A 230,686-nucleotide genomic window follows, 5' to 3' on the forward strand; every position below is an offset into this window, starting at 1 on the left:
CGCTGTTCCACGACATGGGCAAGCCCGCGGCGTTCTTCACCGACGAAGACGGGACGGGGCACTTCTACGGGCACGCCGCCATAAGCGTGATGCTGGCGCGCGGCATCATGGACCGACTCGCGCTGTCGTCGGCGTTCGCCGCACAGGTGCTGACGCTGGTCGAACGCCACGACGACGTGATCGATCGCACGCCGAAAGCCGTGAAGCGCGCGCTTTCGCGCCTGGGCGGCAACGTCGAGCTGTTCGCCGCCCTGTGCGACCTTAAACGCGGGGACGCGCGCGGCCAGGCGCCTCGCTGCATCGACCGCGTGTCCGATGCCGACGAGCTGGAGCGCATCCTGTCCGAGATCCTCGCCGCCGACGAGGCGTTCTCGCTGAAGAAGCTAGCCATCGACGGTCGCGACGTCATCGAGCTCGGCGTGCCGCAGGGTCCCCTCGTCGGCCTCGCCTTGTCGGATGCGCTCGACGCCGTCATGGACGAGCGCATCGACAACGAGGCGTGCGCTTTGCGCGCTTTCATAGAGGGATGGCGTGCCGAGCATGAAGATCGAGGCCCTCTATAACGGCCGAGCCACCGCCCGGTGACGGCTTCCCGCATGCCGATCGCTGCACGCGTTCGCTTTCTATACTGACATACGCGCATCACGATCATCCCTGGAAAGCGAGGCACCTCATGACCACACCCTCCGCAACCGCCCAGTCGCAGCCGGAAGCCGCCGTCGACGCCCCCGTCGATCGCATGAGCATCACGATATCCCTCAACGGACCGTATCTCGTAAACGGAGGGGTGCCCTTGACCCAGGAGGTCATCACCCCCGTCGGCGGCCATCGCGAGTACCGCACGGCGCGCGCCTTTCCCCACCAGGAAACCTACGCGCTGTGCCGCTGCGGGCAGACGAGCACACCGCCGTTCTGCGACGGCTCGCACGTTGCCGCCGGCTTCCACGGCGCGGAAACCGCGTCGCGCGCGTCGTTCGAGGAGCGCGCCGACATCTACCCTGGCCCCGGGGTGACGCTGTACGATGACAACCGTTGCGCGTTCGCCCGCTTCTGCCACCGCGAGGACGGCGACGTATGGACGCTCACCGAGCTGTCCGGCGACGAGCGCCTGAAGCGCGAGGCTGTCCAGGAGTCCACCGACTGCCCAGCCGGAAGGCTCGTGCACGTCGATTCGGAGACCGGAGCGATGTACGAGCCGGAGCTCGGCCCCTCCATCGCCCTGCTCGAAGACCCCGAGGAAGGCGTGAGCGGCCCTTTGTACGTGCGCGGCGGCATCCCGCTCGTCGGCGCGGACGGCACCGAGTACGAGCTGCGCAACCGCTATGCGCTGTGCCGCTGCGGCGCGTCGCGCAACAAGCCCTTCTGCGACGCCATGCACGTGACCGTGGGCTACGAAGACGGTTTGAACGGATAAACACCTGGTAAACGCCGGAAAATCGCACGCTTGCGTCCTGTCCGACCATCCAATTCGTCAACTTTTCCAAAATAATTTGCCGATAAGGCTTGACGAAGCGCCGCATACCCCGTAATATACCAACTCGCGCTTGCGACTGTTGTTTAAAACAACAGGAGCACATCGGTTAGCCGATGGGGTGTCGTCTAATGGCAGGACAGCGGTTTCTGGTACCGTATGTGAGGGTTCGACTCCTTCCACCCCAGCCATTTTTACGGTATACTGCACAGCGCACTATGTGGCTCCGTCGTCTAGCGGTTTAGGACGCCGCCCTCTCAAGGCGGAGGTCGCCGGTTCGAATCCGGTCGGAGCTACCAATAAATTGTAGGCCAGGAGCGCACAAGCTCCTGGCCTTTTTCTTTTCGATCGTCTTTCGTGTGCCAAAATGTGCCATCTTGCGGAATTACGGTGCCTTACGCCCTTCTCGCCTAAAGCCTTCTACCGCCGGCCGCGCATGCTGTCGTACAATGGCGGCGAACGAAGAGAAAAGGAAACCTCATGGAGCAAGAACAGAACCGCGCACCCGAGACCCCGCCAGCTGGCGCCCCTGCGGAACTGCCGTTCGGCGAGCCCCTGCTGATCTGCCCCGGGCTCTACCGCGTGCGCGTGCCGCTTCCCCATAACCCCCTGCAGGCGCTGAACTCCTACATCGTCCTTGGTGACGAGACGACTACGATCATCGACGTTGGCTTCAACCACCCGGCATGCGAGAAGGCGCTTGACAAGGCGTTGGAATCCCTCGGGCGAACCTGGGACACCGTCGAGATCGTCCTGACGCATTCTCATCCCGACCATACGGGCAATCTCGATCGGATCTACCGCGACGGTATGCGCGTGTATGCGAACCTCCACTCGTTCAAAGAGGTGGAGAATCTCATGCAGATGCAAGCGAACGTGTTCGGCCCCCTGCTGCGCAAGGCGGCGACGCCGCAGCAAAGCGGACTCGTGTTCCGCAAGGGCAAGCATCGCCTGCACATATCGGCCGAGCTGCTGCCGCTGACGTGCAAGCCCGATCTCATCTACCTGCACGAGGGCGACGTGCTGCGCGCCGGAAGTTTCTCGTTCGAGGTGATCGAAACGCCAGGACACGATCCGTGGCATATCTGCCTGTACGAGCCCGACCGCAAGCTCATGATCATCGGCGACCACGTGCTGGAGCGCATAACGCCGTCGGTTTCGTCGTGGTTCCCCGCGTACAACGCCCTCGAGGAGTTCTTGGAGAGCTTGGGGAAGATGTACTCGTACGACGTCGATCTGGTGCTTCCGGCTCACGGAACGCCCTACACCGGACTGCGCGAACGCGTCATGTTCCTGATAGCGCATCATGGGGAGCGCCTCCAGGAACTGTACGACCTCGTGGCCGCCGGCCACGACGACATCGTATCGATATCGTCGCATGCCAAGTGGCGCTACGAGAATTGGAACGAATGGCCGCTCGACCAGAAGTTCTTCTCGATGGGCGAGACGATGGCCCACCTCGTGCACCTCGTGTGCGAAGGCAAGATCAAGCAAACCATCTGCGGCGACGAGTACCGTTTCGAGCTGCCGTAGCGCCGCAGCCGCGTTAGAAGGGAGCATCACATGCGCATCGATCTGATCATCGAGAGCCGAAACGTGTTCACAGGAGTCGGCGACGTCGCCCGACCTGCGGCCATCGCCGTCGCGGGCGATCGTATCGTCGCCGTCGGATCGCGCGAGGACGTGCGCGCCTTCGCGCTCGAGGCGAACGCAGGCGGGGGCGCGCCCGAGGTGCGCGACTTCGGGGACGCGCTCGTGGTTCCGGGATTTCACGACTCGCACCTGCACTTCTTCCATTCGGCCGTGTATTCCTCGCCCTTGGCGACCATGTTTCTGGGCGAAAGCGAGACCGACTGCGTGGCGCGCATGCAAGCGTTCGCGAAAGACCGGCCGAACGGCTGGCTTCTAGCACAAGGATGGCGCGAATACCGCTGGAACCCGCCAGTGCTGCCGTCGAAGCGCTCGCTGGACGAAGCGTTCCCCACGCGTCCCGTGGCGCTGTACTCGGGAGACGCGCACACGCTGTGGCTGAACTCGGCCGCGCTCGACGAGCTGGGGCTCACGCGCGACAGCGTGCCGCCGGCAGGCGGCTCCTACGACCGCGACGAGACAGGCGAGCTGACCGGCATCGTGCGCGAGGCGGCCGCCATGGAGTTGATGCCGCAGATCATGGGGTCGTTCACCGACGAGGAGGTGGCCGACGCTTACCGCGGCTTCTTCGCGCGGCTGGCCGAGAACGGCGTGACCAGCGTATGCGACATGTCGCTCATGGCCCATCCGGGGCTCGACTTCATCCGGGACGACGTGCACGCATCCCTGCTGGAGCGCGGCGAGCTGACCGCGCGCGTGCACCTCTTCCCCACCTTGCTCGACGACATGAGCCGCTTCGAGGACATGCGTGCGCGCTACACGGGTCCGTGCCTGCAGGCACCCGGTTTCAAGCAGTTCTTCGACGGCGTGTCGAGCCAGCATACCGCCTGGGTGACCGAACCGTACGCGAACGCGCACGTCGAAGGCGATTGCGGCCGACCCACGGTGGATCCCGAGATCATGCGACGCTACGTGCTTGCCGCAGCCGAGCAGGGCTTCCCCGTGCGCATCCACGCCATCGGCGATGCGGCCATCCATGCGGCGCTCGACATCTTCGAAGAGGCGCGCGCGAAATTCGGACCGCTGCCGGAGGGGCGGCGAAACTGCCTGGAGCACCTGGAGAACTTCCTGCCCGGGGATATGAAGCGGCTGGCCGATCTGCAGGTGGTGGCCGCCGTGCAGCCTCCTCACATGACGCTGGATCCCGGCGGCCCCGAGCGCGACCTGGGGCCCGAACGCGTTCCGTACATGTGGCCCTTCCGCACGCTGCTGGACGACAACACGGTGCTGGCGTTCGGCACGGACTCGCCCGTGGTAGGTGTGAACTCGATGGACGTGCTGTACAGCGCGGTAACGCGGCAGGACCCGGGCACCCACGAGCCGACAGGCGGATGGCTGCACGACGAGCGCATCGGCATGGCTGAAGCCCTGCGCGCCTATACGCAGGGCAGCGCCGCGTCGGCAGGACGTCGCAGCGAGCTGGGCACGCTGGAAGCGGGCAAGCTGGCCGACATCGCCGTGCTCGACCGCAATCTGCTGGCCTGCGACGCCGACGACATCCAGAAGACGAAGGTGCTGGCCACCTTCATGGGCGGGACGTGCGTGTTCGAGCGGTGACGGATCGGAGCTTCGCGCTAAGCGCGAAACGGGCGCGCAGGTCGGCGTAGTAAGTCAGCGAGGGCGGCCATGGTGCCCGAGATCGTGGGGATGGCGAGGGTGAAGCGTACCTCGGTACGCGAGCCCTCGGCATCGCCGCGAGATCGGGTGCCATGGGCGGCCGCAGCATCGGCATGTTCCGGCGGCCGGAAGGCCGCCGGAACCTAATACTCCCACATGTGGTCGAGGGGGCCGCTTCCCTTTCCCAGGTTGAGGCCGGCGGAAAGAGCTCCGTGGACGTAGCCTTTCGCAGAGCGCACCGCCTCCTCCACCGAGCGGCCTTGCGCAAGCCCGCAGGCGATGGCGGACGAGAGCGTGCAGCCCGTGCCGTGGGCGTTCTCGGTGTCGACGCGCGGCGCGCGCAGCCACACGACATCGCCCTCCGCCGTGACCAGCACGTCGTCGGCGCGATCATGGCGATGACCGCCCTTCACGAGGGCAGCGCCCGTCCCCGCCTCGGCAAGGCGCAGCGCGGCGCGTTCCATCGACGTCTCGTCTACAACCTCGAACCCGGCCAGCACCGCAGCCTCCGGCATGTTCGGCGTGACCACGTCCGCGAGCGGCAGCAGGCGCGCCTTCAAAGCTTCGATCGCATCGTCGCCGATGAGGCGGGCGCCGCTCGTGGCCACCATGACGGGATCGACCACGATATTGGCGGCTGCGTGGCGCTCGAGCGCGTCGGCGACGGCTTCTATGATGGCGGCCGACGACACCATGCCCACCTTCACGGCGGCAGGCCGGATATCCTCGAACACGGCGTCGATCTGCTTCGCGACGAACGCCGGATCGACGTCGAGCACGCCCGTCACGCCCAGCGTGTTCTGCGCGGTGAGCGCCGTGATCGCCGTCTCGGCGAACAGGCGGTGCGCGGCGATGGTCTTGATATCGGCCTGGATTCCCGCGCCGCCGCTGGAATCCGAACCCGCGATGCTGAGCACTGCTTCCATAGCGCTTTTCTTTCTATCGGCGAGCGTCGGCTATGCGCCGAGCGCCGCTTGCACCGCCGCCCGCAAACGACGCGTCTCTTCCTCGATATCCTCAGCCGCGAAGATGGCCGACACCACCGCCGCGCCGTCGGCTCCCGTCCCCGCGAGCTCGGGGATCGTACGCTCGTTCAGGCCGCCGATGGCCACCACGGGAATATCGACGGCGGCGCAGATGGCGGCAAGGCCGTCCGTCCCCACGTCGGCGGCATCGGGCTTCGTGGGCGTGCCGAACACGGCTCCTACGCCCAAGTAGTCTGCGCCGTCGGCCTGGGCGACCAACGCCTGCTCCACCGTCTGCACCGACACGCCCACGATGGCGTCGGGCCCCAGCTTCTCGCGCGCCTCGACGCATGCGGCGTCATCCTGCCCCACGTGCACGCCGTCGGCGCCCGCGATGCGAGCCGCCTCCACGTCGTCGTTCACCACGAACGGCACGCCCGCCTCGCGGCAGAGCGGCGCGAGCGCCCGGGCGCGCAGCACCACCTCGGCCCGGGGAGCGTCCTTCTCGCGCAGCTGCACGAACGTCGCACCGCCCGCAAGCGCCTCTTCGACGCACGCGGAAAGCGTGCGCTCGCCCAGCCACGCGCGATCGGTGACCGCGTACAGCGCCATCGCCCGGCGCAGGTTCTCCCTCGGGTACATGCGCTCCTCCTTATGCTAGCTCTTCGACCCGCGCGCCCGCTTCCAGGGCATCGCCGTCGAGGTTGTACAGGGCGTCCAGCAGGTACGTGCGGAACGACCCGTTGCCGTCGTAGCCGCCCATGCGGCCTTGGGCGATCTGGCCTGCCAGCCCCATGCCGACGACGGCGGCCACCGTGGCGTCGAGCAGCGCATCGGGGTTCGCCGTCGCGAACGCCGCGCACACGCACGACAGCATGCAGCCCGCGCCCGTGATGCGGCCCATGAGGGGACTGCCGTTGCGAACGGCGTAGGCGCGCTCGGCGTCGGCCACGATGTCGATGGCGCCCGTGACGGCCACGACGGCGCCCGTCTTCGCGGCGAAGTCGCGCGCGAACGCCGCGCCGGCCGCCAGGTTGTCCTCAGTGACCGCATCGCCGGGGCACACGTCCACGCCGCGCGTGGCCGCCGCGCCGCCTGCGAGCGCCTTCGCCTCCGACATGTTTCCGCGCACGACGGACACGGCCAGCTTGTCCAGCAGGTCGGAAGCCGTGCGCGTGCGCAGAGCCGACGCCCCGGCGCCCACCGGGTCGAGCACGATGGGATGGCCCAGCTCGCTCGCACGCTCGCCGGCCGCGAACATGCCCTGGATGGAGCGCTCGTTGAGCGTGCCGATGTTCAGCGTGAGGCCGCCGCAGATGGACGTGATGTCGAACACGTCGGCGGGCTCGTCGCTCATGATGGGGCTTGCGCCGATGGCCAGCAGCGCGTTCGCGCAGTCGTTCACCGTCACGTAGTTTGTGATGTTATGCACGAGCGGCGTCGTCGCCCGCACGTTGTCCAAGGCCCTCTTCAAAGCGAACGGTTCCATAGGCTACTCCTTCCCGAGATCGACCGTCAGGCCGTCCATGATGGTGTTCACGGTTCGCATGGCGCACATCTCGCCGCACATGGTGCAGGTGCCGTCGGTCGAGGGCGGAGCGCTCTCGAAGTAGCGGCGCGCCTTGACCGGATCGAGCGCCTCGGCGAACATGCCCTCCCAGTCCACGCGGCGCCGAGCGTCGCTCATGCGGTTGTCGCGGTCGCGCGCTCCGGGCACCCCGCGCGCGATGTCGGCCGCATGCGCGGCGATCTTCGTGGCCACGAGGCCCTCGCGCACGTCGGCGGCGTCGGGCAGGCGCAGATGCTCGGCCGGCGTGACGTAGCAGAGGAAGTCGGCGCCCGAAGCCGCGGCAACCGCGCCCCCGATGGCGGCCGTGATATGGTCGTAGCCCGGCGCGATGTCGGTGACCAGCGGCCCCAGCACGTAGAAGGGCGCGTCGTGGCACAGCCGCTTTTCCAGCTTCATGTTGGCGGCGATCTCATCGAGCGCCATATGCCCGGGGCCTTCCACCATCACCTGCACGCCCGCGTCCCATGCGCGCTTCGTGAGCTTGCCGATCTCGATGAGCTCGGCGATCTGCCCCGCGTCGGTGGCGTCGTACGAGGAGCCGGGCCGCATGGCATCGCCCAGGCTGATGGTCACGTCGTGCTCGTGCAGGATGGCCAGCACCTCGTCGTAGAACTCGTAGAAGGGGTTCTCGTTGCCGGTGGCCTCCATCCACGCGAAGATGAGCGACCCGCCGCGGCTCACGATGTTCGTGAGGCGGCCCGTCTCGCGAAACGACTCGATGGTGCGCCGATTCATGCCCGCGTGGATGGTGACGAAGTCCACGCCGTCCTCTGCATGCGCGCGGACCACGTCGAGGAAGTCCTCCACCGTGATGGTGATCAGCGGCTTCTCCAGATAGCCGATGGCGTCGTACATGGGCACGGTGCCGATCATGGCCGGCGACTTCTCGATGAGCGCGCTGCGGAACGCGTGCGTCTTGCCGGTGTTCGACAAGTCCATGATGGCCTCGGCGCCCAGCTCCAGCGCCACGTCCACCTTCTTCCATTCCTCGGCCTCGTCGGCGACGTCGCCCGAAATGCCCAGGTTCACGTTCACCTTCGTGCGCAGGCCGCCGCCCACGCCTTCGGGCGACAAGCTGGTATGGTGGATGTTGGCGGGGATGGCGATGCGCCCGGCCGCAACCCCCTCGCGGATGAACTCGGGGTCGCGCCCCTCCTTCTCGGCCACGATGGCCATTTCGCGGGTGATGGTGCCGGCGCGTGCCGCGTCGATCTGCGTCATAGAACTCCCTTCGTTGGCATTACCCATGTCAGGTTCCTCGGGTCGAAGCGTGAATCGGCGCTTCCTCTCAGCCTGTCCGGCCGCGATGCGGCTGCAAGCTCCCCGGTATGAAAAGGTACGCGACCAGTATAGCCTTCCGTGCGCATAAGCGGCGCGGACGACGCGTAGACGACGGTTTTTCCACGGCAACGGCGGTACGCGGCGAAGTGCGCATGCGAAAGCCCCGGGCGCGTTGCCCGGGACGGTGCGAGGCTGGTGCCCCCAGGAGGATTCGAATCTCCGTTTCCGGCTTGAAGAGCCGGCGTCCTTGGCCGCTAGACGATGGGGGCGTATCGCGAAAAAGGCCGGATCCGCACGCGGCGGGCGACCTTCCGGGATGGTCAGGAGCCGGGCGTCCCGTACAGTTCGGACAGCACGTCACCGGCCGCGCAGACGAACGCGTCGATCTCGTCGTCGGTGTGGGCGAGCGAGAGGAACAGCCCTTCGAACTGGCTCGGCGCGATAAGGAATCCCCGCTCGAGCATGCCGGCGAAATAGCGGGCGAACGCCTCGGTATCGCACGCCTTCGCCCCCGCGTAGTCGCGCACGGGATCCGGCGAGAAGAACAGCGTGGCCAGCGACCCTGCGCGGTTCACCGTGCACGGCGCCTGCGCGTTCGCGACCGCGCGCTCGAGGCCCGCCTGAAGCCGCGCGCCCCCGGCTTCGAGCCGCTCGTACACGCCCGGCCATTCGAGCTGGGAAAGCGTGGCAAGGCCAGCCTCCATGGCCACGGGGTTGCCCGAAAGCGTGCCCGCCTGGTACACCGGCCCCAGCGGAGCGAGCGCGCTCATCACCTCCGCGCGCCCGGCCAAGCAGCCCACGGGAAAACCGCCGCCGACGATCTTGCCGAGCGTGCACACATCGGGCATCACGCCGTAACGCTCCTGCGCGCCGCCGAGCGCCGCGCGGAACCCGCTGATGACCTCGTCGAAGATAAGGAGCGCGCCCGCCTGGTCGCACTGCGCGCGCAACCCCTCCAAGAAGCCGGGGGCGGGCGGCACGACGCCCATGTTGCCCGCGACGGGCTCCACGATGACGGCGGCCACGCGGCCCTCGTGCGCGGAGAGGATGCGCTCGAGAGCTTCGAGGTCGTTGTAGGGCGCGACGAGCGTGTCGCGCGCGGCCCCCTCGGTCACCCCCGGCGTACCCGGGATGCCGAGCGTGGCCACACCGCTGCCCGCGTTCGCCAGAAGCGCGTCGGAGTGGCCATGGTAGCACCCGTCGAACTTGACGACGAGCGAGCGTCCCGTGAAACCGCGCGCAAGACGCACCGCGCTCATCGTGGCCTCGGTGCCCGACGACACCATGCGCGCCATCTCGGCGCACGGCACGAGCGCGCATATGCGCTCGGCCAGGCGCACCTCGGCTTCGCAGGGCGCGCCGAACGACAGCCCGCGCTCCATCTGGGCGCGCACCGCCTCGAGAACCGCGGGCGGGCGATGCCCGAGGATCATCGGCCCCCATGAGCCGATGAAGTCGACGTACTCGTTGCCGTCCACGTCGACGACGCGGCTGCCCTCGGCGCGCTCGTAGAACACCGGGTCGCACCCGACGTTCGCGCACGCGCGCACCGGCGAGTTCACCCCGCCGGGGATGCGCAGCCGCGCCTCGGCGAACAGCGCGGCCGAACGCTCGCGCCGCATGATGGTCTTCGTCATCGTTCCTCCTCGAAGTAGCGCATGGACGTCTTCTTGAACTCCCGAGTGGACAGCAGCAGGCGCGCGGGCAGCACGTCGATGCCGGCCCTCGACAAGTCGTCGTGGAGCCGGGCGGCCGTCCGCTCGCAGGCGTCGCGGTCGCGGCCGTGGATCATCGTGTACAAGTTGTAGGGCCACGTCTGCGAACGCGGCCGCTCATAGCAATGGCTCACCTCGGCCGGGGCCGCCAAAACGGTGCCCGCGGCCAGCACTTGCTCGTCCGGCACGTTCCACACCCCCATGGCGTTGCTCGAGAACCCCATGCGGCGGTGCCGGACCATCGCGCCGAAGCGCCGGACAGCCCCGGCTTCCAGCAACGCGCGCGTGCGATCGGAGGCCCATCGCTCGTTCAACGCAGTGCCCGCATACGAGGAAGCGACCTCGGCCGCGCGCGCGAAGGGGCGCAGCGTGCCGCCCAGATCGCCTTGCAGCGCGCGCACGAGCGCCCGATCGGCATCGTCGAGCGGCTCTGCGACGACGCGCGCCGGCTCGAGGGGAGCGCGAAGCGACGAAGGAGCAGCGGCGGACGCCTCGTCGGTTCCAGCTCCTTCGCGCACGTCGAAGGCGACCTTTATCTTGAACAGGCGGATGGCCGGCAGCGCCAGCACGTCGTCGCATCCCGTCTGCGCCACGATGCGCGCAAGCTCCGCGTCGCGCGCCTCCGCGCCCCGCGCGATGAGCGTGAACCACAGGTTGTAGCGGTCGTCGCGCTCGTAGTTGTGCGTGATGCCCGGATGCGCGCCCACGAGCGCGGCCACCCGGTCGAGGTCGCCGGGTTCCACGGCAAGCGCGACGAGCGTGGATGCGTAGCCGATGCGCGACGATTCGAAGCTGGCGCCGATGCGTCGGACGATGTCGGCCGTGCGCGCAGCCTCCACCGCGGCGAACGCCTGCTCCTCCGACGTGCCGCACGCATCCCCCAGCGCCGCGTAGGGGCGCTCGCACACGGGAAGCTCCTGCTGCACGCGCGTGAGCACGCGGCGGGCGACGGGCGAATCGAGGTGGACGCCCAGCGTGCCGCGCGCCTCAGCGGCCATGACGGCCTCCGATGATCCAGCGCGCAGCGTCCTTCGCATGGTAGGTGATGATTGCGTCGGCGCCGGCGCGCTTCATGGAAAGCAGCGTCTCCAGCACCACGCGGCGCTCGTCGATCCACCCTTGCGCGGCGGCGGCCTTCACCATGGCGTACTCGCCCGACACGTTGTAGGCCACGGTGGGAAACGCGAAGGCGTCCTTCACGCGCCGCACCACGTCCAGATAGGATAGCGCCGGCTTCACGATGACAAGGTCGGCCCCCTCCTCGATGTCGAGGCGCACCTCGCGCAGCGCCTCGACGCTGTTCGCGGGATCCATCTGGTACGCCGAGCGGTCGCCGAACGCCGGCGCCGAATCGGCCGCATCGCGGAACGGCCCGTAGTAGCCCGACGCGTACTTCGCCGCATACGCCATGATGGGCACGTGCGAAAAGCCCGCCTCGTCGAGCGCCGAGCGCAGCGCGCCCACGCGCCCGTCCATCATGTCGGACGGGGCCACCATGTCGGCTCCGGCGCGCGCATGGCTCACCGCCTCGGCCGCCAGGAGCCCGAGCGTCTCGTCGTTGTCCACGCCCCCGCGCTCGTCGAGCACGCCGCAATGGCCGTGGCTCGTGTACTCGCACAAGCACACGTCGGTGATCACGTGGAAGTCGGGCGCGTGTTCCTTGATGGCGCGCACGGCCTGCTGCACCACGCCGCGGTCGTCGTAAGCTTCGCTGCCCCGCTCGTCCTTGCGCGCAGGAAGGCCGAACAGCATGAGCGAGTTCACGCGGCAGCTTCGAAGCTCGTCCACCTCGGCCGCCAGCTGGTCGATCGAAAGCTGGAACACGCCCGGCATGGACGCCACCTCGTCGCGCACGCCGGCCCCCGGCTTCACGAACACCGGGTATACCAGATCGCCCGGTTCCACGCGCGTCTCGCGCACGAACGCGCGCACCGCGGGGTTCGCACGCATGCGGCGCGGACGGTAAGCGGGAAATCCCATGGTCGTCGCTCCTCTCCGGCGCGCTTACGCGACGCCGATCTCCTCGTCGGTCAGGTAGCATGCCGGGTCGGGGCCCCACAGATCGCCCGTGGCGGCCTCGCTGCGCACGCGGAAGTTGCCGTTGCAGATGTCGAGCCAGCGACACTGCTGGCAGCGCCCCTTCACGAAGGGCCGCTTGTCCTTCAGGCGGAACATGAGCTCGCTTTGCTCGGTGGCGCGGCTCGTGTCGCCCCATATCTCCGAGAACGTCCGCTCGCGCACGTTGCCCAGCGGGAAATGGCGCCAGAACTGGTCGGCGTACACCTCCCCGTCCCAGCTCACGCACCCGATGCCCGCGCCCGTGGAGTTGCCGCGGTTCCATTGGAGCAGCTGCAGCACCTCTTCGGCGCGTGCCGGGTTCTCGCGCAGAAGCTCCAGGTAGACGAAGGGCCCGTCGGCGTGGTTGTCCACCGTGAGGATCTCGGGCGACCCGCCCCGGTCGAACCAGTCGCGCGTCCGGTCCATGATGAGGCGCACAGCCGCACGCGTCTCGGCATGGTCGAGGTCCTCATCCATGAGCGCGCTCCCCCGCCCCGTGTACACGAGGTGGTAGAAGCAGGCGCGCTTCACGCCTTCCGCCTCCATGATGTCGAACACGTCGCCTATCTCGCGCCAGTTGCGCTTGTTGACGGTCATGCGCAGGCCCACCTTGATGCCCGCCGCCTTCGCGTTGCGCATGCCCTCGATGGCGCGGTCGAAGCTGCCGGGCAGGCCGCGGAACTCGTCGTGCGTCTCGCGCGCGCCATCGAGCGACACGCCCACGTACGAAAGCCCCACGTCGGCGAAGCGCGCCGCCAGCTCAGGCGTGATGAGCGTGCCGTTCGTCGACAGGACCACGCGCATGCCGCGATCTTTCGCGTGCTGCATGAGCTCGACCACGTCCTCGCGCATGCACGGCTCCCCTCCCGAGAACAGCAGCACGGGCGCGCCGAACGCGGACAGGTCGTCGATCATGGCCTTCGCCTCGCCGGAAGACATCTCGCCCTCGTAGCTCTTGCACTCGGATCCCGCGTAGCAGTGCACGCAGCGCAGGTTGCACGTCTGCGTGCAGTTCCACACCACGACGGGTTTCTTGTCGCGCGAGAACTGCAGCAGCTCGCTGGGGAGCTTGCCCGACTCGCGGTTGTAGCGCAGCACGTCGGCAGGCTCGACCGCCCCGCAGTACAGCTTGGATATTCCGATCATATACGCTCCTTCACGTTTCGTTGACGCACGAGGCGCGGTGCTTGACGATGGCCTCGACCAGGCCGTCGATCGTGTACGCTTCGGCCTGGGCCGCGATGCGCAGCGACTCGTCGCGAGCGGTGGTGGTGGTGATGGGCCCGATGGAATAGAAGTCGAGGCGCTCGAGCACCTCGACCGGGTTCGGCGCAACGTCGCGCACGAGGCCGACGAAGTTGCGCACCGTGGACGACGAGGTGAACGTCACGGCGTCCGCTTCCCCGGCTATCAAGCTCGCCAAGGCGGGTTCTGCCGAAGCGCGCGACGGAGGCACGGTGCGGTACACGGGGACGACGTCCACGCGCGCTCCGCAGGCGCGCAGCATCCGAGGCAGCACGTCGCGCGCCTCGAGGGCTCGCGGCACGAGCACCCAGTCGCCGTCCGTCAAGCCCGCCTCGATGAGCAGGTCCGCCACCGCTTCGGCCCGGAACTCGCCGGGCACGAGGTCGGCGACGATCCCGCGCTCGGCCAGCTCAGCCGCCGTGGCGGGCCCGATGGCGGCGATGCGCGCGCAGGCGAGCGCGCGGGCGTCCAGCCCTGCGAGCACGAGGCGTTCGAAAAACGCCTTCACTCCGTTCGCGCTCGTGAACACGACGAACCGGTAGCCGGCGAGGCGTTCGATGCACGAGTCGACGCCGCTGAACGAGGACGGCGCTGCGATGGAGATGACGGGCAGCTCGATGACCGAAGCGCCGAGCGCACGCAGCCGCTCCGTCAGCCCGCTCGCCTGGGCGCGCGTGCGCGTGACGGCGACGGTCGTGCCCGCAAGCGGGCCGGGCTCGTACCAAGCCAACCGCTCGCGCAGGGCGGCCACGGCGCCCACGACGATGATGGCCGGCGCCTTGAACCCGACGGCCGCCGCACGTTCGGCAATGGTGGCCAACGTTCCCGCAAGCACCTCCTGCATGGGCGTCGTGCCCCAGCGGACGAGGGAGACCGGCGTGTCGGCCGAGCGCCCCGCCTCCATCAGCCGCCGCGCGATGACGGGCAGGTTGCGCACGCCCATGTAGAAGCACAGCGTGTCGGCGCCGTGGGCGATGCCGCTCCAGTCGACGGCCGTCTCGGCCTTCGTCGGATCCTCGCTTCCCGTGACGAACGTCACCGACGAGGCCAACCCGCGGTGCGTGACGGGGATGCCCGCGAAGGCGGGTGCGGCCACGCCGCTCGTCACGCCCGGCACGATCGGGCAAGGGAACCCCGCCTCGGCGAGCGCGAGCGCCTCTTCGCCGCCGCGCCCGAACACGAACGGGTCGCCGCCCTTGAGACGCACGAGCACCCCGCCTCCGCGCGCGGCCAGATCGCGCGCACGCTGCACCAGCAGCTCGTTGATCTGACGTTGGGTCACATGCTCCGAAAAGCCCTTTTTGCCCACGTACACGCGCTCGGCGTCCTGCGGCGCGTGCGCCAACAGAGCCGGATTCGCCAAGTAGTCGTACACCACGACGTCGGCTCGCGAAAGCGCGGCCGCTCCCGCGAGCGTGAGCAGGTTCGGATCGCCCGGCCCCGCTCCCACGAGCAGAGCCTCCACCCCCTGCGCCGTCATGCGAGCGGCCTTTCGTCGCCCGCGGCCCGCACCGCGTCGAGCACGGCACGCGCGCCCTGGGCCTCAAACTCCTCCACCGCCCGCTGCGCGAGCGCGCGGGCTTCTCGGACGGCCGCCTCGACCGCGTCCGTGTCGTTGGGCGGCTGCGACGCTGCGGACAGACGGCTTCTCAGCACGTGCGAGCCGTCGAGCGAGCCCACGAACGCGTCCAGCACGAGCAGCCCCTCCTCATAGCGCGCATAGGCTCCGATGGGAACCTGGCAGCCGCCGTCCAAAGCGCGCATGACGTGGCGTTCCGCAGCCACGCATGCATCGGTGGCGGCGCAGCGCACCTGCGCGCAGGCCCGCGCCGTCCGCTCGTCGTCCGCACGGACCTCGAGCCCGATCGCGCCCTGCCCTACCGCCGGCACGACGGTATCGACGGAGAATGCCTCGGCGACCTCGGCGCTCCATCCCATGCGCTCGATGCCGGCAGCCGCCAACACGACGGCGTCGAGCGCGCCGTCGCGCACCTTGGCGATGCGAGTGTCCAGGTTGCCGCGAACCTCGACGTAGTCGAGGTCGTCGCGCACCGCCCGCAGCTGGGACAGGCGCCTGAGCGCGCCCGTGCCCACCCGGGAGCCTGCCGGCAGGCCCGCGAACGTCGTGCCCGACGCCGCCACCAGCACGTCGCGCGCATCGGCACGAATAAGGCAGCCCGCCAGCGCGAGCCCTTCCGGCAGCGCCGTGGGCACGTCCTTCATCGAATGCACGCACACGTCCACGCGGCCGTCGAACAGCGCCTGTTCGAGCTCCTTCGTGAACAGCCCTTTGTCGCCGATCTTCGACAGCGCGACGCCGAGGATCCTATCGCCTTTCGTCTTGACGACCTCGACGCTCACGTCCATGCCGGGGCTGGCGGCGCGCAGAAGATCGGCCACGTGATGCGCCTGCCAGAGCGCGAGCTTGCTGCCGCGCGTTCCGATTCTCATACGATGCACGAACGCTCCTCTCGATGGTGGGGGCACGCGTCGCCGCCATGGCGGGCGCATGCCGATCCGGAAACGAGGCGGCACGTGCGCCCCTCGTCGCTTCGGCACGAGAACCCCTGCGGATACGCGTCGAGGCCGAACAGGTAGCGCGCCGCCTCGGTGTAGCGGTACGCATCCGGATCGCCCGCTTGTTTTCGAAGGCGAGCGGCAGGGCCGTGGAGCAGCTTCTTGGCCACCGCGCTTGCCAGCGCCTCAAGCACGGCCCGCTCCTCCTCGGACGTCTCGACGCCGTGCAGGGCGGCAAGCACTTTCGCCGCGCGGGCCGCCTCGGATGCGCACACGCCGCGCGCCTTGCCATGCATCTGCTTCACCGTGGGAATGACATCGCGCTCTTGCATCCACGCGAGGAACGCGTCTGTCTGCCGGGCGACCAGCGCCTCGGCGCGCACCGACTCGGCAGCGCGCGAGCGTGCGTTCTCGGCCATGGCGGCATCAAGGTCGTCGAGGTCGAAGCAGACGGCGCCCGCCACGTCGGCGCAGGCCGGATCCACCGTGCGCGGCAGTCCCACATCGACCACCACGATCGGCGACGCATCGGCACCGCGCGCCTCGACGGCGCGCGCCAGCGCGTCGCGTGCGATCAGGACGTCCTCGCCGCCCGCGCACGCCACCACGAGATCGGCTTGCGCGAGCCGCTCTCCCAGCTCGTCGAGCATCGCCGGCGTGCCGCCGACGCGTGCCGCCGCCTCCTCGGCGCGCTCGAACGTGCGGTTCGCCACCACGATGTCGCTCACGCCGCGCTCTTCGAGGTACGAAAGCGCGAGCAGTCCCATCTCGCCAGTCCCCACCACGAGGGCGCGCCTGCCGCGGAGCTCTCCCAGCGCGCGTTCCGCAAGCTGCACGGCCGCCGTGGAAACCGACACCGGCCGCTCGCCGATCGCCGTTTCCTCTCGCACGCGCTTGCCCACCTCGAGCGCGCTGCGGAACAGCCGGCGCGTCGTCTCGCCCACAGCCCCCGCGTCTTCGGCGGCGGCGAACGCGCGGCGCACCTGCCCGATGATCTGCGCTTCGCCGAGCACGAGCGAGTCGAGGGAGGAAACGACCCGGAACAGATGCTCCACCGCGCCCGGCCCCTGCTTCACGACGAGTGCCCGGTCGAGCTCCCGCACCCCATCCGCATCCAGGCCCGCGTTGCGACGGAGGGTCTCGACGATGGCGCGGACGCCCTTGGGAGCGGCCAGCACGACGGCGTACGCCTCGGTCCGATTGCACGTCGAGAGGACGACGGCCTCGGACACCTCGTCGTTCGCCAGCAGGCGCGAGAGGTCCGCGCGAAGGCGATCGGCGGGAACGGCCAGCTTGCCGCGCAGCTCGACGCCGGCGGTCTTATGGCTAACGCCCACGACCACGAGCGTCATCGCCCGTCACCCGCCCCGGCGCGGGCCGCTCGAAGCGCTTCCGCGTACACGGCCTCGGCATCGAGCCGCTCGCCTGCGCGCAGGCGCTCGAGCACTCCCAGGTCGCAAGCGGCCTCGAGCACCGGGGCGCGCTCGGCTTCGCCGCCGGCCATGCGCGAACGCACGAGGGCGCGCACCTCGGCCAGCAGGTCCACGTAGACCGCCCAATCCTCGGGAAAGCGCCCTTCCAGCTCCCGCCGCAGCCGCTTCGCAAGCACAGGCGCGGCGCCCGACGTGGACACGGCCAACTGCAACGGCCCGCGCCGCACCACCGACGGCACGATGAAGCTGCAATGCGCAGGATCGTCCACGACGTTCGCCGGCACGCCGCGCGCCTCGGCTTCGGCGTACACCGCCTCGTTCACCGCCGCGTCGTCGGTGGCAGCGTACACGAGAAACACGCCCTCGACGTCGTTTTCGCGAAATGCGCGGCGCCTCAGATCGACGAGGCCGTCGCGCGCCTGCGCCTCCAAGCCCGCCGTGACCGTCGGCGCCACGACTCGAACGCACGCGCCCGCCCGGGCAAGGCCTGCGGCCTTCCGCTCGGCGACGGCCCCGCCGCCCACCACGAGCGCCGTCCTTCCCCGCACGTCGAGGAACACCGGATAGTACGATGCTCCCTCTTCCGCGCCGTCGGGAATTCGCTCGCGAACCGTCTCGACCATGCGACCTCCTCTCCGCGTTATGTCGGATTCTCGTCTTGCCCGCGCATCGATGCGCGGGCGCTTCGCCTGCAGCCGGACTTCGACCGGCTGCGTTCGAGCATAGGTTATGACGTAGCGTCGCCGTCAACGGCGTTTCTCGAGATAGGTCGATATAAGAGGGGAAAACCCTTGGGTGGCGCCGGTGGTTCCGACCGGCCGAGACCGGCCTGCGTTCGTTTTACGCCAGCGGGTAGAACACGTACAGCGTGCCCTCCTCGACGGCTACCGTGGCCTCCTCGCCGGTCAGTTCGTTCGACAGCCCGCGCGAGGTGCGGTTCGACAGCGGCTCGTCGTCGATGGAGTACTCCATGCCGCGCTCGATGACGCCGCGCGCCATGTCGTTGGCCGAGAACACCGACACGGTTCCCCCGCCAAGCGCCGGCAGCTCGAACACGTCGGGACCGGTGAGCAGCCGCACGGCGTACGTGTCGGCGACGGCGGTCACGTACACGTCGCGCTCGGAGAACTTCGCGAACAGCTGCAGGTTCGCCAGCGTGTGGTCGAGCCGCGCTCCCAGCGCGCCGTAGACGATCAGCTCGTCGTGGCCCCAGGACAACGCCTTCTCCATGGCCAGCTCCATGTCGCTCTTGTCCTTCTTGACCGGGTGGCGCGACACGCGGCGGCACTTCGGCACATAGCCGAGCGAGTCGAAGTCGCCCACAGCCATGTCGGGCACCGCACCAATGGCCTCGAGGTGCGCGAAGCCCGCGTCCACCGCGATGACATAGTCGAACTCCCCGGCCGCCTGGCGGGCCTTGAAGTCCTCCGCGTTGAAATCGACCGCCCCCACGAGCGCGCACGTAGCCATGTTCCACACTTTCCTTACCTTCGAGCCGTACCGATCGTGATAGAATACCATACGCGAGCGGGCCAGACGATCGCGCGCTTCGGCGTGAGGAAAGTCCGGGCTCCATAGGGCAAGATGCCAGCTAACGGCTGGGCGGGGCGACCCGACGGAAAGTGCCACAGAAAAGAAGACTCCCCCGCGAACACGCGCTTCGGCGCGCAGAAACGGGAGAAAAGCTGAAACGGTGCGGTAAGAGCGCACCAGCGCGCCGGCAACGGCGCGGCTTGGAAAACCCCATCTGGAGCAAGCGCAAATAGGAACGCGACACGGTTGCCCGCCGTACGTTCGGGTTGCGTGCTAGAGGCGTCTGGCGACAGGCGTTCGAGATAAATGGTCGTCCAACGACAGAACCCGGCTTACCGGCCCGCTCGCATTCTTTTTTTCCACGTTTTCCGTCACACTTCCGACATTCGACCGTCTAACCTATCGAAGGAAGGCATCGGGCGCATCGCAGAGCGCCCGGCCGACGACGAGACGAGCGGAAGCGCCCGGCGGGCCTTTCGCGGAAGGCGGCACCATGCATCGCGAAGAATTATCGAAAGAAGCGCAGCTCGACCTGGTGGACAAGGCCATCGTAGGCGACGGCCAGGCGTTGGAGGAACTGCTGCGGTCCACGAGCGGGCTCGTGTTCAACCTTGCGCTCAGGTTCCTGGGCACCGTCCACGACGCCGAGGACGCGAGCCAGGAGATCGCGGTCAAGATCATGACCCGGCTCTCGACGTTTCGCAAGGAGAGCGCGTTCTCCACATGGGTGTACCGCATCGCCGTGAACCACCTCAAGGACTGCCGCACGCATCAGTTCGCGAACGCCCCGTTCAGCTTCGAGATGTACGGGGCCGACATCGTCGACGAGCGCGCGAAGGACGTCCCCGACCTGTCCGAAGGGGTCGACCGCGGCATGCTGGCGCGTGAGCTGAAGCTGTCGTGCACGAACGTGATGCTGCAATGCCTCGACGCCGACAGCCGCTGCGCCTACGTGCTGGGCACCATGTTCAAGGTGGACAGCTCCACCGCGGCCGACGTGCTGGGCATCACGCCCGAGGCGTACCGCCAGCGCCTGTCGCGCGCCCGCAAGACGGTCGCCGAGTTTTTGGGCGCGTACTGCCAGCACGGCGGCGCGGAGACGTGCTCGTGCGAGCGGCGCGTGAACTTCGCCATCGCCACGCATCGGCTGGCCCCGCACAACCTGGAGTACCTCGAGCTCACCGAGGAGGAGCGCGCGCAGGACGCCTTCGTCGACGCCATGGACGAGATGGACGGCTACGCCAGCCTGTTCGACCGGCTTCCCTCCTACCGCCCCACGCCGCGCGCCAAGGAGCTGCTGGAAGCGTGCATGGGCACCGCCAGCTTCGACGCCGTGGTGAACGCCGGCAAGGAGGCCTCCCATGCCTAACGTCCTCATGCTGGATTTCCTGGCCGACCTGCGCGAGAACAATTCCCTCGACTGGATGCACGCCCACGAGAAGCGGAAGAAGGAGGCGCAGAACGCGTTTCTGGAGCTCGTGCAGGGCTGCATAGCCGACCTCGCGGAAACGGAGCCGTGCTTGGCGGCGCTCGATGCCAAGGACCTCGCGTTCCGCATCAACCGCGACACGCGGTTCAGCGACGACAAGTCGCCGTACAATCCGACGTTCCGTGCGCACATCTCCCCCGCCGGGCGCATGCCGGTGCCCGTGGGGTACTTCGTCAGCGTGACGCCGGGCGGGTCGTTCGCGGGAGGGGGCCTGTTCGCGCCGCACTTCAAGGACGCCACGCGCATGGTGCGCGACCGCATCGCGGCCGACCCGCAAGCCTTCCTCGACATCGTCGAGGCGCCGGGGTTCGCCGAGCGCTTCCGGTTCGTCGGCATGCCGCTGAAGAACGTGCCGAAGGGCTACGACCCGCAGAGCCCGGCCGCCGAGTACCTGAAGTGCAAGTGCTGGGCGGTGGAAGAGCACTTCGACGATGCCGTCGTCGCCGACGACGAGGCCTGCCGCCGCGCGCTGCTGGACAGCTTCGCAGCCATGAAGACGTTCAACGAGTACCTGAACGAGGCGCTGGAAGGCTTCGCGATGCCGACGCGCTAGGGCGGTTTGCGGCCCGGCCCCGTCGCATCCCGTTCGATTGGGCGCAAAACGATAGCCATGGCAAAGGCAGTCGAGGCTTCGCGGATGGTTCGGTATTGCGCGGGCACATAAGGCCTGGTCGCAGATTCCGCATACGAGGAATCTGCGACCAATGCCCCGCGTTTTCTGCCATAGGGTGCAATTCGCGCCCAACGTTTACCGGACGGTTCGCGATGCCAGGCCTGCGGAGCCGCATCGCAGAACCCTACGCCGGGAACAGCGTGTAGGCCCGTCCCTCGGCGGCCTCGTGCGGACGGATGCTCACGCCGAAGGCCCGCTCGATGGCGCCGGTTGCGAGCACCTCTTCCACCGTGCCGGCCGCCGCGGCGCGCCCGCGTTCCATGACCAGCAAACGGTCTGAGTAGCGCAGCGCCAGGTCGAGATCGTGGATGACCATGACGATGGTCTTGCCCGCCTCCTCGTTCAAGCGGCGGATCAGCTCCATCGTCTCGTGGCAGGCGCGGATGTCGAGGTAGGTGGTGGGCTCGTCGAGCACGATGAGGTCGGTGTCCTGCGCCAACGTCATGGCGATGAACGCTCGCTGGCGCTCGCCGCCCGACAGCCGCCTCAGCTCCTGCGTCCGGAACCGCGCGATGCCCGCAAGCTCGAGGGCGCGCTCCACGTGCTCGCGATCCTCGCGCGAGAGCTTCCCCTGATGCGCCTGGTACGGATAGCGCCCGCATGCTACGAGCGCCTCCACCGTCATCGCCGGCGGGCGGCTGGCCTGGGCCAGCACGGCCACGCGACGGGCGCGCGCCTTCGCCTTGAGCGACAGCGTGGGCACCCCGCCGACGCGCACCTCCCCCGCCTGCGGCCGCAGCAAGCCGTCGACGAGTTTGACCATCGTGGACTTCCCGCAGCCGTTCGGGCCGACGATGCTGGTCACCGCCCCATGCGAAAACATCGCGGAAAGCCCCCCGATGAACGGTTCCTTGCCGTAGGAGAACGACACCTCGCGAAGCTCGATGGCAGGAACACAGGGCTGCGCGACCTCTGCGGTCGAGGAGCCGAGGGCCGAGAGGTCCGCCGCGAGTTTCCCCGAGGGGACTTGCTTCGCGGTGCCGCGACGAGCCGAACAGCCCAGCGGGCTGTTCGTGCGAGCAGGACTGTTTGAGCGCCGGACCTCTCGGCCCTCGGCCCCGCAGGATGCAGGCGCATTATTCAAGGCTTCCCCTCCTGTTCTTCAAGATGAGGTAGATGAAGAAGGGGCCGCCGAGGAACGCCATGAGGATGCCCACCGGCACCTCGTAGGGTGCGAACAGCACGCGCGCCAGCAGGTCGCACACGACGACGAACGCCGCGCCCGACACGGCCGACAACGGCAGCACGATGCGGTTGTCGTGCCCGACGAAGAACCGCACGAGGTGCGGGATGATGAGCCCTACGAACCCCAGCAGGCCCGCGAAGCTGACGGCCGCGCCCGCCAGCACGGCGGCGAGGCCCAGCATGGCCAGCCGGCACGCGCCCACGTTCATGCCCAGCGCATGGGCCGTGTCGTCGCCGAGCGCCATGATGTTCAGCTTGCCCGCCGCAAGCAGAGCCGCGGCGAGGCCTGCCACGATGTAAACGGCGGGCCACCACAGGTCGTCCATGAGCACGCCGGCCAAACCGCCCACGAGGAACGCCGACGAGCCGATGTAGGCGTCGGGGTTCACGATGAGGATGGTGTTCATGCCCGCACCGAACACCGACGTGATGGCGATGCCCGCCAGCACCACGGTGAGCCTCGACGTGCTGGCGCCCAGCGAGATGCCGAAGATGATGAGCGCCGTGGCCAACGCGCCCGCAAATGCCGCGAGCGGCGGCAGCCAGAGCGCGCTGGGAAACACGCTGGCGGCGATCAGCACGAACAGCCCGGCGCCCGAGTTGATGCCGATGATGTTGGGGCTTGCCAGCGGGTTGTCCAGCACGGCCTGGATGATGGCGCCCGCCACGGCCAGCGCGCCTCCTGCCAGAAGCGCCGCCAGCACGCGCGGCAGGCGCACGTTCACGAGGATGCTCTTCGCCGACGCGCTCACGTCGCCGCCCGTGGCCCAGGCGACAAGATCGCCCAGGCTCACCGACGACGACCCCACGAGGAAGGCCGCCGCCGTCACCGCCGCCAGGACGGAGGCGGATACGGCGATTGCGAGCGGTGCGGCCTTTTCACGGTTGAACGAAGTCACCGGACGGCCTTCGCTTTACGCGTACAGAGCGTCGAACAGCACCTGGTAGCTCTGATCCCAGCGCTCGTTCGGCTTGTACTGGAACAGATGCGGGTCGAGCGTGACGTAACGGCCGTTCTGAACCGCATCGAGCGTCGACCAGGCGGGATTGGCAGCCGTTTGATCCTCGAGCGCCTTCATGGCGGCTGCGTCGTCATTGCCCATGGGCACCACGAAGATGTAGTCGGGGTTCATCTCGATGATCGATTCCAGGCTGAAATCCTTGAGCAGGCTGGGATTCTCGTCTGCCAGATTCTTGACGCCCAGATCGGCCAGCATGGCACCCGTCATCGTCGAGGACGCCTGCACGCGGGTGCCGCCCGAGAATGTGGTCAGCACCAGCGCCGTGGGCGCCTCGCCCGCAGGCACCTTGGCCGTGATCGCCTTGATGCGCTCGGACACGGCCTGGGCGTTCTGTTCGTAGAGATCGTCGCGTCCCGTGATGTCGCAGCAGGTGCGCAGCATGCGCTCGTAATCTGCGAACGTCGTCACCTGAAAGCACGCCACCGGGATGTTCGACGCTGCGAGCGCCGCCTTGAGGTCGGCCTGGTTCGAGTCGCCTCCGCGGCCGCCCGAGCCGCTCGTCATGATCACGAAGTCGGGCTCCAGCGCGATGATGGACTCGAGGTTCGGGTTCGAGAAGTCGCCCACCTTCTGCACGTTTTCGGACTTCAGATCGTAGTCGGACAACGTGAACGCATCATCGGATGCGCCCACGAGCGTGCCGCCCGCAAGCTCCCATATGCTGGCGAAACTGCCCATGCAGGCGACCACGCGCTGCGGATTGTCGACGGTCACCTCGGCGCCCGTGTCATCGGTGAACGTGACCGCTCCGGCCTGAGAGGCGGCCGGGGCTTCTGTTTGCGGAGCGCTTGCGTCAGCATCGGCGTTCGGCTGAGCAGCCGAGCAGCCGGCAAGCATCATCGTCGCAGCAAGGGACGCGGCGACGGCGGTGGGAACGATGCGTTTTGAGATGGTGGTCATGAACAGGGTCCTTTCGGGTTGGGTGCTGCAGCTTGCAGGTCTAGCGAAGTCAGCGAGGGGCGCCCTGGTGCCCGAGATCGTGGGGAGGGCGAGGGCGAAGCGTACTTCGGTACGCGAGCCCTCGGCCTCCCCACGAGATCGGGTGCCAGGGAGCCCCGCAGCGTCGGCACGTTGCGTCGGCCGTCAGGCCGACGCAACCAACGAGTTGCCGTGGGCGCAGTAGTCGTCTTGAGCGAGGATGTCGCCGTCGTGGTAGTAGGCGGCGCGGGCGCGACAGCCGCCACAGCCTTGCGCGTAGTCGCAGGTGCCGCACGAGCCGGAGTACGCCTGCGTGCGCAGCTTCTCGAACACGGGGCTCGACGCCCAGATTTCATCGAAGGGAGTCTCGCGCACGTCGCCCGCCTCCTCGGTCATGTAGGCGCAGGGACGCACGATGCCCTCGCTGCCGATGACGCAGTACGTGAGGCCCGCCAGGCAGCCGCGCTCGAAGCGCGTGTCCACGCCAAGCTGCTTCGCCACGCGCGTGAACTGGGGCGCGCACGTAGGCTTCACGTCGATCGGCACCTCGGCCGCCTTGCGCATGATATCGTTCAGCAGCTTCTCGTTCTCCAGCACCTCGAGCGACGTCTCCTGGATGAACTTGCCGCGGCCCACGGGGATGAGGAAGAACACGTAGTGGGCCATCGCGCCGATCTCGACGGCGAAGTCGGTGATGGCGCACACCTCGTCGCGGTTCCAATCCACCACGGTGGTGTGCAGCTGGAACGGCAGGCCGGCCTGCTTGCAGGCCTCGATGCCCGCCATCGTGAGATCGTAGGCGCGCTCGAGCCCGCGGAAGCGGTCGTGCTTGGCCGCGTCGAGGCTGTCCACCGAGATGCCCATGGCGCAGGCCCCGGCCTCTTTCAGACGCAGCGCGACTTCAGGCGTGATGAGCGTTCCGTTCGAGCCGAACACGGGACGCAGCCCGGCGCGCGCGGCATGCGCCACGAGCTCGTAGATATCGGGGCGCATGAGCGGCTCGCCCCCCGAGAAGATCATCACCTTGAAGCCGGCGCGGGCGATCTCGTCGATCATCTTCTTGCCCTCGTCGGTCGAGAGCTCCCGGTCGGTGGCCTCCTCGGCGTCCTGGTAGCAATGGACGCATTTGAGGTTGCACTTGTTCGTCGTCATCCACGACACGAGCATGGGCGTATCCTTTCTTCGGTGCGGCAGGCCTTGGTCGGCGGCGCTGCCGTGGTTGCTGGAGCCGAACGAGGGTATGACGTGCCGTGCGGGAGCCGCAAAGGGAGGGAGGAGAGATGAGGTTTGCGGCGCCCGCACGGCGCCGAGATCGCGGCTTAGTCGGCCGGATCGGGGTGGGAACGGTACGAGGCGACGATGGCCTCCAGGTGGTCGAACACCGCTTGGCGCAGCTCGTCGAACGATCCGTCGCCGCCTGCGTGCGGGGCGATGTTCTCCATGAGGATGAAGTTCTGCTCGGTGCGCGCCGTGTCCTGCTCCATGTCCAAGTCGAGGTAGCGTTTGGCCAGCTCGCGGTTGCGCTCGCTGTCCACGGGCTCGCCGGCGGGCATGAGGCGGATGGTGTCGGCGATCAGCTCGTGCCACTTCGACACGGACTCGCCGCGCGCCACCTGCTCCTCGACGGCCTCCTCGGCGGCCGGCGCGTCGTCGCGGATGCAGGTGAGGCGCCAGAAGAACTGGCTCTCGCCCTGGCAGCGCTCGATAGTGTCGGCCATGGCTTCCCAGTTCACGGACGACTCGGCAAGCGATTCGTCGTGCAGGGAGCGCAGCGTGGTCATACGCTTGAACAGCGATTGGAACTGCTCCTCGATGGCGTCCATCTGCTCGTCGGCCAGCTCCTGCAACGCGGCCGACTCCCGGTAAAGAGCTGCATCGGATTTGATCTGGGCCAGCGACAGCCCGAGGTACTTCAAGGTCAGAATGCGATACAGGTCTTTCACGTTGTCGTCGGTGTACAGACGCTGGTTCTGCGGGCCCTTCGCCGACGGCGACAGCAGGCCCTGCTGGTCGTAGTACTGGATGGTGCGCACCGTCACGCCGGCGCGCCGCGCCAACTCGCCGATAGTCAGGTAGTTCCGATCGGTCATGGATGCTCCTCTGCGACCTCCGCGAACACGGCCGCCGCACGCTCGTCTCTCGTCTTGCCGCGCGCCCCCGCGCGCTCGAACTGCAACCGAGCATACGCGATGACGCTACGTCACCGTCAACGGTCTACAGAAGATAGCGACAAAAATCGGGGAAATCCCTACGCGCGGGAGGGCAATCGCGCGCGCCGGCACCCCTTCCTACGCGCAAAAAAACGCGCCCCCGGGAGGGGGCGCGTTCGTCGTTGCCGAGCACGCGACGCTCGAGCCTGCGGCTGCGTTAGTCGATTTCCTCGAACTCGAAGGCATCGTCGGCATCGCCGAAGCCGGACAGGTCCTTCTCGACGCCCGAGGGCATCGGCGTGGCCGGGGCGGCCACCACGGCGCCCGTCGCCTGGGGCACGGAGTACGCGCCGGCGCCGTCGCGGTTGATGGGAGCCTGGGCCGGAGCCGTCACACGGCCCGTAGCGGTGGTCTCGACCACGTCGATCGTGCGCGCATGGGCGCTGACCGGCAGGGAAGCGGGCATCTCGCCGCCGATCTCGGCCAGCTTGCGCGTAGCGTCACCGATGAAGTCGGTGAGCAGGTCCCGGTAGTCCTCGCGCACGTCCTCGCGGTCGTCCTCGAGCTTCTTGATGGCGTCGAGCACCTTCTGACGCTCGGCTTCCGCCTTGTCCACGATGCGCGTGCCCTCGTCCTCGGCATCTTTGATGGTGGCCGCTGCCTGGGCATTCGCGTTCGCGATGATCTCGTCTGCAGAACGCTGCGCGATGATGAGAGCCTGCGCGATGGCGTTGTCGTCGGCCTTTTTGGCCTCGAGCTGGCGCTCCAAATCGGCGATGCGCGCGTCCTTCTCGGCCAGCGCGGCATCGTCCGTCACGACGACGGGAGCTTCGACGCGAGCCGGCGTGTCGAAGCCTTCGAACTTACGATCGTCCAGCTGGTTCTCGAGTTGGGCGATCTGGGCGTTCATGCCGTCGATCTCGTCGGCGACATGCTCGAGGAACACATCGACTTCGTCGACGTCGTAGCCTTTGCGATCGATCGAGAAGCTCTGGTTGTGTATCTCAGCCGAGGTGATAGCCATCTGTAGTCCCTTCGTCTTGTTCGCACGCGAACACGATTCTACGCATTAAAACAAGTTTATCAGTAAACGTACTCCAAATTGTAATACAAGCAGGGCGATGATGGGCGTAACGTCCACCATACCTCCAAGCGGGGGTATCAGCTTCCTGAAGAGGTTGAGATACGGGTCGCACACTTTGGCCAGTACCCGGTTGATGTCCGCCAAGATGCCACGGTCGGTGGGAAACCACGACATGAGCACGTAGACGAACAGCACCATACTGTACGCATCGGCAAGCGACACGATGAGGTATTTGATGCTCAACATGCGTTCTACTCCTTAGAACGTCGGGCGGCGGCAGCCGCGCCGGCGAAGAATCGAATACGGGATCACAGCACGCCCTGCCCGCGCAGGCTCATGCGCTCGGCATCGGTGAGCGCAGCACCGCGCGAGATGACGAACACCTTGTCGGCCACGCAGTCCACGCTGGCGTCGAGAGCGCTCGACACGCCGAACGAGAAGTCGAGGATGCGCTTCGACAGATTGTCGGGCGTGTTGCGCAGCGCGAGCACCACCACATCCCCCGCCTTGAGAGCCTTCGCGATGCGCTCGACCTCGGCGTAGCTGGCCGGCTTGAGCACGGTGACCGAGCGGGAGGGGTTGTGCTTGACCGCCCCGGCGCCCGCGTAGGCGTCGAACGGATCGAACGCCGCAGTCGTCGCCGTGGCGGTTGCCACGGTAGCGCCCGAAGCGGTGGTTGCCGTTTGCACCGCGACGCCCGAGCCAGAAGGCCCAGAAACGCTCGGCGCATCGTCGGACGTGGAGGTGAACAGCGAGTTCAGGCTCTCGGAGCGCTCGCGGTTCGCTGCGGCGGCCGCACGCGCGATAGGCGTGTTCGCCGGGGCGGGCTGCGCCGCTTCCACCATGGTGCGATCGCCGCGGTAGGAGCCGCTTGAAGGCGACGTCACGCGGCGAGGCGGCAACGGATCGCGGTTGAGGCTCTCGGGCACCTGGGTGTGCGCGCGCACGTCGTCGATGGACACGAGCTTCGCGGATCCCACGGACGAGCTGCGCGCCGAGGAGCGCGCGTGCGAGGCGCGCGCAGGACGCGAAGTCACGGGCGCATAGGGCTCATAACGCGAACCGGGAGCATCGTCGGCGGGGAAATCGTCCTCGTTGTAGTCGGGACCGTACTCGCCGTACTCCTCGCTGTAGTCGTCGAACCCCTCGTCGTAGTAGCCGTCGTCGTAATGCGGGTTGGCGTCTGCGAAACCCAGTTTCGATTTGATTCCCTCGAGCATTCCGTGCTCCGATTTCTTGATCTTTGGCAGCTCCATACCGTTCACCTGCTTCGTTTCTTATCCGGCGGTCCAGCCGCCGCTGCGTTCAGCGTCATGGCCGCGCCGCGCTCTCACGCGTGCGCGGGGCTCTCGAAAGCGTCGTCGAACAGGGCTCGCCCGATGCGCACTATGGTAGCGCCCTCGGCTATCGCCTCATGCCAGTCTTCGCTCATGCCCATAGAAAGCTCATCGAATACGGCGGCCTGTTCCCCGTCGAGCCCAAGCCGCACTTCGTCGCGCAAACGCGCCAGATCGGCGAAGCATGCGCGAGCCCGTTGCGCATCGCCCTGCGGCGCCATCGTCATAAGCCCGCGCACGCGCACGTGCGGAAAGCCCGCGCAGTACTCCAGCATGCCGGCCACCTCGCTCGGCGCGAGACCGCTCTTGCTCGCCTCCCCCGACACGTTCACCTCGAGCAGCACGTCTTGCACCTTGCCCGACGCCGCAGCTGCGGCGTCGAACTTCGGCACGTGACGCTGTTGGTACAGCGAGTGCACGAGCGCGGCATCCCGCACGATGTCGGGAATGCGGCGCGATTGGATGTTGCCGATGAAGTGCCAGGTCTGCTGCGGAAAGCGAGCGCGCTTCCCCTCGAGGGAGTCCGGGCGGTTCTCGCCGAAGTCGTGCGCGCCGGCCTCGATGGCCTCGGCCACTTCGTCGGCACCCACCGTCTTCGACACCGCCACTACGACCACGCTCTTCGGATCGCGCCCGCACGCCTCGCAACAGGCGGCCGCCTCTGCGACCGTGCGCTCGTAGCGCTCTTTGAATCCCATGCCGCTCACCCAGCCTTTCGAAACGCCACCGCGCCATGGCGCCCGCAGATGCCGCCCGCGGCGCGGTACGAGAAGAATTCGTCGCACGAGCATACCGTGCACACGCCCGCATCAGCCACGCGCGCGCGATCGATGCCTGCCTCTTCGAGCCCGACCGTCAACGCCTCCAGCAGGTCGACATGGCGTTCGTCGGGAATGCAGGAGGAACCGAAGCGGTCTTCGAAGCGCTTGCGCACGTCGGCGCCCGTCTCGAAGCAGGACGCGTGGATGTGCGGCCCCACGTACACGTTGTAGCCGCTCGCCGCATCCTCCCCCAGCTCGGCGGCATCGGCCCGCGCGAGCGCGCGGACGGCCTTCGCGGCCACGCCGTTCTCCACGCCGCGCCATCCGGCGTGCGCCACCGCGAATCGGCCCGTCGGCGACACGACGATCACGGGGACGCAGTCGGCGAAGCACAGCAGCGCCGCGATCCCGGGAACGGTGGCGACAAGAGCGTCGGCGCCCGCGAGCGCCGCTTCGCGCGCGGCATCGAGCGCCTCGGGCGACGCGTCGTCGAGCTCCACCACGACTTCCCCGTGCACCTGGCTGGGCACCACGAGCGGAACGTCGGCCGCATCGAGCGCTTCCAGCACGAGCGCTCGGTTGCGCTCGACCGACGCAGGGTCGTCGCCCACGTGATTACCCAAGTTGAGCGAGGAATACGGGCCTTCGCTCACCCCGCCCGCGCGTCCGGTGAACGCGACGCGCACGCCCGTGCGCTCGTACAGGGCATCGTCGGTAAGCGCAGGAAGACAACGCGCGCCAAATCGGCGCGCGGTTATCTGAGGGATGGGCAGTTGTCCGGTCGCGACCATCAAGCGACCGCTCCTTACCGCTGGCGCTTCAGGAAGTCGGGGATGTAGTCCTCGTCGGCGAAACGGCCGTCGCGCGACGTCGTGGAGAACGTCACAGGAGGAGCGGACGGCATCGGGTCGGGCGCCGTCGTGGAGGCGAACAGGTCCTTGCGCGAGAAGTCCATGGAGGACTGCTGCGAAGAACCCATCTTAAAACCCGTGGCGATCACCGTGATGCGCACCTGATCCTGCATGCCTTCGTCGATGATCTGGCCGTAGATGATGTTGGCGCTCTCGTCGGCGCAAGCTTCCACCGTGCGCGCCGCCGCGTCGACCTCGGTGAGCGTGAGGTCGGGGCCGCCGGCGATGGAGAACAGCACGCGCGACGCGCCCGCGATGGAGGCTTCCAGCAGGTTGGAGTTCGTGGCCTGCTGCGCCGCGTCGAGGGCGCGGTTCTCGCCGGAGGCGAGGCCGATGCCCATCATGGCCGTGCCGGCGTCTTTCATGACCGTGCGGATGTCCGCGAAGTCGAGGTTGATGAGGCCCGGGATGGTGATGAGGTCCGTGACGCCCTGGATACCCTGGCGCAGCGTGTCGTCGGCGATGCGGAACGCGTCGAGCATGCTCGTCTTCTTGTCCACGATCTCCAGCAGGCGGTCGTTCGGGATGACGATGAGCGTGTCGACTTTCTGGGACAGGAGGTCGATGCCCTGATCGGCCTGGTTGCGGCGGGTGCGACCCTCGAACGAGAACGGCTTGGTGACGATGCCCACCGTCAGCGCGCCGATCTCCTCGCGGGCGATCTCGGCGATGATGGGCGCCGCGCCCGTTCCGGTTCCGCCGCCCTCGCCGGCCGTGACGAACACCATGTCCGCCTCGGCGAGCGCCTCGCGGATCTCCGCGCGGCTTTCCTCGGCCGCCTGGCAGCCCACTTCGGGGTTCGCGCCGGCGCCCAGGCCGCGCGTGAGCTCTTCGCCGATGTGGATCGTCTTGTCGGCGTCCGACATGAGCAGAGCCTGTCGATCCGTGTTCACGGCGATGAACTCGACTCCTCGCACGCCCGCTTCGACCATGCGGTTCACGGCATTCGTGCCGCCGCCACCGACGCCGACGACCTTGATGACCGCCAAATGCTCGGAACCTATCTTGTTTGGCATTGTATCCTCCACACCTGCTGCGTTTTCAAATGCTGCGTTTCCCGTCAGGGCACAGTTCACGTGCGGTTATTGTACACGATGCTCAACCATTTGCAAATTACGCTGCGGTAATGAAATGCGCACGTCCACAGATATAGCGGATGAGCCGGGTAAGCGGAAACGATGGATGCCGCCGTGGCGCGCCGGCGCGGCCATCGACGTCGCCGCTCATGGTCGACAGGCAACCGCTGGCGAAAGGACTCGCCCGTTCGCAAAACCGCGCAGCGCCGCTCGCAAGGCGGCTGCTGGCCGAACATGCAGGCGAGGCTATATCGTATAAGAGCAGCATCGCGTCGACCGGCTGACCGAAAACGAACGTCCGCGACCGGAAGGGAGTCCCCCATGGCTCCGCTCGTACTCACCGCCTTCAAAGTATAGAAAGCTCGCGCGTCGATTCGGCGCGCGAACATCCCCCTCCTCAAACCAATACGCTTATCGTCGCGTCCTCTTGCGAGGTCGGGCGAAGCTTGTACCGAAAGGAAGACCCCCATGCCCTGGTTCGATCAAGCGCCCTGGCTCGTCGCCCTGGCGCCGTTTTTCGGTCTGTTCCTTTCCGCATTCGCGAAACGAACAGACCCCTTTATCGCAGGCGACCGGGTGTACCGCCACGACGCCCCCGCGCGCCTGTCCCACTGGACCCATGGCATCGGCACCGCCGTGTGCCTCGCGTCGGGCATCGTGCTGGGACTGAGGTTCACCCCGGCGTTCGTGGAGGACGGCCCGGCCGCCATCCTATGGCAGAACGTCCATTTCGCGGCCGCGATCGTGTTCCTGTTCGGGACGTTCTACTACCTGGGCAACACGATCATCTCGAAATGGCGCTTGCGCGAGCACCTTCCCACGAAGAACGTGGTCGCCTACACGGTGCGCCACTACGGCCTGCTCGTGGGCATCAAGAAGTTCACGATGCCGCCCGAGGACAAGTACTTCGAAAGCGAGAAGGCCGCCTACGTGATGGCCGTGGTCACGGCCGCGTTGCTGGTGGTGACAGGCCTGGTCAAGGCATTGGCCCACGTGGTGCTCACGCTGCCCGACGGCCTCATGAACGTCATGTTCTGGGTGCACGACATCGCGGCCGTGCTCATGCTGCTGTTCTTGGCGGCGCACGTGTTCTTCGCCGTGATCGCGCCGTTCTCGTGGAAGACCTTCCCGTCCATGCTGATCGGATGGATGCCGCGCGGCGAGGCCGAAAAGGAACATGCAGGTTGGATGGAGCGGCTGGAGCGCGAGCAGCCCGAGCGCGGCATGGACGAGTCCGCACTCGGCGCCGGAGAGCGCGCGGCCGCGCAAGAGACGACGGGAGCCGCCGCGCGCGCAGCAGCCGCCGACGGCACGCAAGGGAGATGAGCGATATGACCGAGACGAATCAGCGCGCGACCGACGCGCAGCATAAAGGCGGCCTCTCCAGGCGCCAGTTCATCGCCGGGATCGGCGGATTGGGAATCGGCGCCGTGCTGGGAAGCGGCATCACGGCGCTGCTGTTGCCCGACGACGTGTACGCCATCGAGGCGAGCCAAGGCTACCTGCTGGTGGATGCGAAGAAGTGCGCCGGCTGCGAGACGTGCGTCATCTCGTGCTCGCTCGCGCATCTGGGCCGTATCAACACCTCGCTTTCGCGCATCCAGGTGATGAAGAACGCGCTGGGAAGCTTCCCCTCCGACGACGTCATGCAGAACCAGTGCCGCCAATGCCCCTACCCTTCCTGCGTGGAAGCCTGCCCCGTGGGCGCCATGCACGCCGACCCCGAGACGGGCGTGCGCCTCGTGGACGAGGGCAAGTGCATCGGCTGCGAGCGCTGCGTGGAGGCGTGCCCCTTCACGCCGTCGCGCGTGCAGTGGAACTTCGAGGACAAGCACGCCCAGAAGTGCGACCTGTGCAAGAACACGCCCTTCTGGGATGAAGAGGGCGGCCCGTCCGGCAAGCAGCTGTGCGTCGAGATCTGCCCCATGAAGGCCATCGCGTTCACCAACGTGCTGCCCGTCCAAACCGACGAAGGCTACACGGCGAACCTGCGCAACGACCACTATCTGGAAATCGGCCTGCCCAGCGACGACGAGGCGCGCATCCCTCCCGCGCGGCTCGGATACGGCGCAGGCGGCACGGCAGCCCAGGCGGCAGCCGGCTCGAACGACAAATAATAGGAGGACCTCATGACCGAACATTACGGCTACGCCGGCAAGATACTCATCGTGAACCTGACCGACCGCACCTCCCAGACCATCGACACCGAACCTTACATCGAATGGGTGGGCGGCCACGGGATGGCCTCGAAGCTGTTCTGGGACTACTGCGAGGACAAGACCGTGGAGGCGGTCGATCCGGGAAACGTGCTGGTGTTCGCCGCCACGCCGTTCTCGGGCGCCGTGGTGCCGGCCGCCTCGGCGCGCTGCGAGTTCACGGGCATCAGCCCGTTCTCGCTGCCCGAATGGTACAACCGCTCCAGCATGGGCGGCCGTTTGGCCGGCATGATGAAGGAAGCGGGCTACGACGCCTGCGTGGTGCGCGGGAAAGCGGAAGCGCCCGTGTGGATCAGCGTGGTGAACGACCAAGTGACGTTCAACGACGCGACCGACCTTTGGGGACTCGATACCTTCGAGTGCCAGGAGAGGATCTGGGACGAGGTGACGCACGGCACCGCCCCCGGCTCGTGGTACGAGCTGACGAAGGGGCGCGACGGAGGCCGCACCACGCAGCGACCGTCCGTCATCTGCATCGGACCTGCCGGCGAGAACCTGGCGCGCGTGTCGTGCATCGTGCACGATGCCGGCCACGTGACGGGACAGAGCGGCTTCGGCGCGGTGTTCGGCGCCAAGAACCTCAAGGCGATGAGCTTCATCGGCTCGAAGAGCATACCCATCGCCGACCCCGCCGCGCTCGTGAGGCTGCGGTTGGAAGTGCAGGAGAAGTTCGGCTACGACATCGACGCCGGCAAGGTTCCGGGCGCGCCGGGCAGCCCGGGCGCCGCATCCACCGTGCTGGACACGAGCCCCACGGTGTCGCGCGCAGAAGGATGCCGCGGCTGCTTCAAGAACTGCCGTAACCTGTACCCCGGCGGCGTGGGCAACGAGCTGACCTGCTCGGCCGGCCTGTACTTCACCGACTCGGGCAAGATCGACGAGCAGCTGGCCGCCTACAGCCTGCTGTCGAAGCTGGGGCTGAACGGCTACGAGATCGACATGCCCGTGTACCTGCACAACCTCTACAAGAGGGGCGTCATGGGCAAGGGCAAGGACATCGACACCGATCTGCCCTTCGAGCAGTACGGCACCTACGCGTTCATCGAGGAGCTGCTGATGCGCATCGCCTACCGCCGCGAGATCGGCGACGACCTGGCCGAGGGCATCGCGCGCGCGGCGCAGAAGTGGGGGCGTTGGGACGAGGACACGTCGTCGGGCCTGCTGGCGCGCCCGAACTGGGGCTACTGCGAGCACAACGAGCCGCGCGCCGAGGTGGAATGGAGCTACGGAAGCATCTTCAGCGAGCGAGACATCAACGAGCACGGCGTACACAACGCGGTGTACAACACCTCCATCATGGCGGTGCTCACCGGCGCCGAGCCGCCCGTCTCGGCCGAGAACATGGCCAAGCAGCTGGCCGATCAGTCCGGGCTGGGCGACCCGCTGTGCTTCGACTGGAGCGAGGAGGGCATCTATTCCGATGCGCGCGTGCGCGAGATCCACTGGAACCGCGCCTACGGGCGCTTCTGGCTGCAGTCGCTGGGCATGTGCGACTGGGTGTGGCCGAACTTCATCAGCCGCAAGCACACCGCCGAGACGGGCTCGACGTACGGGGCCACGCCCGAGTACGAGGTGAAGTTCTTCCAGGCCGTCACCGGGCGCGACCTCTCCTACGAGGAAAGCATCGAGCTGGGGCACAAGTTCTGGGTGCTCGACCGCGCCATCTGGGCGCTGGAGGGACGCCATCGCGACCAGGAGGTGTTCACGAACTACGTGTACGACGTGAAGACCACCAAGCCCTTCCCCCTCGTGGTGTTCGAGGACGGGAAGTGGAGCTACTCGCTGTGCCAGGGCCGCACGCTCGACCGCGACAAGTTCGAGGACTTCAAGACGCGCTTCTACGCCCACGAAGGGTTCGAGGAGTCCACGGGTCGCCCGACGCGCTCCGGGCTCGAGGCGCTTGACCTCGGCTTCGCCGCCGACAAGCTGGAAGCGGCCGGAAAGCTGGGAGCGTGATGGACATGGCAGCTCTCGACGAGACGGCCGCCGCCACATCCCGGGAGGCCGCTGCGTGCGGCGGCCTCACCTCCCCTGCATGGGGCGAGGAGGCGGGGAGCGGATCCGAAGGCATACCCGGCATGGCCGAGGCGTGCCGGCGCTTCCCCTTGCCCTCGCCCGACGAGGCGGCCCATGCGCTGCGCGAGCTCTCCTGGGGCGAGCACTTCGTTGCCGGGCGCATGGTGCCCTCCAAGGGCGGGTCGGACCTGTACCTGTACAACCTGCACAGCGCAGCCGTGTTCCTGCTCGACCGAGACGAAGCGCGCGTGGGCAAGGGCGCCGACCAGATCATCAAGCTCATCGACGTAGACGCCTTCGTCGCCTGGCTGCGCGACACGGTGGGCGACGCGGCGCTGGCGGACGCGATCGCGCGGGAATGTCCGGCCGACGACCCCTACCGCGACCGCCTGGAGAACGTGCAGCGGCTGCTCGCGCTGCGCATGGTCCAGTACGGTGCCGCGAGCGACGCGATGAACGCGGCCGACGCCGAGCAGGACGAGGGAGCTTGACGATGGCGGACGGACGGGCGTGCGCGCCGCTGGAGGACTTCCCCCTCCTCGCCGCGCACGCCGCGGGCGGCCCTCCGCTCGCCTACCTCGACAACGCGGCAACCACGCAGAAGCCGTCGTGCGTCCTCGACGCCATGGATGATTTCTACCGCACGGCATGCGGAAACCCGCACCGTTCCGCGCACGCGCTGGCCGCTGCGGCCACCCGGACCTACGAGGACGCGCGCTCGACGGTCGCGCGCTTCATCGGCGCGTCGCCGGAGGAGACGGCGTTCACGAGCGGGGCCACGCACGCCCTGAACACCGTGGCGCTCTGTTATTGCGCCGAGCGGCTGGAGCCGGGCGACGAGATCGCGCTCACGCTGCTGGAGCATCACAGCAACCTCGTGCCGTGGCAGACCGCGGCGCGGCTTTCCGGGGCGAGGCTCTCCTTCATCGTGCCCGACCGCGACGGGGTCGTCTCAGACGACGAGATCGACCGGGCAATCGGCACGCGCACCCGCGTGGTGGCGTTCACCGGCATGTCGAACGTGCTGGGAACCGTGCCGCCCGTCAAGCGCATCATCGAAGCGGCGCACGCCTGCGGCGCCGTCGCCGTGCTCGACTGCGCGCAGAGCATCGCGCACGAGCCCCTCGACGTGCACGACCTCGACGTCGACTTCGCCGCGTTCTCGGGCCACAAGCTGTACGGCCCTATGGGCATCGGCGTGCTGTACGGCAAGCGGCGCCTCCTCGAGGAAACGCCGCCCTTGCTGCGAGGCGGGGGCATGGTGGAGGCGGTGTTCGAGCGCGCGTCCTCGTTCGACGGAACGCCGGGGCGCTTCGAAGCGGGCACGCAGAACGTGGCAGGAGCCGTGGGGCTGGCAGAAGCCGTGCGCTATCTCGACCGCATCGGCTTCGACGCCGTGCGCGCGCACGAGCGCGAGCTGACCCGCGCCCTGGTGAGCGGCCTGGACTCCATCCCCTCCGTCAGGCTCTACGGCCCCGGGCCGAACGCCGAGACGCCGCGCGGCGGCATCGTCTCGTTCAACGTGAAGGGCGTGGGCGCAGCCGAGGTCGCCCACGTGCTGGACCGCCGCGGAGTGGCAGTGCGCGCCGGCGCCCACTGCGCCCAGCCCCTCCTGCGCCACATCGGCGCGGAAGCCGTCTGCCGCGCCAGCATAGCCGCCTACACCACCATGCACGACATCGACCGCCTCCTAGAAGCCGTGGAGTCGTCCCGCAACGAAGCCGTAGCCCTGGCAACATCGCGCATGCTGTGAAACAGACGGTTCGGGGGTTCCCGCCTGCCGGAAACCCCCGAACCGCCGCACGGGATCCTTCGACTCGCTACGCTCGCTCAGGATGACAAACGAGCACAAAACTTCCAGGTCGAACCCTTCCAGCGAACGGGAAGCTGAGGACGAGTGCCGAGGGGGCGAAGGCGGCGGGGCGTCTCACCAAGCGAGTTCCGCAGCAAAGCGAGGACTGTCTGAGCGACTGAGATGCCCCGCCGCCTTCGCCCCCTCGGCACCGCCCGCGCAGATCCCTAGAGAGCCCTCCAGGTGGGCCGATCCACCACCCGCACGTTGATGTACGCCAGCCCGTCGGGATGCTCCTTCATGATCTCGAGGCAGACGCGCTCTTTGTCGCGGATGTTCTCGGCCGTGCCGAACACGATCTCCACGCCGCTTTCCAGCGTCAGCGTGGTGGACTCGGTCTCGGTGGCCGCCACCTTCTTCACCTGCCCTGCCAGCTCGGTGGTCATGCCGTCCACGATGGCCAGCGCGTTGTTCACGTTGGCGTCCGAGCAGTAGGCGCCCACCTCGGGGCGCGTGCCGTAGGGCACGTCGGTGATGTGCAGCACCTTGGCCGCGTCCTCGTACACCTTCGGGCTGGTCCTCTTGCCGGCCTCGGAATTCTGGTCGGGGATGGGCATGAGCCACATGCCGTCCGAGGCGATGGCCCACGGCTGCACCGACTCGGCGTTCTCAGTGGGCACGTCCACCACCGCCGTGATGGTGCGCTCGGTGACGGCCAGCTCCAGGGTGTTCGGGAACACGCGGTTCACCGACACGTCGTCCACCCATGCGTCTTTGAGCAGGCGCTCGCGGATGCCAGCGGCGTCGACGCGCAGAAGCGTGGTTCCGGCGGGCACGCTGGCAAGCTCGGACATGTCGGTGGCCGTGAGATGCTCCACGCCGGTGACCGAGACGTTCTCGATGGTGAACAGGTTGGAGTAGTACACGGCCAGGCCGCCGCCTACGAGCGCCAGCACGAGCGCGGCCACGATGCCGATGCGCACCAGGTAGCGACGGTAGGTTTTCTGCGCACGAGAAGAGCGCTCGGCGCGGTCGAGATCCCCCACGCGCACCGACGACAACGGCGGGCGAACCTGGTTCGCACGACGCTGCGGCAGCTGGCCGCCGGGAATGGCGCGATAGGTTCCAGGCGTCGAAGCACGCGACGAAGTTCGCGGCATGCCGCCGCGCGCGGATTGGCGCGGCGCGCCGCCGGCGGGACGCACGCCCCTGCCGGCCTGCCCGGAAGCGCGGCTGTTGCGCGGGCTCGCCTTACGCGAACCCGAGGAAACGGACTTCCGGTTGTAATTCGATGCCATACGTCTCGTACACCTTCGTCTTGACCAGGTTGATCAGTTCCAGCACGTCGCGCGCCGTGGCGTCGCCCGTGTTCACGATGAAGTTCGCGTGCACCTCCGACACCTGCGCCCCGCCGATGCGCAGGCCCTTGAGCCCGGCTTCCTCGATGAGCGCGCCCACCGGAGCGCCTTCGGGGTTGCGGAACACGCTTCCGCACGACGGCAACGACAGCGGCTGCGTCTTCTTGCGCCGCGCGTGCGACGCTTCCATCTTACCGCGGATGAAGAACGGGTCGGCAGGCTCTACGGAAAGTTCGCATTCCACGATCACTTCGTCTGAAGCGAACGAGCTGGAACGGTAGCCCCACGCGATCTGGTCGCCGTCGCGCCGAACCAGTCCCTTCCCGGGCGACAGCGTGGTCACCGACACCACGCGCGAGCCGATCCACTCGTCGCGCGAGCCCGCGTTCATGCGCAGCGCGCCGCCCACGGTGCCCGGCGTTCCCACGGCGAACTCGAATCCCGCCAGCGATCGACGGAACGCCTCCTGCACCACCGACGACAGCGGCACGCCCGCGCCCACGCAGAAGCTGTGCGCGTCCTCGTCGTAGCGGCAGATGCGGAAGTCGCGGCCGAGCGTGATCACCACGCCGGGATACCCCTCGTCGGCGACGAGCAGGTTGCTGCCCCGGCCGATGGCCACCCACGGCACCCGGCTCTCCTCGCATACCGTGACCAGGCGCTTGAGCGCTCCGACGGAGGCCACCTGCACGTAGAAACGCGCGGGTCCGCCGATGCGGTACATGGTATGCCGAGCCATGGGCTCCGAAGGGTACACGTCGCCGTCGAACGCGTCGTCGACGAGCAGCGCCTCGAGCGGCGAGGTATGGCGGGCGGTCATCGCCGCATCACGCCTGCCGTCGCGCGGCGGCGCCGTCCGCCTGCGAAAGCGCGTCGACGAGCTGCGGGCCGATGGCGGTCACGTCTCCCGCGCCCATGGTGATCAACAGGTCGCCCTCGCCCAGCTTGCCGGCGAGATAGGGCACCACCTCGATACGGCGCGGCACGTAGGCGGCCTCGGGATGGCCCGCATGATCGAGCACCACGTTCAGGAACGTCTTGCCCGACACGCCGGGGACGGGCGCTTCGCCCGCCGGGTACACGTCCATGAACGTGACGGCGTCGGCCGCGTCGAACGCCCGGCCGAAATCGTCCTTCAGCACCTCGGTGAACAGCGGCGCGCGCGAGTAGCGGTGCGGCTGGAACAGCACGTGCACATGCGCGAAGCCCAGATGGGACGCGGCCTCGATGGTGGCGGCGATCTCGGTGGGATGATGCGCGTAGTCGTCGACCACGGTGACCCCGCCCGCTTCGCCCACAAGGTCGAAGCGGCGCTTCACGCCGGCGAAGTCGGCCAGCGCTTCGGCCGCTTGCGCAGGGTCGTATCCGAGCGCCCACAGAAGGCCGACGACGCCGGCGGCGTTCAACACGTTGTGACGGCCCGGATTCTGCTTGACGTGCGCGCTCACGACGCTTCCGTCGGGCAGTTCGAGCGTGAAGTCGCTGCCCACGCCGTTCGGCTCGTACGAGGCGATGCGCACGTCGCACGCATCAGAGAAGCCGTAGGTGAACAGGCGCTTTCCGGAGGCGCGAGCCACGCGCACGAGCGCCTCGTCCTCGCCGCAGGCCACCACCACGCCGCCGTCGTCGGGCACCGACCCGATGAACGAGGCGAACTTCTCGTAGATCTCGTCGAGGTCGCGGTAGTGGTCGAGGTGGTCGGCCTCGATGTTCGTCACCAGCACGGCGCGCGGCGACAGATGCATGAACGACTTGTCGCTCTCGTCTGCCTCCACCACGTAATGGGCGCCCGTTCCCGAGTGCGCGTTCGTGCCGTAGGCGCGCACGATGCCGCCTATGAGGAACGTCGGATCCTCCCCCATGCCGTCCAGTACGCTGGCCAGCATGGACGACGTGGTGGTTTTGCCGTGCGTGCCGGCCACCGCGAGCGTCTGGAGCGCGCGTCCCAGATAGGCGAGCATCTGGGCGCGATGCCAGATGGTCAGGCCGCGCGCCTTGGCGGCGGCGAGTTCGGGGTTGTTGTCGAGGATGGCGGTGGACACGACGATCACGGGGTTTCCCTCGGGGATGTTCGCCGGATCGTGGCCGATGTGCACCTCGATGCCCGCCTCGCGCAGCTGCTTGGTGTAGCGGCTCTCCTTGAGGTCGGTGCCGCTCACGCGCATGCCCTGGTCGAACGCGACGCGAGCGATGCCGCTCATGCCGACGCCTCCAACGCCGATGAAATGTACCTGGTCGATGTGCATGGTGTCCATAGTGCGTCCTCGGTCTCTCTGATGTACTGCAAACCGCTATTGTACCCTATCGCGCGACCGCTCAACGCTGTGCGCGAGCCGCTTCCATGACCGCGTCGGCCAGCAGGCCCGCGGCGTCGCGCGTCTTCTGCGCGCGGGCCGCGGCGGCCATGCGGGCGCGCACGTCCTCGTCCTCGATGAGCTCGCGCAGCTTGCGGGCGAACTCGGGCCCCTCCACGTCGGCGTCGGCCACGAGGTAGGCGGCGCCCGCCTCCACGCATGCCTGCGCGTTCATGGTCTGATGGTCCTCTGTGGCGAACGGGAACGGCACGAGCAGTGCCGGAAGCGCGCGGGCCGATATCTCGGCGAGCGACGTGGCGCCGGCGCGCGAGACGACGATGTCGGCCGCGGCCATGGCGTCGCCCATATGGTCGGTATAGCCCAGCAGCTGCCAACGAGCCTGCTGCTCGGGCGAAAGCGCCAGCTGCTCGCGCACGGCGTCGAGCTCCTTGGGGCCGGTCACCTGCACGATATGCAGGTCGCCGTAGGCCAGAAGCCCGTCTTTGAGCGCGGCGACGGCCTGGTTGAGGTGCCGCGCGCCCAGGCTGCCGCCCGTCACCAGCAGCATGCGCGCGCCCTCCGGCACGCCGAAGCGCGCGCGGCCCTGCTCGCGCGTGGCCGAGAACACGCTTTCGCGCACGGGGTTGCCGGTCACCCGGACGCGGCTCTTGTCGGCCAGCGCCTCGGCCGCGTGCTCGTAGGTGAGGCACACGGCGGCGGCGCGCTTGGCGAGGTACTTGTTGGCCATGCCCATGACCGAGTTCTGCTCGTGCACCACCACGGGGATGCCGCGCTGCTCGGCGGCGCGCGCCACGGGGATGCACACGTAGCCGCCGAAGCCCACCACCGCGTCGGGCTGTATCTCGTCGAACCACCGGCGCGCGAGCGTCGTGCTCTTCTGAATGGTGAGCACGGCCTTCGGCAGCGTGAGCGGGTGGTTGCGGTTGAAACCCTGGGCCTCGAACGGCGTGAACGGGATGCCCGCCTCCCGCACGAGCCGCGCCTCCACGCCCGTGGGCGTGCCGGCGAAGCGTACCTCGCAGCCGCGCTGCTTCAGCACGTCCGCCAAGGCGAGCGCCGGGTTGATGTGGCCGGCGGTTCCGCCGCCGGAAAGAACGATCAGCATGTTCGCTACCTCCTGCCCCTGCTCGACGACGAGCGCCCGCCGCGTGAGGGCGGCGGCGCACCGTTCGTCGCGCGCACGACGCGCAGATCGGCGCGTCGGCGATCGTAGATGGTCGGCGCCTCGGCGCCTCGCGATACCGATAGGATGATGCCCACCATGATGAGCATGGCCACCAGCGACGATCCGCCCGACGATATGAACGGCAAGGGCTTGCCCACCACAGGGAACCACCCGATGACCATGGCGATGTTGAGGAACGCCTGGAACGCGATCATGATGGTGCAGCCGCCCGCCACCATGGTGCCGAAGTTATCGGGCGACGACTGCGCGATGCGGGTGCCCGCGTACAGGAACAGCAAGAACAGCGCGATGACCACCGCGGCGCCCACCAAACCCAGCTCCTCGCCGATGATGGCGAAGATGAAGTCGGTGTCCGCTTGGGTGAGGTACAGGTACTTCTCGTGCGAGTTTCCCAGCCCCACCCCGAACAGGCCGCCGCCGGACAGCGCGTACAGCGAGTGGATGAGCTGGAAGCCCGTGCCGAAGCCGCCTTCGCCGTCGTTCCACGGGTTCATGAACACCATGAGCCGGTCGCGGCGGTATGACGAGCCGAAGATGCCCACGAGGCCGAGGGCGACCACGACGCCGATCACGATGAGCATCGTGCGCAGCGGCACCTCGCCCAGCCACATGACCGCGAGGATGCCCACGACGCAGATCATGGCCGTGCCCAGGTCGGACTGGGGGCCCAGGATGATGAGCACCGGAGCCAGGACGAGCAGGCCCACGAGCGCGAAGAACACCAACACGGTGTACTGCCCCTCGCGGAAGTCCGTGAACAGACGCGCCGCCACCAGCACGAGCGCGATCTTCGCGAACTCCGAAGCCTGCAGGCTGGCCGAACCGATCATGAGCCATCGGCGGGCGCCCCATTCCTCATCGCCCACGCCCGCCACCGCCGTGATCACGAGCAGCGCGAACGCCACGGCCCAGATAACCCATACCGCATTGCTGCGCCAGAGCGAGACGGGAACGAACTTCCAGATGATCAAAGCAAGGATCACGCCCGCGACGGCGAACTTGATCTGGTTGAGCGTCTCGGCCATCGGATCGACCGCAACCTCGGTGCCGGCTTTCGCCAAAGTGATGACCGCCGAGGTCGAGTAGATCATCACGAAGCCGATGAGCATGAGGGCGAGCACCGACAGCAGGAGGATGATCCGAGGTCCCATGATATGCGCAGGCGCGCCTCGCTTGTCACGTTGAATAGCCATGGCGGGCCTAGGCGCCCAACGCGGAAGCCGCGTCGGCTACGAGCGTTTTGAATGCGGCTCCCCGCTCCTCGAACGAGCAGAACTCGTCGAAGGAGGCGCAAGCCGGGGACAGCAGCACGACATCTCCCGCCGAAGCTAGCGCGAGAGCCGCGTCGAACGCGTCGGCGAGGTGCGCAGCACGCGCCGCGGCGAAACCGGCAGGAGCCTGCGCGTCCGCCGCCTCGAACGCGGCAGCGAATCGCTCGCCCGCATCGCCGAAGCACACGACCGCGCCCGCATGGGCGTGGGCGGCCTCCACGAGCGGCGCAAGGTCGGTGCCCTTGTCGTCGCCTCCCAACAGCACGACGGGGCGCGCCTCGGGAAACGCGGCGAGGGCCTTGAGCGTGGCGTCGACGTTCGTCGCCTTGGAGTCGTTGTAGCAGCGCACGCCGGCCACCGAGCCGCACGGCTCGATGCGGTGCTCGAGCGGCGCGAACGTGCGCAACCCCTCGGCCACGTCGCTCTCGTGCACGCCCAGCGCGAGCGCGGCTGCCGCCACGGCCAGCGCGTTCGAGGCGTTGTGCTCGCCTTTGATCTGCAGTTCTTCGACGCGCGCCGCAGCGTGCTCCGCACCGTTCAGCGCCACGCGCAGCGTGCCGTCGGCGTCCAGGAACGCGGCGTTGTCGCTGCCGCACGCGGCGCGCATGTCACCGGTTAGCCCCGCGGCCGTGCCCAGCGGCACGTACGAGAAGCCCCGCTCGCCCGCGTCCAGCGCGCGCAGGCGGCGCACCTCGGCGCGCACCACGTCGTTCGTCGCGTCGAGCACCGCCACGGCGCCCGGCACGCCGGGCAGGTTCGCCAGCAGCTTGAGCTTCGCGTCGCGGTACGCCTCGAAGCTGCGGTGCCAATGCAGGTGGTCGGGCGTGATGTTCAGCAGCACGGCCACGTTCGGCGCGAAGCGCGCCGTGGAAGCCAGCTGATACGACGACACCTCGGCCACGTACACGTCCGTACGCCCCGCGGCCACGGCCTCGATGCACGGATCGCCGATGTTGCCCACGGCGGCCGCGGCAAGGCCCGCCCCCGCCAGCACGTGCGCGGCCAGCGCGCAGGCCGTGGTCTTGCCGTTCGTGCCCGTCACCGCCACCCAGCGGCTGTCCGCGGCGCTCTCGCGCCAGGCGAACTCCACCTCGCTGATCACCTCGGCCGATACGGCCGCGGCTGCCTCGTAGAAGGCCGAGAACTGCGAGATGCCGGGGCTCGCGATGCACAGGTCGAACGACCCGCCCGCCTCGGCCGCCAGCACGCCCACCGCCTCGTCCTCGAACGCGACGAGCGCGCCAGCCGCGCGTGCCTCGGCCGCGAATTCCTCGGAGGCCGCGCTGCGCGCCCCGGCCGCCACGGCCAGCGCTTCCACGCGACCGTCCAGAAGCGGCAGCAGGTACGCGACCGCCGCGCGGCCGCTCTTGCCCAGACCCAAAACGAGCACGCGCCCCAGATGGTGCGGCGCGTGCTTGCGATTCGCTATGAGCTCCCGCGAAGCCATGGACTACGCCACCGCCATGAGGGTCTCGGCGAAGTACAGCGAGAAGCCCGTCGCGGCCAGCACGCCGGAGATGATCCAGAAGCGCACGACCACCTTCGTCTCGCTCCAGCCCTTCTTCTCGAAGTGGTGGTGCAACGGCGCCATGAGGAAGATGCGCTTCTTCGTCTTCTTGTAGTAGAACACCTGGATCATGACGGACAGGGCCTCGGCCACGAACAGGCCTCCGATGATGAGCGACACGAACTCGGTCTTCGTGAGCACGGCCAGGCAGCCCAGCGCCATGCCCAGCGCGAGCGATCCGGTGTCGCCCATGAAGATGTCGGCCGGAAACGAGTTGAACCAGAGGAACCCGATGCACGCGCCCGCGAGCGCGGCGGCGAAGATGGCGGGTTCCAACAGATCGGAACGGTACGCGATGGCCGCCATCACGATCATCACGATCATGACCGTGCCCGCCGCCAAACCATCCAGGCCGTCGGTGAGGTTCACGGCGTTGCACATGCCCACCAGCAGGATGTTCATGAACAGCAGGTACAGCCAGGGGATGGCGATGCCGTCGCCGACGGGAACCACCGTGGTCAGGATGCCGAAATCGAGCGTCACGACGAAGGGAATCTCCACGGTGGGCTGTATGCCCAGCCAGTTCACGGCCACGAGCACGAACGCCGTGGCAATGGCCACCTGCCCCACGATCTTCGCCTTCGGGGTGAGACCGAGCGAGCGCTCCTTCACCACTTTCGACGCGTCGTCGACGAGACCCAGCAGACCCGTGAGCACGGTAGCCGCCAGCAGCACGAACGTCTCGGGCGTGGGCATGCCGACGAACAGCGCCACCGCGATGACCGCGATCAGCATGATGACGCCGCCCATGGTGGGCGTGCCCTGCTTCACGAGGTGGCTCTCGGGGCCGTCGGCGCGCACCTGCTGGCCGATATGGCTCGACTTGAGGAACTTGATCCACAGCGGCGTGAGCACCATGGTCACCACCATGGCGAACACGACGGCAAGGAACACGAGAAACGTCGGATATTGGTTGAATACCGTAAACATAGCTAATTGACCAGTCCTTCGACTACGCGAGTCAGACCCATGAAATGAGACGCCTTCACCAGCACGGCGTCTCCGGGCTCGACGCAGGCGTCCAAATCTCCGAACACTTCAGAAAGAGAGCCCGCGCGCACGATGCGCTGGGGATCCATGCCGGCGCGCTCAGCGGCGTCGGCTATGTGCAGGGACAGCTCGCCCACGCACACGAGCCGGTCGAGCGGCAGCGTGGCGGCGAACTCCCCGATGCCCGCATGGCAGGCCGGGGCGTAGCTTCCCAGCTCGCCCATGTCGCCGAGCACGGCCACGTGCTTGCCCGGCACGTCCAGCGCGCAGAACGTCGCAAGCGAGGCGCGCATGGAGTCGGGGTTGGCGTTGTAGGCGTCGTTCACCACGGTGAACCCGCCGCGCGCACGGAGCACTTCCTGGCGGCCGGCTTCCGGCTCGGCATGCGCGAGGGCATCGGCGCAGACGGCCAGCGGGATGCCGCAGGCGCGGCCGACCGCGGTCGCGGCGCATGCGTTCGACACGTTGTGCAGGCCGCGCAGCGTGAGCGCGCAGCGCGCCGTCTCCTCCTCAGGGGCGTCCGCGAAGCCGACGGCGTGCAGCCGAAAGCGCGGGCGACCCTGCTCGTCGAGCTCCACCTGCTCGGCCCACACGGCGGGACGCGCCGCTTCGGCGGCATCGGCCTGGGCGCGGCGCTCGGCTGCGGCGGCGGAGCCGTCGAACAGCACGGTCTCCACGCGGCGCGCGTCGAGGCGCGCATGCTCGCGCACGAAATCGGCGTAGTCGTCGTCGGCGTTCACGAACGCCCGGCCCGTGCCCTCCGGCAGCGCGCACAGAAGCTCGGCCTTGGCGCGCGCGATGTTCTCGCGGCTGCCCAGAAGCTCGATATGGCTCTCGCCCACGTTCACCACGAGGCCCCAATCGGGGCGCACGTAGTCGCATAGGTCGGCCAGCTGGCCCGCGCCGCGCATGCCCATCTCCACCACCACCGCCTGCGTGTCCTGCTCGGCGGCGAGCAGCGTCTTGGGAACGCCCAGCTCGTTGTTCTGGTTGCCGGCCGTCGCCACCGTGGACAGCGTGCTTGCCAGCACGTCGCGCACAAGGTTCTTCGTGGTGGTCTTGCCGGTGGAACCCGTCAGCGCGATCACGCGACCGTGCAGGTGAGAGCGCCATTCGCGCGCGATGTCCGCCACGGCGTGGGCCGTGTCGGGCACCTCGATAACGCTTGCGCCCAGCTCGGCGGCCAACATGCGCACGGCCTCGTCCAGCGGCTGCATCACAAGCGCACACACGGCACCGCCCGAGAGGGCCGCACCGACGAAGTCGTGGCCGTCCACGCGCTCGCCCGGCAGCGCGACGTACACGTCGCCCGGCTTCGCGTCGCGCGAGTCCCAGGTGAGCCCCGTGGCCAGCGCGCGCGGATCAAGCGGCTCCACCATGAACGAGCCTCCCGTGCATGCGGCGATCTGCTTGTGGTTCAAACGCATGCTATCGATCCTCGCCTGCGGGTTCGTCGCCGAACGCACGCGCGAGCTCCTCGGCGGCCACGATGCGATCGTCGAACGAGAGCACTTGGTCGCCCACGAGCTGATAGTCCTCGTGGCCCTTGCCCGCGATGAGAATCGAGTCGCCCGGCTTCGCCTGTGCGATGGCGCGCGCGATGGCGGCGCGACGGTCGGCCTCCACTTCGAAGCGGCCGGCTCCCGAGCTCATTCCGCTCACGATGTCCTCGATGATGGCCTGCGGATCTTCGGTGCGCGGGTTGTCCGACGTCACCACCGCATGGTCGGCCGCCAGGGCGGCCTTGCCCATGATGGGACGCTTGCTGGCATCGCGGTCGCCGCCGCAGCCGAACACGCAGACGGTGCGGCCGGGCGTGAGCGCCATGATGGACGCGAGCGCCTTCTCCAGCGCGTCGGGCGTGTGGGCGTAGTCCACGAACACCGACACGCCGCCCGTGTTCGGCGCGCTCACGCGCTCCAAACGACCCGGGATCTGCGGCGCCTCCTCGAGCGCTTCGACGATGGTCTCGGCCGGGAAGCCCAGCTGCAGCCCGATGCCGAAGGCGCACATGACGTTCTCCACGTTGAACTTGCCCACGAGCGGGTAGTCGAATGTATGCAAGCTGCCGCGCACGTCGAGCGTGACGGTGGTGTGGGTAGGAGCATACTGCACGTCCACGGGATGTATCTGCGCGGAAGGATCGAAGCCCGTCGTGACCACGCTGTCTTCGGCAACCGAGCAACGCCGCAGCAGCTCTTTGCCCCACTTGTCGTCGATGCAGATCACGCGCTTGGCCGGATAATCTTTCGAGAACAGGCGCGCCTTCGCCTCGAAGTAGGCCTCGAACGTGTGATGGTAGTCCAGGTGATCCTGCGTCAAGTTGGAGAACGCCGTAACGGCGAATGCGGCGTCCCACGTGCGATCGAGGTCGAGCGCATGAGAGCTCACCTCCATGGCCACGACGTCGCAGCGCGCATCGCGCATGCGGGCGAACAGCTGCTGCAAATCGGGCGATTCCGGCGTGGTATGAGCCGATTTCTCGGCCTCGTCGCCGATGCGGATGCCCACGGTTCCGATGACGCCCGTGCGCTTCCCCGCTACCCGCGCGATGTGCTCTACCAGGTAGGTCGTGGTGGTCTTGCCGTTGGTGCCGGTGATGCCCACCAGCGCAATGTCCTTGGAAGGATGGTCGTAGAAGTTCGCCGCCGCGGCCGCCATGGCCTTGCGCGTATCCTTCACCACGATCTCCGTGACGTCCGTAGCGTCGGCCAGGTACACCTTGCGCTCGACCACGAGCACTTTCGCGCCCCGATCGATGGCGTCCTGGGCGAACGAGTGCCCATCCGTCGTCATGCCTACCACGCAGAAGAACGCGTCGCCGGGTTGCACCCGGTCGCTGCGGTAGGCGATACCGTTCACCTCGTCGTCGGCGTTGCCGAGGATGGTGCAGTCGATACCTGCGAACAGTTCGGTACAGGTCTTGCCCATGGCTTCCTCACTCCGGATAAATGTTGAATCGGTCGATGGCTGTTGTCATTATATCCTTAAAAATCGGCGTGACCACACCGTCGGTGGGAACCTCGTTGGCACCCACAAAACAAACCAATTGGCTGGAAGAATCGGCCAGGAAACCGGTGAAGGCCAGGTTGTACACCCCTTTTCGGTAGCCGCCGTTCTTCTCGTCGTAGATCTCCGCCGTGGACGTCTTGCCCGCCACGTTGAAGCCGTCGATGGCGGCGGCCTTGCCCGTGCCCTCGGTGACGACGGTCTTCAGCATGCTGGTCAGATCGTCGATGGCTTTCTTGTCCTTGATGACGGTGTCACTTCCGTACTCGGCCGTCTCGCCGCTTTGGGGCTTCGACAGGAGGAAGTGCGGCGTGCACTCCACGCCGTCGTTCACGAGCGCTCCGTAGAAGCGGGTGATCTGCAACGGCGTGAGCGACAGGCCCTGCCCGAAGCTGACGTTGTAGGCGGTGACCTTACTCCAATCGTCGAAGGGAAGCAGGTTCCCCAGGTACTCGGTGCCGGCTTCGCCCTCGCCCGGATAGTCCACGCCCGTTTTCGTGTGCAGGTTGTACTCGTTGATCTTGTTGTAGAGGTTCCGGAACCCCGACACGTCGCCCACCGTCGCGTTCTCGGTGGCCAGCGAGATGCCGACGTTCGACGACTGGTCCATGATCTGCCGCAGCGTGTACGTGGCATCGCCGCGCTCGTGCGCATCCCTAATGACGTAGCCGTCGGCCTCGATGGAAGACGGGCAGAACAGCTCGGTGTCGGGCGTCATGGTGCCAGCTTCCAGGATGGCCATGGCCGACACCGATTTGAAGATGGAGCCTGGCTCGAACAGGTCGGTCACGCATTTGAGCTTCGGCGCATCCGCTTCCATATTCGTCCGGTCGGCCGGATTGAGCAGCGGCAGTGACGCCGCGGCGTAGATCTCTCCCGTGCCGCCGTCCATCACGATGGCGCTGCCGCCGTTGGCCGTGATGCCCTTGGCATCGGCCGTCAGGCGCTCCTCGACGGATTGCTGCAGCTCTATGTCGATGGATATGATGATGTCCTCGCCGTCCACGGCCGCCTTGGAGTCGCGCGTGCCGCCGGGAATGGGCGTGCCGTCGGGGCTGCGCTCCTCGCGCGTGTAGCCCGCCTCGCCTGACAGCACGTCGTCGTAGTACAGCTCGAGGCCCGATACCCCCTTGTAGTACTCGCGGTTGTTCTCGGCATCGGTTTCCAGCGTGCATGCGCCGATGACCTGGCCTCCCACCTGAGCGTTCGGATACTCGCGCTTCCACAGCGTCTTATAGCGGATGCCGAAGTCCATGCCTTCGCGCGACCCACCCGAAGCCGAGAGCTCGCGCACGCGCTCCTTGAGAGCGTCCCCCACCGCCACGTCGGCCTTCTCCTTCACCACCGCGTACCGCGTGTTCGGAGCGGTGATGGCTTCCAGGTAGTCGGACTTCTGGCCGCCCAGCACGTCGACGAGCACCTGAGCCGTCGCGTCCGCGTCGTCGACTTCCACCGGGTCGATGTAGATGGTGGTCGACTCCACGGAGGTGGCCAGCACCACGCCGTTGCGATCGTAGATGGTGCCGCGGCGCGGCTCGATCCAGTCGTAGCTCATACGCGCGTTCTCGGCTTCCGAAGCCATGGCAGGGGCGGCTATCACCTGCAGGTACGCCAAGCGCAGCACGAACAGCGACGCGATGACGGCGAAGGCGAGAATGGGAAGGAACACCCGGTTCGAATTCGAGTTGAAGTCGACCGCCGCAGCCGGGCGGCCGGAGGCGCGCACCGGACGCGCCGCGCGCGGCGGACGCGAGGGGCGTGCGGACGAGCGGGAGCTTCCGCGACCGCGAGCAGGGCGCTCGCCTCGCGGCGTGTGCGGTCTATCGGACATCGGCTTTACGCCTCGGAGCCAGCCGCTATGGCAACGCTCTTCGAAAGGGACAGGGCGCCGGACTCGTCGGTTGCGACGACGTCCTTATCCAGAGTGATGACCCCCGTGGTCTCGGGAGCGGCCATGCCCAGCTTGCCCGCCTGCTGCTTCACCTTCGTCGGATTGGACAGCGTGCTCTGGGACACTTCCAGCGCGGCACCCGAAGAGCGGGCGTCGCTGATCTGGCTGGTCAGCTGGCTCGACTGCATCGTCGTGGAGATCGTCGCGGACATGAGCCCGATGCGCGCGAATCCCACAAGCGACACCACCAGCAACACGACCGCCGCCGCCTTCGCCAAGAACACGACGTTCGACGGAAGCGTGGGGGTCTGCGTGCGGGTGCCGCGGCCCGGAACGACGCTGATGCGCTCGCGCGGGCTGCGTTCGGGTGCGCGCTCGGGATAGTACGAATACGCTGGTGCTGCGCCCATGTCCGACCCCCTTTCTGTGTTTCGACTGCATGTAAAGGTCGCGTGCGGTGCATATGGCTCCCGCTTGCGTCAGCGGGACGTTTTTGCTTATCGTTTCTGCGCTACGCGAAGCTTGGCGCTGCGTGCGCGAGCGTTGCGCTCGATTTCTTCGGCCGTCGGCAGAACCGGCTTCCTGGTGACGATGTCGAGTATCGGCTGCTTCCCGCACATGCACACCGGCAGATCCGGAGGGCACGTGCATCGGTTCGCGAACTTGGCGAACGTTTCCTTGACGATGCGGTCCTCAAGCGAGTGGTAGCTGATGACCACCAGGCGGCCGCCGGGGTTGAGCCAGCGGATGGCCGCATCGAGGCCGCTTCTCAGCACATCGAGCTCGCCGTTCACCTCGATGCGCAGCGCTTGGAACGTGCGCTTCGCCGGGTGCCCCCCGGCACGGCGCGCCGAGGCGGGGATGGCGGCTTTGATGATGTCGACCAGCTGCTCGCTCGTCTCGATGGGAGCAGTTTGCCGCGCCCGCACCGCGAAGTCCGCGATACGGCTGGCCCACTTCTCGTCCGAGTAGGTACGGATGATCCGAGTGAGATCTGCTGCGGTGTAGGTGTTGATGATCTCTGCTGCGGTAAGGGTTTGTTTACCCGGATCCATCCGCATATCAAGAGGGCCGTTCTCCTTGAAGGAGAAGCCTCGAGACGGCGTGTCGATCTGCACCGAAGACACTCCGAGGTCGAACAGAACCGCATCGACGCCGGGCACCTCCGTGCTGAGGAGCGCTTCATCCATATTTCCGAAGTTGCCGCGCACGAGTTCCAGGCGCGGGCGCACGTCGTCAGGCAACGTCCCGAGTTTGCGACGGGCAGCGGCCAGCGCCACCTCGTCTTGATCGATGCCGATGAGCGTGCCCCCGCTCCCGATGAGCTTGGCCGCTTCGAAGGAATGCCCTGCACCGCCGAGTGTTGCGTCCACGAATGTATGCTGTGGTTTGAGGTTCGAGTATTCGAGGCACTCGGCGAGCAGAACGGGTGTATGCCGATATTCGCTTGTCATATCGCTCACGCCTTTCGATCAGTCGAACAACAGACCGAGGTCGGTCTCGTCGTCCACCGCGTCGTAGCGCTTTGCGTCCCAGATCTCGAAGTAGCCCGTGTTGCCCACGACGACGACCTCCTTGTCGATTCCCACGGCTTCGCGCTGCTCGGCCGAGATCATGATGCGGCCGGCTGCGTCGATGGACACATCGGCTGCACGCGACTTCAGCTTGCGGCGCAGGCGAACATGGAGATCGTTGGTGCGGTCGAACTTCTCGAACTTGTCCTCGAACACGCCGGCCACCCATGCATTGAACGCATCGGGCTCGAACACGTAGAGGCACTCGTCCTTCGGGTTGCGGGTTACCACCAGATCCGTCGAGAGAACCTTGCGAAACGATGCGGGAAGCGACATGCGGCCTTTGGCGTCCACCTTATGGCGGTACGCGCTGTTGAGATCGACAACCTTGTTGCCCTCTTCCGCCATGCCTTCCTTTCCGCCGCCGTCCCACGGCTCTTTCGATGTATGGAATTCTATCCCACTTCGCCCCACTTCGCAACAAAATATGCGACTTGACCCCCTTTTTGCCCATCCTGAAACCCACCGGACTCTTTCCCGTTAACCGCTCCCCTGCCAACCGAAAAACGACACGACCACATGTAGAACGGACACGCTTGGGCGGGCACAACATGTAGGCCGCCCGCCCCCGCGGTGGGACGAAGTGGGGAGTTATGCGGAATCTGTGGCAGGATGGATCTTCAACCTGAATTTCAGTTCGCCGCCCCCTCCCATCAGGCACAAAACAGCGAACGGATGTTTGAAATTGAGTTAGCAGGGGGCAAAGTGGGAGACGAAGAGCGCCTCCCTACTTCGCGCGGGGATGGGCGCTCAGATACTCCTCGCGGATATGGGTGCGGTTCACATGGGTGTAGATCTGGGTGGTGGAGATGTCCGAATGCCCCAGGATCTCTTGGATGACGCGCAGATCGGCGCCGCCGGCGAGCATGTGGGTGGCGAAGGAATGGCGCAGCGTGTGCGGATGAAGGTTCGCCACGCCGATGAAGCGGCCGGCCTCGGCGACGAGGGAGTGCACGCTCTGGCGCGTCAGCCGCCCGCCGCGCGCGTTGAGGAACACGGCCGAGGTGGATTTCGCGTACGAGCGGACGAGCTCGGGGCGTCCGCGCTCGAGGTAGTCGCGCAGCGCGCGCAGCGCGGCGCCCGAGATGGGGGCGATGCGTTCCTTATTCCCCTTGCCCAGGATATGAAGATAACCTTCCTCCAAGATGGCGTCGCCCAAATCGAGCCCCGTGCACTCGCTCACGCGCAGCCCGCAACCGTACAGGACCTCGAGGATGGCCCGGTTGCGAAGGGCCAGAGGGCCTTCGTCCAGCGGGCGCGACAGCATGGCGTCCACCTGCGCCACCGAAAGCACGTCGGGAAGACGGTCGGGCGCCTTGGGAAGCTGGATAGTGTCGGCCGGATTGCGGCGCGCGTAGCCTTCTCGCACGAGGAAGCGGTGGAACCCCTTGAGCACGGACACATGGCGGTCCACCGTCGAGGCCGCATACCCGCGGCCGAACAGATCCGACTCGTAAGCTACGATGACCTCGCGATCGACGTCGTCCAGCGACTCGACCCCGCGTTTCTCGAGAAACTGCGCGTAGTCCTTGAGGTCGGCGGCGTACGCGGACACGGTCAACGGAGAGCTGCCTCGCTCGACGCGCAGATACGCCAGGTACTCTCGATACAGCTCGTCCATCCGCCACCTTCGTCGTCGCCGCGCCACCGCAAAACTTCGAACGGATGTTTCACGTGAAACATCCGCGCTCCGCCCGTCGAACCGCCTGCATGATATAGTTCACAGGATAGCACGCCTTCGCGGCGATGAGGACGCTGCGCGTCCGCAGGAAGCGCGCCACCGTCCTCCCTAGGCGCGACGCACGGCGGCGGCGCTCACGAAACCGCAGAACAGCGGATGGGGCCGCGTGGGGCGGCTCTTGAACTCGGGATGGCCCTGGCTGGCGACGAACCACGGATGGCCGGGCAGCTCCACCATCTCCACGAGCCGCCCGTCCGGCGACGCGCCCGACACCGAAAGCCCCGCTTCGACCAAGCGCTCGCGGAAGGCGTTGTTCACCTCATAACGATGACGGTGACGCTCATATATAATAGATTCGCCGTAAGCCTCGAACGCCTTCGTGCCCGGCTCCACCTTGCACGGATAAGCTCCCAGGCGCATGGTTCCGCCCTTGCCCTCCACATCCTCCTGCTCGGGCATGAGGTCCACCACGGGAAAGGCCGCCTCGGCATCGAACTCGGCCGACGTGGCCCCGGACATGCCGGCCGCGTCGCGCGCGAACATGCATACGGCAGCCTGCAGCCCCAGGCAGATGCCCAAGTAGGGAATGCCCTGCTTGCGCGCGTAGCGAGCCGCGGCGATCTTGCCCTCGAAGGCGCGCTGGCCGAAACCGCCCGGCACGAGGATGCCGTCCATGCCGCCCAGCACCGCCCCCGCGTTCGCGTCCGACAGCTCCTCGCCGTCCACGAGGTGCACGTTCACGCGGCATCCGCAGCGCACCCCCGCATGCCCGAGCGCCTCGATCACCGACAGATACGCGTCGGGCAGGCTCACGTACTTGCCCACCACGGCCACGTCCACCTCCTCATCGCAAGCGTCCGCCGCGGCCAAGAACGAGCGCAGGGGCGCCAAGTCGGCCGAACGCCGCTCGAGGCACAACCGGTCGAGCACCATCTCGTCGAAGCGCTGCTCGTGCAAGCCCAGCGGCACCTCGTAGATGGACGGCGCGTCGGTGCAGACCAGCACCTCCTCGGGCCGCACGTCGCAGAACAGCGCGATCTTCTCGCGCACGCCGTCCTCGATCTCGTGGTCCGAGCGGCACACGATGAAGTCGGGCTGCACGCCGATGGAGCGCAGCTCCTTCACCGAATGCTGCGTGGGCTTCGTCTTCACCTCGTGCGCTGCGGCTATATAAGGCACCAGCGTCACGTGAACGAACAGCACGTCGCCGTACGGCAGCTCCTTCTTGAACTGGCGCGCGGCCTCGATGAACGGCAGCGACTCGATGTCGCCGACGGTGCCGCCGATCTCGGATATGACGATGTCGGCGCCGGTTTGGTCGGCGATGCGCCGCAGGCGCGCCTTGATGGCCTCGGTGACGTGCGGAATCACCTGCACGGTGCCGCCCAGGTAGTCGCCGCGCCGCTCGCGCGCGATGAGGCTCTGGTAGATGGATCCCTGCGTGAAGTTGGACTCGCGCGTGAGGTTCTCGTCGATGAAGCGCTCGTAGTGCCCCAGGTCGAGATCGCCTTCGTGCCCGTCCTCGGTGACGAACACTTCGCCGTGCTGGAACGGCGACATGGTTCCCGGATCCACGTTGAGGTACGGATCCATCTTCTGCATGGTCACTTGGTACCCGCGCGCCTTGAGCAAGTGCCCCAGCGACGCGGCCGTAATGCCCTTGCCCAGCGACGAGACGACGCCCCCGGTAACGAAGATGTGCTTGGCCATGATTCTCCTATCATGCTATGCGTGCTTCATATGATTCGGAGACGGCGCCTGGCCGCGCACGAAATACGCCCGAAGAGCACAGCGGATCCTGCCTCCAAACGTCTTTTCATTCTACGGCATGCACGAGGTCGGAGCCGCATTGCCCGGCGCAATTAACAAAGCCGTAACACCCACGGCACGGCAGCCGATGCGCGAGCCAGATGCAAGAGGCGCAGACAGCGCAAGGGCCGGGCGCCGCGCATCGAGAGCGCGTGCCCGGCCCTTGCACCGGAGAGGGAGGGGTGCGCACATCCGGCAAAGGACGGCACCGTCGAATGATCAGGTTAGTTGTCTACAAACCGGCTGCGGCGTTCTCGCCGGCCACCTTGCCGTAGAACATGGCCATCGCGTGGCTGTGGCCGCTCAGACGGAAGGGGTACTTGATAGCGAAGCGGCTGCCCTGGATGTTGCCGGACGCATACAAGCCGGGGATCACCTGGCGCTCGAGGTCGAGCACCTGGGCGTTCTGGTTGGATTCCAAGCCGCCCATCATGACCAGGCACAGGCCCACGCCCATGCGCTGCGCGTAGTACGGGCCGTCGTCGGTCACGGGCATCAGGTACTTCGCCTGCTTGGCGTAGTCCTCGTCGACGCCCTTCTCGCACAGCTCGTTGTAGCGCTCGACCGTGGCCAGCGCTGCATCGACGTCCATGCCGTCGATGCTCTCGAACAACTCGCGCAGCGTCTGGCCCTTGAAGATGGTGCCGTCGCCCACCCGCTCGTCCCACTCGGCGAGCGTGGCCGCGAACGTGTTCACGCACTTCGCAGCATTCTCTTCGAAGTGGCTGTCGGTGATCATGAAGCACTTGTGCTTGGGCTGCAGCTCGATGGGATACTCGGCATCGGCGGCGCAGGTGTCCTCGTTCATGAACCGCTCGCCGTTGTAGTTGATGCGCAACAGCGGTCCGGTGAAGCCCATGGAATCGTTCTGCGAATCGGTGTCGCCCGGACCCCCCATCACGTGCATCTGCGAGCACTGGTACTGCTGGATGGAAGCACCCGCCCAGTACCCCAGCTTGTAGCCGTCGCCCGTATTGGTGCGGTTGCCCTCGACGTCCATGTTCGGCCATGGGTTGCCGTTGCCGTTCCAGATGAGGTTCGGTGCGAAGTAGCGCACCATGTCCTCGTTGGATCGACAGCAGCCCGATGCCAGGCACACGCCGTTTTCAGCGTTGATCTTCTTGTACTTGCCGGTATCGGCGTTGCGCGCGTACACGCCCACCACGCGACCTTCATCGTTTTGGATGAGCGCTTCGGCGAAATGGCCGAAATACGCTTCGGAGCCCGTGCCGGCATCGAGGCCCTTCTGGAAATTGTTGTCGAGCACGGCCTGATGGTCGGTGAAGTTCAGGCATTCGGGGAAAGCGGCCTGCGGCTCGCTCTCCCAGTCGATGGTCGGATCGCTCATGCAGCTGACGCCGTTGGGAACGTCCGCGCTGGGATCCATCGACATCTCGTAATTCTCGAGGATCTCGCAATCCGCGCCCTCGATCCACCAGTCCATAGCCTCCGCGTCGCCCAAGACGAACTTGCGGACGATATTGTAATTCGTGATGCTGGCGCACTCCTGGAACTCTTCCTTGATGATGGCCTCAAGGTCGAGGTGGGGCAGGCCGAAGGTGTCGGTCAGCTTGCCGTTCAAGTAGCAGTACTGGCTGGAGCGCTGCTGCGGCATGGAACCCTTCTCGATGCCGACGACCTTGGCGCCGCCCTCGGACGCCGCACGGAACGCCGCGACGCCCGAGACGCCCAGACCCACGACCGCCACGTCGCAGTCAAGCTCTTCCTCCACCATATCGTCGGTGATCTCAGGAGGATTGGCGGGCCAAGGATAATAGTCTCCCCACGGCGACGGGGCAAGTCCTTCGGCGGCGTCGGCCGCGCTCGCAGCCGTCGCAGCATCGCCCGCCGAGCTTGCCGAAGACGCCTGCGGCGAACATCCCGCCAACGCTGCTCCCGCTCCCAGCGCCGCCACGCCTCCTAGCGTGAGGAACCCGCGACGCGTGAGGCCGTCGGCCAGCTCTTTCTTTTGCTTTTCGTTGTTCATGATCTCCCTCCTTCAGGGTGAATCGAGCAGCGCTCCATGCGCCGCCCTTGCAACGACGCAACCATAGGACGCACGTGGAACAGGGAGAATAACCGCAGTGCGTGAAGCGCATCACCGCGTTGCAGTATTTTTTCGTTTTACCAGATGATCGGACTGAAAAGACATCGAGGCGACCGGCTTTCGGAGAACGCGAGTCCGAAGGACGACTCGGCTGGAGTACAATGGGCAGGAAACATCGGAGAAGCCAAAGGGGGGCTTTCGCATGGCAAACGGCACGTACTTGAACAGGCTAGCCGCCCAACCTCCCATCCGTTTCCGCCCCCGCCTTTTGCTGTTAGCGGCTTTCCTTGCCTCGGCGCCCCTCTATCCGCCCAACTCCTACCTTATGCTGCGTTTCGCACCGAACGTCTCGCCCGCTGGCGACTTTCTTTTCGCCATGCTGCTCTCTTGCTTTGCGACAGCCCTCGCCATCCTGCTCTTCTCGGCGCAACGCCCCAGCTGGCCTGGCTTCGAAACGCGCAAAGGGCGCCCGATCGCCACAGGCTGCGCTTGGACGTACGCCGCAGTCTTGGTGGCGATCTGGATTCTGCTCGCAGCCGGATACCGTAACGTCGTCTTGTTCGCAGCGCTCGGCGTCACGGCCGGGGCATGCATGGCGCCGGTGATCATGCGGTGGGTGCGTCTGTATCTAATGGATTTTCGCAGCGTGATGTTCTACGGTGCCATCGCGTGCGCCAGCTCGTCGGCTGTCGCCTGGATCGTTTCGCTTTTGTCCGACCCGTTCGCGGTAGCCGCGGAAGGCGTTCTCGCCATAACGGGATCGGTTCTCCCCCTGTTGTTCGGAATCGAGAAATGCACGCACGAGACGGATGAGGACGCACAGAGCGTCTCCGGCATCGAAAACGGCGGGGGCGGCTTCACCGGCTCCCCTGACGCGGAAAGCCCGTCGAACACGCTGACAGGGCTTGCATCTTCTCTCAGGACATTCCTATCGATCATATGGGTGCCGCTGCTGGGCTTTCTCGTCTGCTCGTTCATGATGGCCGCTTATTCGTTCGACGCCGACGTGGGAGCGGGACGAAGCGAGTACACGGGCGCCATCGTTGCATCGGCCGTCGTCGTGGCGCTTTGCGCAATGCGGTTGAAAAGCCCGTTCGTTATGCTGATCGACCGCTTGGCTGTTCCGGCGTGCGTCGCGGTGAGCATCGTGCTGGGCAGCTTCCCGACGGGGACGACGCTGTTCGTGGCGGGAGCGATGCTCGTATACGCGCCTCTCGCCCTGCTATCGCTCTTCGCGCTCTCATCGCTGGTCGCCATGGCCGAGGCGGGAGAATTCCCTCTGCCCTTCGTGTTCTCGGCGGCCTTCCTGCTCAGCTGTGCGGCATCGCTTTTGGGCATGACGGTGCAGGCGAACGTGCCGCCGGATGTGAATTTAGGGCCGTACCTGTGGGTCGTGCTTTCCTCATACTTCTGCATCGTGGTGGTGCACCTCGGCTTCGTCGCATGGCAGCAGGCTTGCTCGACGGACGATCCCGACGCTTTGCAGGATGCAGGCATGCGGAACGAAGGTGAAACCGATACGCTGCATGCATTGCAGCACGAACGCATCGTGACGCTAGCGAACGGGTACGCCCTCACGAAGCGCGAACGCGAGATACTGCAGTACCTGAGCCTGGGATACGGGTCGGTATACATCTCCAAAACGCTGTTCATCTCCGACAACACCGCGCGCACCCACATCCGCAATATTTACCGCAAACTGGACGTCAGCTCGCGAGAAGAGCTGCTGTCGCTGGTCAACGGCATGAAATGACAGCCCGCGCCTCGCACCCCTACGCGGCTCTGTACAGCTGATGGTTTGACGCGGGTTCGCCCGCTATCGTGGTATGCTGTTACATTAGTGCAAGAGCAGAACGGTTCGAAGAAGAAGAGGGATTCCATGCGCATCGGGTTCGACAACGACAAGTACATCGCGCTTCAGGCCGAGCATATCCGCAACCGCATCAATCAGTTCGGCGGCAAGCTCTATCTGGAATTCGGCGGAAAGCTGTTCGACGACTACCATGCCGCGCGCGTGCTGCCCGGGTTCGAGCCCGACTCCAAGATCCGCATGCTCAAGAGCCTGGCCGACGAGGTGGAGATCATCATCGCCATCAACGCCAACGACATCGAGAAGAGCAAGGTCCGCGGAGACTTGGGCATCACCTACGACGAGGACGTGCTGCGCCTCATGGACATCTTCCGCTCCATGGGCTTCGCCACCAGCGGTGTGGTGATCACCCACTACGCGAACCAACCCTCGGCCGGCGCGTTCCGCCGCCGCCTGGAAAGCCTGGGCATCAAAAGCTACCTGCACTACCCTATCGCCGGCTATCCGTACGACATCGACCGCATCGTCAGCGAAGAGGGCTACGGCAAGAACGAATACGTGGAAACGACGCGCCCCCTCGTGGTGGTGACGGCGCCCGGCCCCGGCTCGGGCAAGATGGCCACGTGCCTGTCGCAGCTGTACCACGAGCATGAGCGCGGCATCGCGGCCGGCTACGCCAAGTACGAGACGTTCCCCGTGTGGAACCTGCCGCTGAAGCACCCGGTGAACATCGCCTACGAGGCGGCCACGGTGGACCTCGACGACGCGAACACCATCGATCCCTTCCATCTGGAAGCCTACGGCATCACCACGGTCAACTACAACCGCGACGTGGAGATATTCCCCGTGCTGAAGGCCATGATGGAGCGTATCTCGGGCACCAGCCCGTACCAGTCGCCCACCGACATGGGCGTGAACATGGCCGGCAACGCCATCGTGGACGACGAGGCCGTGCGCGACGCCGCGAAGATGGAGATCGTGCGCCGCTACTTCCAAACCGCGGTGGAAGTGAAGCGCTCGGGCGTGGGCCAGGAGCGCATGGAACGCCTGGAGCTGCTGATGAACCAGGCAGGCGTGAACGCGAGCTTGTCTCCCGCGCGCTCGGCGGCGCTGCTGAAGGAGGAGACCACCGGCGGCCCGGCTGGAGCGATGGTACTGCCCGACGGCTCGGTGGTGACGGGCAAGACGTCGTCGCTGCTGGGCGCGGCATCGTCGCTGCTGATGAACGCGCTCAAGGGCCTGGCCGGCGTGGACGACGACATCGACGTGATCAGCGACGAGGCCATCACGCCCATCTGCCGCCTGAAAACCGAGCAGCTGAACAGCCGCAACCCCCGCCTACACTCCGATGAGACGCTCATCGCGCTGTCCATCAGCTCGGCCACCGATCCGCTGGCGAAGAAGCTGATCGACCACGTGAACGACCTATACGGCTGCGACGCGTTCTTCAGCGTGATCCTGTCGGCCACCGACGAGAAGCTGTACCGCACCCTCGGCATCAACGTCTGCTGCGAGCCGAAGTACGAGCAGCATAGGTACTATCACAAATAGTAATCACAAGTAAGGCGGTGCAAGATGAACGGTTGTTGTTGCGTCGAAGCGTCAACCCTCGTGCTCATGGCCGATGGCAGCCAGCGCCCCATTCGCGACCTGCGTATCGGCGATTTGGTAAGAACCGAAACAGGAACCGCGCATATACGCGACATCATCAAAGGGCGCGAGCCCGAGCTGGTTCGCATCGGGCTCGCGCAAGGCGGCAACCTCGTCGCGACGGGGAACCACCCCCTGTTCACCGACAAGGGCGTCAAGCGATGCAGCGAGGTCGTCGTGGACGATCGGCTTCGCACGGAGGGCGGCTGCGTCGCCATCGAAAGCATCGAGCTCGCTCCGCACGAGCCCGCGACGAGCAATCTGACGCTCGGAAAAGCCATCGGGTGCGTTTCGCACGATTTCGAGGTATACAACCTGGTTCTGGATGGATCGAGCGTATTCTTCGCGAACGGGCTGCTTGTGGGCGACAACAACGAGCAAGGGCGCCTTATGCGCTCATCTGACGAGATTCGCAGCTCAGCCAGCGTTCCTGCCGAGCTGCTCGCAGAAGCGGAGCGCTTGCGCCGCGATTCGATGTAGCCCGAGACGATTGCCCCCGCAGCGGCTCATCTTCGCCCGAAAAACACGCTCCAACGTCTGAGGCGTGTTTTTCGGGCGAAGATGCTCCCGTCGTCGTTACGCGGCGGCGACGATCCAGATCATCGAGCCGTAGGCGAAGCTGTTGCCGTCCGCGTCGATCGTGGCGTTGAGCAGCGTCTTCATACCGTAGTCGGTGAACGTTCCGTGCCACACGAGCATCGTGTTCTCATCGCCTGCAGCTAGCAGCACCGGCCGGTCGAACGTCGCTTCAAGTCCCAGCGGTGTGAAGCGCGCGTCCTGCACGAATGTCGTGGAGCCGCTTTCGGTGGTGAGCGACCACGAGCCCCCCGGCAAGTCCTGGTCGGCGCGCTTGAGACGAACGCCCACGATGGCCACGTTGCGTTCCGAGCGGTTCGCCGCCGCAACGGGGATGAGAGCGGTGTTGTCGCCTTCGGCGTTCAGAACCATGGAAACCGACGAAGGGACGGTGATGTTGACCTGGGCTTCCTCTTGGGGTGCGAGCGCAGGTTCGGATTCCGGCTCGGCAGGCGGTTCGGGGGCGGGCGCCTCTTCGGCGGGCGCGTTCGCGAGCTTGTCGGTAAGCTCGTCCGCCGGCTGCTCTACAGATTCGTCCGCGGAAGCATCGAGGTCCCTCGAATCGTCGGGATCCTCGACGCCCTCGGAGTCTTCGGGCGTTTCAGATTCGACGGGATCCTTGGGCTCCGCGGAATCATCCGGCTCTTCAACCGTCGGCGGCTCCGGCGCATCGGGATTCACAAGCTCGCGCCCGTCGAGATTCCATGCGTACCCCAGCACGTTCTCGTCCGCGCCTCGATACACCGTGGCCAGCAGCGTTTCAGCCGGCTCCTCGAAGCCGAAGCATTCATCCGCGACCGCCTCGTCGGCGAATGCGAATTCGTCGGGAAGCTCGACGAGCTTCGGGCAATCGTAGAACGCGCGCGTCAGATCTTCGACGCTGGCGGGCACGTTCGCGATCTCGCTCAGGTTCGAGCATCCCTCGAACCAATGAGCCAAGCTCGTCGCTTCCACCTTGTCGGCGAAGATCACGCGCTTGATGTCGCCGGCCTCGCCCGCAGCCAGCCAAGGGACGTCCTCGACCTTATCGAACGCGACTGTCTTCCCCGCCCCGTCGACCACGAACGTCCCGTCGGGCCACAGCTCAGCCAACACCGCCGAGGCATCGTCCGCACCGATAGGCCATGCGCGCTCGTATTCGGGAACGATGGGAGTATCGGGGGCAATTGGCTCGGATTCGGGTTGCAACTGCGGCCCGCTCGGAGCAGGAGCCTCCGAGGGCGCTTCAACCATGACGTTGCCGACGTCGTCAACCGGTGCCTTCGGAGCCGCAGCGTCCGCGGCCGCTTCGGAGGCAGCCGCGTCCTTCTCAGCCGCAAACGAAACCGGCACCGGCCACAACAATCCGAGCACCAGTAGCGCACAAAGCGAGCAGGCCGCACCAATCCTAGATGCGACCTGCCTCATACCTACGATACTCTCTCGCAGCTTTGCCATACGAGAAACCGCGTCCTCTCGAGTAAGAGCTTGGAACTTTAAGCGATCGTCCAAACAACGTTCGCAAGCGATATCGCGTTAAGCGAGGAGAGTTTATTTACCTTTCCTCCAAAATGCACAGCCAGATCAGCACCGGGCTCAATCGTCCAATCAGTCAAAGAGAGGGGATCCGTTGTCGCCGTGGAAAGATCAATCGATCCCGCATCTACAAAACTCGATCCACCTTTGGAAACCTTCAAAACGGCAGCATCTTCAGCAGCGGTCGAAATAGCAGCTTCAGTTACAAGCGAACCACCGGTAGTAGTAACCTGCACGCTAGATACCTTAACGGAAACCAAAGTTCCCGTATTGATGATTTTCGCGGTCGTCGGTGCAACAAAACTCTTATCAGAGCTAACAACCAACTTGATCTCAGAAGGAACAGTGGCGGAAATCTGATCATTTTGACTTTGAATGCTGACCTGTGTCGTCCCCTTTCCATCATTAGAGAGAGCGCCTCCATTGGTCGCGCTAACTGCATTCTCTGCGAACGCAGGAACCGCGCATAGCCCTGTCAGCATCGTTGCTGCGCAAACGCCTACGACGCCCTTTTTCAAATTCGTCATCTTACTCATGATCTTTCCCTTTCCCGATGTGCCCTTACGTTGCCAGATGTGCTCTACGTATCCTCTTCGCAGAAGGCCCCTTAGCCTTCGACGTTCAAAACAATTTCAGCGGCCGCCTGGCCGGTCTGCTTGTGCGTCTCGCGATCGTAGCCGGTGAACGTGGCCACGGCGGCGTACTGTCCGGGATCAAGATCCTTCGTCAGCTTGATCGTTTGAATATGCTGGTCGGGCGCTATGGCAGCCGACTCGTACACCGTCTCGCCCGAATCTTTCAGCGTGATGACCACTTTCTGGTCCATCTGGTTCGCCGCGATGTTCTCGATGCGCGCCTCCCCCTCGGATGCGCCGTCGGGGAACGTGATGGAGGCCGCGATGGAGATGTTCATCATGCCCTTCGCCACTTCCTCGTTAAGCGCCGCCTGGATCTCTTCCTTCGACTTGCCCTCGAACTGGCCTTGCGCGGCGTTCGAGTCGTACCAGTCTTCCAGCGCAGGCTGCTGCGTCAGCACGACGCCAACCCCTACGGCAGCGCCCACGGCGACAACGGCCACCAGCGCGGCGAATACATGCTTGGACATGCCGAGGATCTTGCCGGTATTCTTGGCGGCGTCGGCAGCTATGTTGGAAATGGGATGCGAAGCGTTTGAAGCCCCGGCATCGGAAGCGTTGTCGACAGATGCCGGATCAGAAGTCGCGCCGAAACCATTGCCCTGCGCGACATCGCCGGCAGCGTTGTCGCCGCCCGTCTGGCGTTGAGTGGCATTTGGTTTGGCATCATCTACTGGAAGGCTCTGCGTGCTCGTCGTGTCTTGCTCGCTCATACGTACTGTACCCCTTATTCGACAGTCCCCCTGTCGTAAACACGAAAACTTAGTTAGCTAAGATACGCCACGGGCGATGGCAAGTCAATGGCGTTTGAAGGAATATTTGGAGCCACTAAAAAATTATTCAAACGATGACGATTCAGCCTATACGATCAGGCGGTATGCATTATTCTGCAATGAGATGCCAAGAGCGAGGAAGCCCTAAACAAGGCCCCTTCCCCCTATCGCCTGAACGAGCTCGTCCTTTCCCGTTACGCCCGTTTTGCGGTACAGATTGCGGATGTGAGTCTTCACCGTATCGCCCGATACGAACAGCTCTCGCGCGATCTCGGAACGGGTGCAGCCCTTGAGCAGCAGCGCCAGAACCTCCTCCTCGCGCCGCGTCAGATCGAACGTCCGCGCCGCATGCGCGCACCGCGACTCGATCGAGCCCTCCTCCGTGCGGTAGCGATCGACGAGCCCCCGCAAATCCTCAACGCGCCGCCGCTCCAGCTCATCAGTCTGAGCCCACGTTTTCCGCAGAAGCGCGCCTACCGCTGCCGAGCATCCGCACAGAAGGGCTGCGAAAACGGCAGACGCGACGTTTCCGTACGCGTCGGTGAACGCGAGGCACCCGACCACCGCACCGGCGAACACGACAACGCAGTAGAACGCGAGGAGCAAATCCGCTCGCGCACGCCGATCGAAGTACGCGAAACGCGCGATGGCATAGCACGTGGCGCAAAACGTCGCGCCGACGCAGACAAGGATCACCGCCGTTGCTATTATGTCCGTCATACCGATATCCTTCTCGAAGCCATGCGCGTTCCGCCGTCCCCAACTTGGATCCTACAATAGCATGAGACCCAGATCAAAGCAGGGGTGAATTAAATCACCGTTGCAGCTTCGCCTTGCGCAATGGTAGGTTCGGCTCGAATCGAATCGGGAACCGACCCGATCGCCGCCGACCGGAGGAGGCCGTCATGAAGAACACGCGAACCGTCCGCATAGCCGCAGGAACCGTCTGCTTGATCGTCGTAGCCCTCGTGATGGGCTGGTTCGTGGGACGCTACATCCCAGGGGATCCCCGCGAGCCCGAGCCCCGCATCGGCGACGGGCTCTATTCTGAAACCGGATACGGGTTATCTAAGATCGTCGATTTCGATCCGGGATCAACGATGAAGCTAAGGAACATCACGCAAGGCCAACGTTACGTCAGGCATCCGGACGAGGTGGAACGCACCCCTTCCGAATTGGTAGACTTCTACAAAGAGAACGGCGAATGGGAGTACGAATGCCCCGACATCGACCTATCCGTGTCCGAAATCAAAACCATCACGACCAAGGGCTTCGCTGAATGGTATCCCGAATACGCAGGGACGTACCGCCCGGTATACGACGACAGCGAGCTTATAGCGGTCACCGTAACCATAACCAACGCCTCCGACAACCTTATACAGCAATGGTACAAGCTGCCCCTTGAGCATGTTACGCTATGGAGCGAAAACCTCGACTATATAGACGACAGCTTAGGGGCCGGAGTGGTGCTTGACGACGCATTCGTGTTCGCGAACGAAAACTACAACCGTGACGAATTGCTCCGAATCGAGCCAGGAGAGTCACAGACGCTGATCCTGCCGTTCAAAGTCAACAAGAACGCCTTGAAAGACCAAAACTCGTTCGACGAGCTCGATCCCTCCGACTTCTGCATCCAGATGGTCGATTTCTCAAGCAGTACCGCCTACCGTCTTTGGCTGTAGGCGCCCTCCTCCCTCCCGGGCCGCAACGCATCATCGCCCGAAAAACACGCCTCAGCCGCTGGAGCGTGTTTTTCGGGCGATGATGGGTTTCGACTGCCGCAGGGGCATTGCCAACCTCTTAGAAGAACACCTTGGCGGCGTGCTCGTAGAATCCGTCATGCCGGTAGCGCAGCAGCGTGGTGGGAACGGCTCCGCGGCTGACGTAGACGCGCTTCACCGGCGCGTCGAACGAAAGCAGCTCGCCGTCTGCGAACAGCGCGGCCTCACGGGGATCGCGGTTGAGCGACAGGTCCATCTCCACCACGTCGTTGGCCGCCGTCACGATAGCGCGCGAATGCAGGGTGTGCGGCGCCAGCGGCACGGCCACCAGGCCGTTGAAGCCGGGAGCCACCAGCGGCCCGCCCGCCGACAGCGCGTAAGCCGTCGATCCGGTGGCCGTTGCCACCACCAGCCCGTCGCCGCGCATGTCGGCGATGTGCGCGCCCGAGATGCCCAGCGAGAAGTCGATGATGCGCCCGTTGGCGCCGCGCGTCACGGCCAGCTCGTTGAGCGCGAAGAACGTGCGCGCCGGATCGTCCACGTCGTGCGCCGCCGCCTCATCGTCGTCGCCCCACGGGTCGGGCTCGCCCTCGCACACCACGTCGATGCGCAGGTTCGTGCGCTGCTCGGCCACCACGTCGCCCGCCAGCGCCGACGCGACCACGGCGATCACGCCCTCATCGCCCGTGTTCGCCAGAAAGCCCAGCCGTCCGAAATTGATGCCGAGAATGGGCACGCCCGAGGTCCCGATCTGGCGAGCCGTGCGCAGGATGGTGCCGTCGCCTCCCAGCACAACCGCCATCTCGACGCCCGACGCCAGCGCTCCGTTCAGCTCCTCATGGTCGCAGCGGCACGACAGATCGGACGAATCGACCAGCGTGTAGTCCAGGCCCTGCGTGGCCAAATACGTTGCGAGCAGCAGCGATGCGTCCACGGCTTGCGAGTTGGAATTATTGCGTACGATGAGGATGCGCATGAGGGTCTTCTTTCCGGGTTTGCTATGATGGGGTCATTATATCCGAAGCATGAGGAAGCGTTCGTCCATGTCCGACAAGCTCGCACGAGCTCAACACACGCGCGTTGCCGAACCGGCACTCGAGCAGCCCGCCGAAGCGCCTCGACGCCCCCAGCGCACGCACGTGCGCGCTGCCGACCCCGGTTCGACGTCGGAGATCAGGGTGGGCGGCCGCCACGCCGGGCTCGACCGCACCGTCATCGCGGCGGCCGTGGCCCAGCAGGTCGTTCCCAAACCGCAGCCTCGCCTCGATCCGACGAGCGCGAAAGCGCGTCTGCGCGCGGCCGCTCCCGGAGAAACCTCGGAGATCCGCATCGGCGGCCGCCACGCCGGCCACGACCGCACTACGCCGCCTCGAGACCCCTTCGAGCCCTCGACCCCCGATCCGCGCGAAGCCGCCCGCCGCTCGGCGCCCAGCTCGCGCGCCGAGCGGGCGGCGTTTCCCGGATCGACCTCGGAGCTTCCCATCATCAGCAAGCACGCGGGCGCCGATCGCACGCTGGCCCGCGCCCCACAGCCAGAGCACGAGCCGGAAGACACCGCCGCCGCTGTCGGGTCGTCGGCAGCGCTCATCAGCGTGTGCGTGATGATCTCGCGCATCACCGGCTTCGCTCGCACGTGGATCATGGCGTTCGCGCTGGGATCGACGCTGCTGTCCAGCTCGTACCAGGTGGCGAACGGGCTGCCGAACATGCTGTACGAGATGGTGGTGGGCGGCATCCTCGTGACGGCGTTTCTGCCCGTGTACCTGTCGGTGAAGAAGAAGCTGGGGCAGCAGGCCGGCAACCAGTACGCGTCGAACCTGCTCACGCTCGTGGTGCTGTTCCTCGGCATCATCTCCGCGCTGTGCATCGCGTTCCCGTCGGTGGCCATCTACACGCAAAGCTTCTACTCCGATCAAACCGAGATGGCCCAGTCGGTGTTCTTCTTCCAGTTTTTCGCCATTCAGATCGTGTTCTACGGAGCGTGCGCTATCGTGTCGGGCCTGCTCAACGCGAATCGCGACTATCTGTGGTCGTCCATCGCGCCCGTGGCGAACAACGTCATCGTCATCGCCACGTTCATCCTGTACGCCGTCGTGGCGCCGCAGAACCAGGAGATGGCACTGTATATCATCGCCATCGGCAACCCGCTGGGCGTGTTCGTGCAGCTGGCCATCCAGCTGCCGGCGCTCAAGAAGAACGGCATCCGCATACGGCCCCGCGTTGATTTCCGAGACCCCGCGCTACGCGAGACGCTGGGGCTGGGCATCCCCGCGCTGTTCGTCATGCTGTGCTCCACCATCGTGGTTTCAGTGCAGACGGCGGCGGCTTACGGGTTCTCCGACAACGGCCCGTCCATCCTGTTGTACGCACGCCAATGGTTCACGCTCCCCTACGCGTTCCTCGCGGTGCCCATCACCACCGCCATGTTCACCGAACTCGCCGACATGCAGGCCGAAGGCGATACCGAAGGCGTGAAGCGCGGCATCATCGGCGGCACGAACCAGATCCTGTTCTTCATGATCCCCTTCGCGCTGTACCTTATGGTGTTCGCGCTGCCGCTGGTCACCCTGTACCATGCAGGCGCGTTCACCATGGACAACGTCAACTCCATCGCCACGTACATGACCGTGTTGGCCTTCGCCCTGCCCGTGTACGGCGTGAACACGTACTTGCAGAAGATCTTCTCCAGCTTGCGGAAGATGGGCGTGTTCGCGGCGTTCAACTTCGTGGCCGGCGCGGCGCAGATCGCGCTCACGATGTTCGGCGCGGCCAACGTGGAGCGCTTCCCCATCGAGATCATCGCGGTAGCCGAGGTGCTCTTCTACGTTGTTGCCGACGTATGCCTGTTCGCCTACCTGCGCCGTCGTCTCGGGCCGTTCGGCCTGCGGTCGGTGGCGAAAGCGTGCGCGCGCGGCCTTCTGTTCGGCGGCCTGGGCGCCGCTGCGGGCGGCGGCGTGCTGTTCGCGCTGCAGATGTTCGTCGCGCCGCTGTCCGGTTCCATCCCGCAGGCCCTCGCCTACGTGCTGGCCGGTGGCATCGTGGCGCTTGTGGTGACGTTCGGCCTGTCCATCAAGCTGCGCGTGCCCGAAGCCGCCTTCGTCGGCTCCATCGTGGGCAAGGTGAAGGGCAAGCTGGGACGCGGATAGCGCCTGCGCGGGCGCAAGCGAGCACAGGGGAGGTGCTGCGTGGAGCTTCATCAGTTGAGATACCTGTCAGCCGTGGCGCATTGCGGAAGCGCGGCGAAGGCCGCCGAGGAGTTGTACGTCTCCAAGCAGGCCGTCTCCAAGGCCATCCGCTCGCTCGAGCACGAGACGGGGTTCGAGCTGTTCGACCGCGACGACGGGATGCGCCTTACCGAAAACGGCCGCGAGATCCTCGTTCACGCCGAAGCGGTGCTGCGCGAGCTGGACGAGATCGACTTGTACGTGCAAGCGCAGGGCGCGGGCGCGCGGCAGACGGAATCGCTGGCCATCGCGTTCAAGTCGTTCCCGCTCGATTACCTATTTTTCAACAAGGGTCACGAAGCGGTGGCGCACATCGACGAGTTCGTCTACCGCACGCCTGGGTGCTCCGTCTCCACGTTCAAGATGTCCGATACCGCCATCCTGAACGCCCTGGAGGAAGAAGCCATCGACCTCGGCTTCGTGCACGGAACCTACAAGCGCCCCGGCATCAGGCTCGTGCCGCTCGGCCCCGTGGAGACGCGCGTGATCACGCTGAGGTCCAACCCCTTCGGCAGGCGGGCGTCCGTCCGCATCGCCGACCTCGAAGGGGTTCCCATCAGAAGCCCCTTCGACTTCGATCTGTTCACCAACGCCTTCATTACCGCCTGCCACGAGCACGGCTTCGATCCGAGCTTTCGCGAAGTGCCGTTGAACGACGAGGCCATCGACGCGTTCTGCAGCGGAGGCGGGGTGCATCTGCAGCCTTTCGATCCGCGCATGGAGAAGGCCTACCCGCAGTCGGTCTTCCTGCCGTTCCATCCGAGCGACCGGATCGAGCTGCCCCTGTGCCTCGCCTATCGCGAGACGCTTGCGAAGCCGCTGGCGCTCAAGCTGGTCGGCTTCATCCGCAACGGCATGCGGCGCTGAGCGCGGCGCGCCGGAAGCCGATCCGACGCGCCGACGCAACCCTACTGGGCGTCCAACAGCGACTTCGCCGCGATCCACCCGGTGATCCAACTGGTGCCCACCCCGCCGAACACCGTCGAGTTCCAGAAGCAGCCGTAGTTCGCCTCGCCCGACAGGCCGCCCGCCGTGGTGGCGTTGGCGTACAAACCCTCGATGAGCGAGCCGTCCTCGCGCATGACCTGCAGATGCTCGTCGGTGCGCAGGCCGCACATCGTCTTCGCCATCTGGCTGCCGATGATGGCCCCGTAGAACGGCGGCTTCACCACGGGATGCAGCCACGAGGGGTCGTACGGCGTGGACATCTCGTCATCCACGCCCTTCTCGCACAGCTCGTTGTACTCTTTCACCGCGCGCACCAGCACGTCGCGGTCGAGCAGCAGCATATCGGCCAGCTCCTCGATGGTGTCGGCCTTCTTCACGGCGCCGCGCTCCACCGCCTCGTCGACCTCGGCCAGCCAGTCTGCCGACACGAGGCCCTTCGTGTCGATCAGCGTGCTCGGGTCGGTGATGGGAATGCGGTTGCGGTCGGTGCCCTCGTCGGTGAGCACGTTCTTCTCGAACACGGTGGTCGGGAAGTCGGAGTCGCAGATGGAGTACACATGATGTCCCACCGCCGACATCCAGGCCGCGCAGTTGCTCAGGTCGCCCATCTGCCCGCCCGGGTTCGCGAACAGCTCCTGCGTGGCTGCGAAGTACGGCTGGCGGTTGCCCCGCTTGTCGATGATGAGCCACGGGTTGTGGAACAGCTGGCGCTCGCCGTGCCAGAAATAGTGCCAGAACTGGCCGTCGCCGCCGGCCGTCTCCTCGTCGATGGCGCCTTCCCAACAGCTCCACGAATCGAAGCCGGAGAAGTCGGCGCCCATGCCCAGACCCATGCGGAAGGCTTCGCCCGTATGCGACGGCATGGGACCGCCTTGCACGGTGCCCTCGTAGGCGCTCGGCAGGTAGGCGCGGATCAGGTCGCGGTTCATGCCGAAGCCGCCCGCGCACAGGATGACGCCCTTCTCGGCCTTGACGTAGCGCTCCTTGCCATCCGGCCCCTTGGCCACGACGCCCACCACGCGACCGCCGTCAGCCACGAGCTTCTCGCACTTCGTGGACAGGCGGATGTCGGCGCCCGCTGCCAGCGCAACGGCTTCCATGGCGTTCGTGGGGTTGTTCATGCCCAGCACCACGCTCTGCTTGCCGGCGTGGACGTCGGCGTCGTGCCAGATGGGCCCGAAGCATTCCATGTTCATGCCGTCTTGCTCCATGATCCAGTCGCACGCGGGACCGGACATGAGCAGCTGGTTCATGAGGAACTTCTCGTCGATGGAGTAGGCGTTCTGCTCCTCGTACATGCGGGTGAACGCCTTCACGTCGGGCGGGAACGTGGGCACGCTGAACTCCAGCGCGTTCTGGTCCTTCGAGCCGCCGAACACGTTGGCGAACGTGCAGGCATGGCGGCTCGCACCGCCCACCTGGCCCTCTTTCTCGATGCCGATGACCTTGAGCCCCTGCTGGGCGAGAAACGCCGTGGCCACGATACCGCCGCCGCCCACACCGACGATGACCACGTCGGCCTCGTCGTCCCACGACGCCGGCGGCTCCACCGGCAGGATGGGCGCCGCGTCGGGCAGGTTGGCGTCGTGCACGCGCTCCACCAGGCGCGCGGTGATCTCGTCGGTCGGAGCGGCGGCGTCGGCGGCAGCCGCCTGCTTCGATGAAGCCGGTGCTGCGGCGCATCCCGTCAGCGCCATTCCGCCCAGCGCAGCGACGCCGGCGGCCAAGCCGCCCTTGACGAACGTCCTGCGCGAGAAGCCGCCGTTCGCGTTGTTCGATTCCCCATGATTGGTTGTTGCAGACGTATCCACGTGATCCCTCCGGTCACTCGAATGTATGCGGTGCCAAAGCCGTGCAAGGCCCAGGCATCGTCGCTGATGTCCCTCGAGGCGATGTTTCGTTCAACACGTGTTTCAACGCTGCAAGCGTATCATGGGGCGGTCGCCTCCCCCGTCATGCATGCATTGACGGCCCGGCAACTTCTCGTTGTCGCAAGGGAGCGCTGTCGCAGCTGCGCGAGGGATGGCGGGGAGGCGCTGCGTCGACGGGTTGGCGGGTTGGCGGGCGGTTGGCGGGTTGGACGCGAAACGGCTCCTATGACAGTTTCGGCGGTCGAGTCGGGTATCGACGGTCGCACGTGGATTTCGTCACCTGGGATCATACGACCGCATGAGGCGATAAGGCGCGTCAAAGCAGGTCGAAGCCGCCTTGCGATTGTCATGGGAGCCGTTTCGCGCCCAACCCGCCCCCACAGCTGCCTGAAAAATGCCCCGCCGCACGTTTTCACAAGGCGATGTGCAGCAAAAACGAGGTTTTGGCACGAGGAGTCCTCGCACCCGAGACGGCACCGCGGCAAAACCCCAGATGACACTCGACCGCGCCCCGGAAACACGGCACCCGACCTCGAAAACACGTCGTCCCAAGCGGTCAAGACTGCCAAAACCTCGTTTTTGCTGCACACGAAGAGCGGAAGGGGCGGAGCGGAGTGGCCCGAAACCGATTTCAATCCCCGCACCTTTCATGAGGGTGCGACCGTCGGCATGGCTGTGGCGCAGTGACTTCGATACCAATTTCAATCCACGCGCCCTGCATGAGGGTGCGACCGCCGGACGCCTTGACCGGCTCGATCCCGTAGAGACTTCGATCCACGCGCCCTGCATGGGGGTGCGACTTCAAGCTTCGGGTCTGCCGCCTTGAGCCAATCGAATTTCAATCCCCGCGCCCTGCATGAGGATGCGACCGCAACGATCATGGCATAGAGAAGGAATCGAGCACAATATCCTGCATTCCGTGCAAGCAGCCAACCGCACTGTCTCAACCTCGACGATCGAATCGATCCCGCATCGGGTGCGAACCTCCCGCATCGATCATGTTCGCCTTTGATTCGCACTCAGTCGAATTTGCAGCATCCTCCGCCGCCGCTTTTCGCAAAGAAGGCCCTGCCGTCATCATGACTGCAACGAAAAGGGCGTCTCCTGAACAAAAATCGCCGACGTTGGATGCTTTGCTCGACCATCGCCCCAGCCAAAGCCTCCCCCGCAATCAACGTGCAGGGAAAACGCCGACGAACAAGCGGGCAAGAAGAAGCGCGAGCGTTCACAACATCGAACGTCGACGCTTTTTGTGCAAATTCGGCCGATGACAAGCCGCCCGATACGGCAAGCAGCGCGCACATGGCCGCCGCGGAATCCTGGTATGATCAGGCCGATATGGCTATCCTCACTCAAGAATATAGCAGTCCGGAAGTCGTCCGACCTGCGGTTTCACAATCGCACCGGCGGACATGGCCGACCGAAGGCGCGCAAAGGCTCGCATATGGACGTGATCTTGCCAAAATTTCGAACGCACCCCGCTCAGGACACCGATCTTCCTCGCGCGCGCCGGACGGCCCTCCCCCGAAACGCAACGCGCCCGGCTGGTCGGCCGGGCGCGCACACTCCAACACAGTCGCTTTACGCCACCTGCGTCTTCGGCTTCAGCTGCTCGCTCGATTTCCCGAAGAACACCTCGTACCAGCACAGGAAGCAGTAGATGTTCCAGATGCGCATCATCTTGAGCTTGCCGCGACCCTCGACCGTGCTGAAGTCGGCCGACTTGTGGTCGTCGAGCATCTGCACGAGGTAGTCCACGTTGAAGAACTCGTGCGCGGCCTCGCCCGTGAACGCTTGCTTGATGCGGTCGTAGTACAGGTCGGTCTGCAGCCACACGGTCAAAGGCGTGATGAACGGCTGCTTTGGCATGTTCGCCACCTTCTTCTGGAAGCCCAGCTTGCTGGCGGCCACGCGCAGCGCGTACTTCGCGTGGTCGTCGTCCACGCGACATGCCGTGGGCAGCTGCAGCGCCACGTCGAGCACCTTCTTGTCCAAGAACGGCACGCGCAGCTCAAGCGACTGCGACATGGACATCTTGTCGGCCTTCAGGCAGATGTCGAACGGCATGTAGCTGACCATGTCCACGTACTGCGTCTGCGTGATGATGTCCAGGTTCTGCTTCGCGGCCTCGTCGAAGTGCGGCTTGCACCACTCCCACGGCTTGCAGGGGCCGTCGTAGTCTTTCAGCACGTTGGGGATCTCGTCCCACATGTAGTTCATGCTCGCGCGCTGGTAGCTCTTCTCCGGCCCACCCGAGCCGCGCATGGCGAAGCGGCGCCCGTGGAAGGACGGCAGCTTCTCGGCCACCGCGCCCGCGGCGGCGCGCAAAGGGCGCGGCACCTTGAAGTACTTGTCGAACTCGAACTGGTCGTGGTAGATCCAGTAGCCGCCGAACAGCTCGTCGGCGCCCTCGCCCGACTGCACCACCTTCACCTGTTCGCGCGCCAGCTTGCTGACGAAGAACAGCGGGATGGCGCTGGGTGCGCCCAGCGGCTCGTCCATGTGGTACTGCTCGGTGGGCACGATGTCAAGGAACTCCTGCGCGTCTACCTTTACCTGCCAGTTCGGCAGCTTCGCCCACTCGGCGAAGGCGGTGGCGTCGTCCAGCTCGTTCAGCTTGATGTCGAAGTCGGGCAGCGCGTTGATCTCGGCCAGCTTGTCCTCGCAGCCGATATCGTAGCCCACCGAGAACGTCTTGATGTCGGGCGCGTGCTGGCCCATGCAGTACGCGGCCAGCGAGCTGTCGATGCCGCCCGACAGGAAGCTGCCGATCTCCACGTCGGCGATCTCATGCGCCGCCACCGACTCGTCGAACACGCGGTTGATCTCGTCGGCCCACTCGTCCAGACCCTTCGACTCGTCGATCTTGTACGTGATATGGTAGTAGCACTCGACGTTCAGCTTGCCGCCCTCGAACACCATGAAGTGGCCGGGCAACAGCTTGTGCACGTCCTTAAACATGGTCTGCGAGTCGTTCATGTACTCGAAGCACAGGTACTGCGGCAGCATCTCGCGGTTGAGTTCCTTCTTGAACGCCGGGTGCGCCAGAAACGCCTTGATCTCGCTGCCGTAGATCAGACGGTTGCCGTCGTGCTGGTAGTAGAACGGCTTGATGCCGAACAGGTCGCGCGCGCACACGAGGCGCTTCTTCGGCGCGTCCCAGATGGCGATGGCGAACATGCCGCGCAGCTTCTCGAACACGTCGGTGCCCCACGCCTCGTAGCCGTGGACGATGGTCTCGGTGTCGCCGTTCGTGACGAACTCGTAGCCCAGCGCCTCAAGCTCGGCGCGCAGCTCCTGGAAGTTGTAGATCTCGCCGTTGAACGTGACGGTCACCGTGCCGTCGGCGTTCTGCATGGGCTGGCGCGAGCCCTCGAGGTCGATGATGCTCAAGCGGCGGAAGCCCATGGCGATGTCGTCGTCCACGAAGAAGCCCTCGTCGTCGGGCCCGCGATGGGCGATGCGATCGGCCATGTCCTTGACAACGGCCTTGTTGGTATCGGTATCGTAATCGACCGCGGTGAATCCCACGAATCCGCACATATGATCGGCTCCTCCTGCGTGCGCGCCTGCGCTTCTCGCGCGGCGGGTGCGTTCATATCCTTCGGTATGATACGCCACCGCCGCGCAATCCCCAAGGGCGGCGATGGAAACCCCATATCCAGACGCAGCCCCCAGCCCGCGGCCAACGGATCGCCGCCCCGCGTTTCTCGGCTCTTCACGGAGATTCGCTTCCCGCGCCACGCCGAAAGCGAGCTATGGGATAATGCTGCGGTATACCGTACATAAGGAGAACCCGACATGCCCGCTTCACCCCGCATCGCATCTACCGCCGACGTCGCGCGCCGATTGCAGCCCGTCGTCGTAGGCGGCGACATCCTGGCCTACAGCTACGTCCGCGAGCTGCACCGCGCCTACGGCGTCGAGCGCACCATCGTGCTGGCCACGCAGGACATCAAGATGCTGTCGTCGAGCCGCTTCACCGACTACCGCCTGGAGCCGCTCATCCACGAGCCGGAAGGCCTCTACGACGCGCTCGAGCGCGTGGCCGCCCAAGTGCGCGCCGAGGACCCCGACCGCGTGCTGCTGGTGCTGGGCTGCGACGACTGCCACGCGCGCATGCTGTCGTCGGGAAAGCCGCGCTTGGAAGCGGCCGGCTACACGGTTCCCTACATCGACTTCGACCTGCTCGACGACATCACGCAGAAGCGCCGCTTCTACGAGCTGTGCGACGAACTGGACATCCCCTACCCCCGCACCTGGTACTTCGACTGCGGCGAGAGCGGCCCAGCCGAGCTGCCGGTGCAGGACTTCCCCTACCCGCTGATCGCGAAGCCGTCGAACTCGGCGCAGTTCCAAGACGCCGACATCCCCCGCAAGCGCAAGATCTACGAGATCGAAAGCGCCGAGGAGCTGGCTCAGGTGTGGCGCGACATCCGCACCTCCGATTACGACAACGAGCTGGTGCTGCAGGACTTCATCCCCGGCGGCGACGACGCCATCCGCACGCTCACCACATTCTCGGACGCCTCGGGCGAGGTGCGCGTGGTGTCGGGCGGCGTCGTATGCCTGCAGGACCACGACCCCACAGCACTCGGCAACCCGCTGTGCATCATGGGCGAGCGAGAGCCCGAGATCATCGCGTGCGCCAAGCGCTTCCTCAAGCGCACGGGCTACCGCGGCTTCGCGAACTTCGACATCAAGCTGGACGAGCGCGACGGCTCGTTCCGCTTCTTCGAGGTGAACACGCGCTGCGGCCGCAACACGTACTACATGAGCCTGGGCGGCCAGAACTTCGTCGAGCTCATCGTGCGCGAGTTCCTGCTGGGCGAGACCATCGACTACCGGGAGGCGTACGATCCGTTCGTCTACAGCTGCGTGCCGCGCTACGTGCTGGATCGCAGCATGGAGAACCGCGCGCGCCTGCAGCAGGCCCTCGAGACGCTGCGCCGCACCCCCGAGCCCTACCCGTTGCACTACGCGCCCGACTCGTTCATGCACAACGTCTGGGCGAAGGTGATGCACGTGAACCAGATCCCCAAGTTCAAGCGCTTCTACTGGGACACCGACGGCAAGCAGCTGAAGTAACGAATCACGCGGAAAGGCGGCGCGCCGATGAAGATGAAAGCCTGGGAGTGGGCGGTTTGGATCGCGCTTTGCATCGCGCCGCTCGCCGCTGCGGCGGCAGCGCTCGGATCGCTGCCTGACACCATCGCGCTGCATGCCGGCGTACACGGCGTGATCGACCGGTACGGCTCCAAGTACGAGACGCTGCACATAGCGGCCATCCTGGGTCTTCCCAACCTTGCTCTCATGCTCGTCTCTTGGAAAGCGCCTGCACTCTTCGCCAAGGGAACCATCCACGGCGTCGACAGCCCTCGCAGCGCACGCATCCTCTTCCTGGTGATCGGCTCGATCGAAACCATCATCGCCATCGGGGTGGTGCTCTCGTTCGGACGCGGCGCCCTCGCAGGCTAGCGCCCTACACCGGTCGCCTATGCCCCTCTTCGGTGGTCAGGATCACGGGGCCGTCCTCGGTGATGGCCACCGTCTTCTCGAAGTGCGCCGACGGCAGGCCGTCGCGCGTGCACACGAGCCACCCGTCGGGCATCTGGCGCGTCTTGTACGTGCCCAGGTTGATCATCGGCTCGATGGCCAGCACCATGCCCGCCTCCAGCTTCACGCCGGTGTGCTTGCGGCCGAAATTCGGCACGTTGGGATCCTCGTGCATGTCGCGCCCGATGCCGTGCCCCACGTACTCGCGCACCACGCCGTAGCCCGCTTCCTCGGCCACGCTCTGCACGGCGTGGCCGATGTCGCCCAGCCGGTTGCCCGGTCGCGCGGCGTCGAGCCCGGCCCACATGCACCGCTCGGTCACGTCCAGCAGGCGCTTCTTCTCCGGCGAGATCTTCCCCACCGCGTACGTCCACGCGTTGTCGCCCACCCAGCCGTCCACGATGGCGCCCGTGTCGATGGAGATGATGTCGCCCTCCTTGAGCACCACGCTGCGCGAAGGGATGCCGTGCACGATCTGCTCGTTCACCGATGCGCAGATGGAGCCGGGGAACCCGCCGTAGCCCTTGAACGCGGGCACGCCGCCTTCCGCCCGGATGAGCGCCTCGGCCAGCTCGTCCAGCTCGAGCGTGGACACGCCAGGCCGCACCTGCGCGCCTACTTCGCGCAGCACCTTGGCCGACACGCGGCCCGCTTCCTTCATGGCCTCGATCTCGGCCGGGGACTTCCTGATGATCATACGCGTTCGCACCTTGCCTTGTACGCCGTTGTTTGCCGTCGCCCAGTATAGCACTGCCGCCCCGGCTTCCGAGGCCGTTACATCCCTCCCACGACCCCGAAACGCCTCCGCGGCGGGCGGCAACGCGCGCGAGCGCCGCCTCTAGCATGGCAAGGGCAACCGTCAGCAAACGAACAGGAGGCTCTATGAACCCGTTTGACCAGAAACCGACGAAATCCCTTGAGGACATGATGCTGGACTGGAAGGATCTTTCGCCCCGCCCTTACAAGAAGCTGGAAACCGATCCGTACACCAAGGCGCGCATCATCCTCATGAACGGTATCGAGGTGGAGGCCGTGATGTTCGGCCACAACTTCAACCGCAACTGCGAGGACAACGACCTGCGCCGCGACCTCGCCCTCATGCGCCGCATCGAGGCCGGTCAGCAGAAGCACGTGAACTGGCTGTCGCCCTCCGACGAGACACCGCTTGAGACCACCATCGGCTACGAGCAGCTGGCCGTCGACCTCACGGCCTGGCTCGCCATGCACGAGCCCGACGCGTACGCGAAATCCTGCATGGACTTCGCCCTGCTCGAGGACTTCGACCACCTGTACCGCTACGCGAACCTGCTCAAGGTCGACGAGGACCTGCCCGCTCACGAGCTCGTGCTCGACACCATCGAGATCACGCCGGGCCGTCCCACCGTCGCGCACCATCGCCATCCGTTCGACTCGTTCCGCGCCCCGCGCAACGCCAAGACCGCCGACATCCGCACGATCCTCGGCGCGCTCATCCTGACGGCCGGCGAGCAGCAGACCATGAACTTCTACATGAACCTGGGCAACACGCAGCCCGAAGGCGTCGCGCGCGACCTCTACCTGGAAATCGGCATGGTCGAGGAAGAGCACGTCACGCACTACGGCGCGCTGCTCGACCCTTCGGCCACCTGGCTGCAGAACCTGCTTCTGCGCGAGTACATGGAGACGTACCTGTACTATTCGTTCTACGAGACCGAGGTCGACCCGTACGTGAAGAAGATCTGGGAGCAGCACTTCGAGCAGGAAGTCGGGCACCTGCACAAGGCCGCCGACCTGCTGTACAAGCACGAGAACATGGAATGGCAGTCGCTCATCCCCGACGGCGAGTTCCCCGAGCTTCTGGACTTCCACCCCACGAAGGACTACGTGCGCGAGGTGCTGGACGAGCAGGCGACCCTCACCGCGAAGGAAGAGGAGTTCGTCGAACTGGACGAGCTGCCCGGCGACTACCGCTTCTTCGGCTGGAACGACCAGGTGAACGGCCGCATTCAGAACGTGCCCAGCCACCGCGTCATCCGCGAGGCGCAGAAGAAGGACGGCGAGGACTACCGCATCGAGGACCAGCCCAGCCCGGTGCGCGCGCTGCGCAACCGCAAGGAGGACAACACGAAGCTCGGCCGCGTGCAGGGCTCCGAGCACGACTCCTCCCGCGCTCCGGCGCGCGAGAAGCTGGAAGAAGTCGTCGAGCGCGAAGAGGTGCTGGCATAACCGCCCTCCCCTTTCCTGCCCGAACGAACGGAAGCGCCCGCGGAATCACTCCGCGGGCGCTTCTTCGTCTCCCGTGCGTCCCGGATGCCCGGGCTGCCGGCCGCCTTCGTCCTTGAGGCGCCCCGCGTCCTTGAGCGCCCGGCGCAGGATGAACTCCACCTGGGCGTTCACGCTGCGCAAATCGTCGGCGGCCCACCGTTCGATGCCGGCCCACACCTCCGAATCGATGCGCAGGGGATACTGTTTTCGCTTCGCCATAGCTTGCCACCGAAGCTGCGGCACGGCGCGTGGCGCCGCGCCGCAGCGTTCCTTCCTACTGGTACAGCGTTCCCGTGTTCAGCACGGGCTGCGCGTCGGACTCGCCGCAGAGCACCACCATGAGGTTCGACACCATGGCGGCCTTGCGCTCGTCGTCCAAGTCTACCACGTTCTTCGCCGACAGCTCGGCCAGCGCCATGTCCACCATGCTCACCGCGCCCTGCACGATCTTCTCGCGGGCGGCGATGACGGCTTCGGCCTGCTGGCGGCGCAGCATCGCCTGGGCGATCTCCGGCGCGTACGCCAGGTGCGTGAGGCGCGCGTCGTCGATGACCACGCCGGCCTTCTCCAGGCGCACCGCCAACTCTTCCTTGAGCGCCTCGGACACCTCCTCGATGTTGCTGCGCAGCGTGATCTCGTCTTCGGGCTCGCCGGGCATCTGGTCATAGGCGTACGTGGTGGCCACATGACGCAGCGCCGTCTCGCTTTGCGTATGCACGTAGGTGTTGTAGTCGTCCACGTCGAACAGCGCTTTCGCCGTGTTCTCGACGCGCCACACGATGACGTCGGCGATCTCGATGGGGTTGCCGCACTTGTCGTTCACCTTGAGGTGCTCGCCGTTGTACGTGCGGGCGCGCAGCGAGACCTTCGTGGACTTCGCGATGGGCTTGCCCGTGGCCACGTCGACCGTGGAGCCGGCGTTGCGGGAGTAGAACGGGTTGGCCCAGTGGAAACCTTCGTCGCGCACGGTGCCCTTGTAGTCGCCGAACAGGATGAGCACGCGCGCCTGGTTCGGCTGGATGGTGAAGAAGCCCATCAGCAGCAGGACGGGCGCCACGCATACGGCGACGATGCCCGCCACCAGCAGCGCAATGCCGAGCGTTTGCGTCGCGGTCGTGATAGGCGCATCATCGGGCGGAGCCATGGTCGCCCCCGTCACGATCAACGCGACGCACAGCGCGACGACGGCGAGCAGAAGCGCCAGCATCGGCCAGCCGCTCCTTGCATGAACGGTCTTCTCGACGGACATGATGATCCCTTTCTCTCTCAGGCTCCGCGCCCCATGCGCTCGCCCGCCACCTCAGCGAGGTGATACGAATATGATATCACATTGAGATCGTTATAGGAAGCGTGGGGGCGAAGGGCTCCGCATCGCCTTCCTCCCCGTCGAGCATAGGCGTCTCAGAGTGTTTCACATGAAACATTTGTTCGTTCATGATGCAAAAGAAAAGGAGCCTCTCGGCTCCTTTTCATGGTTCGTGCTCGTGCGCTTATTCAGCGGCGGGCTCCGTGTAGTTGCGGTTCACGGACGGATCGACCTTCACGCCGGGGCTCATCGTGGAGGACACCGTGATGGACTTCACGTACTTGCCCTTCGCGGCGGCCGGCTTCATACGGAGGATCTCGTCGTACACGGCGCCGTAGTTCTCGGCCAGCTGCTCGGCGGTGAAGCTCACCTTGCCGAGGATGACGTGCGCGATGCCGTAACGGTCGGCGCGGTACTCCACGCGGCCGCCCTTGAGCTCGTTGATGGCCTTCGCCACGTCGTTGGTGACGGTGCCCAGCTTCGGGTTCGGCATGAGGCCGCGGGGGCCGAGGATCTTGCCCAGGCGACCGACCTTGCCCATCTGATCGGGCGTGGCCACGGCGGCGTCGAAGTTGAACTCGCCGGCCTGGATCTGCTGCGTCAGCTCGTCGGTGCCCACGATGTCGGCACCGGCCTCTTCGGCGGCACGGGCGGCTTCGCCCTCGGCGAACACGGCCACGCGGACGGTCTTGCCCGAGCCGTTCGGCAGGCTCACGGTGCCGCGGAGCTGCTGATCGGCCTGACGGGTGTCGATGCCCAGGCGGAAGTCCGCCTCCACCGTCTCGTCGAACTTCGCGAACGAGACCTCCTTCACGAGGGCCATGGCCTCGAGGGGGGCGCGGGTCTCCTCGCCGACCTTCTCGAGAGCGGCGCGATAGTTCTTGGAAAGCTTCGTCATGGTTCTTCCTTTCGTGGTGAGTAGCGAGCGCCCTCGGCGCCCTTCCACTGCGTTCTATCGAACAACGGCCGCCTTTCCGGCGGCCGGTCATTCCCTACGTCGGGCAGCTGGAGGCTAGTCTTCCAGCGTCTTGCCCTGAAGCATGGCCGCGACCTTCTTGGAGGGCACGTACTTGATCTTCATCTCGCGACCCTCGATGCGCACGCCCATGCTGCGAGCCGTGCCGGCGATGATCTCCATGGCGGCCTCGATGGTATTGGCGTTGAGGTCGGGCATCTTGATCTCGGCGATCTCGCGGAGCTGATCCTCCGTGAGCGTGCCGACGGGCTGCACGTGCGGCAGGCCGGAACCGCTGTTGATGTTCAGCTTCTCCTTGATGAGGACGGCCGCCGGCGGGGTCTTGCACACGAAGGTGAACGACTTGTCCTCGTACACCGTGATCTCGACCGGGATGATGGTGCCGGACTGGTCCTGCGTCTGGGCGTTGAACGCCTGGCAGAACTGCATGATGTTGACGCCCTGGGCGCCGAGGGCCGGGCCGACCGGAGGAGCCGGGTTGGCGGCGCCCGCGGGGATTTGCAGCTTGATAAAGCCGGTTTGCTTCTTTTCAGCCATGAGAGCTTCCTTTCAGCTGAGTAAAATCATCTAGACAAATCTATCAACAAAGCGGCATAGGTCGAATGAGAAGCCCCGGTCCACGCGGGCACGCGACGCCGCTTGTGTTCGCACCTTTAAATCTTGGCCACCTGATCGAACGAAAGCTCGACCGGAGTCTCGCGGCCGAAGATGGAGACCATGACCTTCACCTTGCCGGCATCGGGCGACACCTCGGACACCACGCCGTCGAACTCGGCGAGCGGACCCGAGACCACCTTCACCGACTGCCCCACTTCCAGGCTCGACGAAGTCTTCTTCGGAGCCTCGCGGCTCGTGCGCTTCATGATCTTGTTGTACTCGTCGCGCGTGAGCGGCGCAGGGTTGCCGTCGGCACCCACGAACCCCGTCACGCCCGGGGTGTTGCGAACCGCAGCCCAGCTGCGATCGTCCAGCTCCATGCGGACGAGCACGTAGCCCGGGAACACCTTCTTCTCGCTCTCGACGCGACGGCCGCCCTCTTTGATCTCGGTGACCATCTCTGTCGGGATCTCGATACCGAAGACGTTGTTCTCGAGACCCATCGTTTCGATGCGCGTCTCGAGGTTCTTCTTGACCTTGTTCTCGTATCCTGAATACGTGTGCAGGACGTACCACTTCTTCGCCATGCGCTTAGACCCCCAAACCGGAAATTGCAATCAGCAGCGGCGTGATGACGACGTTGTCGAGCACGGCAACGTACACGCCGAAGAACACGAGCGCGACTACCACGACGACGCTCCAGCGCAGGACGTCCTGCTTGGTCGGCCACGTGACGCGCTTGAGCTCCGAGCGAACGTCCTTGAGAAACCCGAAACGACGCTTCTTCGCAGGCTTCTTCTCAGGAGCCTTCTCGACCTTCTTCTCGACGGCTTTCGCAGAGGCCTTCGCCTGCTTGCCGCCGTCCACGGCCGCGTCGCTTTTTTCGGCCTTCTTGAAGAACCGCTTCTTAGGCGCCTCGGTCGCAGCAGCATCGGCCTCGGCGTTCTTGTTCGCCTTGGCAGCGGCCTCTTCCTTCAGCGCCTGCTCCTTGCGGGCTGCGCGTGCGGCAGATGCCTTCGCTCGCTGTGTCTTTGATTTCTTCGCCATCTGATTCCTTAACCGGGGATTCGTATCCGTGTAAACGCCAAACAAGCAGCCTGATCACAAGCTGCTCATCCAAGCAACCTGATGCAAGCTGCTCATATACTCGAGCTGGCAGGCCAGGAGGGACTCGAACCCCCAACATGCGGTTTTGGAGACCGCCGCTCTACCAATTGGAGCTACTGGCCTATGCTCGTGCAAACCTCTGACGCGCTATCGGGTCTCTTTATGCACCGTGTGGCACTTGCACCACTTGCAGTACTTCTTCAACTCGATACGATCAGGATTGTTCTGCTTGTTCTTCTTGGTCGTGTAGTTACGGCGCTTGCACTCCGTGCACGCCAAAGTGACCAACGTACGCATGAATTCTCCTTTATGCCTCAACTGAAACGAGCTTGGATCTCATACACATGAATTTTCATGAGCGGGGCCCGCTTGGAGCGGGCCCCGCCGAATCACGCTAAAACGGTGTTACTTGATGATCTTCGTAACGCGACCGGAGCCGACCGTGCGGCCACCCTCGCGGATAGCGAAGCGCAGGCCCTCTTCCATGGCGATCGGGTGAATGAGCTCGCCCTTGATCTCCACGTTGTCGCCCGGCATGACCATCTCGGTGCCCTCGGGAAGGTGGGCAACACCCGTCACGTCCGTCGTGCGGAAGTAGAACTGCGGACGGTAGCCGTCGAAGAACGGCGTGTGGCGGCCGCCCTCTTCCTTCGTCAGGATGTAGACCTGACCCTCGAACTCGGTGTGCGGGGTCACGCTACCGGGCTTGCAGAGAACCTGGCCGCGAACGATCTCCTCGCGCTTGACACCGCGGAGCAGGCAGCCGATGTTGTCGCCGGCCTGAGCCTCGTCGAGCAGCTTGCGGAACATCTCGATACCGGTGCAGACCGTGTTCTGGGTCTCCTTGATACCGACGATCTCCAGCGGGTCGTTGACATGCAGCGTACCGCGCTCCACACGACCGGTGGCAACGGTGCCACGGCCGGTGATGGTCATCGTGTCCTCGACGGCCATCAGGAACGGCTTGTCGACCATGCGCTCCGGCGTCGGGATGTAGGAGTCGACGGCGTCCATGAGCTCCCAGACCTTCTCCTGCCACTCTTTGTCGCCCTCGAGAGCCTTCAGAGCGGAGCCACGGATGATCGGGGTGTCGTCGCCCGGGAACTCGTAAGAGTCGAGCAGCTCGCGAACTTCCATCTCGACGAGCTCGAGGAGCTCCTCGTCGTCGACCATGTCGCACTTGTTCAGGAAGACCACGATGTAGGGCACGCCGACCTGACGGGCGAGCAGGATGTGCTCGCGGGTCTGGGCCATCGGGCCGTCGGTGGCGGCGATAACGAGGATGGCGCCGTCCATCTGAGCAGCACCCGTGATCATGTTCTTGACGTAGTCAGCGTGACCGGGGCAGTCGACGTGAGCGTAGTGGCGGGAATCCGTCTCGTACTCGATGTGAGCGATGGAGATCGTGATACCGCGCTCGCGCTCCTCGGGAGCCTTGTCGATGTTCTCGAACGCCGTGAAGTCGGCACGAGCGGAGCCGTGCGAGCCGTCGTTCTCGGACAGCGTCTTGGAAATGGCGGCCGTCAGGGTCGTCTTACCGTGGTCGACGTGGCCGATGGTACCGATGTTAACATGCGGCTTGGAACGCTCGAACTTCTCCTTAGCCATGTTTCATCCTCCTTATAGGATATTTTCGCGAAACGAAAACAAAATAACGACGCGTCCGACAAAGCGGACGCGAAATAATACAATGGTAGCGGTGACTGGATTTGAACCAGTGACGCCACGGGTATGAACCGTGTGCTCTAACCAACTGAGCTACACCGCCAGGTAGCAAAAAATGGAGCCTGCGATCGGACTTGAACCGACGACCTCTTCCTTACCAAGGAAGTGCTCTACCGACTGAGCTACACAGGCGAAAAATGGTGGGCGCGCTAGGATTCGAACCTAGGTAGGCATAGCCAACGGGTTTACAGCCCGTCCCCTTTAGCCACTCGGGCACACGCCCATAATTCGCTGCTTAATTCATGTGTATTTATCAAGCTGCCTGCCGCGCTTTTCGGTGAACCCGAACGCGCGAGCAGGAGAATAATACGCTAGGAACATCGGCGTGTCAACTGTCTACACGCCCCCGGGCGTGTCTCCACGATTCCTCCTTTTCTCGACCTCTCCGCCCAGCGAATCGAGCGACGACCTCGCAGAAGCTCATCGCCCGCCGCCGTCCCGGCGTTCCAAAGTTTCGCGAATCGGCAAATACGCTTTCACAAGATCGTCGAGGCGCATGCGCGCGTTCGCAGGACTGGTGGAAGGAAGTCCCGTGTGCGCAAGGCCGGGAAGTTGCGGCGCGCCGAAGCGGCGATAGAGCGCCGTCGCCTTCGAGCCCGTGGTGAACACGGCTTCGAGCGGCGCCGCCTCGGCAATGCGCGAAAGATTGTTCGCAACGGGGTCGACGATGCTCGCATCCGAAGCTCCGACGATAGCGCAGGACGACAGAACGTCCCAAAGAGCGATGCCGTGCGCATAGAGAAACGCCGTGCGTCCCTCGATGCCGAGCGGCTCGGGCTCGTCGAACAGCGCGCCCATCACCTTCCAGAACCGGTTTTGCGGATGCCCGTAGTAGAATCCGATCTCGCGCGATTTCGGAGAAGGCATGGTTCCCAGCACGAGCACGCGCGAATCGACTGCATATATAGGTTCGAGCGGATGCTCGATGCGAACGGCTTCCACGAGCCCTCCCCTATGCGCGGCTGGGCAGCTCGAGCGAAGCCTCGTCCAGCACATGCCCGCGAACGGCGCGCCTGAACTCGTTGAGGAAGTAGCCCTCGGACAAACCGAGCTCGCAATCGAGCGCGTACACGGTCAGCGTGTAGTCGTGCGTCTTGTCAGGCGGGTACGGGCCCGCGTAACGATGGATGATGCGCGGGTCGGTATGGCTGCCTGCCAGAGGCGACCAATCGCTGTTCGAGCCCTGTACGCAAGCCAGCTCGCCCGAGGCGCTGGCGTTCTCGGGAACGAGCGTCGTGTCCGGCGCGATGTCGCACGCAAGCCAATGGATCCAGCAGAAGCCGCCTACGGGGACGGCGTCGTAGTCGAGAAACGTGAGCGCAAGCGAGCGCGCGCCTTCGGGCACGTCGGCGATTTCTATGGGAAACGAGCGGACGGGATGCCCGTCCAGCTGGTACGCTTCGGGGGCGTGCTTGCCGAAGCGATCGGGCAGCAGCCCGTTGTCGAGCTCGACGAATATGCGCATGGTCGATCTCCTTTCGCGCGGAACCAACGGTTGGCACCGTGGTATAGAAGAAGGGAGGGCCGAAGCCCTCCCTTAGTGATCGTATGAAGCCTTAGAACTGCAGCGCGTTCGTGAACTGCGCCCACGACAGCGGATCGGTGTCGCGCACGTACGCGTTGAAGGTGGGAGCGTGCACGTAGTGCGAGCCGCCTGCACTCACCGCGATACCGACGTGACCGTAACGCCACAGCACGTCGCCCGGACGCGCCTCGGAAACCGATACGACGCGCGCGGCTGCCGCGTACTGCGCCTCGCTCTGGTGCGGCAGATACATGCCCACCTGGCGGTACGCCCACGTGACCAAGCCGGAGCAGTCAAAGGAGTCGGGGCCTTCGGCACCCCAGATGTAGGGGCAGCCGATACGGCTCATAGCGTAGCCCACGACCGAGTCGTAGGAACCGACCGGACGGGACGGATACACTACAGAACCGCCACCACCGCCGCCGCCGGACGAACCGCTTCCGCCGCCGGAGCCGGAACCTGAACCGCCGCTAGCGCCGCCACCGCCGCCGCCGGGATTCACCGCCTGCTCCGCCTGGCGCTGACGCTCGGCCTCGGCCGCAGCCTCCGCCGCCGCAGCGGCCGCCGCCGCAGCCTGCTCCTGCTGAAGGAGCTCCTGCGCTTCGGCATCGAGGGAGCTGACCAGCTCGGTAGCCTGGTCGACCTTGGCCTGGACATCGCTTTGGATCTGTTTGGCTTCCGCAGCCTTGGCCGAGGCGATTTGCTCTTGGCGAGCGAATTCGTCCTTGGCAGCCTGCAGCTCTTCGCGCAAGGTCTTCGTCTGGTCGACCATATCGGCGTCGTTCTCGTTCATCTTGTTGAGAAGATCCCAATTCTGGGTGAACTCTTCGAACGAGGCGGCACCCAGGACGAAATCGACGAAGCTCGTGGATCCGTTGCGGTACATGTTGCGGGCACGCGTGCCCAGCTTGTCCTGCAGATCGCTGATCTGGCTGTTAGCGTCGTCGATTTTGGCCTGCTGATCCTCCATCGCCTTCTGCGCGGCATCGCGCTCGTCGAGGGCGGAGTAATAGCTGATTTCGGCAGCCTCGAGATCGGCCTGCAAGCCGATCAGCTGGTTGCGCACCGCATCGGCCTCGGCCTGCTTCTCAGCAGCCGTCTCTGCGAACGCGGTCGTCGGAGCCAGAACGGAAAGGGCGCCGAGCGCGGCCGCGCCGGTGAGGAATGTTCGCCTGCTCAGTCCGATTGTATGCTCGCTCATGTATGAAATCCTCCTAGATTGAGCACGTAGTATGTATGGGCAAAAGCTGAACGCATGATACCACGTTCGCGCCGATGGTCAAAAAAGGTTGTGAACGCGTTTCATAAGCCCAGTTCAAAGCCGCCACATGGGGCGATGTCGAAGTGCCGCAGCCGTATCCTTCACGTCACGAAACCACAAACAAGCCCTCCATCAGGCATGACGGGAAAAAGAGGAGGCCACCAAGTGTTGTGGTGGCCTCCTCTAGATGTTGTGCAACCGTGAACGATCCGACTACTGCACGACCTTTTCGACGGCGGCTCCCCCTTCGTCCATGTAATGGTCGAACTCGTTCGCGACCGCCTCCGACGGGGCGGGCGTGAGCAGCGACACGATGATGATGGCGGCGAACGACAGGACGAACGCGGGGAGCAGCTCGTAGATGCCGAACACGCCGCCGAGAGGCTTGATGAAGTTGTGCCAGACGAGCACCGTGACCGTACCAGTGATCATGCCGGCCAGCGCACCCTGCATGTTGGCGCGGCGCCAATACAAGGCGCACAGGGTGAGCGGGCCGAACGAGGCGCCGAGGCCCGCCCAAGCGTAGGACACCACCCCGAAGATAGAAGAGTTCTCGTCGTACGCCACGATGATGCCGAACATGAACACCGCGATGAGCGTGAGGCGCGCCACGATCATGACCTGGCGGTCGGTGGCGTCTTTCTTGACGACCCCGCGGAAGATGTTCTCAGCCACCGAGGAGCCGGCGATCAGCAGGTACGAGGACGAGGAGCTCATCGACGCCGCGAAGATGCCCGACACCACTACGCCGCACATGAACGGCGGCAAGATCATCTGGGACAGCACGATGAACACGTTTTCGGCCTGAGCCTGCGTGGCGAAGTCGACGGGAATGATGACGCGGCCCACCAAGCCGATGCAGATGCCGCAGGCCAGCGACACGACGCACCATACGACCGCGATCACGCGCGACTTCTTCACCTCGTCAGCCGAGCGGATGCCCATGAATCGCACGAGCACCTGCGGCATACCGAAGTAGCCGAGGCCCCACGCCAGCATCGAGGCGATGGTGATGAGCGGGTACTCGGCCGCGTCGCCGAACAGGGGCGTCCCGTTCTCCACGAGCTGCCGGCCCGCGTCGTCCACGAGGGGCACCGCTATCTGGGTGCCGCTGAGGAAGCCGGGGATGTTCTGCAGGAACGCGACGGTGTTGTCGACGCCGCCCGCCCAGGCGACCGAGCCCACGAACACGGTGGCCAGCGCGAAGAACATGAGCACGCCCTGCACGAAGTCGGTGGTGACCACCGAAAGGTAGCCGCCGACCAGCGTGTACAAAAACACGATGATGGCGCCGAGCACCATCATCGTGGCGTAGTCGAGGCCGAACAGCGTGGCGAACAGCTTTCCGCACGTGACGAAACAGCTGCCCACGTACACGCAGAAGAACACCATGATGATGAGCGCGGCCACCGTGGACACGATGTTCTTACGGTCATGGAAGCGCTTGCTGTAGAATTCCGGCAGCGTGATGGAATCGCCCGCCACCACGGAATACTTCCGCAAACGCTTCGCCACGAACTTCCAGTTGAGATACGTGCCGATGGCAAGGCCGATGGCGGTCCACATGGCGTCGGACGCACCGGTGAAGTAGGCCACGCCCGGCAGGCCCATGAGCAACCAGCCCGACATGTCGGACGCCTCCGCCGACAGCGCCGTGAGCCACGGCCCCACCCCGCGGCCGCCGAGGAAGTACTCGGCCGTCGACGAGTTCGAGCGCTTCGCGTACACGAACCCGATGGTGAGCACCGCGACGAAATACAGGAGCATCGCGAATACGACCCAAAAATCGTTGGAAACCACAGGTGTCTCCTCCCCTCTTCTCTATGCGAAATGAGGGAATTATACGACAACGGCGCGGGTCGAAGCGCGACTAATTGCGGCGGAGGCAGGTCATCGCCCCCGCCGCCCCGCCTCATGCAGGATGAAGGGACTTGGAACGAAGCCTACTTTTCGGCTTTCTCGGGGTGGCCGTGGTCCTTCTGCCAGCGATCCCAAGTGGAGTAGCAGATGGCGGCGCGCTGGTCTTGATCGGGGAACTTGTCCTTCTCGTAGCGGGTGATGTGCTCCATGCAGCGCGAGATGTAGGTTTCCTTCTTCTCGTTGGCGCGCGGGTCGGGTATGGGCATGAGGGCCTCCTTTCGTCGGATGCCCGCATCGTAGCGCGCGGAGCTTCCGGCGCAGCGGAGGGCGGCGGAGCCGTTGCACGCGGGACACCGGACCGTCGTTCGGCGAAAACGCTATCGACGGCCTTTCCCCTTAACCTTATACTGGGGATCGTACGCACGACTCACAATGGAAGGAAGCACGATGCCCACGTACGCGGAGATGGATAACGTTCAGCTGGCAGCGCTCAAGGAGGAGCTGGAGCGCGAGTACGGCGAGATCAAGGCGCGCGGTCTGGCGCTGAACATGGCGCGCGGCAAGCCCGCCAAGGCGCAGCTCGACCTCAGCATGCCGCTGCTGGAAACCGTGACCACGATGGAGGACTGCGTGGCCGCCGACGGCACCGACTGCCGCAACTACGGCGTGGGATTCGGCCTTCCCGAGGCCAAGGAGTTCATGGCCTGCATGCTGGACGACGAGCCGGACAACGTCATCGTGTTCGGCAACGCCAGCCTCAACATCATGTACGACACCGTGGCGCGCTGCTGGATGTTCGGCACGCTGGGCTCTGAGCCGTGGGGCAAGCTGGACACGGTGAAGTGGATCTGCCCCGCTCCCGGCTACGACCGCCACTTCGGCGTGACCGAGGAGTTCGGCATCGAGATGATCCCCGTGCCGATGACCGACGAAGGGCCCGACATGGACGAGGTCGAGCGCATCGCCGCCTCCGACGCCTCCGTGAAGGGCATCTGGTGCGTGCCGAAGTACTCGAACCCCGGCGGCACGACGTATTCCGACGAGACGGTGCGCCGCCTGGCCGCCATGGAGTGCGCCGCCGACGACTTCCGCATCTTCTGGGACAACGCGTACTGCGTGCACCATCTGTTCGACGACGCGGCCGAGCAGGATCAGCTGCTCGACATCGCCGCCGCCTGTCGCGAAGCGGGAACCGAGGACCGCTGCTTCAAGTTCGCCTCCACCTCGAAGGTGACGTTCCCCGGCGCGGGCATCTCCGCCTTGGCGGCGAGCCCGGCCAACATCGCCGAGATCAAGAAACGCGTGGGCGTGCAGACCATCGGCCACGACAAGCTGAACCAGCTGCGCCACGTGCGCTTCCTGCGCGACGCCGAAGGCCTGGCGGCGCACATGGCCAAGCACGCCGCCATCCTGCGCCCGAAGTTCGAGCTGGTGAACGCCAAGCTGCAGGAGGGACTCGACGAGGTGGGCGGCTGCTCGTGGTCGAACCCGCGCGGCGGCTACTTCGTGTCGTTCGACGCACCGCAAGGCTGTGCCAAGCGCGTCGTGACCCTGGCGAAGGAAGCAGGCGTCACGATGACGGGCGCAGGCGCCACGTACCCGTACAAGCAGGATCCGAACGACAGCAATATCCGCATCGCCCCCACCCTGCCGCCGCTGGAGGAGTTGGACGAGGCTATGGACGTGTTCACCGTCTGCGTGAAGCTGGCCTACGTGGAGAAGCTGCTGGGCTAGACTGCACGCCCGGCTTGCGATCGTTCGGAAGGAGCCGCCCTCGGGCGGCTCCTTTTCTTGTTCGGGGCATGTAAGGCGCACAGGTTGGCGCAGTCCGTAGGCCGCCGGAGCCGTCGGAACCGTCAGAACGGCGAGACGTAGAGGCGCATGCCGTCGGGAAGGCGCACCAACCCCGCATCTTGCAGGACTTCGGCAAGCGGGGAATCCAGGATCGATCGGCCGTTGAGCGTTTCCACGACCACCTTCTTGCGGGCGCCTTCGGCTCCCGCGCGCCTGAGGGAGCGCTTCTCGTGCGCCACGAGGGCCCGCGCCGCCCGGGCGAGCGCGTCGCCGTCGTCCGTGAACGACAGCAGCGAGCGCAACCCCGCCGCAGCGTAGAGCGCCGGCACGCCGCCCAGCACGACGACGAGGCTGCCCGCGCGACGCGTCGGACGGGCTTCATGCTCTTCGGCGCCCTCGGCATCGGCGCGCGCGACCGGCGGCCAAGGCAGGCCGGCGCCGTACAGGCACGCGGGATCGTCGGCGGCGAGCACGACGGGCTCGCGTGGATCGGCCTCGCCGTCGCCCGCCTCGTAGGTGCGCAGCACGTCGATGGTCTCGCGCGCGGCGAACTGCGCGGGGCCGAGGCCCTGCACGAACGCGCCGCGCAGCACATCCCCCACGTCCTCCATCTGCCGCAGCACGGGAAGCAACGCGCCCAGCCCACCGGGCACGCCCGACAGCTGCACCACGTCGCGAGACAGCACGCCGTAGCGATCGAGGATCGATTCCACCAGCGCGATGGCGCGCACCGTGTCGTTCTCCGGCGACGGCATGATGAGCGACCACCGCCCCGTCAGAGCCGCGCCCACCGCGGCCTGCGCGGACGCTATGCCCCGCATCGTCGGAGAATCGACGGTGCGCATGGCGGACCGGCGGCTGCTCACGCGTCGACGCGGCGCGCTGCGCGGCTTGCCCGCAGCAGCGCCCGCGCCTTCGAGCGAGGCGCGCACCGGCGCGTACGTGTCGTTCGTCGCGCGCCCGTCCCACATGAGCTCGCGCATGGTGGAGGCTACGACCGCCTCGTCGACGAACTCGGGCGCAAGCCGTCGGCGCACCGCATCGACGATCTGGCGGAAGAATAAGCCGCCCCCGAACCCGAGCGCCTCCACCACGGTCGCCTCGACTGACGGCGCCGCCGAGCCTTCCAGCTTCGGCCCGTCGGACGGCGCATCGGCCAGATCGGGCCGTACGGGCGCGAACGGCGAATCGGTGGGATAGAACGCGACGAGGCCTGCGGCTTCGCGCTCGCGGGAGCTGCCAGGTCGCAACGCTCGCTCACGTCCATCGCCCTCGTCGCCTTCGCGGCGAGCGCCCGCCCACACCACGTCGCCCGAAGCCAGCAGCTCGTCGAGCATGCCGGGACGATAGTCGCGCACGCGGCTGGGGAACACGTGCGCCTCCCAGGCCGAAGCCGGCAGGAACACGCCTTCGAACTGGGCGATCACCTGGGCGAGTCCGTCGATGCCCTCGAATCGCTCCTCGCCCAGCGGCCCTGCTCCTTGCAGGTCGATCAGGAAGCGCGCGAACGCGCTCGGGCTCACCGCCTGCACGGCGCGGCGCGCTTCCGCCAACGACAGCGAGCGCAGACGCCGGAACACGCCCGTCTCGACCCAGGCGCACGCCCGCCCGTCCCCGTCTTCCCCGAAGCGGCCCTGCATGAGGCGCCCCGCCGAGGTGAGGCGGGCGAGGCCGTCCCGGGCGACGGCGACCCCGATGCCGAAGCGCGCCGCCGCGGCCTCGGCGGAGAAGGGGCCGTGCGTGCGCGCGTAGCGTGCGAGCAGTTCGTCCAGGGGGTGGAGCGCATCCTCGCCGCCATCGCTTTCGGCCGACGCCGCACGGGATCCTTCGATTTCGCGCTGCGCGCTTCGCTCGGGATCACGTAAGGGGGCTTGCGCTTGGCCGGATTGGCTGGCGGGGCGGTTGAGCGCGTCGGCCCACGGGGGGATCGTCGCGCCCAGCGCATCGCGCAGAAACGCCGCATCGTCGACGGCCGCCCAGAGCTCCTTGCCGCCCAACACGACCGTAAACGCCCGATGGGCGCGCTGCAGCTCTTCGAGCAGCGCATGCGCTTCCTCTTCGGTGGCCGCTTCGCCGCCCCCTTCGTCCGCTGCCCCGTCGTCGTCCGCTTCGGCGTCCGAGCGCATACGCAACGCCGCCTCCTCGACGGACAGCGGCCCCAGCACGCGCAGCAAGTCGGCCGCGCCCTCGATGCCGCGCATGCGCCGATCGGGAGCAAGACGCTGCAAGCCGGCCTCCACGCCGGCGATCACGTCCGCGTCCAGAACGTCGCCCAAGTCGGTCGAGCCCAGCAGCTCGCCCAACAGCGTGGGGTCGAGCGACAGCAGCGACGCGCGCTGCTCGGCGTGCGGCAGATCGCCCGCGTAGAGGTGCTCGCCCACGTACCCGAACAGAAGCGGCGCCGCGAACGGCGACGGCACCGACGTCTGCGCCTCCACCAAGCGCACCGATCCCGCCTGCACCTGCTCCATCAGCTCGTGCAGCGCCCTCATGTCGTACACGTCCTGCAAGCACTCGCGCGCCGTTTCCACCAGGATGGGGAACTCGCGCTCGCGCCGGGCGGCCTCCAGCAGCTGGCCGGCCTTGAGGCGCTGCTGCCACAGCGGGGCGCGCTTGCCCGGCGCGATGGGCGACATCAGCAGGGCGCGCGCGGCGCATTCGCGGAACCGCGCCGAGAACAGCGACGTGGAGCCCACGCGATCGCGCGCGATGCGGTCGAGCTCGTCGGGGTCGAACGCGAACAGCTCGATGCCGGGGAGGCGGGTCTCGGTCATGGGGATGCGCAGGACGATGCCGTCGTCGGCCGCCATGGCCTGCGCGTCGTAGCCGTAGATCGCCATGATGCGATCGGACACCGCCATCGCCCAGGGCTCGTGCACGCGGCGGCCGTACGGCGAATGCAGCAGCACGCGCCAGTCGCCCTGCTCGTCCTCGCAGCGTTCCACCACGAGCGTCTTGTCGTCGGGGATGATGCCCGTCGCCGCGCGCTGCGAGCGGATCAGCTCGACGAGGTTGCGCTGCGCATCGTCGTCGAGGCCGTCCGCGGCCAAGCGCTCGCTCACCGCGCAGGACACGCCGAAGCCCCCCTCCTCCGCCTCCGCATCGTCGCCTTCGATGCCCGCGGCCACCGCGCGCAGGAACGCGCCGCGCATGCGCCCCGTCTCGGCGGGCCGCCCCACGCCTTCGCCATGCCAGAACGGCAGACGGGCCGAGCGCCCGGGCGCGGGCTCCACGATCACGCGGTCGCGCGTGATCTCGCTGATACGCCACGAGCTGGTGCCCAGCGTGATGATGTCGCCTACTCGCGACTCGTACACCATCTCTTCGTCCAGCTCGCCCACGCGCCGCCGGCCTTGCGCGCCGTCGCCTTCCGGCAACACCACCGAGAACATCCCGCGGTCGGGGATGGTGCCCGCCGACATGACGGCCTGGCGCTGCGTGCCGGGACGCGCCAGCAGCCGCCCGCGCTCGCGATCCCACACGATGCGCGGCGAGAACTCGGCCAAATCGGCCGTCGCATAGCGGCCGGCCAGCATGCCCAGCACCGAATCGAAGGCCCGTCGCGGAAGCTCGGAATACGGGGCCGCGCGCCGCACCGTGTCGAACCAGTCGTCCGCCGCCAGCTCGTCCATGGCCACGGCGGCCACCGTCTGCTGGGCCAGCACGTCCAGCGCGTTCTTCACGAACGCTGTCTGCTCGATGCGGCCCTCGTACATGCCTTCGGCCGCCACGGCCGCGTCGATGATCTCGGTGCGGGTGCGCGGGAAGATGGACCCCGTCGAGCGGCCGCCCACCTGGTGGTTCGCGCGCCCGATGCGCTGCAGGGCGCTGGCCACCGACGGCGGGGCCGCCACCTGCAGCACGAGGTCGATGGATCCCATGTCGATGCCCAGCTCCAGCGACGAGGTGGCCACCACGCACGGCAGCTCGCCCGCTTTCAGCTCGCGCTCCACCTGCAGGCGCTTCTCCTTCGACACCGATCCGTGGTGCGCCTTCGCGATGACGGCCGGCGCGCCCGTGGACATGTCCGCCGTGGAGCCCAGATCCGAGCGGATGGGCGCCGCCGCGGCGTCCATATCGACGCCGCGCGCGATGCCCATGCGCTTCGCGTACAGATCGTTCAGGCGCGCCGTCAGCTTCTCGCACAGCCCGCGCGAGTTCACGAACACGATGGTGGTGCGGTGCGCCAGCACCTCGTCGAGGATGGAGGCTTCGATGTAGGGCCAGATGGAAGACGAGCCGAGACGGCTGTCGGGACTCGTCGTGCTCGCCGGGAGCGAAGACTTCGCCATGGCGGCGCGCAGGGCGCGATCGGACTTCCACGCTTCCTCCGCAGGCGCGAGGCGCGGCCCTCCCCCGCGCTTTCCCGCGCCGCCCCCCGTCAGGTCGCTTCCCCCGAACGTCGGCACGGCGGTCATGTCGCGCACGGGCACGCGCACGCGCACGTCCATGTCGGGCCGCCCCTCGGAGGCGACGACGCGCACGGGATGGGGCCCGCCCAGGAAGCGCGCGATCTCGTCGCGCGGACGCACGGTGGCCGACAGCCCGATGCGCTGCGCCGGCTTTTCCAGCAGGTCGTCGAGGCGCTCGAGACTCAAAGCCAGGTGCGCGCCGCGCTTGCTTCCCGCCAACGCGTGCACTTCGTCGACGATGACGGTTTCCACCGTGCGCAGCGTCTCACGCGCCTGCGACGTGAGCATGAGGTACAGCGATTCGGGCGTGGTGATGAGGATGTCGGGCGGGTTGCGCTGCAGGCTACGGCGCTGGTCGGGCGTGGTGTCGCCCGTGCGCATGCCCGTGCGCACTTCGGGCATCGCGCCGCCTGCGGCCGCCATGCGCGCCGCGATGCCGGCGAGCGGCGCCTGCAAGTTGCGCTCCACGTCCGCCCCGAGCGCCTTCAGCGGCGAGATGTACAGCACGCGCACGCCCTTGCCGGGACGCTCCTTCTTCGGCAAACCCGCCGTCGCCGCCTTCTCGCGCATAAGCTCGTCGATGGCGAACAGGAACGCCGCGAGCGTCTTGCCCGAGCCGGTGGGTGCGATGACCAGCGCGTTCTCGCCGCCCTCGATAACGTCCCAGGCACGCTCCTGCAACGGCGTGGGCTCGGGAAAGGCATCGAGGAACCAGCCGCGCACCTCGTCGGAGAATCGCGTCAGGGCATGAGGGGTGGGCTCGCGTGCTTCGTCCATGGCGTGCGTCGGCTCCTTCTGAAATCGGGTGCCCCCATGGTAGCGCATGAGCACCCGCCCGTCTTGCGCAATAGGCGGCTGAAACCCGCCCGTTCGCATGACGGCCCGAAGCTCTGCGCATCGCGGTGCGGATAGACGCACTGGGCACGAATCGCAATTGGCTTCACCCCGAAGGGGAAACCGACCACGTTTCACTCATATGCGTCCGATCACGCATCTCGCTAGATGACCACCTCTTCGTAGTCCAATCCGAAGTCCTTGCGCATCCAGACGAAGAATTCGTCGCAGTCCACCACTTTGATCACCGACGACTCGAAATCTTTCTGATTGCGGGTGACTATGGCATCGGCGCGCATCTCCAATGCTGATTCAAAGATAAGCGAATCTTCCGGGTCCTTCCACGAGGCTGCCAGCATCCGATCGACCTCCCGATCGCTGACGGCATGCACGTTCACGAACGTCCGCATCCCTCGCAGCTGCTCAAGCACACGCGACAACAGCGAGCGCTTCCCGCCCTCCGAGAGGATGTAGATAAGATCGGTCACCTGCGACGAGGTGATCCAGAGATCGAATTCCCCCACACGACCCGCCGTCATGAGCAAGCGAACCTTATCGTAATAAGGCTCGCGCTCATGCAGATAATCGATAACGACATTGGTGTCCAACAGGAGCTTCATGCGAGCCATATCACATCATGCCCCTCGAACGCAGGCGCTCCATCCTCACCTCTGCCTTAGTCATATCGTCGAAACGAGAAGCACGCTTCGAGGATAGAGAATCGACGAAACGAGAAGCAGCGGCCCACTTCGCCTCATCGCCGATACGACTCGAATCGGCTCGAAGGAAACCCGCCTCCCCCTCCTCGATCATTTTGTCGTACATGAGGTTGATCGCTTGAGAAGCGCTGAGACCCTCTCGCGCAAGGATGCGAGCGCCTTTGCGCTTCTTTTCATCCAGCATGCGTGCCGTAACCATAGAATCGTCCATGCCGACTCCTTTCGTGTGCTCAATTGTACAACCATTTTCGTACAACATCAACGAAGAACAACTCTCGGACGCAAAAAGCCCCCGACGCTCGTTCGCGTCGGGGGCTTTCGTTCATCGTGTTCCTTGAAAACGGCTTACGCTTCGGCGTAGACGTCCTTGAGCTTGAGCAGGTGCTCGTAGCGGTCCATGGCCGCCTTCTCGTTGCGCTCGAACAGCTCGCTGGCGCGCTCAGGGAACTCGCGGGTCAAACGGCTATAACGCGCTTCGTTCATGAGGAACTCCTGGTAGCCGCCCGCGGGCTCCTTGGAGTCCAGCGTGAACTTCTTGCCGGGCTCGGCGGCCGGGTTGAAGCGGAACAGGTTCCAGTAGCCGCAGTCGACGGCCTTCTTCATCTCGTCCTGGCAGTTCGCCATGCCGCCCTTGATGGAGTGCATCTCGCACGGCGAGTAGCCGATGATCAGCGACGGTCCGGGATAGGCCTCGGCCTCGGCGATGGCCTTGATGGTCTGGGCCGGCTTGGCGCCCATAGCAACCTGCGCCACGTACACGTAGCCGTACGCCATCGCGATCTCGGTGAGGCTCTTCTTCTTGACGTCCTTGCCCGCGGCCGCGAACTGGGCGACCTGGCCGATGTTGGTTGCCTTCGAAGCCTGACCGCCGGTGTTGGAGTACACCTCGGTGTCGAACACGAACACGTTCACGTCCTCGCCGGATGCCAGCACGTGGTCGAGGCCGCCGTAACCGATGTCGTAGGCCCAGCCGTCGCCGCCGAAGATCCAGACGGACTTCTTGTTCAGGTACTCTTTGTTCTGCAGGATCTCGGGCGCCTCCGGGCAACCGTTCTCGACAGCAGCCTCGAGCGCGGGAACGAGCGCCTCGACGGCCTTGGCGTTCGCCTCGCCATCGGCCATGGTGTCGAGGTACGCCGCGATAAGATCCTTGGTCTCAGCCGGCGTCTTGTCGTTAGCTGCCATGGCTTCCAACTTGCCGACCAGGCGGTCACGCACCGCCTCGTGACCCAGCAACATGCCCAGACCGTGCTCGGCATTGTCCTCGAACAGGGAGTTCGACCACGCAGGCCCGCGACCCTCTGCGTTCACCGTATACGGCGACGTAGCGGCCGGACCGCCCCAGATGGACGAGCAACCCGTGGCGTTCGCGACGTACATGCGATCGCCGAACAGCTGGGTGACCAGCTTGGCGTACGCCGTCTCGGCGCAACCGGCGCAGGCGCCGGAGAACTCCAGCAGCGGCTGCTTGAACTGGCTGCCCTTGACCGTGGCATCCTCGAGCGCGGGCTTGTCGGACACGTTGTCCACGCAGTAGTCGAACACGTCCTGCTGCGCCAGCTGGCTTTCCGTGGATACCATTGCCAGCGAGTCGGACGGGCACACGTTCACGCACACGCCGCAGCCCATGCAGTCGAACGGCGAGATGGCCAGCGTGTACTGCAGGCCGGCAGCGGCCTTGCCCTTCGCAGGCACCATGACGGTAGCGGCGGGAGCCGCAGCAGCCTCTTCCTCGGTGAGGGCGAACGGGCGGATGGTGGCATGCGGGCACGCGAAAGCGCACTGGTTGCACTGGATGCACGTGGCGGCATCCCACGCGGGCACGCTCACAGCCACGCCGCGCTTCTCGTAGGCGGCCGCGCCCTGCTCGAACTGGCCGTCGGCGTGGTCGACGAACGCCGACACCGGCAGACGGTCGCCGTCCATACGGCCGACCGGCTCCATGATCTCGCGCACCATCTTCACCACTTCGGCACGACCCTCGAGCGTCGGAGCCTCGTTCTCGTCCACAGCGTTCGCCCAGCTTGCAGGCACCTCCACCTGCACGAACGCCGTGGCGCCCGCGTCGATGGCGCGATGGTTCATGTCGACGACGTCCTGACCCTTCTTCATATAGGACTTCGTGGCGGCGTCCTTCATGTACTGCAGCGCCTCGTCCTGCGGGATCACGTTGGCCAGCGTGAAGAACGCCGACTGCAGGATGGTGTTCGTACGCTTGCCCATGCCGATCTCAGCGGCGAGGTCGATGGCGTTGATGGTGTACAGCTTGATGTCGTTGTTGGCGATGTAGCGCTTCGCCTCGGCGTTCAGGTGGTGCTCAAGCTCCTCGGGCGTCCACTGGCAGTTGATCATGAACGCACCGCCCGGCTTCACGTCGTTCACCATGCGGAAGCCCTTGGTGACGTAGGAGGGGTTGTGGCAAGCCACGAAGTCGGCCTTGTTCACATAGTAGGTGCTGCGGATAGGCGAGTCGCCGAAGCGCAGGTGGCTGATGGTCACGCCGCCGGTCTTCTTCGAGTCGTACTGGAAGTATGCCTGCACGTACTTGTCGGTGTGGTCGCCGATGATCTTGATGGAGTTCTTGTTCGCGCCCACCGTGCCGTCGCCGCCGAGGCCCCAGAACTTGCACTCGATGGTGCCCTCGGCTGCGGTGTTCGGGCTGTTCGGATCCTCGGGAAGCGACAGGTTCGTCACGTCGTCGACGATGCCCACGGTGAACTCGCGCGCCGGCGCGTCCTTCTCCAGCTCCTGGTAGATGGCGAACACCGAAGACGGCGGGGTGTCCTTCGACGCCAGGCCGTAGCGGCCGCCTACCACCGTGAGATCGGCGCGGCCCTCGTGCGCGAGCGCGTTGATGACGTCCATGTACAAGGGCTCGCCGAGCGCGCCCGGCTCCTTCGTGCGGTCCATGACCGCGATCTTCTGCACCGTCGCAGGCAGCGCGGCCATGAACTTCTCGCTCACGAACGGGCGATACAGGCGCACCTTCACGAGGCCCACCTTCTGGCCCTGGGCGTTCAGATAGTCCACGACCTCCTCGACCACGTCGCAGAACGAGCCCATGGCCACAATCACGCGGTCGGCGTCGGGCGCGCCGTAGTAGTTGAACAGCTCGTAGTTCGTACCCAGCTTGGCGTTCACCTGGTGCATGTAGTCCTCGACGATGGCGGGCAGCGCATCGTACACGCCGTTGCACGCCTCGCGATGCTGGAAGAAGATGTCGCCGTTCTCGTGGCTGCCGCGCATGGCCGGACGCTCGGGGTTCAGCGCATGCTCGCGGAATTCGCTCACGGCCTCCATGTCGCACATGTCGGCGAGATCCTCGTAGTCCCACACGGCGATCTTCTGCACTTCGTGGGAGGTGCGGAAGCCGTCGAAGAAGTTGATGAAAGGAATGCGGCCCTTGATGGCGGACAGGTGCGCCACGGCCGACAGGTCCATGACCTCCTGCACGTTCGTCTCGGCCAGCATGGCGAAGCCCGTCTGGCGGCACGCCATGACGTCGGAATGATCGCCGAAGATGGAAAGCGCCTGGGTGGCCAGCGTGCGCGCGCTGACGTGGAACACGCACGGCAGCTGCTCGGCGGCCATCTTGTACATGTTGGGGATCATGAGGAGCAGACCCTGGGAAGCCGTGTAGGTGGTGGTCAGCGCGCCTGCGGCCAGCGAGCCGTGCACCGCGCCGGCGGCGCCGCCCTCGGACTGCATCTCGCACACCTTCACCGTGGTGCCGAAGATGTTCTTCTTGCCGGCAGCGGACCACTGGTCCACCAGGTCGGCCATGGGGCTCGACGGAGTGATCGGGTAAATGCCCGCCACCTCGGTAAACGCATAGGAGACGTACGCGGCGGCGTTGTTGCCGTCCATAGATTTGAATTCTCTCGTCATATTCCTCTCCTTCGAAGGGGATGCTCACCCGACAAAGGCGCATCGGGGCCCCGACCTTCTGCTCTTGCTCAGCTTGCTTCGCCTGACAGAATACACGGCATTTATGATACCAGCCCGAAATCGCGTTGCGGTGCGACGAATACGATGGGCGGCACGCCGCGGTCGCCCCCGTCGGTAGGCGGCGGAAGGCTTGCGCGCGGCGGTCTGGGCGCGGTTCCGCACGAGCCGAACGGCCCAGCGAGCTGTTTGCGCGAGCAGGACCGTTCGAGCGCCAGACCACCGTGCGCCAGCCTTCTCGCTAGATGCCCTTGAGTTCTTTTCCTAGCTCCTCGGCGAGAGCGGGGAGCAGCGCGGCGAACGTGTCGTCGATCGTCTTCTTCTTGAGCTGGCATTCCCAGATCACGTGGACGGTCCAGCCTAGCTCCTCCAACGCGGCGCGGCTGCGCTCGTCGCGCTCGACGTTACGCTCGAACTTCACCACCCAGTACTCCACGTTGCTCTTCGGCATGCTGGGCTTGCAGTGCGGGCACCTGTGCCAGAAGCACCCGTTGACGAACAGCGCCACCCTCTTGCCCGGCCACGCTACGTCCGGGTGCCCCGGCACCTTCCACTGCAGCCGATACCCCGTCAGGCCAGCCGCGCGCAGGCGCTCGCGCACCAGAAGCTCGGGCTTCGTGTTGCTGCGCTTGTTACCCTTCATGGACTTGCGCACGGCCTCGTTCGAAGCGGGCGGCGCCAGCAACTTGGCGGGCGCGGGCAACGCTGGACGCGAGAGACGGACAACCAGTGCGGGAAACGGTCGGTTTTCGCGGCTGAGGAACGCCGTTAGCCAACTGTTACTTTTATCGCTCTTTCGTATCATGCGGCGCATGATACCACGTATTTCCCCTGGTGAATTATTCTCGTATTTGAACAAATATAAGAACATTGATCTTACAAGTTCTTTATTTTCTGGGGGTTTTCCCGGATAATGGGCACTGCTGTTGTGCGCGTGCGCAAGCACGCACGTACGTTCGGGGCCTCCTGCCCCGATACCGAAATGGAGGGAAACCAATGGAACAGCCTTTGAAAGCAACTTTGTCTCGCCGCACGTTCTTGGCGGGCAGCGCCGTCGCGGCGGCTGCAGCAGGCCTGACTCTGGCCGGCTGCGGTGGCGGCGGCGAAACGACGGACACCCCGTCGACCGATGCCGGCACCGACGCCGGCGCAGCGGCCCAGGGCGGCACGCTGACCGGCGCCATGGCCTACACGAGCACGAACGTCAACCCGATCGGCAACAGCTCCGCGCTGATGCTGGCCGCCACGTGGCATGTGTTCGAGGGCCTGTACGACCTCGATCTGCACACCTACAAGACCTATAACGCGCTTGCCGCCGGCGAGCCCACGAAGGTCTCCGACACCGAGTACGAGGTTGCCCTGCGCGACGGTGCCAAGTTCTCCGACGGCACGGACGTCACCACCGCCGACGTGGTGAACGCGTTCGAGAAGAACATGGCCGACGCCACCTACGGCGCCTTCCTCGAATTCATCGACACGGTGTCTGCGAAGGACGACAAGACCGTCTCCTTCACGCTGAAGTACCCCTTCGACAGCCTGCTGAAGGGCCGTCTGAGCGTGGTCAAGGTGTTCCCCGCCTCGCTGACCGAGGATGATCTGAAGACGAAGCCGATCGGTTCCGGCCCGTGGGTGTACGACACCATCAACGGCGACGACGGCGGCTCCATCGAGTTCGTGCCGAACACGAACTACAACGGCAAGTACGCCGCTACGGCCGACAAGATGCACTGGGACATCCTGCTCGACGACACCTCCCGCACCACCGCGCTGCAGGAGGCCACGGTCCAGGTCATGGAGAACGTGCCCGACGCCAACGCCGAACAGCTCATGGCCGCCGGCGCGTCCGTCGACTACATCCAGGGCTTCAACCAGCCGTTCTTCATGTTCAACACGCTCAAGAAGCCGTTCGACGATAAGCGCGTCCGCCAGGCGTTCTACTATGCCGTGGACGTGGACAAGCTGATCTCCAACGCCATGGCCGGCCATGCCGCGAAGGTGACGAGCTTCCTGCCCGAGAGCCACGAGAACTACCACAAGGCTTCCACGGTGTACACCTACGACCCCGAGAAGGCCAAGAGCCTGCTTTCCGAGGCCGGCGTCACCGACCTGAGCTTCGAGCTGATGACGAACAACAACTGGGTGAAGAACCTGGCCGCCGGCATCAAGAACGACCTCGATGCCATCGGCGTGAACTGCACCATCAACGAGACGAAGATCGACTGGGCGTCTCTGGCCGAGTCGGCCGACGTGCTGCCCTACGACGTCATGCTGACCCCGGGCGACCCGACCTGCTTCGGCAACGACCCCGACCTGCTGATGTCCTGGTGGTACGGCGACAACGTGTGGACCCAGGGCCGCAGCTGCTGGAAGAAGGCCGGCGACGGCAAGTTCGACGAGCTGCAGACCCTCATGCAGCAGGCTCGCGAGGCCACCGGCAACGAGCAGCAGGAGCTGTGGAACAAGTGCTTCGACCTTCTGGCCGAGGAAGTTCCGCTGTACCCGCTGTTCCACCGCGAGCTGGCCACGGGCTACCAGGAGACGCAGATCACCGGCTTCGAGCCCATCGCCACGACGGGCCTCGTGTTCCTCGGTGCGAGCGTGAAGGCGTAAGCGCGCGCTGTGAACCCGTAGAGCAAGGCAACCCCCAGGGCTCGCTCCGCAAGGAGCGGGCCCTTGCTTTTGAGAAAGAGGCCCTATGAGATCCTTTTCCATTCTCGGCGATTCCATCAGCACGTTCGATGGATGCAACCCCGACGGATTCGCCGTGTACTACCAGGGCGAACGCTGCGAGCAGACCGGCGTGACGTCGAGCGCCGACACCTGGTGGTCCCAAGTTATCGAACGCCTCGGCGGACGGCTGCTGGCGAACAGCTCGTTCTCCGGAAGCCTCGTGGAAGGCGCCGGCTTCCCTGCCGGAAACAGTCAAGAACGCATCGACGCGCTGGCCGAAGACGGCGTGCAGCCCGATGTCGTCATCGTGTTCATGGGCATCAACGATTACGGCTGGGGCGGCGCGACGGCGCAAGCCGCCGGCCGCGGCAACGCCGTGCCCGTCGCGCTCGATCTTGACGCCATCGAACCGCACGCCCCGGCAGCCGCCGCGCCCGGCGCGATCGACCGCTTCCGCGCCGCCTACGGGCTGCTGCTGGAACGGATGCGCGCAGCCTACCCGCAAGCCGAGGTATGGTGCTGCACGCTCTGCCCCGGACGCGTGGCCGGATGCCCGAGCCCCACGTTCGCATGGAACCTGCGCGGCGCACCGTTCAAGAGCTACAACGACGCCATTCGCGCTGCTGCGCGAGAGCACGGCTGCAACGTGGCCGACCTCGAGGCGTTCGGCATAGACTACGAGGCCGTCGACGGCACCCACCCCACCGCACGGGGCATGCGCCAGCTGTCCGTCTTGATCGCGTCGTGCATCGAAGGTGCCGAACCCGATGAACGACTGCTGCCCGCCGACCTGTTCGACGAAACGTTTCGCTCCGGGGAGCTATGTCCCGGCGAGGCATGCGTCGGATGCGAGCATGCCCGCGGAACCGGGAGCAGCTGGTTTCTCGTATGCGAACGGAATCCGTCCTAACTCGAGCGGCGAGGTCGTACCGACGGCGTCGGACACGAAGCAAGATCGTTCTTATTTCTCCGCATAATCAGTGCGAATCATATAAAATACCATTGGTTGTCTACGCCTTACCGCGCCTGCGCGCGCGATGCAGGCAGCAGTTTGTCAGTGCAAGCGGGCTTTCGAGCCCACGAAGCGAAAGGGGGATACGGTGAGCAACCTGCTACGATTAATCGGACGACGCCTCATAGCGTTGCCGATCATGATCTTCGGTGTCACCATCCTCGTCTTCTTCATCATGGCACTCTCTCCTATCGACCAAGCGTATTCGGTCCTTGGCGAGAACGCCACTGAAGCCCAAGCCGAGCAGTATCGCGAGGAGCACGGATTGAACGATCCCATCCTCGTGCAATACGGTAACTTCATCGTCGGCCTCGTACAAGGCGACCTCGGCACCTACGGCGCGAACAACGCCTCGGTGGCCGATCGCATCGGCGAAGCTCTGCCCGTCACGTTGCAGTTGACGTTCTTCGGCCTCATCATCGGCGTGGTCATCGCAGTGATCCTCGGCGTGATCTCGGCCTTGTATCGGGATCGATGGCCCGACCAGATCATCCGCGTGTTCTCCATCGCCTGCATCGCCACGCCGTCGTTCTGGCTGGCGGTGCTCATGATTTTGCTGTTCTCCTCGATGCTGCACGTGCTGCCCGCCTCCGGCCCGCTGCCCTCGCTGACGGCCGATCCGGGCGGTTGGCTGGCCCGCATGGCCATGCCCGCCATCGCGCTGGGCGTTCCCGTGGCCGGCCAGCTGACGCGCGTCATCCGCACGTCCATGGTGGAAGAGCTGGACAAGGACTACGTGCGCACCGCGCTGGGCGCCGGCATTCCGAAGCGCGTCGTGGTGGCCCGCAACGTGCTGCGCAACGCGCTGATCACGCCCGTGACGGTGCTCGGCCTGCGCATCGGCTACCTCATCGGCGGCGCCGTGGTCATCGAGGTCATCTTCAACCTCCCTGGCATGGGCATGGCCATCCTCTCGGGCATCCAGTCCAGCTACACGATGCTCGTGCAGGGCGTCGTGCTGTGCGTGGCCATCACCTTCATCATCATCAACATCATCGTGGATATGCTTTATATCCTGATCGATCCGCGAATCAGGACGGTGTAGCAACATGGTCAAACTTCGAGGAAACCTCACTGATAAGATGGAAGCCAATCCCGGCAAGGTGCATTTCCGCCGGTGGAAGGCCATGAGCATCGGATCGCGCATCTCGCTCGTCGTGCTCATCCTGATCGTCATGATCGCCGTGTTCGCCAACATCCTGGCGCCGCACAACCCGCTTGAGATCTTCACGGCACGCCAAGCCCCCGATGCCCAGTTCCTGTTCGGCACCGACGACAAGGGCCGCGACGTGCTGTCGCGTATGATGTACGGCGCGCGCTACTCGCTGATCATCGGCCTGGGCGCCACCGCCTTCGCCCTCGTGTGCGGCTCCATCATCGGCGCCGTCGCCGCCGTGGCGCGCAAATGGGTGTCCGAGGTCATCATGCGCATCCTGGACGTCATCATGTCCTTCCCCGGTATCGCGCTGGCCGCCACGTTCGTGCTCGTGTTCGGCAACTCGGTGCCCTCGCTCATCTTCGCGATCGGCTTTTTGTACATCCCGCAGATCGCCCGCATCGTGCGCGCCAACGTGGTGAGCGAGTACAATCAGGATTACGTGCGCGCCGTCGTCGTTTCCGGCGCCCGCGCCCCCTGGATCCTCGTGAAGCACGTCATCCGCAACTGCATCGCCCCGGTCATGGTGTTCACCATCGTGCTGGTGGCCGACGCCATCGTGTTCGAAGCGTCGCTGTCGTTCATCTCGGCCGGCATTCCCGAGCCCACGCCCACGTGGGGCAACATCCTGTCCGACGCCCGCGGCGGCGTGCTTGCCGGTCGTTGGTGGCAGGCGCTGTTCCCGGGTCTGGCCATCATGATCACCGTGCTGTGCCTGAACATCCTGTCCGAGGGCATCACCGATGCCATGGCTGCCGCGCCCAAGGCCCCGGTCAAGGCCGATGACGCCGCCGTCCGCGCGAACCGCGAGGCCGACAAGCTCGTGGCCGACCCCACGCTGGCATACGCCGCCCAGGCGGAGATGCTCGAACAGCGCCTCAGCGAGCTTCAGGCGATTGAGAAGACGCGCACCGACCGCTTCGAGGCGCGCACCGACGTGCCGCCTATTCTGGAAGTGAAGGATCTGTGCATCAAGTTCCCGCGCCACGGCGACGTGAACGTGGTCGACCACGTGAGCTTCGTGGTGCGCCCGCGCCAGACCATGGGTCTTGTGGGCGAGTCCGGCTGCGGCAAGTCCATCACCTCCCTTACCATCATGGGGCTGCTGGATCCGAAGGCGAAGGTGTCCGGCGAGATCCTCTACGACGGCCAGAACCTGCTGAACATGGATCAGAAGCAGATGAACGCCTTGCGCGGTCGCGAAATCGCCATGATCTACCAGGACGCGCTCTCTTCGTTGAACCCGTCCATGCTGATCAAAGCCCAAATGAAGCAGCTCACGAAGCGCGGAGGAACCCGCACGGCCGAGGAGCTGCTGGAGCTGGTAGGACTCGATCCGAAGCGCACGCTTGACTCCTACCCCCACGAACTGTCCGGCGGCCAGCGCCAGCGCGTGCTCATCGCCATGGCGCTGACGCGCGATCCGAAGCTCATCATCGCCGACGAGCCCACTACGGCTCTCGACGTGACCGTGCAGAAGCAGGTCATCGACCTGTTGAACAAGCTGCAGAAGGAGCTGGGCTTCGCGATGGTGTTCGTGAGCCACGACCTGGCGCTCGTCGCCGAGGTGGCCAACTCCATCACGGTCATGTACGCCGGCCAGGTGGTGGAGCAGGGCCCCGTGTCCGACATCCTGTGCCATCCCGTGCACGAATACACCCGCGGTCTCTTGGGTTCGGTGCTGTCCATCGAAGCCGGCGGAACGCGCCTGCACCAGGTGCCCGGCAGCGTCCCCAGCCCGAAAGACTTCCCCGAGGGCGACCGCTTCACGCCGCGCTCCAGCCATCCTGACAAGGTGTCCCAGCTGCGCCCCGTGCTCAAGCGCGTGTCCGACTCCGACCACTACTACGCCGAGCTGCCCGACAGCGAGCTCAAGCGCCTCGGCATCAAACCGTACGTCCCAGGAGGTGCCATCATATGAGCGAGCAGGAACGCGTGAACGCGGGCGTCCAGCCCGCAACGGGAGCGGGCGAACCCACCCCCATCATCTTCCTCGACGACATCCGCGTGACGTTCAAAACGCGCACGGGCTCCATCCTGCATCCGAACAAAGTGCAGGCCGTGCGCGGCCTCACCCTCAAGCTCATGCCCGGCGAAACCTTGGGCATCGTGGGCGAATCCGGCTGCGGCAAGTCCACCACGGCCAACGTGATGTGCGGTTTGCAACAGCCCACGTCGGGCAAGGTGTTCTTCAAGGGCGAGGACGTGACGAAGCGCTCGGCTGCGCAGCGCCGTCTCATCGGCCGCGTGATCTCGGTGGTGTTCCAGGATCCGGCCACGGCGCTGAACGCGCGCATGAGCGTGCACGACCAGCTGATGGATCCGCTCGTGGTGCACAAGGTGGGCGACAAGACGTCCCGCGAGCGCCGCGTGCTCGACCTCATCGAGATGGTGGGCCTGCCGAACTCCGTGCTGGATGCCCTGCCGGGCCAGCTGTCCGGCGGCCAGCGCCAGCGCGTGGCCATCGCGCGCGCCCTGTCGCTTGAGCCCGACGCCATCATTGCCGACGAGCCCACCAGCGCCCTCGACGTGTCGGTGCGCGCGCAGATTTTGAACCTGCTGATGGATCTCAAGCGCGACTTGGGCCTGTCCATGGTGTTCATCAGCCACGACATCCAGACGGTGCGCTACATTTCCGACCAGATCATCGTGATGAACGCCGGAGAGGCCGTGGAGCGCGGCGCGGCGAAGGACGTGTTCGAGCACCCGAAAGACGCCTACACCAAGCTGCTTCTGGGAGCGGCTCCGTCGCTTCTGCATCCCGAATTGGGCAAGTAAGCTTACGACGTTTCCCCTGCGCCCTCGGTTGAACCGGGGGCGCTTTTTATGTGGCGACCTGCCCTCTTGCGTTGACGCTTACGCTGAGGGAGTTTACCCTTTTACCGTTTACCGACGAACAGAGAGAGGCTTGCTCCTATGACTGATTCACCGTTTCGCGGCGTCATTCCCCCCGTCGTCATTCCGCTGACCGAGAAGCGCCAGCTCGACCTCGAGGCGCTCGAGCGCTCCATCAACCGCATGATCGACGCGGGCGTCGACGGTCTGTTCTTCCTGGGATCCTCGGGCGAGGTTGCCTTCCTCACCGACGCGCAGCGCTACCACGTTCTGCAAGAGGCCATCGCCATGGTGCACGGCCGCGTACCGGTGCTCACGGGCATCATCGACATGGAAACCATGCGCGTGGTCGACCAGGCCAAGCGCGCGACGGGCTACGGCGTGGACGCCCTCGTGGCAACCGCCCCCTTCTACGCCCTCGGCGGTCCCAAAGAGGTGGAACGCCACTTCCGCGCCATCCGCGAGCACACCGACCTGCCGCTGTTCGCCTACGACCTGCCCGCTTGCGTGCACACGAAGCTCGATCCCACGATGCTCGTGCGCCTCGGCGAGGACGGCGTGCTGCAGGGCGTGAAGGACTCTTCGGGCGACGACGTGTCGTTCCGCTGGCTGTGCCTGCAGAACGAGGACGCCGGCCACCCGCTGCAAGTGCTGACCGGCCACGAGGTGGTCGTGGACGGCGCCTACCTGGGCGGTGCCGACGGCTCGGTTCCGGGTCTGGCGAACATCGATCCGGCAAGCTACGTGGAGCAGTGGCGCGCCGCGCAAGCCGGCGACTGGGAGCGCGTGCGCGAGATCCAGAATCACCTCGCACGCCTCATGTACGTCACGCGCGAGGTGAAGGCCACCGTGGGCTTCGGCGCGGGCGTGGGCGCGTTCAAGACGGCGCTGTGGCAGATGGGCGTGTTCAACACGAACCAGATGCGCGAGCCCGTGTGCGCGCTCGAAGGCGAGGACGTGGAGCAGATCGTCGCCGTGCTGAAGCGCGCGGGACTCATGGACGCCGACGCGCCGATCCGCCAGGCGCACTGGGATGCGTGCCCCGTCTCGCCCGGCGCTCCGGCTTGCAAGTAGCGTGAGCGCCGCATGAGCGTCGAACATCCATGCACGATTGCCGCCTTCGACGTGGGCGGCACGAAGATGGCGGGTGCGCTCGTGCGCTATTCCGCCGCCGATGCGGCGCCGACGGTGGACGCCCTGCGCAGCGTTCCCACGGAAGCCCAGCGCGGCGGCAGCGCCGTGCTGGACACCCTGGCCTCGCTCGTGGCCGACGTGGTAGCCGATGCCGAAGACGACGTTGTCGGCATCGGCGTGGGGACGGCCGGGCTCGTGGACGTGCGCACGGGCGGCATCGCGTTCGCCAACGAGCTCATGCCCGGCTGGACCGGTCAGCCCGTAGCCGAGCGTCTGAGCGCGTCGCTCGGCCTTCCCGTGGCCGTGCTCAACGACGTGAAGGCTCATGCGCTCGGCGAAGCTCGTTGGGGCGCTGCCCGCGGCGCTCAAACCTGCTTCGTTATCGCAGCGGGCACCGGGCTCGGCGGCGGCATCGTGGCGAACGGCCGCGTGCTGCTAGGCGCGCACGGGTTCGCAGGCGAGCTGGGGCGAACGCCCTGCCCCGATGCGCTGGGCACGCCGCGCGCCTGCGGCACCGCCAGCGAGCTTGAATCCATCGCGGCCGGCAGCGGAATCGAAGCCCGTTACGTCGCAGCAGGAGGCGAACGCCTTGCGGGAGACGAGATAGCCAGGCGCGCCGCAGACGGCGAGGAGCTGGCACGCCGCATCATTCTGGAGGCGGGCGCGGTGCTCGGCGAAGCCATCGCAACCTGGACGGATCTGCTGGATCCGGAACTTGTCGTGCTCTCAGGCTCGGTATGCAACGCCGGAAAAGCCTGGCGAGCCGCCCTGCAAGAAGGCTTCGAGCGACAGGCGCCTTCCGTGATGCACGGCCTGCCCATCGTCGATGCCGCGCTCGGCAGCCGAGCCCCGCTCATCGGAGCCGCCGAATACCTGCTCGATACCCTGAAAGGACGATCATGACCGATCCCCTGATTTCCTCCCTGCAAGGCAAGCTCATCGTCAGCTGCCAGGCCTACGTGGGCGAGCCGATGCGCCACCCCGAAACCATGGCGCAGGTTGCCCTGTCCGCCGAACGCGGCGGCGCAGCCGCTATCCGCTGCCAAGGCCTTGCCGACATCGCCGCCATCAAAGGCCAGGTGGAAATCCCCGTCATCGGCCTTTGGAAAGAGGGGCACGACGGCGTCTACATCACGCCGACGCTGCGCCACGCGCGCGCCTGCATCGCCGCCGGCTCCGACGTGGTGGCCATCGATGCCACGGCACGCCCCCGCCTCGACGGTCGCACCTTCGAGGAGACCGTGGAGGCTTTGCGCGGTGAAACGCTGATCATGGCCGACTGCTCCTGCATGGACGACGTGCAGCGGGCGCTCGAAGCCGGTGCGGACATCGTGTCCACCACCCTGGCGGGCTACGTGCCCGGCGGCCGCGAGAAAACCGCCGGCCCCGACCTCGAGTTCCTGCGCGAGGCCGTCGCCGCGGCGGGCGACGTGCCCGTGTTCTGCGAGGGTCGCATCCACACGCTCGCCGATGCGCAGGCGGCCATGGAGGCGGGAGCCTTCGCCATCGTGGTGGGGACGGCCATCACCCACCCGCAGTCCATCACTTCCTGGTTCGCCGACGCCATCGGCTAGGACGCGCCGAATCCGATGCGCGAAGCCCTGGAGGGGATCATCCCCCTCCAGGGCTTTTTTCATGCCCGTCAGCTCACGTGCGCCTCGGCGGTGACACGCGCCTCCGGATCGTCCAGAACCGAGCGGTCGAGGCCGCCCGCAACATGCGAGGCTGTAATGCCCGCCACCATGGAGTCGCTGACGTTGAGGGCGGTGCGACCCATGTCGATGAGCGGCTCCACGGATGCGAGGACGGCCACCACCTCGATAGGAAGCCCCATCGTCCCCAACACGATGAGCGAGGCGAACGTCGCTCCCCCGCCCACTCCTGCCACACCGAACGAGCTGATGGCCACCACGGCGATGAGCGGCACGAAGAACGTAGGAGACAGCACGTCGATGCCTACGGTAGGCGCCACGATGGTGGCCAGCATCGCCGGGTACACGCCCGCGCACCCGTTCTGCCCGATAGACATGCCGAAGCTTGCCGCGAGGTTCGCCGACGCGCTGTCCACGCCCAGGGCTTTATGCTGCGTCTCGATGTTGAGCGGCAGCGCGCCCGCGCTCGAACGCGATACGAACGCGAAGCTGAGCACGGGAAACGCCTTCTTGAAGTAGGTCGCCGGATTCACACGGTTCGCCAGCAAGATGAGACAATGCACGCACAGCACCGCCAGCAACGCGCCGTAAGACACGAGCACGAACTTTCCCAGTCCGAGGATGGCGCGGTAATCGCTCGCGGCCATCACCTTCGCGATGAGCGCGAGGATACCGTACGGGGTGAGCCCTAGCACCATGGCCACTATCCGCATGACGATGCCGTACAGGCTGTCGATGAGGCTCTTGAAGAAGTCTGCCTGGTCAACGTCTTTATCGCGCAACCCGATATATGCGACGCCGAGGATGGCCGAGAAGATGACGACCGCGATGGTGGAGGTGGATCGGGCGCCAGCGAGGTCGGCGAAGGGGTTCGTCGGGATGAACGAGAGGATTTCCTGCGGCAGCGTAAGGCTGGCAGCCTCGCTCTGCTGGGAGGCGAGCGACGAAAGCTCGGCGGCATCGGTGGTCGCGGCATCGAGGAAGCCCGCATGCGCAAGCCCGGTCAGAACCGTCGCACCCCAGCCTAGCACGGCCGCAACGGTCACCGTGCCCAGCAGCACGGCCAACACCGCGAAGGCGATGCGCCCGAAGTGCTCGGTGACCTCCGCGCGCGTGAACGCCCCGACGATGGCCACGAACACGAGCGGCATGACGAGCATCTTCAACAAGCCGATATAACCCTGCCCCACGATGGATATCCAGTCGAGCGCCGTCGTGGCAGCATCCCCGTCGCGGCCGAGCAACAGCTGGATTCCCAAACCTAGCAGGACGCCCAGCCCGAGCGCGGTGAACACCCTCGCCGTGAAGCTTAGGCCCTTCGATCGCATGATCTTGAGCACGACGAGCATGGCAGCGAACACCGCCAAGATACCTGCGACGGGCACCAGCACCTCCATCGACATAGGCAACGCCCTTCCTCGTTTATCCGACGAAAAAAGTAGAGTATAGGACGAGCATGCCAAGAAGAAACCGGAAAGCCGTCAAAGAGAATGAAGCGTCACCGAACGGTAGCGCCGCCGGCTGCCGCCCCCCTAAAAAACGGCAAAGGGCGAAGGGCTCTGCACAGAGCGGCCGAGAGCGTCGGTCGCCTCCGCACGGAACCCTTCGCCCCGCTGCCGAGCCCTCGCCCGGCGCAATGAACGCAGAAAGCTACCCCAGCAGCTCGCCTCGCAGGATCACGTGGCGCACGCGGAGGTTCTCATCGAGCACCACGGCGTCGGCGATCTTGCCGACCTCGATGCTGCCGCGCTCCCCTTCCAGCCCCAACGCACGGGCAGGATTGGCGCTGGCGGCCCGAACAGCTGCATCCAGCGGGATGCCCATGTCGCGTACGGCGACGCGCACACACGCCATGAGGTCGGTGGCCGAGCCCGCGATAGTGCCGCTGCGCAGCGTGGCGACGTTGCCCCGCACGGTGACATCCTGGCCGCCCAGCGAGTACTCGCCGTCGTCGAGGCCCGTCGCCATCATCGAGTCGCTGATAAGGATGACCCTATCGGCTCCGAAAGCGGCGAACAGGAGACGCACCATGGACGGATGGATATGCACCCCGTCGGCGATAAGCTCGGGCATCACCTCTGAATGGTCGAACGCCGCGCCGATGGGGCCGGGCTTGCGGTGGTGCAGCGGCGGCATGGCGTTGCACAGGTGCGTCATCTGCCGAGCGCCGGCTTCGATGGCCGCGCACGCGGTATCGTAGTCGGCCTGCGTATGCGCGATGGACACGCGCACGCCGGACGACACCGAGCGGATGAAATCGAGCGCGCCGTCCACCTCGGGCGCCACGTCGACCAATTTGATGAGATTGCCCGAACGTTCCTGCAAGCGACGGAACATCGCCTCGTCGGGCAGATGGAGGTAGGCAGGGTTCTGCGCGCCGATGTTGCCGGGCGAGATGTAGGGACCCTCCATGTTGATGCCCACGAGCGCCGCCCCGTCGCGCTTCGCCTCGTAGGAGGCCGCGGCGTCCATGATGGGAGCCAGCACGTCTTCGGGATAGGTCATCGTGGCCGGGCAGATGGCCGTCACGCCGCACGAGGCCTCGTGCCGCGCGATGGCGTCGATGGCCTCTTCGGTGCCGTCGCAGAAGTCGTGCCCCACGCATCCATGGAAATGCAGGTCGATGAGGCCCGGAACGACGTAGCATCCCGACGCGTCGAGTACCTGACCGTCAGCCGCCGTCGCCGCAGTGCCCTGCGGGTCGACAGCCGCGAAGCGCTCGCCTTCGATGACGATGTCGGCGGACGCGAATCCCGCGCCCATCAGAACCGAGCCGCCCCTTACTTGCACAGCGCACCCGCTGCCGGATCGACGATGACGGTGGCGTCGGGATGGAACTGCAGGATGGACGCCGGCACTTCGGGCGTGACCGGGCCGAAGAACGCCTTCTTCACGATCTCGGCCTTGTGGGAACCCTCCACCACCACGAGCACGCTGCGCGCGGCCATGATGGTGCCGATGCCCATGGTGTACGCCTGGCGCGGCACGTCTTCAACGCGGTCGAACAGGCGGCTGTTCGCTTGGATGGTGCTCTCGGTGAGATCCACGCAGTGCGTGGCCTTCGGGAACGTGTCCTCGGGCTCGTTGAAGCCGATGTGCCCGTTCGGGCCGAGGCCGAGCAGCTGCAAATCGATGCCGCCCGCCTCTTCAATGGCCTGTTCGTAGGCTGCGCACACGGCCTCGGCATCGGGGTTCGAGCCCTCGGGCACATGCGTGCGTGCCTGATCGATGTCCACATGATCGAACAGGTGCTTCTTCATGAAGTAGCGGTAGCTCTGATCGTGCTCGGGATCGAGGCCGCGATACTCGTCCAGGTTGAACGTGGTCACGTCGGCGAAGCTGATCTTACCCTGCGCGCAATCGTCAACGAGGCACGCATACAAGCCGATGGGCGTCGTGCCCGTGGCCAGCCCCAGCACGCACGACGGGTCGGCCTCGACGAACGACGCGATGCGGTCGGCGGCGCGACGGCTCATATCCTCGGTGCTCTCGGCGATGATGAATTCCATGGAACCTCTCTTCTCTCGGATCGAACGGATACGGATACGGATCTATGTCCAGAACTGCGCGGTTTCGATGATGTCGCGGTACGCCCACGGATACACGTCGGAGTACCAGCCCGTCTCGGGCACGAAGCACAGAAGCGCGCTGTACAGCACCGACACGGCCACCAGCACGAGCAGCACCTTCATGAGCAGGTTCTGCACGGTCGAACCGGGCTGCAGGTTCTCGTTCACGATAAACACGAGCAGCACCACCGCGGCCAAGAACATGAAGCTGAAGTCGGCGAAGTATCGTTGCAGGATGCCGGCCATCTCCGCATCGGCCAGCGCCACGATGACGCCACCCAGCAGCAGCACGACGATGACGCCCGCGATGGTGCGCGTGGAGCGCTGGCTCATGCGCAGCTGCAGGACGCGCTTCGCGAACGGCAGCACCCACAGCACCGGCAGGCACGCGAAGATGCCGCCGAAGGTGACTTCCTTGATGGTCTGCCCCATGTACGTGGTATCGAACGGCGCCGGCTGCAAATACGGGAACACGCCCGTTGCGCTGGGCGGTTGCAGGAAGTAAGCGAACAGCGCCGGGGCCAAACGCCCGATGTTCCACCCGCGCTTCGTCATGTCGTTCACCGTGAGGTTGTAGTTCGCCCCGAAGTCCGTGAACGAGCCGAAGCGCGCATGGTTGTACGCCATCAGGCCGGCCGCCACCACGAGGTAGGGCGCGATGAGGCAGGCGAACTCGCGTGCGCCACGCGGGGTGAGCAGCCGGCGCTTGGTGATGTACGCGCGCCAGAACAACGGAAACGCCACCAACGACAGCACCAGCAGCTGCGGGCGGCATCCCGCGACCAGCGCCATGCACAGCGATCCCGCAAGATACCACTTCTCGGGTCCCGCCGAAGCGCGCCCCTTCATCCAGAAGTACAGACCCCACACCGAGAACGCCAGGCCCAGTGCGATGGGCAGCGAGTAGAACGTCGGGAACTTCAGCAGGTACAGCACGCCGCAGCACATGACCAGCGGTATCTGCAGCAACAGGTACAACCCCAAGCTCACCCGTTTGAAGTGGTAGCGCGCGAACCGGTCCAACAGCGCCGAGCATCCCAGCACGAACGCCACGACGGCGATCAGCACGCCGATGGCCGTGGGGAAATTCGCGCCCGTCAGCAAGTAGAACGGCAGGTAGAACAATATGACCGGCACCACGCCGAAGTACACGTAGTAGTGCCCGTTATAATACGCCACGTCGAAAAGATAGGGTTCTCCCGTCTCCTTCTGCATCTCGTCGCGCGCGCCCTTGTCGTAGGGGTCGTTGGAGTCTTGCAGCCACTGCGGCGGCTCCTCCTCCAGGTACAGCTGGCCGTGAGCCATGGCCTTCGCCAATTCCGCGTACTGCTGCGCGTTGTCACCGCCCACCTCGAATACGTTGACCAGGCTCTTGCCGTCCCACGAGCCGCTGTTGTAGCTTTGCGTGGCCACGCCCACGAGATTCGATCCCAGGAACAGGAACGAGCCCAGCAGACACACCTCGATAGCCACCGTTGCGACGATGGCGGCCTTCGACTTGCGCGGCTCGCTGACGATGCCGATGCGGTAGATGGCCGAGCCCGGACGGAACGCGAACGCCAACGCCAGCAGGCCCATGCAGACGAAGAAGCGCGTCGTGTTGAAGTCGAACGGGTGATGCGCGTTGAGGACGATGTCGCTCAGCTTGATGGGATAGCTCACGTCGTCGCCCGCGATCTCGATACGCAGGTTCTTCACGAGGCCCGTCGTGTTGAGGTTGATGTACTCGCTCTGATCGCTGAACGTGGACACCCCCACCGGTGGCACGCCTACCGTGTACTCCGTGGAGTCGAAGTACGTATGGTGCGCGTCGTCAGTGAACTGGATCTTCACCGTCAGATCCTGCGCAGGCTGCCGGTAGTCGAAGTTCAGCCAGATGTTGTGCACCTCGGTGTTGAGGTTCGAGAACTCCAGCACGTGGTTCACCGCGGTCACCTTGTACTGGTCGTCAACGGTCTCCTGCAAGGTGAGCTTGTCGTTCAGCGAGATGGTGTTGTAGTTCGCCGACGTGAAGTAGTTGATGTTGAACAGGAACGTCTCGAGCAGAAGCGAGATCAGTACGATGGCAAGCGCGCTCTTGATCAGGTGAACCGCCGCCAAGCGGTGCCTGCTCATGAAGCCGTTGTAGGCATAGGCTATGTTCTGGCGTACGGTCGGCATATTGGTATGGAATTATAGATGAAAAAAGGCGGGCGAGGCAGCTCAAGCCCCGTCCGCCTTCAAGATTGCGTGCAAAAAGCGCGCGGACGCGCTTTACAGACCAAGCGCCTGCTTCACGTCGGCGTACACCACGTTCGGATCGCGATCGCCGTCGATGGAGACGAGCAGGTCGCACCCGCGATAGTAGTCGATCAGCGGAGCCGTGGACTTCTCGTACACGTCGAGGCGGTTGCGCACCGTGGCCTCGTTGTCGTCGTCGCGCTGGTACATCTCGCCACCGCACTTGGGGCAGGTCTCGTCGGCGGCGGTGCCGATGTAGTTGCAGTCGCGGCACATGCGACGCGAGGTGAGGCGCTTGACGATGACCTCGGGGTCAACGTCGACGAGCAGCGCCGCGTCCAGCGGACGACCCAGCTTGGACAGCTCGGCGTCAAGCGCGACCGCCTGCGCGGACGTGCGCGGGAAGCCGTCGAGGATGAAGCCCTTCTCGGTGTCCGGATCCTGCAGGCGCTCGGTGACCAGGCCGATGATGACATCGTCGGGCACGAGGTCGCCCGCGTCCATGAAAGACTTCGCCTTCTGCCCCAGCGGCGTGCCGGCCTTTACGGCAGCGCGCAGCATGTCGCCCGTGGAGATGTGCGGCGTGCCGAACTCTTCAACCAGCTTGGCCGCCTGCGTACCCTTACCAGCACCCGGCGCCCCTAACAACACGATATTCATGATGGTTCAATCCTTTCGACATACAATCGATGCGCCGTATTGTATCAAAGCCCTACGCCGTACGCGCGCATTTCAACAGAAAGACAGGCAGAGCGAACGAATGCGCCCCGAAGGGCGCATAATAAACTCGCAGGTCGTTCGTAAAGACAGCGAGAAGCCCCGAGGTGCCTTGAATTGCCGTGAACGTCCGAGGAAGCGTACTTCGGTACGCGATGAGGACTTGGAGCGGCAAGGCAAGGCACCTCGGGGCTTCGCAGCGGCGGCTTGTTCCGCTGGCCGCAAGGCCAGCGGAACCCATTACTTGAAGAAGCCTTCGTAGTTGTGCATCTTCAGCTGGCTTTCCACCTTATTCATGGTGTCGAGGGCCACGCCGATCATAATGAGGATCGAAGTGCCGCCGAACGCCTGGATGAGTGTATTGCCGGTGAAGTAGAAGATGATCGTCGGCACCACCGCGATGGCGGCGATGAAGATGCCGCCGGGCAGCGTGACGCGATGCAGCACGTTCTTGATATAGGTCACCGTCGCCGTGCCCGGACGCACACCGGGAATGAAGCCGCCCTGCTTGCGCAGGTTGTCGGCCGTCTCCTCCGGATTGAACACCATGGAGGTGTAGAAGTACGCGAAGAACACGATGAGCAGCACGGTGAGGATCCAGTTGACCCAGCCGGTGGAGATGGCGTCGGCCACCGCCGTCAGCCAGCCCACGTTGAACAGGGCCGCCAGCTGCGCCGGGAAGTAGATCAGGCAGCTCGCGAAGATGATCGGGATGACGCCCGCCGCATTCACCTTGAGGGGAATGTAGGTGGACTGGCCGCCCATCATCTTGCGACCCTGCACGCGCTTGGCATAGTTCACCGGGATGCGGCGCTGCGCACGCTCCACGAAGATGATCGCGGGAATGCAGGCAAGCACCACAAGCAGGGTGACCACCGTAATCGCGACGCCCATAGTGGTATCGGCCGTGAGGTTCATCGACGAGAAAATGGCGCTCGGCACGCGCGACACGATGCTCACGAAGATGATGAGCGACATGCCGTTGCCGATGCCGCGCTGCGTGATAAGCTCGCCCATCCACATGATGAACGCAGTGCCCGCCACGAGCGTGAACACGACGAGGATGTCGGTGAGGATCTCCGGCACCTCCGTGGAGAACACCACGCCGTACTGCGGCGACTTGAACAGCAGCAGGTAGCCGATGGCATTGATCAGACCCAGACCCAACGTCAGGTAACGCGTGATCTGCGTGATCTTGCGACGACCCGTCTCGCCTTCCTTAGCCCAGCGCCCGATGGCGGGGATGACGCCCTGCATCAGCTGCATGATGATCGATGCCGTGATGTAGGGCATGATACCCAGCGAGAACACCGAGAAGTTCGACAACGCACCGCCCGTGAACAGGTCGAGCATGGTCATGGACACGCCCGAGTCCTGGAACGAGTTCGCGAACTCGTTGAACGGGATGCCGGGCACCGGCACGTACGCGCCGAAACGATACAGCGCGAGGATAGCCAGAGTGAACAAGATCTTCTTGCGCAGCTCCGGTACCTTGAATGCATCGATGATCGAGCTTAGCAAGGCTCTTCGACCTTTCCTCCGGCTGCTTCGATCTTCGCCTTGGCGGAAGCAGACACCTTATCCACCTGCACGGTGAGAGCCTTGGTGATCTCGCCGTCGCCCAGCACCTTCACGAGCGCGTCGGCGTGCTTGATGATGCCCTTGGCCTTGAGGCTTTCGCCGTTCACCACGTCGCCGGCCTCGAAGGTCTCCTCGAGACGCTTCACGTTGACGGGCAGGTACTCCACGTGGTTGATGTTCTTGAAGCCCGGGAGCTTCGGCAGACGACGAGCGAGCGGCGTCTGACCGCCCTCGAAGCCTGCACCCTTGCCGCCGCCAGCACGCGACTTCTGGCCGTTCATACCGCGACCGGACGTCTTGCCCGTGCCCGACGCGGGACCGCGACCCACGCGCTTGCGGGGCTTGCGCGAACCTTCAGCCGGCTTGAGATCCTTGAGTTCCATGTTAGTTTCTCCTTCTTTCGCTGTCCGGGACCCTTCCCGGCGCTGGCAGCTCGCCGCCAGCAAACTTCCGTAAATCGACCATCGGCGTGCCGTTGCGGCACGCCGACGAATCATTATATCCTACCTGCCAAGTACCACGAAGATTAGATCTCTTCGACCTTGACCAAGTGCTTCACCTTGAAGATCATGCCGCGGACGGACTCGTTGTCCACCTGCTCCACGGAGCGGTTGATCTTGCCGAGGCCAAGCGCGCGCAGGGTCTTGCCCTGGTCTTCCTTGTAGCCGATGGAGCTTTTCACCTGGGTGATGCGCAGGGTCTTCTTTGCGTCAGCCATTAGTTCTTCTCCTTCCAGCCGTAGATCTTGGAGACGGACATGCCGCGACGCTCGGAAACCTGCTCGGGGCTCTCCATGCTCTTGAGGCCCTCGGCGGTGGCCTTGACCACGTTCATCACGTTGTCGGTGCCGAGCGACTTGGCGAAGCAGTCGGTGACGCCCGCCAGTTCCATGACCGCACGAGCCGCGCCGCCGGCGATAACGCCGGTACCGGGCGTAGCCGGCTTGATGAGCACGCGACCGGCGCCGTACTCGCCGATGATCTCGTGCGGCAGCGTCTTCTCGGCCGTCAGCGGCACGCTGAACATGTTCTTCTTCGCGTCCTCGACGCCCTTCTTGATGGCGATCGGCACTTCCTGGGACTTGCCCATGCCCACGCCGACGCGACCGTTGCCGTCGCCGACCACCACGAGCGCGGTGAGCGCGAAGCGGCGGCCGCCCTTGACAACCTTCGACACGCGGTTGATGTAGACGACGCGCTCCTGAAGCTCGGGGACCGCGGCGTTGTCTTGTTTGTTACGAGCCATAGACCTTAACCCCTTCTAGAATTTCAAGCCTGCTTCGCGAGCGGCATCGGCCAAAGCCTTGATGCGCCCGTGATACAGGTTGCCGCCACGGTCGAACACGACTTCCGTGACACCGGATTCCTGCGCCTTCTTGCCCACGATCGCGCCCAGGGCGGCAGCGCCCTCGACGGTCGCGCCGCTCTTGCCCGTGGCCTTGAAATCGGGGCCGAGCGTGGAAACGCCGCAGATCGTCTTGCCGGCGACGTCGTCGATCACCTGCACGTACATGTTGGAGTTGCTGCGCGTGACGCACACGCGGGGACGAGCCGCCGTACCGGCGATCTTTCCGCGAACGCGACGATGGCGACGAGCCAGCGCAGCCTGCTTTTTCTGAAGCTTGTTCATGATAATCCCTTCGATCTCAATCGTTCGCGGCTCGCGCCTAGTCCTTGCCGGCCTTGCCGACCTTGCGGCGGACATGCTCGCCCTCATAGCGAATGCCCTTGCCCTTGTAGGGCTCCGGCTTGCGCCACTTGCGGATGTTCGCGGCAACCTGGCCGACCTGCTCCTTGGAAGGACCGCTCACGATGATCTCGGTCTGGCTGGGCACCTCGAACGTGATGTTCTCGGGAGCCTCCACCAGCACGGGATGGGAGAAGCCGAGCTGCATCTCAAGATCCTTGCCCTTGAGCGCGGCACGGTAGCCGACGCCCACGAGCTGCAGCTTCTTGGAGAAGCCGGCAGACACGCCCTCCACCATGTTGGCGATGAGCGTGCGCACGAGGCCGTGGTAGGCCTTCGCTTCGCGGGAGTCGTTCGGACGCTCGACGATGATGTCGTCGCCCTCCCGCTTGATGGTCATGATCTCGGGGAAGGTGCGGGTCAGTTCGCCCTTCGCCCCTTTCGCCGTCACCGTCGTGCCGTCGATGGTCACATCGACTCCGGCAGGAACGGTCACGGGCAGCTTGCCAATACGAGACATATCTATCCCTCCCTTTCCTACCAGATGTAGGCGATGACTTCGCCGCCAACGCCCTTTTTACGGGCATCGCGATCGGTCATAACGCCGTTGCTCGTCGAAACGATAGCCGTGCCGAGGCCACCGAGCACGCGGGGCAGCTCGTCCTTGCCCGCGTAGATGCGCAGGCCGGGCTTCGAGATGCGCTTGATGCCGCGGATCGTCTTGGCCTTCTTGTCACCGTACTTCAACGTGATCTCGAGCGTAGCGCGCGGCTCGCCCTCGATGACGTCGTAGCCCTGAACATAGCCCTCTTCCTGCATGATGCGGGCTATCTCGACAAGTTTCTTGCTGGACGGCATGGACACCGTCGGCTTGCCGGCAGAGTTAGCGTTACGCACGCGCGTAAGCATATCTGCAATGGGGTCGGTCATGGTCATAGTGATTTTCTCCTTTGGTCCGTGATGAGCCTGTCGATTCGGTTCGTCGGCGCCCGTAACGCCTCCGCCTGAACCGTGGCACACCCGAGCGTAATCGTCGTGTGGCTTACCACGAAGCTTTGGTCACGCCGGGCAGTTCGCCTTTGTTGGCCAACTCGCGCAAGCAGACGCGGCACAGGCCGAACTTGCGGTAGTAGGCGCGGGGACGTCCGCAGCGCGTGCAGCGGTTGTGCTGACGCGTCGAGAACTTCGGCTCGCGCTTGGCCTTGGCGACCATCGATTTCTTAGCCATGCAAATCCTTCTTTCTTATATCCAGCCCGTCCGATCGTCCGGACGGGCTCGAGTGCACGTTTCAGCGCAGGTTGCCTTGGGGCAGCCTTGGGTGGGACAACGCGGGTTATTCCTTGTCCTTGAACGGGAAGCCCAGCGCGTCGAGCAGCGCGAAGGCGCTGTCGTCGTCCGGAGCCGTCGTCACGAACGTGATGTCCATGCCGCGCGTGCGATCGATCTTGTCGTAATCGATCTCCGAGAAGATAAGCTGCTCGGTGACGCCCATGGTGTAGTTGCCGCGGCCGTCGAAGCTGGTCGGCGAGATGCCGCGGAAGTCGCGCACGCGGGGAAGCGCCGTGGCCAGCAGACGGTCGAGGAACTCCCACATGCGGTCGCCGCGCAGCGTGACCTTGCAGCCGATGGGCTGGCCTTCGCGCACGTGGAAACCAGCGATGGACTTCTTGGCGCGCGTCACGCAGGGCTGCTGACCCGTGATGATGCGCAGGTCGCCCATGGCGGCGTCCAGCAGCTTGTGGTCGGCAGCGGCGGCGCCCACGCCCATGTTCACGACGATCTTCTCAAGGCGCGGAACCTTGTTCACGTTGTCGAGGGCGAGATCCTTCTCGAGCTTGGCCACGATCTCGTTGGTGTACTTTTCCTTCAAGCGAGGAGCAGTCATGTTTTCCTGTATCCTTTCGATGAATTAAACGCAGGATTTCCGACCCTGCGTCCCCAACCGGCCTGGCCGGAGGGGGTCATTGCTCAAAGGGGCGCGCCGCCGAAGCGCCGCGCCGCCTTCATGTGCTAGTCGATGTCCTTGCCGCACTTCTTGCAGACGCGGACCTTCTTGCCGTTCTCGTCGCGCTTGTTGCTGACGCGCGTGGGCTGCTTGCAGCTCGGGCACACCAGCATCACGTTCGACACGTGGATGGGAGCCTCCACCGAAGAGATACCGCCCTGCGGGTTCTGCTGCGTGGGGCGAAGAGCCTTCTTGACGATGTTGACCTTCTCCACGACGACGCGCTGCTTCTGCGGCAGCGAGCGCAGGATCGTGCCCTCTTTGCCCTTGTCCTTGCCGGCCAGGACCTTCACCTTATCGCCCTTTTTGATGTTCATGCTGTTCATTTGCGCACACCTCCTTAGAGCGTTTCAGGTGCCAGGGACACGATCTTCATGTACTTCTTGTCGCGCAGCTCGCGGGCGACGGGCCCGAAGATGCGCGTGCCGCGCGGGGCGCCGTTCGTGTCGATCAGAACGGCTGCGTTCTGGTCGAACTTGATGTAGCTGCCGTCGACACGACGAACTTCCTTCTTCACGCGAACGACCACGCAGCGGACGACGTCGCCCTTCTTCACGTTGGTGTTCGGCGCGGCTTCTTTAACGCTGCAGATGATGACATCGCCCAGTCCCGCGTAACGGCGCTTGGAGCCGCCCAGGACCTTGATGCACTGCACCTTGCGAGCGCCGGAGTTATCGGCCACTGCGAGCATGGTTTGCATCTGAATCATTGCTTCAACCTAACTTTCATCTCGATAGTCTTTCGCGACGAGCGCGCAAGACTACTGGGCCTTCTCGACGATCTTCACGAGGCGCCAGCGCTTCATCTTCGACAGCGGACGCGTTTCCATGATCTGAACGGTGTCGCCGAGGCCGGCTTCGTTGTTCTCGTCATGGGCATGGAACTTCTTCGTCGTCGTCATCATCTTGCCGTACACGGGGTGCGGCTTGCGCTCCTTGACTTGCACGACGCAGGTCTTGTCGTTGACGGCGCTTACCACGACGCCCTGACGGACCTTGCGGGAGTTACGTTCTTCGCTCATGTGTATCCAACCTTCCTAGCCGACGGGCTATGCGCTCAGCTCGCGGGCGCGCATCTCGGTCTGAATACGCGCGATGTCCTTTTTGACCTGCTTCACGCGGGCGGTGTTGTCAAGCTGGCTCGTAGCCATCTGGAAGCGCAGGTTGAAAAGCTCCGCGCGCGCTTCCTTGAGTTTCGCCTGCAAATCGTCGGCAGACAGCTCACGGATCTCTGCTGCTTTCATTTATTCCTGCCCTTCCGTTTCACGAGAAACAATCTTGCACTTGATGGGCAACTTGTTGATGGCGAGGCGGAGCGCTTCCTTGGCGACGGCCTCGTCGACGCCACCGATCTCGAACATGATGCGGCCGGGCTTGACGACCGCGACCCATGCCTCGGGGTTGCCCTTACCGGAACCCATGCGAGTCTCGGCAGGCTTCTTCGTGATGGGCTTGTCCGGGAAGATCGTGATCCACACCTTGCCGCCACGCTTCATGTAGCGGGTCATGGCGATACGGGCTGCCTCGATCTGGCGGTTGGTGATCCAAGCGGCTTCGAGCGCCTGGATGCCGTATTCGCCGTGGTTCAACCGGGTGCCGCCTTTGGCCTTGCCCTTCATGGAACCACGCTGCACCTTGCGGTGCTTCACGCGCTTAGGTACGAGCATTACTTTGCCCTCCTATCGTTACGATCGTTGCGACGGGGACGGCTGGGGCGAGAGCTGCCCTCGAGCGCCGGCTGGGGAGCCTTCTGGCCGGGGAGCACTTCGCCGTGGTACACCCACACCTGCACGCCGATGGAGCCCATCGTCGTAGCAGCCGTGGCGAAACCGTAGTCGATCTTGGCACGCAGCGTGTGCAGCGGCACGCGACCTTCGCGATACCACTCGCGACGGCTCATCTCGGCACCGCCGAGACGGCCGGAGCACTGGATGCGGATGCCCTTGGCGCCGCTCTTGCGGGCGGACTGGACGGCCTTGCGCATCGCACGGCGGAACGCAACGCGTCCCTCGAGCTGCTCGGCAACGGACTGCGCGATGAGCGCAGCATCGAGCTCGGGGCGCTTGACCTCGACGACCTCGATGGACACCGGACCGTTGGCGACCTTCTCGAGCTTCTTGCGCAGCGAGTCGATCTCAGCGCCCTTCTTGCCGATGACGACGCCCGGACGGGCGGTGGTCACGATGATCTTGATCTTGTCGCCGGCGCGCTCGATCTCGATCTTGGAGACGGCGGCACGGGCGAGCTGCTTGTCCAAAAACTTCCTGATGGCCAAGTCGTTTGCCAGGTTCTTGGCGTAATCCTTGTCGGCGTACCAGCGGCTACGCCATTCCTCGGTGATGCCGAGACGGAACCCGGTGGGGCTTACTTTCTGACCCATGCGGCTTATGCCTCCTCTCGCGGTGCAACGATGATGGTGATGTGGCTCGTGCGCTTGCGGATGCGCGAAGCGGAGCCCTTGGCGCGCGGACGGATGCGCTTGAGCGTGGGGCCTTCGTCGGCGAAGGCGGCCTTCACGATGAGCGTTTCCGGGCGCACGTGGTGCTGGTTCTCGGCGTTGGCCACAGCGGAGTTCAGCGTCTTGGCGACAACCTCGGCGATGGCGCGGTCGGAGAACTGCAGGATCTCGCGAGCGGCGGGCACGGACTTGCCACGAATCAGATCGATGACGATACGCGCCTTACGGGGCGAAACGCGGACATAGCGTGCAATTGCTTTAGCTTCCATTGTTTTCACCCCTTCTTATCTCTTCTTGCCCTTGTCGGCGGAATGACCCTTAAAGGTGCGGGTCGGGGCGAATTCGCCCAGCTTGTGGCCGACCATGGATTCCGTAACGTATACCGGCACGTGCTTGCGGCCATCGTGCACGGCGATGGTGTGACCCACCATTTCCGGGAAGATGGTGCTCGAGCGCGACCAGGTCTTCACGACGTTCTTCTCGCCCGCCGCATTCATCTTCTCGATACGATCAAGAAGGCGCGGTTCAACGAAAGGACCCTTCTTCAAACTTCTACTCACTATTACTCCTTAACGCTTTGCGCTACTTCTTGCGACGGCGGATGATCAAGCGGCTCGAAGCCTTCTTGGGATTGCGGGTGCGATGGCCCTTCGTGGGAACGCCCCACGGGGTGACCGGGTGACGACCAGCGGACTTGTTCTTGCCCTCGCCGCCGCCGTGCGGGTGGTCGACCGGGTTCATGACGGTACCGCGAACGCTGGGACGGATGCCCTTCCAACGGTTGCAACCGGCCTTGCCGATCTTGATGTTGGAGTGTTCGGCGTTACCGACCTCGCCCACCGTCGCGCGGCACGTGATGAGCACGCGGCGCATTTCGGAGGAAGGCATGCGCAGGATGGCGTAGTCGCCCTCCTTGCCCATGAGCTGGATGCTGGTGCCGGCGGAACGGGCGATAGCGGCGCCCTTGCCCGGCTGCAGCTCCACGGCGTGGATGAGCGTACCGACGGGGATGTTGGCCAACGGCAGGGCGTTGCCCGGCTTGATGTCGGCCTCGACACCGCTCATGACGGTATCGCCCACGCGGAGGCCCTTCGGATGAAGGATGTAGCGCTTCTCGCCGTCGACGTAGTGCAACAGGGCGATGCGGGCGCTGCGGTTCGGGTCGTACTCGATGGTCGCGACCTTCGCGGGGACGCCGTCCTTGTTGCGCTTGAAGTCGATGATGCGGTAACGGCGCTTGTTACCGCCGCCCTGATGGCGGGTGGTGATGCGGCCGTTGTTGTTGCGTCCTGCCTTGTTGGACAGCGGCGCAAGCAGCGACTTCTCCGGCGTCGACGTCGTGATCTCGGCGAAGTCCGAGACCGTTTGGAAGCGTCGGCCGGGGCTGGTCGGCTTGTACTGTTTGACTCCCATTGCTTTCCTTTCTGCGGATTCTCGCTCGCACGCCTCTCCGTACACCGAGAATCCTTCGTCTCTTCGTGGCTCCGATTGCCGCCGATGTGCCGCAGGGAGGCTGGGCACGTGCGACTCCGGTTGCCACGCGTCCGGGTGTATCCATCTAAGTCCAGACGCAATCGAGAATTATACGCAGAAAACGCTTTGTATTCAAGAATCGATTTTTTAGACACAACCTGCGCACAATCCGCAGAGCATTCCAGACCGCTGAGAGAGCGACGAAAAACGCGAGCGACAAGGACAAAGCCTTGTCGCTCGCAAACGATTACGAAGGATGGCCAACAGGGGCAGTTTCCTGCAGCATGAAGCCGACCAGAACGGATTACTGCCGCTCCGCCAGCTGCTCCACGTTCACGATGGCATGATCGAGCAGCCACTGGTTCGCCTTCATGCGCTCGGCGGCCTCGCGCAGAGCGAAGCCGCGGCCGTTCTCCTGCATCTCGCGCTTCACGGCGTCCGGGTTCTGCGGGTTCATCGAACGGCAGGCGGCGTCGATGTCCTCGTCGGTGAGGGTCATCTTCTCGTGACGGAACAGCGCGTCCAGCGCGTAGCCCTGCACGAGCATCTCGCGGGTCTGCATCATCATGATCATGCCGAACTGCTGCTCGCCGCCCTGGCTTTGCACGAACTGCTCGAAGGGGATGCCCTGCTGCTGCAGCTGGCCGCGCAGGTTGGACACGAGCGTCTGCTGCATGGCCTCGTACACCTCGTCCTGAATGCGGCCCTCGAAACGCTTGGCCAGCTCGGATGCCGCAACCTGCAGCTTGTACGCCTCGTACTGGGCGCGACGGTCGGCCGTCAGGCGATCGGTTATGCCGCCGCGCAGAGCGGCCGCATCGCGGTACATGGGCAGGTTCTTGGCCACCCATTCGTCATCGATGGCGGGGACGACCTTTTTCTGCATCTCCTTGACGGTGACGGTGCAGTCGACGGTGTCGCCCTTGTCGTCGGCGTTCATGCCGGGCAGGTCGAAGGAGAACGACTTCGTTTCGCCCACGTTCATGCCGATGAGATGCTTCTCGAAGTCCTCGGGCATGAGGCCCATGCCGGTGAGGTACGTGCGGCCTTCGGTGGACAGGTTGTCCATCTTCTCGCCGTTCTGGAAGGCTTCGAGCGCCAGCAGGAAGCCGTCGCCTTTCTCCACCGGGTGCGGCTCGTCCGACACGAACTCCGCGTAGCTCTCGGCGATCTGCGCGATCTGCTCCTCGACCTCGGCCTGCTCGATCTCGAAAGGCGGCACGGTGATGGACACGGGCTCGTAGGACTTCAGCTCGTAGTCGGGCTTCGGCGTGACGCGAACCTCGAACGAGAAGGTCTGGCCGCGTTTGAGCGGACCGGCGGCCTTCGGAAGAGCCGGGAACGCCGGCGTGATGTTGCGCTTGTCGATGGCGAACGGCACAAGGTACTCCACGGCCTGCTGCTGCACGATGGCGTCGAGGTCCTTGATGCCCAGCTGCTTCTCGACGGCCTGCTCCACGGACATGCCCGGCGTGGGCTGCACGCCCATCTGCTGGGCGAACCTGTACTGAGCCGCCGTGAGGGCATGGCTGACCTCGGCGGTGGAGGCTACGGCCTCCAGCAGGATGCGTCCGTCGTCGAGCTTCTTTTCGGTTACCTTCATGAAGAGTCCCCTTCTGTTTCGATCGTCAAGCGCTCATTGTAGCGCATTACTCGTTCGACTTGAGGCTTTCCACCATGTCGATGCGGCGCAACTTGCCGCGCATGGCCAGCATCACGAGCACGGTGAACAGCATGGTCAGCAGAAACGCCAACAGGAAGCTGGTCGGGTGTATGGCACGGCCGAACATGATCTGGTCCACCTCGGCCGTGACCACGACGAAGCCTTCCATCCACACGCCCAACACGAGACCGACCGCGCAGCCGATGGCCGCCAAGAGGAATATCTCGCGGAAGATGTAAGCGTTCATCTCGCGCGGCGTGAAGCCGAGCACCTTGAGGGTGGCGATCTCGCGCATGCGCTCGGTGATGTTGATGTTCGTGAGGTTGTACAGCACGATGAACGCGAGCGCCGCCGCCGCGGTGACCAGCACCACGACGATCATGTTCACGCTCGACATCATGTCGCGGTACGCGTCGATGGTCTCGTCGTTGTACGCCACGGTCTTCACGCCTCCTGCGGCCAGAAGGTCGTTCGAGAACTGCACGCGCAAGTCGGGGTCGGACGTGGTGACGGCCAGCACGGTGCGGTAGTCGGGAGCCTTGCCCATAAGCTGCTCGTAGAGGGCAGGACCCATATAGGCGTAATGGTACACGTAGTTCTCGACGATGCCCGTGACCGTGGCCTCGTATGACGTGCCGGTCGCGTTGCCGATGGCATCCTGCTCGGTCAGCGTGACGGCATCGCCTGCGCGCACGCCCAACTCCGCCGCCAGCTTCTCGGTGAGCACGAGGCCGTCGTCGTCCAGCTTCACCGGATGATGGCCGACGCGGGTGTTCAAGGCCACGAAGCGGTCGAACGATGCCGGATCCTCGGGCACGACCAGCTCCATGCGCTTGTCTTGCTCGTCCGGCCCGCCGGCCAGCATGTTCTGCCGCATGACCAGCGTATGCGCGGTGACGAGCGAGCCGTCGTCGAGCAGGTCGTCGATACGCCGCTGCTCTTCGCTTGATAGGTCGTCCGCCAGCGTAACGACGGCGTTGTACTTCGTGATCTCGCCGAACTGCTTGTCGATTATATCGTTGATGGCGTTGGACAACCCGAGACCCGTCAGCAAGAGCGCCGTGCAGCCCGCGATGCCGATGACCGTCATGACGAAGCGCTTCTTGTAGCGGAACAGGTTGCGGAACGTCACTTTCCACGAGAACGAGAGATGCCGCCACAGCGGACCGATGCGTTCGAGTACTATGCGCTTGCCCGCCTTCGGAGCGCGCGGCAGCATGAGCTGCGCCGGGCGCTCGCGCAAGGTGGCGGCGACGGCGGCCCAGGTGGCGAACAGCGTGACGCCGACGCCGAGCCCGGCTGCAAGCCCGGCGAACCCAGGATCGACGGGCAGCGGCAGCGGCAGCTCGGGCACGAAGTATATGATGCCGTAGGCCTTCATGATGACGGCGGGCAGCACTTGGGACAGCGCGAGGATGCCCAGAATGCTGCCGATCCCACTGGCCGCGGCTGCGTATGCGAGGTATTTGGAGGCGATGCGCGTGCGACGGTAGCCAAGCGCCTTGAACGTGCCGATGAGAGCACGCTCCTCCTCCACCATGCGCGTCATGGTAGTGAGGGCCACGAGAGCCGCCACGAGGAAGAAGATGAACGGGAACACCGCGGCGATGCTGTCCACGCGGTCGGCGTCCGCCTCGAAGCTGGCTGCACCGTAGTTCGCCGTGCGGTCCATGACCAGCCATTCGGGGCGCTCCAGATCGTCGATCTGCTTCTGGGCGTCGTCGAGACGACACTCGGCGTCCGCCAGCTGCGCATCGGCGTCGGATTTCTTCTGCTCGTATTCGGCGAGGCCGCTGTCGTAGTCGGCGCGACCTTGTTCGAGCTGGGCGCGGCCGTCCTGCAGCCGAGAGGCGGCGTCGTCGAGCTGCTGCTGAGCCGCGGCGATCTGCGCGTCGGCTTGCGAGCGCGATGAGGCGAGATCGGCGCGCGCCTGATCAAGCTTCCGGGCGCTCGCGTCGAACTGAGCCTTCCCCCCTTCATAGGCGGCCTGCTGCTGTTCGAGCTCGACCTTGGAAGAGTCCAGGGCGTCCTGCTTGCCCTGGAGCTCGGCACGCGCTGCCTCCAGCTTGGGCTTCTGCACGTTGACGAGATCGTCGAGGGTGGCCTGGACGAGAGCCATCTGCGCCCGGAGATCCTGCTGTTGCGCTTTGAGGGCATCTTGCTCGGCGCGCAGTTCGGCGATCTTCTGCGCGTCCTTGTCGGGATCGAGCTGCTTGATCTGCTCCTCCAGCGCGTCGATGCCCTTCTGGATCCGGTCGACGCCGGCCGCTGCGTCGGCGACGCCGGCCTGCGCCCGAGTTATGCCCGCGTCAAGCTCGTCGGATCGCCGCTGCCAATCGCCCCACGCCGCCGCGAGGGCGTCGGCGCCCTGTTGCCACTGAGCCCGGGCCGCTTGGAGCTGCCCTGCGGCATCATCCAACTGCGGGCGCTGCGCGTCGAGCTGCGCCTGCCCGTCGGCTATCTGCCGTTCGGCATCGTCCAGCTGCGCCTGAGCACTCGCACGCTGGCTCGCCAGCTCGGACGCGCCGCTGTCGTAGGCCGCCTGGCCGTCGGCCAGCTCCTGCTCGCTTGCGGCGATCGTCGCGGCGGCATCGTCGAGCTGGCGCTTCGCATCGTCCAGTTGCGACTGCGCGTCGGCCCTCTCGCCCTCGTAGTCGGCGCGCTTCTCGTCGAGCTCCTTCTGCGCATCGGACTTCAGCTGATCGACACGTGCCTGCTCGCGCTCGGGCGCAAGCGCCTTGATGCGATCCGCCACTTCGTCTACGAGCCGCTGGTAGGCGTCGCTCGACGCGCGTTCGTTCGCCGCCCCGCGCACCGTGAGGTACGCCTCGGTATAGGGAAGATCGGCCGAGAAGTCGCTCTCGGGCACGTACATATACTGTTGGATGGAGCCCGAACCCAGCGTGGTCTCGCCCATGCTCGAAGACGTTGCGTAGTACGGAGCGTTCACAAAGCCCGTCACCGTGTACGTGCGCGTGACGAGGGTCTGGTCCACGTCCTGCACGCCCTCGGTGATGGTCAGCGTGTCGCCGACGGCGATGGCGTCGTTCTCCACGAGGTTGGCCGACAGCACGCACTCCCCCGTCTTCTGCGGCCACGAACCCCGGACGAGGAGGGGACGGTTCAGATAGTCGGGGTCGTCGGAACGCGCATGCACGCCGTCGGAGGTGTCGCTCGTGCGCGCCGCATCGGGCAGCGAATGCACGCGCGTGGCGTACTGTTCGCCGTCGATGGACGCCATGACGTCGGTCTCGCGCGCGGGCATCACGGCCTCGACTCCCTCGACGTGGCGCAGCACCGCGATGTCGTCGTCGGTGAGGCCGAGGGTCGAAAGCACGCGGATGTCCATGAGCGACGTGCCGTCGAAGTACTCGTCGGCCGCCAGCTTCATATCGGGCGCGGTCATGCGCAGGCCGGCGTAGAAGCCCGTCCCCAGCGCGACGATGGCCGCGATGGCCAGGAAGCGCCCGAGCGAGTGGGTGATCGAACGCAGGGTCTCAGTGTTGAACGCGCTTTTCACGACGCGCCGGCTACCACTCGATCGCCTCGGCGGAAACAGGCGCTTCGTTCACTTCGACGCCCGCAACGCGTCCTTCGCGGATGTGGATCACCCGGTCGGCGATGGCGGTGAACGCGGAGTTGTGCGTGATGAGCACCACCGTCTTGCCCGTGTCGAAGCACGTGTCCTGCAACAGCTTCAGGATGGCCTTGCCCGTGCGGTAATCGAGCGCGCCGGTGGGCTCGTCGCACAGCAGGAGCTTAGGGTTCTTCGCCAGCGCACGGGCGATGGCCACGCGCTGCTGCTCGCCGCCGGAAAGCTGCGCCGGGAAGTTGTCCAGGCGATGGCCCAGGCCCACCTGCTTGAGCACGGTTCCCGCATCGAGCGGATCCTTGCAGATCTGGCTGGCAAGCTCCACGTTCTCAAGCGCCGTGAGGTTCTGCACGAGATTGTAGAACTGGAAGACGAACCCGATATCGTAGCGACGGTAGTACGTGAGCTCCTTCTCGGAGAATGCGCTGATCTCGCGACCGTCGAGCATGATGGTTCCCGACGAGCAGGCGTCCATCCCGCCCAACATGTTCAAAAGCGTCGTCTTGCCCGCGCCCGAGGGGCCCACGACCACGACGAGCTCGCCGCGCTCGATGTCGAAGGTCATGCCGTCGACGGCAGCCACCTCCACCTCGCCCATGCGGTACACCTTGCGCACGTCGCGAAACTCCACGAACGCCATGTCGCCCTTCTTCCGTCAGCCCGAATACCGGTTTCCCTCACCATACACGAACCCACATCCCAACGCCAGCGACAACACGCCTGCCCTGCGAACAAATTCCACGGATCCGATCAACGGCTCGCAGCTTGCCGGATGCAATGCGCAGGTTATGGCAAAAGTGCGAGATTTCTTGTTCTTTCAATCCCCCTATGACCTCAAGGCCGCCAGTCATGGTATTTCTTTGCTCGAACGTTATCTTGATGGGCTGCGTCCTGGCAATACGAATCCAAGCCGCTCCCCCTCCCTGCAAGAGCAAAGCGTGATCTCGCTACTCTTTTGAAAGGCTCGTCATGAATGAGACGGTTCTCATAGTCGAAGACGATTCGGATATTATCGAAATCCTGAGCCTCTATCTATGCGGTAGCGACTACCAAGTCGAAACCGCTGCGAACGGAAAGCTGGGACTCGAGCTGCTTGAGCGCAAGTCCCCTTCCGTCATACTCGTGGATTTGATGATGCCCGAAATGAACGGGTTTGACTTCATCAAGGAAGCTCGCTCAGTTTCGAACGCGCCCATCATCATCATTTCGGCGCGCAGTCAGCCCACCGACAAGATGCTCGGCTTGGATTTGGGTGCCGACGGGTACATCACGAAGCCGTTCGACCCGATCGAAGTGCTGGCCTACATTCGCGCGGTTCTCAGACGCTGCAATGCATTGTCCGCAAGCGGCCCAAGCAACATTTCACCAGACGGTTCGGTCGTGCGCATGGGCGCCATAGAATTCGACAAAGAGTCCTTGATCGTTCGGAAGAACAGCAACGTGGTTTCCTTTACGGCCTCAGAATTGAAGATATTCAGCAAACTGTTCTCCTCGCCCGGCCGCGTGTACACGAAGGCGCAATTGTACGAACTGATCAGCGCTTCCTCGCATGGCGGAGGCGAGGACAGCATCATGGTTCACATATCCAACATCCGCTCTAAGATAGAAGACGATCCCAACAATCCGGCGCATATCGTTACGGTTCGTGGATTGGGATATCGTTTTGAGGGCTGATGCGACATCGGTGAAGCTGGGGGTGGAGTCGCTGCTTTCCAGCTTGGCGTTTCGGTGCATGTCGATCGTGCTTGTTTATGCGGTCTTGATCATGGGCCTGTTTTCGGCTGTCGGCTACCTCGCGGACTCGCGCCTCAACAGCGCGTTTCCTTCCATCGACGATCTGGAGGAAAACAGGGTCGCGCTGGAAAACGACTCTTTCAACGAATTGAGAAACTCAATACCGCCATCTGCTCAGATGGTGATATTCGATCAGAACGGGAACCGCCTCTATGCCAGCGATGACGATGTCGCCAAATCGATCGACGCCAACGACCTGGAAATCATCAACGGAACCGAAGAAGATCAGGTGTTCTACGAGGTTTTGCAGCGCTTCGATGCCCGCTACGGCACCGTGTATGAAATAAACTTATGCGGAATGAGCGGGATCGGGAGTTCGAAGATAGTCTTATCCTCATGCGTTTGCAAGCTTGATGGAACGATCGTCGAAGGCGACCTGTTCGCCGGTCGAGAATCGCTGAGCAAGCGGGAGCTTTCCCTGATAAACGGGGAATTCAGCGCAAACAAATCTATCCAGAAGCTCGAATACGTTACCGTCGACAATCAGCCCCGCACCCTTGTTTTTATCTCCTCGAATGTGAGCGAAGCAACATACGATGAGCTGATCAGCCAAAACGGGATGATTTGGCTTTCTTCTATCCCTGTCGCGGTTGCCTTCACGGCAATTGCCGCCGTGGTGCTCGTGAGAATGATACGCAGGGCGGCAAAGCCGCTCGACGCTGCCATTACCGCATGCAAGGAAGGCGGCGAAAGCCCCGACGGCATGCATCGCGTTCCAGCTGAGCTGGTGCCGACATACGATAATTTTCTCGAGCTGATGGAGGAGCTTAAGGCCGCGCAAAACGACAAGCAGCGCATCGTTTCGGATATTTCGCATGATCTGAAAACGCCGTTGACGGTGATAAGGGGGTATGCGCAGGCATTTGAGGACGGATGCGTGCCGCCCGAAAAAGCCGGAGAGTATCTGAGGGCAATGAAGGAAAAAACGGACGAAGCCTCCCAGCTCATCGATTCGCTGTTTCTTTACGCCAAAACGAACCACCCCTCGTACATCCCTCAGCTTGTGCGGATGGACGTTTGCGAAGCGGTTCGTCGCATTGCGGTGGAAATGCTTCCGACTATCGAACAGCGCGCCTGCCGCCTTGACGCGGCAATCCCCGACGATCCCATTTGGGTGCGCGCCGACGGCTCGTTGCTGGCGCGCGTGCTTGGCAACCTGATCAACAATGCATGCGTGCATAATCCTGGCGGCGTTACCGTTCGATTGACCTGCAAACGCACTGAAAGCGAGGCGGTGATCGCCGTAGCGGATGACGGCGCGGGAATTCCCGAATCCATACGCGACCATGTGTTCGAACCGTTTGTGACCAGCAATGACGCACGCGAATCGGGCAAGGGCACCGGCTTGGGGCTTTCCATTGCCAAACGTTTCATAGACTTGCAGGGTGGAACGATTGCCGTTTCAGCTCAGCCCGAAGAAGACTTCGAAACCGAGATCGTCGTGACTCTTCCGCTGGCATAGCCCCTTTCGTTAAGAAACCTTAAGGCTGTCTTCAGCCTAAGCAAAGGATGGCTTTTCATAGTGAAAAGCGTATGTCCTTTGCTTGAAGGAGAGCTATGAAGAATCCTCTGATACGCTGCGTCGCGCTGCTTGCGCTGCTGCTTGGCCACATCGGACTGGCGGGATGCGCCGCAACCCAGGAAAAGCATGCTGAAAACGATTCGATCGACAACGAATTGGCGGACGCGAGATACGATGAGCCCGAAGAGCGCGTTTTGGTCTCAGACGATCGGAGCAACGGAAAAGCGTCGAAGGAGATAGTTTGCTGGGGCGACAGCATGACCGAAGGAGCCGGTCGCGATCCAGCCGTGATCGCGACCGGCGACGGCGTCTTCGATGCCAGCTATCTGTCGTATCCTGACGTACTTCAAAAACTGACGGGTATGACCACCTGCAATTTCGGCGTGTCGGGCGCGACATCCGAAGAGATCGGCATTATGCAAGGAGCCATCGAGGCCGATGACGAGGACGAGCGCCTCTTCATCGATGAGGAAGTGGCCGAGCTGGCAAAACAGCATACGGGAACGATACTGGTGCTGGAAATGGGAAGCAACGGCGGCTGGGATGGCGATTACGCAACGCTCATAGAGCAGTACCATGCGATCATCGAAAACTCCGGATGCGAGAACTTCATCATCATCGGCGACACCGACGACCCCGGAACTTCGTTCGGCGATCCAAGTCAAGAGGCTTTCGAGCCGGGCGAGACCGGCCGTCAAACCGAGTGGGAGGCCACGCTGACCGCAGAATTCGGCGACCGCTTTATCAACATGCGCCAGTTTCTCATCGATAACGGGTTGGCGATCGCAGGGCTTACGCCCACCCGAGAAGATGCAGAAGATGCTGCCGTAGGCTGCATATCCCTGCAGCTACGCTCAGACTGGACCCATTTGAATTCTTACGGATACTACGCAAAGGCGCAGGCGGTGTACCAGAGAGGCGTTCAATTGGGCTATTGGTAAACCCAAAGAAACCTTTAGAAAGCGTTTAGGAAACGAAAAGGTTGCTCTCTTACTGTGGAACACGAGGCAAATACGTAAGAGAGGTTTCCCATGAAATCCAAGAGCAATGTGCTGGAGTATCTGGCCGAGGCCGCGAAGCAGCGGCCCGGCGATACGGCCGTTGTCGACGAGTTCGGCAACTATACCTACAAGCAGTTGCAGGACGATAGCGCAGCGTACGGCGCAGCGCTATCCGAATACGACGTGGCAAATCGGGGCGTGGTCATCATGGTGGAAAAATGCTATGACACACTTGCCATCATGCTGGGCACGCTGTTCGCATCCGGATATTACGTGCCGGTCGATCCATCGGTTCCCCCCGTGCGACTTGCGCACATCGTCGCGACATTGGGAAGCCCGCTCTTGGTGGCCGACGAGGAAGCCCTGCGGGGCCTTCAACTCGAAGACGCGTGCAAGATCGTTTCCTTGGAGGAGCTGCATAGCCAGCGCGCCGGGATACAGCAGCGCGACGCGGTCGAGCCGGCATCGCTTTCGATCGATCCGGCATACGTTCTGTTCACCTCCGGATCAACGGGCGTCCCCAAAGGCGTAGTTGTCAGCCATGGAGCCATCATCAGCTTCATCGACGAATTCGTTTCGGAATTCGAATTCGACCGCAGCGATCGGTTCGCAAACCAAGCGCCATTCGACTTCGACGTGTCCGTCAAAGATATTTTCGGAAGCTTGGCGGTGGGAGCGACGCTCGTCATCGTGCCGCGTCGCTTGTTCATGCAGCCGAAAGCCTTGGTTGAGTTTCTGGACGAGCAGCGCGTGACCGTGATGGTTTGAGCGGTCGCGGCTTTGTGCATGGTGAACACATTTCGCGCAATTACAAGCGATTCGCTTACCACGGTTCGAAAAGTGCTGTTCAGCGGCGAGGTAATGCCACTTGCCCACTTGAAATCCCTGCTTGCGTCTTTGCCGGACGCCGAGTTCGTCAACCTGTACGGCCCAACCGAGATCACCTGCAACTGCCTGTACCATCGCGTCGACCGCGCAAAAGACGGCGCCGCCGAGCTTCCCCTGGGAAAAGCACTCGGGCACTGCGAAGTCCTAGCGGTCGACGAGGAGGGACGGCGCATCGTCGAGCCGGGCCAGAAAGGCGAGATCATCGTGCGAGGACCCTCGTTGGCGTTGGGTTATATCGGCAATCGAGAAGCGACGGAAAAGGCGTTTGCGCCCAATCCCCTCAATTCCCTTTACGGCGAGCGCGTGTACCGCACGGGAGACAGCGCGATGCTGACGGACGAAGGCGATCTGGTCTTTTGCGGTCGCAAAGACAATCAGATCAAGTACCGAGGGCACCGAATCGAGCTGGAAGAGATCGACAAGGCGTTCGAAGGGTTCTCCGACGTCGACAGGTGCCGATGCGCCTTCGATTCCAAAAAGAACCGGCTATGCGCGTTCTACGAAGGAACGGCTTGCGAGAAAGAGCTTCCCGGTCGGGCGGCATCATTGCTTCCCGCTTTCATGAGGCCGACGCGCATCGCGAAGGTGCCGAGCATGCCGCTGAACAAGAACGGGAAGGTGGACCGTGCGATGCTCCTGGAATCGCACGGCGAACCGGCGAAGCGCGAGAGGGCTGATCGATGATGATAGACGACGCAACGCTGCAAAACGCGCTGGATGCATGCCCGACGCCTTTGTACCTTTTCGACCATCAGGTTCTTAACGACCGAATCACCCGGTTGCGGGCATCGCTCCCCTCTCGCATCAAGCTCTGCTATGCGATGAAGGCGAACCCCTTCATCGTGCTGGAGGCGTCGGCTCTGGCGGATTGCGTAGAAGCATGCTCGCCGGGCGAGGTGCTCATCTGCGCGAACGCAGGCGTGCCGTTCGAGAAGATCGTGCTTTCGGGCGTGTGGAAGGATCGCCGCTGCTTGGACGATCTGTTCCAAGCGGATCGCATCCCCCATAGATTCACCATCGAGTCTTCCCAACAGTTGAAAGACCTGGTCGTACTCGCTAACGCGTATCGCAGGAGGGTGAACGTTCTTTTCAGACTGAGCAGCGAAAACCAATTCGGCGTAGACTCCGCCACGCTGAAAGAGCTGATTGCCGGCTGCAAAGACGACCCGTTCATCAGCATCCAGGGTATCCAGTACTACTCGGGCACGCAGAAAACGTCGCTCAAGAAGCTTGATAGAGAGTTGAACAAGCTGCACCGCATCGTGGCCGAAGTGGAAGCCGCTTGCTCGGTGAAGCTGAACGAGATCGAATACGGCCCCGGGCTTCCCGTCGAGTACTTCGACGAGGACGAGGAGCGGGCTCGCAGCGCGCAGGACGAACCCGTTGCCGAGCTTGCAACGCTGCTGGACGGTTTCCCTTTCGAGGGGGACGTCGTCCTCGAGCTGGGACGCAGCATCGCGGCTGATTGCGGAGCGTATCTGACCAGCGTCGTCGACGTCAAAACGACGAGCGGGCAAAACTACGCGATCGTCGACGGCGGCATGCATCAGATTTCGTACTACGGGCATTCGATGGCCATGAAGTCCCCGGTTTTCAGGAAGGTCGGCGCAACGGCCGGCGCTGCGCAGCCTTGGAACATCTGCGGAGCGCTTTGCACGGTCAACGACATCCTGGCCAAGCAAGCGCCGATCGTCGATTTGTCCGTGGGAGACGTGCTTGCGTTCTCTCGGGCAGGCGCCTACTGCGCAACGGAGGGTCGGGCGCTGTTTTTAAGCCGGGATCTTCCGTCGGTGGTCGTGCGCGACGTTTCGGGAAATATGCGCATTGCTCGGCATCGGCTGGAAACGGCCTCGTTCAATTCATCGAACGGGCCGCAGGATAGATCGACGGAACAGGACGAAAAGGAGAACGGACTATGAAAAATCAAGTTATCGACATTCTCGAAGACATCAACCCGGGCGTGGATCATGAGGCGCGCGTCGACCTCGTCGATTCGCGCTGCATCGATTCGCTGACGATGATCGCCTTCGTGGCCGAACTCGAAGATGCATTCGACGTCGAGATACCCCCCGTCGAGATCGTGCCCGACAATTTCAACTCGGTTGAGGCCGTATGCTCCCTGATGGCGCGCCTGCAAGCAGAGCAGGCTTAGCCTGCGCGAATCGCTCGAGTAGGGAATCATTTTAATGACGTCGTACTATTCCGCCCTTTTCTTCACGGCCTTTTTGCCGATTACGGTCATGTTGTACGGCATGGCGCCAAGGCGCTTTAGGTGGGCGGTGCTCCTGCTGGCCAGCTACGGCTTCTTCTTCGCGCTCAGCGGCGCGCTTATCGCGTTCGTCGCCCTGTCGACGGCAGTCGTGTACGCGTGCGCCCGCATGATGGGCGCCAACCTTGCAGAGAAGAACCGGCAACTGGCGACAGCCAGCTCGGGCAAACGCGAGATACGCGAGGCCTGCAAGCGGAAGAACCGCCGTATCGTCTTCGCGGCCGTCGTCGCCAATATCGGCATTCTGGCCGTCCTGAAATACTCGGGGTTCTTCGGGCTGTCGCTGGCTTCCACGCTGGCGGCGTTCGGCATTTCGATCGACCTTTCCATCCCCAGCTTCGCATTGCCCATCGGGATATCGTTTTACACGTTGATGGCCGTTTCATACGTTGTGGATGTGTATCGCGAACGCACGAAGGCCGACAAGAACCTTGGGCACGTGGCGCTGTTCCTGGCGTTTTTCCCAGGAATCATGGAAGGACCGCTCAGCAGATACAACGACGTTGCGCCCAGCCTTATCGCGGGCGAACCGCTTAATCGAAAGAACCTGTACGCAGGAACCTTGCGCATTATGTGGGGCATGGCGAAGAAGATCATCGTCGCGGACCGGCTGAACGCGTTCGTGAAGCCGGTGTTCGACAATTACGGTTCGTACGACGGAGGCGTCATAGCCTTAGCTGCGATCCTGTACACCATTCAGCTGTACTGCGATTTCTCAGGAACGATGGACGTCGCCCTGGGCATGGGCCGCGTGTTCAACGTAACGCTGCCCGAAAACTTCAGGCAGCCGTTCTTCTCCCGCACCGCCTCCGAATTCTGGCAACGTTGGCATATCACGCTGGGCCTGTGGTTCAAAGACTACGTGTACTACCCTATCTCGTTGTCCAAGCCATGCAAGATGCTGACGACCAAGGCGCGCAAGCGTTTCGGAAACAGATACGGTCCGCTTCTGGCAAGCTCCGTTGCGCTGTTCTGCGTGTGGATCGGCAACGGCTTGTGGCATGGCGCCGGCAGCCAGTACCTCTTCTTCGGTTTGTACTACTTCGTCCTGATCATGGCGGGCGGCTTGATCGAGCCTCCATGCGCGCGTGCGGCGCAGCACTTCGGCATCGACCGCAATAGCTGGCCTTATCGAACGTTCCAGACCGTCCGGACGCTGGCGATCATCTTCGTCGGCGAGCTGTTCTTTCGCTCCAACTCGCTTGAGGCGGGGCTTGCCATGATGGGACGGATTGCGGGCGATTTCACTATCGAAGCCTTTACGACGGGATCGGCGTTGCAAATCGGATTCGGCGTTGGCGACGGCCTCATCGTAACCTTGTTCATGATGCTGGTTCTCGCAGTAGGCGTAGCGAAGGAGCGGGGCTGCAATTTGTGGGAGTGGGCGACTGCGCAAAGCGCGCTCCTGAGATGGAGCCTCGTGATTCTTCTGTTCGTGGGAACCGTGACGTTCGGAGCTTACGGCCTTGGCTACACGCCGGTCGACCCGATGTACGCGCAGTTTTAGGAGCATGCATGAGAGCAGTGAAACTACGCAGCGCCTTCAAGGTGCTTGCGACCGCGGTTTTCGTGGCGGCTGCAACGCTCGGCCTTCTTTGGGCGGTATCGAGCGTCGTCCAGCCGAAAAACAACCAGAAGGAATTCGGCCAGGTTTCAGAAGCCGCCAACGGGATCTTCGGCGAGCCGGGCCGCTCCCTCGATGCGATATTCATCGGCGACAGCGAGGCGTACAGCTCGTTCTCCCCGTTGCAGATGTGGGAAGAGCATGGCTTCACCTCGTACGTGAGCGCTACGTCGGGTCAGCGATTGACGTACGGGTACCGATTGCTGGAAAAAGCGCTTCGTTCCCAAAAGCCCAAGGTCGTCGTATTCGAAACGAACTCCATCTACTCGCCGATCAAGCCGGATGACGCAGTTCTGAGCCTTTTCCAGAACAAGCTGCCCGTCTTCGAATACCACGATCGATGGAAGAGCCTGGATGCGCAAGACTTCTTAGGGAAGCCTTCGGCCACATGGAGCGACCCGCTGAAGGGGTTCGTCGTCAACCGCGGGGTGAATCCGGCCGACGCCGTCAATCACATGACGCCGAGCAGCGAGGCGCTGCCGGTAGACGTTGCGAACCGCCAGTACATAACCGCCATGGTCGAAGCTTGCAGAGCGAACGGCGCTACTCCCGTGTTCGTCAGCACGCCGAGCACGGTCAATTGGAACACGGCCAAACACAACGGCATGAGCGAGCTGGCCCGGGAACTCGGCGTCGACTATTACGACCTGAACGAGGGGCCCGACAAGGTTCCGATCGACTGGAGCACCGATACGCACGACAAAGGAGACCATCTGAACTTCGACGGAGCAACCAAAGTTTCGGCTTATATGGGAAAGCTCTTATCGGAAAAGTACGGACTTCCCGACCATCGTTCGGACAGCGCCTTTGACCGATGGAACGCATCGCTTGAAAGATACAAGCAGCAGATTGCCTCCTAGGCAAACCATCTTCAAGGAGGCCAGCCCCCTTTGCGCCCCTCGCGAACAGCTCGACCGCGGATCCGCGCATCTTCCCGTCATGCTCCGGCGACGTAAAGGAGCCTCCCGCCTCTCGAACTTTGCTTCCTTGTCCAAGAAACGGGAGGCGGTTCATAGCGATGCCCTCGTATCATATTGCGCGAAGCCCTATCGTGGAGCGCACGTTTTCTCAGAAGGGCACGAGCACGTTCAGCGCGGCGGGCTCCACGGCGATGTCGAACGAGGTGCCCTCGATGAGCTCGCCGTCCATCTGGGCGGGAGGGGCCTCGTCGAACTCGAGGTGCAGCGTACGGCATCGGCGCAGCTCGATCTGCTTGAAACGAACGTGCTTGCCGCCTTTGGCACGCAGGAAGATGTAGAGGGCGCGCGCTGCGCCGACGGGCGGATGGGCGACGCACACGTCCAAGAGGCCGTCGTCGATGCGCGCGTCGGGGCAGATCTTGAACCCACCGCCGTAATAGGGCCCGATCTGCACGGCGAACGTGACGGATTCCGCCTCCACCGTCTCGCCCCCGTCGAACGACACACGGTAGCGCCGCAAGTCGAGATGATGCAGCAGCTGATCGATGCCGCTCTCCATGTACAGCACGGTTCCCGTGCGGCCCGTGCGCACGCGCCGCTCCATCGTGTCGAGCGCGATGGCGGCGTCCAGACCGAACGAGAGCGTCTCCACGAACCAATGGCCGTTCACGCGCCCTACGTCCGCAAGACGCGCCTCGGCCCCCAACAGCTGGGCGCACGCTTCGTCCACTTTGGTCGAAACGCCGAGCGTGCGCGCGTAGTCGTTGCCCGATCCTACGGGTATCACGCCGAGCGCCGGCCGCCGCGCAGCCGGGCGCCTCATGAGCCCGCCCGCCACCTCGTGGATGACGCCGTCGCCGCCCAGCGCGATCACCGTCGAGCAGCCTTCGGCGCGCTCGGCGATCTCGGAGGCGTGCCGCGGCCCCGCCGTGCGAGCGAGCACGACCGCGTCCTCCCCCAGCTGGGCACGCAGCAACCCGACGGCGCGCTGCGCCGCAGCCGCCCCGTTGCCGTTCTGAGCGGCAGGGTTCGCGATGAGCAGGATGGATCCCTCGGATGACAGCATGGGCGCCCTTTCGTCGTTGAAGCGACGAAGCGCGCCGGGCGCTTCGCGACGCGTCTATTATAGGCGAAGGAAACCGGCTGAAAAACCTCCGGCAACGCCTGACGACCGCCCGGAGGCGAACGAGGCCGCTGCGGCTACGATGCGGTCGAAGCAACCGATCCGAAAGGAGCACTTCGATGTCGGAACTCGTAGCATTGGAAACCCAAGCCCCGAAAGCGGGCTATGCCATGGATGACACGCGCGCGAACGTCGATCCCAAGCCGCAGTTGGAAAGCGACCTCTACCGGGCAGCAGGCAAGCTGGACGGCAAGGCGGCCCTCGTCACCGGCGGCGACAGCGGCATCGGCGCGGCCGTGGCCATCGCGTTCGCCAAAGAGGGCGCCGACGTGGCGATCGCCTACTACTCGTCCGACGACGACGCGCAGGCGGTGGCCGAGCGCATCCGCGAACTGGGACGGCGCGCGCTCGTGTTCAAGGGCGACGTAGGCGACGAGGCGTTCTGCCGCGATATGGTCGAGGGGATCGCGGCCGAATGGGGTCGCCTCGACGTGCTCGTGAACAACGCCGGAGAGCAGACACCGGCCGAGAGCATCCTCGACTTGACCCAAGAGCAGCTGGTCCGCACGTTCCAGACCAACATCTTCAGCATGTTCTACCTGGTGAAAGCCGCACTCCCCCACCTGCCCGAGGGAGGCGCCATCGTGAACACCACGTCGGTGACCGCCTATCAGGGCTCGCCGAACCTGCTGGACTACTCGGCCACGAAGGGGGCCATCACCGCGTTCACCCGCTCGCTCTCCGAGAACGAAGACCTCGTGAGCCGCCGCATCCGCGTGAACGGCGTGGCGCCCGGGCCTATCTGGACGCCGCTGAACCCCGCCTCGTACGGGCTCGACAGCGACAAGGTGAAGCACTTCGGCGAGTCGACGCCCATGGGGCGCCCCGGCCAGCCCTACGAGCTGGCGCCCGCCTACGTCTTTCTGGCCAGCGACGATTCCAGCTACGTCTCCGGCCAGGTGATCCACGTGAACGGCGGCACCGTGGTGAACGGGTAGACCTTTTTCAGCGCGGCGGGGCGCGTGGTTCGCGCGGTTCGCCGCGCCTCGAAGGCTTCGCGAAATTCTTACCAGATCCTTTCCCTCGCACGACGTGCTTCTTGCGCGGGTCTTACGTGGCTCGCCTACGATTGAGCGCGTCATACCGTCGATCGAAAGGAAACCATGGATCCCCAACAGCTCGCGTCAGCCTACGACCGCGGCACATTCGGCGTGTCGCGACGCGCGTTCCTCAAGTTGGCCGCCGTCGCCGGCGTGTCAGCCGCCGCAGGGATGCTCGTCTTTCCGGAGCAGCAGGCCGCAGCCGCGTTCACGCAGCCCGCAGCCCCGAACTGGCCGCCTTTGTCCGGCGACAAGATCCGCTTCACCGTGCACAGCGACACCCATGTCGGCGCAAGCCCGAACAACAACTACCGCGACAAGATCCCTGAAGCGTTCTCGGCCATCTACGCCATGGCACCCGACGTGGACGCGCATTTCTTCGTGGGCGACTCGGCCGACACTGGCCACCCGGACCAGTACGTCGAGCTCGCGCAACTGCTGAACGCTAACGCGCGCAAGCCGGTCGGCATCGTCATGGGCAACCACGAGTACTACAACTGGAGCGGCAGCAAGCAGAACGCCCAGGACGCGTTCAAGACGTTCCTCGCCTCGGAGCTGAACGTGCCCGGTTCGTTCCAAATGCCAGGCGGTGCGAACGAAGGCCAGGTGGATGCCGACTTCGCCGTAGGAGGCTACCACGTGCTGGCGGTCGCGCCCGAACCGGGCGGCTACGACAACAGCTGGTACGGAGCGAAGCGCGATTGGATCCTCGAACGCTGCGCGGCCGCGGCGGCGGAGGATCCGGCCAAGCCCATATTCCTGCTCACGCATCACCCTTTCCCGAACACCGTATGGTACTCGGGTTCGAACAGCTGGAACGGCCAGTTCGACGAGAATGCCAACACGGCGCAGTCCGGCGCGTTCTACCAGGAGCTGTGCGAGAAGTATCCGCAGATCATCCACTTCTCCGGCCACACCCACATCCCTATGGCGGACCCGCGCTCCATTTATCAGGACGACGGGTTCACGCTCATCCAAACCGCCACGTTCGCCAATAACTTCTGGATGGAAAACGACGGGCACGACGAAACCGGCAGCGCAGGCGGCCACCCGAACGCCGGCTGGGACGCGAATCAATGCGAACTCGTGGAAATCGACCCGGCGACCAACTCCGTGTCCGTATACCGACTCGACTTCCGCAGCGGATGCGCCCTCGGCGCACCGTGGGTCATCGAGCCGTCGAAGGGAACGACCGCCTTTCGCTACACGCACGCAGGCATGGCCGCGCGCAGCAAGCCGCCCCTCGTGCTGGACGGCGCCGAAGTAGCGGTGATCGAGGAGTCCGTCACGGCGAACGGTGCCTCGTTCAGCGTAAAGGCCGCCCGGGTGGCGCCCGACGCAAGCGGGCTCGAAGACGACATCGTCATTTCGTATCGCGCGGTAGTCGCCTTGGCCGAAGCGCCTGACGCGGCGGTGTACGATGCGCGCTTCATGTCCGACTACTACAAGGCCGAGGCGAACCGCGCCGAGGTGTTCGAGCGTCCGCTGTTCGGCGCGGGGCTTGCCGAGGACACGTCGTACGTGCTGCGCGTGTTCGCCGCGAACCCGTTCGGGAAGGAGACGCTCGTCGGGGAGGCGGCGTTCCGCACGGCGGCCCGGGTCACGCCGGCTCTGGGCAACCCGCTGCTGTCCGTGGACTTCTCCACAGGAAGCCACGCAGATGCCGCGTTGGCGCCGCACAACGCCGTGCCCACCGGCACGCTGACCTACGAGAGCGATTCGTTCGGCGTGCCCGTAGCCGTGTTCGACGGCTCATCTGCCGTAGGATACGATTTCACCGCCGACGATTACGCGGCCATCGCGCAAGCCGAAACGATCGAAGTGCTGTTCCAATTCACGGCGAACCCGACGAGCGGCTACTTCGACTTGTTCTCCAGCGCGCAAGGCGCCGGCCAGGACCTCAGCTACTATGCGCCCCAGCTGCAGCACTACGTCAACACGGGATCGGGCTACCGCTGCACCGAAGCCACTGTGCCGCTGAACGCCTGGACGCACGTGCTAGCCACCTACGATGGCGTCATCATGAGCTACTACCTGAACGGGGAGCTCGTATCGACGCTGGACAATCCGGGATCGATCCCTGCGCCCACCGCTTCGGCGACCCGTTGGTTCGTAGGAGCCGACGTCAATTCGAACGGCGAGATGGAGAAGCCCATGACGGGCAAGGTAGCGTTCGCGAAGCTGACGCCCGGCGTGGCGACGGCAGCGCAGGCAGCCGAACTCTACGTGGCGGCTGCGCCCGTTGCGGCGGCGGTCGCACCCCCGAGCGCCGACGCCATCGGGACGGCGACCGCAGGCGAGGTCTACGCCATCCCCCCGCTGCCGTTCGCCGACGCGAACGGACGGGAGCTGCAGGGCATCCCGTCGGTCGTCGGTCCCAACGGGGCGGCGGTGGACGTCGTCAGGACGGAGGCCGAGGGGGTCGCCGCCTACCGCTTCACGCCCGCCGTCGAAGGCGCGCACACGGTGACGTACGCCGCCGGCTACGCGCAGCGGCCCACGTTCGAGCTGGCCGTGGCCGCCGCCGTCGCGAAGCCCGATCCCGACCCGGAACCCGATCCCTCGCCCGACCCGGAGCCGACGCCCGACCCGGAGCCGGAACCCGATCCCGAACCCGAGCCGACGCCCGATCCTGCGCCGGAGCCCTCCCCCGCTCCCGACGCCTTCGCGCCCGAAGTCGTCACGTCTACGCCAACGCCGCAAGCGAAGAAGCTGGCCCGGACGGGCGACCCCGTCGCCATCGGTGGCATCGTCGTCGGCGTCGCCGCCACCGCCGGAGCCGCCATCTGCGTGGCCCGCAGCCTCATGAAAGGAGAGTTGAGCGAGGAGGAGTAGGCGGCACCGCCGCCGCCCGCCATGGCGCGGCGAGAGCGCACGGGCTCGTGCGTCTCTCGCCGCGCCAGTCGTGCGTGGATCGCGCGCCGGTCGCTTCGCGCATCGGCGAGGAAGCCTCTCGCGAACTGCACGCCGGGCCCCACGTCATGGGAGGGTTGCTACCCGCGCTCGAATTCCAAGTCATGCTCGGCCACTTCCTCCAGCCTCGCTTCCACTGCCGGGCCGAGGGAGCCGTGCGCCGCGTCCCACTCCTCGGGGTCGCCGTCGAGGGCCATGCCGCGGTACTCCTCCGTGCGCTTGCACGCCGACACCACGCGCACGATCTCGCCGATCACCGCGAACGCCAGCACGCCGACCAGCATGGGAATCTTCGACAGCTCCTCCTCCGAGCCGTTAAGAGACACGATGGTGGCGATCATCGACAGGATGAGCAGCACGACGGGCACCCAGCACGCCACCGTCGCGGCGGCCTTGCCGCCGGGCATGCGGAAGATGCGCATGCGATCGGGATCCACCGAGCGCAGCTTGAGGAACGCCGGGAACATCGGCATGTAGCAGATCAGCAGGAACACGATGTTCATCGAGAAGAATATCCAGAAGAACCCGTCCAGCCCGACGGCCGACATAATGGGCGACACGAGCACGAGCGCGCTTGCGATGACGCCGTTTACGAGCGCCGCACCGGTGGGCACGCCCTTCTTGTTGAGCCGCGCGAACACGCCGGGCATGTTCTTCTTGTCGGCCGCGTGGGCCGCCACGTAGTTCACGCCGAACGACCAACTGATCATATTGCCGAACAGCGTGATCAGGAAGACGACGCCGATGGCGATGAACAGCAGGCTGCCGTTGCCGGCCATGATGGCCACGGCGTCCATGATGCCCGAGTCGAGCGACACCTCGTTGGACGGGATGGCCGCGCCGATACCGAACGAGCTGAACAGGTAGATGGCCGCGATGGCGATGCCGCCGGCGATGATGGCCGTGGGAATCTGCTTCTTCGGGTTCTCCATGTCGTTGGCGAACACGGCGATGGCCTCGAAGCCCATGAAGTTGAACAGAATGATGGACAAATACGTCAGGCTGCTCGCGTCCATCGACGGCAGGAACGTGGCCGGCGACATGTCGCTGGCGAAGCCGTTCGTCACGGCGTAGTAGATGCCGAGGCCGCCCACCGACACCGCGATGAGAACCTTCAGCACGGCGGACAGGTTGAGGATCCAGCCGGAATCGGACACCTTCGAGAAGCTCATGAACACGACGATCCACACGAAGGCCAGCTCGATGGCGAGCGTCGGGATTAGATCGAGCTCGAAACCGGTCATCAGCGCGATGGTCTCGGGGAACAGGAAGGCCAGCGACGCCATCCACAGCGGGAAGTTGATCCAGTAGTACCAGCTCACGCGGCTGCCCCACTTGTCGCCGAACGCGCGGCGTACCCAGTCGGCGATGCCGCCTTCGTCGTCGGCGTACGTGGTTCCCAGCTCGCACACGATGAGGCCGTACGGCATGAGGAACGCGATGATGAGGAAGATCCACCAGGAGAACTGGGAGTTGCCGATGGCGGCGGCAGGCGCGGCCGCTTCGGCGACGAACACGACGCAGATCACCGTGAGGATCGCGTCGATCATGCGGAATTTCTTTTTCTTGGCCATCAGATTATCCCCTTTTCAGAGTGGGTTCCATATTGGCGTTGCAGATGCCCCCCCAGGGGAGCCGCACCCTGGGGGGCATCCGGAACCTACTTCCCGATCTTCCCCAGCACCGCGTTCATGCGGGCCTCGGCGGCGTCGGCGACGGCGGCGTCCTCCTTCGTCTTCGGGCAGAGGTAGGCCAGGATGGCGCGGATGGAGTGCTTGCGGTTCTCGGCCTCGACCCAGCAGAGGCTCCGCTCGGGATGGTCCATGACCTCGTCGGTCACTTCCTCGCCGCGGGTGGCCGGCAGGCAGTGCATGAACTTGGAGTTCGGGCCGGCGAAGTCCATCATCTCCATGGTCACCTGGTACTTGGGATAGAAGACGTCCATGTAGCTCTCGCCGCCCTCTTCCTCGTCGTACAGGCCGTACCACACGTCGGTGTAGACGAAGTCGGCGCCCTTGATGCACTCGATGTCGTCGGACACGGTGACGGTGCCGCCGGACACCTTGCAGTTCTCCTCGGCGATGGCCATGATGTCCACGTCGGAGTCGACCACGAGGCCGCCGTCGGTCACCTGCTTGCCCTTGGGGCCGAAGTGCACGAAGTCCATGCCCATCTTCGAGGCGATGAACATGAGGGAGACGCACACCTGCGTGGCGTCGCCGATGAAGGCGAGCTTGCAGTCCTCGATCTTCTTGCCCTCGGGCAGGTTCTCGATCATGGTCAAGAGGTCGCCCAGCTCCTGCGTGGGGTGGTTGAAGTCGGACATGCCGTTGATGACCGGCGCGGCGGAGTGCTTCGCCAGGTTCACCACGTCGGGGTGGCGGTTCACGCGGGCCATGAGGATGTCGACGAGCGAGCCCATGACGCGGGCGGTGTCCTCGAGGGACTCGTGGCCGCCCAGCTGGATGGTGCCCGGGCCGAAGAACTGCGCATGGCCGCCCAGGTCGGTCATGGCCGTCTCGAAGGAGATGCGGGTGCGGGTGGACACCTGCTGGAAGATCGTGCCGAGCGTCTGGTTCTTGAGGATCAGCGGGTAGCGGCCGCCCTCCTTGATCATAGCCTTCATGGACTGCGCCAGCTCGATCATGTCGAGCAGCTCTTCCTTGGTGAAGTCGTTGGTGTCGATGTAGTCCTTCACTGCCATGGTTCCTCCTTCATGAGAGCGTGCGGGTCGCTCGGGGCGGCCCGCACATGGATGCAAACGGTTCGCGGATCTGCCTAGCCCAGCTTCGCGGCGATGGCGGCCGGGTCGGGCTGCTGCAGGGCCATGCAGTGGATGTTGCCGCCGCACAGCGACCACTCGCGGGTGTAGATCTTGATGATCTCGCGGTCGGGCATGAGCTCGGCGAACATATCGCACGCCACCTGGTCCATCGGATCGCCGTACTGGGGAACCAGCAGGCCGCCGTTCACGAAGTAGCTGTTGATGTACGTGATGGCCAACGGCAGGTCGGCCTCGCGGGACGCGGCGTCCTTGCAGAGATCCACGCCGGCGCTCTCCTCCTCGGAGATACGGATGATGCCGGGGATCGGGATCTTGTGGATCTCGAACGTGCGGCCCTTCGCGTCGGTCGCCTCGGACAGCACGTCGTAGGCGGCCTTGAGGTTCGGGTACTGCGGGTTGTCCTCGTCGTCGGTCCACGAAAGCGCCAGCACGCCGGGACGGACGAAGAAGCACACGTCGTCGATGTGGCCGTCAGTCTCGTCGAAGGCCATGCCGTCCTTCAGCCAGATGACCTTCTCCAAGCCCATGTACTCCTTGAAGTACCACTCCGCCTCTTCCTTGGTGAGGTGCGGGTTGCGGTTGTGGTTCAGCACGCTGTTCTCCGTCACGATAAGCGTCCCCTCGCCGTCGATCTGCATGGCGCCGCCCTCGAACACCATCTTCGTGGCGTCGTACGCGTCGTAGTTCTCGAGGTCCAAGAGCTTCGTGGCGAATTCCTGGTCGCGCTTCCACGGGAAGTACAGGCCGCCCTCGAGCCCGCCGTACGCGTTCCATCCCCAGGTCACGCCGCGCATGTCGCCCTTGTCGTTCACCACGTAGAACGGGCCTTTGTCCTGCGCCCACGCGTCGTCGATGGTCATCTCAACCACGCGCACGCCCTCGGGCAGGCGGGTGCGGGCGTTCTCGTACTGGTCGGCCGAGCAGAACACCGTCAGCGGCTCGTGCTTGATGATCTCCTTCGCCACCTCCACGAGGACGGCCTGGGCGGGCTTGCCGCCGTTGCGCCACGTGTCCTGACGCTCGGGCCAGATGAGGAAGTCCTGCTTGCGCGGCTCGAACTCTCCGGGCATGCGGTATCCGTCTTGCTTCGGCGTGCTGTCGGTGATGATCTTCATGATGCGCTCCTTCGCTGATCGTCGTGGCGTTCCCGCCTGATGACCCCATCCTACCGACGCGCCGCGCGCGCCGTCAGTACCTGCGAGGAGGGCGTTTCAACAGTACCCCTCCCCGCGAGGGTACCCGGACGGGTACCCTGACGCGAGCGGGCGCGGATATGGTACGATTACCTTCAATGCGAAAGAGCGGTGCGACAGAGAAGACGGGTGAGCGCATGGTGGAGCTGAGCGACACGCGATGGCGGGCGATCGACGACTTGCTGCTCGCGCTCTACGGCGCGTCCGACCTCGCCGACCTGCGGCGACGCGTCATGCGCGGCTTCAAAGATCTGGTGCCCTACGACAAGGGGTTCTTCGATCTGTGCGATTGCAGCGAGAGCGGGCGCTTCGTGTTCTTCGACCCCGTGTCGGTGGACATGACCGACGAGGAGCTGCTGTCGTACTACCAGAAGTACGAGCCGAGCGACTACACCACCTGGCTGTTCTCGGTCAACGACCCCGTGGTGTACCGCGATTCCACCTTCGTCACCGACGAGATGCGCAAGCGCTCGGAGCTGTACCGCGAATGGATGATCCCCATGGACACCCATTTCAGCATGGGCAGCACGCAGGTGGGAAACGGGATGATCTACGGCTCCATCACCCTGTTCCGCAACCGCGCGTCGGGCGACTTCACCGAGGAGGAGGAAGAGTGCCTCGCCGTGTTGAACCGGCACCTCTCGACCTGCCTGGCCGTCGCCCACCCCCGGGGCCTGCGGCGCGACGAAGGCAAGCCCGTGGTGGGGCGCACGAGCCTGACCGCGCGCGAGCAGGAGATCGCCGCGCTCATCGCCGAGGGATTGAGCAACCAGCAGATCGGCCTGCGCTTGTTCATCTCGGAGAACACCGTGAAGAAGCACGTGAAGGGCATCTTCCAAAAGATGGGCGTATCGAACCGCCATCAGCTGATGGCCGAACTCTACCGAACCGCCGCCATCGTGGTGGACGCGTAGAGCACGCCGGACCAGCTCGCTTTTACGGAGCAGCTAGCGAGCGAGGTTCGCGGTTCCTTGGATCTCGAACGGGATCGTGCGGAGCGGCGCGGCCGACTTTGAAAGCGCGGCCTTCGCCTGTGCTCGTCTCGCCCCCCCGAACGCGCATCGACGAAAGCCGATCGGCCCGTGACGCAGAAAACCGCCCCGCATGGCAGAAATGAAGCGGTTTGGTAATCCCATAGGCTCCGATCCCGCCCGGTCGGAGCCATGGTTCGCCCTTCTCAGGTAAAAACGACCCGAAAACGCCTGGTCGGCGAAAACCTATAAACTTGATCTGTTTGTTCATGTTTACCAAACCGGCTTTTTTCTGCCATGCGGGGCGGTTTTCAGCTTCACGGACGAGAGGGGAGCCGCACCGTCCCAGCCGATGCTGGGCACGCAGCGCCAGAGAGAATCAGAAAGCGTGTTCCCAGAGACCGGACTTGCCGCCTTCTTTCTTGAGCAGGCGCACGTCCATGATCTCCATGCCGCGGTCGACGGCTTTGCACATGTCGTACACGGTGAGGCACGCCACGCTCGCGGCGGTGAGCGCTTCCATCTCGATACCGGTTTTGCCCGTGACGCCGCAGGTGGTGGTCACATGGATGCCCACGAGGCCGTCGGGGCGCTCGCCTTCGGCCACGGGCGCGCACTCCACCTTCGCCTTCGTGATGTTGAGCGGATGGCACATGGGGATGAGGGAGCTCGTCTGCTTGGCAGCCATCACGCCGGCCACGCGCGCGCACGCCAGCACGTCGCCTTTCGCCGCCTTGCCCTCCACGATAAGCGCGAGCGTCTCGGGATGCATGGCGATGAAGCCCTCGGCCACGGCGACTCGCTCCGTGTCGGCTTTCTGCGACACGTCCACCATGCGCACGGCGCCCTGCTCGTCGATATGGGTAAGCTGCTGATCGGTCATGGGTATCTCCTTGGTTCGGTATCTCGCAGGTTGAAAGATCGCAGGTTGGCGCAGCGAGTCAGCGAGAAGGGCCGAGGTGCGTCGAATTCGGGGGATTCCGAGGATGAAGCGTACTTCGGTACGCGATTCCTCGGAATCGCGCGAAGGCGGCGTGCCTCGACCCTTCGCAGCGTCGGCAGGTTCCGCTTGCCGTAGGCAAGCGGAACCTCTTAGCCGCCGATTTGCGACATGCCGCGCTCGGTGCCTACTTTGTCGTGATGCTCGTCGGGCTTCGCGCCCAGGGCCTCGGCGAACACGGCGCGCACCGCCTGGTCGTCTCCGGCGCGCAACGCGGTGCGCACGTCGTACTCGTCGTCCGAGAACAGGCACGGGCGCAGCTTGCCGTCGGCCGTCAGCCGCAGGCGGTTGCATTCGCTGCAGAAGTGACGCGACAGCGGGCTGATGAAGCCCACCGTGCCCTGCGCGTTCGGGAACTCGAAGTAGCGCGCGGGCCCCCACCCGAGCGGGCGGTCGTTGCCGGCCGGCACCAGCTCGTCCATCCCTGCGGCGCGGGCGCGCTCGTTGATGATCTCGAACAGCTCCTCGCTGGGCACGACGTCGTCCTTGCCCCAGCCGCAGCCATGGCTGCCGGAGCTCTCGCCCACGGGCATGTACTCGATGAACCGCACGTGCAGCGGGCGATCGATGGACAGCTTCGCGAACGCGAGGTAGTCCTGGTCGAGGCTGCGCACGGCCACCGCGTTGATCTTCACGGGGTTGAACCCGGCCGCAAGCGCCGCATCGATGCCGTCGAGCGTCTGCTGCAGCTCGCCGCGGCGCGTGATCTGCCTGAACTGCGCGGGATCGAGCGTGTCGAGCGAGATGTTCACGCGCGACAAGCCCGCTTCCTTGAGGTCGACCGCCATCTTCGGCAACAGCACGCCGTTCGTGGTCATCGACACGTTCTCGATGCCGGGCGTATGCGCGATAGCGCGCACGAGATCCACCACGCCGAGGCGCACGAGAGGCTCGCCGCCCGTCAGGCGGATGCTGCGGATGCCCATGCCCGCCGCCACGCGCACCGCCTCCTCGATCTCCTCGATGCGCAGGATATCCTCGTGCGCGAGCGATTGCACGCCTTCCTCGGGCATGCAGTAGATGCAGCGGAAATTGCAGCGGTCGGTGAGCGATATGCGTAAATAGTCGATGGTACGACCATGGCTGTCTTTCACAGGACGCACTCCCTTCTCGTCTGAGGATACAGTATAGGGCATCCTCGGATCACCGCATGGCGCAATATCGCGAAAGGATCGGCGCGCGCTGAATACACGGATGCGGCGTGCTGGATTCGCATACCGCACAGCGAAAGGCACGTTGCTCACCGACGAGCTGCTTGACGAATGAGCCGAAGCATGCGAGCGCGGCGAATACCCCGGCACTGCCGGCGAAATCGTGGTCGGGCGGCCGCGCGTCTCGGCCGAGGATCTTGCAACCGTCACGTTCAAGCTGCTGAATTCCCAGGTCGCCGCCCTCGACGAAACCGCAAAACGCGCAGACGAGACGCGCTCGCAGTTCTTGCGCTCGCTCGTAGGCGAGGCTCTCGCGCGAGGATGACGCCCCGCCCCATCATGCAGGAGGCGGGCAAGCGAGTCGGACGCACCTGCACGCGAGGGCGCACTGCGCCCGGGACCGTCTTTAGCGCGATACCAGGTACACCTTGTCGGGAGGAATGCGGATCCACAGCTCCTCGCCCTCGTGCGGCAGCTCGTCGACGGGCACGGCCAGCTTGTCGACGCGCCAGAACAGGTGCTGGTGCAGATACTTCATCTCGTCGTCCGTGCGCGACACCGTGGGAGCCTCGCTCTCGTCGCGGTCGAGAAAGCCCAGCAGCACCGTGCGCTCGAAGCGCGAGTCGCTGACGCGGTCCACGCGCACGCGGTAGCAGTTCTCGCCAGGGCCGTCGACGCGTTGCAGGAAGAACGCGCGCACGCCGAGCGCCTTCACGTCCTCGGGCACCGCCGCGCTCGTCGCGGCCTCGATGCCCCACTTCGGCAGGCGCACGCGATGCTCGCCCGTCCGCACGGCAGCCGTGGCATTCTTGCAGCCCGACAGCTTCACGCCCGCCAGCGACTGCGGACGGTTCACCAGGTCGTCGCCCGTGCCCGTCTCGGTGATACGCCCCGCCTCCACCACGGCGATACGATCGCAGAATCGCAGCGCCTCGTCGATGTCGTGGCTGACATACAGCACCGTGCCGTGGAACGCGTCGAACAGGCTGACGAGGTTCTGCTCCAGCACGCTCTTCAAGTGCGCGTCGAGAGCCGAGAACGGCTCGTCCAGCATGAGGATGCCCGGACGCGCCGCCAGCATGCGGGCCAGCGCCACGCGCTGCTGCTGGCCGCCCGACAGCTGAGCCGGATAGCGCCGGTCGAACCCTTCCAGCCCGAAACGCTTGAGCTCTGCGGCCACCAGCGCGTCGCGGTCGGCCTTCGACGCCTCGCGCCCGATGCCCGCGGCCACGTTCTCGGCCACCGTCAGATTCGGGAACAGCATGTAGCTCTGGAACAGCAGCGCCGTCTTGCGCTGCTGCGGCGTGAGGTTGATCTTCCGCTCGGAATCGAAGAACACCCGATCGTTCACCACGATGCGTCCCTCGTCAGGCGTCTCGATGCCGGCGATGCATCGCATGGTAAGGCTCTTCCCGCATCCCGATGCGCCCAAAAACCCCAGCGTCTCGTCCCCTGCCTCGAACGCCACGTCCAACGTGAACGACGAGAACGACTTGCGTATGTTGACTTCGAGACTCATTTCGGCAATTCCTTCCCAAAGACACTCGGCTTGCGCCGCGCGGGATCCCTCGACTCCGCGCTGCGCGCTGCGCTCAGGATGACAGGGCCCATTACGCTTCCATCCCCCTGCGATAGCTCGTGGTGCGCCTGCTCCACAGGTTGATGAACAGGATGACCACGAAGCTGAACGCCATGATGACAACCGTCCAGAAAATGGCCACGTCGGTGTTGCCGTTCATCCACTCGAAGTAGATGGCGATGGGGATGGTACGCGTGATTCCCAGGTAGTTGCCGGCCAGAAACAGCGTCGCACCGAACTCGCCGAGGGCGCGCGCGAACGACAGCACGGTGCCCGCCGCGATGGACGACCACGACAGCGGCAGCATCAGCTTGAAGAATATCTTCGCGTTGCTCCAGCCCAACGTGCGGGCCGCGTCCAGCATGTTCGGATCGAGGTTCTCGAACGCGCCGCGCGCGCTGCGGTACATCAGCGGGAACGCCACCACCACGGCCGCCAGCACGGTGGCCTGCCAGCTGAATATCAGCGGGAAGCCGATGTCGATGAACCACTGCCCCACCGCGGTGTTCTTGCCGAACGCCAGCAGCAGCAGAAAGCCGCACACCGTGGGCGGCAGCACCATGGGGATGGTGAAGATGGAATCGGCGATATCCTGCGCCCGCGCGGGGATGCGCAGGCTGAAGTACGCGGCCAAAAGCCCCAGGACGAAGATGAACACGATAGCCGTGAGCGTCGTCTTCAGCGTCACCCACAACGGACTGTAGTCGATGCCCTTCAAGAACGACGCCAACGCCTCGAAGCCCTCGGGGGCCCCGATCACGCTCACCTGGTCGGCAGACGCGAGCGTGGCGAAGTCGGCATGAGTGAGCCGCACATAGGACGGATTCGACGCTTGCGTCACGTCGGAGCCGTCTGCACCGACGACGCAGACGTAGAACTCGCCGGGCTTGAGCTCCTGGTCGAACTTGTAGACCACGCCGTCCCGCTCGAACTCAGGCTCTCCGGTGAACGCCCACTCTCCCTCGGCGGACAACGTCGCGCCGCCCTTCGAATTCTGCGCGTCGAGAGCCACGAGCAACTGCTTGAGGAAACCTCGGCTCTCGGACGATTCGGCGTCGAATCCCACAGCCTGCGCAGTCTCGGGCGGCACGTGGACCACGGTGAGCTCGTCGGCGGCGACAACCGCGAGACTACCCGACTCGTCCGAGACGAAATAGCGGTAACCTGCATAGACGCCGTTCACGTCGCTGTTGCTGCCCACCTGGGAACGCGAGAAATCCTCGAGCGCGAAGGGGCTGCCTTCGACCGAAGCCGATTTCCCGTCGGCGGCGATGTTCACGGCATCGTCGATCGCCGTGTCCTCCTGCGCCGATTGCGCCGATGTGCCACCCGCTGCCGCATTCGGCGCGTCGAGATCGCCTTCGTCATCGGCGCCAGCAAGGGCGGTGCCGGGGATGAAAGCGATCGCCATTGCCAAAGCGCATGAGACGATCGGCATCGCAGCGCGAGAGAAGACGCCAACGATGCGGTCGATTAGAGTGTTGTCCATAAGATCGTCCTTGTCGCACGGAAAGGATGGGCGTGTACGATCCCATCCTTTCCTTGTCACTATACCGTATGTGCGCCTAGTCTAGGAAACCAGCTCGAAGCCCCACTCCTGCCAAAGCTTCTTGGCATCGGCGTTGGTGGTAGCCCACTCGATGAACTCGTTTGCAGCCTCGGCCTGCGTGGAGTCCTTGCAGATGGCAGCCGGGTAGATGATGTTCTTGTGCGTGTCGTCCGGGACGACGCCGATAACCTTCACGCCGCCGAAGCGGTACACGTCGGAGCTGTACACGAACGCCACGTCCACGGCTCCGGACTGCGCCTGCTTGCACACGTTGCCCACGGAACTCTGCAAGTTCACCTTGCCCTCGAGCGGCGTTCCATCGTAGGAGCCGTCGGTGCCGGCGCTGTCCTTGCCGGTCTTGCCGTCGGCGTCGATGAAGCAACCGACGGTGGAAAGCGCCTGATTGGTGTAGTTGCCGGCCGGCACAGAGGCATCGCCCACAGCCACTGTGTAATCGCCGGTGGCAAGGTCGTCCAGCGTGAAGCTCTGATCAGCGTACTTGGCGGCAAGCTCGGAATCCTCACCGGCAACCATCACGAGGTCGTTCTTGAACATGTCGAAGCGAGTCGCCTCGTCGACATAGCCCTTCTCCACGGCATCGTCCATCTTGCCCTTGGAGGCGGAGATCAGCACGTCGGCGTACGCGCCGCCGGCAAGCTGCTCGTTCAGCTCGCCCGAAGACAGATACTGCGTGTCCTTGAACGTCACCCAGGTATGATCCTGCGTGTACAGCTCCTGTACAGCGTCCATGGCCTTCGACAGCGAGTTCGCGGCGAACAGCTGCAGCTCCACGGCCTCATGGCTCTCCGACTTGGCCTGCTCTTCGGCGGGCTTCTGCGTCTCGCCGGCTTGTTGCTCGGTATTCGACGAGCAGCCTGCCAGCGCGAATGCGCCCACCAGGGCGAACGCGCACACAGACGCCAACACGACGCGGATACGTTTCCTCATAATGACCTTCCCTCGCTCTCTTTTCGATGGAGCCCGAACCGGCGACGAAGGCCGGCCCCGCGAGGGCCGCATCGCTCCCGGGCTTCGTCCATACTATTCCTATCAAAGATTATAGTCAAACACGAATATATACCGGAAGCGTATTTTTCCGAGAGCGCTCGCGGCCTACCTCATCGCCAAATCCACCACGCGGGTGGCGATGCGCTCGGTGAGCGCGTGCGAATGGGACACGAACACGAGGCCGATGCCGCGAGCCTGCGTTTCCTCCACGAGAAAACGCCAGATCTGCGCCTGAGTGACAGCGTCCAGCATGGTGGACACCTCGTCAGCCACAAGGTAGCGCGGGTTCGCCGCCAGCGCGCGGGCGATGCAGAAGCGCTGCAGCTCGCCGCCCGACAGCTCGTGCGGGAAACGCGCGAGCCACCGTTTCTGGATGCCCAGGTCGTCCAGCAAGCGCTGAGGCACCTCTCCTGCTTCGGCCAGCGTTTGACTCATGCGCATGCGCGGGTCGACGGCGGTTTCGGGATGCTGCAGGATCAGCTGCACGGGACACGTGCCGCGCTTCGGCAGCGGGGCGCCGTCCACGAGGATCTCGCCTTTCTGCGGACGATCGTATCCGGCCAGCATACGGCACAGCGTGGTCTTGCCGAAGCCGGACGGCGCGCTGAGGGCGACGCGCTCGTCAGGGCCGACGGCCAAGTCGAAGTCGCGGTACAGCGGCGTGCGCGCGCCGGGGTACGCATAGGTTATGCCGCGCGCCTCAAGCATGGGAACCCCCTTCCGTCGACCCGCCCGGCGCCTCGAAGCCGTGCTCGGGAAGCGCATGCCACAACTCGCGGCTGAACGGGTGCTGCAGCAGGTCGGGAGACGCGAAGTTCGCAACTGCCGTCTCCTCCACCACCGTGCCGTCGCGGAACACCGCCACGCGGTCGGCCACGCGCAGGGCCAGCTCGATGTCGTGCGTGATGAGCATCACGCCGCCGCCCGCGTCGGCGAAGGCGCGGAAGTCGTCGAGCGCGCGCACGGCCAGATCCAGGTCGAGGCCGGGCGTGGGCTCGTCGGCCACGATGACGCGCGGGTCGTCCATGAGCGCGCAGCACAAAAGAACGCGGCGCGCCATGCCGCCCGACAGCTCGTGCGGATACTTCCCCGCCGTGTCCTCGGGCAGTCCGTAGCGCTCGAACAGTTGCGCGCGCCGACGACGACGCTCGGCGCGCGACTCGTGTGCGCGCGCGAAGCCCTCCACCTGACGGCCCACCTTCATGAGCGGGTCGAGGTTGTTCACGCTCTGCGGCACCAGCGAGATGCCGTGGCCGCGCAGCGCGGAAAGCGACGCCGCATCCTGCTGCGCGCCGTCGAACCAGACGCGGCCGCGCACCGTGGCGTTCGGCTCGAACAGCCCCAACACGGCATCGGCCAAAAGCGTCTTGCCGGAACCCGACGCGCCTACCACGGCCACGATCTCGCCCGCATGTACGGAGATGCTTAAAGAATGGATGACCTCGACCTCGCGCTGCTTCGCGCGAAAGAAGGGGGCGTCCTCGTCGTACATGCGGAACCCCACGCTGAGGTCCTCCACCTGCAGCAGGTGGTGGCCGTGCTCGTGGCGGGAAACGGGCGCGTGCGTATGATGGTGGTGCACCTGCGCGTCTTTGTGCGAAAGAGCCTCGTGCGGCACGACGTCGGGCGCGAGGCCGTCGATCGGATCCTCGGACGCTATCGCGCAGTCGCGGCCGGCGCCTTCCGCACCGAACAGCTGGTCGGTCAGGCGCTCCAGCTCGGCAGCGGCCTCGTACAGCGCCCGCTCGCGAGCGGCCAGATGCTCCGGCAGCGGGTTCCTGCCGTCCGTTTCAAGCGGGTTCTTGCGGTTCGCTTCGTCCATGACGGCCTCCTATTCCTGCGCGCTGTGCGGGTCGACGAGCTTGCGCAGGCTGGATCCCGCCAGGTCGAACAGCAGCACGGTCGCGATGAGCGCGAGACCCGGGAACACGGCGAGCCACCACATGCCGGCCGACAGGTACGCCATCGACTCGCTGAGGATCACGCCGATGGCGGGTTGCTCGGGCGGCAGACCGAAGCCGAGGAACGTCACGGCGGCCTCGTGCAGGATGGCGTGCGGGAACAGCAGAATCAACCCCACGATGAACTGGGGCAGCACGTAAGGAACCATGTGCTTCGCCGCGATGCGCAGAGGAGTCTGCCCCAGCCGCCGCGCCGCAGCCACGAACGTCGACTGCTTACACTGCAGGATCTCGGCGCGCACGACGCGCGCGAGGCTGGGCCAGTGCGTCACGGCCACGCCGATGGTGACGCCCCAGAAGCCCTTCCCCAACGCGAACGAGATGAGGATGAGCAGCACGATATGGGGGATGCCCAGCATGAGGTCGATGAGCCAGGTGACCGCGGCATCGGCCTTCTTCCCGCCCAGCGCCGCCACCGCGCCCATGACCAGCGCGATGATGGACGACACGCCCGCGGCCAGAAGACCCACCAGCACGCTGGTGGACAGCCCCGCCAGCGTGCGCAGCAGCATGTCGCGCCCCATCCAGTCGGTGCCGAAAGGATGGGCGAAGCTGGGAGCGAGGTTCTTCATCGAGAAGTCGGTTGCCGTAGCCGCATCCGCGACGACGAGCCCCGCGACCACCACAGCCGCCAGCGCCGCCAAAGCACCCAAAAACGCCGCCAGCGTCAACCTCCTATTCCCCACCCGAGCCGCGCGAGGAGCATGCAGAAGGGGCGGCGCGGCATCCTTGGAGCCGTTGGGCTCGGCAGTTCCCACCAAGCGAGTTTCCCCTTCGGGGACTTGCTGCGCTTCGCTCCGCGGCGCCGCACCCATCGAGCCGAAACGCCCTGTGGGCGTTTCGTGCGAGCCAGGACTGCCGAGCGACTGGGAACTGCCGAACCCGACGGCGGACTCGCAGGTTAAGCAGGTTTCAACGCGCTCGTCAGCCATGAGCAGCCCCCTTGCGCATGCGGGGATCCACCACGCCGTACAGCGTGCTGGCTATCAGGTTGCCGGTGAACACGAAGGCGGCGGAGAATAGCGCGATGCCCACCAACAGCGCCGCGTCGCCGCCGAGGCCGGCCGTGACGGCCGCCTGCCCCAGACCCGGATACGAGAATACCTGCTCCACCAGCACCGATCCGCCGAATATCTCGGATATGGACGCGAATTGCAACGTGAGCGCGGGCAGCGCGAGGTTGCGCAGGCCGTGGTGGCGCAGGGCGCCCCAGGTGCTCAACCCGCGCGCACGGGCGAACCGCACGTAATCGCTTTCCAGCACGTCGATAGTCTTCTCGCGCGTGTGCAGCGCGATGTTCGCCACGCCGATCACCGACAGCGTGAGCGCTGGCAGCGCCAGATGATGCAGCGCGTCGGCAAAGGTCACATCGGCCGCCGACACCCCGATGGGCACCGAGAAGCCGAACGGGAACCACCCCAGCTGCACCGAGAACACGATGAGAAACAGCAGCCCCAGCCAGAACGTGGGCACCGAAGCCAACAGGAAGCAGTACCCCTTCACGATGCGGTCGATCAGACGGCCGCGGTTCGCGCCCGCGAGGATGCCCAACGCGAAGCCCAGCACGCCGCTGACCGCCCAAGCCGTGGCCATGAGCGCCAGCGAGTTCACCGCCCGCGTGGCGATGACGTCGATCACCGGCGCATTGAAGCGCAGCGATGTCCCCAGATCGCCGTGCAGAAGGTCGACGAACCAGTTGGCGTAGCGCTCCCACAAAGGCGTGTTCACACCCCAGTATTCGGCCAGTTGCGCCCGCTTCGCCTCGCTCATGTTGATATAGGCCGTCTGCCCCACGTTCGCCTGCACCGGATCGATAGGAGAAACGCTGACCAGCACAAACGTAACCAAACTCACCGCAAGCATGAGCAAGATAAACTTCGCTATGTTCCGAGCCAAAAATCGAGCCATGAAACCACTATACCCTCACTAGTAGAAAAACCCCACAGCAACACCCCTCCAACAAGCGCAAACGGCGCCCAGTCCCCCAACGCGCAAGCTCGTTACGGTCAGCGGGAGGGGCGCCGCGGTGCCCACCAAGCGAGTTCCGCAGCGAAGCGAGGACTGTTTGAGCGACTGGGCACCGCGGCGCCCCTCCCGCGTCGAGCACAATAAACTTACGCCCAGGACCACTGGTCGACGTTATTCACCAGCGACCAGCCGTGTCCGTGCGGATGAGGCTTCTGCTTCGCGATCTTGAGGTTGTCCTTCGCAAAGTACAAGTGGTCGATGTTCGCGAACCACACCCACGGCGCGTCCCCCTGCGGCGCGATGCCGGACTGGCCGTCCCACTGAGCCTTCTTCCACAGATCGAACGACTCTTCCACAGTAGGCTGGGCCAGCGCCTCGTCGAGGTACTTGTCGGTGGTTTCGCTCGTGTAGCAGGCGTAGTTGCCCGTGCCCTTGGAGTAGAACAGGTTGTAAATCTCGGTGGGCGCGTTCGTGCCCCAGCCCCACACCACCGGATCGGTAAACTGATGCGGGTACAGATCGTCCCAGCTGGCGCCCTTGATGGATACTTCGATGCCCAGCTCTTTCATCTGGTTGGTGAACTCCTCGGCGATACCTTGGCGCACGGTGTCGCCGGCCGAGTAGTACAGGTTGAACGCAGCGCGCGTGCCGTCCTTCTCGCGGATGCCGTCCGCACCGGCCGTCCAGCCGCCGTCGTCGAGCAGCTTCTTCGCCTTCTCGACATCGGTGGAGCACTTCATGTCGGGCGAGGACCACGGCATGCCGTCACCCACGCTGTAGGCCACGGTGCCGTAGCCGTTCAGCACGTTGTCGATCATCTTGTCGCGGTCGACGCCGTAGTTGATGGCTTGGCGAATGGCCAGGTCGCACGTGACATCGTTGCCGGCCGCCGCTTCGCCCTTCTCGTCGGTTTTCATGGCGCCCGCCGGAATCACCGGCAGCGAGATGCCGCGAGAGTCGACCGACGCGCAGTTCAGCAAGTCGTAGCCGCTCGGCTGCTGAGCCGCGAACGTCGCCGAGGTGTATGCAACGTCGACCTGTCCGGACTTCGCCGCCGCAAGCGAGGCGTCCTCTTCCATGAACACTACCACGACGCGCTGGATGTTCGGCGCCTCGCCGTAGTAGTCGGGGTTCGCCTTGAGGATGACCTGCTGGCCTTTGTCCCACTGCTCCAGCATGTAGCGCCCCGAGCCGATGGGGTTGTCGCCGTACGTGTCGCCGTAGGCGTGCTCGGGCACGATGCCCACCACGGCCAGCGTGTACAGCAGCGCGTTGAACGGCTTCTCCATGTGCACGACGACGGTGGCGTCGTCGGTGGCCACGGCCTCTTTCACCATGGACATGTCGCACTCGGATGCTTCCGAGTTCAAGATGCCGTTGATGGTGAAGGCCACGTCGCGCGCTGTGAGCGGGGTGCCGTCGGTGAACTTCACGTCGTCGCGGACGGTGAACGTCCAGGTCATGCCGTCTTCGGACGCTTCGTAGGACGTGGCGAGGTCGTTCTTGAAGTTGAGGTCCGCATCGGTGGTGATCAGCGTGGACTGGATCAGCGGCTCGTGAACGTGCTCGCCGCAGCCCCACGACACCATCGGGTCGAAGCCGGCGGCCGGCTCGGATCCGGTGGTCATCGAGACGATAACCTGCGAAGAGGCCTTGTCGGCCGCACCTTCCGTCGCGCCTTCGGCCGGCTTCTCGGCCTCGCCGCTCGCGCAGCTTGCCAGCAGCCCGCCCAACGACAGCGTCGCCGCCGTCGCACCCGTCAGTTTCGCGAAATCGCGTCGCGTGAGTGTTGCCATGCTTCCGTTCCCTTCCCTCAACGCCTCGGCGCCTTGAATCCGCCATAGGTGTTACGTATTCGAATTGCGTAACACACTATACCAGAGGGGGCTCCTTTCGAATGTTACGAATTTCATTTCCGTAACTCCCCCGGGCGAACGGCAGACGAAGAAGGGCGAACGCAAGCCAAACGTACGAATGCTTCACGTGAAACATCGACGGATTCCTTCTGCCGACATCCGACAAGGGAGCCGATGGCAAGAAAGCATCGAATTCGGAAGACGGGGCGCAGCCCGCTATCACGACGCGAAACGATTTTCCTCATAATGCCTGGTCGCAACAACGCCTCCTCCTGCCAGAACGATCCGAGACCTTGCGGTAAACGTTCTTTCTTCCGAATTCGATGACTTTTTGCCTTTTCGAAAGCAAAAGGATGCATGGGGGTCATCCGCAGGACATCGGATCCGTCGGAGACGGATCCTCGTCGAGCCTCATGTATCAAGCGGAGCATCCGAGCAATGCTCCCCGTGAAACATCGGGGCGCGACGGAGCCCGGGCGTCCTACTCCGGAGCCTCGCCGGTTTCGAGGATGCGCAGCAGGGCAGCTTCGTCCAGCACGGGGACGCTGAGGGCGACGGCCTTGTCGTACTTGCTTCCGGCGGCCTCGCCGGCCACGACGAAGCTCGTCTTCTTCGACACGCTGCCGCTCACCTTCGCGCCGCGCGCCTTGAGCACAGCGCCCGCCTCGTCGCGGGTCATCCCGCTTTCCACGAGCGAGCCCGTCAGCACGAACGTGAGCCCCGCCAGCGTCTGCGGCAGCTGCTCGCCCGCGTCCGCGGCCTCGTCCGCAAGCGCCACGCCGTGCGAGCGTAAGCGCTCGATGACGGCGGCGTTGTCGGGCGTGCGCAGGAACAAATACGCGCTGCGCGCGATCTTCGGGCCCACGCCGTCGATGACGGCAAGATCCTCTTCCGAGGCCTCCATCAGCGCCTCGATGGACGGGTACGCCGCCGCCAGCAGCTCGGCGATGGTCTTGCCCACGTGGCGGATGCCCAGCCCGAACAGCGCGCGGGCGAACGGACGCGTGCGGCTCTCGTCGATGGCCGCCACCAGCTTCTTCGCCACGGTGGACCCCAGGCGGATGGGCTCGCCGTCCTTGTTCACACGGCCCATGTCCAGAAGCGACAGCTCCACCTCGTCCAGCGTGTAGTAGTCGGCCACGTCGCTCAAACGGCCGCTCTCCACCAGGCGCGACACGATCTCCTCGCCCATGCCGTCGATGTCCATGGCGCCGCGGCTGGCCCAATGCAGCAAACGCTCCAGCGCTTGGGCCGGGCAGTCGATGGAGATGCAGCGGAAGTCCACCTCGCCCTCCTCGCGGATAACGGGCGAACCGCACGACGGGCACGTGCGCGGCATCTCCCACTGTACGGCATCGGCGGGGCGCAGCGCCAGCACCGGCCCCAGCACCTCGGGGATCACATCGCCGGCCTTGCGCACGATGACGGTGTCGCCCACGCGCACGTCCTTGCGCTGCACCTCGTCTTCGTTGTGCAGCGTCGCGCGCGCCACGGTGGAGCCGGCGACCACCACGGGATCGAGCTCGGCCACGGGCGTCAGCTTGCCGGTGCGTCCCACCTGCACGGTGATATCGCGCAACAGCGTGGTCTTCTCCTCGGGCGGGAACTTGAACGCGACGGCCCAGCGCGGCGCCCGGGCCGTGTAGCCCATCGACTCCTGCTGCGCGAACGAGTTCACCTTCACCACCACGCCGTCGATCTCGTAGGGCAGGTCCTCGCGCCGCGCCACGGCGCGCTCGCAGAACGCGTGCACCTCCTCGCGAGTCTGGCACAGCTCGACGTCGGGGTTCACGTGGAAGCCAGCCTCGCGCAGCCACGCCAAAAGCTCCCACTGGCCCTCTGCGTTCAGGGCGCGCTCGTCGGCCACCGCGTAGATGAAGGTGGACAGGTCGCGGTTCGCCGTGATAGACGGGTCCTTCTGGCGCAGGCTGCCGGCGGCGGCGTTGCGCGGGTTCGCGAACGCCTGCTTGCCGTTCTCGACGGCTGCGACGTTCAGCGCGTCGAAGCTGGACTTCGGCATGTACACCTCGCCGCGCAGCTCCACCGGCGCGTCCGCGTCGCGCAAGCCGCCCAGCGCGCCCTGGCGCAGGCGCAGCGGCACGTCCTTCACCGTGCGCATGTTGGCGGTGACGTCCTCGCCCGTGGTGCCGTCGCCGCGCGTTGCGGCGCGCATCAGGCGGCCGTCCTCGTACGTGAGCGCGATGGACGAGCCGTCGATCTTGAGCTCGCACACCACGGGCACCATGCGCCCGAACGCCTCCGTCACACGCTCGATCCACGCGTCCAGCTCGTCCAGGTCCATGGCGTTGTCCAGCGAGTACATGCGCCGGGCATGGCGCACGGGAGCGAACTGCTCGCCCACGTAGCCGCCCACGCGCTGCGTGGGGCTGGACGGGTCGATCAGCTCGGGATGCGCGGCCTCCAGCTCGCGCAGCTCGCGCATGAGCGAGTCGAACGCGGCGTCGGATATCTCGGGCGCGTCGTTGGCGTAGTACAGGTAGCTGTGATGCTCGATCTCGCGCCGAAGCGCGTCGATGCGCGCCGCCGGATCGTTGGTCGCTTCCGCAAGCGCCTGCTCGTCGAGCAAAGTCTGCTGTTCGTCTGCCATATTCGCCACCGTTTCGTGCAATCGGGAAGAAGGCCCCGAAACGATCGGGGCCTTCGCCTGTTTTCTTCGGAATTCTACCACGAGCCGCGAAACGCTGCGCGCTCGGCTCGGGGTTTCAGCAAACGCTCCACGGTAGCGCGCTTGCGCTACGCCGCCATGGCTTTGCCGGCGTTCCAGCCGTAGAAGATGAGCGACGCGCCGCGCATTAGGATGAACACCGACAGGAACACGCCCAGCATGGCCGGAGCGATGAAGAACGTCAGACCGCACAGCGCCCCGACGATGCCCGAGAACAGCATCCAACCCCACATCGACACGCCCATGTTGCGCACTTTGAACGCGCCGACGACCTCGAACACGCCGAACACGATGAAGAACGCGCCGATGAACCACGCCAGCGCGCCGGCCGACACCAGCGGGTTCACCAAAAACAGGATGCCCAGCACGATGTCGAGCGCGCCGTAGGCCAGCGCCCAGCCCGACAGGTCCATGGCCCGGCGGAAGCGGAAGTAGTTGACGATGTCGAAGATGCCCGACACCAGAAACGCCGCGCCGGCGATCACCGTGATGGTGACCAGCGCCAAGCCCGGCGCGAAAAGGAAGAACATGCTGCAGATGACGAGCAGGACGCCCGCGATGACGAGGCCCCAGTCGTGCTTGTTGGTCGTATCCATGAGATTGCTCCTTGGTCGCGGCGACCGCGCCGCGCAACACGTCCGAAAACCGGTGCGGCGCCTTGGTTGTTTACCGCCATTCTAGCGCAGCGGCACGTCCGAACCCCCAGTTCGCGCAACCGTTTACGTACGGTTACGGGCGAATTCGACGCGTTGTCGCCGATTCGACCCGCAGTCGCGCTCAGGCGCGATACGCGGTAGAATGCGAGCACGCGGTTCCTCGGAAGACAGGGCGGTACGACCATGCAGAACGTTCGAGAATACAGCAACGACGAGCTGGTGGCCCTCGTGCCGCTGCCGGCCGACGACGCGAACAAGTACTCGCGCGGCACGCTGGCCGCCATCGTGGGCAGCGAGCGCTATCCGGGCGCAGCGTGCCTGGCGGCCTACGCCGGCCAGCGCATGGGCGCCGGCTACACCGAGGTGTTCACCAGTCCGTCGGCCGTCCCGCTCGTGCAAGGCTTTCGGCCCTCGCTCGTGGTGCGCCCGCGCGCGGCTCTCAAGGCGAACCTTCCGGCCGCGAAGCCCGGCAAACCGCGCGCCTACCTCGTCGGCTGCGGCTTCGACGCAGAAGACGTCGAAGCCGAGAAGCTCGTTCACTTCGTGCTGAAGCACGCCGACGCGCCCGTGCTGGTGGACGGCACCGGCCTGGACGCGCTCGTCTCCGCAAAAGGGCGACGCTTGCTGAGGCGGCGCTTCCTCAACGGGAACCCCACCGTGGTCACGCCGCACGCCGGAGAGGCGGCGCGCCTCGCACGCCCCTTCGACCTGCCTGTCGACGATCCCTGCGCGCTCGCCGAGGCGCTGTCGCTCGCCTATGGCGTGATCGCCGTGGTGAAAGGGCCCGTCACGTACCTCTCCGACGGCGAGCAGACGGTGCGCATGGCGCACGGCACTCCGGCGTTGGCGAAGGCGGGCACGGGAGATGTGCTGGCCGGCATGACGGCCGCGCTGCTGGCGCAGGGGCTCGACCCCTTCGAGGCGTCCGTGCTGGGCGCCGAGCTGCACGCCCGCGCCGGGTTGGCCGCCGCGGCGCGCTGGTCGACCATCGCTGCGACGGCGGAAGACGTCGTCGCCTGCATCCCCGACGCCATCGCCGAGCTCGTGAGCGCGTCGTCCTGAGCGAGCAGGAAGCGTGCCAAATCCCCCGTCCCTTCGACACGGTCCTGAGTGTGTCAAAGGGACGGGGGATTTGGCACGGTCAGGATCACGGCGAGATCCGCGGCGGCCGATCCTACCAGTGGCTGACCACGACGTCGCCCACTTTGATAAGGTCGTACAGCTCCACCGCCTTCTCCGGCGGCAGGTTCACGCAGCCGTGGCTGCCGTAGCCCGACTTGTACCGCGAGTCGCCGAACGCGGGCTGCCAATCGGCATCATGAAACCCGATGTAGTTGTCTACGAACGGCATCCAGGCCTTCACCTCGGTCTGGTATTCCGGCTCGCCCGTCTCGGGCTTCATCTGGCCGATCAGCTTCGACGGGCTCTCCTTGCCGTTGATTACGTAGACGCCCTCGGGGGTGTCGTGCTCGCCGTCCGGCGTGCCGGTGACCACGTCGGACTCCCACGCGAGCGAGCCTTCGTCGTCGTAGAAGCGCGCGTGCTGCTCCGTCAGATCGACGTCGACGTAGCGCTTGCCCCAATCGCGTCCGTGCAGCCCGTCGTAGGCGCCCGCCTCCTGTTCGCAAGGGATGGCCATGTCGCCGGTCTGCGCGGAACCCACGCCGTTCGTCACCGCCTCTTGCAGCTTGCCCTTGTCGATGATCCAGCCGTATACGCCGCCTGACACGGTCACCTCCTTGCCGTCGGCGCGCGTGAACGTGCGACGCGCCTGGTAGGTGTTGCACGCCGAAGCCAGATCCTGCACCCAGGCTGCCACCAGCGCCTCGTCGACGCCCACCGTCACGTCGTCGTGCAAGCGCACCCAACCGGCGATGGCATCGGCATTCACCTGCGCCACGGGCGTATCGCCCAGCTTCAGCGAGAAATCGGCTTTCAACAGGTTGTTCGCCTCATCGGCCGCCTTCGCCAGACGCTCATCGTCGGACAGCAGCGTGGGCTGCTGCAACGCATCCTCGGACAGCGTCGCGCTCGACCCCATCGCAGCGACGGCCGCGTTCACCGTCTCGGCCACCTTATCGGCATCGAGCGCAGTGCCGACGGTCTCGGCGCGCACGACGAACCGAGAGCCGCCGCTGTCGTAGTCGAGCCCGGCGTTGCGCGGCGCTTCGGCCTGCTCGTTGAACGCCTCGACGGCCTTCCGCACGGCTTCGTCCAGCTTGCCGTTCGAAGTGACCAGCTTGTCGGTTTCGTCGTGCACGGTGAATACCTCGACCGGCCAGGCCCACGGGCTGGCATCGGCGTGCATGGCATCCGTCACGCTGCTGCTGTTGACGGCCGTGCCCATGTCGGACGAGGCGAGCGTCAGCGAGAACCCCTCGCCCGACACGCTCAGCTGGTAGCTTTTCGCCACGTCGGTCAACAGATCCTGAACCTCGGCGGTGGTTTTCAACGACACGTCCTTGCCCATGATCGTGGTGTTGGGCATGAAGCGGTCCATGAACACGAGCGCGCCCGCCAGGTAGACGATCGCGATCACGGCGACGAGCGCGCCGCCCGCAATGAGCCCGGTCTTCTTCGCGAACGGAGGCTTCCGGTTCGACGACCCTTGTCGGCCGCCGTCCGCCGACTCCGGGCGCCCGCCGCGAACCGGCCCCGGTCGGCCGCCCCGCGACGCGGGCACGAACGACACGTAGCTTTCCGGCGCGCCGTCGGCCAAGGGAGGGTCGATCGAGTCGATGCGCCGCGTTCGCTGCGGTGCCGGGCGCGGCGCTGGCTGCGGCGCCGGTTGCTGCGCTTCGTGCTTGCCGCGCGTTTCGTGTTCTGGCGTCAACGTGCGCCTCCTCGCTTGCCAATGGCTCGTTCGAACCAAACTAGAAGGTTCGCCGATGGAATTCAATCCTTTCACTCAACAAAATAAAGAATCGGTTCAGACGCTCGACGAAGGGAGCGGCGAGACGAGACCGAGAGCGACATGTGCGCTTTTTCACCTAGCGTCGGCCGCCGTGCGGCTGGACGAGCTTGTCCGTATGCTCTAGCAGCGAACGCGAGGCGGGATGGCAGAGATCGCGCGCTATGCACGATTCTAGAAGCTTGTTGTCAGAGACAAAAAAGGGAAAGCCCAGGTCGAAGTACATGGCGCTGACGAAAAATCATGCATAGCGTTGAATCTCTTCCATGCAGGGGAAGGACGAGGCACCTCGACGAGGAGGGCTCACCCGTGCGACCCGCGAATGCAGGCGCGCCGCGCGAACTCTCGAAACGGCGCGCCTCGCGCGGGACGATCAGTTTGCCGGATCCTCGGAGGCCTTCTTCGGCGCGTCCATCTCGTCCAGCAGGCTACGAGCTTCCTTGAACTGCTTCGCCAGCTCCTCCATAGGGTTCACGCGCTCCTCTTGGGCGCGGACCGACTCCTCCGTGATGGCGAGCGCGCAGGCCACGGCGTCGGTGTGCGTGTACGAAAGCGACAGCGGCAGCTCGCGCACGCTCTGCTCGTCGGCTACCTCCTTAGCGCGCCCATGCAGCACCACGAAGGGGCGACCCTTCGCGTTGCGGCGCACTTCCACGTCGTGGTTGGCGATGCCGCGCGAGAACCCGGTGCCCAGCGCCTTCAGCACGGCCTCCTTCGCGGCGAAGCGCGTAGCGTAATGCACCTCGGGGTTCGCCGTGGACTCGCAGTAGGAGCGTTCCTCCTCGGAGAACACCTTCTCGCGAAAGCTGGGCGTGCGCTCCAAGATGCGGCGCATGCGGGCAATTTCCACGATGTCCACGCCAAGTCCCACCGCGCCCTCGACGCCCTCGAACGCCGCCGAAGCCGCCTCGGTCACGCTCTTCTCGTTCTCACTCACAACAATCCCCAATCACACATGTTCCAAAAAAAGGGTTTTAAAGACTCAGCATCCAACCTGGCGATTCGCCGTTAGAAGACCGGCGACTGCGGAGCGAATCCGCACGGTGGCGCTCACCAAGCGAGTTCCGCAGCGCAGCGAGGACTGTCTGAGCGACTGAGCGCCGCCGTGCGGATTCGCGGTCCCACAGGTTCGCTACTCCACCGTCACCGACTTCGCCAGGTTGCGGGGCTGGTCCACGTCGCAGCCGCGCTCGACGGCGATGGCGCGCGCGAACAGCTGCAGCGGCACGCTGGCCGTGATGGCGCTGAACGCGTCGCGCACCTTCGGGATGTAGATGACATGGTCGGCATGGTGTCGAATGTCTTCATCCCCCTCGGTGGCGATGGCCACCACCATGGCGCCGCGCGCCTTCGCCTCCTGCAGGTTCGACACCAGCTTGTCGTACACGGGGCTCTTCGTGGCCACCGCGATGACCGGGAAGCCCTCGTCGATGAGCGCGATGGGGCCGTGCTTCATCTCGCCGGCCGGATAGGCCTCGGCGTGCAGGTAGCTGATCTCCTTGAGCTTGAGCGCGCCCTCGTAGCTGATGGCGGCGCCCATGCCGCGGCCCACGAACAGCGCGCTCGACGCGTCCTTGCACGCGCGCGCCGCCTCATTGATGGACGAGGAATCGGCCAGGATGCGCTCCACCTGCTCGGCCGTGTCGGCCAGCTCGTGGAACAGCAGGCGCACCTGGTTCGTCTTGAGCTTGCCCTTCACCTGGGCAAGCAGCATGGCGAGCAGCGTGAGCGACACCACCTGGCCCAGGAACGACTTGGTGGAGGCCACCGCGATCTCCTTGTTGGCCTTCGTGTAGATGACGCCGTCGCTCTCGCGCGCCACGGGCGAGCCCACCACGTTCGTGATGCCGAACACCTTCGCGCCCTTTACGCGCGCGTCGCGGATGGCGGCCAGCGTGTCGGCCGTCTCGCCCGACTGCGACACGGCCACCACCAGGGTGGACGGCGTGATGATGGGGTTACGGTAGCGGAATTCGCTGGCCACCTCCACTTCCGTGGGGATGCGCGCCCAACCCTCGATGAGGTTCTTCGCGATGAGGCCCGCATGATACGACGTGCCGCAGGCGATGACGTACACGCGGTCGATAAGGTTGAGCTCCTCCAGCGTGAGGTCCAGCTCGTCGATGGACAGCGCGCCGTTCACCAGGCGCCCCGCCAGCGTGTCGCGGATCACGCGCGGCTGCTCGTGGATCTCCTTCAACATGAAGTCGGGGTAGCCGCCCTTCTCGGCCACATCGAGATCCCAGTCGACGTGCGTCACCTCGGGCTCGTACGCCTCGCCGCGCACGTTGTAGAACGTGACGGCATTCGGCGTGAGCTTCGCCATATCGCCGTCGGCGAGCACCACCACGTCGCGCGTGTCGTCGATCATGGCGATGATATCGGAGGCCACGTGCGCGCCGTCCTCGGCCAGCCCCACCACGAGCGGCGAGTCCTTGCGCGCGGCCACGAGGGTGCCGGGCTCCTGGTCGCTGATAGCCGCAATGGCATAGGCGCCGATCAGGCGGTCGGCAGCCTCGCGCACGGCCTGCAAGAGGTCGTTGCTTTCGCGCAGGTTCTCCTCCACGAGGTGCGCGATGACCTCGGTGTCGGTCTGGCTCGTGAACGTATGGCCGCGGCCTTCCAGCTCTTCGCGCAGCTCGGCGAAGTTCTCGATGATGCCGTTATGCACGACGGCTACGCTGCCGTCGCAGGAGGTATGCGGATGCGCGTTCGCCTCGCTGGGGCGGCCATGCGTGGCCCAGCGCGTGTGGCCGATGCCGCAGGTGCCGGTCAGCTCGAGGGGCTCGACGAGCTGCGCGAGGCCGCTCACCTTCCCCTTGCAGTGCACGACTTCCAGCTTGCCGTCCTGCTCGACGGCGATGCCGGCAGAGTCATAGCCGCGGTATTCGAGTCGCGACAGACCTTCGATCAGGATGTCCTTGACGGGGCGCGTTCCGGTGTATCCGACGATTCCGCACATGATTAGCTCCTTTGTGCTCGGGTTCGCCGATAGTGTAGCGCACCGATTCCGCATGCGCGAATGCATGTCGGCCGAAGTCGCGCATCCGCTCAATAAACGCATCTTTCTCGTCAACGACGGAATCGGCGGCGCATGTTCGACAAGCCGGCCTCCGCGTCCTTCGACCCCTTGGCCAGTTTCGCAAGGACGAGCAGGAGATTGAGCGGGTACATCAGAACGAGGATTTTCCAAACAAGCCCCGTCCCAACCGTGCAGACCAGCCCGAACGTCGTCGATGATACGATCAAAGCCGAAAGCGCCGCCATAGCCTCCGAACCCGGCGACGCGGCCGATTTCGATCGGAAACGAGCCGTCGCATACCAGAACAGGCACGCGAGCATGCCGGCGCCCACGAACGTGCGCCCAGCCGTCGACACCGTTTCCATGCGAGACGAATCCGTCAGACACGCCGCGCACAGCAGCCCGAACGCCCCAGCGACGATCGTTGCCGTCTCCATGCGCCCGCTGGCCGCCATCCGCTCGCGATCGACAGGCAGAGCCGCCAGGAAGTAAGCGTTCAGCAGTGCGCAAACGAAAGGGTAAGCCGCCAGGGACGCCAAGATCCATGTAGCGAAGAACAGGTCGAAAGACCACTCGGCAAGCCAGCTTCCCTGGATGGCGCACAGGGGCACGGCGGCCAAGAAGCTCGCCGCCACCGAGAAGGACACGACCCCTTCGTCGACCATGCGAAAAAACAGTGAGAGACGAGCCGTGATTCCTCCTTCATTCAAGAATGACAGCCTGGAATGGTATCAGTATTTTTATCGTTTGATGATAAGAAGCCGGCACTTCCGGCGAACGGAACCCTTACTCTCCCCCGAGATCCAAATCAATCTCGTACACGCGCTCGGGGGCGGTCCGCCTCAAGCCCGCCTTGACGCGGGCCTCCCCCGTTTTACGACGCTCTTCGACTAGACGATCGAACTCCTCATCGGTGACGATCTTCAGGATATCGCCCGGCTGGCAATCCAGCTCGAGACAGATTTCCATGAGGGTGTCCATCCTGATGCCGCGCATCTTCGCCTGGCGTATCCTGGACACGTTCACGGTCGTGTGCCCGGTGGCGCGCACGAGGTCCTTGCTGCTTTTGCCCTTCTCGAGCAGCACCGCTTCCAATTCGACTATCAGGTGCTTCGCCATATTCAAGCCCCTACAGGTAATCATCCGAATCGGCCTGCAGCAAAGCCCCGTACTTCCAAACGGAAGAGAGCGAGAAGCAAACGACAGCCCCAACGACGGATTTGACGTCGAGATGGATCGTTGGATATCGCCTAACTTGATCGGAAACAAGACCGATGTCGGCATTTCCAACGTGAATCATTTCAATAAAGTCCGGCGAAATGAAAAGATTCAGGGCAAACGACACGACGAACATCCAAGCGATGATTTTGATGTGCCTAGCATGCGAAAAAGTGAAAGGGGATCGCCCTCGAGAAACATCTTTGGCAACGCCTCTCATGACCAAAAGCATGACGCCGTAAACGACGCTCATAAGCATAGATGATACAAATTGGAACACTACATACGGATCAGGCGCTGTCGCTGTGGAAATATAGCTTAAGACCTCAAGGATGATAAGCACCGCTGATGAAGCGCACAACGCAACGAACAGAACTAAGAACAGTACGCTCAACCTCGAACCGAGCGCCCGCATCTTCGAAAGCGAGTCTTCAATTCTACGCATTGGCTTCATCACGCAACCGCACCAACTCTCTACATAGCAGGCTTCTTCACAGGCAAAGACTGCATTCCGATATCGAAGCAAATAAAACCTATCCCTATGCTATGGCAAATACCCAACGTAGACCCTTCGCTGTAGAACAACATATTCATTTCTCCTTTCAAATGTTGACTATTCCGATCCATATTCACATTCTACGATATGAATCGACACGAAGTACAGGGCAACAAAAAATTCGGCATCGCGAACGATGCCGAATTCCGAACCGCTTATGCTCTCGCTACGCCTACTCCAACACCCCTGGGGAGGCGTTGGCGTGTCGGACGAAATCGACGATACGCGCGATGAAACCGTCTTTGCCTCCGATCGCCTGTGCCCCTGCGCGCTGGTGAGACGGCGCGCCCAGCAACGGGCTCTCGTCGCCGATGTAGTACAGCGTGGTGGTCAGCACCATGCCGATCAGCGCCACGGCCTCGAACGCTGGATCGATCTCGGACCGGATGAAGCCCTCCCTCTGACCGCGCGCCAGCTGACCCTCCAACACGTCCAACAAGCGCCCCTCGTAGTCGCGCATGGACCTCGACCACACGCGACCCTCGCGCCACAGCTCGGACACGAAGAAGCGCCCGAACGCCTTGTTCTCGAAAATGCTCGTGGCGAACAGCTCCACCATGCCGGTAAGCGCCTCGGGCGCGGTGGGAGCCTCCGCAGCGATGCGCTCGAAGCCCTCGATGAGCCCGCCGATCCCCTCTTCCAGGATGCTCTCGGCCATGACGGCCTTGCTTTTGAAGTGATAATACGCCACGCCCTTCGATACGCCGGCCGCATCGACTATCTCGTCGACCGTGGCCGCCGAGTACCCCTTCTCGCCGATCACCGCCAACGCCGCTTCGAGCAGCTGCTTGCGCGTCGCGCACGCTTTCTCGGTTCGCTTCGTTCCCATCATCGCATCACCCCCGCGGCCCGGCGTCCGTCGCCGGGCCGTTCGTCTGTCATTCCCCAGTGTAGCAGGTCGGAAACTAGCCGAGCTGCAGCACCGGATGCAAGTCCTCCATACGCACCGTGCGCTTGCGATACGCCACAAGACACGTCAGCGCGAAGCACGCAGCCCCGATTGCGAACAACACGAAGCAGTCGAAGCCCACGATGCCGTAATCCAATCCCGTCATGATCTGGCGCATGCCCTGCACCACGTACGTCATGGGCATGTACGGGTTGATAACCTGGAAGAAGTCGGGCGTCGTCTGGATGGGGAACGTGCCCGCGCAAGCCGTCAGCTGCAGCATAAGCAGGATGATGGCGACGAACTTACCGGGGAACCCGAACGCCGCCATGAGCATCTGCATGATGGCCGCGAACACGAGAGCCGTGAGGTAGCCCATAGCGTAGAACGCGGGAACGTTGTCGATTTGCAGCTGCAGGCCGAATTGAAGCACCACCATGAGCAGCGTGGCCTGGATGAGCGAGAAGAACGCCACCGGCAGGTAGTTCGAGAACGCCACCGTGACCGGATTCGCGCCCGACATGATGAGGCGGCTGTTGAGCGGCTTGAACACGAACCCTGCCACAAGACCGCCTACCCACAGACCCAACGCCATGAAGTACGGGGCGAATCCGGTTCCGTAGTTCTTCACGGTGGTGTAGTACTCGTTCGCAAGCTCGACGGGATCGCTCATCACCTCGGACTTGCCGTCGATGTTCGTCGTCTGCTCGGCGGCGGTCTTCGCGCCGTCTGCGAGGGCGGTGGACAACTCGCCGGAGCCGTCCACTGCGTCGGTCAGACCCGAAGCGAGCGTACCGCCGCCCTCCTCCAACTGCACGGCGCCGGAAGCGATCTGCGCAGAACCGTCCTTGGCGCTTTGCGTGCCGGAAACCAGCTGACCCGCACCGTTCTTGGCTGCTTGGACGCCATCGACAAGCTGCGCCGCTCCGTCGTCGAGCTGGTTCGCACCCGACACCGCCGAGGACGCGCCGTCGTTCACCTGCGAGGCGCCGGACGCCACCTTCGAGGAGCCGGCTACAAGCGAGGACATGTTGGCGTTCACCTCGTTGGCGCCGGCGTCGATGCGACCGATGCCGGCGACGAGCTCGGGAGCCGCCTGGGCGAGCTGGCTCGCGCCGGCGGAAAGATCCTGGAGGTCGGAGGATTTCGACACGAGGGAATCGCGCATCTGCACGAGACCGCCGTTGACGGCTTGCGCTCCCGCCAGAAGCGTCGGCGCGTTGTCGGCGATCTTCTGTGCGCCGGGTGCAAGCAGGGTGTCGGTCGAGTACTTCGCCTGCCCCAGTCCTTCGACGACACCCGTTTGCCCCCCGGCTCCGTCCAGGTACGCCCGCGCCGTCCCGATAGCTTTGAGAAGCGCTTCCTTATCGACGGGGCTCATATCGCTTGCCATGATCGCTGCTTTATCCACGCCCGCCAGAGACGAGCTTGCCGCGGAAGCTCCCGCCTGCAAGTTGCCGAGGGAGCCCGACAGTGTTTCTATGCCGGCCGCCAATGCGGGCGCGCCCGTCTGCTCGTTCGCCAAGCTTTCCAGTCCGCCGACGAGGGCGGTCGATCCCCCTACGAGCGTTTTGGAGTCGCTTTCCGACCCGAGCGAAGAAACCAGATCGCCCATGCTGCCCACTAAGGATTGCACGCCGTCGTTCAGCTTCCCCGCCTGGACATCGAGTCCTGCAGTCTCGTTTGCCAGCTCGCTTGCGCCGGCGGCGACCTTGCTGGTGCCGTCGGACTGCAGCCTGCCGGCGCCGTCTGCGACGCCGCTCGCGCCGGAGGCGACCTGGCCGGCACCGTCCTTCAGCTGGTTCGCACCCGCTACGAGGGATTGCGTTCCGTTTTTCAGCGCGAACGTGCCGCCGGACAAGGTGCCCAAGCCGCCGTCGAGCGACGATGCGCCGGAGACGAGGCTGCCCAGGCCGGTGTCCAGCGTCAGCGCGCCGTCCTTGAGCGTGCCGAGATTCGACGTGATGGCAACGCTTCCGTCATGTGCGGTGATCAGGCCGTTCTTCAAATCGTCCGCACCGTCGGCGGCCTTCTGGATGTCCTTGCCCGAATCGGCCACGCGCCCGAGCACGGTCGTCCAGTACTCGGCGGCCACCGTGTCGCTCACCCGCGTGCGCACTTCCTTCCACACCGTCTCGCCGATCTGGGACGCCAACATGTTCTCGCTCTGGTTGTAGTCGATCTTCAACTGAGCCTTCTCGGGTGCGGAACCGTCGACCGAGGCGATGCTCTCGGAGAAGTCGGCCGGAATCGTGCACGTCATGAAGTACTCGCCGTCCTCGAGGCCCTTCCGCGCCTCGTCGGCAGACACGAAGTGCCAGCCCAGGCCGTCGTCGGTATCCTTGAGCTGCTGCACCACATCGTCGCCGAGGTTGCGCTGCTCGGCGGCGATCACCGCGCCCCTGTCCTCGTTCACCACGGCCACGGGCACCGTGTTCAGGCGCGCGTACGGATCCTGGAACGCCGCCAGATACAGCGCGCCGTACAGAAGCGGCATGATGGCGATGGCGGCGATGACCACCCACATGATCTTCGATGCCGTGATGTTCTTCCATTCGAGGCCGGCGAACCTGAGTCCCTTGAACGCCATGAGCTACTCACCATCCTTCGACAGATACACCGTCGCGTCGGCCATGGCGGCCAGATCGCGCTCCACCACGCCCACGACGACGGCGACGTTTCGCGTGCGCGCCGCGTCCAGCAGCAGATCGACGAGAGCCTCCGACTGCGACATGGTCAGCTGGCTCTCCACGTCGTCCACCACCACGGCATCGGGCTCGCCCACGAACGCCAGCGCGATGCCCAGCTGCGCCAGCTTCTGCGACGTGAGGTCCTTCACGCGCACGTTCGCCACGTCGCCCAGCTGCCACTGCCGCAGGTAGTCCGTAACCGCCTCGCGGCGCGGCTTACGACCGTACAGCTCGAACTCGGCTCCCAGCGCATATGCCGCCGTCAAGCTGTCCTGAAGGTCGTTCAACCCGCTGAACAACCCCAGGCCCACGTGCCGCTCCGCCTTCGAGCGCTGGCGCGGCAGCTCGAATTCGCCCACGTTCAACGTTCCCTCCGTCTGCTTCATGCGGCCCGCCAGCGTGAGCAGAAGCGCCGTCTTTCCGCTGCCGTTGCGCCCGCGCACGGCAACCAGCTCCCCTTTGTGCACGTCAACGTCCACTTCGCGGTACGCGTATCCTGCGTACGTCTTCAACCCCAACCCGCGTGCGCTGATGTACGGTGCGCCGGCGAATGTGGCGCCCTCGCGCACGAACGTGCCCGATTCCGGACGCATCTGAAGCGCGTCCGCCCCCTTCGACGGCGGCTTCGCTCCATCCACCCACGGCTCGATGGTAGCCGGCTTCTCCTGCATGCCCATCACGTCCTTCGCGTCGTTCGTCAGCCTTCATTTTTTGACTGACTAGTTAGTTTTTCAAACGGAGTATAGCACCGTCGCGGACAGGTGCAAGGTCTCGCACCGCAAATGCGCAAATGTCCAGGGCTCGCGCAAGGTCGACCTTCCGCAGCGCGCCATGACGCCGAAAACGTCCCCGCATGGAGCGAACAAGGCGGTTTGGCAATCATATCGAAAAGGTAGGATACAGAGAGAAGCTGCCCCATCTGGTAAAACGTCAAGCAAACTGTTCCCACGCCCGCAGACGGACGCGATGGGATGTTTCCGAAATTACCAAACCGAGCCGTTTTTACCTACAGCTCTCGATTTCGCCGTCCCCCTCCCGACAGGTGCGTTCGCAGCACTCCCGCAATCGATCCTCGCTAACGCTTCGCGTAAAGTATTCTGGCATCGCCAAGCCTTCTCCTCGTTCTCCTTTAGCGGTTCCGTCGCAAAGCCGTCACGATGCCGTTATCTCGGGTATACTTCCAGCGAACGAACCGCGCGCGGATGCGCGCAATTTCGCGCAGAAACGGAGCTGCCATGAAAGCGAAGATGATCCATCGCTGCATCCACGTCCTCGACCTGGACGCGTCGCTCGCGTTCTACGAACGCGCGCTGGGCCTGGCCGTTCAGAGGCGCATGGGGCCCGACGACGGATCGTGGGAAAACGTGTTCCTCGGCAACGAAAAGACCGATTTCCAGGTGGAGCTCACGTGGAACCGCGGCCGCACCGAGCCTTACGACAACGGCGGACGCGACACGCACCTGGCCTTCGAGGTGGACGACATGGACGCCGCGCGCGCCTTGCACGAGGAGATGGGCTGCGTGTGCTTCGTGAACGAGCGCATGGGCATCTACTTCATCGAGGATCCCGACGGCTGCTGGCTGGAAATCCTCCCGGCAGATCGCGCGGAGTAGCCTCCCGCACCCTTCTCGCAACATCGAGGCATCCAGCCTCCCCATTCCCCACAATCCTCATGACAACGGGCGGCATCCGCGCAAGGCGGGTGCCGCCCGCGCGTTTGAAACTCGCTGGAATCTTCGGCAACGCACGGGTAAACCGCGTTGGAAACGGTTGCACGAAACGTGGAAACCGCGCTGGAAACGCGTGGCAGTTGCGCTGGATTCGAAGGTGCTCCGCGCTGGACGCACGCCATCGAAACGTAAGACCGGGTCGTTATCATGGAAGCACGGGAAATTGCAGCGGCGCCGCCATCGGCGAGACAGGGAACGGCCATGGTTCGGCGCCGCTGCAAACCGTACGAAACGCGACGGGCGGAAAGCATCCAACTCGGCCGCCCGTCGCATGAAACCCTTACGCACCGCACGAGCTTGCTAAAATATAAATAGTATTGACAATAAAAGGGATCGGGGATAGGATGGTCAAGCGAAGAGAGGTCGTCAGATTTTTCCAGCACAACGGCTTCAAGAACGAAGGCGGCACGAATCACGACAAGTTCAGGCATCCCGACGGCAGAAGAACCGTTATCGAGCGACATAGCGAGATTTCAAACCAGCAATTTGAAGTCATGAAAAAACAGGCCGGACTCAAATAGCCCACCCCCTCCGAAGGAGACGAACATGAAGCACGTGTACGAGTTTGAAGTGTTCCTCGATGAGGGCCGCTACACCGTCTGGCCCTTCGATTTCGAGTGCGGCGGCACGTCGGGCGCCACGTTTCGCGAAGCGTGCGAGATGGCGGTCGATTGGCTGAAAACCGTCGTTGAGGATTACGCGATGCACGACGAGGCAACTCCCGAGCCCACCTTCGACAACGAGCCGCGCTACGGCGGACGGATCATCACCGTCGCCATCGACGCCGGCCTGGAAACCATCCCCCGCATGACGGCTGCCGAAGCCGCGCGCGCCTTGGGCGTGTCCCCCTCGCGCGTCAGCCACATGATCCGCGACGGCCTCCTCGAGTCGTTCAAGTACGGGCACAACACCTGGGTGACGGGCTACAGCGTGGAGGCCCGCCTGCGCGAGCGCCCTCGCGCAGGCCGTCCGAAGCGCAAGCCCGCCGCCAGCGCGGAAGACCGGCCGCAGGCGCTCGAAGCCTAGCCGGCCCGTCCCTCGCACCCCACCCCCGAAACCGAGGAGGGAGCCGCACCGCGGCTCCCTCCTCCACTCTCAAACCCTCGACGGATCATGTCGCAAGCGCGCTAGTTCCCCGCAGCGCGCGCAGCCTGGTAGGCTTCCACCAGCTTCTTCGTCACGTCGGCCGGTGCCGGCTCGTAGCCTTCCAGCTCGATGGAGTACGACCCCGAGCCGCGCGTGATGGCCCGCAGGTCCTTCGTGTACGTGACCACCTCGGCGTAAGGCACGCGCACCATGATGACCGTCTCGCCCGCGTCGTTCGAGTCGGTGCCCACGATGCGGCCGCGGCGCGTGGAGATGTCGCCCATCACCGCGCCGGCGTACTCCTCGCCCACCGTCACGTCGAGGTTCGCCATGGGCTCCAGCAAAATGGGGTCGGCCTTCTCGCACGCGGCACGGAAGCCGATGCGCGCGGCTGTCTTGAACGCCATCTCGTTGGAGTCGACGGAGTGGTACGAGCCGTCGTACACCGCACACTTGATGTCTTCCATAGGATATCCGGCCAAGAAACCCTCGCGCATGGCATCCTGCACGCCCTTGTCGATGGCCGGCAGGTAGCCGCGGGGAATCTTGCCGCCCACTATCTCGTCGACGAACTCGTAGCCCGCTCCCGGATTCGGCTCGATGCGCAGCCAGCAATCGCCGAACTGCCCCGCGCCGCCCGTCTGCTTCTTGTGACGACCCTGCGCCTCGGCCGTCTTGCGGATGGTCTCGCGATACGGAATGCGCACGGGGATGAGCTTCGCCTCCACGCCCGTCTGCTCCTTGAGTCGGGCGATCAGCGTCTCGATCTGCGCCTCGCCCATGGCCGTGATCACCGTCTGGTGCGTCTCTTCGCTACGGTTGATGATCAGCGTGGGGTCGTTCTCGGCCGCGCGAGCCAGAAACGTTCCCAGCTTGTCCTCGTCCTTCTTGTTCGCCGCCTCGATGGCCACCGGGTACTGAGGGACGGGCAGCGGCAAGGGGTCGATGGCCACGTCGCCCGACTTCGACATCGTGTCGCCGGCACGCGTATCGGTGAGCTTCGGCACCACGATGATGTCGCCGGCCTTCGCGCTCTTCACGTCGGTGGCCTCCTTGCCCATCATCACGTAGAGGTGGCCCAGCCGGTCCTTCTTGCCTGTGCGCGCGTTGATCAGCTCCATGCCCGGTTCCAGCACGCCCGAGATGACCTTGAGGAAGCTCAAGCGGCCTACGAACGGGTCGGACACCGTCTTGAAGATGAACGCGGCGGGCTCGCCCGTCTCGTCGACGAACGTCTCCTCGCCGTTGGCCAGACGGAAGCGCCCGTGATGGCGAGGATGCGGGAAGTAGGTGGCGATGTCCTCCATGACGCCCTGGATGCCCTGCTCGATGATCGTGGAGCCCACGAACACGGGAATGAACAGCTCCTGCGCGATGGCCTTGTCCAACAGCTGCTCGAGCTCGTCTTGGGTGAGCTGCTCCTCGCCGTCCAGGTACTTCATCATGAGATCGTCGTCGGCCTCGACCACGAGGTCGCACAGCTTGTCGCGCGCGGCTTGGGCGGCATCGGCGTACTCGGGCGGAATCTCCTCGATGCGCTCCTTCTCGCTGCCGGCATCGAAATAGCGCGCCTTCATGCGGATGATGTCGATGACGCCCTCGAAGTCCTTGTCGACGCCGATAGGAATGGTCACCGGCCCCAGACGCGAACCGAAGCGCGCATGCAGCAGCGCCATGGCCGTGTCGAAGTCGGCGTTCTCGCGGTCGATATGGTTGATGAACACGGCGCGCGACAGACGCATGTCCTCCGCCTCGCGCCACAGCTTGGTGGTCATGACCTGCGGGCCTGCCACGGCGTCCACCACGAACAGTGCCATCTCGGCCGCTTGCATGGTGGCCAGCGTGTCGCCGATGAAGTCGGGGTGTCCGGACGTATCAAGCAGGTTGATCTTGTAGTCCTTGTACGGAATGGGGGCAATGGAGGTGCCGATGGTGAATTTGCGCCGGATCTCCTCATCGTCGTAGTCGAGGTAGGATTTCCCGTCGTGCGTCGTGCCCATGCGGGGCGTACGGCCGGAGACGTGCAGCATCGCTTCGGCGAGCGATGTCTTGCCGGCGCCGTCTTGGCCCACCAGCACAATGTTTCGCACGTGTTCGGTAGCAGGAGCTGCCATGTTGACCACCAACTTTCCTGTTGCGTGGCCCACGCCGTTGTCGTTTCTGCCAAGGCGCGAACCACAGTCGAGCCTAACCTACGAACTTCAAACGCGATCTTGAAACCTTGACCCATAGTGTATCGCAAAACAGCCGCTTTCGGCGTCCACAACGACGGAATTAGGCGGGCTCGGATCACGCTCCCGATGCCCCTCGCATCCATCTTTGAAGAAGCCGCGAGCAACACGTTACCGAACGGTGACGAACTCGTAGCCGCGGGCGCGCCGCACGACATGCGGTTCGCGCAGCCCGTATAATCGAAGCAGACACGCGGCACGAAACCGCACCCCACCGTAAGCGAGGAGACCATGAGCGACCCAAGCCCCATCATCGACGTCAACCCCGTCGCAAGCACCAGCGACGCCGCGAAAAGCGCAAGCCCGTCGGGCAGCGACACGTTCCGCGCGCCATCGTACGGGAAGGACGCCGCGCAGGCCGCCGTTAACGCCACTATCATCGACGAAGGGCGCGTCTCGAAGAAGAAGCCCAACCGCATCGGCGGCGCCGTGCAGACGGCCATCGGCGGCGCCATCATGCTGGTAGGCGTGCCCATGCTCATCCTGCCCGGTCCCGGCTTGCTGGCCATCGGCGGCGGCGCCGTCATAGCGGGCAACGGCATCAAGAAGGTGCTGGGGAAGTAAACCGGCCGCAGCAGAAACGAAGCGGGCCCATCATCGCGATGGGCCCGCTTCTTCATTTCGGAACAGCTTAGAACGAGAGCGTCTGCGCCGCGTCTGGCTCTTCCCGATACTCACCGAACGCAGAGCGGTAACTGTAGTTCGTGAGCCCGCGCAGCTCATCATCGTCTGCGGCGTAGTACGACACCATCTGGACGAACTCGCCGGTCATATAGTCGTGCTTGCGATACATGATGCCCGAATGGTAGCCGGTTCCCGTCTCGCCCGTCTCGGGATCCGTCCATGTGCTCTCCAAGAGCGTCACATCGTCTTCGGAAATGAGCTCCATGTACGGTCCCATAGCCTGCCATCCGTAGGGCTTGAGCGATATGCTCACCGTTCCATCGGTCACGTCCCAGCCGGTCAGCTCGTAGCCGCCGAACTCGCTCGTCTCCAATGTGGTGCCGATTCGAGAGACGTCCACATGTTGTACGTTTTCCTCATTCCTCGCTTTACGCTCCTCGACCGTCATCGAGTCCCAGTCGAGCGCGTTCAACATCGGCGTGAACGTGACGCTATGCGCTTCGGGCGAGAGATTGGAGAACTCGATAATCTGCGAACCCTCCGGATTGACGCCCGAACCATCGCCAGCTTCGACCGGAGTCAAAACGTTGCCCTGGTCATCGGTTACCTTAAGCAAATGAGGACTCAGCACGTTCTCGGGCGGGCCGTAGGAAGAACCGTATTCGCCTTGCTCTCCCGTCCACTCGTTGTCGTTGCGCACGACCATCACGGTGCCCAGCTCGGATGCCGTGAAACGCTGGATGCCCATCGTCTTGTCGCCGTCGCTCGTGTTGAACACGAGGTCGTGCGCGCCCAGCTCGCGCGGACTGGCCACCGTGCTCAGGTCGAGGCCGACATCGAACGTGAAGGGCTCGTCTCCTTCTTCGAACTGCTTCCACATCGCATAGCCTTCCAGCGCGATGTCCACCTGGTCGGGAAGCGTCGCTTCCGGCACGATGCGCTCCATGATCTTCACCTTGCCGTCTTTTTGGTACGCATCGAGCACGTAGACGGAATCTTTGCCGATCGCCTCGCCGTTGCTCGAAAGACTGTACGAGAAGCGCGGAGCAAGCCGCTGCAAGCGCGCCCATTCGTTTTCCTGGGAGCCCTCGTAGTTCGACTGCTCGGTCAGGTCGAAGCCGCCCTCCTTCTCCAACGTGAAGAACAGGTTGACGATGTTGCGATCGCACGACACCGAATCGAGCGTCACCTGCACGCCGTCGACTTCAACGGTATCGCCCACCTCGGCGTTCAGGCTGGAAACCCCGGGCTGCAAGCTGTTGTATATGGGCAGGTTGTTACCGCCCCCGAAAAATCCGACATCGCCCGGCTGCATCTGCACCAGGCGCGATGCGGCGAAGGCGACACCGCTCAACAGCACGACGAGCACGGCCGCAACCGCCACCATCGCACCGCGGCGCGCCACGCTGGCGCCCTTGCGCTTGCCGTGCGCAGGCTCGGCAGACCGCCGCTTGACCGGCTGCCGACGCTGCGGAGCGCCCGCGCCCGACGGCGTGGGGCGATCCTGAGGAATGGAGCCCAGCGACGCGTACACGCCGTCGAGCTTGACCTGCACCTGCGGGGGAATCGGGCTCGCGTCCAAATTCCGGATCACCGCCCGGCGCAGCTCGTCTTCGTTGTCGAACCTCTCATGGCTCATCGCGCCACCTCAACTTCCTCGTTCGAGCCTTGCGAATAGGCAACCTTGAAGCGGTCCCGCGCCCTCGACAGACGGGTGCGCACGGCACCTTCCGACACGTTCATGATCTGGGAGATCTGTCGCACAGGGAAATCGTTCACGTAGAACAGTACCAGCACCAGCCGATCGTCGGCCGACAGCGAGGCGATGGCGTCGCGCACGTCGAGCGCCTCGTCGCGGTCGGGATCGCGCCGCACGCCCGCGCCCGCCAGCATCTGGCCCGCCGACGGCTCCCACCATACGCCCGAGCCGTCCACGTCCGCGGCGAACAGCCCCATGGCGCACGGCGTCTCGCGGTTGCGCTGACGACGCATGTCATAGCAGACGCGCAGCAGGATGCGCATGAACCACGTGTTCACTGCGCTGCGGCCGCCGAAACGCGGCATGGCGCGCCACGCTTTGACCGCCGTCTCCTGCAGCGCGTCGGACGCATCGTCCACGTTGCCGAGCACCGCCATCGCAGCGCGCCACAACGGCTGCTTGCCATACTCGAACAGCGTGGCGAACGCCTCGCCGTCGCCGTTTCGCGCTCGCTGTATCAGATCGTCCACGCGGGTGCCCCTTTCAAGGTCGGTTACCTATTAGACGCGCCCCGACGCGAAAAGGTTACACCCGGTTCAAGAAAATTCGCCCGATGCCCACGACCATGCGAAGAAGACCGGCAGCGGCGGATGCGTTGTCGCCCCAAAGCCTCGGAATATTGCCCGAAACCGCGGCTTTGGGGTGACAACGCATCCGCCGAGCCCAAAGACCGCACATCCACGGCGCAAGCCGCTACAGCGGGCGCATGCGCACGCTCATGTCGAGGGGCTTGGCGGAGAAGGGCGCCGTGGTGGCCAGGCCGTCCACGCCGGTTGCCGCGTACGCGCCCGCGTTCTGCGGGTTCACGCCGCCGGCCGCGATGAGCGTGACGTGCGGGTCGATGGCGCGCAGCTCGCGCACAAGCGGCTCCAGCTCGTCAACGGGGACCTTGTCCACCTGGATGCCGTCAACGCCAGCGCGCGCCAGCACGCGGGCACGCTCGGCATCAGCCTCCACAAACAGCTTCTTCTCAACGCAGCGGCCCTTGATATCCGGCAGCTGCTCCACGAACGCCTCGAAGCCGCCGAAGAACGTGAGGTGATGGTCGAACACCAGCACCGTCTCGGACAGCCCCAGCCGGTGCGGGAACGCCCCTCCCGCCATGACGGCCTCGGTCAGCAGGTCTTTCGCGCCCGGCATGCTCTTGCGCGTGGTCAGCACCTCGCAGCGCGGGTTCTCCGCGTGGGCCGCGTCCACCATCGCGCGGGTTTTCGTGGCCACGGCCGACATATGGTCGAACACGTTGAGGCACACCTTCCACGCCGCATGCAGGTCGCCCGCGGTGCCGCGCACGCGGAAGAACGCCTCGCCCGCAGTCGCGCGCTCGCCGTCGCGACGCGCCTCCACCACGTCGCAGCCCAGCTTCCCCATGATACGCGCGACCACGTTCGCGCCGGCCAGCACGCAGTCTTCGCGCGTGAAGTACTCCATCTCGCCCGGCTCGTCGCCGATGCCCAGCACCGCGCACGTCAGATCGACGTACGGCACGTCCTCCGCGATGAACCCGTCGATGCGCGTATCGGAAATCCTCAGCATGCCGTCCCTTCCCTCTTCACGATTGTATCCATTTCAGAATAGACCAACGCGCCCGCCATGCCTAGCCGCACTTTGCGCACAACACCGCGCGAAAATGCTTTCACCCGAAACAAAACGAACCAATGTTTCACGTGAAACATGCGCACCGAAGCGCCGAGAACGTGCGAACCATGTCGGAAACGGCGGCAAGGCGTGTGGAAACGACGTTGGAAACAGGGGCAAACGGCATGGAACCCACGTGGGAAATGCGTGAGATTCGCAGCAGATCGAGAAAGATCTGCGCTAGATGCACGCCATCTGCACGTAAGACGAGCTCGCTATAATAGGAGGCACGAACTCGCCAGGCGAGGAGGATAGCACCCTCTTTACATCCATTTCCGAATTCTAGATAAACGGAAGGGGGTGTCCTCTATGGATGGCATATTGCTGGATCTTATCGGGGTGATCTTGCAGGTTCTCGGCCTCATCGCTGCCTTCGGCAGCCTGACGGTCGGGGTAGCCTCGCTCGCACTTCAAGCGCGGCTGAAAGATACGCCCCGGTCGTCCCAAAAGGACGAACCGGGACCAAAATAAACATCCGAACCGCCGAAGCGAGTCCGAGAGCCGTGGGGAGTACCCGCTCCCTGCGGCTCGCCTGCCAGTATACGCAAAGGCCCTCCGTCAAGCAAGCCGCCCACCCGGCAGCACTCGCCCTACAGCTCGCCGATGATGCGCTTCGTGCGGGCCTCGACCTCGGCCTTCGCTCGCTCGATGTCCAGCGTGGGCCACTCGCCCTCGCGATACACCACGACCCCGTCGCACATCGTCAGGCACACGTCGGCGCCATGCCCCGCGTACACGACGTTCACCAGCGGGTTCGTCATCGGCGCCCACGACGGCCCCGACGTGTCCAGCACGCACAAGTCAGCCTTCGCCCCCACGGCCACGTACCCGCAGTCGTCGCGCCCCTGCGAAAGCGCGCCCACGCGCGTAGCGGCCGTAAGCGCCTGCTTCGGCGTGACCACGGCCGGATCGTTCGTCGATCCCTTCGCCGTCAGCGCCAGCAGGTGCATATCCTGCATCATGTCGTGGTTGTTGTTCGACGCCATGCCGTCGGTGCCCAGGCACACGTTCACGCCGCGCGCGAGCATCTTTGCCACAGGGGCGAAACCGCTGCCCAGCTTCATGTTCGACGCCGGGTTCGCCGCCACGAACACCCCGCGCTCCGCCAGCACGTCGATGTCGCCGTCGTCCACCCACACGCAGTGCGCCGCCGTCACGGGCACGTCGAGCACGCCCAGGCTCTCGAAGTAGCGCACCGGCGTCAAACCGTCGTGGCGCTGCTTGCACTCCTCGTGCTCGAGGCGCGTCTCGGAGACGTGCACCTGCAACCGAAGCCCGTGCTCCTTCGCGTACGCCGCCAAATCGGCCACGGCGCGCGGGTTCGACGTGTACTCGGCATGGATGTTGCAGTCCACCACGATGCGGCCATCGCCTGCGCCCTGGAGGTCGCGGATGAGACGGTCGAGGTTCCCCTTCACCGGCAGGTCGTCCAACCCTTCGCCGTTGAAGGCAAGAAGCGAGTCGGACAGGTTCATCTTGATGCCGGCGTCGAGCGCTGCGCGGGCGCCCTCCTCCATGTGATAGTACATGTCCGAGAAGCTCACGCAGCCGTACCGCGCCATCTCGGCGCAGGACAGAAGCGTGCCCCAGTAGCAGTCTTCGGGCGTGATCTTCGCCTCGAACGGAAACACCATGTCGTTCAGCCACGCCTGCAAAGGCAGGTTCTCGGCGTAGCCGCGCAACAGCGTCATGGGCGCGTGCGCGTGGGCGTTGTAGAACGCAGGACACAAGAGCTTGCCACGTCCGTCGTACACCTCTCCGTACCTCGCCGCTTCCTCGCCCGCCGGAGCCGCATCCCCCACGTAGGCGACGCGCCCGTCGCGCACGCCCACCCAGCAATGGGAGCGGAAATCAAGGTTCTCATCCAACAGGTCGATATCAGCGAACAGCATGCGCGCTCCTCCGTCTCCGCGCGCGCCCGGCGCGCAGGTCGATTCCTTCCACCTAAGTATAAAGCTTATGCTATCATCCAGGTGAGACGAGTGGCGCTCCCGCCGCACGGGGGCGCTGAAAACCCAGAAAGAAGGAATCATGGCAGAAGAATGCACGCACGAGTGCAGCAGCTGCGGCGAGTCCGGATGCAGCGACCGCACCGCCCAGGGCCCCAGCACCATCGAGACGAACTCCCGCTCCAACATCAAACACGTCATCGGCGTCGTGTCCGGCAAGGGCGGCGTGGGCAAGTCGCTGGTCACCAGCCTACTTGCCAGCGAAATGCAGAAGCGCGGGAAGAACGTGGGCATCCTGGACGCCGACGTCACCGGACCGTCCATCCCGAAGACCTTCGGCATCACGAACCCGCTGACCGCCGACGCCGACGGCATCCTGCCCGGCCAGACGCAAAGCGGCATCAAGGTGATGTCCACCAACCTCATGCTGCCGAAAGACGACATCCCGGTGGCCTGGCGCGGCCCGGTCGTCTCGAACGCCATCCGTCAGTTCTACAGCGAGACGAACTGGGGCGAGATCGACTACCTGTTCGTCGACATGCCTCCGGGAACCTCCGACGTGCTGCTCACCGTGTTCCAGTCGCTGCCGGTTGACGGCATTGTCACGGTATCCGCTCCGCAGGAGCTGGTGGCTATGATCGTGGGCAAGGCCGTGAACCTCGCGCACGACATGAACGTCGAGCTGCTGGGCCTCGTGGAGAACATGGCCTACTTCGAGTGCCCCGACTGCGGCAAGCGCCATCACATCTTCGGCGATCCGCAAGGTGCGGCCGTGGCCGAGCGCTACGACATCCCCGCCTACGCCACGCTGCCCATCGACCCCAGCTTCGCGCGCCTGTGCGACGCCGGAAAGGTGGAGGACTACGACGTAGCCGGCGCGCTTGACCCCATCATCGCGCAAATCGAGGCCGCGAAGCAGGACTAGCGCCGCATCGGGTGCAGCCGTCAAGCAAACCGCCCGCAGTTGAAAGCCTCTCCGGAACCCCGGAGAGGCTTTTTCACGCCGGGAGGCCTTACGGATGCGCGTCGAAGTAACCCGTCTGACCGCGCACTTGCCAAGCGCACACGGCTAGCGCGATGACGAACAGGCCGCTCACAAGCGAGGTGAGGTCGCACGTGCCCGCGGACACGCTGCTGGCCAGCGCCCACGCCGTCAACATCGCATCGACGAACGTGATCCAGAAGAACAGGGTGATCTTGCGCGGATTCCGCGCTCCGCGAAGGCCGAGAAATCCGATGGCCAGGTTGAGGCACGCTCCCGCCATCGCCATCGCGCCCACAACGGGCTCGGCCAGCACCGAGGGCTCGACGTCAAGCACCATGCGCGCGAACAGGTAAGCACCCCACAACGCAGCGCCCAACAGCACTTCCGCGATAGCCCACACGATCACGAACAGGCAGAGACGTCGAAGCCACACCTGCCAAATCGTCATAGGAGCGCCGTTTTCGCCCACCGACTGAGGTTCCGCACGGCTATCTGCCGCCTCGACCATATCCTTCACCCCGCTTGCCGTCATCGGACGCAATGCGTGCACAATAAAAAAACGACGGATGCATCGCATCCGTCGTAGCAAATATGGTGGAGCCTAGGGGGATCGAACCCCTGACCTCATGGCTGCCAGCCATGCGCTCTCCCAGCTGAGCTAAGGCCCCGTAAAAGTGCGAAGCCTAGTATACCGGAAGAGGAAATCCGGTCAAGCACTTTTTTCGAAAAAAATTATGCAACCGCTCAAAGAGGAAAATCGATCGATGGGAGCCGCGCTGAACCTTGACCTTATCGCACCACGTCATACGCAAAAAAAGGCGCGCACATCCCCCGACAAGTCTTTCTGAGAAGGCCATGCATATGGTAAGGTAAGTTGGTATCAACCATTCTTAGACACCGTCACATCGATCGGAGCGAAGCATAGCACCGGCAAGAACATTCATCCCTTCGCGGCTTCAACCGATGATGTTTGCCTGGGCGTTCGTCATCGCGTTCACCTGTACGGTCGCAACGACCACGTATCCCGGATCCTCGCGGGCTTTCGCCGACGAGTTCGCCACGTTCGGCAAGCGCGTCGTGACCGTCACCTACTTCGAAGACGGCGACTATATGTCCACCGACGAAGAGGGGCGCTACGTTGGGTACAACATCGAGTATCTCAACGAAATCGCACGCTACGCCGACTGGACATATGAATACGTCAAGTACCCTAGTTGGGAAGAGGCCTGTGCCGCGCTTGAAGCGAGCAAGGTGGATCTGCTTCCCATGGTGTACTACACCGAAGACCGAGAGAGGCGGATGATCTTCTCGGCATCATCGCTCTGCGAGATTTCCACCACGCTCAACGTGAGGCTCGACGACACGCGTTACGCCTACGAAGACTTCAAAACGTTTTCCGGCATGCGCGTGGGGGTAATCGCGAACAGCCAGGACGCCGAAGCGTTCGCACAATACAGCGAGAAGAACGGCTTTTCGGCGGATATCGTGGCCTACAGCGCTACCGGAGACCTGCTGAGAGCGCTCGACGAAGGAGCGGTGGATGCCATTGCCATCACATATCTCGGGACGAATTCGCGCTTCCGAACCGTAGCTCAGTTCGTCCCCGAGCCTTTGTACATCGCCCTCTCGCCCGAACGCACCGACATAGCCGATGAGCTCGACAGCGCGATGAGCCGCCTCAAACTGCGCGACCCCGACTTCGCCACGTTGCTGTACGACCGCTACTTCGGCATCAACACCGACCAGGATCCCGTCTTCACCGAAGACGAGTACGCCTATCTGGCGTCGGCTCCCACCCTGCGCGTGGCCTACGATTCGTATCGCGCGCCGCTTTCCTACACCGACCCCGAAACCGGCGCGTTCGCCGGCGCGGTCGCATTGCTGTTCGAAGACATCGCGCAGATCACCGGGCTGAAGTTCGAATTCGTGGCTGCGGACTGCCACGACGAGGCCGTCCGCCTCGTCGAACGCGGCGACGCCGACATCGTGTACGACGTCGATCGAGAATCCGACCCCCAGGCGATCAAAAGCCTCGACACCACCGGCCCCTATCTGCGCGACCCCATGGCCCTTGTCGCAGGACCGAATCCTTCCGGTTCGCGCGTCGCGCTGCCAAGCGGCTTCTCGCTCGCCGCGAGCACGGCGTACTCTTCGTACGCCGAATACGACATCGTGTACTGCGACACCCCGAAAGATTGCTTCGATGCAGTGCTTGAAGGCAAAGCCGATATCGCCTTTGCCGATACCCACGTGGCGAACTACTTGCTGGCGGAACCCCAATACGAGAGCCTGAGCGTCACCACCATCACCTCCTTCTTCAACAGCATGAGCATCGGCGTGAGCCGCAACGCCGACCGACGACTGGTGAGCATCCTCGACCGCTGCGTGCAGTACACCGCCGAAAGCAAGATGACCACCTGGCTTTCGCAAAGCAGCCTCGCCGTACATCCCATCAGCCCTTTCGACTTCTTGCGCCAGTATCCGGTGCAATTCATGGCCGGCATCGTCGCACTGCTCGGCTCCGTGCTCGGCGTTGCCCTGTACGTCAGCCATGTGAAGCTTCGCGCGGCGCGGCGAGTGGAGGACTTCTCGTTCACCGATCCGCTGACCGAAGGCTGGAGTCTCGCCCGCTTCCGCTCCGAGGTGGGCGCTCAGATGGCGAACGCCCGCGATGGCGCTTACGCCATCGTGTACCTCGACGTAAAAAGCTTCAAAGGCTTCAACGCAGCATTCGGCTACGCCACGGGCGATCGCGTGCTGCTCGACCTCAACGGCACGCTGGCCGGCATGAAAGCACCCGACGAACGATACGCGCACGTCATCGCAGACGAATTCGTGCTGTTGGTTCGCTGGAGAGGCTGGGACGCGCTGCTGGAGCGCTTCGATGAACTGGATCGTCGCTTCAACAGCACCGAAACGCTTACCGAGCTATCGCACCGGCTCATGCTGCAGGCCGGCGTCTGCATCATCGAGCGCAGCGCCGAAACGCCGCGCATCGACGTGCAAACCATCATCGAGTTCGTGGACGCCGCACGCTACGCCCGGGACAGCATCGGGGAGGCCTCGCGCAGCACCGCAGCATTGTACTCGGCGAGCATGAAGGATCGCGACATCGCCGAACGCGCGCTGGTGGCCGCCGCGCACGACGCGCTCGAGCGCGGGGAGTTCACGGCCTATTACCAGCCGAAGGTGGAAATAGCGACGAACCGCCTCGTGGGCTTCGAAGCGCTCGTTCGTTGGGAATCGCCTGAACGCGGCCTCGTGCCGCCCGACGAGTTCATTCCCCTGTTCGAGCGCACCGGCCTGGTCGTCGACTTGGACTTGCAGGTATTTCGCCTCGTCTGCGCCCGTATCCGGGAGCAGCTGGACGCGGGAGAACACCCGCTCGTCATCGCCTGCAACTTCTCGCGCTTGCACATGCGAAACGACGCGTTCCCTGAAACGGTGAAGAGCATCGTCGACGGATTCGGCGTGCCCATCGAGCTGCTGGAGCTCGAACTGACCGAGAACATCGTCATGGAAGACCTCGAACGCGCCGAACGACTGTGCCGCCGTTTAAAGGATCTGGGCTTCCGCATCGCCATTGACGACTTCGGCAGCGGGTACTCGTCGCTGGGCACGCTGCAGAACCTGCCGATCGACGTGCTGAAGCTCGACCGCAGCTTCCTCATGAGCAGCGAGAGCGGCGAGCGCTGCAAGGCCATCCTGGACGGCGTGGTGTCCATCGCCGACAAGCTGGCCGTGAACGTGGTGGTGGAAGGCGTGGAAACGCGCGATCAGGCGTCCATGCTCGTGCGCATGGACGATCGCATCATCGCGCAGGGGTTCCTCTACTCGCGCCCCGTCCCTCGGGACGTCTCGGACGCGCAGTTCGCCGTCGGCTTCATCGAGCCGAACGAACGCCCGTAGCGGCCACGCGGTTGCCGGAACGAGAAACGGGGGCGGCCGTTCACGCGGCCGCCCCCGTCGTCGTTACGCTTTTTCAGATGCGTAGAATACCGCTTGGTCGAACACGTCGGTCACCGACTTGCCGTCGATGAAGGGGAGCGTCAAGAACTCGCTCACCGTCGGCACCAGCTCGCTCGCGTCGACGTAATGTCCCTTTTCGTTGAGCTTCGCGGTGTCCTGCGCGCGCCAGTATCGATCGTTGACGTCGGTCAGGTAGTACGTCTCGCTGCCGATCTCCATGTACACGGAGTGCTTCGCGTGCAGGTAGTTCGGCAGCTCGTCGAAGGATACGTCGAGCGCCTCCGCTGCTTTCGTTCCCATAACGGCCCCTTTCGTCCGAAAAACACCTTGGCGCTATCATAGCAAGAACTGTCAGCGGTTTCATCGGAAATGGAAGAATCGGTCAGCCGGTTTTGCCGGAGAAGAAGCCTTCTGCGGACGCACCGCCCCGCCAAGCCGCACCTTTTCACCACGAGCATGCTGCAGGATCGCTAGTTCTGCCGCACGAGCTTCCGCATCGAGCCGATGGGGGCGAACGTCAAGATAGCTCCGACCACGCACAGCAAGAACACGACAGCCGCCGTGAACGCCGACGCGCCCGACACGTTCACGCCCACGCCGATGAGCGCCCACAGGAACACGAGCTGGAACGCCATGTCGTCGTAGGCCTTGCGCATCACGTAGCCGAACGCCAGCACGCCCGCCGTCAAGAGGATGGTGAACAACCCGTTGAAGAACGGGATGCCGCCGTCCAGCGCGCGCGTGACGAGGATGGCCATGTTGGCCAGCGTGGCCACCGTGACCCACGCGGTGTAGATGGACACGGGCACCCGTCCCGAGGCGGTCTTCATCGTGCGGCGCACGTTCAGGTACAGCGCCGCCAGCACCAGCCACTCGGCCAGGATGACGATGAACGACACGGCCACCAGCTCGAAGTGCCACAGGGCAAGCCACAGCACGTTGAGGGCGCAGCTTGCGATGAACAGGATGGACGTCATGGTGAAGCGGTCGGCGCGGACAGGCGCCGTGCGCGTGTACGCGACGAGCCACACGACCATCGCCACGTAGATGAGCGACCAGATGGCGAACACGTAGCCGGCAGGCGTGAACCACGTGAACACGCCGTACGCGATATCCGCCGACGTGGTGCCTCCCACCCGGCCTCCTTCGATGACGGCATTGCCGATGAGGGTCAGAGCGTACACGATCCACATGGTGACGGTCTCGACGGTCAGGTAACCGCCGCGCTCGAGCTTGCGGCCGGTGCGCGTGTTGCGGGCACGCTGCACGACGCTGGGCGCCGATGCGGCGCGATACGCATGATTGGGCATGATGCACCTCGCTTTCTGAAAGAAGGATGATTCCGTTCCTTTTCGTCAGGGTGCAACCCAGTGTAGCGCCGGCGCATGCACGCGCCTTGACGGCTACTTAGCAGTACTTTATCGCTTTAGCGCAGATCAGAAGCCTATCGCTCAACGTTGATACGCATGCGCAGAAAGTCGCCGGGAGCCAGCTCCTCCCCCGTTTCGAACGCATAGCGCTCGGCCGAGCGGTTCGCCACGGCAACCGGCACCCGCTTTGGCTGCGCGTCGTCCCCGTCGGGCTCGGGGAGCCAGGCGAGGTTACGCACGCGCACGCGAGGGACGTGCGGACCCGGCGACAGCGCCTCCAGCTCGTCGCCTTCGCAGAAGCGGTTGTAGCACCGCGCGATCACGCGGAACGCGCCTTCGCCGGCCGGTTCGCACGCTTCCACCGTGGCGGCATGCCGGCATTCGGCGGTGTAGCCGTCCACGTCGGGCGATTGCCTGGCGTCGCCGTAGTAGAAGCCCGTGCCGTACGGGCGATGCGACACGGCCAGCAGCTCGTCGGCCAGCTCGGAGGAGGGAACGCCGTCCAGGGCCAGCCGGTAAGCGCGCACCACCGAAGCCACGTAGAACGCCTTCTTGTTGCGGCCTTCGATCTTGAACGAGTCGATGCCGGCCGCGGCCAAGTCGTCGAGGTGCGCCAGCATGTTGAGGTCCTGCGCGTTCATGACATAGGTTCCGCGCACGTCCTCCTCCACGGGAAAGAACTCGCCGGGACGCTGCTCCTCCACCAGCGCGTAGCTCCACCGGCACGGCTGGGTGCAATGGCCCTTGTTGCCGGAGCGGCCGGTGAGCGCGGCGCTGATCAGGCAGCGGCCCGACACGGCCATGCACATGGCGCCGTGCACGAACGCCTCCAGCTCCAGCTCGCGCGGGGCGCCGGCGCGCAGTCGCGCGATGTCCTCCACGCTCATCTCTCGCGCGCACACCACGCGGCTCGCGCCCAGCTCGTGCCATACGCGCGCCGCCTCGGCGTTGCATACCGAGGCCTGGGTGCTCACGTGCAGCTCGACGTTCGGCGCGTGCCGCTGTGCCAGGCGCAGCGCGCCCAGGTCGCTCACGATGAACGCGTCGACGCCGGCCGCGGCCAGCGCTTCGAGGTACGCGGGAAGCGCCTTGAGGTCGTCGGCGTCCATGAGGGCGTTCAGCGTCGCGTACGCCTTCGCGCCCGCATCGTGCGCGCGAGCTGCCGCAGCGGGAACGTCGTACAGCGCGAAGTTCGCCGCGCGCTGCCGCAGCCCGAAACGATCGGCGGCCAGGTACACGGCGTCCGCACCGAAGCGCAGCGCGGCCTCCAGCTGCGCAAGCCCGCCCGCGGGCGCGAGGAGCTCGGGAGTCCTTGTCGATTGAGTTCGCATGCGCCGTATTGTAGCGCATCGACGAACCCGCGAGCCGGCGACCACCGAAACCCCTCGCTTCGGGCGGGACAACGCCCCCTACCCGGCAATCCTCCGCATCTCCGAGCCCTGCGGCACATTCCCGGGTCTTTCGCACCCTATCGCATTCCCATCCTGGACACGAGCGCGCAAGGGAACCCCGACGGCGAGCGATTGCACGTTCCGCAGGCGCTATGTGCGGCAGAATCGGGCTTTTGGCAGTGCGAGCCCGCTTCGCACTGTTGATTTGCAAATGCCGAAAAAACGCGATCTGGGGTTTCACCTCGAAACGATTCGGAGAAAGACGCTGCTCCTGCCAAAAACTCGATTTTGCCGCACATAAGGAAGAGAATCCGTGCACGACGACGAAGGGCGGCCAACGCGGCCGCCCTTCGAGAATGTTCCACTCGGGATAACGCTCGCCTTACCCCTCGTAGGTCACGCGCGCACCCTGCGGGGTGTCCTCGATCACGAAGCCCAAACCGCACAGGCCGTCGCGGACGGCGTCGGCACGGCTCCAATCCTTCGCGGCGCGGGCGTCGGCACGGGCCGCCAGCAGGGCGTCCACGGCCTCGGCGGCATCCGCGCCTTCGTAGCCCGCGATATCGGCCGCCAACCCCACGACCTCGGGCGGGTACCCTCCTGCGGCGCACGAGGCGGATGCGGCCTCCACGTCGATGCCGAACACGCCCATGAGCTCCACGATGACGCCGCGGGCATCGCGCACGGGCGGCACGTCGGACAGCGAGATAGTCCTGTCGGCCGTCTGCGCGTTCACCGCGGCCACGAAGTCGAACACCTCGCCCAGCGCCTTGCAGGTGTTGAAGTCGTCGTCCATGGCCAGGATGAACGCCAGCTTCGCCTCCTTCGTACGCTTCATCAGCTCGCGCGTGTCCAGCGGCGAGGGGATGTCCTGGGCGTTCTGCAGCTGCCAATCGAGGTTCTTCACCGCGTTCTCGATACGGCACAGCGCCGCGCCCGCCTCGGCCAGGCGCTCGTCGGAGAAGTCGAGCGGGCTGCGGTAGTGCGTCTGCAGCATAAGGAAGCGCAGCACCTTCGGATCGGTGACCTTCAGCACGTCGCGCAGCAGCTTGAAGTTGCCCAGCGACTTGCTCATCTTCTCGGAGTTGATCTGCAGCATGCCGCCGTGCATCCAGTAGTTCGCGAACGTGCAGCCGCACGCGGCCTCGCTCTGCGCGCGCTCGTTCTCGTGGTGCGGGAACACGAGGTCGGCGCCGCCGCCGTGGATGTCGAAGGGAAGCCCCAGGTACTTGCGCGACATGGCCGAGCACTCGATGTGCCAGCCGGGACGGCCCATGCCCCAGGGCGACTCCCACGCCGGCTCGCCGGGCTTGGCGGCCTTCCACAGCGCGAAGTCCAGCGGGTCGCGCTTGCGATCCTCCACGCCCTTGCCGTCGGCGCGCAGCTCGCGGTGGCCGCTCTCCATCTCGTCTACGTTGCGGCCCGACAGCTCGCCGTAAGCCGGGAACGAACGCACGTTGAAGTACACGTCGCCGTCGGCATCGTAAGCGTGGCCTCCGTCGATGAGCTCTTGGATGAGCTCTATCATTGCGGGGATCTCCTCGGTGGCCTTCGGACGGATATCGGGATCCAGCACGCCGGCCGCGCGCATGTCCTCGATAAACGCCTCGGTGTACTCGGCGGCCACCTCGGCAGCGCTGCGGCCTTCCTCAAGCGACTTGCCGATGATCTTGTCGTCCACGTCGGTGACGTTCTGCACGAACGTCACGTCGAAGCCGCGCCACATAAGGTAACGGCGGATCACGTCGAAGCTGATGAACGTGCGGGCGTTGCCGATGTGAATGTAGTTGTACACGGTAGGTCCGCACACGTACATGCCCACCTTGCCGCGCTCGAGCGTCTCGAAGTCGACCTTCGTGCGGGTCTTCGTATTGTAGAGTCTGATCATGGCGTCCTCGCATCCTGCATAGCCCTGGCGCCGCGCTCCCGCGACGGTGCGTTTCGACCGTAGATTGTAGCACAGGAAGGTTACGGAGCCCGCCTGTCCACCAAAGTCAGCGAGGGCTTTCGCAGTGCTTCGGATTGGCGTGAAAGACCGACGAAGCGTGCTCATGCACGTGAGGAGGGCTTGGAGCGCCAAGCCGAGGCGCTACGGAAGCCCGCAGCGTCGGCTAGTCCCGTTGCTCGTCAGGACGGCGGCACAGCAGGCAGACGGCGGTCGCGGAGATGCCCTCCTCGCGGCCTTCGAATCCCAGGTGCTCAGTGGTGGTGGCCTTCACGCCCACATTCTCCACCGCGATGCCCATGGCGGCGGCCAGGTTCTCGCGCATGGCCTCGCGGTACGGCGACAGCTTCGGCGCCTGCGCGGCGATGACGGAGTCGACGTCGAGGATGACGTAGCCCTCCGCGCGCACCTTGTCGGCCACGGCGGCCAGCAGCTTCAGCGAGTCGGCGTCCTTGAAGGCTGGGTCGGTGTCGGGGAACAGCTTGCCGATATCCCCGCCGCGAATGCCTCCCAGCAGCGCATCGGAGATAGCATGCGCCAACACGTCGGCATCGGAATGCCCCAAGAGGCCGCGCACATGAGGAACGTCCACCCCGCCCAGGATAAGCTTGCGCCCCTCGGCGAACGCATGCACATCGTATCCCTGCCCCACGCGCAACCCGGCAGGATCGAAAACAACAGGTTGCATCATTCGGTTCCTCCGATAACGACATGCGCGGCCTTGGCGACGGTGCCCACCAAGCGAGTTCCGCACGAGCCGAAACGCCCAGCGGGCGTTTCGCGCGAGCAGGACTGTCTGAGCGACTGGGCACTGTCGCCAAGGCCTCCGCGGATGATCATTCTTCCGCCCCTTTCATGTACATGGTACGCACCGCAGCGGCCAGCATGAGGTAGTCTTCGGGGACGGTCAGCTTGATGTTGTCGCGCTTCCCTTCCACTACCAGCACGCGCCCGCCCAACCTCTCGATGAGCGACGAATCGTCGGTGCCCATGAAGCCGTCCGACAGCGCCGAGGCGTGCGCGCGGCGGTAGATGCCGGCGCGGAACACCTGGGGCGTCTGCGCGTTCCAGAACACGCGGCGGTCGGGCGTGCCCACGATCACGCCGTTCTCCACCACTTTCAGGGTGTCGACGGCCGGATGCGCCACCACGGCGCCGTCGCAGTCGATGTTGCCCTTCAACGTGGCGATGGTATGCGCGATGAGGTCGGGGCTGATGAGCGGGCGGGCGCCGTCGTGCAGGATGACGTACTCGTAGTCGTCCGGCACGAACTCCAGCCCCGAGAACGCCGATTCCTGACGGCTGGGGCCCGAAGGCGCCACCACGATGGGCGTGACGAACGGGAACGGGTCGATGGCGCGCTTGAGATACTCGCTGCAGCGGTCCTCGGGGCACACGATGACGATGAGCCCGATGTCGCCCACGGCGTCGAACGCCTCGGCCGACCAGGTGAGGATGGGCTTGCCCGCGATCTCCACGAGCTGCTTGCCGCCTTCCTTGCCGAACCGCTCCCCCGTGCCGCCCGCCAGGATGATGGCGGCCGTCTGCGGGTTCTTGTCGACCTCGCCCTTGAGCCCTCCCATCGCCTGCGACAGCGCGTCGAAGTCGAGGTCGTTCAGCGCGAGCTCAGGGGCGCTGAGCACCGCGGACGAGAACACCGGGTCGATTGTCTGCGTCATAAGGTTTTCCTCTCCGCCTTGCATCGTTCTTGCCACCGCTCCATTTCCCTCGCTTGCCGATCGAAGAGCCTAGTCACGCTCGCCCGGCTGGCGCACGGTGATCTCCTGCGCCTTCAGCGACACGCGGGAATTGGGGGGAACCGAAGAGGTGACGAACGTGGATCCTGCGACGACCGAACCGGCGCCCACCACGGTTTCCCCGCCCAGAACCGAAGCGTTGGAATAGATCGTCACGTTGTCCTCGATCGTGGGATGGCGCTTCACCCCGGCAAGCCGCTGCCCGCCGCGCGTGGACAGCGCGCCCAGCGTGACGCCCTGGTACAGCTTCACATGGTCGCCGATGACGGTGGTCTCGCCGATGACCACGCCCGTGCCGTGGTCGATGAAGAAGTACTCGCCGATCTGGGCGCCGGCGCCGATGTCGATGCCCGTGCCGCTGTGCGCCAGCTCGGTCATGATGCGCGGGATGATGGGCACGTTCTGCTCGTACAGCACGTGCGCGATGCGGTACACGTAGATCGCGTACAGACCCGGATACGAGAAGATGACCTCCTCCTTCGACCCGGCCGCCGGATCGCCGTCATACAGCGCCTGCACGTCGGTGAGCAGCACCCGCTGTATGCTGGGAAGCTCGTCGAAGAACACCGTGCACACTTCCGAGGCGCGCTCGCAGATATGCTCGGGCGTGGTGCCGCCGCACAGGTAGCGCGCCGGGTCGACCTCCGCAGCATCGCGATCGTCCGAGGTGTACGTCATGGCGAGCACGATCTGCTCGCGCAGCACGCGTTCGATCTGTATGAGCGTCTCGCCGATGAAGTACTCCGGACTGGTGAACGGCGTCAGCATCTCGTCGCCGAAATAGCCCGGGAACAGCACCCGACGCAAGTCCTTGATCACGCTTTTCACGGCCAGGCGGCTGGGAAACCGCCGGCCGGGCTTCGTGAAGAATATCTCGTCGGCCTCGTAGTTCTTCTCGATGCTTTTCACGATGCGATCGAGGTTGTCTCCGAACATGGAACCTCCTGGAATCGAGTTGATCCGCTGCACTTCCCGCAGTGCACCTCGGCCGCCTTGCACGTGAAAGCGGCCGCTCCGCGGTCGGCTTGCGACGTGCCTAGTATACGACAAATGCAAGCGCAGAACACAAGAAACCCCTGCTCCTCGGGCTTCGAATTTCAAGCCGAGGAGCAGGGGCGCTTAAGAGGCGAAGCTTAGTCGGCCGCGCCGCCCGAGAACGAGCCGCCGGAACTGACGCCGGCATGGCCCAGATCGTAGTTCGTCAGCAACAGCTCCGCTTCCCGCGCGATGCTGTCGCGCTTGCGGGGCGCCGGGATGGAGCCCGATCCGGCGGTGAACACCAGCTCGCCGTCCACCGCGTCCACGTCGATGACCGAGCCGCTCGTCCACGTGCCTTCGAGGATCTGCTCGGACAGCGGATCCTCCAGCAAGCGCTGGATGGCGCGGCGCAGCGGACGCGCGCCGAACGTGGCGTCGGTGCCTTCCTTGGCGATGAGCTTGCACGCCGCCTCGGTGAGGTTGATGGACATGTTCTGCTCGATCATGCGCTCGCGCAAATCGGCCACCATGAGCTTGACGATCTCGGAGATCTGCTCGTCGTTCAGGGACTTGAACACGATGATCTCGTCGATGCGGTTCAGGAACTCGGGCCTGAACAGCTTCTTCATCTCGGCCATGACGCGGCTCTTGATCTCCTTGTCGGACAGCCCCGCGTGCTCCTCGGTGGAGAAGCCCAGCGTGGTGGGCTGCGCGATCTCGCGGGCACCCACGTTCGACGTCATGATGATGACGGCGTTGCGGAAGTCCACGGTGCGGCCCTGCGCGTCGGTCAAGCGGCCCTCCTCCAAGATCTGGAGCAGGATGTTGAACACGTCGGGGTGCGCCTTCTCGATCTCATCGAACAGCACCACCGAGTAGGGGCGCTGGCGCACGGCCTTCGTCAGCTGGCCGCCCTCGTCGAAGCCCACGTAGCCCGGAGGCGAGCCCACGAGACGGCTCACGCTGTGCTTCTCCATGTACTCAGACATGTCGAAGGACAGAAGCGCGTCCTCGGAGTTGAACAGGAACTCGGCAAGCGCCTTCGAAAGCTCGGTCTTGCCCACGCCCGAGGGGCCCAGGAAGATGAACGAGCCGGCGGGACGCTTCGGGTCTTTCAGGCCGCTGCGCGAGCGGCGGATGGCCTTCGACAGCGCCGTGACGGCCTCTTCCTGACCGACGACGCGCTCGTGCAGCACGGCTTCCATGCGCAGCAGCTTCTCGGTCTCGGCCTCGGTGAGGTTCGAAACGGGCACGCCCGTGGTCATGGACACCACGTCGGCGATGTCCTCCACCGTCACCTGATGCACGGACTTCTGGGCGTCCTCTTCCCACTTCTTCTCGGCTTCGATGCGCTTGGCCTTGAGCTCGGACTCCTGGTCGCGCAGCTGAGCGGCGCGCTCGAAATCTTGGGAAGCGATGGCCGAATCCTTTTCGCCGCGAATAGTGCGCAGCTCGTCGTCGAGCTCGCGCAGCTCCTTCGGCAGCGTCATGTTGCGGATGCGCATGCGCGCTCCCGCCTCGTCCAGCACGTCGATGGCCTTGTCGGGCAGAAAGCGATCCTGGATGTAGCGGTTCGATAGGTTCACGGCCGCCTGCAGCGCCTCGTCGGTGAAGTGCACCTGATGATGCGCCTCGTAGCGGTCGCGCAGACCCTCCATGATGCGCATGGCCTGCTCCTCGTTCGGCTCGCCCACGGTGATGGGCTGGAAGCGCCGCTCGAGCGCGGAATCTTTCTCGAGATGCTTGCGGTACTCGTCGATGGTGGTGGCGCCGATCACCTGGATCTCGCCGCGGGACAGCGGAGGCTTCAAGATGGCGGCGGCGTCAATGGAACCCTCGGCCGAACCCGCGCCGATGAGCGTGTGCATCTCGTCGATGAACAGGATGATATCGCCCGCGTCCATCACCTCCTTGATGCACTTCTTCAGGCGCTCCTCGAACTCGCCGCGGTACTTCGACCCGGCCACGAGCGCGCTCACGTCGAGCGTGAACAGGCGCTTGCCGCGCAGGATGTCGGGCACCTGGTTCGACACGATGAGCTGCGCCAGGCCCTCGGCCACGGCGGTCTTGCCCACGCCCGGCTCGCCGATGAGCAGCGGGTTGTTCTTCTGGCGTCGGCTGAGCACCTGCATGACGCGCTCGATCTCGCCGGCGCGGCCGATAACCGGGTCCAGCTTGCCGTCGCGCGCCTTCTGCGTGAGGTCGGTGCCGAACTCCTTCAGCACGCTGTCGGACGTGTTGCCGTTCGGATCGAACGGGTTGCGCCCGGCGTAGACGGGGCTCTGCCCCACCAGGTCGTTCAGCGCGCTGCGCACGTCGTCGCCCGACACGCCGAGACGCGTGAGCACTTCGAGCGCGGTGCCGTCGCCCTCGCGGACGATGCCCAGCAGCAGATGCTCGGTGGAGATGTACGATTGCCCCATCTGCATGGCCTCGCGCAGGCTGTTCTCCAGCACGCGCTTGACGCGGGGCGTGAAGGACAGATGCCCCGACACGTCGGTGTCCTCGTCGATGGCCACCACCTGGCGGATGGCCTGCACGACGGCATCGTACTTCACGTTGAGACGATCGAGGGCCTGGGCGGCCAGACCGTCCTTCTCCTGTATGAGGCCGAGCAGGATGTGCTCGGTGCCCACGTAGGGCTGATGAAGCGAGCGAGCCTCGTCCTGAGCCAGGACGAGCACCTTGCGCGCTTTGTCGGTGAATTTCTCGAATGACATGCTAGCCTCTATTCTCGCAGAGTCTATCGTATGGTTCCGTGCCATCTTAGCACTCTTGTATTGAGAGTGCCAATACCGCATATGACCGCACACGGCTGCTCCACAAGCGCCGACGGACGGCCCGCTATCCATCCTACCATGTCCGCCGCCCGCATGAGCCCCTGCCCCACTATGCCTCCAAACGTGCTCGCTTCTGACAAAGACCCGAAACGTGCGTGGGCGATTGAAAGCTCGGAGACGCGTGCAAGCGCGACGACGTGCGGCGCAGCGCAGGCCTCCGAACCGCGGAAAGGCCGCTTGCGCGGCATATGCGCAAGCGGCCTTTCGGAAGCGATTATGCGGCGGCGCTTTAGTACAGCTTGGCGCCGGCGGGGATGTGGTCGTCAACCATCAGGAGGTTCAGGCGCTCTTCGCCCTCCTCCTCATGGATGGCCGACAGCAGCATGCCGCACGATTCCACGCCCATCATCTTGCGCGGCGGCAGGTTCGTGATGGCGATGAGCGTGCGGCCCACCAGCTCTTCCGGCTCGTAATAGGCGTGGATGCCGGACAGGATGACGCGATCGGAGCCCGTGCCGTCGTCGAGCGTGAACTGCAGCAGCTTCTTGCTCTTGGGAACGGCAACGCACTCCTTCACCTTCACGGCACGAAAATCGGACTTGCTGAACGTGTCGAAGTCGACCTCGTCCTGGAACAGGGGCTCGACGACCACCTTCGAGAAGTCGATGGGCGCCTCGGCAACTGCGGGAGCCGCAGCGGCAGGCGCGGCAGCGCGCGGACGCCCGCCGGCCGGAGCCTCGTCCCTCATGTGGGGGAACAGCAGCACGTCGCGGATGGACGGGGCGTCGGTGAGCAGCATGACCAGACGGTCGATGCCGATGCCGCAGCCGCCCGCCGGGGGCATGCCGTACTCGAGGGCGCGCACGTAGTCGTCGTCGTAGCCCATGGCCTCGTCGTCGCCGAGGTCCTTCGCCTCCACCTGCGCGCGGAAGCGCTCGGCCTGGTCGACCGGATCGTTCAGCTCGCCGAAGGCGTTGGCGTACTCGTGGCCGCAGATGAACAGCTCGAAGCGCTCGGTCAGGTTCGGATCGCCCGCCAGCTTCTTGGCAAGCGGCGACACCTCGATGGGATGCTCGGTGACGAAGGTGGGCTGGATGAGCTTCTCCTCGGCCACCGCCTCGAAGATCTCGGCGATGAGCTTGCCCTTACCCCATGCGGCTTCGGCGTGGCCGCCGTTGCGCTCGAGGATATCCACCAGCTCGTCGCGCGTGCGCTGGAAGCTGACATCCTCGCCGGCTCCTTCGCTGGCCAGCTCGATCATGGTGGCGCGGCGCCACGATCCGCTGAGATCCACCTGATGGCCCTGATACTCCACCTGCAGCGTGCCGCACGAGGCAAGCGCCGCCGCCTGGATGACGCCCTGCGTGAGCTCCATCATGCCTTCGAGGTCGCTGAACGCCTGGTAGAACTCCATGGTGGTGAACTCGGGGTTATGATACGGATCCATGCCCTCGTTGCGGAACTGGCGCCCGATCTCGAAGACCTTCTCGAAGCCGCCCACCAGCAAGCGCTTGAGATGCAGCTCGGTGGCGATGCGCAGGTAGAAGTCCTTGTCCAGCGCGTTGTGGTGCGTGACGAAGGGACGCGCGTTCGCGCCGCCGAGGATGGGGTGCAGGATGGGCGTCTCCACCTCGTAGTAGCCGTGATCCTCCATGTAGCGGCGGATGGCGGAAACCACCTTGAAGCGCTTCTCGAACGTGTCGCGCACCTCGCGGTTCATGACGAGGTCGACATAGCGCTGGCGATAGCGCGTCTCCTTGTCGGCCAAGCCGTGGAACTTCTCCGGCAGGGGGCGCAGCGACTTGCTGAGCAGCTCGAACGATGCCACGGACACGGACAGCTGCCCGCGCTTCGTGCGCATCATCGTGCCCTCGACGCCGATCCAGTCGCCCACGTCCAGGTCCTTGAGCTCGGCGAACGCGTCCTCGCCCAGCGCGTTGATGCGGCAGAACAGCTGCATGTCGCCCGTGGAGTCGCGCAGCTCGAGGAAAGCCAGCTTGCCCTGATCGCGCTTCGCCATGACGCGGCCGGCGACCTTCACCTCGTCCTCGGTGGACGCGCCGTCCTCGAGGTCGGCGTACTGTTCGGCCAGGTCGGCCAGGTGGTGCGAGTACGCGAACGCATGGCCGTACGGGTCCTTGCCCGCTGCCATCAGCGCCTCGCGCTTAGCGCGGCGCACGGCGATGGGGTCGTCTTCGATGATCTGCTCGGTGGTGTCGATGGTATCGCTCATTGATTGTCCTCGAAATCACGGGTTGGCGTAGTAAGTCAGCGAGAGGCGCCCTGGTGCCCGAGATCGTGGGGAGGGCGAGGGCGAAGCGTACTTCGGTACGCGAGTCCCTCGGCCTCGCCGCGAGATCGGGTGCAAGGGCGTCTCGCAGCGTCGGCAAGTTGCGCCGTTCGCAGAACGGCGCAACTCACTAGTGTTCCAGCTTGAGAATGGTCATGGTGATCTTGCGGCCGGTGGGACCCGTGGTCTCCACCACGTCGCCCTTCTTGTGGCCCAGCAGCACCGAACCCACCGGGGACTCGTTGGAGATCTTGCCGGCGGCGGCATCGCTCTCGGCGCCGCCCACGATAGTGAACACGCGCTCGCGCCCACCCATGTCGACCGTCACCGTCGAGCCGATGTGCACGCTGTTCGAGCGCTTCGGGGTGTTGACCACCGTCGCCTCGGAAAGGATGCGGCTGATCTCGGCAATACGCGCCTCCATCATGCCCTGCTCGTTCTTGGCGTCGTCGTACTCGGAGTTCTCCGAGATGTCGCCGAACTCGCGCGCCACCTTGATGCGCTCGCCGATCTCGGCGCGTTTCTCGGTTTCCAGGAAGTGGAGTTCTTCCTCGAGCTTGTCCTTGCCTTCTTGCGTGAGAATGAAATTGCCGTCTGCCATGAATGCTCACCTGTCCATTTACAAAAACATGCACGCTCGTCCGCAAGCGTGCTACCGGTACCTGATATGAAAAAAGCGGTATGTGCAGAGCGCCGAGCGACTGCACATACCGCGAACCAGACGAATGTAAAACTACTCGGCTTTCTTCTTAGCCGCGGTGGTGGTCTTCTTGGCCGCGGTCGTCTTCTTGACGGGCTCCTCGACCTCTTCGATCACTTCTTCCTCGTCATCGGCCTCGACGATGTTCTTATCGCCGCCGCCCATGCCTTCGCGCAGGTTCTTGACGGTCTTGCCGATGGCGCCGCCGAGCTTCGGGAGGTTCTTCGGCCCGAAGATGAGCAGGATTACCGCGAGAATGATGAGAAGCTCAGGCATTCCCATTCCCAGGATTTTCATACGTTCCTCCAAATTGCTCGTGCGAAGCGCTTCTGCGACCTCGCTCCCCCTGACGCAGCCAGGGTCACATGCCTATGCAAAAAAGGGATGTTCCCCATCCCCTTTAGCAACCAAATAACTGCTTTCGCAGCGACGGTTATGATAGCACAATGTTACAGAAGGTAAAAGAAAATGCAGCGATAATCCCCTTTCCACGCCTTCTCCACTGATATGCCCCGCCCCGCCTTCGCCATGGCGAGAAGCCTTTGCCGTAGAGCACAGCCAACCGGACGAGACGCGGTCATCAACCAATTGAATCCATTTTGAACCCCGTTTTGAAACCGCTATTCGGTCGGAGACCACCGACCCTATGCAGAAATCTTGAGTATCGAGGCCCTACTTCGCAGAGAACAGCCCCGAAAGATAGCTATAACTACCGGGCATTTTATCAATCGGCTTGCTTCCGATGAGCTCTACGCTTTCGGCATTGTATTGGTATATCGCCCAATCTCCGAGCACGTATATCGACCCTTCAGTCACAACCATTTGCATCGCTTCGTGCTCGAAAGCATGCTCTTCGATAGCCCCCGTCTCTAGATCCACGATGCTCAGCGCGCTATCGTCTTGACCTTGAACGACATTGTAGTGGGCAATGTAAAGCTTGCCGTCCGCGATAGCCACGCTTGAAGGACCGCCCTTGCTCAATGGAATGAAGCTCAACGTGTTGCCTTCGGTGTCGAGTACGCCAATCTGTCTTTCCACAAGGCCAACGCTGCAGAAATAGATTTTGCCTTCATGCACAACCGCCCGGTAGGCGTCCGCAACCCTATAGGCGTTCGAATCATAGGTGCTGCAATCGATTGATTCTTTGAGGGCCAAGTCTTCGTCGTAGCAATAAATCATCGAAGAGTCGTCATCGAGAGACAATGCGAAAGCATACAGACTGTCTTCGCACCAAACGATTTTCGATACACAAACCCCCTCGATAGCTATCTTCGACACGTCCCCGTTGTCGATTCGGCAGCGGTTTATATAAGACGAATCGCAGGTGAAGACGTACTCATCGTTCACGGCCACATCATTCATGCCCGATCGACCGATAGCGTGTGTTTTGGATGCAAGGGAAGCTACATCGACCTGAAGGACGGCCTCGCCGTCTCTAACCTTAGACCTTCCTTGGGGAATAACAAAAAGACTGCCCTGGTAAACCAGGGGATTGTGAAAAACGTCACCCAAGTTCGCATAGCGCAGCGGAAGCTGCGCCACCTCGTTCAACTCCCCATCGTAGAAGACGATCCTGCTCGTTTCATCCGTCCCTCGCGTTTCGATGATGCCGATAGAGGCGTCGACGGGCGCAACCCGCTCGCCATCCGAAGCGCAACCATACAAGCCGATCACCGTGAAGAGCATCGCGCCGATTAGAAAGGGTACCGAAACTCGTTTCATAGTCAATCCTTTGATCGCAGGCATCAGGGCAACTTCTGGAGACCCGAAAAACCCGATCGGATGAATGATCGACCCTAAGAATAACACGAGCCGAGAACAAAACCTGTATGTTTGGGTATCGACGGGAGCCAAAGACAACGCTGGTCAGAAGAGCTCAAGCGAAGCGCCGAAGGCGTGCTGACCGCGCGATGCGAAGTGAGGGTTTTCTGCCCGGAGCCGTTTATGTTCCGATTGAACCCTCACGGGAGACGATATGAGCAGAACATTGTGAGCCCCTGCTTCGTGTCGTCTTTGTTTTGCGTGGGTCGGGGCCGATAATGGTTCGTATCTAGCAAGCCGGCAATCGACCAGGTTGCCACAGACATGAGAGGGGCTCACCATGTCCTATGTTACCTCAATCGGCCTCGACGTACACGCACGTTCGATAACAGCTGTCGCATTCGATCCTGCAACAGGAGAAGTGCGTTCGAAGAGATTCGGCTATGCTCCGGCCGAAGTCGCTGCATGGACGCTAGCCTTCGATTCCCCTAAAGCGGTTTACGAATCCGGCGTGACCGGATTCCACCTTGTCCGCGCCTTGCGAGGTCTTGGGGTCGACTGCATCGTCGGCGCCGTGTCCAAGATGCACAAGCCTGCAGCCGACAAGCGCAAGAAGAACGATCGCAACGATGCCGAGTTCTTGGCGCGTCAGCTTGCCGCCCGCAACATCAAAGAGGTCTGGATACCCGATGAGGAGTGCGAGGCGGCACGCGACCTCTCCCGCGTCTTGGAAGACGTCCGCGAAGACCTCACGCGCGCGAAGCATCGCCTAACCCACTTGCTCATACGGCATGGCTACGCCTTCGACGAGATCGGGCCGGACGGCAAGCGCAAGGGCAAGTGGACGAGGGCGCATTGGGAGTGGATACGAAGCATCGAGCTTTCCGAAGCGGCGGCGCGCGACGCCCTTGACTTCTACGTTTCCGAAGTGCGCCATATCGAGGCCCAGAAGAAGGCCATCGAAAAAGAAATCGCCGACTACGCCCGTGCCGATCGTTGGCGTGGGCGGGTGGAAGCCCTTCGCCGTCTCAAAGGCATAGAGACCATGACGGCGTTTTCCCTTGTGGCGGAAGCGGGGGTGTTCTCTCGCTTCGAGAGCGCCCGCGCATTCTCGTCCTGGCTCGGGCTCACTCCTTCCGAGCATTCCAGCGGAGAGAGGGTGAGCCGCGGCGGCATTATCAAAGCCGGCAACACCCATCTTCGAAAGCAGCTCGTAGAGTCGTCGTGGCACTACACGAGGGCTACGACCAAGCGCAAGAGGGATCAGCGGGGAGAAGAGGTGCCCCTTGCAATCGAAAACCATGCCGCCCGGGGGCGTGAAGCGCCTTGCAGAGAGGCGGGCTCACTTTGCAAGGCGCAATCTTCGCCCGGCGGCGGCCAACGCGGCCACCGCAAGAGAGCTCTCCTGCTGGGTATGGGTTGTGGGCTGCATGTCGGAAGGGGCTCTCGTATAGAAACTCGTTAACGTTCGATCTTTTATCCAGCAAGCCCTTCATGTCGACTGGTCGTTGGATGCGATCCCAGCTGCTTTTTTTGGACGCCGGTTTATCCGGTACGCCCGCACGGAGACTCTTCTTTGAAGGTGCGCGCATCCAGCCGTAGCAACGAAATGCGAAGCCAGCGCAGCGAACATACCGGGCAATGACGCACTGTTGCCGACCTCGGCATCCTGGGGTTATAGGCAAGAAAGTGTGTCCGTTTTAGGGGTGTAAGGGCAGGTCAAACCCTCGATAAACCATCGTTTAAATTTCGGAGGCAGGTTTAAGTGCCTGGCAAGAATGTGTGTCCGCTTTCGACTTGACACCGCAGGTCAGAGGCCGTAAACCGCCCTCTTAAATTCCGTGGTTCAATCACGGGATGAAGAAGATACTGTGCCCTGCGTGCGGGGGCGACACGAAACGCAACGGGAAGACCTCGTCGGGGGCGACTCGTTGGCGCTGCAAGGCATGCGGCGCATCCACCACGCAACGTTACGACAACGAGCCTAAACTGCTAGAGCTGTTCCTGAGGTGGCTGCTCTCGAAAAAGACCCAAGGCGAGTTCGGCATGCCCGGACGCACCTTCCGGCATCTCACGAATAAGTTCTGGGACCTGTGGCCCGTGGCTCCTGTCTGTGACGAGGTCCACCACGTGGTGGAGGTGGATGGCCTTTGGCTGGGGCGCGACGTCGTGATTATGATCGCCTGCACCGAGAAGCACGTGATCGGCTGGCATCTAGCGAGAAGCGAGAACGCGCAGGCGTGGGCGGCGCTCATGGCGCGCATAGCCCCTCCCGACGTCGTGATTACCGATGGCGGAAAGGGGTTCGAGAAGGCGAGACGCGCCGTGTGGCCGAACACACGCGTGCAGCGCTGCGTCTTCCATGCGTTCTGTCAGGTGAAGCGCCAGACCACGACCAGGCCGCGGCTCCAGGCGGGCGTTGAGCTCTATGGCATCGCCAAGAAGCTCATGCGCATAGGTAGCCTCAACGAAGCTGCGGAGTGGCTTGCGGGCTTCTCTAATTGGTGCACGGCATGGGAAGGATTCCTAAAGGAAAAAGAGGTGGTTGACGGGCGGATCCGCTACAAGCACGAGAGGCTGCGCACTGCGCGCGGCGGGCTTCTGAAGCTTTGTAGGGCCGGTACCCTATTCACCTATCTCGACGAAGGCTTGCTCGAGGGAGGACCTGTTCCGGCGACTACGAACAGGATCGAAGGCGGCGTGAACGCCCAGATCCGCCACATGCTGCGAGAGCATCGGGGATTGAGGCTGACGAGGCGCGTCAAGGCGGCGTTCTGGTGGTGCTATATGGACCTTGAAGCCCGTGCAAGCCCGAAAGAGATCCTGAAGGAAATGCCGACGGACGTCCTGATTGCTGAGTTTTATCGAGCAGCTGCCGAAGCTAGCGAAAAAGATGAAGCGGTGGGGCGCTGGGGCACTGCTGTGCAATGGAATGACCTGCATGCAAGCGGCCCTTATCGCATGGATTACGATTAGGCTCTGGACACACTTTCTTGCCTATAACCCGCATCCTGCCAGCCTGACGCTGTGAACCCGCGAATATTAAACTGCGAATACGAGCGTCGATTAAGACACAACCATGAGAAGAGCGAGTTGGATGGAGATATATGAACAGGGCAAGACCGAGAGAAATCTTGGTCTTGCCCTCTATTGCCTCTTGACAATGTTCTGCTCATATTAAAAAGGTCAGCCGCGAAGGGCTGACCTGCAATTTCTGGTCGGGTTGACAGGATTTGAACCTGCGGCCTCTGCGTCCCGAACGCAGCGCTCTACCAAGCTGAGCCACAACCCGATGTACTGCTTCAAGCAGCGACGGATATGATAGCACAATGTAACCGAAGGTAAAAGAAATTGCGACAATATTTCTTTTTCCACGCCTTCTTCACCGGTGCTGTAGGTTGATTTTCGGATGCTTTGGGAATCGACGGATATCCCGTAGACAAGCGAGACATGACCATTTAACGGCATCGGGGAATCATAATGCCTGATGATCTGACTATTTCGTAGAAACAGTCAGCAACGATAAACCCCGCCTAAAAAAAACTGAGCCATTTCACCGACCTGTACACTCGCCAACAAACGAACATCGATTTGACCTAGACTTATAAAGTTTTCTGTGGCACATCTGAACCCGCGGCCTTTATGTATTCCCCATCTTCCCAGGTAATTGGACGCGATTTCGATGCGTTAATACGCTTCTGACAGGATTGCCCGCTGAGTGGTCCTCCGGAAATGAGCTTCCAGCGCGACAACGGCGGCCGCGTCCCGAATCGTGGTGTATCAGGGCCATCGCCGGAGAATCGCCGGCACCCTTGCGAGGTGAATCTTAGCCTTCGTCCTCCTTCGGGTCAATGGCGCTCCCTATGATCTTGCGCGCCGCCTCGCGGGCGGCGAGCACCTCGGCCTCGCCGGGGGCCTCGCGCTCCTGGGCCTTCCAGGCGTGCGCGAGCGAGGGCCTGGAGATGACGCAGCGCGCCGACCACTCCTCGTCGGCCTCGATGAGCGCCGCTCCCACCAGGCGGATGAGCGACTCGCGCGAGGGGAACCCCTGCACGACGCGCGTCCTGCGCTTGATCTCGCGGTTGGCCCTCTCCTGGACGTTGTTGGTGCGGATCTTGGTGCGGTGCGTGGCCGGGAACGCCAGGTAGGCGAGCGCCGCCTCCTCGGCCTCCAAGAGCACGTTTCCGGCCGCCCTCGAGATCTTCAGCACCTCCTCGGTCGCCTCTTGGTAGCACGCCCGCACGAGGACGGGGCTCTTCTGCGCGAAGACGGCCTTCATGGCCTCGCGCGCCTTTCTCTGGTCGTCCTTCCTGTGGATGCGGCCCGCCACGTTGCGCATGAGGTGCGTGACGCAGCGCTGCCAGGCCGCTCCTTGGAACGTCTCGGCTATCGCCTTCGCGAGCCCTTCGTGGGCGTCCGAGACGACGAGGCGCACGCCGTCGACGCCGCGCGCCCTCAGGCCGGAGAGGAACGCCTTCCACCCGGCGTGGCTCTCCGTGTCCACGCAGTCCACGCCGACGAAGCGCTTGTGGCCCGTGTCGTCGAGCCCGATCGCGGTCACGACGGCCTGGGACGCCGAGCGCCCCTCCACGCGGCACTTCACGTAGGTGGCGTCGAGCCACAGGTAGGCGAAGCGCACCCCGTCGAAGCGCTGCCTCCTGAACGCGTCCACCTCGGCGTCCAGGCACTCGCACAGGCGCGACACCTGCGACTTCGACATCGACCTCACGCCGAGCTCGCCCGCGACGGCCTCCACCTTGCGCGTCGATATCCCCATGACGTACATCTCGGCCACCGCCGCGACGAGCGCCCGGTCCACCCTGCAGTAGCGCTCGATCAGGTCCTCGGGGAAGAACGAGCCTCGGCGCAGCTTCGGAATCTTGAGGGTGACGTCGCCCGCGGCGGTCGAGAGCCCCCGCTCCCGGTAGCCGTTGCGCGAGTTGACGCGCCCCTCGTCGCGCTCCCCGTAGGGGGCGTTGCACGCCTCGTCGGCCTTCGCCGACATCGCGGCGTTCGCCAGGAGCTCGAGCATCCTGCGCCCGAAGGCCTGCAGGTCGGTGCATTCCTCGAGGATCGCGAACGCGAGCCCCTTCACTTCGGGGTCGTTGAATAGTAGAGTGTCCATAGCGGGCATCGCCTTCCTTCGAATCTGTCTTTTGTGGTGATTGACGATTCTAGACGATGTCCGTTTTTCTCGGGCAGGCTTCGCCCGCCCTCCAGAAACGGATTGATACACCAACTTTCGGGACGCTACCAGCAGATCCAACGCCCACAACGCTATCATGGCGAGCAGTGCTGACGAGGATCCAGCGAGCCCATGCCGCATCGACTCGGCAGCAATCGGCCAATTTGCCGCTACTCCAAAACCCCACTGGACTCTTCGAGGAGAACCTACGCGTTTTTAACTGCCGGCCACTTTCCGCCACTGCGGGCGATCAACGCTTCCTCCTCCTCGATCATAGCGTCGATCTCCTCCCTCGTCATTCCTGCGAACCGTTCAGCTGGCGATTGGTCGTACGGAGGAATGTTGTCGGATCCGTCAATGTCGATATAGATGCTTGCAGATTTCTCCATGATACCCCGCCCTTTCAGTCCGCCCTCTCATCGTCGCCTCGGACGACACGATTCAGTCATAGTCTTTATCCACATCGACGCGCATGGATAGTTGTACATTCCGAGCAGGAGGCCCCGGCTCGCAGCTGCGGCAAGCCTGTCGCCGTTGTACGTGCTTGACCACCAGCCCATTCGTCACCGTGTTCCAAACTTTAGAGCACGTGGCAGCTTCCAAGCAGCTACGGCAGTCTTGATGGATCTCGGCAATTTGATTTCATTCTTAAGTTCTTCAGGAGCGCTATCGAACGCATCGCAATGAGCATCGAAGCACTTCTCCATCGGGTGGTCGCTTCCATACTTTTTGATGGTCGATCCGATAAAGGGCGTGGATGGGTACATGAATACGCTTTTCACAAGGTCGCGTCACTTGGCAATGAGCCTCTTACATCCTGCCCGAAGTCTGGACCGCAGCGCGCGTCCAGGCTCCTGCTGCTTAGAAGCATCGCCCAGGTCGGCTTGCGCTTGGCTTTGCGGCAAAGGCAGAACCGACCCGCCGGGACTACACCGCATCAGCAAGCAAAAGGTCCCCGTCTTAGCTGTTATCCGACACCGACCTGCACAGGTTGTCAAGGCGCGATGCGCTTCGCTTGCATTCGTTGACGCTTGAAATAGTGACCATGCGCTTGCCAGTCGGATATGCCGCGACGAGCTGCCCTGAATCCAGAAGCTGATCAACACGGCCTGGGGACACGCCTAGCTCTTCCGCCGCCTCCGCGAGCGTCATGCACAAGCTCTCGCGAATGAAACCGTCGCCCACCTCCACGCACAGCACCAACTGCGGGGCCTCGCCGAAGGTCGCCTCCGGCAGCGGCTCGTCGTTGTCAAGCATGTCCGCGATGAGGAGCTGCAAACAACCGGCGGCGTTCTCGCACGCCTCCTTGACGCTCGTCCCGCCTGCGACCATGCACTCGAAGGAGGGGACGGCCACGGTGTAGCCGCCCTCGCTCTCGCGAATTATAGATCCTTCGTAAGTGTAGAACATGCAACCTCCTTGAACGCCGCCTTCTACAGCACGCTGATAACGTCAATCGACGGCGCTTTTCTCTGAGACCATTCCAGTAACGTTGATGCCACCCATAGCCGCCGCGGAGCGCGACTGCCATGCGCCTCCTGCACACCGCCTCGTTCGTTGTGCAGGTTACCGAGACGATACCACGATCGATGACCTTGGGCAGCAGGAGCATGGCGTTAGTGAAGTTTGTCTAATTACCAGTCAGTTTATCACTGCTCCAAAGCCTTGATGTCGCAATACTCGACCACAGCCGTTTGCTCTTGCGATTCGCTCATGTTCTCGCCTCCTTGCACGTTCGATTGTGCAGGGAGCGTCACATATGATGGGCGGCGCAGAACGCCGATTAAAAAAGGAGGCGACGTTGAACGAAACGATCGGATGCCCGCGCTGTACCTATTGCGCGGCCTACCTGCCAGCTGGGTCCACAAGCGCGGAAAGTCTTTATTGCACGTACCTGAGAATGCATGTCGAAAAAGACGATGGATGCAGGTTCGGAGCCGCGGGAACCCCGATGCGTGGCTCGAACGCCCCGCAGGTAGACACCGGAATCGATGCGACGGCAAGGGGATACTATAGCTGGTGTGCGGAGCTGATGCGATGACGACCTTCGGAATGGACGAGCTACTTCTGTCGGCGACCATCGCCAGGAACGGCATCGCGGGTTAGATCAGGAAAACGCCCACCATGAGGGGGGGGGGCGGATGATCGGATACTCGAGGCAATAGAAGAGCCTCTACACAGCGAGGCCCCTCCAAATCATAGAACTACCAGCGGGAGCATTCTCCGTACTTGGACGATATCAGCAGCGCGAGAAGCTCGACGAACGTCATGGCGCACAGGACGAGCAGTATCAAGAATGCGAAGAACTCGTAGCCGTTGATCGGGATGAGCACGCCGAAGAACAGCATCCAGAGCCACGCGAAGAACAGCAGGACATGGGCAACGCCCAACCACTTCTTCCCGGCGTAGAAGTCGTGCCCTCCCCACACTCCGAGGAACAACCACAGCAGCAGCGCGAACAGCTTGCGCTTCCCCGCAGGCTCGACCGTGGCGGTCGCGGTCATGCCGACTCCGTACAAGCCGTTCGGGAACGGCACGCCCGCCACCTGGTACGCGTATTGGCACGCTCCCACCCACTGAGGGTTCTGCGCCCTATCGAACAACCCGTACGTCCCATCGGCGTTTAGCCCGACGTACTGATCCGACGTCATAGCCGCTTGAGCGTCGTTGATGTTGGCGTACTGCATGGCTCCCCCTCGACAATCATGATGTTGGCAATGAATATTACAACAGCAGGTCACCAGTCACAACCGCCTTGGCCTCCTTGACCGCCCGCTCGTAGACGCCCTCCCGCCAACGGTCGCGGTGCAGCACTTCGCCGTGCTCGGCCACTAGATCGCGAAGCCGCGCCTGCTTCGACCGGACGGCCTTCCGCGCTTCCAAGTCGTCGATCCCCGCCGCCCGCAACACCGTTTGACTACCAGCCAGTTTGTCACTGCTCCAAAACCATGAACGCGAAAACGAGGCCGTGTCCCGATTCGATGGTCGGGGCGTGCCTCGTCTTCATCCCGTACTGTACCATACCCGACCGATGCGTGGTGTTCGCCGTCGGGAAGACACGGCTCCCCCACGTGGGTTCGCCTTTGAAGCGGCAAAGATTTCCTTCGCCGTCCAGCACCGCCCATCCCACCGACCCGGTTCCGATATCAAGACCGATTTGGTACGACTCGACATTGCGCAAATTCATAGGTTCCCCTTACCTGCCTTTCGGGGCGCCGCGGAGGCGGCAACTTTGACTCTATATGCGAAGGACCCCTGATAGGGGTCCTTCGTTGTTCCAGGATGAATCTTCGATCGCTTTCTTACGCCTTTTCCACTTTCACGGCGCACACCTTGTACTCGGGGGCCTTCGACACGCGGTCGAGGGCGGCGATGGTGAGCCAGTTGCTGTTGCCGTCTTGGAAATGGAACGGCATCCACGTATGTCCCGGCGACGTCTTCTCGGACACATGCGCGACGGACTCGATGGAGCCGCGACGCGATGAGACGCGCACGATGTCCCCGTCGGCGATGCCGAGAGCCTCGGCATCGCACGTGTTCAGCTCGATGAACGAGCGGTTCGCTATCTCGTTCACGCCGTCGGTGCGAGCGGTCATGGCACAGGCGTTGTACTGGTACAGGATGCGACCCGTCATCATGACCAGCGGATACTCCGCATCGGGCAGCTCGGCGGACGGCTGGTAGTCGGGTGTGGAGAACGCGCCCAGCCCCTGGGCGAACTCGCCCATGTGCAGGATGGGCGTGCCGGGATGCTCGGCGCTTGGGCACGGCCACTGCAAGCCGCGGCCGGCCGTCTCGTCGCCGTCGAGGCGCGCATGGCTCATGCCGCCGTACGTGGGCGTGACCGAGACGATCTCGTCCATGACCTCGGCCGCGCTCAGACGAGGCTGCGCATAGCCCATGCGGTTCATGACCTCGGTGAAGATGTCGGTGTCGAGCCACGCGCCCACAGGCCCGTCCACGGCCTTGCGCACGCGCTGGACGCGCCGCTCGGTGTTCGTGAACGTGCCCTCCTTCTCGGCGTAGCTGCGCCCGGGCAGGATGACGTCGGCGTACTTGGCCGTTTCGGTCATGAACAGGTCGTCCACCACGAAGAACTCGAGCGCCTCGAGCGAGCGGATCACGTGATGCGTATCGGGGTCGGTGCGCACGGGATCCTCGCCGAACAGGAACAGCCCCTTGATGCCGCCCTCGATCATGGCCGGGAAGCACTCGGTGGCCTTGATGCCGCGCGCACGCGGAAGCGCGGCGCCCCACGCCTTCTCGAAGCGGCGCACCACCTCGGGATCAGCCACCTTCTGGTAGCCGGGCAGGTCGTCGGGACCGGCGCCCATGTCGCAGGCGCCCTGCACGTTGTTCTGGCCGCGCAGCGGGTTCACGCCGCCGCCCGGCTTGCCCAGGTTGCCGGAGATCATCGCGATGTTCGACAGCGCCATGACGCCGTCGGTTCCCGTGGAGTGCTCCGTCACGCCGAGGCAGTACATGATGGCCGCCGCGTCGGCTGCCGCGTACATCTTCGCCGCGGCCACGAGGTCGCGACGGTCGATGCCGCAGATGTCCTCCACCAGCTCGGGCGTGTAGTCGCGCACCGTCGCGGCCAATATCTCGAAGCCCTCGGTGCGCTCGCGCACGAAGTCCTCGTCGTACAGCTCGTGCTGAATCAGGTAGTTCACAATGCCGTTCGCGAACGCGACGTTCGTTCCCGGCCTCAGCTTCAAATGAATGTCGGCATGCGCGGCCAGCCCGATGTCGCGCGGGTCGACCGCGATGAGCCGGCAGCCGCGTTCGACCGCCGCGCGGATCTGCATGCCTATGACGGGGTGGGCCTCCTCGGGGTTCGACCCCACGAGCATGATGACCTCCGCCTTGCGCGTGACGTCTTCGATGGAGTTCGTCATCGCGCCGGAACCAAGCATGGTCGCCAGACCGGCGACCGTGGGGGCGTGTCAAACACGCGCGCAACAGTCCACGTTGTTCGTTTGGAGCACGATGCGCGCCATCTTCTGGAACAGGTAGATGTCCTCGTTCGTGGAGCGCGAGCACGCGAACGCCGCCAGCGACTCGCCGCCGTGGACATCGCGGAGCTCCGTGAAGCGCCTCGCCACGAGGTCGAGCGCTTCGTCCCAGGTGGCGGGCTCGAACTCTCCCGTCTCGCGGTTCTTCACGAGCGGCGTTCGTATGCGGTCGGGCGCGTCGACGAAATCGAAGCTTGCCGAGCGCCCCTTCACGCACAGAAGCCCGTGGTTCGACGGGCCCGGCGCGGCCTCGGCGTCCACGACGACGCCGTCCTTCACCACCAAATCCAGCTGGCAGCCCACGCCGCAGTGCGGGCACGTGGTGCGCACGCGCTCGGTCTCCCACGAGCGGTACGTCGCGCGGCGCTTCTCGGTGAGCGCTCCGGTGGGGCACGCCTGCGCGCAGTTGCCGCACGACTCGCAGTCGGTGGCGCGCCAGTCCGCGCCGAACGGCGCCTCGATCAGCGTGCGAACGCCGCGCTTCGCGGTTCCCAGCGTGTGGTTGCGCGCGGCGTCGTTGCAGGCGCCCACGCAACGCTGGCAGCGTATGCACAGGTTCGGGTCGTAAGCGAGGAACGGGTTCTCGTCGCGCACGGGCTCGCGCTTCTGCGCTGCCTCGAAAGGAGACTCCAGCACGCCGTACTCACGGCAGACGGCCTGCAGCTCGCAGGCGCCGTTCTTATCGCACGAGAAGCAGTAGTTCGTGGAATCGAGGCCGTGATCGGCGATGATGAGCTCGAGCGCGATGCGGCGGTACGCCTCGATGCGCGGCGAGGAGGTGGTCACCTTCATACCGTCTTGCACGGGCGTGGCGCACGAGGGCACCGGCTGGTCGAGCCCTTCCACGTCCACGACGCACACGCGGCACGAGGCGATGGCGCTGCGCTCTTTCAGGAAGCACAGCGTGGGGATGCGGATGCCGGCAGCGCGCGCGGCATCGAGGATGGTGGAGCCTTCGGCAACGTCGAGGGCGATCCCGTCTATCGTGATGCTAGGCATACTGGTGCCTGCCTCCTTCCATAACGCCGCAGCCGAAACGATCGCAGCGCAGGCAGCGCCCGCACTCCTGCACGACCTCTTCGCGGCTCATTCCGTTCTCGACGCCATCGAAATCGAGCCGCCGCTCGCGCGCGGGACGCTCGGTTATCTCCACGCGCCCCTTGGGCGTGCGGTCGTTCGGCAGCGGTTCGGGCACCTCGATGTCACACGGCAGCTTGTGATGGTAACCCAGGAACTCGTCGATGTTGCGCGCAGCCACCTTTCCCGCCCCGATGGCGCGGATCACCGTAGAGGGGCCGGTCTGGCAGTCGCCGCCCACGAACACATGGTCGTACCCTTCGGCCGCAAGATGATCGTCGGCATTGAAGCAACCCCAGGTGGTGCTCATGCCGAACTCCTCGAACGGGCCCGACACCACATCCTGCCCCACGGCGATGAGGATGATGTCGGCTTCTATGCGGCGCGTCGGCTTGTCGGCCGCCATCGGCGCCGGACGGCCGCCGCGCACGGGACCGATCATCTGCGGCTGCGTGATGAGCGCCGTGCAATGTCCGCGCTCGTCCACCTCGATGCTGGCGGGCGCCTCCAGCACGATCATCTCCACGCCCTCGGCGATGGCGCTCTCCACCTCAGCCGGCAGCGCCGTCATGTCGTCCTTGCGGCGCCGGTACACCACCGAGACCTCGTCGGCCCCGGCGCGCACCGACGTGCGCGCGCAGTCCATGGCGACGTTGCCGCCGCCCACCACCACCACGCGCTTGCCCGTGAAGTCGGGATAGTCGCCATCGCCGATGGCCCCCAGCAAATCCACTGCCGAGACGACGCCTTCGGCATCCACGCCGTCGATGCGCAGCGACTTGCCCGTCTGCGCGCCGACGGCCACGTACACCGCATGGTACGTGTCGGCGATCTCGGCCATCTCGTGCGCGCCGATGCGCTCGCCGCACCGCGCCGTGATGGTGCCCGCGTTCAGGATGCCGCGGATATCCTCGTCCAAGCGCTCGCGCGGAAAGCGATACGCGGGGATGCCGTAGCGCAGCATGCCGCCCAGCTGGGCGCGTTCCTCGAACACCGTCACGCGATGCCCCATAAGGGCGAGGAAGTACGCGCAGGTGAGCCCGCTGGGCCCGCCGCCGATGACGGCGACGGTGCGCGCGGTGTCCACGCTGCGCGGCGGGGGCGCCACCTGGTCGGCTGGCATCTGGTCGACCGCGAACTTCTTGATCCCGCGGATGTTGATGGGCGCATCGATAAGCGTGCGGCGGCACCGCGTCTCGCAAGGATGCTCGCACACGAACGCGCAAGCCGTGGGAAACGGGTTATCCTTGCGCACCATGTTGACGGCACCGGCGTAGTCGCCCGCCGCCGTGAGCGCGATGTAGGCGGGCACGTCCACGTGCGCGGGGCACAGCGTCTCGCAAGGAACCGTTTGGCCGACGCCCTCCTGGCACGAACGGTCGCGCAAATGGCTCGCATACTCGTCGGCGAACGTATCGAGACCCTCCAGCACGCTGCGGGCGGCCTCGTAGCCGATGGCGCAATCCGACGCGTCGCGGATCATCTCGGCCAGCGCGCGCAGGCCCTCCAGTACGCCCTCGTCAGCCTCGCAGTCCACCACGCGCTTGAGCATCGCCGCCAGCTGCGGGATGCCGTCGCGACACGGAACGCACTTTCCGCAGGTCTGCGCACCGCTTGTCTGCAGCATGGTCAGCTGCACGGCCAACGGGCACATGCCCGGCGGCGTCGCCTCGACACGACGCGCGAAGGTGTCCAGGTGCGCGGCAATCCGCGCATCGTCGCGCGACCGCGGCGCAATCGATAGCTTGGCCACTGGCTCTCCATCCATTATCGGCTCGAAACCGACGAGCGTCTCCAACGTGTTTCCCGTGCGTCATTCTAACGCAAACGACGCGCCTTGCGGCGGCCGCGCGCGCAAGGCGCGGAGAAGGCACACGGGCAGAGAGCGGCGCAGACGGGTCATGCGGACCGAACGATCGGCAGCTGTCCCACAGAAAGGACAGGCTTGAACCGCCGAACGTGTACCATACGCAACAAGAGAGCAAAGGAGAGTCCCATGCATGCAAGACAAGCCGACCAAACGTCCCTTTTCGCCCCCGTCGACGCGGCAACGGCGTTCGCGAACCTGTACCAGCGATGGTTCGACGACCCGCGCGGCCTCGCGCGTGCCAACCGAAGGCAGGCGCGGTGCGCCGTCGGATCGTACGTGGCCGACGTGCTCACCCTGTTCGACGAACGCGCCCGCGCCTACCTGCCCGGCGCGCCTACCGTCCTGCGATTCGAAGACTGCGACCTCGCCGCATTCGTGATGCGGGCACCGCACATCGCGCTGCACGTCGGCAGCTTGGAAACCGACGCGCCCGTAGCGGGACTGCGCTGGAAGAGCCTACGCCCCTGCTCGTACGCCATCGGACGGCAGGTGAGCGATCTTGTGTTCTGCACCGACGAGAACGGGTTGCTCGTGGAACTGGAGATCGTCCTCGACGACGGAGGCCGACTGGTCGTCGGCGGCGGCCGACCCGCCTGCGAGCACGATGAAGAGGCGATGCCGCAGGCGGTGTGAGGCGCGCGGACAGCCGAGGCGCTGGAACGGCGGCGCCCTACTCGTACGCGGCGACGATGTCCTCAAGGTAGGCGCGGTACTCCTGCGCCAGCGCGGTCGGCTTCTCGATGCGGACGCGGCCGCCGAACTGAGCCAGCCACCCGAACAGCACGGGGCTCTTCATCACCGTGGCGTACACGCGCGCCTGCTTCTCCCCCGTCGGCACCGACTCCACGTCCTTGCCGAACCGGTCGATGACCGCGCCCATGACCTCCTCGTCCACCAGCAGCGTGGCCGCCACCGGCTCGCCGCTGTACATGCCGAACGCGCGGCTTTCCAGCTCGCGCGCGTCGAACGTGGCGATGCGCTCGTTTTTGATCGCGGGCTCGTCCAGCACCTCGATGCGGTCCATGCGGTCCACGCGGTAGTTCGCGAAATCGTCGTGCTTCTCGTTGAACACGACCAGGTAGTAGTAGCCTTCCGCGTACACGAGCTGCACGGGCGTCTCGATGTAGCGCTCGCCGTTATGCTGCAGCGCCTTGCGCTTCGCCGCATCGTACTTGAAGTAGACGAACGAGATCCGGCGCTTGAGCGCGATGGCCTCCTGGATGCGGTCGACGCTGCCGAACACCGACTCGTTCTGCATCTTGATGCGGCCTTCCACGTGCACGCGCTTGTCCAGCAGCGCGCGCTGCCGCCGCGAGGCCAGCTGCTTCACGCCCTCCACCAGCGCGTCGCTTTTACGCTGCGTGAGGAAGCGGGAGCTCTGCACCGCATCCACCAGCAGCTGCAGTTCGGCGAACGCGAACGCGCGGTGCTCCACGGCGTACTCCACCGGCGCGCGCTGGTAGGTGCGCACGTCCACGCCGAACTCGCGCAGCGCCTCGATGTCGCGGTAGATGGACTTGCGCTCGGCCGAGATGCCCAGCGCTTCCAGCTTCCCGATGATCTGCGCCATCGTGAGGCCGCGTTCGGCATCGGTCTCCTCCTCGAGCATCCGCATGAGGTACAGCAGCTTGAGCTTCTGACGATTGATGGCCATGGCCCCTCCTTGGCGACGACGGTGCAGCTTGCCTGCCACGCTCTCAGTATAGCCGCCCTATCCTTTTTTCGGTACAGACAATCGATGAACGACCTTGACGGGTTCGCCGGGATGCAGTAGGTTCTCACTCGAACATGTCGACGGAAGGAAGCGTATGCAGCGCGTTATCAACGATCGGAAAGTGGCCATCGTAGGGTGCGGGTTCGTGGGTTCGGCAACCGCGTTCGCGTTGATGCAGAGCGAGCTGTTCACCGAGATGGCGCTCATCGACGTCGACCGCGACCGCGCCGAGGGCGAAGCGCTCGACATAGCGCACGGCATGCCCTTCGCCGACCCCATGAACATCTACGCGGGCGACTACGACGACGCGGCCGATGCGGCCATCATCATCGTCACGGCCGGCGCGAACCAGCAACCCGGCGAAACGCGCCTGGACCTCGTGCATAAGAACGTGCGCATCTTCAAGTCCATCATCCCCGAGCTCGCACAGCGCGATTACCAGGGCATTTTGCTGGTGGTGTCGAACCCGGTGGACATCCTCACGCACGTGGCGCTGAAGCTGTCGGGCATGCCCGAGAACCGCGTCATCGGATCGGGCACGGTGCTGGACACCGCGCGCTTCAAGTACATCCTGGGCGAGCACCTCGGCGTGGATCCGCGCAACGTACACGCGCGCATCATCGGCGAGCACGGCGACAGCGAGATCGCGGTGTGGAGCACGGCGAACATCTCGGGCATCCCCGTGAACGACTTCTGCGAGCTGCGCGGCCATTTCGAGCACGACGAGTCGATGCAGCGCATCGCCGAGGACGTGAAGAACAGCGCCTACGAGATCATCGCGAAGAAGAAAGCCACCTACTACGGCATCGCCATGTCGGTGAAGCGCATCTGCGAGGCCATCGTGCGCGACGAGAAGCCCATCCTGCCCGTGTCGAACTTCCAGCACGGCGTGCACGGCTTGCACGACGTGGTGCTGAGCATGCCCGCCGTGGTCGGCAAGAACGGCATCGAGTACCAGGTGCCCGCCCCGCTGTCGGCCGACGAGCTGGCGAGGCTTCACGAGTCGGCGAAAGCGCTCCGGGAAGTGATCGACGGGTTGGATTTGGAGTAGACGACGCTCAATCGCGCCACTTCGTGCGGAGCTCCCAGAAAGCCACGGCGCTGGCGGCGGCCACGTTCAAGGAGTCGACCTCGTGGTCCATGGGGATCTTCACCGTGTAGTCGCAGTTCGCGATCGTCGAGGGCGCGAGGCCGTCGCCTTCGGTGCCCAGCACCAGCGCAAGCTTGTCGCAGGCACGCAGGCGTTCGTCGTGCAGGTAGATCGCCTCGTCCGACAGCGCGAGCGCGGCCGTCGCGAAGCCCAGCGAGCGCAGAAGCGGCACGCCCTCGGCCGCCCAGGCGCGCTCGCTTCCGATGCGCGTCCACGGCACCTGGAACACCGTCCCCATCGACACGCGCGCGGCGCGACGGTACAGCGGGTCGTGGCACGACGGCGTGACCAGCACCGCGTCGATGCCCAGCGCCGCCGCCGAGCGGAACACGGCGCCGATGTTCGTGTAGTTCGTCACGTCCTCCAACACAGCCACTCGGCGCGCGCTCGCCAGCAGATCCTCCACGCGGGGCAAGGGCGGGCGCTCGAACGCGGCCAGCGCGCCGCGCGTCACCTCGTAGCCGGTCAGGGCGCGGAACTGCTCGCGCGTGGCCACGAGCACGGGAAAGTCGGGATCGCCGTCCAACAGCGAATCGACGAGTGGCATCGTCTGATCGAGCCACTTCTCCTCCATGAACAGCGAGCGCATCCGCACCCCGGCGGCCAGCGCGCGTTCGATCACCTTGCGCGACTCGCCGATGAACAGGCCGTTCGCGCTGTCGGGGCAATCGCGCAACTGCGCGTCGGTCATGCCCGAGTACGCGGCAAGCCGCGGGTCGTCAAGGTCTTCGAGGTGGATGATCGGCATGTCGTTTTCCTTTCAGTCGCCGACCATCGTACCACCGCTCGCCACGATGCTCTATACTCGACTGATCCGATCAAGCACGTCGCGCGAAGGGGATCCTTATGGCCGCTACCGTCAAAACGCTTCTCGAACACCACGGCGAGCTCTACTGGGGCACGCGCAAGGCCAATCCCGGCTACTGCTACGGGCTGGCGCTCGACGTGGGCGCAGACGGGCTGGCAGCCGAGCTCGTATACGTGATGAGCGATCTTGACGAGAACGACGAACCGCTCGTGACTCCCGAGACGCTCGTGTCGTGCTTCACCGTGAACGACCTCGAGGACAACGGCATCATCCTCAGCAACTACCTGGACGACGAGGATGCGCCCGAGGCCGTGGGCTGGTACTGCATCGAGAAGTCGTTCTTCGGGCGCGACAACGTGGAGGCGCTGCTGGATGACAACGCTCGCCTCGACGGCTATCTCGACATCGTGCTGCAGATCCTGCTGATCTCGCCGGAAGAGGTGGCGAAAGGGATGCCTTCGCTCGACGAGCTGTCGTTCTTCGACCTCCTGGAGGAGCTCGAAGGCGTCGCGGAGCGCATCGACAACGGCGACGTGCAGCCGCCGCTGCCCTTTTCGTTCCGCCTCGTGGGCGACGCGCTGTTCGGCTGGGAGCACGCCGACGAAGAGGATTTCCGCTAAGGGTCGACGCACCGCGGGCGTGCACGTCTTTAAAGTGCTATGTGCGGCAAAATCCAGGTTTTGGCACACCGCGCGTTCGGTTCGAGCCTTCGGAAGGGCATCGCGCTTGCGCGCGTCGACAAAACCCCAGGTGGGGTTTTGAGTTGTCGAGCCGCACGCCAGTCCGTCGTGCCAAAACCTGGATTTTGCCGCACATCGGCTTCCGAATTCGTGCGCATGGCAACACCGAAAGCTCAAACCCCCTGCCCTGAGAGGAACCGCTCCCACCTGTCGAATTCGGATAAAGCCTGCATGCGGCCTCGCTCGTAGTTGCGGGCGAGCTTCTCCGCGTCGCGCTCGGTGTTCTTCACGCCCTGATCGTTCGCGTAGAACACGTAGGCGCGGCCCTCGGCCTCGAGTCGGTCGAGCCGGTCGAGTTCGGCGTCGTAGCGCCGGTTCCAGGTGTCCAGCGCCTCCCGCATGCGCGGACGCCGCCAGAAGAACGCGTCGTAGAAGCGGTTGGGCTTGAGCGGTCTGCGGAAGCCGCGCGGACGCGTGCAGACGACGAAGAACCTGCTCAGCCCATCGTCCATCGCGCGCGGCACCATGATGCCGCCGCCTCGTCCGATGCCGCCGTCGTACAGCGCACGCCCGTCGACGACCGTCGGCGGCAGCACGATGGGATAGCTCGTCGAGGCGCGGACGCGCTCCATGAGCGTCTGCTCGGTAGGAAAATCGCCGCGCGTGAAACAGACCGTCTCGCCCGTGTCGCGGTCGATGGCCTGCAAGGTGACGCGCGCTGGGTTCGCTTGGAAGGCGTCGAAGTCGAAGGGCAGCGCGCAGCTTGAGCGGACGCGCGCATCGCCGTGCAGCGCCGCGCCGACGCCGTCGGCGTCCACGAACGGCATCACCCACCAGCGAAACGAGAGGTCGTCGAGACATGCGGTGAACGAGGCTTCGTTGCGGCGCGCGTCACGCGAGACGTAGTCGATCGCATTCGTCGCCCCCGCCGACAATCCGTACACGTCGTCGAAGAACAGCCCTTGCTCCAGCATGACGCCGATCGCGCCCGCCGAATACGAGTTGCGCATCCCGCCGCCCTCGAACACGAGCGCTACGTCGTGCACCGTGC

At 64.7% G+C, this 230,686-nt stretch carries 199 protein-coding genes, 9 tRNA genes, 1 other RNA gene, 1 pseudogene and 1 riboswitch (2 of these 211 running past the window's edge); of the genes and pseudogenes, 57 read left to right on the forward strand and 153 right to left on the reverse strand.

Annotation, left to right across the window (positions count from 1 at the left end):
- The 6 genes from ELEN_RS10315 to ELEN_RS10340 all read left to right on the forward strand — a co-directional run.
- A protein-coding gene (locus ELEN_RS10315) for a CCA tRNA nucleotidyltransferase (RefSeq protein ID WP_015760928.1) crosses the window boundary here: on the forward strand, positions 1-563 show its 3' end. Its footprint begins 835 nt before the window's first position; the window shows 563 of its 1,398 coding nt (coding positions 836-1,398); its start codon lies beyond the left edge, outside the window; the stop codon is at positions 561-563.
- A gap of 110 nt (positions 564-673) precedes the next feature.
- Complete coding sequence (locus ELEN_RS10320; RefSeq protein WP_009306221.1) at positions 674-1,414, forward strand: CDGSH iron-sulfur domain-containing protein; 741 nt, start codon at positions 674-676, stop codon at positions 1,412-1,414.
- Between the two features lie 174 nt (positions 1,415-1,588).
- Positions 1,589-1,662: transfer RNA gene (locus ELEN_RS10325), tRNA-Gln, on the forward strand.
- A 31-nt stretch (positions 1,663-1,693) separates the two neighbouring features.
- Positions 1,694-1,770, forward strand: a tRNA-Glu gene (locus ELEN_RS10330).
- Between the two features lie 181 nt (positions 1,771-1,951).
- On the forward strand, positions 1,952-3,004 hold the full coding sequence (locus tag ELEN_RS10335) for an MBL fold metallo-hydrolase (RefSeq protein WP_009306222.1): 1,053 nt from the start codon (positions 1,952-1,954) through the stop codon (positions 3,002-3,004).
- A 30-nt stretch (positions 3,005-3,034) separates the two neighbouring features.
- Positions 3,035-4,678: an amidohydrolase gene (locus ELEN_RS10340; protein ID WP_015760929.1), complete on the forward strand. Its 1,644-nt coding sequence runs from the start codon at positions 3,035-3,037 to the stop codon at positions 4,676-4,678.
- A 203-nt stretch (positions 4,679-4,881) separates the two neighbouring features.
- On the opposite strand, the gene thiD is transcribed toward ELEN_RS10340, so the two are convergent.
- From thiD to ELEN_RS10410, 14 genes are all read right to left on the reverse strand, one after another.
- Entirely contained in the window at positions 4,882-5,664 is a 783-nt protein-coding gene (thiD, locus tag ELEN_RS10345; protein ID WP_015760930.1) for a bifunctional hydroxymethylpyrimidine kinase/phosphomethylpyrimidine kinase, read from the reverse strand.
- A gap of 30 nt (positions 5,665-5,694) precedes the next feature.
- Positions 5,695-6,345, reverse strand: coding sequence for a thiamine phosphate synthase (gene thiE / locus ELEN_RS10350; RefSeq protein ID WP_015760931.1), 651 nt, complete (start codon positions 6,343-6,345; stop codon positions 5,695-5,697).
- Between the two features lie 10 nt (positions 6,346-6,355).
- On the reverse strand, positions 6,356-7,192 hold the full coding sequence (gene thiM / locus ELEN_RS10355; RefSeq protein ID WP_015760932.1) for a hydroxyethylthiazole kinase: 837 nt from the start codon (positions 7,190-7,192) through the stop codon (positions 6,356-6,358).
- Positions 7,193-7,195: 3 nt separating this feature from the next.
- Positions 7,196-8,494, reverse strand: a complete 1,299-nt coding sequence (thiC, locus tag ELEN_RS10360; protein WP_081434200.1) for a phosphomethylpyrimidine synthase ThiC — start codon at positions 8,492-8,494, stop codon at positions 7,196-7,198.
- Positions 8,483-8,609, reverse strand: a riboswitch (TPP riboswitch). (Overlaps the previous gene by 12 nt.)
- 138 nt (positions 8,610-8,747) lie before the next feature.
- Positions 8,748-8,823 (reverse strand) — tRNA-Glu (locus ELEN_RS10365).
- 51 nt (positions 8,824-8,874) lie between these two features.
- Complete coding sequence (gene hemL / locus ELEN_RS10370) at positions 8,875-10,191, reverse strand: glutamate-1-semialdehyde 2,1-aminomutase (RefSeq protein ID WP_015760934.1); 1,317 nt, start codon at positions 10,189-10,191, stop codon at positions 8,875-8,877.
- Positions 10,188-11,267, reverse strand: coding sequence for a siroheme decarboxylase subunit beta (gene ahbB / locus ELEN_RS10375; RefSeq protein WP_015760935.1), 1,080 nt, complete (start codon positions 11,265-11,267; stop codon positions 10,188-10,190). Before ahbB ends, hemL begins: the two co-directional genes overlap by 4 nt.
- A complete protein-coding gene (hemB, locus tag ELEN_RS10380) occupies positions 11,257-12,249 on the reverse strand; it encodes a porphobilinogen synthase (RefSeq protein ID WP_015760936.1) in 993 nt (330 codons plus the stop codon). Before hemB ends, ahbB begins: the two co-directional genes overlap by 11 nt.
- A gap of 24 nt (positions 12,250-12,273) precedes the next feature.
- Positions 12,274-13,473 (reverse strand): 12,18-didecarboxysiroheme deacetylase, encoded by a 1,200-nt coding sequence (gene ahbC / locus ELEN_RS10385; RefSeq protein WP_015760937.1) that lies wholly within the window; start codon positions 13,471-13,473, stop codon positions 12,274-12,276.
- A gap of 10 nt (positions 13,474-13,483) precedes the next feature.
- Positions 13,484-15,052 carry a uroporphyrinogen-III C-methyltransferase gene (gene cobA, locus ELEN_RS10390; RefSeq protein ID WP_015760938.1) on the reverse strand — a complete coding sequence of 523 codons (1,569 nt, stop codon included), beginning with the start codon at positions 15,050-15,052 and terminating at the stop codon, positions 13,484-13,486.
- On the reverse strand, positions 15,049-16,023 hold the full coding sequence (hemC, locus tag ELEN_RS10395) for a hydroxymethylbilane synthase (protein WP_035585969.1): 975 nt from the start codon (positions 16,021-16,023) through the stop codon (positions 15,049-15,051). The genes cobA and hemC overlap by 4 nt, the downstream gene beginning before the upstream one ends.
- Positions 16,020-17,441, reverse strand: a complete 1,422-nt coding sequence (gene hemA / locus ELEN_RS10400) for a glutamyl-tRNA reductase (RefSeq protein ID WP_015760940.1) — start codon at positions 17,439-17,441, stop codon at positions 16,020-16,022. The genes hemC and hemA overlap by 4 nt, the downstream gene beginning before the upstream one ends.
- Positions 17,438-18,145: a precorrin-2 dehydrogenase/sirohydrochlorin ferrochelatase family protein gene (locus ELEN_RS10405; RefSeq protein WP_015760941.1), complete on the reverse strand. Its 708-nt coding sequence runs from the start codon at positions 18,143-18,145 to the stop codon at positions 17,438-17,440. Before ELEN_RS10405 ends, hemA begins: the two co-directional genes overlap by 4 nt.
- Positions 18,146-18,362: 217 nt before the next feature.
- Entirely contained in the window at positions 18,363-18,992 is a 630-nt protein-coding gene (locus ELEN_RS10410; RefSeq protein ID WP_035585968.1) for a thiamine diphosphokinase, read from the reverse strand.
- Between the two features lie 54 nt (positions 18,993-19,046).
- Here ELEN_RS10410 and rnpB point away from each other — a divergent pair.
- The 3 genes from rnpB to ELEN_RS10420 all read left to right on the forward strand — a co-directional run bounded on the left by rnpB (position 19,047) and on the right by ELEN_RS10420 (position 21,097).
- An RNA gene (rnpB, locus tag ELEN_RS15835) (RNase P RNA component class A) lies at positions 19,047-19,406 on the forward strand.
- Positions 19,407-19,548: 142 nt separating this feature from the next.
- Positions 19,549-20,424, forward strand: a complete 876-nt coding sequence (locus ELEN_RS10415; RefSeq protein ID WP_009306229.1) for an RNA polymerase sigma factor — start codon at positions 19,549-19,551, stop codon at positions 20,422-20,424.
- The gene (locus ELEN_RS10420; RefSeq protein ID WP_015760943.1) at positions 20,417-21,097 is read left to right on the forward strand and encodes a DUF2461 domain-containing protein; all 681 of its coding nucleotides are present in this window, start codon (positions 20,417-20,419) and stop codon (positions 21,095-21,097) included. The genes ELEN_RS10415 and ELEN_RS10420 overlap by 8 nt, the downstream gene beginning before the upstream one ends.
- Positions 21,098-21,341: 244 nt before the next feature.
- Here the strand turns inward: ELEN_RS10420 and ELEN_RS10425 are convergent, their stop codons facing one another.
- From ELEN_RS10425 to ftsZ, 11 genes are all read right to left on the reverse strand, one after another.
- Entirely contained in the window at positions 21,342-22,040 is a 699-nt protein-coding gene (locus ELEN_RS10425; RefSeq protein ID WP_156996985.1) for an ABC transporter ATP-binding protein, read from the reverse strand.
- A 253-nt stretch (positions 22,041-22,293) separates the two neighbouring features.
- Positions 22,294-23,301: a FecCD family ABC transporter permease gene (locus tag ELEN_RS10430; protein WP_009306232.1), complete on the reverse strand. Its 1,008-nt coding sequence runs from the start codon at positions 23,299-23,301 to the stop codon at positions 22,294-22,296.
- A 15-nt stretch (positions 23,302-23,316) separates the two neighbouring features.
- Positions 23,317-24,324 carry an ABC transporter substrate-binding protein gene (locus tag ELEN_RS10435; RefSeq protein ID WP_015760945.1) on the reverse strand — a complete coding sequence of 336 codons (1,008 nt, stop codon included), beginning with the start codon at positions 24,322-24,324 and terminating at the stop codon, positions 23,317-23,319.
- Between the two features lie 183 nt (positions 24,325-24,507).
- Complete coding sequence (nirJ2, locus tag ELEN_RS10440; protein ID WP_015760946.1) at positions 24,508-25,509, reverse strand: putative heme d1 biosynthesis radical SAM protein NirJ2; 1,002 nt, start codon at positions 25,507-25,509, stop codon at positions 24,508-24,510.
- Between the two features lie 152 nt (positions 25,510-25,661).
- Complete coding sequence (locus ELEN_RS10445; RefSeq protein ID WP_015760947.1) at positions 25,662-26,432, reverse strand: MerR family transcriptional regulator; 771 nt, start codon at positions 26,430-26,432, stop codon at positions 25,662-25,664.
- Positions 26,433-26,709: 277 nt separating this feature from the next.
- Entirely contained in the window at positions 26,710-27,516 is an 807-nt protein-coding gene (locus tag ELEN_RS10450) for a DivIVA domain-containing protein (RefSeq protein WP_015760948.1), read from the reverse strand.
- 45 nt (positions 27,517-27,561) lie between these two features.
- Positions 27,562-27,822: a YggT family protein gene (locus ELEN_RS10455; protein WP_009306237.1), complete on the reverse strand. Its 261-nt coding sequence runs from the start codon at positions 27,820-27,822 to the stop codon at positions 27,562-27,564.
- Positions 27,823-27,884: 62 nt separating this feature from the next.
- The gene (locus ELEN_RS10460; RefSeq protein ID WP_009306238.1) at positions 27,885-28,832 is read right to left on the reverse strand and encodes a cell division protein SepF; all 948 of its coding nucleotides are present in this window, start codon (positions 28,830-28,832) and stop codon (positions 27,885-27,887) included.
- 74 nt (positions 28,833-28,906) lie between these two features.
- Positions 28,907-29,611 carry a YggS family pyridoxal phosphate-dependent enzyme gene (locus ELEN_RS10465; protein WP_015760949.1) on the reverse strand — a complete coding sequence of 235 codons (705 nt, stop codon included), beginning with the start codon at positions 29,609-29,611 and terminating at the stop codon, positions 28,907-28,909.
- A 5-nt stretch (positions 29,612-29,616) separates the two neighbouring features.
- Complete coding sequence (locus ELEN_RS10470) at positions 29,617-30,465, reverse strand: purine nucleoside phosphorylase YfiH/LACC1 family protein (RefSeq protein ID WP_015760950.1); 849 nt, start codon at positions 30,463-30,465, stop codon at positions 29,617-29,619.
- A gap of 14 nt (positions 30,466-30,479) precedes the next feature.
- A complete protein-coding gene (gene ftsZ, locus ELEN_RS10475; RefSeq protein WP_009306241.1) occupies positions 30,480-31,601 on the reverse strand; it encodes a cell division protein FtsZ in 1,122 nt (373 codons plus the stop codon).
- Positions 31,602-32,129: 528 nt separating this feature from the next.
- On the opposite strand from ftsZ, the gene ELEN_RS10480 reads away from it, so the two are divergent.
- From ELEN_RS10480 to ELEN_RS10500, 5 genes are read left to right on the forward strand one after another with little or no spacing between them, the layout of a single operon-like run.
- Complete coding sequence (locus ELEN_RS10480; protein ID WP_015760951.1) at positions 32,130-32,987, forward strand: cytochrome b/b6 domain-containing protein; 858 nt, start codon at positions 32,130-32,132, stop codon at positions 32,985-32,987.
- Positions 32,988-32,992: 5 nt separating this feature from the next.
- The gene (locus ELEN_RS10485) at positions 32,993-33,778 is read left to right on the forward strand and encodes a 4Fe-4S dicluster domain-containing protein (protein ID WP_009306243.1); all 786 of its coding nucleotides are present in this window, start codon (positions 32,993-32,995) and stop codon (positions 33,776-33,778) included.
- A gap of 12 nt (positions 33,779-33,790) precedes the next feature.
- Positions 33,791-35,833 carry an aldehyde ferredoxin oxidoreductase N-terminal domain-containing protein gene (locus ELEN_RS10490; RefSeq protein WP_015760952.1) on the forward strand — a complete coding sequence of 681 codons (2,043 nt, stop codon included), beginning with the start codon at positions 33,791-33,793 and terminating at the stop codon, positions 35,831-35,833.
- Positions 35,833-36,384, forward strand: a complete 552-nt coding sequence (locus ELEN_RS10495; protein WP_035576657.1) for a hypothetical protein — start codon at positions 35,833-35,835, stop codon at positions 36,382-36,384. The genes ELEN_RS10490 and ELEN_RS10495 overlap by 1 nt, the downstream gene beginning before the upstream one ends.
- 2 nt (positions 36,385-36,386) lie before the next feature.
- Entirely contained in the window at positions 36,387-37,646 is a 1,260-nt protein-coding gene (locus ELEN_RS10500; protein ID WP_015760954.1) for a SufS family cysteine desulfurase, read from the forward strand.
- Positions 37,647-37,912: 266 nt separating this feature from the next.
- Here ELEN_RS10500 and ELEN_RS10505 read toward each other — a convergent pair whose 3' ends face one another.
- From ELEN_RS10505 to ELEN_RS10580, 16 genes are all read right to left on the reverse strand, one after another.
- On the reverse strand, positions 37,913-38,983 hold the full coding sequence (locus ELEN_RS10505) for a cell division protein FtsQ/DivIB (protein WP_009607801.1): 1,071 nt from the start codon (positions 38,981-38,983) through the stop codon (positions 37,913-37,915).
- The gene (murB, locus tag ELEN_RS10510) at positions 38,937-39,863 is read right to left on the reverse strand and encodes a UDP-N-acetylmuramate dehydrogenase (RefSeq protein ID WP_009306248.1); all 927 of its coding nucleotides are present in this window, start codon (positions 39,861-39,863) and stop codon (positions 38,937-38,939) included. Before murB ends, ELEN_RS10505 begins: the two co-directional genes overlap by 47 nt.
- Positions 39,864-39,870: 7 nt before the next feature.
- On the reverse strand, positions 39,871-41,298 hold the full coding sequence (murC, locus tag ELEN_RS10515) for a UDP-N-acetylmuramate--L-alanine ligase (RefSeq protein WP_009306249.1): 1,428 nt from the start codon (positions 41,296-41,298) through the stop codon (positions 39,871-39,873).
- Between the two features lie 61 nt (positions 41,299-41,359).
- Complete coding sequence (gene murG / locus ELEN_RS10520; protein WP_015760956.1) at positions 41,360-42,463, reverse strand: undecaprenyldiphospho-muramoylpentapeptide beta-N-acetylglucosaminyltransferase; 1,104 nt, start codon at positions 42,461-42,463, stop codon at positions 41,360-41,362.
- A 5-nt stretch (positions 42,464-42,468) separates the two neighbouring features.
- Positions 42,469-43,695 (reverse strand): FtsW/RodA/SpoVE family cell cycle protein, encoded by a 1,227-nt coding sequence (locus tag ELEN_RS10525; RefSeq protein ID WP_227101047.1) that lies wholly within the window; start codon positions 43,693-43,695, stop codon positions 42,469-42,471.
- Positions 43,696-43,744: 49 nt separating this feature from the next.
- On the reverse strand, positions 43,745-45,262 hold the full coding sequence (murD, locus tag ELEN_RS10530) for a UDP-N-acetylmuramoyl-L-alanine--D-glutamate ligase (RefSeq protein WP_015760957.1): 1,518 nt from the start codon (positions 45,260-45,262) through the stop codon (positions 43,745-43,747).
- A gap of 3 nt (positions 45,263-45,265) precedes the next feature.
- Positions 45,266-46,312 carry a phospho-N-acetylmuramoyl-pentapeptide-transferase gene (gene mraY / locus ELEN_RS10535; protein WP_009306253.1) on the reverse strand — a complete coding sequence of 349 codons (1,047 nt, stop codon included), beginning with the start codon at positions 46,310-46,312 and terminating at the stop codon, positions 45,266-45,268.
- A 2-nt stretch (positions 46,313-46,314) separates the two neighbouring features.
- A complete protein-coding gene (locus ELEN_RS10540) occupies positions 46,315-47,799 on the reverse strand; it encodes a UDP-N-acetylmuramoyl-tripeptide--D-alanyl-D-alanine ligase (protein WP_015760958.1) in 1,485 nt (494 codons plus the stop codon).
- Position 47,800: 1 nt separating this feature from the next.
- Positions 47,801-49,303, reverse strand: a complete 1,503-nt coding sequence (locus tag ELEN_RS10545) for a UDP-N-acetylmuramoyl-L-alanyl-D-glutamate--2,6-diaminopimelate ligase (RefSeq protein ID WP_015760959.1) — start codon at positions 49,301-49,303, stop codon at positions 47,801-47,803.
- Between the two features lie 7 nt (positions 49,304-49,310).
- Positions 49,311-51,212, reverse strand: a complete 1,902-nt coding sequence (locus ELEN_RS10550) for a peptidoglycan D,D-transpeptidase FtsI family protein (RefSeq protein WP_015760960.1) — start codon at positions 51,210-51,212, stop codon at positions 49,311-49,313.
- 5 nt (positions 51,213-51,217) lie between these two features.
- The gene (locus tag ELEN_RS10555; protein WP_009306258.1) at positions 51,218-51,682 is read right to left on the reverse strand and encodes a cell division protein FtsL; all 465 of its coding nucleotides are present in this window, start codon (positions 51,680-51,682) and stop codon (positions 51,218-51,220) included.
- An 87-nt stretch (positions 51,683-51,769) separates the two neighbouring features.
- Positions 51,770-52,726, reverse strand: coding sequence for a 16S rRNA (cytosine(1402)-N(4))-methyltransferase RsmH (gene rsmH / locus ELEN_RS10560; RefSeq protein ID WP_015760961.1), 957 nt, complete (start codon positions 52,724-52,726; stop codon positions 51,770-51,772).
- 18 nt (positions 52,727-52,744) lie between these two features.
- Positions 52,745-53,194 (reverse strand): division/cell wall cluster transcriptional repressor MraZ, encoded by a 450-nt coding sequence (locus tag ELEN_RS10565; RefSeq protein WP_009306260.1) that lies wholly within the window; start codon positions 53,192-53,194, stop codon positions 52,745-52,747.
- Positions 53,195-53,573: 379 nt separating this feature from the next.
- Positions 53,574-54,467 carry a site-specific tyrosine recombinase gene (locus tag ELEN_RS10570; protein WP_015760962.1) on the reverse strand — a complete coding sequence of 298 codons (894 nt, stop codon included), beginning with the start codon at positions 54,465-54,467 and terminating at the stop codon, positions 53,574-53,576.
- 168 nt (positions 54,468-54,635) lie between these two features.
- The gene (locus ELEN_RS10575) at positions 54,636-56,237 is read right to left on the reverse strand and encodes a CTP synthase (protein ID WP_015760963.1); all 1,602 of its coding nucleotides are present in this window, start codon (positions 56,235-56,237) and stop codon (positions 54,636-54,638) included.
- A 331-nt stretch (positions 56,238-56,568) separates the two neighbouring features.
- Entirely contained in the window at positions 56,569-58,323 is a 1,755-nt protein-coding gene (locus tag ELEN_RS10580; RefSeq protein ID WP_009306263.1) for an FAD-binding protein, read from the reverse strand.
- A gap of 709 nt (positions 58,324-59,032) precedes the next feature.
- Here ELEN_RS10580 and ELEN_RS10585 point away from each other — a divergent pair.
- From ELEN_RS10585 to ELEN_RS10595, 3 genes are all read left to right on the forward strand, one after another.
- Positions 59,033-60,136, forward strand: a complete 1,104-nt coding sequence (locus ELEN_RS10585) for a helix-turn-helix transcriptional regulator (RefSeq protein ID WP_231566132.1) — start codon at positions 59,033-59,035, stop codon at positions 60,134-60,136.
- A 126-nt stretch (positions 60,137-60,262) separates the two neighbouring features.
- On the forward strand, positions 60,263-61,744 hold the full coding sequence (locus tag ELEN_RS10590) for a DUF1846 domain-containing protein (protein ID WP_009306265.1): 1,482 nt from the start codon (positions 60,263-60,265) through the stop codon (positions 61,742-61,744).
- 24 nt (positions 61,745-61,768) lie between these two features.
- On the forward strand, positions 61,769-62,323 hold the full coding sequence (locus ELEN_RS10595) for a Hint domain-containing protein (RefSeq protein WP_015760964.1): 555 nt from the start codon (positions 61,769-61,771) through the stop codon (positions 62,321-62,323).
- 96 nt (positions 62,324-62,419) lie between these two features.
- Here ELEN_RS10595 and ELEN_RS10600 read toward each other — a convergent pair whose 3' ends face one another.
- From ELEN_RS10600 to ELEN_RS16535, 4 genes are all read right to left on the reverse strand, one after another.
- Positions 62,420-63,826 (reverse strand): hypothetical protein, encoded by a 1,407-nt coding sequence (locus ELEN_RS10600; protein ID WP_015760965.1) that lies wholly within the window; start codon positions 63,824-63,826, stop codon positions 62,420-62,422.
- A gap of 68 nt (positions 63,827-63,894) precedes the next feature.
- Positions 63,895-64,470 (reverse strand): hypothetical protein, encoded by a 576-nt coding sequence (locus ELEN_RS16205; RefSeq protein ID WP_015760966.1) that lies wholly within the window; start codon positions 64,468-64,470, stop codon positions 63,895-63,897.
- A gap of 71 nt (positions 64,471-64,541) precedes the next feature.
- Complete coding sequence (locus ELEN_RS10605) at positions 64,542-65,282, reverse strand: hypothetical protein (RefSeq protein WP_015760967.1); 741 nt, start codon at positions 65,280-65,282, stop codon at positions 64,542-64,544.
- A gap of 204 nt (positions 65,283-65,486) precedes the next feature.
- A complete protein-coding gene (locus tag ELEN_RS16535) occupies positions 65,487-66,062 on the reverse strand; it encodes a helix-turn-helix transcriptional regulator (protein ID WP_015760968.1) in 576 nt (191 codons plus the stop codon).
- Between the two features lie 185 nt (positions 66,063-66,247).
- On the opposite strand from ELEN_RS16535, the gene ELEN_RS10615 reads away from it, so the two are divergent.
- Entirely contained in the window at positions 66,248-67,024 is a 777-nt protein-coding gene (locus ELEN_RS10615) for a hypothetical protein (RefSeq protein WP_015760969.1), read from the forward strand.
- A gap of 118 nt (positions 67,025-67,142) precedes the next feature.
- Here the strand turns inward: ELEN_RS10615 and ELEN_RS10620 are convergent, their stop codons facing one another.
- Positions 67,143-68,039, reverse strand: coding sequence for an NAD(+)/NADH kinase (locus ELEN_RS10620; RefSeq protein ID WP_015760970.1), 897 nt, complete (start codon positions 68,037-68,039; stop codon positions 67,143-67,145).
- A 67-nt stretch (positions 68,040-68,106) separates the two neighbouring features.
- Between ELEN_RS10620 and murJ the strand changes: the two genes are divergently transcribed.
- Positions 68,107-70,209: a murein biosynthesis integral membrane protein MurJ gene (murJ, locus tag ELEN_RS10625; RefSeq protein WP_015760971.1), complete on the forward strand. Its 2,103-nt coding sequence runs from the start codon at positions 68,107-68,109 to the stop codon at positions 70,207-70,209.
- A gap of 39 nt (positions 70,210-70,248) precedes the next feature.
- Positions 70,249-71,154, forward strand: a complete 906-nt coding sequence (locus tag ELEN_RS10630; protein WP_015760972.1) for a LysR family transcriptional regulator — start codon at positions 70,249-70,251, stop codon at positions 71,152-71,154.
- A 41-nt stretch (positions 71,155-71,195) separates the two neighbouring features.
- Here the strand turns inward: ELEN_RS10630 and ELEN_RS10635 are convergent, their stop codons facing one another.
- Entirely contained in the window at positions 71,196-73,046 is a 1,851-nt protein-coding gene (locus tag ELEN_RS10635) for an FAD-binding protein (protein WP_009306274.1), read from the reverse strand.
- Positions 73,047-74,687: 1,641 nt separating this feature from the next.
- Complete coding sequence (gene asnB / locus ELEN_RS10640; protein WP_009306275.1) at positions 74,688-76,649, reverse strand: asparagine synthase (glutamine-hydrolyzing); 1,962 nt, start codon at positions 76,647-76,649, stop codon at positions 74,688-74,690.
- Positions 76,650-76,907: 258 nt separating this feature from the next.
- On the opposite strand from asnB, the gene ELEN_RS10645 reads away from it, so the two are divergent.
- On the forward strand, positions 76,908-78,194 hold the full coding sequence (locus ELEN_RS10645) for a carboxylate--amine ligase (RefSeq protein WP_009306276.1): 1,287 nt from the start codon (positions 76,908-76,910) through the stop codon (positions 78,192-78,194).
- A 27-nt stretch (positions 78,195-78,221) separates the two neighbouring features.
- On the forward strand, positions 78,222-78,584 hold the full coding sequence (locus tag ELEN_RS10650) for a DUF1648 domain-containing protein (protein ID WP_009306277.1): 363 nt from the start codon (positions 78,222-78,224) through the stop codon (positions 78,582-78,584).
- Positions 78,585-78,588: 4 nt separating this feature from the next.
- Here the strand turns inward: ELEN_RS10650 and map are convergent, their stop codons facing one another.
- On the reverse strand, positions 78,589-79,359 hold the full coding sequence (map, locus tag ELEN_RS10655) for a type I methionyl aminopeptidase (RefSeq protein WP_009306278.1): 771 nt from the start codon (positions 79,357-79,359) through the stop codon (positions 78,589-78,591).
- 185 nt (positions 79,360-79,544) lie between these two features.
- Here map and ELEN_RS10660 point away from each other — a divergent pair, with 185 nt between their 5' ends.
- The gene (locus tag ELEN_RS10660) at positions 79,545-80,867 is read left to right on the forward strand and encodes a hypothetical protein (protein WP_015760974.1); all 1,323 of its coding nucleotides are present in this window, start codon (positions 79,545-79,547) and stop codon (positions 80,865-80,867) included.
- Between the two features lie 45 nt (positions 80,868-80,912).
- Here the strand turns inward: ELEN_RS10660 and ELEN_RS10665 are convergent, their stop codons facing one another.
- The 17 genes from ELEN_RS10665 to ELEN_RS10745 all read right to left on the reverse strand — a co-directional run bounded on the left by ELEN_RS10665 (position 80,913) and on the right by ELEN_RS10745 (position 91,529).
- Positions 80,913-81,125 carry a type II toxin-antitoxin system antitoxin gene (locus ELEN_RS10665; protein WP_009306281.1) on the reverse strand — a complete coding sequence of 71 codons (213 nt, stop codon included), beginning with the start codon at positions 81,123-81,125 and terminating at the stop codon, positions 80,913-80,915.
- A 55-nt stretch (positions 81,126-81,180) separates the two neighbouring features.
- The gene (locus tag ELEN_RS10670) at positions 81,181-82,155 is read right to left on the reverse strand and encodes an SPFH domain-containing protein (RefSeq protein WP_009306284.1); all 975 of its coding nucleotides are present in this window, start codon (positions 82,153-82,155) and stop codon (positions 81,181-81,183) included.
- A 241-nt stretch (positions 82,156-82,396) separates the two neighbouring features.
- A complete protein-coding gene (rplA, locus tag ELEN_RS10675) occupies positions 82,397-83,110 on the reverse strand; it encodes a 50S ribosomal protein L1 (protein WP_009306286.1) in 714 nt (237 codons plus the stop codon).
- Between the two features lie 114 nt (positions 83,111-83,224).
- Positions 83,225-83,725 (reverse strand): 50S ribosomal protein L11, encoded by a 501-nt coding sequence (gene rplK / locus ELEN_RS10680; protein ID WP_009306288.1) that lies wholly within the window; start codon positions 83,723-83,725, stop codon positions 83,225-83,227.
- Between the two features lie 116 nt (positions 83,726-83,841).
- Positions 83,842-84,372, reverse strand: coding sequence for a transcription termination/antitermination protein NusG (gene nusG / locus ELEN_RS10685; RefSeq protein WP_009306289.1), 531 nt, complete (start codon positions 84,370-84,372; stop codon positions 83,842-83,844).
- A gap of 4 nt (positions 84,373-84,376) precedes the next feature.
- Positions 84,377-84,832 carry a preprotein translocase subunit SecE gene (gene secE / locus ELEN_RS10690; RefSeq protein WP_009306292.1) on the reverse strand — a complete coding sequence of 152 codons (456 nt, stop codon included), beginning with the start codon at positions 84,830-84,832 and terminating at the stop codon, positions 84,377-84,379.
- A 106-nt stretch (positions 84,833-84,938) separates the two neighbouring features.
- Positions 84,939-85,015 (reverse strand) — tRNA-Trp (locus ELEN_RS10695).
- Positions 85,016-85,039: 24 nt separating this feature from the next.
- Positions 85,040-85,189 carry a 50S ribosomal protein L33 gene (gene rpmG, locus ELEN_RS10700; RefSeq protein ID WP_009306293.1) on the reverse strand — a complete coding sequence of 50 codons (150 nt, stop codon included), beginning with the start codon at positions 85,187-85,189 and terminating at the stop codon, positions 85,040-85,042.
- 108 nt (positions 85,190-85,297) lie between these two features.
- A complete protein-coding gene (gene tuf / locus ELEN_RS10705) occupies positions 85,298-86,500 on the reverse strand; it encodes an elongation factor Tu (protein ID WP_009306296.1) in 1,203 nt (400 codons plus the stop codon).
- An 83-nt stretch (positions 86,501-86,583) separates the two neighbouring features.
- Positions 86,584-86,660, reverse strand: a tRNA-Met gene (locus ELEN_RS10710).
- Positions 86,661-86,673: 13 nt separating this feature from the next.
- Positions 86,674-86,749 (reverse strand) — tRNA-Thr (locus tag ELEN_RS10715).
- A gap of 6 nt (positions 86,750-86,755) precedes the next feature.
- A tRNA-Tyr gene (locus ELEN_RS10720) sits at positions 86,756-86,840 on the reverse strand.
- A 197-nt stretch (positions 86,841-87,037) separates the two neighbouring features.
- Entirely contained in the window at positions 87,038-87,559 is a 522-nt protein-coding gene (locus tag ELEN_RS10725) for a DNA-deoxyinosine glycosylase (protein ID WP_015760975.1), read from the reverse strand.
- 10 nt (positions 87,560-87,569) lie between these two features.
- Positions 87,570-88,082 (reverse strand): YbhB/YbcL family Raf kinase inhibitor-like protein, encoded by a 513-nt coding sequence (locus ELEN_RS10730; protein WP_009306299.1) that lies wholly within the window; start codon positions 88,080-88,082, stop codon positions 87,570-87,572.
- 91 nt (positions 88,083-88,173) lie between these two features.
- Complete coding sequence (locus ELEN_RS10735) at positions 88,174-89,343, reverse strand: coiled-coil domain-containing protein (protein WP_009607879.1); 1,170 nt, start codon at positions 89,341-89,343, stop codon at positions 88,174-88,176.
- A 273-nt stretch (positions 89,344-89,616) separates the two neighbouring features.
- A complete protein-coding gene (locus tag ELEN_RS10740; RefSeq protein ID WP_009306305.1) occupies positions 89,617-91,203 on the reverse strand; it encodes a sodium/proline symporter in 1,587 nt (528 codons plus the stop codon).
- A gap of 143 nt (positions 91,204-91,346) precedes the next feature.
- Positions 91,347-91,529: a hypothetical protein gene (locus ELEN_RS10745; protein WP_009306308.1), complete on the reverse strand. Its 183-nt coding sequence runs from the start codon at positions 91,527-91,529 to the stop codon at positions 91,347-91,349.
- A gap of 181 nt (positions 91,530-91,710) precedes the next feature.
- Between ELEN_RS10745 and ELEN_RS10750 the strand changes: the two genes are divergently transcribed.
- A complete protein-coding gene (locus tag ELEN_RS10750; RefSeq protein ID WP_009306310.1) occupies positions 91,711-92,997 on the forward strand; it encodes an aspartate aminotransferase type Ic in 1,287 nt (428 codons plus the stop codon).
- A gap of 122 nt (positions 92,998-93,119) precedes the next feature.
- Here ELEN_RS10750 and ELEN_RS10755 read toward each other — a convergent pair whose 3' ends face one another.
- The 5 genes from ELEN_RS10755 to ELEN_RS10775 all read right to left on the reverse strand — a co-directional run bounded on the left by ELEN_RS10755 (position 93,120) and on the right by ELEN_RS10775 (position 103,622).
- Positions 93,120-98,246, reverse strand: coding sequence for a DEAD/DEAH box helicase (locus ELEN_RS10755; RefSeq protein WP_049760226.1), 5,127 nt, complete (start codon positions 98,244-98,246; stop codon positions 93,120-93,122).
- Positions 98,247-98,467: 221 nt separating this feature from the next.
- Complete coding sequence (locus ELEN_RS10760) at positions 98,468-98,932, reverse strand: type II toxin-antitoxin system VapC family toxin (protein ID WP_015760977.1); 465 nt, start codon at positions 98,930-98,932, stop codon at positions 98,468-98,470.
- Between the two features lies 1 nt (position 98,933).
- Positions 98,934-99,281 (reverse strand): type II toxin-antitoxin system RelB/DinJ family antitoxin, encoded by a 348-nt coding sequence (locus ELEN_RS10765; RefSeq protein WP_227101050.1) that lies wholly within the window; start codon positions 99,279-99,281, stop codon positions 98,934-98,936.
- Between the two features lie 86 nt (positions 99,282-99,367).
- Positions 99,368-102,910, reverse strand: a complete 3,543-nt coding sequence (gene nifJ, locus ELEN_RS10770) for a pyruvate:ferredoxin (flavodoxin) oxidoreductase (RefSeq protein WP_015760978.1) — start codon at positions 102,908-102,910, stop codon at positions 99,368-99,370.
- A gap of 298 nt (positions 102,911-103,208) precedes the next feature.
- Complete coding sequence (locus ELEN_RS10775) at positions 103,209-103,622, reverse strand: very short patch repair endonuclease (protein ID WP_233789687.1); 414 nt, start codon at positions 103,620-103,622, stop codon at positions 103,209-103,211.
- A gap of 353 nt (positions 103,623-103,975) precedes the next feature.
- On the opposite strand from ELEN_RS10775, the gene ELEN_RS10780 reads away from it, so the two are divergent.
- From ELEN_RS10780 to ELEN_RS10815, 8 genes are all read left to right on the forward strand, one after another.
- Positions 103,976-105,577, forward strand: a complete 1,602-nt coding sequence (locus ELEN_RS10780) for an ABC transporter substrate-binding protein (RefSeq protein ID WP_226844417.1) — start codon at positions 103,976-103,978, stop codon at positions 105,575-105,577.
- An 85-nt stretch (positions 105,578-105,662) separates the two neighbouring features.
- Positions 105,663-106,547 carry an SGNH/GDSL hydrolase family protein gene (locus ELEN_RS10785; protein ID WP_015760980.1) on the forward strand — a complete coding sequence of 295 codons (885 nt, stop codon included), beginning with the start codon at positions 105,663-105,665 and terminating at the stop codon, positions 106,545-106,547.
- 190 nt (positions 106,548-106,737) lie between these two features.
- Positions 106,738-107,694: an ABC transporter permease gene (locus tag ELEN_RS10790; protein ID WP_009306325.1), complete on the forward strand. Its 957-nt coding sequence runs from the start codon at positions 106,738-106,740 to the stop codon at positions 107,692-107,694.
- Positions 107,695-107,698: 4 nt separating this feature from the next.
- Positions 107,699-109,726 carry a dipeptide/oligopeptide/nickel ABC transporter permease/ATP-binding protein gene (locus ELEN_RS10795; RefSeq protein WP_015760981.1) on the forward strand — a complete coding sequence of 676 codons (2,028 nt, stop codon included), beginning with the start codon at positions 107,699-107,701 and terminating at the stop codon, positions 109,724-109,726.
- Positions 109,723-110,583 (forward strand): ABC transporter ATP-binding protein, encoded by an 861-nt coding sequence (locus tag ELEN_RS10800; RefSeq protein WP_009607794.1) that lies wholly within the window; start codon positions 109,723-109,725, stop codon positions 110,581-110,583. The genes ELEN_RS10795 and ELEN_RS10800 overlap by 4 nt, the downstream gene beginning before the upstream one ends.
- Before the next feature lie 138 nt (positions 110,584-110,721).
- Positions 110,722-111,714, forward strand: coding sequence for a dihydrodipicolinate synthase family protein (locus ELEN_RS10805; protein ID WP_009306328.1), 993 nt, complete (start codon positions 110,722-110,724; stop codon positions 111,712-111,714).
- 12 nt (positions 111,715-111,726) lie between these two features.
- A complete protein-coding gene (locus ELEN_RS10810) occupies positions 111,727-112,677 on the forward strand; it encodes an ROK family protein (RefSeq protein ID WP_009306329.1) in 951 nt (316 codons plus the stop codon).
- On the forward strand, positions 112,674-113,348 hold the full coding sequence (locus ELEN_RS10815; RefSeq protein ID WP_015760982.1) for an N-acetylmannosamine-6-phosphate 2-epimerase: 675 nt from the start codon (positions 112,674-112,676) through the stop codon (positions 113,346-113,348). The genes ELEN_RS10810 and ELEN_RS10815 overlap by 4 nt, the downstream gene beginning before the upstream one ends.
- 68 nt (positions 113,349-113,416) lie before the next feature.
- Here the strand turns inward: ELEN_RS10815 and ELEN_RS10820 are convergent, their stop codons facing one another.
- From ELEN_RS10820 to ELEN_RS10945, 26 genes are all read right to left on the reverse strand, one after another.
- Positions 113,417-114,829, reverse strand: a complete 1,413-nt coding sequence (locus ELEN_RS10820) for an L-cystine transporter (protein WP_015760983.1) — start codon at positions 114,827-114,829, stop codon at positions 113,417-113,419.
- Positions 114,830-115,076: 247 nt separating this feature from the next.
- Positions 115,077-116,189, reverse strand: a complete 1,113-nt coding sequence (nagA, locus tag ELEN_RS10825) for an N-acetylglucosamine-6-phosphate deacetylase (RefSeq protein WP_015760984.1) — start codon at positions 116,187-116,189, stop codon at positions 115,077-115,079.
- 17 nt (positions 116,190-116,206) lie between these two features.
- Positions 116,207-116,935: a glucosamine-6-phosphate deaminase gene (nagB, locus tag ELEN_RS10830; protein ID WP_015760985.1), complete on the reverse strand. Its 729-nt coding sequence runs from the start codon at positions 116,933-116,935 to the stop codon at positions 116,207-116,209.
- Positions 116,936-116,977: 42 nt separating this feature from the next.
- Positions 116,978-119,095, reverse strand: coding sequence for a putative membrane protein (locus tag ELEN_RS10835; protein ID WP_021410437.1), 2,118 nt, complete (start codon positions 119,093-119,095; stop codon positions 116,978-116,980).
- A 153-nt stretch (positions 119,096-119,248) separates the two neighbouring features.
- Positions 119,249-119,875 carry an adenylate kinase gene (locus ELEN_RS10840; RefSeq protein ID WP_009306335.1) on the reverse strand — a complete coding sequence of 209 codons (627 nt, stop codon included), beginning with the start codon at positions 119,873-119,875 and terminating at the stop codon, positions 119,249-119,251.
- A 297-nt stretch (positions 119,876-120,172) separates the two neighbouring features.
- Positions 120,173-121,453, reverse strand: a complete 1,281-nt coding sequence (gene secY, locus ELEN_RS10845) for a preprotein translocase subunit SecY (RefSeq protein WP_009607815.1) — start codon at positions 121,451-121,453, stop codon at positions 120,173-120,175.
- Entirely contained in the window at positions 121,447-121,896 is a 450-nt protein-coding gene (rplO, locus tag ELEN_RS10850; RefSeq protein WP_009306337.1) for a 50S ribosomal protein L15, read from the reverse strand. Before rplO ends, secY begins: the two co-directional genes overlap by 7 nt.
- A gap of 143 nt (positions 121,897-122,039) precedes the next feature.
- Positions 122,040-122,231 carry a 50S ribosomal protein L30 gene (gene rpmD, locus ELEN_RS10855; protein ID WP_009306338.1) on the reverse strand — a complete coding sequence of 64 codons (192 nt, stop codon included), beginning with the start codon at positions 122,229-122,231 and terminating at the stop codon, positions 122,040-122,042.
- A complete protein-coding gene (gene rpsE, locus ELEN_RS10860) occupies positions 122,231-122,758 on the reverse strand; it encodes a 30S ribosomal protein S5 (protein WP_015760986.1) in 528 nt (175 codons plus the stop codon). Before rpsE ends, rpmD begins: the two co-directional genes overlap by 1 nt.
- A gap of 15 nt (positions 122,759-122,773) precedes the next feature.
- Positions 122,774-123,142: a 50S ribosomal protein L18 gene (gene rplR, locus ELEN_RS10865; protein ID WP_009306340.1), complete on the reverse strand. Its 369-nt coding sequence runs from the start codon at positions 123,140-123,142 to the stop codon at positions 122,774-122,776.
- A 37-nt stretch (positions 123,143-123,179) separates the two neighbouring features.
- The gene (gene rplF / locus ELEN_RS10870; RefSeq protein WP_009306341.1) at positions 123,180-123,719 is read right to left on the reverse strand and encodes a 50S ribosomal protein L6; all 540 of its coding nucleotides are present in this window, start codon (positions 123,717-123,719) and stop codon (positions 123,180-123,182) included.
- 17 nt (positions 123,720-123,736) lie between these two features.
- The gene (rpsH, locus tag ELEN_RS10875; RefSeq protein WP_009306342.1) at positions 123,737-124,135 is read right to left on the reverse strand and encodes a 30S ribosomal protein S8; all 399 of its coding nucleotides are present in this window, start codon (positions 124,133-124,135) and stop codon (positions 123,737-123,739) included.
- Positions 124,136-124,241: 106 nt separating this feature from the next.
- Complete coding sequence (locus ELEN_RS10880; RefSeq protein ID WP_009306343.1) at positions 124,242-124,427, reverse strand: type Z 30S ribosomal protein S14; 186 nt, start codon at positions 124,425-124,427, stop codon at positions 124,242-124,244.
- 106 nt (positions 124,428-124,533) lie between these two features.
- The gene (gene rplE, locus ELEN_RS10885; protein ID WP_009306344.1) at positions 124,534-125,085 is read right to left on the reverse strand and encodes a 50S ribosomal protein L5; all 552 of its coding nucleotides are present in this window, start codon (positions 125,083-125,085) and stop codon (positions 124,534-124,536) included.
- Positions 125,086-125,210: 125 nt separating this feature from the next.
- Positions 125,211-125,531 carry a 50S ribosomal protein L24 gene (gene rplX, locus ELEN_RS10890; RefSeq protein WP_009306345.1) on the reverse strand — a complete coding sequence of 107 codons (321 nt, stop codon included), beginning with the start codon at positions 125,529-125,531 and terminating at the stop codon, positions 125,211-125,213.
- Between the two features lie 14 nt (positions 125,532-125,545).
- Positions 125,546-125,914: a 50S ribosomal protein L14 gene (rplN, locus tag ELEN_RS10895; RefSeq protein ID WP_015760987.1), complete on the reverse strand. Its 369-nt coding sequence runs from the start codon at positions 125,912-125,914 to the stop codon at positions 125,546-125,548.
- A gap of 51 nt (positions 125,915-125,965) precedes the next feature.
- A complete protein-coding gene (gene rpsQ, locus ELEN_RS10900) occupies positions 125,966-126,226 on the reverse strand; it encodes a 30S ribosomal protein S17 (RefSeq protein ID WP_009306347.1) in 261 nt (86 codons plus the stop codon).
- Positions 126,227-126,253: 27 nt separating this feature from the next.
- Complete coding sequence (gene rpmC, locus ELEN_RS10905; protein ID WP_009306348.1) at positions 126,254-126,448, reverse strand: 50S ribosomal protein L29; 195 nt, start codon at positions 126,446-126,448, stop codon at positions 126,254-126,256.
- Complete coding sequence (gene rplP / locus ELEN_RS10910) at positions 126,449-126,871, reverse strand: 50S ribosomal protein L16 (RefSeq protein WP_009306349.1); 423 nt, start codon at positions 126,869-126,871, stop codon at positions 126,449-126,451.
- The gene (gene rpsC / locus ELEN_RS10915; protein WP_009306350.1) at positions 126,871-127,584 is read right to left on the reverse strand and encodes a 30S ribosomal protein S3; all 714 of its coding nucleotides are present in this window, start codon (positions 127,582-127,584) and stop codon (positions 126,871-126,873) included. Before rpsC ends, rplP begins: the two co-directional genes overlap by 1 nt.
- Before the next feature lie 5 nt (positions 127,585-127,589).
- Positions 127,590-127,931, reverse strand: coding sequence for a 50S ribosomal protein L22 (gene rplV, locus ELEN_RS10920; RefSeq protein WP_009306351.1), 342 nt, complete (start codon positions 127,929-127,931; stop codon positions 127,590-127,592).
- A gap of 15 nt (positions 127,932-127,946) precedes the next feature.
- Positions 127,947-128,222 carry a 30S ribosomal protein S19 gene (gene rpsS / locus ELEN_RS10925; protein WP_009306352.1) on the reverse strand — a complete coding sequence of 92 codons (276 nt, stop codon included), beginning with the start codon at positions 128,220-128,222 and terminating at the stop codon, positions 127,947-127,949.
- Between the two features lie 22 nt (positions 128,223-128,244).
- Positions 128,245-129,075 carry a 50S ribosomal protein L2 gene (rplB, locus tag ELEN_RS10930; protein ID WP_015760988.1) on the reverse strand — a complete coding sequence of 277 codons (831 nt, stop codon included), beginning with the start codon at positions 129,073-129,075 and terminating at the stop codon, positions 128,245-128,247.
- Between the two features lie 364 nt (positions 129,076-129,439).
- Positions 129,440-130,738: a trigger factor gene (locus tag ELEN_RS10935; RefSeq protein WP_015760989.1), complete on the reverse strand. Its 1,299-nt coding sequence runs from the start codon at positions 130,736-130,738 to the stop codon at positions 129,440-129,442.
- A 46-nt stretch (positions 130,739-130,784) separates the two neighbouring features.
- Positions 130,785-134,318 carry an FtsX-like permease family protein gene (locus ELEN_RS10940; RefSeq protein WP_015760990.1) on the reverse strand — a complete coding sequence of 1,178 codons (3,534 nt, stop codon included), beginning with the start codon at positions 134,316-134,318 and terminating at the stop codon, positions 130,785-130,787.
- A 10-nt stretch (positions 134,319-134,328) separates the two neighbouring features.
- Complete coding sequence (locus tag ELEN_RS10945; protein WP_009607900.1) at positions 134,329-135,030, reverse strand: ABC transporter ATP-binding protein; 702 nt, start codon at positions 135,028-135,030, stop codon at positions 134,329-134,331.
- Between ELEN_RS10945 and ELEN_RS16210 the strand changes: the two genes are divergently transcribed.
- The 9 genes and pseudogenes from ELEN_RS16210 to ELEN_RS10985 all read left to right on the forward strand — a co-directional run bounded on the left by ELEN_RS16210 (position 135,029) and on the right by ELEN_RS10985 (position 144,348).
- Positions 135,029-135,349 (forward strand): Ldh family oxidoreductase, encoded by a 321-nt coding sequence (locus ELEN_RS16210; protein WP_139019509.1) that lies wholly within the window; start codon positions 135,029-135,031, stop codon positions 135,347-135,349. The genes ELEN_RS10945 and ELEN_RS16210 overlap by 2 nt on opposite strands.
- Positions 135,350-135,359: 10 nt before the next feature.
- Positions 135,360-136,064: a response regulator transcription factor gene (locus ELEN_RS10950; RefSeq protein WP_015760991.1), complete on the forward strand. Its 705-nt coding sequence runs from the start codon at positions 135,360-135,362 to the stop codon at positions 136,062-136,064.
- A complete protein-coding gene (locus tag ELEN_RS10955) occupies positions 136,036-137,646 on the forward strand; it encodes a sensor histidine kinase (protein WP_041691650.1) in 1,611 nt (536 codons plus the stop codon). The genes ELEN_RS10950 and ELEN_RS10955 overlap by 29 nt, the downstream gene beginning before the upstream one ends.
- Before the next feature lie 95 nt (positions 137,647-137,741).
- On the forward strand, positions 137,742-138,647 hold the full coding sequence (locus tag ELEN_RS10960) for an SGNH/GDSL hydrolase family protein (RefSeq protein WP_015760993.1): 906 nt from the start codon (positions 137,742-137,744) through the stop codon (positions 138,645-138,647).
- Positions 138,648-138,737: 90 nt separating this feature from the next.
- Positions 138,738-140,279: pseudogene (locus ELEN_RS10965) on the forward strand (amino acid adenylation domain-containing protein).
- On the forward strand, positions 140,276-141,514 hold the full coding sequence (locus tag ELEN_RS10970) for an alanine racemase (protein ID WP_015760994.1): 1,239 nt from the start codon (positions 140,276-140,278) through the stop codon (positions 141,512-141,514). Before ELEN_RS10965 ends, ELEN_RS10970 begins: the two are co-directional and overlap by 4 nt.
- On the forward strand, positions 141,511-141,747 hold the full coding sequence (locus ELEN_RS10975; protein ID WP_009306369.1) for an acyl carrier protein: 237 nt from the start codon (positions 141,511-141,513) through the stop codon (positions 141,745-141,747). The genes ELEN_RS10970 and ELEN_RS10975 overlap by 4 nt, the downstream gene beginning before the upstream one ends.
- A 34-nt stretch (positions 141,748-141,781) precedes the next feature.
- A complete protein-coding gene (locus ELEN_RS10980; RefSeq protein ID WP_009306370.1) occupies positions 141,782-143,371 on the forward strand; it encodes an MBOAT family O-acyltransferase in 1,590 nt (529 codons plus the stop codon).
- Positions 143,372-143,379: 8 nt separating this feature from the next.
- Entirely contained in the window at positions 143,380-144,348 is a 969-nt protein-coding gene (locus ELEN_RS10985) for a DUF362 domain-containing protein (protein ID WP_009306371.1), read from the forward strand.
- Positions 144,349-144,556: 208 nt separating this feature from the next.
- On the opposite strand, the gene ELEN_RS10990 is transcribed toward ELEN_RS10985, so the two are convergent.
- On the reverse strand, positions 144,557-145,474 hold the full coding sequence (locus ELEN_RS10990; protein ID WP_009306372.1) for a diacylglycerol/lipid kinase family protein: 918 nt from the start codon (positions 145,472-145,474) through the stop codon (positions 144,557-144,559).
- 176 nt (positions 145,475-145,650) lie between these two features.
- Here ELEN_RS10990 and ELEN_RS10995 point away from each other — a divergent pair, with 176 nt between their 5' ends.
- Positions 145,651-146,529, forward strand: a complete 879-nt coding sequence (locus tag ELEN_RS10995) for a glucose 1-dehydrogenase (protein WP_009306373.1) — start codon at positions 145,651-145,653, stop codon at positions 146,527-146,529.
- 165 nt (positions 146,530-146,694) lie between these two features.
- Positions 146,695-149,466, forward strand: coding sequence for a metallophosphoesterase (locus ELEN_RS11000; protein ID WP_015760995.1), 2,772 nt, complete (start codon positions 146,695-146,697; stop codon positions 149,464-149,466).
- A gap of 158 nt (positions 149,467-149,624) precedes the next feature.
- Here the strand turns inward: ELEN_RS11000 and ELEN_RS11005 are convergent, their stop codons facing one another.
- The 3 genes from ELEN_RS11005 to aguA form a co-directional block, all read right to left on the reverse strand.
- Positions 149,625-151,118 (reverse strand): APC family permease, encoded by a 1,494-nt coding sequence (locus ELEN_RS11005; RefSeq protein ID WP_015760996.1) that lies wholly within the window; start codon positions 151,116-151,118, stop codon positions 149,625-149,627.
- 86 nt (positions 151,119-151,204) lie between these two features.
- Complete coding sequence (gene ptcA / locus ELEN_RS11010) at positions 151,205-152,248, reverse strand: putrescine carbamoyltransferase (protein WP_015760997.1); 1,044 nt, start codon at positions 152,246-152,248, stop codon at positions 151,205-151,207.
- A 74-nt stretch (positions 152,249-152,322) separates the two neighbouring features.
- Entirely contained in the window at positions 152,323-153,444 is a 1,122-nt protein-coding gene (gene aguA / locus ELEN_RS11015) for an agmatine deiminase (protein WP_015760998.1), read from the reverse strand.
- 215 nt (positions 153,445-153,659) lie between these two features.
- On the opposite strand from aguA, the gene ELEN_RS11020 reads away from it, so the two are divergent.
- The gene (locus ELEN_RS11020) at positions 153,660-154,436 is read left to right on the forward strand and encodes a helix-turn-helix domain-containing protein (protein WP_015760999.1); all 777 of its coding nucleotides are present in this window, start codon (positions 153,660-153,662) and stop codon (positions 154,434-154,436) included.
- 436 nt (positions 154,437-154,872) lie between these two features.
- Here ELEN_RS11020 and moaC read toward each other — a convergent pair whose 3' ends face one another.
- The 12 genes from moaC to ELEN_RS11085 all read right to left on the reverse strand — a co-directional run bounded on the left by moaC (position 154,873) and on the right by ELEN_RS11085 (position 169,847).
- On the reverse strand, positions 154,873-155,376 hold the full coding sequence (gene moaC / locus ELEN_RS11025; protein WP_015761000.1) for a cyclic pyranopterin monophosphate synthase MoaC: 504 nt from the start codon (positions 155,374-155,376) through the stop codon (positions 154,873-154,875).
- Positions 155,377-155,585: 209 nt separating this feature from the next.
- Positions 155,586-156,587, reverse strand: coding sequence for a GTP 3',8-cyclase MoaA (moaA, locus tag ELEN_RS11030; RefSeq protein ID WP_015761001.1), 1,002 nt, complete (start codon positions 156,585-156,587; stop codon positions 155,586-155,588).
- Positions 156,588-157,050: 463 nt separating this feature from the next.
- Positions 157,051-158,163, reverse strand: a complete 1,113-nt coding sequence (locus ELEN_RS11040) for a sulfate/molybdate ABC transporter ATP-binding protein (protein ID WP_015761002.1) — start codon at positions 158,161-158,163, stop codon at positions 157,051-157,053.
- 91 nt (positions 158,164-158,254) lie between these two features.
- Entirely contained in the window at positions 158,255-159,712 is a 1,458-nt protein-coding gene (gene modB / locus ELEN_RS11045) for a molybdate ABC transporter permease subunit (RefSeq protein ID WP_015761003.1), read from the reverse strand.
- An 81-nt stretch (positions 159,713-159,793) separates the two neighbouring features.
- The gene (locus ELEN_RS11050; protein WP_015761004.1) at positions 159,794-160,720 is read right to left on the reverse strand and encodes a molybdate ABC transporter substrate-binding protein; all 927 of its coding nucleotides are present in this window, start codon (positions 160,718-160,720) and stop codon (positions 159,794-159,796) included.
- Positions 160,721-160,885: 165 nt separating this feature from the next.
- Positions 160,886-161,488, reverse strand: a complete 603-nt coding sequence (locus ELEN_RS11055; RefSeq protein ID WP_015761005.1) for an ABC transporter ATP-binding protein — start codon at positions 161,486-161,488, stop codon at positions 160,886-160,888.
- Positions 161,481-162,602: an ATP-binding cassette domain-containing protein gene (locus ELEN_RS11060; protein ID WP_009607912.1), complete on the reverse strand. Its 1,122-nt coding sequence runs from the start codon at positions 162,600-162,602 to the stop codon at positions 161,481-161,483. Before ELEN_RS11060 ends, ELEN_RS11055 begins: the two co-directional genes overlap by 8 nt.
- A gap of 9 nt (positions 162,603-162,611) precedes the next feature.
- The gene (locus ELEN_RS11065; protein WP_226844453.1) at positions 162,612-163,499 is read right to left on the reverse strand and encodes an ABC transporter permease; all 888 of its coding nucleotides are present in this window, start codon (positions 163,497-163,499) and stop codon (positions 162,612-162,614) included.
- Positions 163,500-163,665: 166 nt separating this feature from the next.
- The gene (locus ELEN_RS11070; protein ID WP_009607771.1) at positions 163,666-164,649 is read right to left on the reverse strand and encodes an ABC transporter permease; all 984 of its coding nucleotides are present in this window, start codon (positions 164,647-164,649) and stop codon (positions 163,666-163,668) included.
- A 206-nt stretch (positions 164,650-164,855) separates the two neighbouring features.
- Positions 164,856-166,505, reverse strand: a complete 1,650-nt coding sequence (locus ELEN_RS11075; RefSeq protein WP_009607775.1) for an ABC transporter substrate-binding protein — start codon at positions 166,503-166,505, stop codon at positions 164,856-164,858.
- Between the two features lie 541 nt (positions 166,506-167,046).
- A complete protein-coding gene (gene ligA / locus ELEN_RS11080; protein ID WP_009607846.1) occupies positions 167,047-169,173 on the reverse strand; it encodes an NAD-dependent DNA ligase LigA in 2,127 nt (708 codons plus the stop codon).
- Between the two features lie 146 nt (positions 169,174-169,319).
- Positions 169,320-169,847 (reverse strand): HdeD family acid-resistance protein, encoded by a 528-nt coding sequence (locus tag ELEN_RS11085; RefSeq protein WP_009607819.1) that lies wholly within the window; start codon positions 169,845-169,847, stop codon positions 169,320-169,322.
- A 243-nt stretch (positions 169,848-170,090) separates the two neighbouring features.
- On the opposite strand from ELEN_RS11085, the gene ELEN_RS11090 reads away from it, so the two are divergent.
- Positions 170,091-170,969, forward strand: coding sequence for an NAD(P)H-hydrate dehydratase (locus tag ELEN_RS11090; RefSeq protein WP_009607902.1), 879 nt, complete (start codon positions 170,091-170,093; stop codon positions 170,967-170,969).
- A gap of 112 nt (positions 170,970-171,081) precedes the next feature.
- Here the strand turns inward: ELEN_RS11090 and ELEN_RS11095 are convergent, their stop codons facing one another.
- The 9 genes from ELEN_RS11095 to ELEN_RS11135 all read right to left on the reverse strand — a co-directional run bounded on the left by ELEN_RS11095 (position 171,082) and on the right by ELEN_RS11135 (position 181,864).
- Entirely contained in the window at positions 171,082-172,740 is a 1,659-nt protein-coding gene (locus ELEN_RS11095; protein ID WP_015761007.1) for a L,D-transpeptidase family protein, read from the reverse strand.
- 451 nt (positions 172,741-173,191) lie between these two features.
- Positions 173,192-173,755 (reverse strand): holo-ACP synthase, encoded by a 564-nt coding sequence (gene acpS, locus ELEN_RS11100; protein ID WP_041691651.1) that lies wholly within the window; start codon positions 173,753-173,755, stop codon positions 173,192-173,194.
- Between the two features lie 195 nt (positions 173,756-173,950).
- Positions 173,951-175,780, reverse strand: a complete 1,830-nt coding sequence (gene glmS / locus ELEN_RS11105; RefSeq protein WP_015761009.1) for a glutamine--fructose-6-phosphate transaminase (isomerizing) — start codon at positions 175,778-175,780, stop codon at positions 173,951-173,953.
- A gap of 110 nt (positions 175,781-175,890) precedes the next feature.
- Positions 175,891-176,505 (reverse strand): hypothetical protein, encoded by a 615-nt coding sequence (locus ELEN_RS11110; protein ID WP_009607814.1) that lies wholly within the window; start codon positions 176,503-176,505, stop codon positions 175,891-175,893.
- A gap of 121 nt (positions 176,506-176,626) precedes the next feature.
- On the reverse strand, positions 176,627-176,959 hold the full coding sequence (locus ELEN_RS11115; RefSeq protein WP_009306392.1) for a helix-turn-helix domain-containing protein: 333 nt from the start codon (positions 176,957-176,959) through the stop codon (positions 176,627-176,629).
- A gap of 10 nt (positions 176,960-176,969) precedes the next feature.
- On the reverse strand, positions 176,970-177,503 hold the full coding sequence (locus ELEN_RS11120; RefSeq protein WP_226844450.1) for a hypothetical protein: 534 nt from the start codon (positions 177,501-177,503) through the stop codon (positions 176,970-176,972).
- Positions 177,504-177,786: 283 nt separating this feature from the next.
- Complete coding sequence (locus ELEN_RS11125) at positions 177,787-178,446, reverse strand: TetR/AcrR family transcriptional regulator (RefSeq protein ID WP_015761011.1); 660 nt, start codon at positions 178,444-178,446, stop codon at positions 177,787-177,789.
- A gap of 73 nt (positions 178,447-178,519) precedes the next feature.
- Positions 178,520-181,093: a YhgE/Pip domain-containing protein gene (locus ELEN_RS11130; protein WP_015761012.1), complete on the reverse strand. Its 2,574-nt coding sequence runs from the start codon at positions 181,091-181,093 to the stop codon at positions 178,520-178,522.
- A gap of 3 nt (positions 181,094-181,096) precedes the next feature.
- Positions 181,097-181,864 carry an ATP-binding cassette domain-containing protein gene (locus ELEN_RS11135; RefSeq protein ID WP_015761013.1) on the reverse strand — a complete coding sequence of 256 codons (768 nt, stop codon included), beginning with the start codon at positions 181,862-181,864 and terminating at the stop codon, positions 181,097-181,099.
- Between the two features lie 564 nt (positions 181,865-182,428).
- On the opposite strand from ELEN_RS11135, the gene ELEN_RS11140 reads away from it, so the two are divergent.
- The 3 genes from ELEN_RS11140 (at position 182,429) to ELEN_RS11145 (ending at position 183,949) form a co-directional block, all read left to right on the forward strand.
- Entirely contained in the window at positions 182,429-182,806 is a 378-nt protein-coding gene (locus ELEN_RS11140) for a VOC family protein (protein ID WP_015761014.1), read from the forward strand.
- A gap of 461 nt (positions 182,807-183,267) precedes the next feature.
- Complete coding sequence (locus ELEN_RS15945) at positions 183,268-183,444, forward strand: type II toxin-antitoxin system HicA family toxin (RefSeq protein WP_009306398.1); 177 nt, start codon at positions 183,268-183,270, stop codon at positions 183,442-183,444.
- A gap of 25 nt (positions 183,445-183,469) precedes the next feature.
- Complete coding sequence (locus ELEN_RS11145) at positions 183,470-183,949, forward strand: type II toxin-antitoxin system HicB family antitoxin (RefSeq protein ID WP_009306399.1); 480 nt, start codon at positions 183,470-183,472, stop codon at positions 183,947-183,949.
- Between the two features lie 101 nt (positions 183,950-184,050).
- Here the strand turns inward: ELEN_RS11145 and ELEN_RS11150 are convergent, their stop codons facing one another.
- A complete protein-coding gene (locus ELEN_RS11150) occupies positions 184,051-186,123 on the reverse strand; it encodes an elongation factor G (protein WP_009306400.1) in 2,073 nt (690 codons plus the stop codon).
- Positions 186,124-186,471: 348 nt separating this feature from the next.
- On the opposite strand from ELEN_RS11150, the gene ELEN_RS11155 reads away from it, so the two are divergent.
- The gene (locus tag ELEN_RS11155) at positions 186,472-186,804 is read left to right on the forward strand and encodes a hypothetical protein (protein ID WP_009306401.1); all 333 of its coding nucleotides are present in this window, start codon (positions 186,472-186,474) and stop codon (positions 186,802-186,804) included.
- Between the two features lie 67 nt (positions 186,805-186,871).
- Here the strand turns inward: ELEN_RS11155 and ELEN_RS11160 are convergent, their stop codons facing one another.
- The 3 genes from ELEN_RS11160 to modD all read right to left on the reverse strand — a co-directional run bounded on the left by ELEN_RS11160 (position 186,872) and on the right by modD (position 190,159).
- The gene (locus ELEN_RS11160; RefSeq protein WP_015761016.1) at positions 186,872-188,503 is read right to left on the reverse strand and encodes a DUF4179 domain-containing protein; all 1,632 of its coding nucleotides are present in this window, start codon (positions 188,501-188,503) and stop codon (positions 186,872-186,874) included.
- Positions 188,500-189,093 (reverse strand): RNA polymerase sigma factor, encoded by a 594-nt coding sequence (locus ELEN_RS11165; RefSeq protein ID WP_015761017.1) that lies wholly within the window; start codon positions 189,091-189,093, stop codon positions 188,500-188,502. Before ELEN_RS11165 ends, ELEN_RS11160 begins: the two co-directional genes overlap by 4 nt.
- Before the next feature lie 223 nt (positions 189,094-189,316).
- Complete coding sequence (gene modD, locus ELEN_RS11170; RefSeq protein ID WP_009306404.1) at positions 189,317-190,159, reverse strand: ModD protein; 843 nt, start codon at positions 190,157-190,159, stop codon at positions 189,317-189,319.
- A gap of 411 nt (positions 190,160-190,570) precedes the next feature.
- On the opposite strand from modD, the gene ELEN_RS16325 reads away from it, so the two are divergent.
- Positions 190,571-190,732, forward strand: a complete 162-nt coding sequence (locus ELEN_RS16325; RefSeq protein WP_015761018.1) for a hypothetical protein — start codon at positions 190,571-190,573, stop codon at positions 190,730-190,732.
- Positions 190,733-190,851: 119 nt separating this feature from the next.
- Here the strand turns inward: ELEN_RS16325 and ELEN_RS11175 are convergent, their stop codons facing one another.
- On the reverse strand, positions 190,852-192,153 hold the full coding sequence (locus ELEN_RS11175; RefSeq protein WP_009306405.1) for an amidohydrolase family protein: 1,302 nt from the start codon (positions 192,151-192,153) through the stop codon (positions 190,852-190,854).
- 139 nt (positions 192,154-192,292) lie between these two features.
- On the opposite strand from ELEN_RS11175, the gene ELEN_RS11180 reads away from it, so the two are divergent.
- Positions 192,293-193,135, forward strand: a complete 843-nt coding sequence (locus ELEN_RS11180; RefSeq protein WP_009306406.1) for an Mrp/NBP35 family ATP-binding protein — start codon at positions 192,293-192,295, stop codon at positions 193,133-193,135.
- An 88-nt stretch (positions 193,136-193,223) separates the two neighbouring features.
- Here ELEN_RS11180 and ELEN_RS11185 read toward each other — a convergent pair whose 3' ends face one another.
- Together ELEN_RS11185 and ELEN_RS11190 are read right to left on the reverse strand one after the other, a co-directional pair.
- The gene (locus tag ELEN_RS11185; RefSeq protein WP_226844446.1) at positions 193,224-193,643 is read right to left on the reverse strand and encodes a hypothetical protein; all 420 of its coding nucleotides are present in this window, start codon (positions 193,641-193,643) and stop codon (positions 193,224-193,226) included.
- 144 nt (positions 193,644-193,787) lie between these two features.
- Positions 193,788-193,863 (reverse strand) — tRNA-Ala (locus tag ELEN_RS11190).
- Positions 193,864-194,158: 295 nt separating this feature from the next.
- On the opposite strand from ELEN_RS11190, the gene ELEN_RS11195 reads away from it, so the two are divergent.
- On the forward strand, positions 194,159-197,104 hold the full coding sequence (locus ELEN_RS11195; protein ID WP_015761020.1) for an EAL domain-containing protein: 2,946 nt from the start codon (positions 194,159-194,161) through the stop codon (positions 197,102-197,104).
- Between the two features lie 63 nt (positions 197,105-197,167).
- Here the strand turns inward: ELEN_RS11195 and ELEN_RS11200 are convergent, their stop codons facing one another.
- The 12 genes from ELEN_RS11200 to ELEN_RS11255 form a co-directional block, all read right to left on the reverse strand.
- Positions 197,168-197,464, reverse strand: a complete 297-nt coding sequence (locus ELEN_RS11200) for a hypothetical protein (RefSeq protein ID WP_009607766.1) — start codon at positions 197,462-197,464, stop codon at positions 197,168-197,170.
- A 170-nt stretch (positions 197,465-197,634) separates the two neighbouring features.
- Positions 197,635-198,474: a TspO/MBR family protein gene (locus tag ELEN_RS11205; protein WP_009306410.1), complete on the reverse strand. Its 840-nt coding sequence runs from the start codon at positions 198,472-198,474 to the stop codon at positions 197,635-197,637.
- Between the two features lie 134 nt (positions 198,475-198,608).
- Positions 198,609-199,865: a U32 family peptidase gene (locus tag ELEN_RS11210; protein ID WP_015761021.1), complete on the reverse strand. Its 1,257-nt coding sequence runs from the start codon at positions 199,863-199,865 to the stop codon at positions 198,609-198,611.
- 442 nt (positions 199,866-200,307) lie between these two features.
- Positions 200,308-201,813 (reverse strand): cysteine--tRNA ligase, encoded by a 1,506-nt coding sequence (cysS, locus tag ELEN_RS11215; RefSeq protein WP_009306414.1) that lies wholly within the window; start codon positions 201,811-201,813, stop codon positions 200,308-200,310.
- Between the two features lie 223 nt (positions 201,814-202,036).
- Positions 202,037-202,561 (reverse strand): 2-C-methyl-D-erythritol 2,4-cyclodiphosphate synthase, encoded by a 525-nt coding sequence (ispF, locus tag ELEN_RS11220; protein ID WP_009306416.1) that lies wholly within the window; start codon positions 202,559-202,561, stop codon positions 202,037-202,039.
- 145 nt (positions 202,562-202,706) lie between these two features.
- Entirely contained in the window at positions 202,707-203,549 is an 843-nt protein-coding gene (gene ispD, locus ELEN_RS11225; protein ID WP_009306417.1) for a 2-C-methyl-D-erythritol 4-phosphate cytidylyltransferase, read from the reverse strand.
- A gap of 69 nt (positions 203,550-203,618) precedes the next feature.
- Complete coding sequence (locus ELEN_RS11230) at positions 203,619-204,563, reverse strand: serine O-acetyltransferase (protein ID WP_009306418.1); 945 nt, start codon at positions 204,561-204,563, stop codon at positions 203,619-203,621.
- Between the two features lie 197 nt (positions 204,564-204,760).
- On the reverse strand, positions 204,761-207,325 hold the full coding sequence (locus ELEN_RS11235; RefSeq protein ID WP_009306419.1) for an ATP-dependent Clp protease ATP-binding subunit: 2,565 nt from the start codon (positions 207,323-207,325) through the stop codon (positions 204,761-204,763).
- Between the two features lie 349 nt (positions 207,326-207,674).
- Positions 207,675-209,618, reverse strand: coding sequence for a lysine--tRNA ligase (gene lysS / locus ELEN_RS11240; protein WP_009306420.1), 1,944 nt, complete (start codon positions 209,616-209,618; stop codon positions 207,675-207,677).
- Positions 209,619-209,805: 187 nt separating this feature from the next.
- The gene (greA, locus tag ELEN_RS11245) at positions 209,806-210,276 is read right to left on the reverse strand and encodes a transcription elongation factor GreA (protein WP_009306421.1); all 471 of its coding nucleotides are present in this window, start codon (positions 210,274-210,276) and stop codon (positions 209,806-209,808) included.
- A 132-nt stretch (positions 210,277-210,408) separates the two neighbouring features.
- A complete protein-coding gene (gene tatA / locus ELEN_RS11250; RefSeq protein ID WP_009306422.1) occupies positions 210,409-210,672 on the reverse strand; it encodes a twin-arginine translocase TatA/TatE family subunit in 264 nt (87 codons plus the stop codon).
- Positions 210,673-211,047: 375 nt separating this feature from the next.
- A complete protein-coding gene (locus ELEN_RS11255) occupies positions 211,048-212,097 on the reverse strand; it encodes an NHL repeat-containing protein (RefSeq protein ID WP_009306423.1) in 1,050 nt (349 codons plus the stop codon).
- A 379-nt stretch (positions 212,098-212,476) separates the two neighbouring features.
- Between ELEN_RS11255 and ELEN_RS11260 the strand changes: the two genes are divergently transcribed.
- Positions 212,477-213,601, forward strand: coding sequence for an IS110 family RNA-guided transposase (locus ELEN_RS11260; protein WP_015761022.1), 1,125 nt, complete (start codon positions 212,477-212,479; stop codon positions 213,599-213,601).
- Between the two features lie 392 nt (positions 213,602-213,993).
- On the forward strand, positions 213,994-215,112 hold the full coding sequence (locus ELEN_RS11265) for an IS256-like element ISEle1 family transposase (RefSeq protein WP_009307321.1): 1,119 nt from the start codon (positions 213,994-213,996) through the stop codon (positions 215,110-215,112).
- 239 nt (positions 215,113-215,351) lie between these two features.
- On the opposite strand, the gene ELEN_RS11270 is transcribed toward ELEN_RS11265, so the two are convergent.
- The 9 genes from ELEN_RS11270 to ELEN_RS11310 all read right to left on the reverse strand — a co-directional run bounded on the left by ELEN_RS11270 (position 215,352) and on the right by ELEN_RS11310 (position 225,181).
- Positions 215,352-215,428, reverse strand: a tRNA-Pro gene (locus tag ELEN_RS11270).
- 534 nt (positions 215,429-215,962) lie between these two features.
- Complete coding sequence (locus tag ELEN_RS11275; RefSeq protein WP_227101377.1) at positions 215,963-217,261, reverse strand: IS256 family transposase; 1,299 nt, start codon at positions 217,259-217,261, stop codon at positions 215,963-215,965.
- 266 nt (positions 217,262-217,527) lie between these two features.
- On the reverse strand, positions 217,528-217,710 hold the full coding sequence (locus ELEN_RS11280) for a hypothetical protein (protein ID WP_015761023.1): 183 nt from the start codon (positions 217,708-217,710) through the stop codon (positions 217,528-217,530).
- Positions 217,711-218,281: 571 nt separating this feature from the next.
- Entirely contained in the window at positions 218,282-218,731 is a 450-nt protein-coding gene (locus ELEN_RS11285) for a type II toxin-antitoxin system HicB family antitoxin (RefSeq protein ID WP_015761024.1), read from the reverse strand.
- A gap of 794 nt (positions 218,732-219,525) precedes the next feature.
- Positions 219,526-220,008: an NINE protein gene (locus tag ELEN_RS16435; RefSeq protein ID WP_015761025.1), complete on the reverse strand. Its 483-nt coding sequence runs from the start codon at positions 220,006-220,008 to the stop codon at positions 219,526-219,528.
- Positions 220,009-220,045: 37 nt separating this feature from the next.
- Positions 220,046-220,204, reverse strand: a complete 159-nt coding sequence (locus ELEN_RS16330; protein WP_156115181.1) for a hypothetical protein — start codon at positions 220,202-220,204, stop codon at positions 220,046-220,048.
- Positions 220,205-220,253: 49 nt separating this feature from the next.
- A complete protein-coding gene (locus ELEN_RS11300; protein ID WP_015761026.1) occupies positions 220,254-220,508 on the reverse strand; it encodes a hypothetical protein in 255 nt (84 codons plus the stop codon).
- A gap of 115 nt (positions 220,509-220,623) precedes the next feature.
- Positions 220,624-223,335 (reverse strand): formate dehydrogenase subunit alpha, encoded by a 2,712-nt coding sequence (gene fdhF / locus ELEN_RS11305; RefSeq protein WP_015761027.1) that lies wholly within the window; start codon positions 223,333-223,335, stop codon positions 220,624-220,626.
- On the reverse strand, positions 223,328-225,181 hold the full coding sequence (locus ELEN_RS11310) for an NAD(P)-binding protein (protein ID WP_015761028.1): 1,854 nt from the start codon (positions 225,179-225,181) through the stop codon (positions 223,328-223,330). The genes fdhF and ELEN_RS11310 overlap by 8 nt, the downstream gene beginning before the upstream one ends.
- 228 nt (positions 225,182-225,409) lie before the next feature.
- Here ELEN_RS11310 and ELEN_RS11315 point away from each other — a divergent pair, with 228 nt between their 5' ends.
- Positions 225,410-225,916, forward strand: a complete 507-nt coding sequence (locus ELEN_RS11315; protein ID WP_015761029.1) for a hypothetical protein — start codon at positions 225,410-225,412, stop codon at positions 225,914-225,916.
- A 37-nt stretch (positions 225,917-225,953) separates the two neighbouring features.
- Here the strand turns inward: ELEN_RS11315 and ELEN_RS11320 are convergent, their stop codons facing one another.
- Entirely contained in the window at positions 225,954-226,937 is a 984-nt protein-coding gene (locus ELEN_RS11320; protein ID WP_015761030.1) for a helix-turn-helix transcriptional regulator, read from the reverse strand.
- 154 nt (positions 226,938-227,091) lie between these two features.
- On the opposite strand from ELEN_RS11320, the gene ELEN_RS11325 reads away from it, so the two are divergent.
- Entirely contained in the window at positions 227,092-228,048 is a 957-nt protein-coding gene (locus ELEN_RS11325; protein WP_015761031.1) for an L-lactate dehydrogenase, read from the forward strand.
- A gap of 7 nt (positions 228,049-228,055) precedes the next feature.
- On the opposite strand, the gene ELEN_RS11330 is transcribed toward ELEN_RS11325, so the two are convergent.
- Complete coding sequence (locus tag ELEN_RS11330) at positions 228,056-228,895, reverse strand: TrmH family RNA methyltransferase (protein ID WP_015761032.1); 840 nt, start codon at positions 228,893-228,895, stop codon at positions 228,056-228,058.
- Between the two features lie 98 nt (positions 228,896-228,993).
- Here ELEN_RS11330 and ELEN_RS11335 point away from each other — a divergent pair, with 98 nt between their 5' ends.
- Positions 228,994-229,575 carry a hypothetical protein gene (locus tag ELEN_RS11335; RefSeq protein ID WP_015761033.1) on the forward strand — a complete coding sequence of 194 codons (582 nt, stop codon included), beginning with the start codon at positions 228,994-228,996 and terminating at the stop codon, positions 229,573-229,575.
- 233 nt (positions 229,576-229,808) lie between these two features.
- Here ELEN_RS11335 and ELEN_RS11340 read toward each other — a convergent pair whose 3' ends face one another.
- Positions 229,809-230,686: the 3' portion of a patatin-like phospholipase family protein gene (locus ELEN_RS11340; RefSeq protein ID WP_015761034.1), read on the reverse strand. The gene runs 10 nt beyond the window's last position; the window shows 878 of its 888 coding nt (coding positions 11-888); its start codon lies beyond the right edge, outside the window; the stop codon is at positions 229,809-229,811.

Origin of the sequence: Eggerthella lenta DSM 2243 (assembly GCF_000024265.1) — a bacterium.
GTDB lineage: Bacteria > Actinomycetota > Coriobacteriia > Coriobacteriales > Eggerthellaceae > Eggerthella > Eggerthella lenta.

Excerpts from the sequence above, each read along its gene's own strand:
- ELEN_RS10420 (WP_015760943.1), top strand. The coding sequence starts at position 20,417 with ATGCCTAACGTCCTCATGCTGGATTTCCTGGCCGACCTGCGCGAGAAC.
- ELEN_RS11140 (WP_015761014.1), top strand. The coding sequence starts at position 182,429 with ATGAAAGCGAAGATGATCCATCGCTGCATCCACGTCCTCGACCTGGAC.
- ELEN_RS10450 (WP_015760948.1), bottom strand. The coding sequence starts at position 27,516 with ATGGCTATCACCTCGGCTGAGATACACAACCAGAGCTTCTCGATCGAT.
- asnB (WP_009306275.1), bottom strand. The coding sequence starts at position 76,649 with ATGTGCGGATTCGTGGGATTCACCGCGGTCGATTACGATACCGATACC.
- modD (WP_009306404.1), bottom strand. The coding sequence starts at position 190,159 with ATGCTGAGGATTTCCGATACGCGCATCGACGGGTTCATCGCGGAGGAC.
- ELEN_RS11145 (WP_009306399.1), top strand. The coding sequence starts at position 183,470 with ATGAAGCACGTGTACGAGTTTGAAGTGTTCCTCGATGAGGGCCGCTAC.
- thiE (WP_015760931.1), bottom strand. The coding sequence starts at position 6,345 with ATGTACCCGAGGGAGAACCTGCGCCGGGCGATGGCGCTGTACGCGGTC.
- nirJ2 (WP_015760946.1), bottom strand. The coding sequence starts at position 25,509 with ATGCTCGTGTCGTGGATGACGACGAACAAGTGCAACCTCAAATGCGTC.
- rplF (WP_009306341.1), bottom strand. The coding sequence starts at position 123,719 with ATGTCTCGTATTGGCAAGCTGCCCGTGACCGTTCCTGCCGGAGTCGAT.
- ELEN_RS10405 (WP_015760941.1), bottom strand. The coding sequence starts at position 18,145 with ATGGTCGAGACGGTTCGCGAGCGAATTCCCGACGGCGCGGAAGAGGGA.
- ELEN_RS16435 (WP_015761025.1), bottom strand. The coding sequence starts at position 220,008 with ATGCAGTACGCCAACATCAACGACGCTCAAGCGGCTATGACGTCGGAT.
- ELEN_RS10880 (WP_009306343.1), bottom strand. The coding sequence starts at position 124,427 with ATGGCTAAGAAATCGATGGTCGCCAAGGCCAAGCGCGAGCCGAAGTTC.
- ftsZ (WP_009306241.1), bottom strand. The coding sequence starts at position 31,601 with ATGCCAAACAAGATAGGTTCCGAGCATTTGGCGGTCATCAAGGTCGTC.
- ELEN_RS10815 (WP_015760982.1), top strand. The coding sequence starts at position 112,674 with ATGACCGATCCCCTGATTTCCTCCCTGCAAGGCAAGCTCATCGTCAGC.
- ELEN_RS10445 (WP_015760947.1), bottom strand. The coding sequence starts at position 26,432 with ATGACCGATCGGAACTACCTGACTATCGGCGAGTTGGCGCGGCGCGCC.
- ELEN_RS10745 (WP_009306308.1), bottom strand. The coding sequence starts at position 91,529 with ATGCCCATACCCGACCCGCGCGCCAACGAGAAGAAGGAAACCTACATC.
- glmS (WP_015761009.1), bottom strand. The coding sequence starts at position 175,780 with ATGTGCGGAATCGTCGGATACACCGGAACGCGCCCCGTCAAGGACATC.
- ELEN_RS10650 (WP_009306277.1), top strand. The coding sequence starts at position 78,222 with ATGAAGATGAAAGCCTGGGAGTGGGCGGTTTGGATCGCGCTTTGCATC.
- ELEN_RS10960 (WP_015760993.1), top strand. The coding sequence starts at position 137,742 with ATGAAGAATCCTCTGATACGCTGCGTCGCGCTGCTTGCGCTGCTGCTT.
- ELEN_RS11315 (WP_015761029.1), top strand. The coding sequence starts at position 225,410 with ATGCATGCAAGACAAGCCGACCAAACGTCCCTTTTCGCCCCCGTCGAC.
- ELEN_RS10730 (WP_009306299.1), bottom strand. The coding sequence starts at position 88,082 with ATGCGCATATTCGTCGAGCTCGACAACGGGCTGCTGCCCGATCGCTTC.
- ELEN_RS11055 (WP_015761005.1), bottom strand. The coding sequence starts at position 161,488 with ATGCTTGAGGCGCGCGGCATAACCTATGCGTACCCCGGCGCGCGCACG.
- ELEN_RS10320 (WP_009306221.1), top strand. The coding sequence starts at position 674 with ATGACCACACCCTCCGCAACCGCCCAGTCGCAGCCGGAAGCCGCCGTC.
- rplA (WP_009306286.1), bottom strand. The coding sequence starts at position 83,110 with ATGACGAAGCTTTCCAAGAACTATCGCGCCGCTCTCGAGAAGGTCGGC.
- nifJ (WP_015760978.1), bottom strand. The coding sequence starts at position 102,910 with ATGACGAGAGAATTCAAATCTATGGACGGCAACAACGCCGCCGCGTAC.
- ELEN_RS10660 (WP_015760974.1), top strand. The coding sequence starts at position 79,545 with ATGAACCCGTTTGACCAGAAACCGACGAAATCCCTTGAGGACATGATG.
- rplR (WP_009306340.1), bottom strand. The coding sequence starts at position 123,142 with ATGAACAAGCTTCAGAAAAAGCAGGCTGCGCTGGCTCGTCGCCATCGT.
- ELEN_RS11075 (WP_009607775.1), bottom strand. The coding sequence starts at position 166,505 with ATGGCAACACTCACGCGACGCGATTTCGCGAAACTGACGGGTGCGACG.
- secE (WP_009306292.1), bottom strand. The coding sequence starts at position 84,832 with ATGGCGAAGAAATCAAAGACACAGCGAGCGAAGGCATCTGCCGCACGC.
- cysS (WP_009306414.1), bottom strand. The coding sequence starts at position 201,813 with ATGATCAGACTCTACAATACGAAGACCCGCACGAAGGTCGACTTCGAG.
- lysS (WP_009306420.1), bottom strand. The coding sequence starts at position 209,618 with ATGAGCGATACCATCGACACCACCGAGCAGATCATCGAAGACGACCCC.
- ligA (WP_009607846.1), bottom strand. The coding sequence starts at position 169,173 with ATGGCAGACGAACAGCAGACTTTGCTCGACGAGCAGGCGCTTGCGGAA.
- ELEN_RS11205 (WP_009306410.1), bottom strand. The coding sequence starts at position 198,474 with ATGCCCAATCATGCGTATCGCGCCGCATCGGCGCCCAGCGTCGTGCAG.
- nagB (WP_015760985.1), bottom strand. The coding sequence starts at position 116,935 with ATGGAATTCATCATCGCCGAGAGCACCGAGGATATGAGCCGTCGCGCC.
- rpmC (WP_009306348.1), bottom strand. The coding sequence starts at position 126,448 with ATGAAAGCAGCAGAGATCCGTGAGCTGTCTGCCGACGATTTGCAGGCG.
- ELEN_RS10840 (WP_009306335.1), bottom strand. The coding sequence starts at position 119,875 with ATGAATATCGTGTTGTTAGGGGCGCCGGGTGCTGGTAAGGGTACGCAG.
- ELEN_RS11000 (WP_015760995.1), top strand. The coding sequence starts at position 146,695 with ATGGATCCCCAACAGCTCGCGTCAGCCTACGACCGCGGCACATTCGGC.
- ELEN_RS16535 (WP_015760968.1), bottom strand. The coding sequence starts at position 66,062 with ATGACGGACATAATAGCAACGGCGGTGATCCTTGTCTGCGTCGGCGCG.
- rplE (WP_009306344.1), bottom strand. The coding sequence starts at position 125,085 with ATGACTGCTCCTCGCTTGAAGGAAAAGTACACCAACGAGATCGTGGCC.
- ELEN_RS15945 (WP_009306398.1), top strand. The coding sequence starts at position 183,268 with ATGGTCAAGCGAAGAGAGGTCGTCAGATTTTTCCAGCACAACGGCTTC.
- ELEN_RS10800 (WP_009607794.1), top strand. The coding sequence starts at position 109,723 with ATGAGCGAGCAGGAACGCGTGAACGCGGGCGTCCAGCCCGCAACGGGA.
- ELEN_RS11175 (WP_009306405.1), bottom strand. The coding sequence starts at position 192,153 with ATGCTGTTCGCTGATATCGACCTGTTGGATGAGAACCTTGATTTCCGC.
- ELEN_RS11085 (WP_009607819.1), bottom strand. The coding sequence starts at position 169,847 with ATGGATACGACCAACAAGCACGACTGGGGCCTCGTCATCGCGGGCGTC.
- ELEN_RS10620 (WP_015760970.1), bottom strand. The coding sequence starts at position 68,039 with ATGCGCATCCTCATCGTACGCAATAATTCCAACTCGCAAGCCGTGGAC.
- ELEN_RS11120 (WP_226844450.1), bottom strand. The coding sequence starts at position 177,503 with ATGCGTAGAATTGAAGACTCGCTTTCGAAGATGCGGGCGCTCGGTTCG.
- hemL (WP_015760934.1), bottom strand. The coding sequence starts at position 10,191 with ATGACGAAGACCATCATGCGGCGCGAGCGTTCGGCCGCGCTGTTCGCC.
- ELEN_RS16325 (WP_015761018.1), top strand. The coding sequence starts at position 190,571 with ATGGATGGCATATTGCTGGATCTTATCGGGGTGATCTTGCAGGTTCTC.
- ELEN_RS11050 (WP_015761004.1), bottom strand. The coding sequence starts at position 160,720 with ATGAGGAAACGTATCCGCGTCGTGTTGGCGTCTGTGTGCGCGTTCGCC.
- murG (WP_015760956.1), bottom strand. The coding sequence starts at position 42,463 with ATGCTGATCGTTCTTTCCGGCGGCGGAACCGCCGGCCACATCAACCCG.
- map (WP_009306278.1), bottom strand. The coding sequence starts at position 79,359 with ATGATCATCAGGAAGTCCCCGGCCGAGATCGAGGCCATGAAGGAAGCG.
- ELEN_RS11160 (WP_015761016.1), bottom strand. The coding sequence starts at position 188,503 with ATGAGCCATGAGAGGTTCGACAACGAAGACGAGCTGCGCCGGGCGGTG.
- ahbC (WP_015760937.1), bottom strand. The coding sequence starts at position 13,473 with ATGATCGGAATATCCAAGCTGTACTGCGGGGCGGTCGAGCCTGCCGAC.
- murD (WP_015760957.1), bottom strand. The coding sequence starts at position 45,262 with ATGGCTTCGCGGGAGCTCATAGCGAATCGCAAGCACGCGCCGCACCAT.
- ELEN_RS10590 (WP_009306265.1), top strand. The coding sequence starts at position 60,263 with ATGCGCATCGGGTTCGACAACGACAAGTACATCGCGCTTCAGGCCGAG.
- ELEN_RS11040 (WP_015761002.1), bottom strand. The coding sequence starts at position 158,163 with ATGAGTCTCGAAGTCAACATACGCAAGTCGTTCTCGTCGTTCACGTTG.
- ELEN_RS10935 (WP_015760989.1), bottom strand. The coding sequence starts at position 130,738 with ATGAAGGTAACCGAAAAGAAGCTCGACGACGGACGCATCCTGCTGGAG.
- ELEN_RS10600 (WP_015760965.1), bottom strand. The coding sequence starts at position 63,826 with ATGAGGCAGGTCGCATCTAGGATTGGTGCGGCCTGCTCGCTTTGTGCG.
- ELEN_RS11285 (WP_015761024.1), bottom strand. The coding sequence starts at position 218,731 with ATGTTCTACACTTACGAAGGATCTATAATTCGCGAGAGCGAGGGCGGC.
- ELEN_RS16210 (WP_139019509.1), top strand. The coding sequence starts at position 135,029 with ATGTCGCCCTTCTTCCGTCAGCCCGAATACCGGTTTCCCTCACCATAC.
- ELEN_RS10950 (WP_015760991.1), top strand. The coding sequence starts at position 135,360 with ATGAATGAGACGGTTCTCATAGTCGAAGACGATTCGGATATTATCGAA.
- ELEN_RS10990 (WP_009306372.1), bottom strand. The coding sequence starts at position 145,474 with ATGCTGTCATCCGAGGGATCCATCCTGCTCATCGCGAACCCTGCCGCT.
- ELEN_RS11110 (WP_009607814.1), bottom strand. The coding sequence starts at position 176,505 with ATGGTCGACGAAGGGGTCGTGTCCTTCTCGGTGGCGGCGAGCTTCTTG.
- ELEN_RS11275 (WP_227101377.1), bottom strand. The coding sequence starts at position 217,261 with ATGGACACTCTACTATTCAACGACCCCGAAGTGAAGGGGCTCGCGTTC.
- tatA (WP_009306422.1), bottom strand. The coding sequence starts at position 210,672 with ATGAAAATCCTGGGAATGGGAATGCCTGAGCTTCTCATCATTCTCGCG.
- ELEN_RS10485 (WP_009306243.1), top strand. The coding sequence starts at position 32,993 with ATGACCGAGACGAATCAGCGCGCGACCGACGCGCAGCATAAAGGCGGC.
- rpsQ (WP_009306347.1), bottom strand. The coding sequence starts at position 126,226 with ATGAGCGAAGAACGTAACTCCCGCAAGGTCCGTCAGGGCGTCGTGGTA.
- ELEN_RS10455 (WP_009306237.1), bottom strand. The coding sequence starts at position 27,822 with ATGTTGAGCATCAAATACCTCATCGTGTCGCTTGCCGATGCGTACAGT.
- cobA (WP_015760938.1), bottom strand. The coding sequence starts at position 15,052 with ATGACGGCGCAGGGGGTGGAGGCTCTGCTCGTGGGAGCGGGGCCGGGC.
- ELEN_RS10435 (WP_015760945.1), bottom strand. The coding sequence starts at position 24,324 with ATGACCACCATCTCAAAACGCATCGTTCCCACCGCCGTCGCCGCGTCC.
- ELEN_RS11255 (WP_009306423.1), bottom strand. The coding sequence starts at position 212,097 with ATGAAACGAGTTTCGGTACCCTTTCTAATCGGCGCGATGCTCTTCACG.
- rplX (WP_009306345.1), bottom strand. The coding sequence starts at position 125,531 with ATGAACAGCATGAACATCAAAAAGGGCGATAAGGTGAAGGTCCTGGCC.
- ELEN_RS11300 (WP_015761026.1), bottom strand. The coding sequence starts at position 220,508 with ATGAATTTGCGCAATGTCGAGTCGTACCAAATCGGTCTTGATATCGGA.
- ELEN_RS11070 (WP_009607771.1), bottom strand. The coding sequence starts at position 164,649 with ATGGCTCGATTTTTGGCTCGGAACATAGCGAAGTTTATCTTGCTCATG.
- ELEN_RS11090 (WP_009607902.1), top strand. The coding sequence starts at position 170,091 with ATGCAGAACGTTCGAGAATACAGCAACGACGAGCTGGTGGCCCTCGTG.
- ELEN_RS10595 (WP_015760964.1), top strand. The coding sequence starts at position 61,769 with ATGAACGGTTGTTGTTGCGTCGAAGCGTCAACCCTCGTGCTCATGGCC.
- hemB (WP_015760936.1), bottom strand. The coding sequence starts at position 12,249 with ATGGGATTTCCCGCTTACCGTCCGCGCCGCATGCGTGCGAACCCCGCG.
- thiC (WP_081434200.1), bottom strand. The coding sequence starts at position 8,494 with ATGACGCAGATCGACGCGGCACGCGCCGGCACCATCACCCGCGAAATG.
- ELEN_RS10425 (WP_156996985.1), bottom strand. The coding sequence starts at position 22,040 with ATGTTTTCGCATGGGGCGGTGACCAGCATCGTCGGCCCGAACGGCTGC.
- rplO (WP_009306337.1), bottom strand. The coding sequence starts at position 121,896 with ATGGAACTCAAGGATCTCAAGCCGGCTGAAGGTTCGCGCAAGCCCCGC.
- ELEN_RS10585 (WP_231566132.1), top strand. The coding sequence starts at position 59,033 with ATGTTCTACGGTGCCATCGCGTGCGCCAGCTCGTCGGCTGTCGCCTGG.
- rpsC (WP_009306350.1), bottom strand. The coding sequence starts at position 127,584 with ATGGGTCAGAAAGTAAGCCCCACCGGGTTCCGTCTCGGCATCACCGAG.
- ispD (WP_009306417.1), bottom strand. The coding sequence starts at position 203,549 with ATGACGCAGACAATCGACCCGGTGTTCTCGTCCGCGGTGCTCAGCGCC.
- ELEN_RS10975 (WP_009306369.1), top strand. The coding sequence starts at position 141,511 with ATGAAAAATCAAGTTATCGACATTCTCGAAGACATCAACCCGGGCGTG.
- ELEN_RS10415 (WP_009306229.1), top strand. The coding sequence starts at position 19,549 with ATGCATCGCGAAGAATTATCGAAAGAAGCGCAGCTCGACCTGGTGGAC.
- ELEN_RS10810 (WP_009306329.1), top strand. The coding sequence starts at position 111,727 with ATGAGCGTCGAACATCCATGCACGATTGCCGCCTTCGACGTGGGCGGC.
- rpsH (WP_009306342.1), bottom strand. The coding sequence starts at position 124,135 with ATGACCATGACCGACCCCATTGCAGATATGCTTACGCGCGTGCGTAAC.
- ELEN_RS11230 (WP_009306418.1), bottom strand. The coding sequence starts at position 204,563 with ATGTTCGGAGACAACCTCGATCGCATCGTGAAAAGCATCGAGAAGAAC.
- nusG (WP_009306289.1), bottom strand. The coding sequence starts at position 84,372 with ATGGCGAAGAAGTGGTACGTCCTGCACACGTATTCAGGATACGAGAAC.
- ELEN_RS11005 (WP_015760996.1), bottom strand. The coding sequence starts at position 151,118 with ATGGCCAAGAAAAAGAAATTCCGCATGATCGACGCGATCCTCACGGTG.
- ELEN_RS10465 (WP_015760949.1), bottom strand. The coding sequence starts at position 29,611 with ATGGGATTCAAAGAGCGCTACGAGCGCACGGTCGCAGAGGCGGCCGCC.
- ELEN_RS11310 (WP_015761028.1), bottom strand. The coding sequence starts at position 225,181 with ATGGATGGAGAGCCAGTGGCCAAGCTATCGATTGCGCCGCGGTCGCGC.
- ELEN_RS11180 (WP_009306406.1), top strand. The coding sequence starts at position 192,293 with ATGGCAGAAGAATGCACGCACGAGTGCAGCAGCTGCGGCGAGTCCGGA.
- ELEN_RS11155 (WP_009306401.1), top strand. The coding sequence starts at position 186,472 with ATGAGCGACCCAAGCCCCATCATCGACGTCAACCCCGTCGCAAGCACC.
- rplN (WP_015760987.1), bottom strand. The coding sequence starts at position 125,914 with ATGATTCAGATGCAAACCATGCTCGCAGTGGCCGATAACTCCGGCGCT.
- ptcA (WP_015760997.1), bottom strand. The coding sequence starts at position 152,248 with ATGGCAGTGAAGGACTACATCGACACCAACGACTTCACCAAGGAAGAG.
- rpmG (WP_009306293.1), bottom strand. The coding sequence starts at position 85,189 with ATGCGTACGTTGGTCACTTTGGCGTGCACGGAGTGCAAGCGCCGTAAC.
- rpsE (WP_015760986.1), bottom strand. The coding sequence starts at position 122,758 with ATGGCTCGTAACAAACAAGACAACGCCGCGGTCCCCGAGCTTCAGGAG.
- murB (WP_009306248.1), bottom strand. The coding sequence starts at position 39,863 with ATGACCGCCCGCCATACCTCGCCGCTCGAGGCGCTGCTCGTCGACGAC.
- ELEN_RS10820 (WP_015760983.1), bottom strand. The coding sequence starts at position 114,829 with ATGTCGATGGAGGTGCTGGTGCCCGTCGCAGGTATCTTGGCGGTGTTC.
- ELEN_RS10340 (WP_015760929.1), top strand. The coding sequence starts at position 3,035 with ATGCGCATCGATCTGATCATCGAGAGCCGAAACGTGTTCACAGGAGTC.
- tuf (WP_009306296.1), bottom strand. The coding sequence starts at position 86,500 with ATGGCTAAGGAGAAGTTCGAGCGTTCCAAGCCGCATGTTAACATCGGT.
- ELEN_RS11325 (WP_015761031.1), top strand. The coding sequence starts at position 227,092 with ATGCAGCGCGTTATCAACGATCGGAAAGTGGCCATCGTAGGGTGCGGG.
- ELEN_RS10565 (WP_009306260.1), bottom strand. The coding sequence starts at position 53,194 with ATGGCGGAAGAGGGCAACAAGGTTGTCGATCTCAACAGCGCGTACCGC.
- ELEN_RS10665 (WP_009306281.1), bottom strand. The coding sequence starts at position 81,125 with ATGGCGAAGCGAAAACAGTATCCCCTGCGCATCGATTCGGAGGTGTGG.
- ELEN_RS11150 (WP_009306400.1), bottom strand. The coding sequence starts at position 186,123 with ATGGCAGCTCCTGCTACCGAACACGTGCGAAACATTGTGCTGGTGGGC.
- aguA (WP_015760998.1), bottom strand. The coding sequence starts at position 153,444 with ATGAAGATCATCACCGACAGCACGCCGAAGCAAGACGGATACCGCATG.
- ahbB (WP_015760935.1), bottom strand. The coding sequence starts at position 11,267 with ATGGCCGCTGAGGCGCGCGGCACGCTGGGCGTCCACCTCGATTCGCCC.
- ELEN_RS11265 (WP_009307321.1), top strand. The coding sequence starts at position 213,994 with ATGAAGAAGATACTGTGCCCTGCGTGCGGGGGCGACACGAAACGCAAC.
- ELEN_RS10805 (WP_009306328.1), top strand. The coding sequence starts at position 110,722 with ATGACTGATTCACCGTTTCGCGGCGTCATTCCCCCCGTCGTCATTCCG.
- murC (WP_009306249.1), bottom strand. The coding sequence starts at position 41,298 with ATGGACACCATGCACATCGACCAGGTACATTTCATCGGCGTTGGAGGC.
- ELEN_RS10750 (WP_009306310.1), top strand. The coding sequence starts at position 91,711 with ATGCCCACGTACGCGGAGATGGATAACGTTCAGCTGGCAGCGCTCAAG.
- ELEN_RS10410 (WP_035585968.1), bottom strand. The coding sequence starts at position 18,992 with ATGGCTACGTGCGCGCTCGTGGGGGCGGTCGATTTCAACGCGGAGGAC.
- ELEN_RS10670 (WP_009306284.1), bottom strand. The coding sequence starts at position 82,155 with ATGTCCGTCGAGAAGACCGTTCATGCAAGGAGCGGCTGGCCGATGCTG.
- rplP (WP_009306349.1), bottom strand. The coding sequence starts at position 126,871 with ATGCTCGTACCTAAGCGCGTGAAGCACCGCAAGGTGCAGCGTGGTTCC.
- ispF (WP_009306416.1), bottom strand. The coding sequence starts at position 202,561 with ATGATGCAACCTGTTGTTTTCGATCCTGCCGGGTTGCGCGTGGGGCAG.
- ELEN_RS10460 (WP_009306238.1), bottom strand. The coding sequence starts at position 28,832 with ATGGAGCTGCCAAAGATCAAGAAATCGGAGCACGGAATGCTCGAGGGA.
- ELEN_RS10470 (WP_015760950.1), bottom strand. The coding sequence starts at position 30,465 with ATGGTCGCGACCGGACAACTGCCCATCCCTCAGATAACCGCGCGCCGA.
- rplB (WP_015760988.1), bottom strand. The coding sequence starts at position 129,075 with ATGGGAGTCAAACAGTACAAGCCGACCAGCCCCGGCCGACGCTTCCAA.
- ELEN_RS10490 (WP_015760952.1), top strand. The coding sequence starts at position 33,791 with ATGACCGAACATTACGGCTACGCCGGCAAGATACTCATCGTGAACCTG.
- ELEN_RS11200 (WP_009607766.1), bottom strand. The coding sequence starts at position 197,464 with ATGGGAACGAAAGCAGCGGAGGCGCTCGACGTATCCTTCGACGAGCTG.
- ELEN_RS11130 (WP_015761012.1), bottom strand. The coding sequence starts at position 181,093 with ATGGCGTTCAAGGGACTCAGGTTCGCCGGCCTCGAATGGAAGAACATC.
- moaC (WP_015761000.1), bottom strand. The coding sequence starts at position 155,376 with ATGACCGATCAGCAGCTTACCCATATCGACGAGCAGGGCGCCGTGCGC.
- ELEN_RS10765 (WP_227101050.1), bottom strand. The coding sequence starts at position 99,281 with ATGTTGTACGAAAATGGTTGTACAATTGAGCACACGAAAGGAGTCGGC.
- ELEN_RS10570 (WP_015760962.1), bottom strand. The coding sequence starts at position 54,467 with ATGGACGAGCTGTATCGAGAGTACCTGGCGTATCTGCGCGTCGAGCGA.
- ELEN_RS10575 (WP_015760963.1), bottom strand. The coding sequence starts at position 56,237 with ATGGCCAAGCACATCTTCGTTACCGGGGGCGTCGTCTCGTCGCTGGGC.
- ELEN_RS11135 (WP_015761013.1), bottom strand. The coding sequence starts at position 181,864 with ATGCAGGAGAAGCCGGCTACCATCGAGCCGTGGGTGGATGGAGCGAAG.
- rsmH (WP_015760961.1), bottom strand. The coding sequence starts at position 52,726 with ATGACAAGCGAATATCGGCATACACCCGTTCTGCTCGCCGAGTGCCTC.
- ELEN_RS11185 (WP_226844446.1), bottom strand. The coding sequence starts at position 193,643 with ATGACGATTTGGCAGGTGTGGCTTCGACGTCTCTGCCTGTTCGTGATC.
- ELEN_RS11210 (WP_015761021.1), bottom strand. The coding sequence starts at position 199,865 with ATGCGAACTCAATCGACAAGGACTCCCGAGCTCCTCGCGCCCGCGGGC.
- ELEN_RS10580 (WP_009306263.1), bottom strand. The coding sequence starts at position 58,323 with ATGAACAACGAAAAGCAAAAGAAAGAGCTGGCCGACGGCCTCACGCGT.
- ELEN_RS10755 (WP_049760226.1), bottom strand. The coding sequence starts at position 98,246 with ATGGACGAAGCACGCGAGCCCACCCCTCATGCCCTGACGCGATTCTCC.
- ELEN_RS10785 (WP_015760980.1), top strand. The coding sequence starts at position 105,663 with ATGAGATCCTTTTCCATTCTCGGCGATTCCATCAGCACGTTCGATGGA.
- ELEN_RS10645 (WP_009306276.1), top strand. The coding sequence starts at position 76,908 with ATGCCCGCTTCACCCCGCATCGCATCTACCGCCGACGTCGCGCGCCGA.
- greA (WP_009306421.1), bottom strand. The coding sequence starts at position 210,276 with ATGGCAGACGGCAATTTCATTCTCACGCAAGAAGGCAAGGACAAGCTC.
- ELEN_RS11125 (WP_015761011.1), bottom strand. The coding sequence starts at position 178,446 with ATGATGGGAACGAAGCGAACCGAGAAAGCGTGCGCGACGCGCAAGCAG.
- ELEN_RS10540 (WP_015760958.1), bottom strand. The coding sequence starts at position 47,799 with ATGCGTTTGAACCACAAGCAGATCGCCGCATGCACGGGAGGCTCGTTC.
- ELEN_RS10980 (WP_009306370.1), top strand. The coding sequence starts at position 141,782 with ATGACGTCGTACTATTCCGCCCTTTTCTTCACGGCCTTTTTGCCGATT.
- ELEN_RS11330 (WP_015761032.1), bottom strand. The coding sequence starts at position 228,895 with ATGCCGATCATCCACCTCGAAGACCTTGACGACCCGCGGCTTGCCGCG.
- ELEN_RS16205 (WP_015760966.1), bottom strand. The coding sequence starts at position 64,470 with ATGAGTAAGATGACGAATTTGAAAAAGGGCGTCGTAGGCGTTTGCGCA.
- ELEN_RS10335 (WP_009306222.1), top strand. The coding sequence starts at position 1,952 with ATGGAGCAAGAACAGAACCGCGCACCCGAGACCCCGCCAGCTGGCGCC.
- ELEN_RS11335 (WP_015761033.1), top strand. The coding sequence starts at position 228,994 with ATGGCCGCTACCGTCAAAACGCTTCTCGAACACCACGGCGAGCTCTAC.
- rpmD (WP_009306338.1), bottom strand. The coding sequence starts at position 122,231 with ATGGCTGACGCAAAGAAGACCCTGCGCATCACCCAGGTGAAAAGCTCC.
- thiM (WP_015760932.1), bottom strand. The coding sequence starts at position 7,192 with ATGGAACCGTTCGCTTTGAAGAGGGCCTTGGACAACGTGCGGGCGACG.
- ELEN_RS10480 (WP_015760951.1), top strand. The coding sequence starts at position 32,130 with ATGCCCTGGTTCGATCAAGCGCCCTGGCTCGTCGCCCTGGCGCCGTTT.
- ELEN_RS10525 (WP_227101047.1), bottom strand. The coding sequence starts at position 43,695 with ATGGGACCTCGGATCATCCTCCTGCTGTCGGTGCTCGCCCTCATGCTC.
- ELEN_RS11260 (WP_015761022.1), top strand. The coding sequence starts at position 212,477 with ATGTCCTATGTTACCTCAATCGGCCTCGACGTACACGCACGTTCGATA.
- ELEN_RS10495 (WP_035576657.1), top strand. The coding sequence starts at position 35,833 with ATGGACATGGCAGCTCTCGACGAGACGGCCGCCGCCACATCCCGGGAG.
- murJ (WP_015760971.1), top strand. The coding sequence starts at position 68,107 with ATGTCCGACAAGCTCGCACGAGCTCAACACACGCGCGTTGCCGAACCG.
- ELEN_RS10795 (WP_015760981.1), top strand. The coding sequence starts at position 107,699 with ATGGTCAAACTTCGAGGAAACCTCACTGATAAGATGGAAGCCAATCCC.
- ELEN_RS10500 (WP_015760954.1), top strand. The coding sequence starts at position 36,387 with ATGGCGGACGGACGGGCGTGCGCGCCGCTGGAGGACTTCCCCCTCCTC.
- ELEN_RS11320 (WP_015761030.1), bottom strand. The coding sequence starts at position 226,937 with ATGGCCATCAATCGTCAGAAGCTCAAGCTGCTGTACCTCATGCGGATG.
- ELEN_RS10545 (WP_015760959.1), bottom strand. The coding sequence starts at position 49,303 with ATGGGCAAGACCTGTACCGAACTGTTCGCAGGTATCGACTGCACCATC.
- ELEN_RS11195 (WP_015761020.1), top strand. The coding sequence starts at position 194,159 with ATGATGTTTGCCTGGGCGTTCGTCATCGCGTTCACCTGTACGGTCGCA.
- ELEN_RS10945 (WP_009607900.1), bottom strand. The coding sequence starts at position 135,030 with ATGGCGTTCGTGGAGTTTCGCGACGTGCGCAAGGTGTACCGCATGGGC.
- thiD (WP_015760930.1), bottom strand. The coding sequence starts at position 5,664 with ATGGAAGCAGTGCTCAGCATCGCGGGTTCGGATTCCAGCGGCGGCGCG.
- ELEN_RS10735 (WP_009607879.1), bottom strand. The coding sequence starts at position 89,343 with ATGAGCGAGCATACAATCGGACTGAGCAGGCGAACATTCCTCACCGGC.
- ELEN_RS10995 (WP_009306373.1), top strand. The coding sequence starts at position 145,651 with ATGTCGGAACTCGTAGCATTGGAAACCCAAGCCCCGAAAGCGGGCTAT.
- rplV (WP_009306351.1), bottom strand. The coding sequence starts at position 127,931 with ATGGAAGCTAAAGCAATTGCACGCTATGTCCGCGTTTCGCCCCGTAAG.
- hemA (WP_015760940.1), bottom strand. The coding sequence starts at position 17,441 with ATGACGCTCGTGGTCGTGGGCGTTAGCCATAAGACCGCCGGCGTCGAG.
- ELEN_RS11235 (WP_009306419.1), bottom strand. The coding sequence starts at position 207,325 with ATGTCATTCGAGAAATTCACCGACAAAGCGCGCAAGGTGCTCGTCCTG.
- ELEN_RS11020 (WP_015760999.1), top strand. The coding sequence starts at position 153,660 with ATGGTGGAGCTGAGCGACACGCGATGGCGGGCGATCGACGACTTGCTG.
- ELEN_RS11115 (WP_009306392.1), bottom strand. The coding sequence starts at position 176,959 with ATGGCGAAGCACCTGATAGTCGAATTGGAAGCGGTGCTGCTCGAGAAG.
- ELEN_RS10555 (WP_009306258.1), bottom strand. The coding sequence starts at position 51,682 with ATGGGCGCAGCACCAGCGTATTCGTACTATCCCGAGCGCGCACCCGAA.
- ELEN_RS10615 (WP_015760969.1), top strand. The coding sequence starts at position 66,248 with ATGAAGAACACGCGAACCGTCCGCATAGCCGCAGGAACCGTCTGCTTG.
- mraY (WP_009306253.1), bottom strand. The coding sequence starts at position 46,312 with ATGTTTACGGTATTCAACCAATATCCGACGTTTCTCGTGTTCCTTGCC.
- ELEN_RS10605 (WP_015760967.1), bottom strand. The coding sequence starts at position 65,282 with ATGAGCGAGCAAGACACGACGAGCACGCAGAGCCTTCCAGTAGATGAT.
- ELEN_RS11060 (WP_009607912.1), bottom strand. The coding sequence starts at position 162,602 with ATGGACGAAGCGAACCGCAAGAACCCGCTTGAAACGGACGGCAGGAAC.
- ELEN_RS10970 (WP_015760994.1), top strand. The coding sequence starts at position 140,276 with ATGATGATAGACGACGCAACGCTGCAAAACGCGCTGGATGCATGCCCG.
- ELEN_RS10985 (WP_009306371.1), top strand. The coding sequence starts at position 143,380 with ATGAGAGCAGTGAAACTACGCAGCGCCTTCAAGGTGCTTGCGACCGCG.
- nagA (WP_015760984.1), bottom strand. The coding sequence starts at position 116,189 with ATGGGCGCGGGATTCGCGTCCGCCGACATCGTCATCGAAGGCGAGCGC.
- ELEN_RS10550 (WP_015760960.1), bottom strand. The coding sequence starts at position 51,212 with ATGTCCGATAGACCGCACACGCCGCGAGGCGAGCGCCCTGCTCGCGGT.
- modB (WP_015761003.1), bottom strand. The coding sequence starts at position 159,712 with ATGGACAACACTCTAATCGACCGCATCGTTGGCGTCTTCTCTCGCGCT.
- ELEN_RS10760 (WP_015760977.1), bottom strand. The coding sequence starts at position 98,932 with ATGGCTCGCATGAAGCTCCTGTTGGACACCAATGTCGTTATCGATTAT.
- rplK (WP_009306288.1), bottom strand. The coding sequence starts at position 83,725 with ATGGCTGAAAAGAAGCAAACCGGCTTTATCAAGCTGCAAATCCCCGCG.
- ELEN_RS10505 (WP_009607801.1), bottom strand. The coding sequence starts at position 38,983 with ATGGCATCGAATTACAACCGGAAGTCCGTTTCCTCGGGTTCGCGTAAG.
- hemC (WP_035585969.1), bottom strand. The coding sequence starts at position 16,023 with ATGAGAATCGGAACGCGCGGCAGCAAGCTCGCGCTCTGGCAGGCGCAT.
- ELEN_RS11280 (WP_015761023.1), bottom strand. The coding sequence starts at position 217,710 with ATGGAGAAATCTGCAAGCATCTATATCGACATTGACGGATCCGACAAC.